At 64.3% G+C, this 227,545-nt stretch carries 204 protein-coding genes (2 of these 204 running past the window's edge); 135 read left to right on the top strand and 69 right to left on the bottom strand.

Features of this window, described 5'->3' with window-relative positions:
• From J2Y63_RS09735 to J2Y63_RS09725, 3 genes are all read left to right on the top strand, one after another.
• Positions 1 to 2,029 carry the 3' portion of a glycosyltransferase gene (locus J2Y63_RS09735; protein ID WP_435265913.1) on the top strand. Its footprint begins 188 nt before the window's first position, so 2,029 of the gene's 2,217 nt are visible here — the last part of the coding sequence; its start codon lies off the left edge, out of view; it ends in the stop codon at positions 2,027 to 2,029.
• Between the two features lie 7 nt (positions 2,030 to 2,036).
• Positions 2,037 to 3,905, top strand: a complete 1,869-nt coding sequence (locus J2Y63_RS09730; RefSeq protein WP_435265912.1) for a methyltransferase domain-containing protein — start codon at positions 2,037 to 2,039, stop codon at positions 3,903 to 3,905.
• An 87-nt stretch (positions 3,906 to 3,992) separates the two neighbouring features.
• Positions 3,993 to 6,074 carry a caspase family protein gene (locus tag J2Y63_RS09725; protein ID WP_435265911.1) on the top strand — a complete coding sequence of 694 codons (2,082 nt, stop codon included), beginning with the start codon at positions 3,993 to 3,995 and terminating at the stop codon, positions 6,072 to 6,074.
• 6 nt (positions 6,075 to 6,080) lie between these two features.
• Here J2Y63_RS09725 and J2Y63_RS09720 read toward each other — a convergent pair whose 3' ends face one another.
• The 3 genes from J2Y63_RS09720 to J2Y63_RS09710 form a co-directional block, all read right to left on the bottom strand.
• Positions 6,081 to 7,397: a GGDEF domain-containing protein gene (locus J2Y63_RS09720; protein WP_435265910.1), complete on the bottom strand. Its 1,317-nt coding sequence runs from the start codon at positions 7,395 to 7,397 to the stop codon at positions 6,081 to 6,083.
• Positions 7,398 to 7,492: 95 nt separating this feature from the next.
• Positions 7,493 to 8,686, bottom strand: coding sequence for an amidohydrolase (locus J2Y63_RS09715; protein ID WP_435265909.1), 1,194 nt, complete (start codon positions 8,684 to 8,686; stop codon positions 7,493 to 7,495).
• A 13-nt stretch (positions 8,687 to 8,699) separates the two neighbouring features.
• The gene (locus tag J2Y63_RS09710) at positions 8,700 to 10,067 is read right to left on the bottom strand and encodes an amidohydrolase family protein (RefSeq protein ID WP_435265908.1); all 1,368 of its coding nucleotides are present in this window, start codon (positions 10,065 to 10,067) and stop codon (positions 8,700 to 8,702) included.
• Between the two features lie 161 nt (positions 10,068 to 10,228).
• Here J2Y63_RS09710 and J2Y63_RS09705 point away from each other — a divergent pair, with 161 nt between their 5' ends.
• The 5 genes from J2Y63_RS09705 (at position 10,229) to J2Y63_RS09685 (ending at position 17,068) form a co-directional block, all read left to right on the top strand.
• Positions 10,229 to 11,803, top strand: a complete 1,575-nt coding sequence (locus tag J2Y63_RS09705) for an ABC transporter substrate-binding protein (RefSeq protein ID WP_435265907.1) — start codon at positions 10,229 to 10,231, stop codon at positions 11,801 to 11,803.
• Between the two features lie 218 nt (positions 11,804 to 12,021).
• Positions 12,022 to 12,987 carry an ABC transporter permease gene (locus J2Y63_RS09700; RefSeq protein WP_435265906.1) on the top strand — a complete coding sequence of 322 codons (966 nt, stop codon included), beginning with the start codon at positions 12,022 to 12,024 and terminating at the stop codon, positions 12,985 to 12,987.
• On the top strand, positions 12,987 to 13,883 hold the full coding sequence (locus tag J2Y63_RS09695) for an ABC transporter permease (RefSeq protein ID WP_435265905.1): 897 nt from the start codon (positions 12,987 to 12,989) through the stop codon (positions 13,881 to 13,883). Before J2Y63_RS09700 ends, J2Y63_RS09695 begins: the two co-directional genes overlap by 1 nt.
• A 1-nt stretch (position 13,884) precedes the next feature.
• Positions 13,885 to 15,612 carry a dipeptide ABC transporter ATP-binding protein gene (locus J2Y63_RS09690; RefSeq protein WP_435265904.1) on the top strand — a complete coding sequence of 576 codons (1,728 nt, stop codon included), beginning with the start codon at positions 13,885 to 13,887 and terminating at the stop codon, positions 15,610 to 15,612.
• 13 nt (positions 15,613 to 15,625) lie between these two features.
• Positions 15,626 to 17,068, top strand: coding sequence for an amidohydrolase family protein (locus J2Y63_RS09685; RefSeq protein WP_435265903.1), 1,443 nt, complete (start codon positions 15,626 to 15,628; stop codon positions 17,066 to 17,068).
• On the opposite strand, the gene J2Y63_RS09680 is transcribed toward J2Y63_RS09685, so the two are convergent.
• Positions 17,065 to 17,949, bottom strand: coding sequence for an aldose 1-epimerase (locus J2Y63_RS09680; protein WP_435265902.1), 885 nt, complete (start codon positions 17,947 to 17,949; stop codon positions 17,065 to 17,067). The genes J2Y63_RS09685 and J2Y63_RS09680 overlap by 4 nt on opposite strands.
• Positions 17,950 to 18,294: 345 nt before the next feature.
• On the opposite strand from J2Y63_RS09680, the gene J2Y63_RS09675 reads away from it, so the two are divergent.
• From J2Y63_RS09675 to cueR, 11 genes are all read left to right on the top strand, one after another.
• Positions 18,295 to 19,773, top strand: coding sequence for a sugar ABC transporter ATP-binding protein (locus J2Y63_RS09675; RefSeq protein WP_435265901.1), 1,479 nt, complete (start codon positions 18,295 to 18,297; stop codon positions 19,771 to 19,773).
• 54 nt (positions 19,774 to 19,827) lie between these two features.
• Positions 19,828 to 20,832 carry an ABC transporter permease gene (locus J2Y63_RS09670; protein WP_435265900.1) on the top strand — a complete coding sequence of 335 codons (1,005 nt, stop codon included), beginning with the start codon at positions 19,828 to 19,830 and terminating at the stop codon, positions 20,830 to 20,832.
• A gap of 81 nt (positions 20,833 to 20,913) precedes the next feature.
• A complete protein-coding gene (locus tag J2Y63_RS09665) occupies positions 20,914 to 21,900 on the top strand; it encodes a substrate-binding domain-containing protein (protein WP_435265899.1) in 987 nt (328 codons plus the stop codon).
• Positions 21,901 to 21,959: 59 nt separating this feature from the next.
• On the top strand, positions 21,960 to 22,733 hold the full coding sequence (locus J2Y63_RS09660; RefSeq protein ID WP_435265898.1) for an SDR family oxidoreductase: 774 nt from the start codon (positions 21,960 to 21,962) through the stop codon (positions 22,731 to 22,733).
• Positions 22,734 to 22,744: 11 nt separating this feature from the next.
• Positions 22,745 to 23,737, top strand: a complete 993-nt coding sequence (locus J2Y63_RS09655; protein ID WP_435265897.1) for a dihydroxyacetone kinase subunit DhaK — start codon at positions 22,745 to 22,747, stop codon at positions 23,735 to 23,737.
• 14 nt (positions 23,738 to 23,751) lie between these two features.
• Positions 23,752 to 24,393 (top strand): dihydroxyacetone kinase subunit DhaL, encoded by a 642-nt coding sequence (gene dhaL, locus J2Y63_RS09650; protein WP_435265896.1) that lies wholly within the window; start codon positions 23,752 to 23,754, stop codon positions 24,391 to 24,393.
• A 131-nt stretch (positions 24,394 to 24,524) separates the two neighbouring features.
• On the top strand, positions 24,525 to 26,618 hold the full coding sequence (locus J2Y63_RS09645; protein ID WP_435265895.1) for a bifunctional sugar-binding transcriptional regulator/dihydroxyacetone kinase subunit DhaK: 2,094 nt from the start codon (positions 24,525 to 24,527) through the stop codon (positions 26,616 to 26,618).
• A gap of 21 nt (positions 26,619 to 26,639) precedes the next feature.
• Positions 26,640 to 27,275, top strand: a complete 636-nt coding sequence (gene dhaL / locus J2Y63_RS09640; RefSeq protein ID WP_435265894.1) for a dihydroxyacetone kinase subunit DhaL — start codon at positions 26,640 to 26,642, stop codon at positions 27,273 to 27,275.
• Positions 27,276 to 27,350: 75 nt separating this feature from the next.
• On the top strand, positions 27,351 to 27,557 hold the full coding sequence (locus J2Y63_RS09635) for a heavy-metal-associated domain-containing protein (protein WP_435265893.1): 207 nt from the start codon (positions 27,351 to 27,353) through the stop codon (positions 27,555 to 27,557).
• A 74-nt stretch (positions 27,558 to 27,631) separates the two neighbouring features.
• Complete coding sequence (locus J2Y63_RS09630; protein WP_435265892.1) at positions 27,632 to 30,121, top strand: heavy metal translocating P-type ATPase; 2,490 nt, start codon at positions 27,632 to 27,634, stop codon at positions 30,119 to 30,121.
• Entirely contained in the window at positions 30,118 to 30,528 is a 411-nt protein-coding gene (cueR, locus tag J2Y63_RS09625; protein ID WP_256116243.1) for a Cu(I)-responsive transcriptional regulator, read from the top strand. The genes J2Y63_RS09630 and cueR overlap by 4 nt, the downstream gene beginning before the upstream one ends.
• A gap of 1 nt (position 30,529) precedes the next feature.
• On the opposite strand, the gene J2Y63_RS09620 is transcribed toward cueR, so the two are convergent.
• Both J2Y63_RS09620 and J2Y63_RS09615 read right to left on the bottom strand, forming a co-directional pair.
• The gene (locus J2Y63_RS09620) at positions 30,530 to 30,922 is read right to left on the bottom strand and encodes a YybH family protein (protein ID WP_435265891.1); all 393 of its coding nucleotides are present in this window, start codon (positions 30,920 to 30,922) and stop codon (positions 30,530 to 30,532) included.
• A gap of 17 nt (positions 30,923 to 30,939) precedes the next feature.
• The gene (locus tag J2Y63_RS09615; RefSeq protein ID WP_435265890.1) at positions 30,940 to 31,566 is read right to left on the bottom strand and encodes a TetR/AcrR family transcriptional regulator; all 627 of its coding nucleotides are present in this window, start codon (positions 31,564 to 31,566) and stop codon (positions 30,940 to 30,942) included.
• 130 nt (positions 31,567 to 31,696) lie between these two features.
• Here J2Y63_RS09615 and J2Y63_RS09610 point away from each other — a divergent pair, with 130 nt between their 5' ends.
• The 7 genes from J2Y63_RS09610 to J2Y63_RS09580 all read left to right on the top strand — a co-directional run bounded on the left by J2Y63_RS09610 (position 31,697) and on the right by J2Y63_RS09580 (position 39,006).
• Positions 31,697 to 32,773, top strand: coding sequence for an ABC transporter substrate-binding protein (locus tag J2Y63_RS09610; protein ID WP_435266076.1), 1,077 nt, complete (start codon positions 31,697 to 31,699; stop codon positions 32,771 to 32,773).
• A 185-nt stretch (positions 32,774 to 32,958) separates the two neighbouring features.
• Positions 32,959 to 33,822, top strand: coding sequence for an ABC transporter permease (locus J2Y63_RS09605; RefSeq protein WP_435265889.1), 864 nt, complete (start codon positions 32,959 to 32,961; stop codon positions 33,820 to 33,822).
• A 1-nt stretch (position 33,823) separates the two neighbouring features.
• Positions 33,824 to 34,606 carry an ABC transporter permease gene (locus tag J2Y63_RS09600; protein WP_435265888.1) on the top strand — a complete coding sequence of 261 codons (783 nt, stop codon included), beginning with the start codon at positions 33,824 to 33,826 and terminating at the stop codon, positions 34,604 to 34,606.
• Positions 34,603 to 35,694, top strand: a complete 1,092-nt coding sequence (locus J2Y63_RS09595; protein WP_435265887.1) for an ABC transporter ATP-binding protein — start codon at positions 34,603 to 34,605, stop codon at positions 35,692 to 35,694. The genes J2Y63_RS09600 and J2Y63_RS09595 overlap by 4 nt, the downstream gene beginning before the upstream one ends.
• Positions 35,695 to 36,423 carry an MBL fold metallo-hydrolase gene (locus tag J2Y63_RS09590; protein ID WP_435265886.1) on the top strand — a complete coding sequence of 243 codons (729 nt, stop codon included), beginning with the start codon at positions 35,695 to 35,697 and terminating at the stop codon, positions 36,421 to 36,423.
• A 12-nt stretch (positions 36,424 to 36,435) separates the two neighbouring features.
• Positions 36,436 to 37,869: an aldehyde dehydrogenase family protein gene (locus J2Y63_RS09585; protein ID WP_435265885.1), complete on the top strand. Its 1,434-nt coding sequence runs from the start codon at positions 36,436 to 36,438 to the stop codon at positions 37,867 to 37,869.
• Between the two features lie 258 nt (positions 37,870 to 38,127).
• Positions 38,128 to 39,006: a DMT family transporter gene (locus J2Y63_RS09580; RefSeq protein ID WP_435265884.1), complete on the top strand. Its 879-nt coding sequence runs from the start codon at positions 38,128 to 38,130 to the stop codon at positions 39,004 to 39,006.
• On the opposite strand, the gene J2Y63_RS09575 is transcribed toward J2Y63_RS09580, so the two are convergent.
• A complete protein-coding gene (locus J2Y63_RS09575; RefSeq protein WP_435265883.1) occupies positions 38,974 to 39,243 on the bottom strand; it encodes a hypothetical protein in 270 nt (89 codons plus the stop codon). The genes J2Y63_RS09580 and J2Y63_RS09575 overlap by 33 nt on opposite strands.
• A 75-nt stretch (positions 39,244 to 39,318) precedes the next feature.
• Complete coding sequence (locus tag J2Y63_RS09570; RefSeq protein ID WP_435265882.1) at positions 39,319 to 41,103, bottom strand: IlvD/Edd family dehydratase; 1,785 nt, start codon at positions 41,101 to 41,103, stop codon at positions 39,319 to 39,321.
• 151 nt (positions 41,104 to 41,254) lie between these two features.
• Between J2Y63_RS09570 and J2Y63_RS09565 the strand changes: the two genes are divergently transcribed.
• A complete protein-coding gene (locus tag J2Y63_RS09565) occupies positions 41,255 to 42,160 on the top strand; it encodes a DMT family transporter (protein WP_435265881.1) in 906 nt (301 codons plus the stop codon).
• Positions 42,161 to 42,165: 5 nt separating this feature from the next.
• Here the strand turns inward: J2Y63_RS09565 and J2Y63_RS09560 are convergent, their stop codons facing one another.
• Positions 42,166 to 42,633: an Lrp/AsnC family transcriptional regulator gene (locus tag J2Y63_RS09560; protein ID WP_256116258.1), complete on the bottom strand. Its 468-nt coding sequence runs from the start codon at positions 42,631 to 42,633 to the stop codon at positions 42,166 to 42,168.
• 120 nt (positions 42,634 to 42,753) lie between these two features.
• Here J2Y63_RS09560 and J2Y63_RS09555 point away from each other — a divergent pair, with 120 nt between their 5' ends.
• The 9 genes from J2Y63_RS09555 to J2Y63_RS09515 all read left to right on the top strand — a co-directional run bounded on the left by J2Y63_RS09555 (position 42,754) and on the right by J2Y63_RS09515 (position 52,329).
• Positions 42,754 to 44,832 (top strand): alpha-ketoacid dehydrogenase subunit alpha/beta, encoded by a 2,079-nt coding sequence (locus J2Y63_RS09555; RefSeq protein ID WP_435265880.1) that lies wholly within the window; start codon positions 42,754 to 42,756, stop codon positions 44,830 to 44,832.
• Positions 44,833 to 44,834: 2 nt separating this feature from the next.
• Positions 44,835 to 46,037 carry a dihydrolipoamide acetyltransferase family protein gene (locus tag J2Y63_RS09550; RefSeq protein ID WP_435265879.1) on the top strand — a complete coding sequence of 401 codons (1,203 nt, stop codon included), beginning with the start codon at positions 44,835 to 44,837 and terminating at the stop codon, positions 46,035 to 46,037.
• A complete protein-coding gene (gene lpdA / locus J2Y63_RS09545) occupies positions 46,034 to 47,437 on the top strand; it encodes a dihydrolipoyl dehydrogenase (protein WP_435265878.1) in 1,404 nt (467 codons plus the stop codon). The genes J2Y63_RS09550 and lpdA overlap by 4 nt, the downstream gene beginning before the upstream one ends.
• A gap of 100 nt (positions 47,438 to 47,537) precedes the next feature.
• Positions 47,538 to 48,620: a bifunctional DNA-binding transcriptional regulator/O6-methylguanine-DNA methyltransferase Ada gene (gene ada / locus J2Y63_RS09540; RefSeq protein ID WP_435265877.1), complete on the top strand. Its 1,083-nt coding sequence runs from the start codon at positions 47,538 to 47,540 to the stop codon at positions 48,618 to 48,620.
• 36 nt (positions 48,621 to 48,656) lie between these two features.
• A complete protein-coding gene (locus J2Y63_RS09535) occupies positions 48,657 to 49,322 on the top strand; it encodes a hypothetical protein (protein ID WP_435265876.1) in 666 nt (221 codons plus the stop codon).
• 42 nt (positions 49,323 to 49,364) lie between these two features.
• Positions 49,365 to 50,606, top strand: coding sequence for a hypothetical protein (locus J2Y63_RS09530; RefSeq protein WP_435265875.1), 1,242 nt, complete (start codon positions 49,365 to 49,367; stop codon positions 50,604 to 50,606).
• A gap of 86 nt (positions 50,607 to 50,692) precedes the next feature.
• Positions 50,693 to 50,914 carry a hypothetical protein gene (locus J2Y63_RS09525; RefSeq protein ID WP_435265874.1) on the top strand — a complete coding sequence of 74 codons (222 nt, stop codon included), beginning with the start codon at positions 50,693 to 50,695 and terminating at the stop codon, positions 50,912 to 50,914.
• 175 nt (positions 50,915 to 51,089) lie between these two features.
• Positions 51,090 to 51,416, top strand: a complete 327-nt coding sequence (locus tag J2Y63_RS09520) for a DUF1236 domain-containing protein (RefSeq protein ID WP_435265873.1) — start codon at positions 51,090 to 51,092, stop codon at positions 51,414 to 51,416.
• 109 nt (positions 51,417 to 51,525) lie between these two features.
• Positions 51,526 to 52,329, top strand: coding sequence for an alpha/beta fold hydrolase (locus J2Y63_RS09515; RefSeq protein ID WP_435265872.1), 804 nt, complete (start codon positions 51,526 to 51,528; stop codon positions 52,327 to 52,329).
• 8 nt (positions 52,330 to 52,337) lie between these two features.
• Here J2Y63_RS09515 and J2Y63_RS09510 read toward each other — a convergent pair whose 3' ends face one another.
• Positions 52,338 to 53,216, bottom strand: a complete 879-nt coding sequence (locus tag J2Y63_RS09510; RefSeq protein WP_435265871.1) for a LysR substrate-binding domain-containing protein — start codon at positions 53,214 to 53,216, stop codon at positions 52,338 to 52,340.
• A gap of 109 nt (positions 53,217 to 53,325) precedes the next feature.
• Between J2Y63_RS09510 and J2Y63_RS09505 the strand changes: the two genes are divergently transcribed.
• The 5 genes from J2Y63_RS09505 to J2Y63_RS09485 all read left to right on the top strand — a co-directional run bounded on the left by J2Y63_RS09505 (position 53,326) and on the right by J2Y63_RS09485 (position 59,446).
• Complete coding sequence (locus J2Y63_RS09505) at positions 53,326 to 54,849, top strand: ABC transporter substrate-binding protein (RefSeq protein WP_435265870.1); 1,524 nt, start codon at positions 53,326 to 53,328, stop codon at positions 54,847 to 54,849.
• Positions 54,850 to 54,920: 71 nt separating this feature from the next.
• Complete coding sequence (locus J2Y63_RS09500) at positions 54,921 to 55,586, top strand: dimethylsulfonioproprionate lyase family protein (RefSeq protein WP_435265869.1); 666 nt, start codon at positions 54,921 to 54,923, stop codon at positions 55,584 to 55,586.
• Positions 55,583 to 56,536 (top strand): ABC transporter permease, encoded by a 954-nt coding sequence (locus tag J2Y63_RS09495; RefSeq protein ID WP_435265868.1) that lies wholly within the window; start codon positions 55,583 to 55,585, stop codon positions 56,534 to 56,536. The genes J2Y63_RS09500 and J2Y63_RS09495 overlap by 4 nt, the downstream gene beginning before the upstream one ends.
• Positions 56,533 to 57,420 carry an ABC transporter permease gene (locus J2Y63_RS09490; protein ID WP_435265867.1) on the top strand — a complete coding sequence of 296 codons (888 nt, stop codon included), beginning with the start codon at positions 56,533 to 56,535 and terminating at the stop codon, positions 57,418 to 57,420. The genes J2Y63_RS09495 and J2Y63_RS09490 overlap by 4 nt, the downstream gene beginning before the upstream one ends.
• A 1-nt stretch (position 57,421) precedes the next feature.
• Entirely contained in the window at positions 57,422 to 59,446 is a 2,025-nt protein-coding gene (locus J2Y63_RS09485; RefSeq protein WP_435265866.1) for a dipeptide ABC transporter ATP-binding protein, read from the top strand.
• Here J2Y63_RS09485 and J2Y63_RS09480 read toward each other — a convergent pair.
• Positions 59,443 to 60,231, bottom strand: a complete 789-nt coding sequence (locus tag J2Y63_RS09480) for a pseudouridine synthase (RefSeq protein WP_435266075.1) — start codon at positions 60,229 to 60,231, stop codon at positions 59,443 to 59,445. The two genes, J2Y63_RS09485 and J2Y63_RS09480, sit on opposite strands and share 4 nt — an antisense overlap.
• A gap of 106 nt (positions 60,232 to 60,337) precedes the next feature.
• Between J2Y63_RS09480 and prmB the strand changes: the two genes are divergently transcribed.
• Positions 60,338 to 61,255, top strand: a complete 918-nt coding sequence (gene prmB, locus J2Y63_RS09475; protein WP_435265865.1) for a 50S ribosomal protein L3 N(5)-glutamine methyltransferase — start codon at positions 60,338 to 60,340, stop codon at positions 61,253 to 61,255.
• Positions 61,256 to 61,258: 3 nt separating this feature from the next.
• Here prmB and J2Y63_RS09470 read toward each other — a convergent pair whose 3' ends face one another.
• Together J2Y63_RS09470 and J2Y63_RS09465 are read right to left on the bottom strand one after the other, a co-directional pair.
• Positions 61,259 to 63,709 carry a GcvT family protein gene (locus tag J2Y63_RS09470; protein ID WP_435265864.1) on the bottom strand — a complete coding sequence of 817 codons (2,451 nt, stop codon included), beginning with the start codon at positions 63,707 to 63,709 and terminating at the stop codon, positions 61,259 to 61,261.
• Positions 63,710 to 63,797: 88 nt separating this feature from the next.
• Positions 63,798 to 64,580, bottom strand: a complete 783-nt coding sequence (locus tag J2Y63_RS09465) for a DeoR/GlpR family DNA-binding transcription regulator (protein ID WP_435265863.1) — start codon at positions 64,578 to 64,580, stop codon at positions 63,798 to 63,800.
• 183 nt (positions 64,581 to 64,763) lie between these two features.
• On the opposite strand from J2Y63_RS09465, the gene J2Y63_RS09460 reads away from it, so the two are divergent.
• Positions 64,764 to 65,780: a GlxA family transcriptional regulator gene (locus J2Y63_RS09460; RefSeq protein WP_435265862.1), complete on the top strand. Its 1,017-nt coding sequence runs from the start codon at positions 64,764 to 64,766 to the stop codon at positions 65,778 to 65,780.
• 45 nt (positions 65,781 to 65,825) lie between these two features.
• On the opposite strand, the gene J2Y63_RS09455 is transcribed toward J2Y63_RS09460, so the two are convergent.
• The 6 genes from J2Y63_RS09455 to J2Y63_RS09430 all read right to left on the bottom strand — a co-directional run bounded on the left by J2Y63_RS09455 (position 65,826) and on the right by J2Y63_RS09430 (position 74,304).
• Positions 65,826 to 67,832 carry a putative 2-aminoethylphosphonate ABC transporter permease subunit gene (locus J2Y63_RS09455; RefSeq protein WP_435266074.1) on the bottom strand — a complete coding sequence of 669 codons (2,007 nt, stop codon included), beginning with the start codon at positions 67,830 to 67,832 and terminating at the stop codon, positions 65,826 to 65,828.
• Positions 67,833 to 67,834: 2 nt separating this feature from the next.
• Positions 67,835 to 68,998, bottom strand: a complete 1,164-nt coding sequence (locus J2Y63_RS09450; protein WP_435265861.1) for a putative 2-aminoethylphosphonate ABC transporter ATP-binding protein — start codon at positions 68,996 to 68,998, stop codon at positions 67,835 to 67,837.
• Positions 68,999 to 69,078: 80 nt separating this feature from the next.
• The gene (locus J2Y63_RS09445; RefSeq protein WP_435265860.1) at positions 69,079 to 70,101 is read right to left on the bottom strand and encodes a putative 2-aminoethylphosphonate ABC transporter substrate-binding protein; all 1,023 of its coding nucleotides are present in this window, start codon (positions 70,099 to 70,101) and stop codon (positions 69,079 to 69,081) included.
• A gap of 254 nt (positions 70,102 to 70,355) precedes the next feature.
• Complete coding sequence (phnY, locus tag J2Y63_RS09440; protein WP_435265859.1) at positions 70,356 to 71,810, bottom strand: phosphonoacetaldehyde dehydrogenase; 1,455 nt, start codon at positions 71,808 to 71,810, stop codon at positions 70,356 to 70,358.
• Positions 71,811 to 71,820: 10 nt separating this feature from the next.
• On the bottom strand, positions 71,821 to 73,083 hold the full coding sequence (phnA, locus tag J2Y63_RS09435; RefSeq protein ID WP_435265858.1) for a phosphonoacetate hydrolase: 1,263 nt from the start codon (positions 73,081 to 73,083) through the stop codon (positions 71,821 to 71,823).
• Positions 73,084 to 73,101: 18 nt separating this feature from the next.
• Positions 73,102 to 74,304, bottom strand: coding sequence for a 2-aminoethylphosphonate--pyruvate transaminase (locus J2Y63_RS09430; protein WP_435265857.1), 1,203 nt, complete (start codon positions 74,302 to 74,304; stop codon positions 73,102 to 73,104).
• Between the two features lie 197 nt (positions 74,305 to 74,501).
• Between J2Y63_RS09430 and J2Y63_RS09425 the strand changes: the two genes are divergently transcribed.
• Positions 74,502 to 75,377 (top strand): LysR substrate-binding domain-containing protein, encoded by an 876-nt coding sequence (locus tag J2Y63_RS09425; protein ID WP_435265856.1) that lies wholly within the window; start codon positions 74,502 to 74,504, stop codon positions 75,375 to 75,377.
• A 203-nt stretch (positions 75,378 to 75,580) separates the two neighbouring features.
• Positions 75,581 to 76,660, top strand: coding sequence for an acyl-CoA dehydrogenase family protein (locus J2Y63_RS09420; RefSeq protein ID WP_435265855.1), 1,080 nt, complete (start codon positions 75,581 to 75,583; stop codon positions 76,658 to 76,660).
• Positions 76,661 to 76,693: 33 nt separating this feature from the next.
• Here the strand turns inward: J2Y63_RS09420 and J2Y63_RS09415 are convergent, their stop codons facing one another.
• The gene (locus J2Y63_RS09415) at positions 76,694 to 77,158 is read right to left on the bottom strand and encodes an RrF2 family transcriptional regulator (protein WP_256116288.1); all 465 of its coding nucleotides are present in this window, start codon (positions 77,156 to 77,158) and stop codon (positions 76,694 to 76,696) included.
• A gap of 474 nt (positions 77,159 to 77,632) precedes the next feature.
• Here J2Y63_RS09415 and tauA point away from each other — a divergent pair, with 474 nt between their 5' ends.
• From tauA to J2Y63_RS09400, 3 genes are all read left to right on the top strand, one after another.
• A complete protein-coding gene (gene tauA, locus J2Y63_RS09410) occupies positions 77,633 to 78,637 on the top strand; it encodes a taurine ABC transporter substrate-binding protein (protein ID WP_435265854.1) in 1,005 nt (334 codons plus the stop codon).
• Positions 78,638 to 78,731: 94 nt separating this feature from the next.
• A complete protein-coding gene (locus tag J2Y63_RS09405; protein WP_435265853.1) occupies positions 78,732 to 79,538 on the top strand; it encodes a taurine ABC transporter ATP-binding protein in 807 nt (268 codons plus the stop codon).
• On the top strand, positions 79,535 to 80,380 hold the full coding sequence (locus tag J2Y63_RS09400) for an ABC transporter permease subunit (RefSeq protein WP_256116291.1): 846 nt from the start codon (positions 79,535 to 79,537) through the stop codon (positions 80,378 to 80,380). Before J2Y63_RS09405 ends, J2Y63_RS09400 begins: the two co-directional genes overlap by 4 nt.
• Before the next feature lie 18 nt (positions 80,381 to 80,398).
• Here J2Y63_RS09400 and J2Y63_RS09395 read toward each other — a convergent pair whose 3' ends face one another.
• The 5 genes from J2Y63_RS09395 to J2Y63_RS09375 form a co-directional block, all read right to left on the bottom strand.
• Positions 80,399 to 81,034 carry an RBBP9/YdeN family alpha/beta hydrolase gene (locus tag J2Y63_RS09395; RefSeq protein WP_435265852.1) on the bottom strand — a complete coding sequence of 212 codons (636 nt, stop codon included), beginning with the start codon at positions 81,032 to 81,034 and terminating at the stop codon, positions 80,399 to 80,401.
• Between the two features lie 170 nt (positions 81,035 to 81,204).
• Positions 81,205 to 81,861, bottom strand: coding sequence for a methionine ABC transporter permease (locus tag J2Y63_RS09390; protein ID WP_256116293.1), 657 nt, complete (start codon positions 81,859 to 81,861; stop codon positions 81,205 to 81,207).
• Positions 81,842 to 82,912, bottom strand: coding sequence for a methionine ABC transporter ATP-binding protein (locus J2Y63_RS09385; RefSeq protein WP_435265851.1), 1,071 nt, complete (start codon positions 82,910 to 82,912; stop codon positions 81,842 to 81,844). The genes J2Y63_RS09390 and J2Y63_RS09385 overlap by 20 nt, the downstream gene beginning before the upstream one ends.
• Positions 82,913 to 82,994: 82 nt before the next feature.
• Complete coding sequence (locus J2Y63_RS09380; RefSeq protein ID WP_435265850.1) at positions 82,995 to 83,843, bottom strand: MetQ/NlpA family lipoprotein; 849 nt, start codon at positions 83,841 to 83,843, stop codon at positions 82,995 to 82,997.
• A 235-nt stretch (positions 83,844 to 84,078) separates the two neighbouring features.
• Complete coding sequence (locus J2Y63_RS09375) at positions 84,079 to 84,906, bottom strand: SDR family oxidoreductase (protein WP_435265849.1); 828 nt, start codon at positions 84,904 to 84,906, stop codon at positions 84,079 to 84,081.
• A 129-nt stretch (positions 84,907 to 85,035) separates the two neighbouring features.
• On the opposite strand from J2Y63_RS09375, the gene J2Y63_RS09370 reads away from it, so the two are divergent.
• Positions 85,036 to 85,953, top strand: a complete 918-nt coding sequence (locus J2Y63_RS09370; protein WP_435265848.1) for an AraC family transcriptional regulator — start codon at positions 85,036 to 85,038, stop codon at positions 85,951 to 85,953.
• Here the strand turns inward: J2Y63_RS09370 and J2Y63_RS09365 are convergent.
• Complete coding sequence (locus tag J2Y63_RS09365) at positions 85,950 to 86,765, bottom strand: MerR family transcriptional regulator (RefSeq protein WP_435265847.1); 816 nt, start codon at positions 86,763 to 86,765, stop codon at positions 85,950 to 85,952. The two genes, J2Y63_RS09370 and J2Y63_RS09365, sit on opposite strands and share 4 nt — an antisense overlap.
• 200 nt (positions 86,766 to 86,965) lie before the next feature.
• On the opposite strand from J2Y63_RS09365, the gene J2Y63_RS09360 reads away from it, so the two are divergent.
• Both J2Y63_RS09360 and J2Y63_RS09355 read left to right on the top strand, forming a co-directional pair.
• Positions 86,966 to 88,243: a 4-aminobutyrate--2-oxoglutarate transaminase gene (locus J2Y63_RS09360; protein ID WP_435265846.1), complete on the top strand. Its 1,278-nt coding sequence runs from the start codon at positions 86,966 to 86,968 to the stop codon at positions 88,241 to 88,243.
• A 96-nt stretch (positions 88,244 to 88,339) separates the two neighbouring features.
• The gene (locus tag J2Y63_RS09355) at positions 88,340 to 89,821 is read left to right on the top strand and encodes an NAD-dependent succinate-semialdehyde dehydrogenase (protein ID WP_435265845.1); all 1,482 of its coding nucleotides are present in this window, start codon (positions 88,340 to 88,342) and stop codon (positions 89,819 to 89,821) included.
• A gap of 35 nt (positions 89,822 to 89,856) precedes the next feature.
• On the opposite strand, the gene J2Y63_RS09350 is transcribed toward J2Y63_RS09355, so the two are convergent.
• Genes J2Y63_RS09350 through J2Y63_RS09335 form a run of 4 tightly spaced genes read right to left on the bottom strand, consistent with a single transcriptional unit; the run spans position 89,857 to position 92,218 of the window.
• Complete coding sequence (locus tag J2Y63_RS09350) at positions 89,857 to 90,228, bottom strand: type II toxin-antitoxin system VapC family toxin (protein WP_435265844.1); 372 nt, start codon at positions 90,226 to 90,228, stop codon at positions 89,857 to 89,859.
• 24 nt (positions 90,229 to 90,252) lie between these two features.
• Positions 90,253 to 90,495 (bottom strand): type II toxin-antitoxin system VapB family antitoxin, encoded by a 243-nt coding sequence (locus tag J2Y63_RS09345; protein WP_435265843.1) that lies wholly within the window; start codon positions 90,493 to 90,495, stop codon positions 90,253 to 90,255.
• Positions 90,496 to 90,552: 57 nt separating this feature from the next.
• The gene (maiA, locus tag J2Y63_RS09340; protein WP_435265842.1) at positions 90,553 to 91,197 is read right to left on the bottom strand and encodes a maleylacetoacetate isomerase; all 645 of its coding nucleotides are present in this window, start codon (positions 91,195 to 91,197) and stop codon (positions 90,553 to 90,555) included.
• A 4-nt stretch (positions 91,198 to 91,201) separates the two neighbouring features.
• Positions 91,202 to 92,218, bottom strand: a complete 1,017-nt coding sequence (locus J2Y63_RS09335; protein WP_435265841.1) for a fumarylacetoacetate hydrolase family protein — start codon at positions 92,216 to 92,218, stop codon at positions 91,202 to 91,204.
• Positions 92,219 to 92,331: 113 nt separating this feature from the next.
• Here J2Y63_RS09335 and J2Y63_RS09330 point away from each other — a divergent pair, with 113 nt between their 5' ends.
• A complete protein-coding gene (locus J2Y63_RS09330) occupies positions 92,332 to 92,892 on the top strand; it encodes a DUF2585 domain-containing protein (protein ID WP_435265840.1) in 561 nt (186 codons plus the stop codon).
• 8 nt (positions 92,893 to 92,900) lie between these two features.
• Here J2Y63_RS09330 and hmgA read toward each other — a convergent pair whose 3' ends face one another.
• Positions 92,901 to 94,241 carry a homogentisate 1,2-dioxygenase gene (gene hmgA / locus J2Y63_RS09325; protein ID WP_435265839.1) on the bottom strand — a complete coding sequence of 447 codons (1,341 nt, stop codon included), beginning with the start codon at positions 94,239 to 94,241 and terminating at the stop codon, positions 92,901 to 92,903.
• An 85-nt stretch (positions 94,242 to 94,326) separates the two neighbouring features.
• On the opposite strand from hmgA, the gene J2Y63_RS09320 reads away from it, so the two are divergent.
• From J2Y63_RS09320 to J2Y63_RS09295, 6 genes are all read left to right on the top strand, one after another.
• Positions 94,327 to 94,785, top strand: coding sequence for a MarR family winged helix-turn-helix transcriptional regulator (locus J2Y63_RS09320; RefSeq protein ID WP_256116309.1), 459 nt, complete (start codon positions 94,327 to 94,329; stop codon positions 94,783 to 94,785).
• 88 nt (positions 94,786 to 94,873) lie between these two features.
• Entirely contained in the window at positions 94,874 to 95,122 is a 249-nt protein-coding gene (locus J2Y63_RS09315; RefSeq protein WP_256116310.1) for a WGR domain-containing protein, read from the top strand.
• 226 nt (positions 95,123 to 95,348) lie between these two features.
• Positions 95,349 to 96,554, top strand: coding sequence for a plasmid partitioning protein RepA (gene repA / locus J2Y63_RS09310; protein WP_435266073.1), 1,206 nt, complete (start codon positions 95,349 to 95,351; stop codon positions 96,552 to 96,554).
• A 2-nt stretch (positions 96,555 to 96,556) separates the two neighbouring features.
• On the top strand, positions 96,557 to 97,582 hold the full coding sequence (repB, locus tag J2Y63_RS09305) for a plasmid partitioning protein RepB (protein ID WP_435265838.1): 1,026 nt from the start codon (positions 96,557 to 96,559) through the stop codon (positions 97,580 to 97,582).
• 156 nt (positions 97,583 to 97,738) lie between these two features.
• Complete coding sequence (gene repC / locus J2Y63_RS09300; RefSeq protein ID WP_435265837.1) at positions 97,739 to 99,061, top strand: plasmid replication protein RepC; 1,323 nt, start codon at positions 97,739 to 97,741, stop codon at positions 99,059 to 99,061.
• Positions 99,062 to 99,155: 94 nt separating this feature from the next.
• Positions 99,156 to 99,449 (top strand): DUF6074 family protein, encoded by a 294-nt coding sequence (locus J2Y63_RS09295; RefSeq protein ID WP_435265836.1) that lies wholly within the window; start codon positions 99,156 to 99,158, stop codon positions 99,447 to 99,449.
• Positions 99,450 to 99,451: 2 nt separating this feature from the next.
• Here the strand turns inward: J2Y63_RS09295 and J2Y63_RS09290 are convergent, their stop codons facing one another.
• Positions 99,452 to 100,033: a LysE family translocator gene (locus J2Y63_RS09290; protein WP_435265835.1), complete on the bottom strand. Its 582-nt coding sequence runs from the start codon at positions 100,031 to 100,033 to the stop codon at positions 99,452 to 99,454.
• A gap of 143 nt (positions 100,034 to 100,176) precedes the next feature.
• Between J2Y63_RS09290 and J2Y63_RS09285 the strand changes: the two genes are divergently transcribed.
• The 8 genes from J2Y63_RS09285 (at position 100,177) to J2Y63_RS09250 (ending at position 110,577) form a co-directional block, all read left to right on the top strand.
• Positions 100,177 to 100,680 (top strand): heme-degrading domain-containing protein, encoded by a 504-nt coding sequence (locus J2Y63_RS09285; RefSeq protein WP_435265834.1) that lies wholly within the window; start codon positions 100,177 to 100,179, stop codon positions 100,678 to 100,680.
• Between the two features lie 89 nt (positions 100,681 to 100,769).
• A complete protein-coding gene (locus J2Y63_RS09280; protein ID WP_435265833.1) occupies positions 100,770 to 102,593 on the top strand; it encodes a sensor histidine kinase in 1,824 nt (607 codons plus the stop codon).
• Positions 102,590 to 103,945 (top strand): sigma-54-dependent transcriptional regulator, encoded by a 1,356-nt coding sequence (locus J2Y63_RS09275; RefSeq protein WP_435265832.1) that lies wholly within the window; start codon positions 102,590 to 102,592, stop codon positions 103,943 to 103,945. Before J2Y63_RS09280 ends, J2Y63_RS09275 begins: the two co-directional genes overlap by 4 nt.
• Positions 103,946 to 104,143: 198 nt before the next feature.
• Positions 104,144 to 105,127 carry a tripartite tricarboxylate transporter substrate-binding protein gene (locus tag J2Y63_RS09270; protein WP_435265831.1) on the top strand — a complete coding sequence of 328 codons (984 nt, stop codon included), beginning with the start codon at positions 104,144 to 104,146 and terminating at the stop codon, positions 105,125 to 105,127.
• A 94-nt stretch (positions 105,128 to 105,221) separates the two neighbouring features.
• Positions 105,222 to 105,683, top strand: a complete 462-nt coding sequence (locus J2Y63_RS09265; RefSeq protein WP_256116319.1) for a tripartite tricarboxylate transporter TctB family protein — start codon at positions 105,222 to 105,224, stop codon at positions 105,681 to 105,683.
• A 9-nt stretch (positions 105,684 to 105,692) separates the two neighbouring features.
• Positions 105,693 to 107,198, top strand: a complete 1,506-nt coding sequence (locus J2Y63_RS09260) for a tripartite tricarboxylate transporter permease (protein ID WP_435265830.1) — start codon at positions 105,693 to 105,695, stop codon at positions 107,196 to 107,198.
• A 132-nt stretch (positions 107,199 to 107,330) separates the two neighbouring features.
• Positions 107,331 to 108,215, top strand: a complete 885-nt coding sequence (locus J2Y63_RS09255; protein WP_256116321.1) for a helix-turn-helix domain-containing protein — start codon at positions 107,331 to 107,333, stop codon at positions 108,213 to 108,215.
• A gap of 160 nt (positions 108,216 to 108,375) precedes the next feature.
• The gene (locus tag J2Y63_RS09250; RefSeq protein ID WP_435265829.1) at positions 108,376 to 110,577 is read left to right on the top strand and encodes a TonB-dependent siderophore receptor; all 2,202 of its coding nucleotides are present in this window, start codon (positions 108,376 to 108,378) and stop codon (positions 110,575 to 110,577) included.
• Positions 110,578 to 110,677: 100 nt separating this feature from the next.
• Here the strand turns inward: J2Y63_RS09250 and J2Y63_RS09245 are convergent, their stop codons facing one another.
• From J2Y63_RS09245 to J2Y63_RS09205, 9 genes are all read right to left on the bottom strand, one after another.
• On the bottom strand, positions 110,678 to 111,700 hold the full coding sequence (locus J2Y63_RS09245) for an LLM class flavin-dependent oxidoreductase (RefSeq protein WP_435265828.1): 1,023 nt from the start codon (positions 111,698 to 111,700) through the stop codon (positions 110,678 to 110,680).
• A gap of 135 nt (positions 111,701 to 111,835) precedes the next feature.
• Positions 111,836 to 112,195 carry a cupin domain-containing protein gene (locus tag J2Y63_RS09240; RefSeq protein WP_435265827.1) on the bottom strand — a complete coding sequence of 120 codons (360 nt, stop codon included), beginning with the start codon at positions 112,193 to 112,195 and terminating at the stop codon, positions 111,836 to 111,838.
• A gap of 18 nt (positions 112,196 to 112,213) precedes the next feature.
• Complete coding sequence (locus J2Y63_RS09235) at positions 112,214 to 113,599, bottom strand: NAD(P)/FAD-dependent oxidoreductase (RefSeq protein ID WP_435265826.1); 1,386 nt, start codon at positions 113,597 to 113,599, stop codon at positions 112,214 to 112,216.
• Between the two features lie 20 nt (positions 113,600 to 113,619).
• Positions 113,620 to 114,735, bottom strand: coding sequence for an ABC transporter ATP-binding protein (locus J2Y63_RS09230; protein WP_435265825.1), 1,116 nt, complete (start codon positions 114,733 to 114,735; stop codon positions 113,620 to 113,622).
• 2 nt (positions 114,736 to 114,737) lie between these two features.
• Complete coding sequence (locus tag J2Y63_RS09225; protein ID WP_256116327.1) at positions 114,738 to 115,523, bottom strand: ABC transporter permease; 786 nt, start codon at positions 115,521 to 115,523, stop codon at positions 114,738 to 114,740.
• Positions 115,524 to 115,528: 5 nt separating this feature from the next.
• The gene (locus J2Y63_RS09220; protein WP_435266072.1) at positions 115,529 to 116,350 is read right to left on the bottom strand and encodes an ABC transporter permease; all 822 of its coding nucleotides are present in this window, start codon (positions 116,348 to 116,350) and stop codon (positions 115,529 to 115,531) included.
• A gap of 132 nt (positions 116,351 to 116,482) precedes the next feature.
• On the bottom strand, positions 116,483 to 117,559 hold the full coding sequence (locus tag J2Y63_RS09215; protein WP_414714148.1) for an extracellular solute-binding protein: 1,077 nt from the start codon (positions 117,557 to 117,559) through the stop codon (positions 116,483 to 116,485).
• Between the two features lie 39 nt (positions 117,560 to 117,598).
• Positions 117,599 to 118,216, bottom strand: a complete 618-nt coding sequence (locus J2Y63_RS09210; protein WP_435265824.1) for a helix-turn-helix domain-containing protein — start codon at positions 118,214 to 118,216, stop codon at positions 117,599 to 117,601.
• A gap of 83 nt (positions 118,217 to 118,299) precedes the next feature.
• Positions 118,300 to 120,264, bottom strand: a complete 1,965-nt coding sequence (locus tag J2Y63_RS09205) for an FAD-dependent oxidoreductase (RefSeq protein ID WP_435265823.1) — start codon at positions 120,262 to 120,264, stop codon at positions 118,300 to 118,302.
• 209 nt (positions 120,265 to 120,473) lie between these two features.
• Here J2Y63_RS09205 and J2Y63_RS09200 point away from each other — a divergent pair, with 209 nt between their 5' ends.
• Positions 120,474 to 121,076, top strand: a complete 603-nt coding sequence (locus J2Y63_RS09200; RefSeq protein ID WP_435265822.1) for a helix-turn-helix domain-containing protein — start codon at positions 120,474 to 120,476, stop codon at positions 121,074 to 121,076.
• 7 nt (positions 121,077 to 121,083) lie between these two features.
• Here J2Y63_RS09200 and J2Y63_RS09195 read toward each other — a convergent pair whose 3' ends face one another.
• Together J2Y63_RS09195 and J2Y63_RS09190 are read right to left on the bottom strand one after the other, a co-directional pair.
• Positions 121,084 to 121,782: an LrgB family protein gene (locus J2Y63_RS09195; protein ID WP_435265821.1), complete on the bottom strand. Its 699-nt coding sequence runs from the start codon at positions 121,780 to 121,782 to the stop codon at positions 121,084 to 121,086.
• Positions 121,775 to 122,149, bottom strand: coding sequence for a CidA/LrgA family protein (locus J2Y63_RS09190; RefSeq protein WP_435265820.1), 375 nt, complete (start codon positions 122,147 to 122,149; stop codon positions 121,775 to 121,777). Before J2Y63_RS09190 ends, J2Y63_RS09195 begins: the two co-directional genes overlap by 8 nt.
• 326 nt (positions 122,150 to 122,475) lie before the next feature.
• On the opposite strand from J2Y63_RS09190, the gene J2Y63_RS09185 reads away from it, so the two are divergent.
• From J2Y63_RS09185 to J2Y63_RS09170, 4 genes are all read left to right on the top strand, one after another.
• Positions 122,476 to 123,585, top strand: a complete 1,110-nt coding sequence (locus tag J2Y63_RS09185; protein WP_435265819.1) for a phytanoyl-CoA dioxygenase family protein — start codon at positions 122,476 to 122,478, stop codon at positions 123,583 to 123,585.
• 63 nt (positions 123,586 to 123,648) lie between these two features.
• Positions 123,649 to 124,593, top strand: a complete 945-nt coding sequence (locus J2Y63_RS09180) for a sugar ABC transporter substrate-binding protein (RefSeq protein ID WP_435265818.1) — start codon at positions 123,649 to 123,651, stop codon at positions 124,591 to 124,593.
• 77 nt (positions 124,594 to 124,670) lie between these two features.
• On the top strand, positions 124,671 to 125,792 hold the full coding sequence (locus J2Y63_RS09175) for an ABC transporter permease (RefSeq protein WP_256116339.1): 1,122 nt from the start codon (positions 124,671 to 124,673) through the stop codon (positions 125,790 to 125,792).
• On the top strand, positions 125,792 to 126,568 hold the full coding sequence (locus J2Y63_RS09170) for an ATP-binding cassette domain-containing protein (protein WP_435265817.1): 777 nt from the start codon (positions 125,792 to 125,794) through the stop codon (positions 126,566 to 126,568). The genes J2Y63_RS09175 and J2Y63_RS09170 overlap by 1 nt, the downstream gene beginning before the upstream one ends.
• 195 nt (positions 126,569 to 126,763) lie before the next feature.
• Here J2Y63_RS09170 and iolE read toward each other — a convergent pair whose 3' ends face one another.
• The gene (gene iolE, locus J2Y63_RS09165; RefSeq protein ID WP_435265816.1) at positions 126,764 to 127,663 is read right to left on the bottom strand and encodes a myo-inosose-2 dehydratase; all 900 of its coding nucleotides are present in this window, start codon (positions 127,661 to 127,663) and stop codon (positions 126,764 to 126,766) included.
• 115 nt (positions 127,664 to 127,778) lie between these two features.
• On the opposite strand from iolE, the gene J2Y63_RS09160 reads away from it, so the two are divergent.
• The 6 genes from J2Y63_RS09160 to J2Y63_RS09135 all read left to right on the top strand — a co-directional run bounded on the left by J2Y63_RS09160 (position 127,779) and on the right by J2Y63_RS09135 (position 134,301).
• The gene (locus tag J2Y63_RS09160; protein ID WP_435265815.1) at positions 127,779 to 128,891 is read left to right on the top strand and encodes a Gfo/Idh/MocA family protein; all 1,113 of its coding nucleotides are present in this window, start codon (positions 127,779 to 127,781) and stop codon (positions 128,889 to 128,891) included.
• Positions 128,892 to 128,911: 20 nt separating this feature from the next.
• Positions 128,912 to 129,895, top strand: a complete 984-nt coding sequence (locus J2Y63_RS09155) for a Gfo/Idh/MocA family protein (RefSeq protein WP_435265814.1) — start codon at positions 128,912 to 128,914, stop codon at positions 129,893 to 129,895.
• Positions 129,896 to 130,029: 134 nt separating this feature from the next.
• Positions 130,030 to 131,466, top strand: coding sequence for an NAD-dependent succinate-semialdehyde dehydrogenase (locus tag J2Y63_RS09150; RefSeq protein ID WP_435265813.1), 1,437 nt, complete (start codon positions 130,030 to 130,032; stop codon positions 131,464 to 131,466).
• Positions 131,467 to 131,476: 10 nt separating this feature from the next.
• Positions 131,477 to 132,292, top strand: a complete 816-nt coding sequence (locus tag J2Y63_RS09145) for an HpcH/HpaI aldolase family protein (RefSeq protein WP_435265812.1) — start codon at positions 131,477 to 131,479, stop codon at positions 132,290 to 132,292.
• Positions 132,293 to 133,282, top strand: coding sequence for a hydroxyacid dehydrogenase (locus J2Y63_RS09140; RefSeq protein WP_435265811.1), 990 nt, complete (start codon positions 132,293 to 132,295; stop codon positions 133,280 to 133,282). It begins immediately after the preceding gene.
• A gap of 107 nt (positions 133,283 to 133,389) precedes the next feature.
• Complete coding sequence (locus J2Y63_RS09135; protein WP_256116346.1) at positions 133,390 to 134,301, top strand: MurR/RpiR family transcriptional regulator; 912 nt, start codon at positions 133,390 to 133,392, stop codon at positions 134,299 to 134,301.
• Between the two features lie 2 nt (positions 134,302 to 134,303).
• On the opposite strand, the gene iolG is transcribed toward J2Y63_RS09135, so the two are convergent.
• Positions 134,304 to 135,305, bottom strand: coding sequence for an inositol 2-dehydrogenase (gene iolG / locus J2Y63_RS09130; RefSeq protein WP_435265810.1), 1,002 nt, complete (start codon positions 135,303 to 135,305; stop codon positions 134,304 to 134,306).
• Between the two features lie 111 nt (positions 135,306 to 135,416).
• On the opposite strand from iolG, the gene J2Y63_RS09125 reads away from it, so the two are divergent.
• The 5 genes from J2Y63_RS09125 to J2Y63_RS09105 all read left to right on the top strand — a co-directional run bounded on the left by J2Y63_RS09125 (position 135,417) and on the right by J2Y63_RS09105 (position 141,692).
• On the top strand, positions 135,417 to 136,610 hold the full coding sequence (locus J2Y63_RS09125) for a Gfo/Idh/MocA family protein (protein WP_435265809.1): 1,194 nt from the start codon (positions 135,417 to 135,419) through the stop codon (positions 136,608 to 136,610).
• Positions 136,611 to 136,699: 89 nt separating this feature from the next.
• Entirely contained in the window at positions 136,700 to 138,541 is a 1,842-nt protein-coding gene (gene iolD, locus J2Y63_RS09120; protein WP_435265808.1) for a 3D-(3,5/4)-trihydroxycyclohexane-1,2-dione acylhydrolase (decyclizing), read from the top strand.
• Between the two features lie 44 nt (positions 138,542 to 138,585).
• Positions 138,586 to 139,638 carry a sugar phosphate isomerase/epimerase family protein gene (locus J2Y63_RS09115; RefSeq protein WP_435265807.1) on the top strand — a complete coding sequence of 351 codons (1,053 nt, stop codon included), beginning with the start codon at positions 138,586 to 138,588 and terminating at the stop codon, positions 139,636 to 139,638.
• Positions 139,639 to 139,691: 53 nt separating this feature from the next.
• A complete protein-coding gene (locus J2Y63_RS09110; protein WP_435266071.1) occupies positions 139,692 to 140,825 on the top strand; it encodes a Gfo/Idh/MocA family protein in 1,134 nt (377 codons plus the stop codon).
• 60 nt (positions 140,826 to 140,885) lie between these two features.
• Positions 140,886 to 141,692, top strand: a complete 807-nt coding sequence (locus J2Y63_RS09105) for an SDR family oxidoreductase (protein WP_435265806.1) — start codon at positions 140,886 to 140,888, stop codon at positions 141,690 to 141,692.
• A 16-nt stretch (positions 141,693 to 141,708) separates the two neighbouring features.
• Here the strand turns inward: J2Y63_RS09105 and J2Y63_RS09100 are convergent, their stop codons facing one another.
• Positions 141,709 to 142,773: a helix-turn-helix domain-containing protein gene (locus J2Y63_RS09100; RefSeq protein WP_435265805.1), complete on the bottom strand. Its 1,065-nt coding sequence runs from the start codon at positions 142,771 to 142,773 to the stop codon at positions 141,709 to 141,711.
• Between the two features lie 225 nt (positions 142,774 to 142,998).
• Here J2Y63_RS09100 and J2Y63_RS09095 point away from each other — a divergent pair, with 225 nt between their 5' ends.
• Entirely contained in the window at positions 142,999 to 143,820 is an 822-nt protein-coding gene (locus J2Y63_RS09095) for a hypothetical protein (RefSeq protein WP_435265804.1), read from the top strand.
• A gap of 213 nt (positions 143,821 to 144,033) precedes the next feature.
• Here J2Y63_RS09095 and J2Y63_RS09090 read toward each other — a convergent pair whose 3' ends face one another.
• From J2Y63_RS09090 to J2Y63_RS09070, 5 genes are read right to left on the bottom strand one after another with little or no spacing between them, the layout of a single operon-like run.
• Positions 144,034 to 144,825: a shikimate dehydrogenase family protein gene (locus J2Y63_RS09090; RefSeq protein WP_435265803.1), complete on the bottom strand. Its 792-nt coding sequence runs from the start codon at positions 144,823 to 144,825 to the stop codon at positions 144,034 to 144,036.
• Complete coding sequence (locus J2Y63_RS09085) at positions 144,822 to 146,336, bottom strand: aldehyde dehydrogenase family protein (protein ID WP_435265802.1); 1,515 nt, start codon at positions 146,334 to 146,336, stop codon at positions 144,822 to 144,824. Before J2Y63_RS09085 ends, J2Y63_RS09090 begins: the two co-directional genes overlap by 4 nt.
• A complete protein-coding gene (locus tag J2Y63_RS09080; protein WP_435265801.1) occupies positions 146,336 to 147,946 on the bottom strand; it encodes a GMC family oxidoreductase in 1,611 nt (536 codons plus the stop codon). Before J2Y63_RS09080 ends, J2Y63_RS09085 begins: the two co-directional genes overlap by 1 nt.
• Before the next feature lie 55 nt (positions 147,947 to 148,001).
• On the bottom strand, positions 148,002 to 149,570 hold the full coding sequence (locus tag J2Y63_RS09075; protein WP_435265800.1) for an acyl CoA:acetate/3-ketoacid CoA transferase: 1,569 nt from the start codon (positions 149,568 to 149,570) through the stop codon (positions 148,002 to 148,004).
• Between the two features lies 1 nt (position 149,571).
• Positions 149,572 to 150,606: a LacI family DNA-binding transcriptional regulator gene (locus J2Y63_RS09070; RefSeq protein ID WP_435265799.1), complete on the bottom strand. Its 1,035-nt coding sequence runs from the start codon at positions 150,604 to 150,606 to the stop codon at positions 149,572 to 149,574.
• Positions 150,607 to 150,765: 159 nt separating this feature from the next.
• Between J2Y63_RS09070 and J2Y63_RS09065 the strand changes: the two genes are divergently transcribed.
• The 5 genes from J2Y63_RS09065 to J2Y63_RS09045 all read left to right on the top strand — a co-directional run bounded on the left by J2Y63_RS09065 (position 150,766) and on the right by J2Y63_RS09045 (position 156,207).
• Positions 150,766 to 151,830: a sugar ABC transporter substrate-binding protein gene (locus J2Y63_RS09065; RefSeq protein ID WP_435265798.1), complete on the top strand. Its 1,065-nt coding sequence runs from the start codon at positions 150,766 to 150,768 to the stop codon at positions 151,828 to 151,830.
• 36 nt (positions 151,831 to 151,866) lie between these two features.
• Positions 151,867 to 153,372, top strand: coding sequence for a sugar ABC transporter ATP-binding protein (locus J2Y63_RS09060; RefSeq protein WP_435265797.1), 1,506 nt, complete (start codon positions 151,867 to 151,869; stop codon positions 153,370 to 153,372).
• Positions 153,360 to 154,349 (top strand): ABC transporter permease, encoded by a 990-nt coding sequence (locus J2Y63_RS09055; protein ID WP_256116363.1) that lies wholly within the window; start codon positions 153,360 to 153,362, stop codon positions 154,347 to 154,349. The genes J2Y63_RS09060 and J2Y63_RS09055 overlap by 13 nt, the downstream gene beginning before the upstream one ends.
• 3 nt (positions 154,350 to 154,352) lie before the next feature.
• Positions 154,353 to 155,105, top strand: a complete 753-nt coding sequence (locus tag J2Y63_RS09050) for an enoyl-CoA hydratase/isomerase family protein (protein ID WP_435265796.1) — start codon at positions 154,353 to 154,355, stop codon at positions 155,103 to 155,105.
• Positions 155,106 to 155,172: 67 nt separating this feature from the next.
• Positions 155,173 to 156,207, top strand: coding sequence for a zinc-dependent alcohol dehydrogenase (locus J2Y63_RS09045; RefSeq protein WP_435265795.1), 1,035 nt, complete (start codon positions 155,173 to 155,175; stop codon positions 156,205 to 156,207).
• 203 nt (positions 156,208 to 156,410) lie between these two features.
• Here the strand turns inward: J2Y63_RS09045 and J2Y63_RS09040 are convergent, their stop codons facing one another.
• Entirely contained in the window at positions 156,411 to 156,674 is a 264-nt protein-coding gene (locus J2Y63_RS09040; protein ID WP_435265794.1) for a hypothetical protein, read from the bottom strand.
• 251 nt (positions 156,675 to 156,925) lie between these two features.
• On the opposite strand from J2Y63_RS09040, the gene J2Y63_RS09035 reads away from it, so the two are divergent.
• Positions 156,926 to 157,327, top strand: coding sequence for a hypothetical protein (locus J2Y63_RS09035; RefSeq protein WP_256116367.1), 402 nt, complete (start codon positions 156,926 to 156,928; stop codon positions 157,325 to 157,327).
• A gap of 14 nt (positions 157,328 to 157,341) precedes the next feature.
• Complete coding sequence (locus tag J2Y63_RS09030; RefSeq protein WP_435265793.1) at positions 157,342 to 157,695, top strand: nuclear transport factor 2 family protein; 354 nt, start codon at positions 157,342 to 157,344, stop codon at positions 157,693 to 157,695.
• Positions 157,696 to 157,781: 86 nt separating this feature from the next.
• Here the strand turns inward: J2Y63_RS09030 and J2Y63_RS09025 are convergent, their stop codons facing one another.
• Entirely contained in the window at positions 157,782 to 158,741 is a 960-nt protein-coding gene (locus tag J2Y63_RS09025; RefSeq protein WP_435265792.1) for a sugar phosphate isomerase/epimerase family protein, read from the bottom strand.
• Positions 158,742 to 158,752: 11 nt separating this feature from the next.
• Complete coding sequence (locus tag J2Y63_RS09020; RefSeq protein WP_256116371.1) at positions 158,753 to 159,766, bottom strand: Gfo/Idh/MocA family oxidoreductase; 1,014 nt, start codon at positions 159,764 to 159,766, stop codon at positions 158,753 to 158,755.
• A 351-nt stretch (positions 159,767 to 160,117) separates the two neighbouring features.
• Here J2Y63_RS09020 and J2Y63_RS09015 point away from each other — a divergent pair, with 351 nt between their 5' ends.
• From J2Y63_RS09015 to J2Y63_RS08970, 10 genes are all read left to right on the top strand, one after another.
• Positions 160,118 to 161,143 carry a LacI family DNA-binding transcriptional regulator gene (locus tag J2Y63_RS09015; RefSeq protein ID WP_435265791.1) on the top strand — a complete coding sequence of 342 codons (1,026 nt, stop codon included), beginning with the start codon at positions 160,118 to 160,120 and terminating at the stop codon, positions 161,141 to 161,143.
• A gap of 511 nt (positions 161,144 to 161,654) precedes the next feature.
• Complete coding sequence (locus J2Y63_RS09010; RefSeq protein WP_435265790.1) at positions 161,655 to 162,683, top strand: sugar ABC transporter substrate-binding protein; 1,029 nt, start codon at positions 161,655 to 161,657, stop codon at positions 162,681 to 162,683.
• A 97-nt stretch (positions 162,684 to 162,780) separates the two neighbouring features.
• Positions 162,781 to 163,737, top strand: coding sequence for an ABC transporter permease (locus J2Y63_RS09005; protein ID WP_435265789.1), 957 nt, complete (start codon positions 162,781 to 162,783; stop codon positions 163,735 to 163,737).
• A 17-nt stretch (positions 163,738 to 163,754) separates the two neighbouring features.
• On the top strand, positions 163,755 to 164,528 hold the full coding sequence (locus tag J2Y63_RS09000; protein WP_256116376.1) for an ATP-binding cassette domain-containing protein: 774 nt from the start codon (positions 163,755 to 163,757) through the stop codon (positions 164,526 to 164,528).
• Positions 164,528 to 165,502, top strand: coding sequence for an ABC transporter permease (locus J2Y63_RS08995; protein WP_435265788.1), 975 nt, complete (start codon positions 164,528 to 164,530; stop codon positions 165,500 to 165,502). The genes J2Y63_RS09000 and J2Y63_RS08995 overlap by 1 nt, the downstream gene beginning before the upstream one ends.
• 173 nt (positions 165,503 to 165,675) lie before the next feature.
• Positions 165,676 to 166,959 (top strand): efflux RND transporter periplasmic adaptor subunit, encoded by a 1,284-nt coding sequence (locus J2Y63_RS08990; RefSeq protein WP_435265787.1) that lies wholly within the window; start codon positions 165,676 to 165,678, stop codon positions 166,957 to 166,959.
• A gap of 10 nt (positions 166,960 to 166,969) precedes the next feature.
• Positions 166,970 to 168,907, top strand: a complete 1,938-nt coding sequence (locus tag J2Y63_RS08985; protein WP_435265786.1) for a MacB family efflux pump subunit — start codon at positions 166,970 to 166,972, stop codon at positions 168,905 to 168,907.
• Positions 168,908 to 168,975: 68 nt separating this feature from the next.
• A complete protein-coding gene (locus J2Y63_RS08980; RefSeq protein ID WP_435265785.1) occupies positions 168,976 to 170,838 on the top strand; it encodes a sigma-54-dependent Fis family transcriptional regulator in 1,863 nt (620 codons plus the stop codon).
• A 161-nt stretch (positions 170,839 to 170,999) separates the two neighbouring features.
• The gene (locus tag J2Y63_RS08975) at positions 171,000 to 172,073 is read left to right on the top strand and encodes a 2,3-butanediol dehydrogenase (RefSeq protein ID WP_435265784.1); all 1,074 of its coding nucleotides are present in this window, start codon (positions 171,000 to 171,002) and stop codon (positions 172,071 to 172,073) included.
• Between the two features lie 65 nt (positions 172,074 to 172,138).
• The gene (locus J2Y63_RS08970; RefSeq protein WP_435265783.1) at positions 172,139 to 173,938 is read left to right on the top strand and encodes an NAD(P)/FAD-dependent oxidoreductase; all 1,800 of its coding nucleotides are present in this window, start codon (positions 172,139 to 172,141) and stop codon (positions 173,936 to 173,938) included.
• Between the two features lie 48 nt (positions 173,939 to 173,986).
• Here the strand turns inward: J2Y63_RS08970 and J2Y63_RS08965 are convergent, their stop codons facing one another.
• The 3 genes from J2Y63_RS08965 to J2Y63_RS08955 form a co-directional block, all read right to left on the bottom strand.
• Positions 173,987 to 175,360 carry an aspartate aminotransferase family protein gene (locus tag J2Y63_RS08965; RefSeq protein WP_435265782.1) on the bottom strand — a complete coding sequence of 458 codons (1,374 nt, stop codon included), beginning with the start codon at positions 175,358 to 175,360 and terminating at the stop codon, positions 173,987 to 173,989.
• 11 nt (positions 175,361 to 175,371) lie between these two features.
• Positions 175,372 to 176,868 carry an NAD-dependent succinate-semialdehyde dehydrogenase gene (locus tag J2Y63_RS08960; protein ID WP_435265781.1) on the bottom strand — a complete coding sequence of 499 codons (1,497 nt, stop codon included), beginning with the start codon at positions 176,866 to 176,868 and terminating at the stop codon, positions 175,372 to 175,374.
• A 120-nt stretch (positions 176,869 to 176,988) separates the two neighbouring features.
• Positions 176,989 to 177,471: an Lrp/AsnC family transcriptional regulator gene (locus J2Y63_RS08955; protein WP_327509195.1), complete on the bottom strand. Its 483-nt coding sequence runs from the start codon at positions 177,469 to 177,471 to the stop codon at positions 176,989 to 176,991.
• Positions 177,472 to 177,537: 66 nt separating this feature from the next.
• Between J2Y63_RS08955 and J2Y63_RS08950 the strand changes: the two genes are divergently transcribed.
• The 10 genes from J2Y63_RS08950 (at position 177,538) to doeB (ending at position 187,286) form a co-directional block, all read left to right on the top strand.
• Entirely contained in the window at positions 177,538 to 178,959 is a 1,422-nt protein-coding gene (locus tag J2Y63_RS08950; RefSeq protein WP_435266070.1) for a PLP-dependent aminotransferase family protein, read from the top strand.
• Positions 178,960 to 179,079: 120 nt separating this feature from the next.
• Entirely contained in the window at positions 179,080 to 179,865 is a 786-nt protein-coding gene (gene ehuA, locus J2Y63_RS08945) for an ectoine/hydroxyectoine ABC transporter ATP-binding protein EhuA (protein WP_435265780.1), read from the top strand.
• A 56-nt stretch (positions 179,866 to 179,921) separates the two neighbouring features.
• A complete protein-coding gene (gene ehuB, locus J2Y63_RS08940; RefSeq protein ID WP_435265779.1) occupies positions 179,922 to 180,773 on the top strand; it encodes an ectoine/hydroxyectoine ABC transporter substrate-binding protein EhuB in 852 nt (283 codons plus the stop codon).
• A gap of 206 nt (positions 180,774 to 180,979) precedes the next feature.
• Positions 180,980 to 181,639 (top strand): ectoine/hydroxyectoine ABC transporter permease subunit EhuC, encoded by a 660-nt coding sequence (gene ehuC, locus J2Y63_RS08935; RefSeq protein ID WP_435265778.1) that lies wholly within the window; start codon positions 180,980 to 180,982, stop codon positions 181,637 to 181,639.
• A gap of 2 nt (positions 181,640 to 181,641) precedes the next feature.
• A complete protein-coding gene (ehuD, locus tag J2Y63_RS08930; RefSeq protein WP_435265777.1) occupies positions 181,642 to 182,304 on the top strand; it encodes an ectoine/hydroxyectoine ABC transporter permease subunit EhuD in 663 nt (220 codons plus the stop codon).
• Positions 182,304 to 183,080, top strand: a complete 777-nt coding sequence (gene eutA / locus J2Y63_RS08925; protein ID WP_435265776.1) for an ectoine utilization protein EutA — start codon at positions 182,304 to 182,306, stop codon at positions 183,078 to 183,080. Before ehuD ends, eutA begins: the two co-directional genes overlap by 1 nt.
• Positions 183,081 to 183,083: 3 nt before the next feature.
• A complete protein-coding gene (gene eutB, locus J2Y63_RS08920) occupies positions 183,084 to 184,085 on the top strand; it encodes a hydroxyectoine utilization dehydratase EutB (protein ID WP_435265775.1) in 1,002 nt (333 codons plus the stop codon).
• Positions 184,082 to 185,074, top strand: a complete 993-nt coding sequence (gene eutC / locus J2Y63_RS08915) for an ectoine utilization protein EutC (RefSeq protein WP_435265774.1) — start codon at positions 184,082 to 184,084, stop codon at positions 185,072 to 185,074. Before eutB ends, eutC begins: the two co-directional genes overlap by 4 nt.
• Before the next feature lie 34 nt (positions 185,075 to 185,108).
• Positions 185,109 to 186,290 carry an ectoine hydrolase DoeA gene (gene doeA / locus J2Y63_RS08910; protein ID WP_435265773.1) on the top strand — a complete coding sequence of 394 codons (1,182 nt, stop codon included), beginning with the start codon at positions 185,109 to 185,111 and terminating at the stop codon, positions 186,288 to 186,290.
• A 3-nt stretch (positions 186,291 to 186,293) separates the two neighbouring features.
• Entirely contained in the window at positions 186,294 to 187,286 is a 993-nt protein-coding gene (gene doeB, locus J2Y63_RS08905) for a N(2)-acetyl-L-2,4-diaminobutanoate deacetylase DoeB (RefSeq protein WP_435265772.1), read from the top strand.
• A gap of 3 nt (positions 187,287 to 187,289) precedes the next feature.
• On the opposite strand, the gene J2Y63_RS08900 is transcribed toward doeB, so the two are convergent.
• The 9 genes from J2Y63_RS08900 to J2Y63_RS08860 all read right to left on the bottom strand — a co-directional run bounded on the left by J2Y63_RS08900 (position 187,290) and on the right by J2Y63_RS08860 (position 195,460).
• Complete coding sequence (locus tag J2Y63_RS08900) at positions 187,290 to 188,603, bottom strand: aspartate aminotransferase family protein (RefSeq protein WP_435265771.1); 1,314 nt, start codon at positions 188,601 to 188,603, stop codon at positions 187,290 to 187,292.
• 15 nt (positions 188,604 to 188,618) lie between these two features.
• Positions 188,619 to 189,287 carry a cysteine hydrolase family protein gene (locus tag J2Y63_RS08895; RefSeq protein WP_435265770.1) on the bottom strand — a complete coding sequence of 223 codons (669 nt, stop codon included), beginning with the start codon at positions 189,285 to 189,287 and terminating at the stop codon, positions 188,619 to 188,621.
• Positions 189,284 to 190,312: a branched-chain amino acid ABC transporter permease gene (locus J2Y63_RS08890; RefSeq protein ID WP_435265769.1), complete on the bottom strand. Its 1,029-nt coding sequence runs from the start codon at positions 190,310 to 190,312 to the stop codon at positions 189,284 to 189,286. The genes J2Y63_RS08895 and J2Y63_RS08890 overlap by 4 nt, the downstream gene beginning before the upstream one ends.
• A 12-nt stretch (positions 190,313 to 190,324) precedes the next feature.
• Complete coding sequence (locus tag J2Y63_RS08885) at positions 190,325 to 191,215, bottom strand: branched-chain amino acid ABC transporter permease (RefSeq protein WP_435265768.1); 891 nt, start codon at positions 191,213 to 191,215, stop codon at positions 190,325 to 190,327.
• Positions 191,216 to 191,218: 3 nt separating this feature from the next.
• Positions 191,219 to 191,926: an ABC transporter ATP-binding protein gene (locus J2Y63_RS08880; protein WP_435265767.1), complete on the bottom strand. Its 708-nt coding sequence runs from the start codon at positions 191,924 to 191,926 to the stop codon at positions 191,219 to 191,221.
• Positions 191,919 to 192,653, bottom strand: coding sequence for an ABC transporter ATP-binding protein (locus J2Y63_RS08875; protein WP_435265766.1), 735 nt, complete (start codon positions 192,651 to 192,653; stop codon positions 191,919 to 191,921). Before J2Y63_RS08875 ends, J2Y63_RS08880 begins: the two co-directional genes overlap by 8 nt.
• A gap of 54 nt (positions 192,654 to 192,707) precedes the next feature.
• On the bottom strand, positions 192,708 to 193,880 hold the full coding sequence (locus J2Y63_RS08870) for an ABC transporter substrate-binding protein (protein WP_256116402.1): 1,173 nt from the start codon (positions 193,878 to 193,880) through the stop codon (positions 192,708 to 192,710).
• A 124-nt stretch (positions 193,881 to 194,004) separates the two neighbouring features.
• The gene (locus tag J2Y63_RS08865; RefSeq protein WP_435265765.1) at positions 194,005 to 194,655 is read right to left on the bottom strand and encodes an isochorismatase family cysteine hydrolase; all 651 of its coding nucleotides are present in this window, start codon (positions 194,653 to 194,655) and stop codon (positions 194,005 to 194,007) included.
• Entirely contained in the window at positions 194,645 to 195,460 is an 816-nt protein-coding gene (locus tag J2Y63_RS08860) for an N-formylglutamate amidohydrolase (RefSeq protein ID WP_435265764.1), read from the bottom strand. Before J2Y63_RS08860 ends, J2Y63_RS08865 begins: the two co-directional genes overlap by 11 nt.
• A 147-nt stretch (positions 195,461 to 195,607) precedes the next feature.
• Between J2Y63_RS08860 and J2Y63_RS08855 the strand changes: the two genes are divergently transcribed.
• From J2Y63_RS08855 to J2Y63_RS08845, 3 genes are all read left to right on the top strand, one after another.
• Positions 195,608 to 196,504 carry a MurR/RpiR family transcriptional regulator gene (locus tag J2Y63_RS08855; RefSeq protein ID WP_256116407.1) on the top strand — a complete coding sequence of 299 codons (897 nt, stop codon included), beginning with the start codon at positions 195,608 to 195,610 and terminating at the stop codon, positions 196,502 to 196,504.
• Positions 196,494 to 197,807: a glutamine synthetase gene (locus J2Y63_RS08850; protein ID WP_435265763.1), complete on the top strand. Its 1,314-nt coding sequence runs from the start codon at positions 196,494 to 196,496 to the stop codon at positions 197,805 to 197,807. Before J2Y63_RS08855 ends, J2Y63_RS08850 begins: the two co-directional genes overlap by 11 nt.
• 75 nt (positions 197,808 to 197,882) lie before the next feature.
• The gene (locus J2Y63_RS08845; protein ID WP_435265762.1) at positions 197,883 to 198,116 is read left to right on the top strand and encodes a DUF2171 domain-containing protein; all 234 of its coding nucleotides are present in this window, start codon (positions 197,883 to 197,885) and stop codon (positions 198,114 to 198,116) included.
• 47 nt (positions 198,117 to 198,163) lie between these two features.
• Here J2Y63_RS08845 and J2Y63_RS08840 read toward each other — a convergent pair whose 3' ends face one another.
• A complete protein-coding gene (locus J2Y63_RS08840; RefSeq protein WP_435265761.1) occupies positions 198,164 to 198,925 on the bottom strand; it encodes a DeoR/GlpR family DNA-binding transcription regulator in 762 nt (253 codons plus the stop codon).
• Positions 198,926 to 199,158: 233 nt separating this feature from the next.
• Between J2Y63_RS08840 and J2Y63_RS08835 the strand changes: the two genes are divergently transcribed.
• From J2Y63_RS08835 to dmeF, 7 genes are all read left to right on the top strand, one after another.
• Positions 199,159 to 200,124, top strand: coding sequence for an ABC transporter substrate-binding protein (locus J2Y63_RS08835; RefSeq protein ID WP_435265760.1), 966 nt, complete (start codon positions 199,159 to 199,161; stop codon positions 200,122 to 200,124).
• 98 nt (positions 200,125 to 200,222) lie between these two features.
• On the top strand, positions 200,223 to 201,239 hold the full coding sequence (locus J2Y63_RS08830; RefSeq protein WP_435265759.1) for a quaternary amine ABC transporter ATP-binding protein: 1,017 nt from the start codon (positions 200,223 to 200,225) through the stop codon (positions 201,237 to 201,239).
• Positions 201,240 to 201,243: 4 nt separating this feature from the next.
• Complete coding sequence (locus J2Y63_RS08825; protein WP_435265758.1) at positions 201,244 to 203,274, top strand: ABC transporter permease; 2,031 nt, start codon at positions 201,244 to 201,246, stop codon at positions 203,272 to 203,274.
• The gene (locus J2Y63_RS08820; RefSeq protein ID WP_435265757.1) at positions 203,274 to 204,185 is read left to right on the top strand and encodes a phosphotransferase; all 912 of its coding nucleotides are present in this window, start codon (positions 203,274 to 203,276) and stop codon (positions 204,183 to 204,185) included. The genes J2Y63_RS08825 and J2Y63_RS08820 overlap by 1 nt, the downstream gene beginning before the upstream one ends.
• The gene (locus tag J2Y63_RS08815; RefSeq protein WP_435265756.1) at positions 204,182 to 206,623 is read left to right on the top strand and encodes a GcvT family protein; all 2,442 of its coding nucleotides are present in this window, start codon (positions 204,182 to 204,184) and stop codon (positions 206,621 to 206,623) included. The genes J2Y63_RS08820 and J2Y63_RS08815 overlap by 4 nt, the downstream gene beginning before the upstream one ends.
• Before the next feature lie 87 nt (positions 206,624 to 206,710).
• A complete protein-coding gene (locus J2Y63_RS08810) occupies positions 206,711 to 206,983 on the top strand; it encodes a metal/formaldehyde-sensitive transcriptional repressor (protein WP_435265755.1) in 273 nt (90 codons plus the stop codon).
• 27 nt (positions 206,984 to 207,010) lie between these two features.
• Positions 207,011 to 207,937 carry a CDF family Co(II)/Ni(II) efflux transporter DmeF gene (gene dmeF, locus J2Y63_RS08805; RefSeq protein ID WP_435265754.1) on the top strand — a complete coding sequence of 309 codons (927 nt, stop codon included), beginning with the start codon at positions 207,011 to 207,013 and terminating at the stop codon, positions 207,935 to 207,937.
• A 3-nt stretch (positions 207,938 to 207,940) separates the two neighbouring features.
• Here the strand turns inward: dmeF and J2Y63_RS08800 are convergent, their stop codons facing one another.
• Positions 207,941 to 208,582 (bottom strand): class I SAM-dependent DNA methyltransferase, encoded by a 642-nt coding sequence (locus tag J2Y63_RS08800; RefSeq protein ID WP_435265753.1) that lies wholly within the window; start codon positions 208,580 to 208,582, stop codon positions 207,941 to 207,943.
• An 80-nt stretch (positions 208,583 to 208,662) separates the two neighbouring features.
• Here J2Y63_RS08800 and J2Y63_RS08795 point away from each other — a divergent pair, with 80 nt between their 5' ends.
• The 10 genes from J2Y63_RS08795 (at position 208,663) to J2Y63_RS08750 (ending at position 221,827) form a co-directional block, all read left to right on the top strand.
• Positions 208,663 to 209,568, top strand: a complete 906-nt coding sequence (locus J2Y63_RS08795; RefSeq protein WP_435265752.1) for a phosphotransferase — start codon at positions 208,663 to 208,665, stop codon at positions 209,566 to 209,568.
• A 203-nt stretch (positions 209,569 to 209,771) separates the two neighbouring features.
• The gene (locus tag J2Y63_RS08790; protein WP_256116423.1) at positions 209,772 to 210,800 is read left to right on the top strand and encodes a substrate-binding domain-containing protein; all 1,029 of its coding nucleotides are present in this window, start codon (positions 209,772 to 209,774) and stop codon (positions 210,798 to 210,800) included.
• A gap of 65 nt (positions 210,801 to 210,865) precedes the next feature.
• Complete coding sequence (locus J2Y63_RS08785) at positions 210,866 to 212,392, top strand: sugar ABC transporter ATP-binding protein (RefSeq protein ID WP_435265751.1); 1,527 nt, start codon at positions 210,866 to 210,868, stop codon at positions 212,390 to 212,392.
• A gap of 22 nt (positions 212,393 to 212,414) precedes the next feature.
• Positions 212,415 to 213,404: an ABC transporter permease gene (locus tag J2Y63_RS08780; protein WP_435265750.1), complete on the top strand. Its 990-nt coding sequence runs from the start codon at positions 212,415 to 212,417 to the stop codon at positions 213,402 to 213,404.
• 1 nt (position 213,405) lies between these two features.
• Positions 213,406 to 214,413: a sugar-binding transcriptional regulator gene (locus J2Y63_RS08775; protein WP_435265749.1), complete on the top strand. Its 1,008-nt coding sequence runs from the start codon at positions 213,406 to 213,408 to the stop codon at positions 214,411 to 214,413.
• Entirely contained in the window at positions 214,410 to 215,405 is a 996-nt protein-coding gene (locus J2Y63_RS08770) for an aldo/keto reductase (protein WP_435265748.1), read from the top strand. The genes J2Y63_RS08775 and J2Y63_RS08770 overlap by 4 nt, the downstream gene beginning before the upstream one ends.
• Before the next feature lie 12 nt (positions 215,406 to 215,417).
• Complete coding sequence (locus J2Y63_RS08765) at positions 215,418 to 217,166, top strand: FAD-dependent oxidoreductase (protein WP_435265747.1); 1,749 nt, start codon at positions 215,418 to 215,420, stop codon at positions 217,164 to 217,166.
• Positions 217,139 to 217,981 (top strand): class I fructose-bisphosphate aldolase, encoded by an 843-nt coding sequence (locus tag J2Y63_RS08760; protein WP_435265746.1) that lies wholly within the window; start codon positions 217,139 to 217,141, stop codon positions 217,979 to 217,981. Before J2Y63_RS08765 ends, J2Y63_RS08760 begins: the two co-directional genes overlap by 28 nt.
• An 88-nt stretch (positions 217,982 to 218,069) precedes the next feature.
• The gene (locus J2Y63_RS08755) at positions 218,070 to 219,599 is read left to right on the top strand and encodes an FGGY-family carbohydrate kinase (RefSeq protein ID WP_435265745.1); all 1,530 of its coding nucleotides are present in this window, start codon (positions 218,070 to 218,072) and stop codon (positions 219,597 to 219,599) included.
• 221 nt (positions 219,600 to 219,820) lie between these two features.
• A complete protein-coding gene (locus J2Y63_RS08750) occupies positions 219,821 to 221,827 on the top strand; it encodes a putative bifunctional diguanylate cyclase/phosphodiesterase (protein ID WP_435265744.1) in 2,007 nt (668 codons plus the stop codon).
• Positions 221,828 to 221,840: 13 nt separating this feature from the next.
• Here the strand turns inward: J2Y63_RS08750 and J2Y63_RS08745 are convergent, their stop codons facing one another.
• Complete coding sequence (locus J2Y63_RS08745) at positions 221,841 to 222,503, bottom strand: GntR family transcriptional regulator (RefSeq protein ID WP_435265743.1); 663 nt, start codon at positions 222,501 to 222,503, stop codon at positions 221,841 to 221,843.
• Positions 222,504 to 222,744: 241 nt separating this feature from the next.
• On the opposite strand from J2Y63_RS08745, the gene J2Y63_RS08740 reads away from it, so the two are divergent.
• The 5 genes in view from J2Y63_RS08740 to J2Y63_RS08720 are tightly spaced (at most 18 nt apart) and all read left to right on the top strand, a layout consistent with a single transcriptional unit that may run on beyond the window.
• Positions 222,745 to 224,007 carry an NRAMP family divalent metal transporter gene (locus J2Y63_RS08740; protein ID WP_435265742.1) on the top strand — a complete coding sequence of 421 codons (1,263 nt, stop codon included), beginning with the start codon at positions 222,745 to 222,747 and terminating at the stop codon, positions 224,005 to 224,007.
• 13 nt (positions 224,008 to 224,020) lie between these two features.
• The gene (locus tag J2Y63_RS08735) at positions 224,021 to 224,788 is read left to right on the top strand and encodes a LamB/YcsF family protein (RefSeq protein ID WP_435265741.1); all 768 of its coding nucleotides are present in this window, start codon (positions 224,021 to 224,023) and stop codon (positions 224,786 to 224,788) included.
• 9 nt (positions 224,789 to 224,797) lie between these two features.
• Positions 224,798 to 225,607: a putative hydro-lyase gene (locus J2Y63_RS08730; RefSeq protein WP_435265740.1), complete on the top strand. Its 810-nt coding sequence runs from the start codon at positions 224,798 to 224,800 to the stop codon at positions 225,605 to 225,607.
• Positions 225,608 to 225,613: 6 nt separating this feature from the next.
• Positions 225,614 to 227,206, top strand: coding sequence for a 5-oxoprolinase/urea amidolyase family protein (locus J2Y63_RS08725; protein ID WP_435265739.1), 1,593 nt, complete (start codon positions 225,614 to 225,616; stop codon positions 227,204 to 227,206).
• Between the two features lie 18 nt (positions 227,207 to 227,224).
• Positions 227,225 to 227,545, top strand: the 5' portion of a protein-coding gene (locus J2Y63_RS08720) for an acetyl/propionyl/methylcrotonyl-CoA carboxylase subunit alpha (protein WP_435265738.1). It continues 1,401 nt past the right edge of the window; only the first 321 of its 1,722 coding nucleotides appear in the window; it begins with the start codon at positions 227,225 to 227,227; the stop codon falls past the right edge of the window.

Raw genomic sequence — 227,545 nt, 5'->3', positions numbered from 1 at the left:
CGGGCTGACGGAGCGCATCGATCCCGACATGCGGCTCATGGCCCGCCTGACGCTGATCCACCACCCGACGATCGTCGAAAACCGCCCGACGCGACGGCTGTCGATCACCACCGACAAGCTGCTGATCGTGCTGCACCACCCGATGTATGACGGTAACGGCCGCCGGCAATACGACCTGGACCGCGTCATCGCGCATGCCAGCGATGCCTTCGGCGCCGACGTGCATCTCGCCCCCGTCAGCGCCGTCGTGCGCGACAGCCTGCCGCGCCTGCTGCCGCCCTATGCGCATATGCTGGACGAGGACTGGGGCAACCTCATAGAACTCGACGACTGGCCGGCAAAACCGGTCCGCCCGCCCGCCTACCCCGTCGTGATTGGCCGCCATTCGCGCCCCGACCCCCTGAAATGGCCGACCGCGGAAGACGCACGCCTCGCCTATCCGGCCGATGGCAGCCGTTTTCGCGTGCGGGCGCTCGGTGCCGATGCGTATCTTGCGGAGAAATACGGCACGCTTCCCACCAATTGGGAGCTGATCCCCTTCGCCTGGGATGGCGTTCCGGATTTCCTCGGCACGCTTGATTTCTACGTCTATTTCCACGATCCCGCCTGGTCGGAGGCTTTTGGACGCACGATCCTCGAAGCGCTGGCGACCGGCCTCGTCGTGATCCTCCCCCCGCATTTCGCGGTGCTCTTCGCAAAGGCGGCCGTCTATGCGGAACCGGCCGAAGTCGAAAGCGTCATCGCGCGTTTCGTGGCCGATCCGGCGCTCCACCGGTCCCAATGCGAGCAGGCCCGCCGTTTCGTCGAAAACAACTATGATGCGGCGATCTATAGCGATCGCGTCGCGCGCATCATGGGTGACGAAACAACATCACCGGCCGCTGACGGGCTTTTCCCGCCGTTTCCGCAGCGAAACGTGCTTTTCGCCTCCAGCAACGGCATCGGCGTCGGCCATCTCATCCAGCAGCTGGCGATCGCCCAGCGCCTGCCGCCGGATCTGACGCCGGTCTTCGCGACTATGTCCTATTCCATGAAGGCGGCCGTGCAGCACGGCTATCAGGCGCATTTCCTGCCGCATCACCGCATTCTGGAAGCGGACCCGGAGGACTGGAACACCTGCCTTGCCGAAGAATTGTTCGAGCTCGTCGCCCATCTGCGCCCGGCCGTCTTCGCCTATGACGCCACAGCCGTCTTCGAGGGCGTGACGCGGGCGCTCGACATGTTTCCGGATATTTTCAAGATCTGGGTCCGCCGCCCGCTCTGGCAGGAATCGCACCGCGTCTTCCTCGAATTCTCAGACAGTTTCGACGCCGTCATCGAGCCGGGCGAACTGGCGGAAACCTTCGACCACGGCCCGACGGCCGCCTGCCGCAAGGAGGTTTTCCTCGTGCCGCCGGTGCTGCACCTCGATCCTTCGGAGCGCATGTCGCGCGAAAGTGCCCGCGCCGCGCTCGGCATCCCGGACGGCATGACGGTCGTGGCGTTCCAACTCGGCGCGGGGGCCAATTTCGAAGTCAAGGACTTGCGCGCATCGCTTCTTGCCGAGGTGCTCAGGCGTCCCGATACGATCGCGCTGGAAATCCAGTCGCCGATCACGCCGAATGCCGCGGGCCTCGAAATTCTCGGCGAGCGGCATCGCACGGTCGAACTCTTCCCAAGCTTCCGCTTCAGCCGGGCCTTCGACGCGGCGATCTCGGCCGCGGGCTACAACACGTTCCACGAACAGGTGCTGGGTTCTATCCCAACGCTCTTCGTGCCGAACGAGGGTGACGAGATGGACCTTCAGGCGAGCCGCGCCCGCTGGGCCGAACTCACCGGCCGCGGCTGGATGATGCGCCGTGACTACGATCTCGGCTTCGCCGCCCAGCATGTCGAGCGCCTGCTGGACCCGCTGGAACGCGCGGCCGTCATTCGCCGTTGTCAATCGATCGTGTGGAAGAACGGCGCCGTGGACATCGCCCGCTATGTGGAGGATCACGCGCGCATGCTGCGCACCGATTGGGACATAACGAAGCTCGGCAGCACGTGAGGATGTGGTGACCCCACCAGCCTGCAACATCTGTGGCAGTTCGGCCTTCGGGGATACCTATGGCAAGGCGGGCAGTGCCTTCATCCGCAGGAATGTGCGGTGCGAAGGCTGCGGCTCGCTGGAGCGTCACCGGCTGATCTTCGAGCTGCTGCGCTCGCGCGGCCTACTCTCCGGAAACCGCCGCGTCCTGCATCTGGCACCCGAAGAATGCCTCGCCACCATCCTGCGCAACCGCTTCGGCGGCAACTATCTCTGCGGCGATCTCGATCCGGGCCAGTTCTCCTTCCCCGTCACGCGCATCGACCTGTGCAGCGATCTCGACCGCTTCGCCCCCGCTTCCTTCGATATCGTGCTGCACAATCACGTGCTGGAGCATGTGGCGTGTGACTACAAGGCGGTGGCTGCGCGCCTGGACGGCCTTCTGAAGCCCGGCGGCCTGCATATCTTCAGCGTGCCCTTCCTCGAAGGCGGCTTTCGCGAGGCTCTGGACGAGCAGACGAGCGACTACCGCACCGACCATTTCGGCCAGTGGGATCATATGCGGATTTTCTCGCCGGAGGATTTTTTGCAGACCCTGGGTTCGGCCCTGCCGCTGCCGGGAAATTATGACGCGACCCGCCTCGTTCCAGCCGAACGGCTCCTCGCCATCAACGTGCCGGAAGACGCCTGGCGCGGCTTCAACAACAATTCCGTCTTCCTGCTCAAAAAGCGGCAGGTGGAGGAGCCGGTCGCGGCTTCTCCGGCCATGCACCTTGCAGCCTCCGCGCCCTCTCCTCATCGCCCGGATGCGGTGCTGTTCGTCTCGGCCAACGGCATCGGCCAGGGACATCTCACGCGCCAGCTCGCAGTCGCCCGACGCCTGAAGCACCGTCCTGCCGCCTTCCTGACGATGAGCTACAGTGCGGGGATCGTGCGTGACATGGGGTTTCCGGTGCATTTCGTTCCGCACCACGGCCTCTCGGGCGAAGAGCCCGGCGCCTGGAACGCCCGGCTCGCCGCGGAGATCGAGCTGCTGCTCGACGCCTACCACGTCACGACCCTGATCTACGACGTCAACTTCGTCTTCGATGGCATCATCGAGGTGCTGCGCAACAATGCGAAGCTCCAGGCGGTCTGGATCCGGCGCGCCATGTGGCCGAGCCACCATGCCAGCTATATTGGCGCGGGCGTGCATTTCCCCATCATCATCGAGCCGGATGATTATGCCGCAGCCCTCGACACGGGGCCGACCACCACTGACCGCGCGAAGACCACGCTGGTGCCGCCGATGCTGCTGATCGATCCCTCGGAGCGCCTGGAGCGTGGCGCCGCCCGCCAGGCACTCGGCCTGCCGCAGGAGGGTTTCGTCGTCCTCGTCGATCTCTCTCGCTCCTCCAATCCGGATCTCACGCATCTGCATGGACGGCTGCTCGACGATCTGCTGGCGAGGCCGGACATCCACATCGTGGAGCTGAAATCGCCGCTCACCGGAAACGTCGCGCCACGCCACCCGACGCGTCATCGCCTGGTTACCCTCCACCCCGCCTATGCCCATAGCCGCGCCTTCGATGCTGCGATCGTGCGGGCGGGATACAACACCTTCCACGAGCACATTGTTGGCGGCATTCCCACCCTGTTCGTGCCGGACGAAAGCCCAGACATGGACCGCCAGGTCGACCGCGCCCGCTGGGCGCAAGAGCGTGGCGCCGCCTTGATGCACCGCCTGGGCGATGGCGAAGTGGGGCTTTCCGCCGCCATCGACAGGTTGCTGTCGGCCGATGCACGGGCCGCACTGACGGCCGCCTGCGTCGCCATCACCGGCGCACGCTGGCAAAACGGCGCAGACGTGCTCGCCGGCATGCTGGAAGGTCGCTTCGACGGCGGAGACACAGAATAATGCGCCGACGCATCCCGTCTTGCTCAATATCAGGCTGCGGGACTATGCTGTAATGGCTGGTCGGACTTTCATGGGATGCCGATGCACATGCAACGTTTCTTTCTGCTTCTCGCGTTCCTTCTCTGCACGGCGACGGCAACGTTCGCCGCCAAGGAAAACCGTGTCGCGCTGGTGATCGGCAACGGCAAATACAGCGCGCTCCCGCATCTGCCCAATGCGGAGGGTGACGCGCGGCTGATGGAGAAGGCGCTTTCGGCGGCGGGCTTCAAGACCTTCCCGGTCATCGACGGCAACCGCCAGCAGATGGTGCGCGCGATGCGCAGCTTTGCCGATGCGCTGACGCCAGAAACGAATGCCGTCATTTATTATGCCGGTCACGGCATCCAGTTTGCCGACGAGAACTACCTGATCCCGACGGACAGCCAGCTCACGAGCTCGTCCGACCTGCCGCTTGAGGCTTTCAGCCTGAAGATGGTGACGGAGCAGATCGAACGGGTTCGGCCTCGCATCGCCGTCTTCATCGTGGATGCCTGCCGCAACAATCCGCTGGAGACCAACCGCTCGGCGGGCGCCGCGGCCAATGATGGTGCGACCCGCGGGCTTGCGCGCGCCACCGGCCCGCTCGGCACCTTCATCGCCTTCGCCACGGCGCCGGGCAAGGTCGCGACCGACGGCACGAAAGGAAACAGCCCGTTCACGAAGGCGCTGGCCGAGCTCATCACCGCGCCGGGCCTGCCGATCGAGCAGGTTTTCAAGCGCGTGCGCGAACGGGTGGTCGACGAGACCGGCGGCGAGCAGGTGCCGTGGGACAATTCCTCGCTGACCAAGGATTTCTTCTTCACCGAAGCGCTGCCGGAGGAGCCGAAATTTTCGGCAGAAGCGACGCAGGATGCGGAGGCCTGGCAGGCCGCGGCGGACGAGGACAACGCCGCAAGCTACAAGTCCTATCTCGCCACCTTCCCGCAGGGGCTCTTCGCTGACATTGCCGAGATGCGGGTGGAGGTGCTGGAGGAGGCTAAGAAGCCCAAGGAAGAGGAAGTCGCAGCTCTTGCCGTCGACCGCAGCATTAATGCCGCCGAAGACCTGCTGATGTGGAACGACATCCAGGCCGCAGGCACCGCCGAACAATACCGCATCTACCTCGAAAAGTTCCCTGAGGGTGTCTTCGCCAAGCTCGCGCGCCTGCGGCTGGAGGACGCCACGAAGGGTTCCGACGAGACGGTGCCGGCAATTTCCGGGCGCGTTACGGCGAACTACGAGGAATTCTCGGAAAACCCGCTCTATCCGGAAATCACCGACTGCGACCGCGAGGCCGGCCATGTGCAGGAGATCGCCGACCCTGCCGTCGGCGTCTATTTCAAGCAGATCAAGCCGGACACCGCCGTTCCCGCCTGCATGGCGGCGCTCAAACAATATCCGGACAGTTTTCGCATTCTCATGAACTACGGCCGGGCGATCGACGCCGCGGGCCGCCACGCCGAGGCGCGTGAAATCTATCGCACGGGCGCCGCTGCCGGCTTCCCGATTGCCTATCGCTCGCTCGGCGACGTCTATCGCGACGGCCGCGGCATCGAGAAAAACCTGAACGAGGCCCGTTACTGGTATGTGCTCGGCGCTGCGAAAAAGAACGTCTTCGCCGAGTTCAACCTCGCGCTCATCTACGAAAACGGCCTTGGCGTCAGTGCTGATCCGCAAAAGGCGGCCTATTGGCTCTGGCGGGCCGCGAAACAGGGTTTTGCCCCGGCCATGGAGAAGCTTTCGGCCTATTATCTCGACGGCAAAGCGGTGCCGAAGGACGTCGCACAGGCGGAAATCCTGCTGACGGGGGCCGCCGAGATGGGGCATATCTATGCCGAACTGCGGCTCGGTGACCTCTATATTGACGGCAGCGCCCTGAAGCAAAACCCGGCCGCCGGCGCCGAGTGGATCCGCAAGGCTGCGCGGCAGGGCTATAATGAGGCGCAGTTCCGGCTCGCCACGCTCTATCTCGACGGCATCGGCCTGAAGAAGGACCCCGCCGAAGCGCTCGCCTGGTTTACGTTGGCCAAGACCAACGGCGTCGAGCGGGCGCAGGAGAATGTGGCGACGCTCAGCGAGAAACTCGGCAACAAGGCGGTCAAGAAAGCCGAAAAATTCGCCTCAAGCTTCCAGCCGATAGCCGTCAAATAAACCGCTTTAACGGATGATCACGCGGTCGCGGCCGGATTTCTTGGCGTCGTAGAGGGCGTTGTCCGCGCGGGAAATGACCGAGCCGACGCTTTCGCCGGTCTCGCATATCGCGCCGCCGGCACTGACCGAGACTTTGAAGGGTTCGAGGCCGACGGCGAAAAGGTCTGCGCCGATTGCGCTGCGAATGTTCTCGGCCACCGCGTAGACGGTTTCCCGCGTGCCCGCGCCCAAAACCACGGCGAACTCCTCGCCGCCCATCCGGCCGAAGCAATCGCCGGGATGCAGCACCTCGCGGCAGCGCCGGGTGAACTCGATGAGCACGAGATCGCCGACGCCATGGCCGTATCTGTCGTTGATGGACTTGAAGTGATCGATGTCGAGCATCAGGAAGGCGATCGGCGTGCCGCGCCGCTGGCTGTCCGCATGGATGCGATCGGCTTCCTCGAAGAAGCGCCGCCGGTTCATCGCGCCGGTCAGCGGATCGGTATCCGCCAGAACTTTGAGCTCTTCGGCATAGGCCCGCTCGCGCGTCACGTCGATATAGAGATTGACGTTGAAATTGCCGATGGTGCGGTGGCGGAACTGGATGGTGCGCCGGGCGCCGCTGGCCGTCATCACGTCCAGGTCGAACGGCGTCATCTCGCGGTCTTCGGCGCGCGCCGCGGCGATCGACGTGTGCCACTGCGTGCGGGCGAATTCGCGATATTCAGGGTCCGGGTAGGCAAGCCGCCACCAGTCCTCGATATTGGCGATGTCGTCCATCGTGTAGCCGAACAGCTCCTTGAAGGTCGAATTGGCGAACTGGATCTGGTCTTCGGAGCTGGCGATCTCGAAGCCGAACGGCAGCCAGTTGAGCAGCGAGATGACGTTTTCCTGCCAGCCGGCGAGCGTCACGGAACCTTGCGGCGGCGCATCGACGAAGCTGAAAAGGCGCAGGATCTCGTCTTCCACCGCGAGCTTGGTGACCTGCACCATGAGCGTGCGCTCCTGGCCCTGGACGAGCGCGCGGATGAGGAAAGGTTCCCCCGGAACGCCGACGGGCGCTACGCTCCAGATCTGGCCAAGCATCAGCGCCGCTTCCGGGCCGACCAACTCGTCCACCGGGCAGGCGCCAAACGGCTCCAGGCCGAGGCCGAAGAGGATCGCGGCATTGCGGTTGGCATAACGCACCGTCAGCGCCTGCTTCTCCATGAGAACCAGCGGCGCGCCGACGCAATCCATCCAGAAATCCACCTCCTGGCGTGATCGTGCACGAGCCGGATCGCCTGCTGCCCCATCATGGGGCGAAAGGGCGTTCGTCTTGGCGGCTTCAGGCATGCTCATGCGCTCGGTACTCGCTACGGATAAGGCGTGACCATCCAGGGTCCGAGGAGATTAGTGCGTCGGTGTAAGGATTTGGTTTACGTGGGGCACAAACGTTATTCGGCTGCGGATAAGCTCGCCGCCGGCACACCGTCCCGTACAACGATGCGGCCGCGGCGGATGACGGTGCGTTTTTGCGGCGTCAGCGCGACGGCTTCGGCGAGCGTGCGGGCCGGCACCAGCACGAGGTCGCCGAAATCGCCGTCCGCGAAACCGTAGCCGGCAAGACCGATGCTCTCGGCGCCGCCGAAGGTGCAGATGCGGGTGGTCTCGGCAAGGTCGGCATCGTTGGTCATGCCGTTGCGCTGTGCGAGATATTTTGCCCGCTCCAGCATGTCGCCATTGCCCCAGGGCTCCCAGGTTCCCTGGATGCCGTCCGAACCGGACGCGACGACCAGGCCGCATTGCCGCATCAGGCGCAGCGGCAGGGCGGGCGCGGCGGGACTGGCGACCGTCATCACGGCGATCCGCTCGGCCGCAAGCGCCTCTATGAGCGCGCGCTGTCGGCTCGGCTCCAGCATGCCGAGGCAATAGGCGTGGCTCACCATCACCCGGCCCTGCAAAGCGAGCGCGCGGGTGCGTTCGATGATCAGTTCGAGGCAAAAGGCGCCGAGCTCGCCGAGTTCGTGCAGGTGGATGTCGACAGGTTTTGTGTAGCGGTCGGCGAGCGCGAAGATCGCGTCGAGATGGCGCACCGGGTCGCGCTCGATCGTGGCGGGATCGATGCCGCCGACGATATCGGCGCCGGCCCGCATCGCCGCATCCATCAATTCCAGCGTGCCCGCGCGCGGCAGCATGCCGCTCTGCGGAAAGGCGACGACCTGCACATCGACAAGATCCCGCAGCGCCTCGCGAGTTTCGAGAACGCCCTCGATGTTGGCGAGGCCGATTTCGGTGTCGATGTCGACATGGCTGCGGATGTGGAGAACGCCGTGTTGCAGCGTCTGGAGAATCTGGCGGGCGGATTGCCGGCGCGCATCGATGGCGAGCTCCCGCTTGGCCTTGCGGTCTGCAAGGATGCGCTCGTTTCGGGTCGGGCCGATGCGGTTTTCGAACCAGTCCATGCCGATCAGCGTCTTGTCGAGATGGGTATGCGCCTCGACGAGCCCGGGCAGCGCGATATGGCCGGAGGCGTCGATCTCCTGCGCGGCAGGGTCGCCGGCCGTGCTGAAATGGCCGTCGCGGATGACGAGGTCCACCGGCTCGCCGCCCATGGGGCGGGCGTTGCGGATGAGAATGTCTGCGGTCATGTCCGGTCCTCCCTCAGGCCAGCCCGGCGCGTTTCATTGCCAGCCGGAACGGCGCCTCCGCGCGGTCGAGGATCGCGCCTTCATCCTGATGCAGCAGTTTGCGCCCGCGCATCAGAACGCGGCCGTCGACGATGGTCGTGTCGACATCGGCACCGTTGGCGAAGCGGGCGAGGCGCTGCACTGGATCGACCGGCGGCCAGAGATGCGGTTGGCGCATGTTGATCAGCAGGATATCGGCGCGCTTGCCGACCTCCAGCGAGCCGATCTCGTCCTCCATCGAAAGCGCGCGGGCGCCCTCGATCGTCGCCATTTCGAGAAGCTGGAGTGGCGGCAGCACGGTGTCGTCGCAGAAATGGCGGGCGTGATAGCGATGCGCCTGGAACATGTTGCGGAACATGTCGAAGGAGCGGTCGGGCGCCGCCGCATCGGTGCCGAGCGAGACGGTCACGCCGTCCGCCATCAGTTCCGGCGCCGGGCAGCGGGCGTAAACGGACATCAGCGCGCTCGGGTTGTGCGCCACCTTGGCGCCGGTGCGCTTCAGCACTTCCCGGTCGGCGTCGGTGAGATCGACGCAATGGGCGAGCAGCGAACGGCCGTCGAAAAGGTCAAGGCGGGTGTCATTTGCGGCAATCGAGCCGTCGCGGTGGCCGTCCTGCACCAGCAGCACGCCCTTTTCCCGTGCCAACGCCCGGGCTTTGCGGGAGAGCGTGAAAACGGCCTCGTCTTCCAGCTCCTGCGCGGTGAACACCGGCAGCGAGGCCGCAAGCTGCAACCGGTCATTGCGGCCCGCCCAGGCATCGATCAGCGCCGCTGTGACCGCGAGTTGTGTATCGGTGGACACGACAATATCATTATACAATTTACCGTGGTAATTTCTGTATACACTCGCCGCTGACGGCCGGTTGGGGCCGATGGCGAGAATCTCGCGCACGCCCATTTCGGCGATGGCGGCAAGGTGGGCCTCGGCGGCTTCCGGGGCTTCGCTGCGCATGATATCCGGCCCGCCGCCGAACAGCAGCGCGGCGGTGGTGGTGCCGCATTTGATGCGCTCGGCGGCGGAGAGCGCGGCCTCGGCGCCCCAGAATTCCGCATCGGTCGCTTCGGCGTAGATCCGGCCGGTCACCGTCATCCATTCCTCGGAATCGCTGCCCAACCCCTTGGTCAGCATGTGCCCGGCATGGGCGTGCGTGTCGATCAATCCCGGCATCACCACCATGCCCGCGGCATCGATGCGTTCCACTTCAGGCGCGACGGCGGGCGTTTCAACGCCGATCGCGGTGATGCGGCCGTCCTCCACCAGCACATAACCGCGCTCCAGGACGCGCCGGCCGGCATCCATGGTGACGATCACGCCATTCTCGATCAACAGGGTTTTGGTCATCGAATCTCTCTCCCAACAAGGATCGCATACATATTTTACAGATTATGTACGCAAAATCTAATTCTGCCATCTTGATATTGTGCGCGCATTATGTACAGTCATAATGAGAATTATCGTATGCAAATTTTTTGGGAACCTGCATACAAATTGGGAGAACCCTCGTGAAATCCACTGTAAAAGCCCTTCTGGCGGGGCTGGCCATCCTGGCGCCGCTTTCCGCCCCCGCCTTTGCCGAGACGCTGCGCTGGTCGGCTTCCGGCGACGTCATTTCCTATGATCCGAACGCCCAGGTCGACAGTTTTACCCAGAGCGTGCAGCACATGGTGTTCGACCCGCTCGTTCGCCGCAACAAGGAACTGGTGCTGGAACCGGCGCTGGCCACCTCCTGGGAAATCATCGAGCCGACCCGCTGGCGCTTCAAGCTGCGCCAGGGCGTGAAATTCCATGAAGGCCAGGCCTTCAATGCCGACGACGTGGTCGCGACGATAGAACGCCAGATCGATCCGGGTGCGCGCAACCGCGAAAACCTCTCCGCCGTCACCGGCGTCGAGAAGGTGGACGACTATACGGTCGACCTCATCCTGCGCGGTCCCTATCCCCTGCTCCTCAACGACCTTGCCGCCATCTACATCATGAGCAAGCCGTGGATGGCGGAGCACGATGCGCTGAAGCCGGGCAACACGGCGACCGGCGTCGTCACCTATGCCAGCAACCACGCCAACGGCACCGGCCCCTTCAAGCTGAAGAGCTACGAGCCGGATTCGCGCTCGATCTTCGAGGTGAACAAGGAGTGGTGGGACAAGCCGCAGCATAACCTGACCGAGGTCGAGTTCCGCCCGATCGCCTCCGACGCCACCCGCGTCGCCGCCCTCCTGTCCGGCGAAGTCGACATGGTCGTGCCGGTTCCCTTGCAGGATGTCGACCGCATCGCTTCCACCGAGGGCCTGAAGGTCGTCGAAAACCCGTCGCTGCGCACCATCATGCTGGCGCTGAACTTCAAGAAGGAGCTGCATGCCGCGCCCGGCGTCGCCAACCCGATGCTGAACGTCAAGGTGCGCCAGGCGCTCTGGCACGCCATCGACCTCAACACGATCCAGAAGCGCCTGATGCGCGGCAAGTCGCGCGTCGCCGCCATGCTCGTCGCCCCCGCCGTCACCGGCCATGACGATGCGCTCGACGTGCCGCTGGACTACGATATCGACAAGGCGAAGGCGCTGCTGACGGAAGCCGGCTATCCGGATGGCTTCAAGACGGGCCTTTCCTGCTCGAACGACCGCTATATCGCCGACGAGCAGATTTGCCTCGCGATCTCCTCCATGTGGGCGAAGATCGGCGTGCAGGTGGATCTCAGCGTCGAGAGCAAGACGACCTATTTCCCGCGCATGGATAACGGCGAACTCGACGTCTACATGCTCGGCTGGGCGTCGCTTCCGCCGATGGACGGTTTCAGCGTGCTTCAGGCGCTGCTCGCCACCAATGACGGCACCTATGGCGGCTCGAACCCGAACGGCCTCTCCGATCCGCGCATCGATGCGCTCGCCCGCTCGGCTGCGGTCGAACTCGACGAAGCCAAGCGCGTCGACATGCTGAAGGAAGCCTTCCGCATCACCCACGACGATGCGCTGTTCATTCCGCTGCACCAGCAGCCGGTCGCCTGGGCGATGAGCAACAAGGTCGATATCCCGCAGTTCCCGGATGAATATGTTCGTCCGTGGTTCGCGCAGGTCAAGCAGTAGCGGGTTTCTCCCGAGGCGCGATCCCGGCAGGCGAAAGCTTGCCGGGATCGCTTGGCAACCGGCCCGACCCCTCCAGAAGCCGCTGGCATGGAGGGAATAGAGCGAAACGGCCCGGTTTTTCGCTCACTTTGTTTCGACGCAGTTCCGGACGCAAAACCGCGTTCCGCACTTTTGCTGGAACTGCTTCTGGGGCCTGATCGCTCGCAAGGACTATTCCGATGTTCAGACTTTTCTCGATGAGGCTGCTTCAGGCCATCCTCGTGATGATCGCCGTGACGGCCATCGCCTTCGTCATGTTCCGCTTCGTCGGCGATCCGATCTCCTCCATGGTGCGCGAAGGTGCCACCCAGGCGGAAAAGGATGCGTTGCGCATGGCGCTCGGCCTCGACAAGCCGATCCTCACGCAGTTCTTCGATTTCGTCGGCCAGGTGCTGACCGGCGATCTCGGCACGAGTTTTCGCTATCAGCAGCCGGTCGTGAGCCTGCTGATGAGCCGCCTGCCCGCCACGCTGGAACTGGTGATCGTCGCCACCTTCCTGGCGCTCGCCGTCGGCATTCCGCTCGGCGTGCTCTGCGCCTTAAAGCCGCATTCCTTCCTCTCGCGGCTTACCCAGGCGACGACGCTCATCGGCATTTCCATGCCCACCTTCGTCACCGGTCTGCTCCTGATCCTTGTCTTCGCGGTTACACTGCGCTGGCTACCGTCCTCCGGGCGCGGCGATCTCGTCGATCTCGGCCTCTGGAAGACGGGTTTTCTCACGTTTTCGGGCCTGAAGTCGCTGATCCTGCCGTCGATCACGCTGGCGCTGTTCCAGCTGACGCTGATCATGCGGCTGGTGCGCTCGGAGATGATCGACGTGCTGTCGTCGGATTACATCCGCTTCGCCTTCGCCCGCGGACTGCCGCGCGCCTATATCTACGGCCGCCTGGCGCTGCGCAACGCGCTGATGCCGGTCGTCACCGTCACCGGCTTGCAGATCGGCCAGCTCATCGCCTTCGCCATCGTCACCGAGACGGTGTTCCAGTGGCCGGGCATGGGCCTGCTCTTCACCAATGCCGTCGGTTATCCGGACGTGCCGGTGCTCGCCGCCTACCTGCTCTTCGTCGGCTTCCTGTTCGTCATGATCAACATGATCGTCGACATTCTCTACACCTTCATCGATCCGCGCCTGAGGACACGATAATGGCCACGCAAACCCTGATGCGCCGGCTGCCGCCGGTTTCCGTGATGATCGCCGGCCTGGTGCTCGCCATCATGCTCGTGCTCGTCGTCTTCGCGCCGCTGATCGCGCCGATGGACCCGCGCGACGTCTCCTCCTACTCGCTGATCGACATGGAAATCCCGCCCGCCTTCATGGATGGCGGCGACCCGCGCTTCCTGCTCGGCACGGACAACCAGGGCCGCGACCTCGTCTCGGTCATCCTGTTCGGCCTGCGCATCTCCGTCGTCATCGGCCTCGGCGCGGTGCTGTTTGCCGCAGCCCTCGGCGTGGTGCTCGGCCTCGTCGCCGGCTTCTTCGGAGGTTTCGTCGACAGCATCGTCATGCGCATTGCCGACGTGCTCGTCAGCTTCCCGACCATCCTCGTCGCACTGCTGATCAGCGGCATCGCGCGGGCGCAGCTTAGTGCGGATACGATGCTGACATGGGCGCCGCTGGTGCTGATCTTTTCGATCGCCGTCAACGAGTGGGTGCAATATGCCCGCACGGTGCGCGCCTCCACCATGGTGGAAGTCGCCCGCGATTATGTGCGCGCCGCCAAGGTTATCGGCCTTCCCGCCGGGCGCATCATGGGCCGGCACATCCTACCGAACGTCATGAGCTCGGTCATGGTCATCGCCACGATCAACCTTGCCGGCGCGATCCTGACGGAGGCGACGCTGTCCTTCCTCGGCGCCGGCATGCCGCCGACCTATCCCTCGCTCGGCACGCTGATCCGCATCGGCAACCAGTTCCTGTTTTCCGGCCTCTGGTGGATCGCCGTGATGCCGGCGGCGGTTCTCGTCGTCCTCGTGCTCGCCGTCAATGTGATCGGCGATTATCTGCGCGATCGCTTCAACCCGAAACTGATGGCCCGCTAAGATGCCCAACGAGACAATTGCCACGAAAACCCCCGTTCTCGACATCCAAAAACTCCGCGTCGAATATCCGCTGGCGAGCGGCGACACGCTCGTCGCCGTCAAGGATATCGACCTTCTCATCCGCCCCGGCGAGATCCACGCCCTCGTCGGCGAATCCGGCGCAGGAAAAACCACCGTGGGCAATGCGCTGATGGGCCTGTTGCAGGCCCCCGGCAAAATCGTCTCCGGCTCCATCGAGATCGCCGGCAAGCCGATCGATCTCCGCACCGGCCGCACCGAGGGCATAGTGCCCGGCCGCGATGTCGGCGCGATCTTCCAGGACCCGATGACGAGCCTCAACCCGCTCTTCACCGTGGAAAGCCAGCTCTGCGAAGGCATGCTGGCGCATCTGAAGCTCTCCAGGGCCGAGGCGAAGGCCCGCGCGCTGGAGCTGATGAAGGCCGTCGGCATTCCCGAACCGGAACGCCGGCTCGGCTCCTATCCGCACCAGCTTTCCGGCGGCCAGCGCCAGCGTGTCGTCATCGCGACGGCGCTTGCCTGCAGCCCGCAGCTCATCGTCGCGGACGAGCCGACCACGGCGCTCGACGTGTCCGTGCAGGCGCAGATCCTCAAGCTGATCCGTGATCTTGCCGACCAGCGCGGTGTCGGCGTGCTGCTCGTCACGCACAATATGGGCGTCGTCGCCGAGATCGCCGACCGCGTCACCATCATGCAGAACGGCGCGGTGGTGGAAAGCGGCCTGGCGCGCGCGGTGCTGACCGCGCCGAAGGCGCCCTATGCCCGCACGCTGATTGCCGCCGTGCCGCCGATCGAACACCGGCTCGACCGCCTGCCGGTGCCGAGCGAGGAAACGCAGGTGACGCTCGATGCCCGCGCCTCCGTGCGCAGCAAGAGCACGAAGAGCGAGACGGGAAGCCGCGACGACGTGGTGCTTTCCGTGCGCGAGCTTGCCGTTGAATATGGCGGCCGCTCGCTGATCCCCGGCCGCAAGGCTTCGGTGTTCAAGGCGGTCAAGGGCGTGTCCTTCGACGTGCGCCGCGGCGAGATTTTCGGCCTCGTCGGCGAATCCGGCTGCGGCAAGACCACTGTCGCCAACACGATTGCCGGCCTCGTCACCCAGAGTTCCGGCACCATCGATTTCCAGGGCACGGCGCTCGGCGCAAAACGCGAAAAATCCGTGCGCAAATCCCTGCAAATGGTGTTCCAGGACCCGTATTCGGCGCTCAACCCGCGCCTGCGCATCAATTCGGCCATCGCTGAGCCGATCCTGTTCTACAAGCTCGCCTCCAATGCGGAGGAAGCCCGGCAGGATGCAAGGACGCTGCTGGAAGCCGTCGGCCTGCCGGCGGATGCCGGCTCGCGCTTCTCGCACGCCTTTTCCGGCGGCCAGCGCCAGCGCATCGCCATCGCCCGCGCGCTCGGGCCGCGCCCGTCGCTGCTGATCTGCGACGAGCCGACCTCGGCGCTCGACGTGTCGGTGCAGGCGCAGCTCCTCAACCTCTTGAAGGACCTGCGGGACCTTGCCGGCCTCTCCATGCTGTTCATCAGCCACGACCTCGCGGTGATCCGCCAGATGTGCGACCGCATCGCGGTCATGAAATCGGGCGAGATCGTCGAGCTGGCGGAGACCGAGACACTGTTCACCGCGCCGAAGCATGACTACACCAAGGAACTGCTGCGCCTCGCGCCCTCGCTCGACCGCATCCTGTCGCGGCAGGCCGCGGAATAAACCGGAGACTGCCATGGCCGACATCCTCATCAAGAACGGCACCGTCATTGCCATCGATCCGGACCGCCGCATCATCGCCGACGGGGCGGTCGCCATCACCGGTGACCGCATCGTCGCCGTCGGCAGGACGGATGAGGTCGAGGCCGCGCACCCGGCCGGGGAGGTCATCGATGCGCGCGGCATGGCGATCATGCCGGGCTTCGTCGATGCGCACGCCCATGCCGGCCACGGCCTGATCAAGACGCTCGGCGGCGGCAGGAGCGACCCGTGGTATCAGGCCTGCCGCGGTGCCTACACGGTCGGCTCGACGCCGGATTTCTGGTTTGCGGAGGCGCAGCTCGCCGCGCTGGAGCGCCTGCGCTTCGGCGTCACGACCGGCGTCTCGCTGCTCGGCGGCGGCGATTCCGTCATGCGCACCGACGAGCAAGCCTATGGCGATGCCCATATGGAAGGCGTGCTCGGCATCGGCACGCGCTCCGTGGTCGCCGTCGGCACGACGCGCCCGCCGCATCCGCTCACCTATGCCCGCTGGGAGGGCGAGACGCGCACCGACTATCCCGTCTCCTTCGACCAGCAGTTCGCCACCTGCAAGACGCTCATCGACCGCTGGCACGGCAGCCATGGCGGCCGCCTGCACCTCGCCCTGCTGACGCCGACGCTGCACCGCGGCTATCGGGAAGCCGCCGGCGCGGAGGAGGCCGTCGCCCAGTCGCGCGCGGTCAAGCACTATGCCGAGGAGCGCGGCCTCGTCTTCACGCAGGACGGCCACACCAGGGGCAGCGTGCGCATCGCCCACGAGATCGGCATTCTCGGCCCGCGCACCCTGCTGTCGCACGCGACGGGCCTCGACGACGAGGAAATCGCGATCTGCGCCGAAACCGGCACGACCATCGTGCACAATCCGAGCGCCGTCGCCGCCATTCTGGCGCGCTGCCCGGCGACGGAACTGCTGGATGCCGGCGTCACCGTCGTCATCGGCTCGGACGCGACGGCCCCGGACCGCTCGGCCGACATGTTCCGCCACATGCAGCAATGCATGCACTATCACCGCACGCATTTCCACGATCCGAGCTGGCTGCCGCCGGGCAAGGCGCTGGAAATGTGCACGATCGACGCCGCCCGCGTGCTCGGCCTAGACGCCGAGATCGGCTCGCTGGAGCCGGGCAAGAAGGCCGACATCATCCTCGTCGACCTGCGCCGCCCGCATCTCTACCCGGCCCACATGCCGGAGTTCCGCGTTACCTATTTCGCCAACGGCAATGACGTGCACACCGTGCTTGTCGGCGGCAAGGTGCTGCTGCGCAACCGTGTCGCCATCCATGTCGATGAAGACGCCGTGCTTGACGCCGCCCAGCGCGAAGCCGAGCTGATGATCGACCGGCTTGGCCTGCGCTATGCGCTGGAGACGCCGCGCATGTTCTGGGGCCACAGCCGCGACACGGACGTGCTTGACTAGGCGGTCACGGTTATGCGGGTTTCCACAGCCAGCGCCTCGCCCGGCGCCAGGATTTTCAGGCCGTGATCTTCGGCCGTGCCGGGAAGGTTGAACGCGTCGACGGGGTGCGTGACGGGCTCGAAGCAGAAGAAATCGGCATCCGCCGCCGGAGAGAAGACGACATAGTGGCGTAGCGCCTGGCTCGCGGTGACCTCCGCGGCAAGGCCGCGCGCGGGCCACTCGATGCGGGCCTCGCCATCCCAGCCGTCGAACCAGTTGTTGATCCAGCGCGCGGGCAAGAGCCGCGGCTGGTTGAAATCCATGTCCGTATGCGCGGCAATCGGTTCATACGCCTTTGGAAGATGGTCGGGTTGCTCCAGCCAGACGCCGCGGGCCGGTGCTGACAGCGTCGTATCCGCGTCGCGCACGAACCAGGGGTGGAAGCCCGCGCCATATGGCAGGCGGATTTTCGCGCGGTTGACCACGCTCAACGCCATGACGAGGCCTATGCCTTCGAGTCGATAGCTCATCGTCGCATCATAGCGGAAAGGCCCCGGTCCCTCGGAAGAGAGGCTGAGCGTGATGGCGTCCGCGCTCTGCGAGATCACATCCCAGTTCGCCGAGAAGCCGTTGCCGTGCAGCGGATATTTTTCCGCCTCCACGTTACGCGGCAGGGCGTGAAAAGTCCCGTCGAACGAAAAACCACCACCCGACACCCGCCCGGAAAAGGGCACGAGCAGGATGTTGGAAAGGGCGAAGGGATGCGCCGTCGCCGGATCGACCTTGCGCAAGATCGCTTGCCATCCGCCGCCCTGCCGCACATCGAAGGCCGTCAGGCCGGCGCCGAGATCGGGGCGCACGACGATGCGGGCCGTACCATTATTGAGTTCGATCGCAGTCATCACCAGCCGCCGTCGATTGTAATGTTCTGGCCGGATCATATCGGAGGTCGGCGAGACAAGGAAATGCTCGCGTTCGGCCACGTCGACCCGCCGGAGGCGGGCCTTAGCGACTGGTTTTCGAGGATTGCTCGGCGATGACGTGCGCTTCCGTCTCCGAGACTACTGCGCGTTTCTCCCAATCATCCCTTGTTAAGGCGAACCTAATGGCGCCGAAATCCGCAGCCAATTTTACAAATGACAGACATCAATCATCTTTTGTCATTTTGGTGTATTGACATATGTCGACGTAAGGGTGTTATTTGTAAGTACGCGATGGGAGTGTCGCGGAAATGCCGGGAGGGAAGCATGCAGCCGCTCTTGAAGGTGGAAGGGCTAAAGAAGTCGTTTGGCGGGGTCGCGGCCCTGCGCGACGGCCGTTTCGAGCTCGCAGCCGGCTCGGTGCATGCGCTTTGCGGCGGCAACGGCGCCGGCAAGTCGACGTTTCTCTCGATCCTGATGGGCATCCACAAGCGCGACGGCGGCACGATCCTGCATCGCGGCAAGCCGGTCGAATTCGGCAGCCCGGCCGAGGCTCTGCGCTCCGGCATCGCCATCATCGAGCAGGAACTGAGCCCGGTTCCGCACATGACGGTGGCGGAAAACATCTATCTTGGCCGCGAACCCTCGGCCCGCTTCGGCGGCATCGATTTCAAGACGATGAACCGCAATGCGCAGGCATTGCTGGATCGTCTCGAATTCAGCATTTCCGCACGCGAATATATGATGAACCTCTCGGTCGCGCAGATGCAGCTCGTCGAGATCGCCAAGGCGCTGAGCCATGAAGCGGACGTCATCTTCATGGATGAGCCGACCTCGGCGATCGGCGAGAAGGAAGCCCAGCATCTCTTTTCGGCGATCCAGCGTCTGAAGGCAGACGGCAAGGGCATCGTCTACGTCTCGCACCGGCTGTCCGAAATCTTCCAGATCGCCGACAGCTACACGGTCTTTCGCGACGGCGGCTTCGTCGGTGCCGGAAACCTGGCCGATATCGACCGGCGCGGCCTCATCCGCATGATCGTCGGTCGCGAACTGGGCGAGGAATATATCAAGACGAACACGCCGACCGAGATCGCCGGCCTCGAAGTCGCCGGCCTCTCGGCCCCAGGTAAGATCGACGATATTTCGTTCACCGCCCATAAGGGCGAGATCTTCGGCATCTACGGCCTGATGGGTTCCGGCCGCACGGAAATCTTCAACTGCCTCTTCGGCATGGACCGCCCGTCCGCCGGCGATATCCGCCTCGACGGCCGTGCCGTGACCATCCGCCAGCCGGCCGACGCCATGGCCGAGGGTATCGCCTTCGTCACCGAGGACCGCAAGGTCACCGGCCTCAACCTCATCGATAGTGTGCGCAACAATATCTGCCTCGCCAGCCTACCGGACATGAGCCCCAGCTTCGTCATGCAGAAGAGCCGCGAACAGGCGGCGAGCGCCGAGATGATCGAGCGTTTCGCCATCAAGGCGGCGCGTGACACCATGCCGGTCTCCGGCCTTTCGGGCGGCAACCAGCAGAAGGTGGTGCTCGGAAAATGGTTCCTGCGCCAGCCGCGCGTGCTGCTGCTCGACGAGCCGACGCGCGGTGTCGATGTCGGCGCCAAGCGGGAGATCTACCGCATCATCTGCGACTTCGCGGCCGCCGGCGGCACGGTCGTGATGATCTCCTCCGAAATCGACGAAATCCTGGGCATGTCCGACCGCATCCTCGTCATGCGGCAGGGACGCTCCGCCGGCATTCATGACCGGCAGGACACGGATGCCCAATCGCTCGTGCACCTGTCGACCTGAAGAGAGCCCGACGACGCCGCACGCATTGAACCCGCATGGCAAGAGGTGACACCCGTGTCCAGCATTGAGAACAAGTCGTCCAGCTCCTGGCTGAATTCCGATCGCCGCCGGCTGATCCTGCAGGAATACGGCATCTTCCTCGCCTTCCTGCTGCTCGTCGGCATTTTGGCGCTCTCGAACGAATTCTTCCTGACGCCGGGCAACATTTCCAACGTGCTGCTCCAGACGTCGATCAACGGCGTGCTCGCCATCGGCATGACCTTCGTGATCCTGACGCGTGGCATCGACCTGTCGGTCGGCTCGGTCGTGGCGCTGGCCGGCATGGTGAGCGCCAGCTTCGTCACCAGTTCGGCGACGGCCGGCATCGCCGGAGCGCCCTACCCGATGGTGGTGGCGCTGGCGGTCGGCATCCTCGTCGGCGTCTGCTGCGGCGCACTGGTCGGCTTCATCGTCTCGCGCTTTTCCGTGCCGGCCTTCGTCGCGACGCTCGGCATGCTCTCGGCCGCCCGCGGCGCCACCCTCATCTATGGTGGCGGCAAGCCGGTGCCGGGTCTGTCGCCGGACTTCCGCTGGATCGGCACCGGCAACATTCTTGGCATTCCGATGCCAGTCATCCTGCTCGGCATCGTCTTCGCCGTCTCCTGGTGGGTGCTGACCCGCACGCGCTTCGGCCGGTACATCTACGCCGTCGGCGGCAACCCGCATGCCGCCAAGACCTCCGGCCTCAACGTCACGCGCATCCGCTTCCTCGTCTATGTCATCTCGGGTGCGCTGTCCGGGCTTGCCGGCATGATCCTCTCGGCGCGCACCGGCTCCGCCCTGCCGCAGGCCGGCATCGCCTACGAGCTTGATGCGATCGCGGCAGTCGTCATCGGCGGCACCTCGCTTTCAGGCGGCGTCGGCCGGGTGACGGGCACGCTGATCGGCGCCCTCATCATCGGCGTCATGAACAACGGCCTCGATCTGATGGGTATCCAATCCTACTACCAGCAGGTCCTCAAGGGCGCCCTCATCGTCGGCGCCGTCATGCTCGACCAGAAGCGAAACCAGGGCGGCTAGCCCCACAAATACGGGCGTCCCGCGCCCGTCGTCGAAACGGTTTGCCAGACGGCAGCCGGAATCTCAAAGGAGGAGAATGTCATGAAGAAACTGATGATTGCACTTGCGTCCGCGACGGTGCTTTTCGCCTCGTCCGCGATCGCCCAGGAGAAGCTGAAGATCGGCGCGGCGCCTTATGGCCTCAACGCGGAATTCATGCAGATCTGGTCCGCGGCACTCGAAGAGCACCCGGCCGTGAAAAGCGGCGAAGTCGAGCTCACCGTCTTCGACGGCCGCTATGATGCGCTGGTCCAGCAGGAGCAGTTCAACACGATGATCACCCAGAAGTTCAACGCGATCATCTTCGTGCCGATCGACATCGAAGCCGGCGCCACCGCCGTGCAGGCGGCATCTGATGCCGGTATTCCGGTCGTCGGCTCCAACACCCGCGTGAACTCTGACCTGCTTGCCGCCTATGTCGGTTCCGACGACACGATCTCCGGCTACATGGAAGCAAAGGCCGTCCTCGACAAGATCGGCTGCAAGGGCAATGTGGTCATCATCGAAGGCCCGATCGGCCAGTCGGCGCAGATCTCGCGCCTCGAAGGCAACCAGAAGGCGCTCGCCGAGTGCCCGGACGTCAAGGTGCTGGAACAGCAGACCGCCAACTGGTCGCGCGCTGAAGCCCAGACGCTGATGGAGAACTGGCTCACGTCCCATCCGGGCCAGATCAACGGCGTCATCGGCCAGAACGACGAGATGGCGCTCGGCGCGGTCGAGGCGATCAAGTCCGCCGGCCTGAAGACGAGCGACTTCGCCATTGCCGGCATCGATGGCATCACGGATGCGCTGACCGCCGTCAAGGAAGGCACGATCACCTCGATCCTGCAGGATGCCCGCGCCCAGGCGCAGGGCGCCCTGGACCTCGCGATCCTTCATGCCAAGAAGGGCGACTACAAGCCGCAATCCGACATCTGGGCGCAGTATCCGGACATGCCTTTCAACGACGGCAAGGACAAGGAGTACAATGTTCCGTGGACGCCGGTCACGGCCGACAATGTCGATAAGCTCCTGGAAATGCGCAAGTAACACATGATCCGCGGGGCGGCCCTGCCGCCCCGTTTCTCCCGAACACGAAGGCTGGACCGATGACCGATACCCCTCCCAAGATCGACCTCAACTTCCCGCTCGACGGCAAGGTCGCGCTCGTCACCGGCGGCGCCTCCGGCATCGGCGCGGCCATCGCTTCGGCTTTCGCGTCGAAGGGCGCCAGGGTTGCCGTGCTCGACATCAATGCCGATATCGCGACGGCGAAGGCGGAAGAGCTTGGCGGCGCAGCGCGGCCTTTCGTCTGCGATGTGGCGGATGCCGCATCCGTCCAGAAAGCGGTCGATGATGTGGTCGCGGCCTTTGGCGGCATCGACATCGCGGTCAACAGCGCCGGCATCGTGGCGCTTGCGCCTGCGGAAGACCTGACGCTCGCCCAGTGGGACAAGACGATCGACATCAATTTGAAGGGAAGCTTCCTCGTCACGCAGGCGGTCGGCCGCCGCATGATCGCGGCGGGCAAGGGCGGCAAGATCGTCAATCTCGCCTCGCAGGCGGGCTCCGTCGCGATCGAGGAACACGTTGCCTATTGTGCCTCGAAGTTCGGCGTCATCGGCATGTCGAAGACATTTGCCGCCGAATGGGGCAAACACGGCATCACCGTCAACACCATTTCGCCCACCATCGTGCTGACCGAACTCGGCAAGAAGGCCTGGGCCGGCGAGAAGGGCGAGGCCGCCAAGAAGCGCATCCCCACCGGCCGTTTCGCCTTCCCGGAAGAGATCGCCGCCGCCGCCGTGTTCCTGGCCTCGCCGGGCGCCGACATGATCAACGGCGCCGATCTCGTCATCGACGGCGGCTACACCATTCTGTGAGAGGACTTGTCATGCAGCGTTTCATCAACGATCCGGATCTGGTGGTCGAGGATACGGTCAAGGGTTTCGTCAAGGCACATTCGGATATCGTGCGGCTGGCGGAAAACCCGCGCGTCGTCGTCGCGAAGGACGCCCCGTTTGCCGGCAAGGTGGGCGTGGTGACGGGCGGCGGTTCGGGCCATGAGCCAGCCTTCATCGGCTATACCGGCAAGAACATGCTCGACGCGGTCGCGGTCGGCGAACTGTTCTCCTCGCCCACGGCCAAGAGCTTTCACGATGCCATCCGCGCGGCCGATGGCGGCAAGGGCGTCGTCGTGCTCTACGGCAACTATGCCGGCGACAATATGAACGTGAAGATGGCGACGAAGCTCGCCGCCAAGGACGGCATCGAGATCGCGATCGTCGTCGCCAATGACGACGTCTGCTCCGCCCCGCTCACGGAACGCGAAAAACGCCGCGGCGTGGCGGGCGAAATCTTCATGTGGAAGATGGGCGGCGCGAAGGCCGCGACGGGCGCCAGCCTTGAGGAGGTGCGCGCCACCGCCCAGAAGGCGATCGACAATTGCCGTTCGATCGGTGTCGGCCTCGGCCCCTGCACGCTGCCCGCCGTTGGACACCCGAATTTCCAGATCGAGCCCGGCACGATGGAAGTCGGCATCGGCCATCATGGCGAACCGGGCGTGCGCGTCGAAAAGCTGAAGACGGCGGAAGAGGTCGCGAAGGACATGGTGAAGATCGTGCTCGACGATCATGACCTGCCGGAAGGCACCGAAGTCGCGGTGCTCGTCTCGGGCCTCGGCGCCACGCCGCTCAACGAGCTCTACATCCTGAACGACACGATCGAGAGCGAGATTTCCGCCCGCGGGCTGAAAATCCATAAGACCTGGATCGGCAACTACTTCACCTCGCTGGAAATGGTCGGCGCGACGCTGACCGTGATGGCGCTTGACGATGACCTGAAAACGCTGCTCGATGTCGAGACGCGTTGCACGATGATCCTGTGACAGGAGGACACCTCATGCAGACCTTCGACAATGCATCCTCCGGCGCCATCGTGTTGTCCATGGCCGAACGGATCGTGGAAAACCGCGCCTATCTCAGCGAGATCGACGGCAAGATCGGCGACGGCGACCATGGCGTCAACATGGCCAAGGGTTTTGGCATGGCCGCCGAGCGGCTGAAGGGCAAGGACATGGCGCTCGCCGAATCGCTCGACACGCTCGGCACCGTGCTGATGACGGAAATCGGCGGCTCGATGGGTCCGCTCTATGGCGTCATGTTCACGGAATTTGCCGAGACGATCCAGGGCACCGAAAAGATCGACGCCGCGGCCTACAGCAAGATGCTGCACGCGGGTCTCGCTGGCATCCAGGCGATCGGTTCCGCCAAGGTCGGCGACAAGACGCTGATCGACACGTTCGTGCCGGCCATCGAGGCCTTCGACAAGGCGACGGCTGAGGGCAAACCCTTCGGCGAGGCGCTGGAGGCCCTGGTCGTCGCAGCGGAAACCGGCCGCGACTCGACGATAAACCTGATTGCCAAGATCGGTCGCGCCAGCCGCCTTGGCGAACGTTCGCTCGGCGTGCTCGATGCGGGAGCCACCTCCTGCGCCATCATCCTCAAGGAACTGTCCGACGGCGCGCGCGCGCGTCTCGCCTGAGCAAAGGATCCTCCCAGGATGCGCGGCCCGTTTCCTCCCGGGCGGGCCCCGCGCCGCCTTTTTTCGATTCCGGTTGCAAACCGGCGGCGTTGCTCCCATGTTCGCCGCCAAAAGGGGGACCGGCGAAACCGATGGCATTGAAGACTTCCTCGCCGCGCAAGGGCGGCATCGGCCGGGTGAACGGGCCGGAAGGCGTGGATTCGATCCCGCTGCGCTACGGCGATGACCCTTATGTCTGGGCCTGCTGGCTCTATTATGAAGACGGCATGACGCAAGGCGAGATCGCCGAGGCGATGGGCGTGTCGCGCGCCACCGTCAACAGCTATCTCGCCGACGCCCGCGAAAAGGGCATCGTCAATATCTCGATCGAGCCCGCCCGCCTCGCCTCACTCACCATCGCGCAGGAACTCAAGCGCCATTTCGGCCTTTCGGATTGCCTCGTCGTGCCGAACGACGACGATTCGCGCCCGCTGATCGGACGGCTGGGGGCGGCCGGCGCGCAGGCGCTCGCCAAGATGATCAAGTCCGGCGACACGCTCGCCGTCGCCTGGGGCCGCACGATCCTGTCGGTCGGCGAACATCTGGAAATGGGGCCTTTGCAGGACGTCACCGTCGTGCAGGCGACGGGCGGCACGACCGCCAGCTTCGCTTATACGCCGGAGCTGACCACGGCGGCGGTTGCCCGCGCCATTGCGGCGCGCTGCGTCAACATCACCGCCCCCGCCGTCGTCGCCTCGGGCGAAATGCACCGCATGCTGCTCGCCGAACCCCTGATCCGCGAACAGTTCGACACGCTCGCCCGCGCCAACCGCATCGTCTTCGGCATCTCGTCGCTGCGCCCCAACTCGACGATCCACACCAGCGGCTTCTTCGAATCCGTGCCCTTGCAGCACTATCTCGCCAAGGGTGCGGCGGGCGTTCTCGCCGGTCGTTTCATCGACGAACGCGGCCGCCCGGTCGCCGGCCCCCTTGATGATCGTACGATCGGCATCTCGCTGGAAATGCTGCGCGGCATCGGCACCCGCGTCGCCGTCGCCGGCGGCTTCGACAAGGTGCCGGCTTTGCTCGCCGCGCTTCGCGGCGGTTACGTCAACGTGCTGGTGACGGACGCGGCCACCGGTGCCGGCATCCTGCGCGCCGATGGCGTGACGAGCCTCGACGGCAAACTCTCGCAGCGCCAGAAGAGCGTGCCGGTTGCCAACAGCTACCGCAGCCACGTCAAGAAATTCCTCAACAATCCCAATGATGTGGTCGAGGAAATGCTGGACGGCCTGATCGCCGCGCACAAGCCCTATCTGGAACCGGTCGCCGGCTCGCGCCGGGCGCTCGTCGCCCGCGATGGCCCGCGGCCGGGCAAGGTCGGCCTCGTCATCGGCGGCGGCGCGGGGCACGAACCCTGCTTCGTCGGCTATGTCGGCAAGGGTCTCGCCGACGCGGTGGCGATCGGAAACATCTTCTCCTCCCCGCCGCCCGACCCGATCGTCAAATGCGCGGTCGCGGCCTCCGGTGGTGCCGGCGTGCTCTTCGTCTACGGCAACTATGCCGGCGACGTCATGAATTTCGAGATGGCGGCGGAGCTTGCCGAGGAACAGGGCATCCCGATCCGAACGGTTCTGACGACCGACGACATCGCCTCCTCGCCGGTCGAGGACAAGGAGGGGCGCCGCGGCGTCGCCGGCAATTTCTTCGTCTTCAAGGTGGCGGGTGGGGCCTGCGACCGCGGTTTGACGCTGGACGAATGCGAGGCCGTCACCCGCAAGGCCAACGACCGCACCTTCACGGTGGGCGTCGCACTCGAATCCTGCTCCATGCCGCAGACGCGGCGGCACAATTTCGAGATCGGCCCGGACGACATGGAGCTCGGCATGGGCATCCATGGCGAGCCGGGCGTCTCGCGCGAACGCATCCGCACCGCCGACGAGATCGTCGACACGATCATGGACAATATCTTCAAAGAGATGAAAGCCGAGCCCGGCGACCGCGTGGCGGTGCTGGTCAATTCCTTCGGTGCCACGCCGCTGATGGAACTCTACATCCTGTTTCGCCGGGTGGAGCAGCGGCTTTCCGCCAAGAACATCACGATCGAGGCGAGCTGGGTGGGGCACTATTGCACCTCGCTCGACATGGTCGGCGCCTCCATCTCGATCCTGCATCTCGACCGGCAGCTGACTGATCTCATGCACCACCCATGCCGGTCGTCGATCTTGACCGTCAACACGCCCTGAAATGCCTTAGTGGAGGAAGACATGTCGGAAAGCGCGGCGCGGGCTCTCGCCAGGATGTTCGGGCGCATGGCCGAGGCGATCGAGGCGGAGAAGGATCATCTTTCCGAGCTGGACGGCGCGATCGGCGACGGCGACCACGGCATCACCATGTCGCTCGGCTTCAAGGCGGTGAACAAGGCGCTCGCCGCGCTCGATCTCGACGCGGCGAGCCCGTCCGAGGTGATGCAGACGGCCGCGACCGGTTTCCTCGACGCCGTCGGTGCCTCCACCGGCCCGCTCTACGCCACCGGTTTGCGCCGTGCGGCGCAAGCGCTCTCCGGCCGCGAGGAGCTCGACCTTGCCGCCTGCCGCGACATGCTGGCCGCCTTCTCCGAGGGCATCCGCGATCGCGGCAAGGCGCAGCGCGGCGACAAGACAATGCTCGACGTCTGGCTGCCCGCCGCCGAGGCCGCCGCAACCGCGGTCGCCGATGGCCGGTCGAAACAGGATTTCTGGAAAGCGGTGACGACCGCCGCCGACAATGGTGCGGCCGCGACCGCCACCATGGTCGCCACCAAAGGCCGCGCCGCCCGGGTGCGCGAGCGCTCGCTCGGCCACCTCGACCCCGGTGCCGCCTCCGCGGCCGCCCTCGTGCGGGCCATGGCGGAAACACTGTAGCGAGCAAAAACTTGGGGCTTGACCTTCCCATGGGGGAAGGCGGCATCCTGTTGGCCACACATCAGGAGACCACCTATGGATAACAGCACCACCCTCGCCTTCACCGTGCCGGACATGACCTGCGGCCATTGCGCAAAGACCATCACCGGCGCGGTTATCGTCGCCTATCCGGCCGCCAAGGTCGATATCGACCTCGCCACCAAGCGCGTTTCGATCGAAAATGCCGGTGACCGGGCCGCCGTCGCCTCCGTCATCGCGGCGGAAGGCTACTCCCCAGCCTAAGCGGCAAAAAGCTGCTTGACCTTGACATGATGGGAAGGTGCACGATCTATCCGACACAGGATGAAAGGTGCACCATGCTCACCACCACACCGCCGGTAGACCGCCAGACCGTAAAACTCTCCATCTCCGACATGACCTGCGCGTCCTGCGTGCGCCGCGTCGAGAAGGCCATCGAAACGGTGCCGGGCGTTGCCGGCGCCGCGGTCAACCTTGCGACGGAAAAAGCCGATGTGACCTTCGATGGCACGCCCGACGTGGCGGCCGTGGCGGAAGCGGTGCGCAAGGCCGGTTACGGCGTCATGGAAGAGGTCATCGAGTTCCCCGTCGAGGGCATGACCTGCGCCTCCTGCATCGGCCGGGTCGAAAAGGCGCTGAAAGCCGTGCCGGGCGTGATCGAGGCGACCGCCAACCTCGCGCAGGAACGTGCCCGTGTCCGCCTCGTCAAGGGGACGGCAAGTTTCGAGGATCTTTCCGCCGCGATCGAACGCACCGGCTACAAGGCCATTCGCGAGACCGCCGCGACACCCTCCGAGGACGACCGCCGCGCGGCGGAAGCCAACATCCTGCGGCGCGATCTGGTGATCGCCGCGCTGCTGACGGCGCCGCTCTTCGTGATGGAAATGGGCGCGCATGCCTTCCCGTCCTTCGGGCACTACATCCACGAGACGCTCGGCATGCAGACGAGCCGGATCATCCAGTTCGTGTTGGCGACGCTGGTGCTGGCCGGTCCCGGCCTGCGCTTCTTCCGCAAGGGCATTCCGGCGCTCGCGCGGCTGGCGCCGGACATGAATTCCCTCGTCGTCATCGGCACGCTCGCCGCCTGGAGTTTCTCCACCGTCGCGACCTTCGCGCCGGGCTTGCTTCCGGGCGGCACGGCGAATGTCTATTTCGAGGCCGCCGCCGTCATCGTGACGCTCATCCTCGCCGGGCGCTACCTGGAGGCGCGCGCCAAGGGTCGCACCGGCGAGGCAATCCGCCATCTCGCCGGCCTGCGCGCCAAATCCGCCCGCGTGTTGCGCGATGGAAAAACGGAGGACGTGGCTCTGGAAAGCGTCGTGCCGGGCGATATCGTCTTGGTGCGGCCGGGTGAAAAGGTGCCGGTCGACGGCGAGGTGACGGAGGGCAGCTCCTATATCGACGAGTCGATGATCACCGGCGAGCCGATGCCCGTCTCGCGCCAGGCCGGCGACCTCGTCACCGGCGGTACGGTCAACACGACCGGCTCGCTGACCTTCCGCGCCACCCGCGTCGGCGCCGACACGGTGCTCTCGCAGATCATCCGGATGGTCGAGGATGCGCAGGCGGCAAAGCTGCCGATCCAGGCGCTGGTCGACCGCGTCACGCAATGGTTCGTGCCGGCCGTCATCGCCGTCGCCCTCGTGACCTTCGGCCTCTGGCTGGTCTTCGGCCCGAGCCCGGCTCTCGCTCATGCGCTGGTCAATGCTGTCGCCGTACTCATCATCGCCTGCCCCTGCGCCATGGGGCTTGCGACGCCCACCTCCATCATCACCGGCACCGGCCGTGCGGCGGAACTCGGCGTGCTCTTCCGCCAGGGCACCGCGCTCCAGACGCTGGAAGGCACCGACATCGTCGCGGTCGACAAGACCGGCACGCTGACGCTCGGCCATCCGACATTGACAGAGATCGTGCCGGCGGATGGCTTTGCGCGCGACGCGGTGCTGGCGCTGGTCGCCGCGGCGGAAGTGCATTCCGAGCACCCGATCGCCGCTGCCATCCATGAAGCGGCGGTCGCGGAGGGCATCGACCTTCCGGCGGCAACCGGCTTCGTGGCGAGTTCGGGACAGGGCATTTCGGCCGAGGTTTCCGGCCGCAGGTTGGAGGCAGGCTCCGTCGGCTTCATGCAGGCGCGCGGCCTCGATGTCTCGCCCTTCGCACACCACGCCGACCGGCTCGCCGCCGAGGGTGCCTCGCCGCTCTATGCCGCCATCGACGGCCGGCTGGCGGCGCTCTTCGCCGTCACCGATCCGGTGAAGCCGACGACGAAGGAGGCGATTGCCGCGCTGAAGGCGCTCGGGATTGAAGTGGCGATGATCACCGGCGACAACCGCCGCACCGCCGAGGCCGTGGCGCAAAAGCTCGGCATCGACCGGGTGCTGGCGGAAGTGCTGCCGGATGGCAAGGTCGCGGCGGTGCGCGAGCTATCGGCCGGCGGCGCGAAGAAGGTCGCCTTCGTCGGCGACGGCATCAACGACGCGCCAGCACTTGCCGCGGCCGATACCGGCATCGCCATCGGCACGGGCACCGATGTCGCCATCGAGAGCGCCGACGTGGTGCTGATGGCGGGCGACATGCGCGGTGTCGCCGTCGGCATCGCGCTGTCGCGGGCGACGATGCGCAACATCCGCCAGAACCTGTTCTGGGCCTTCGGCTACAATGTGGCGCTGGTCCCGGTCGCTGCCGGCCTGCTCTATCCGGCCTTCGGCATCCAGCTTTCACCGGCGCTCGCGGCCGGCGCCATGGCGCTTTCCAGCGTGTTCGTGGTGTCGAACGCGCTGCGGCTCAAGCGTTTTCGTCTCACGTTCCGCAAGGGAGATCAGGCATGAATATCGGCGAAGCGGCGGAGGCGACGGGCGTCTCCGCCAAGATGATCCGGCACTACGAATCGATCGGCCTCATTCGCGAGGCCGGGCGCACGGGCGCCGGCTACCGCACCTATGGGCCGAAGGACCTTTCGACGCTCTCCTTCATCCGCCGCGCGCGCGACCTCGGCTTTTCCATCGCCCAGATCCGTGACCTGCTGGCACTCTGGCAGGACCGCGCGCGAGCCTCCGGCGATGTGAAGCGCATCGCCAACCAGCATGTCGACGAGATGAAGGAAAAGATGCGCCTGCTGCAGGAGATGGTGCACACGCTGGAGCACCTTTCCGCCCATTGCCACGGCGACGACCGGCCGGACTGTCCGATCCTCGAACAGTTGGCGAGTGGCAAGGCGGAGGAGGCGTGCTGCTAGATCAGGCGGCGGCCGAGAGGTGTTCGTGCACGGCGAGCCAGCGGCCGGCGGGATCGCGCGAAAAAACGATCGTCTCGCGCTCGTTGTTCGTCATGGTCTCGCCACCCACCGAAACGTCGGTCTCCACGGCATGGGTGAAGATCGCCACGTCGCCGACGAGCCGGACTTTCCGGTCCGTGGAACGGCAGCCCAGCACGCGAAAGCCGTCGCGCGTCTCCCACAGCGCCCACTCCGCTTCATAGGCGGCGCGGTCGTCGAGCGTGCGGTCGAGATTGTAGAAGAGGAAGGTCGCCTCGGGCGCGAAGGCGGCAAAATAGGCTGCGCGGTCATGCCGGGCGAAGGCGCTCACCAGGGTATCGGCGGCGGTGAGGACGGCGGTTTCCGTATCGGTCATGGCATTCTACCTGCGGCTCAGACGATCTTGATGCTGCTGATGAGGGCGGCGATGGGCTCGTGCTGGGCGTTGACGCGCGCCTTCAGCTCTTCGAGCGGCATGGCATCGACCTTGCAGAACTCGATGAACATCATGTTGAGATTGTTGAAGAAAACTTCGCCCATGGTCTTGGCGTCGACGCCCGCCTGGATCACCCCGCGCGCCTTCAGCGTCTCAACGAGCTGCACGACCTGGGCGCAGAGCTGTCCGTCGAGTTCGGTATAGCGCCGCGACAGCGGCGTCTCCGGCTGCTGGATGGAGATCGCCATGGCGGTGCGCCACATTTCCTTGGAGAGATAATAGAGCGAGTGGTCGTAATATTGGTCGATCAGCGTGCGCAGCGCTTCCGCCACGTTGAGCGGCGGATTGGCGACGATGCGGGCGCCGCCCTCCAGCACCTCCGTCACTTCCATCGCGACGGTGGCGACGAGGATGTCGCCCTTGTTCTGGTAGTAGTTGTAGAGCGTGCCGACGGAGACTTCTGCCATCTCGGCAATGTCCTCGATGCGGGCGCTGTCATACCCCTGCTCGCGGAACAGCGTGGTCGCGGCTTCAAGGATGCGGCGGGTCTTGTCCGCCTTCTGTTTTGCACGCAATCCAGCCATGGAATCCTCCGTTGGAATCTCCTCAAAAATGAGATTGACTTAAAAAATGAATTCGTTCAATCTTTTTCTCAAGGCACCGGAATGAGTGCCATTCGCCTGGGCCAAAAGCCTTCAGCCAGAGGGAAAGATGATGACGAAAACCGTTTCCAGCGGGTTCTCCCGCCGCATGCTTCTTGCCACCGCAGCCGTGTTGGTTCTCGCTCCCGCCGGCGCGCAGGCGCAGGACGAGCTGAACGCGCTCGTCTGGTGCGACCATACCGATCCGGCGCTGGTCGAGCCCTTCGAAAAGGCCAACAACGTCAAGGTCAACCTCAAGGAATATGAGGGCACGGGTGCCGCGATCTCGATCATCGAGCAGTCCCGCCCCGGTGACTGGGACGTGCTGGTGATCGACGCCGTCGACGTGCCGCGTGCCATCGACATGGACATTCTCGGCGAAATGCCGGCCGACAAGCTGCCGCTCGGCGATCTCTTCCCGGAAGTGCGCATGGACGAGACGACGACCAAGGACGGCAAGGTCTACGCCGTTACCGAAAAATTCGGCTACAACACCATTTCCTTCGACAAGACGAAGGTCGATCCGGCCGACATGGACGATCTCTCCGTCATCTGGTCGGACAAGTACAAGGGCCGCATCGCGCTCTATGATTATTACCTGCCAATGGTCGGCCTGACCGGTGTCGGCATCGGCAAGAAAACCGCCGATCTCAAGCAGGAAGACCTGCCGGCGATCAAGGAAAAGCTCTTCGAGATGAAGAAGGTCGCCCGCCAGGTCAGCGACGTCATCGCCTCGCAGACGGCGCTGGCGACCGGTGAGGTGGACATCGTCGTCGGTGGCGGCGAGTGGCTGACGGCTGGTCTTTCCGGTGAAAAGCCGAACCTCGACTGGACGATCCCCAAACAGGGTGCGCTGCGCTGGGCGCAGTCGATCGGCGTCTTCAAGGATTCCGAAAAGCAGGATCTGGCGCTGAAATTCGTGCAATACATCGTCAGCCCCGAGGGCCAGGCACGGCTTGCCACGTCCTCCTGCTACTGGGCGATGCCGGCCAATGCCAAGGCGGGCGAGCACCTCACCGATCCGCAAAAAGCGGCGCTGCGCTGGGACAAGCAACCGGAATACCTGAAGAACTCACAGCTCTATCCGGTCGCGGACGCCGACATGGATGCGGCGATGCAGGATGTCTGGACTGAGATGTTGCAGCAGTAAGGTTTTGGGGGATGCGTGGATCCTCGGGTCAAGCCCGAGGATGACGGCGGGGAGGGTGTGAGCCTTCCCCATCGAACGGCGCGGCATGCTTTGTCGTCGCTTTAGTCGCCAAACCTCTATTCTTCCGTCATCCTCGGGCTTGACCCGAGGATCCAAGCTCCAAGCACTGACGAGGACCAACCCCCATGACCGCCACTGCCTATGAGCGCGCGGAGCGCCGCAAGGCCTGGGCTTTCGCTCTGCCGGCCCTACTCTGGACGGGGTTCTTCTTCCTCTTGCCCTTCGCCTATATGGCGGCGATCAGTTTCAGGACGCGGCAGGGGCGCGAGATCGTCGCGACGTGGACGCTCGACAATTATGTCGCCTTCTTCGAGAAAGCCCATCTCTTCAAGGGCTTGGTGGTCTCGCTGGAGATTACCGCGGCCGTCACCGTCATCTCCATCCTGCTTGCCTATCCGCTCGCCTGGATCATCGCCGAGCGGGTGCCGAAGAAGTGGCAGCGTTTCGCCCTCATCATGGCGATCCTGCCCTTCTGGACGTCCTATGTCGTGCGCTCCTATTCCTGGCTGCTGGTGCTCTCCAAGGGCGGCGTGGTCAACCAGGCGCTGCTCTGGCTCGGCGTCATCGCCGAACCGCTGGAGCTTTCCGCCAACCGCACCGGCACGATCATCGGCTTCGTGCACTTCTTCGTCATGCTCTTGACACTGACGATCTACGCCAACCTTATCCAACTCTCCCCGAACTATCGCCGCGCTGCCGCCGACCTCGGCGCGAATGCCTTCCAGACCTTCTGGCACGTCGTGCTGCCGCTGACGCTGCCCGGCATCATGGTCGGCGCCTTCCTCACCTTCGTGCTGTGCATCGGCGACTACATCACGCCGCAGATCCTCGGCGGCAACAACGAGCTGGTGCTGCCGCAGGTCATCATGCTGCAACTCGGAAGGCGGGCGGATTTCCCGATGGCGGCAGCACTCTCGCTGGTGCTGATGGTCGTCGTCACGCTTGCCTATATCGCCTGCGCCCGCTGGCTGAAGATGGAGCGGACGTAACATGCGCCACCTCACCACGGCCCTTGCCGCGCTCTATGCCGGCCTCATCTACCTCTTCATCTTCCTGCCGGTCGTCGTGCTGGTGCTCTTCTCCTTCCAGGACGGCACGCTGCCGGTGCCGCCGCTGAACGGGCTGACGCTGCGCTGGTACGAGGCGATCTTTTCCGATGGCAAGCTGATGGCGGCGCTCGGCAATTCGCTGATCGTCGCAGTCGTTTCATCGGCCGTCGCCTGCGTGCTCGGCTTCCTCGCCGCCTATGCCTTCGCCCGCTACACGCTGCCCGCCTCCGGCCTCCTGCGCGGCCTCATCGTCGCACCGATGACGGTGAGCACGCTGATCATCGGCCTCGGCCTGCTCTCGGTGCTGAATCTCACCGGCCTCAGGCTCTCGCTTGTCACCGTCGGTATCGGCCATGTGGTGATCAACCTGCCGCTCTGCTTCGCCATCATCTATGCCTCGATGGGCGGGCATCAGGTGAATATCGAGCGGGCGGCGCGCGATCTCGGCGCGAAGGACTGGCAGGTCATGCTGCTCATCACAGCACCCATGCTGCTGCCGTCGATCCTCGCCGCCTTCTTCCTCTCCGTCACCTTCAGCTGGGACGAGTTCATCGTCGCCTTCCTGCTGTCGCGCTTCGACGTGACGCTGCCCGTCGAGATCTGGAGCATGCTGCGCTCCGGCCTCGACCCCCGGACAAACGCCATCGGCAGCGTCGTCTTCCTCGTCTCGGTCGCGTTCCTCGTCGTCATGGAACTCACCGTCTTCAGAAAGAAAGCCTCATGACCGCCGACGTTTCCATTCGCAACGCCACCAAGGTCTTCGGTGCATTCCGGGCGCTCGACGACGTGTCGCTTGACATCGCCGCCGGCGAGTTCATCGTGCTGCTCGGCCCGTCGGGCTGCGGCAAGACGACCCTGCTCTCCATCCTCGGCGGCTTCATCGAGCCGACTTCCGGCACGGTTTCGATCGGCGGGCGCGACATGACCCATGTCTCGCCGGCCAAGCGGCCGACGACGACAATGTTCCAGGACTACGCCCTCTTCCCGCATATGTGCCTGCGCGACAATGTCGGCTTCGGGCTGCGCATGCGCGGCATGGGCAAGGCGGAGCGCTACGAGAAGGCATTCTCCCTGCTCGATCTCGTCGGCCTCAGGGCCTCCTCCGCCAAGAAGCCGCACGAGCTTTCCGGCGGCCAGCGGCAGCGCGTGGCGCTCGCCCGGGCGCTGGCGGTCGATCCGGATGTGCTGCTGTTGGACGAGCCGCTCGGTGCGCTGGACCTGAAACTGCGCCGGCAGATGCAGGATGAATTGAAGGCGATCCAGAAGCGCGTCGGCACCACTTTCGTGCATGTCACGCACGACCAGGAAGAAGCGATGGCGATCGCCGACCGCATCGTGGTCATGAACAAGGGCCGCATCGAGGATGTCGGCACGCCGGCCTCGATCTACATGCGGCCGCGCTCGCTGTTTTCCGCAGGCTTCATGGGAGAGGCGAACTTTTTGCCGGCCAAGGTGCGCGGCACGGCGGCAAACGAGGCGGAAGTGGAAACCGCCCTCGGCCGTGTCGCCCTGCCCGCCTCCGCCTTCTTGTCCGGCCTGCCGACGGCGGGCCGCGATGTCACGCTCTGCATCCGCCCGGAGCATTTTCGCAGCGGCAGCACGGATGTTCCGACCGTCTCGCTCGGCCGCGGCCGCATCACCGGCAACGCCTTCTTCGGCACGCATCACCGCTGCCATGTCGCGGCCGATGGCACGTCGTTGACAGCCCATCTTCCCCAGACCGACAATCCGCAAGTCGGCGCCGAGCTTGACCTTCGGCTAAAGGCGGATAGCATCGTCGTGCTTCAGGACGGAGCGGGAGTCGTAGAGTAAATGCAGCGCATCCGCCCGGAGGATTGGTACAGCGTTCGTCGCCTCGGCGACGATGTCACCTATATTTCCGAGCCTTACATCCAGGAATTCTACCGCTGCAACATCTGGCACATACGCGGGCGCGACCGCGACATGCTGGTGGATAGCGGCATGGGCGTCGTTTCGCTGCGCGAATGGGTGCCCGTCGTCACGGAACGCGACCTCATCGCAGTGGCGAGCCACACCCATTTCGACCATATCGGCTGCCACCACGAGTTCGAGTGCCGCGCTGTGCATTCCGCCGAGGCGGATCTGCTCGCCAATCCGACGCGGGAAAACACGCTCGCCGACCCTTACGTTACCGACGACATCTTCGACGCCCTGCCACCCGAGCCCTATTGCTCGAAATGTTACGCGGTGAAGCGGGCGCCCGCGACGCGCATCCTTGAGGATGGCGACGTCATCGACCTCGGCGACCGGCAGTTCGAGGTCATCCACACGCCGGGACACTCCCCAGGGGGTATTGCGCTCTACGAAAAGGCGACAGAAATTCTCTTCTCGGGCGACATCGTCTACGATGGCCCGCTGATCGAGGACACCTACCATTCCGACTTGGGGGATTACATCGCCTCGATGGAACGGCTCCTGACCCTGCCCGTGCGGCTGGTGCATGGCGGCCATTTTCCAAGTTTCGGCGGGGAACGCTACCGCCAGCTCATCAAGGGCTGGCTTGATGAAAAACAGAAGTGACGGGAGAAAAACATGCTCGACAAGCGCAAATTCTACATCGACGGCCAGTGGGTCGACCCGCTGAAGCCCAACGACCTCCAGGTGATCAACCCGGCAACGGAAAAGCCGATCGCGGTCATCTCCATGGGCACCGCCGCCGATATCGACCGTGCCGTCGCTGCCGCCAAGAAGGCCTTTGCGACCTACAGCCAGACCAGCGTGGAAGAGCGCCTCGCGCTGCTCGAAAAGCTGCTCGACATCTACAAGCGCCGCTATGAGGAGATGGCGCACACCATCACGCTGGAACTCGGCGCGCCGATCACCATGAGCACCGAGCAGCAGGCGGATGTCGGCGTCGGCCACCTGCAGGGCTTCATCGAAGGCCTGAAGCGCCTGAAGGGCCGCGAAGTGCTGCCGAACGGCGACGTCGTGCGCCGTGAGCCGATCGGCGTCGCCGGCCTCATCACGCCGTGGAACTGGCCGATCAACCAGATCGCGCTGAAGGTCGTCCCGGCGCTCGCGACCGGCAGCACCTGCGTGCTGAAGCCGTCCGAATTCACGCCGCTCAACGCGTTGCTCTATGCGGAAATGGTGCATGAGGCCGGCTTCCCGGCGGGCACGTTCAACCTCGTCAATGGCGACGGTCTCGAATGCGGCGCGGCGCTTTCCAAGCACAAGGACGTCGACATGATGTCCTTCACGGGCTCCACCCGCGCCGGCATCGCCGTCAGCAAGGATGCGGCCGAGACGGTCAAGCGCGTCACGCTGGAACTGGGCGGCAAGTCGCCGAACATCGTCTTCGCCGATGCGGACCTCGAAGACCGCGTCGCCGGCAGCGTGCGCGAATGCTTCAACAATTCCGGCCAGTCCTGCGACGCGCCGACCCGCATGCTCGTCGAGCGCTCGGTCTATGACAAAGTGGTCGAGATCGCCCAACGCACCGGCAAGGAAGCCAAGGTCGGCAACCCGGAAGAGGCCGGCGAGCATATCGGTCCGCTCGTCTCGCACATCCAGTTCGGCCGCGTGCAGGCGCTGATCGAGGCGGGTGTTGCCGAAGGCGCGCGCGTGCTGGTCGGCGGCCCCGGCAAGCCGGAAGGCTTCGAGACCGGCTATTTCGTCAAGCCGACGATCTTTGCCGACGTCAACAACGAGATGCGCATCGCGCGCGAAGAAGTGTTCGGCCCGGTGCTGTCGATCATCCCCTTCGACACCGAAGAGGAAGCGATCGCGATCGCCAATGACACGGCCTACGGCCTCGCCGCCTATCTCCAGACCGGCAATCCGGACCGCGCCGAGCGCGTCGCCGCCCGGCTTCGCGCCGGCATGGTACACATCAACGGCGGCCCGCACCGCTACGGCAGCCCCTTCGGCGGCTACAAGCAGTCCGGCAACGGCCGCGAAGGCGGCATCTTCGGCCTTGAGGACTTTTTGGAGGTGAAGACGGTTCACCGGCCGGATGCGGCTTGAGGCAGCCTGGCGACAACCCCTCCTCCGTCATGCTCGGGCTTGACCCGAGCATCCACGCCTCAACCGCGGCATGGGTCCTCGGCTCAAGGCCGAGGATGACGTGGAGGGGGGCAAGGTTTATCGAAAAACACAGGCGGCGCTCGAAAGGGCGCCGCTTTTTCATGGATGCAAAGTTTTCCGCTAAATTAGCGGCGCCCGTCTGGTTCAACCCGGTGCAGTCTGATAGCTCGCTGGCATCCTGATGCCCGGACCGCCGCCTTGTCCCCGATTGCCGTCTCCACCCATCGCCGTCTTGCGCTTGCAGCCCTTCTGATCGGGGGCGCTGCCATCGGCGGCTCGCCGATTTTCGTGCGCCTGTCGGAAGTGGGGCCATTGGCAACGGCGTTCTGGCGTGTCTCGCTGGCGCTCCTGCCGTTCTTCCTGATATCGCGCGTCGCCAGGGAAGCGGATGAAGAGCCGGCCGGACTGCGCGACTATGTCGTGCTTCTGCTGCCCGGCATCTTTCTGGCCATCGATCTCGTCGCCTGGCACCTGTCGCTGCACATGACCTCCGTCGCCAACGCGACGCTGCTGGCCAATCTGGCGCCGGTTTTCGTGACGCTCGGCTCCTGGCTGATCTTCCGCACGCGCATTACGCCCGTCTTCCTGGCGGGGCTTGCGCTGGCGCTGGTCGGCGTCATCGTGCTGAAGGGCGGACCGGCGGCAATCGGCGGCGGGCAGCTTGCGGGCGATGCGACCGCCATCGTCGCCGCCATCTTCTACGCCTGCTACATGCTGGCGCTCGGCCATGTCCGCTCGCGGTTCTCGACCCTGCGCATCATGGTCTGGACGACGTTTTCGGCCGCCGTCTGCATGTTGCCGATCGCCTTCTTCTTCGAGGGCAGCATGTTGCCCATCACCCTCTTCGGCTGGGCGATGGTGGTCGGCCTCGCCTTTATCAGCCATGTCGGCGGGCAGGGTCTCGTCACCTATGCGCTCGCCTATCTGCCGACGGCCTTTTCGTCGCTGACACTGCTCCTGCAGCCCGTGGTCGCCGCCATCCTTGCGTGGATCCTGCTTGCCGAACCCGTCGGCATCATGCAGGCGGTGGGCGGCGTCATCGTGCTAGCCGGGATTCTGGTCGCCCGGCGGGGTTGAAGTCTGGCCTTCCGACTGTTTTGCCTGCATGACCGCCCTTATGCCGGAGAACAGGATCAGGCCGTTGATGGCGATCCCGAACAGGAAGCGGCCGGGGGCGAGGCCGAAGCTCAACGGCGCGTCGGGATTGTAACCGAGGCTCGCAAGGCCGCCCATATCGTTCATCAGCAGGCCGGAGGCCAGCCACCAGGCGCCGGCGACGATCATCACCCAGCCCCATACCTTGCCGTTCTTCATGCTGCACCTCCGTTGACGTGGCCATGCTCCTGCGAAAAAGACGGCTGGATGCCGCGCAATATTCCGCCGGGCTGATCAGTGGTTGTGCCGCGGCGGCGTTTTGGCGATTTCGCGGAAATCGGCGGCCCCCTCGATGACCGCGCCGTCCGAAAGCTGGGTCACCGTCTTGCGGTAGAGCCGCTGCCACGGCGTTGCATCGGCCGGCACCGGCGGAATTCCGTCGGCCTTGCGGCGCTCGATTTCCGCCGCCTCCACCAGCATGTCGCACCGCCCGTTTTCGAGGTCGATGCGGATCATGTCGCCGGTGCGCAGCCACGCAAGCCCGCCGCCGGCCGCGCTTTCCGGCGAGGCGTTGAGGATCGACGGGCTGTCGGCGGTGCCGGACTGCCGGCCGTCGCCGATCGTCGGCAGGCTGGTGATGCCGCGTTTCAGCAGATGATCCGGCGGCTGCATGTTGACGACCTCCGCCGAGCCCGGCCAGCCGAGCGGCCCGGCACCACGGATGACGAGGATGGTGCGCTCATCGATGCCAAGCGCCGGATCGTTGATGCGCTTGTGGTAATCCTCCGAGCCATCGAAGACGACGGCCTTGCCCTCGAACGTGCCTTCCCGGCCCAGCTCGCTCAGATAACGCGCGCGAAACTCCGGCGAGATCACCGAGGTCTTCATGATGGCGAAATCGAACAGGTTGCCCTTGAGAACGAGGAAACCTGCCCGTTCTTTCAGCGGCTCGCCATAGGGCCGGATGACCTCTCGGTCGGTCGCCGTGCGACCTTCCAGATTCTCCGCAACAGTGCGCCCGGTGACGGTGGGACAGCCTCCATCGAGCTTTCCGGCATCGAGCAGTTCGTTCATGATCGCCGGCACGCCGCCTGCCCGGTGGAAGCGCTCACCAAGGAAACGCCCGGCCGGCTGCACGTCGGCGAGCAGCGGGATGTCGTAGCCGTGCACCTGCCAGTCCTCCGGCTTCAGCTCGACGCCTGCATGTTTCGCCATCGCCATCAGATGCGGCTGCGCATTGGTCGAGCCGCCGATCGCCGAGTTGACGCGGATCGCGTTGAGGAAGGCTTCGCGCGAGAGGATGTGCGAGGGGCGGATGTCCTCCAGCACGAGCTCCACCGCACGACGGCCGGTGCGATAGGCCATCTGGCCACGCTCGCGATAGGCGGCGGGGATGGCGGCGCAGCCCGTCAGGGACATGCCTAGGGCTTCGGCCAGCGCGTTCATCGTCGAGGCGGTGCCCATCGTGTTGCAATGGCCGATGGAGGGCGCAGAATCCATCGCGGCCTGCAAAAACTCCTCCTCGTCCATCGTGCCGGCTGCAAGCTTGCGGCGCGAGCGCCAGATGACGGTGCCGGAGCCGGCGAGGTCGCCCTCGTGCCAGCCGTCGAGCATCGGCCCGCCGGAGAGCACGATCGCCGGAATATCGACTGTCGAGGCGGCCATCAGCGCAGACGGCGTGGTCTTGTCGCAGCCGGTGGTCAGCACGACGCCGTCGAGCGGATAGCCGTAGAGAATCTCGACGAGGCCGAGATAGGCGAGGTTGCGGTCGAGCGCCGCGGTCGGCCGCTTGCAGTTCTCGAAGATCGGATGCGTCGGGAATTCGATGGGAATACCGCCCGCATCGCGGATGCCGTCGCGCACCCGCTTGGCGAGGTCGACGTGGTGGCGGTTGCACGGCGTCAGGTCGCTGCCGCTCTGCGCGATGCCGATCACCGGCTTGCCGGAGCGCAGTTCCTCCGGCGTGATGCCGTAGTTCATGAAGCGTTCGAGGTAGATCGCGGCCATGTCGATATGGTCGCGGTTGTCGAACCAGTCCTGCGATCGCAGCCGGCGCTTGCCTGTCTTTTCGTCCGTCATGAAATGACCCTTGTAAACAATATCCACCCGCACTGTTCCATCCCTCTCGTTCGGGATCAACAGATGCTTGATGCAGCTATCAAAATTGCTGACTGGATCGGCCCCGTGGAATGTGTCACAGCCCTCCCATCCCGAGATCCGAGTTTCCGCCATGACCGATATCACCGCTTCCTCGCCCGCCTCCGGCACCGCCCGCCTTGGCGTGATGCTGATGCTGCTCGGCATGGCCATGTTTTCGCTGAACGACGTGCTCGGCAAGTGGCTGGTGGCCACCTACTCCGTTAGCCAGCTCATGCTGATCCGCAGTGCCGCCGCGATGCTGGTGCTGACGCCCTTCCTGTGGCGCACGGGATGGCGGCAGCTTATCGATGTCGATCGCCCGAAACTGCATTTCCTGCGCTCTGCGCTCTATGCGTTCGAGGCATCCGCCTTCTACTTCGCCGTCGCTTATATGCCGCTCGCCGATGCCATGACCTACTGGCTCGCCGCGCCGATCTACGTGGCGGCGCTGTCGCCTCTGCTGCTGCGCGAAAAGGTCGGCTGGCGGCGCTGGACGGCGATCATCATCGGCTTTATCGGCGTGGTCATTGCGCTGGAGCCGTCGAAGGACACGTTTACGCTGCCCGCCCTGATCGCGCTTGCCGGCAGCCTTGCCTTCAGCGTCGCCATGGTGCTCGGCCGGTCGTTGCGCGCCGCGCCCGATACGACGTTGGTCTTCTGGCAGATGGGGGCGGCGGTGATCTTCGCGGGTGTCTGGTGTCTCGCCGATCCGTCCGGCTGGGCGCCGGTCAGCGGCACTGGTCTCGGTCTGCTGAGCCTGCTCGGCATCGTCGCGATGAGCGCACATATGCTGGTCAACCGCTCGCTGAAGCTGGCGGATGCCGCGACCGTCGTGCCGCTGCAATATACGCTGCTGCTCTGGGCCGTCATTTTCGGGTGGATTTTCTTCGGTGATCTGCCCCGCCCCGCCATGCTGATCGGCGCCGGCTTCATCGTCGCTTCCGGCCTCTTCATCTTCTTCCGCGAGCAGCAGCTGAAACGCCGCGCCCGCGGCTGAGACCGTCAAAGCGGCAGTTCGGTCGTGTATTTCACGCTCTTCAGCGCGAAATGCGAGGACGAGTTCGCGACCGCCTCGTGGGTCAGGATCGCCTGCATGAGAAGCTGCTCGTAATCCCGGACGTCCTTCACGACGACGCGGATCAGGTAATCCCATTCGCCGGACATGGAATAACATTCCAGCACCTCCTCGTGCGTCTGCACGAAGCGCTCGAAATCCCGACGCGCGATGGGGTCGTGCGATTTCATGCGCACCTGGCAGAAGACGTTGAGGCCGCGGCCGATGCGGTCCGGATCGAGCAGGCGGACGGTCGGGCCGAGAACGCCCGCCTCCTCCAGCGCCTTGATTCGCCGCCAGCAGGAGGCGCTGGAGGCACCGACCTCCTCGGCAAGCGCCGCATGGCTGATATCGCCGCGCCGCTGCAGCACCTTCAGGATTCTCCTGTCGATGGCGTCAAGCTGAATGGAATTCATCGGAAAATCCAGAAATGAGATACGGACGTTTCATTTGTATCGCAAATCCCGTGCTGTTTGAAACGCTTTTTCGCCTGCCGCGTCCTACACTTTCCATCCATGCACATGCGGGAGGAAACCATGGCACAGGCCGCGCTCAAGCCCATCGCCCGAAACGCGCCGGATGAAACCGTCGACTGGAAACGCATCACCTATCTGATGCACCTGTCGCGCGCGCTCGACGAGATGGAGGAAACCCGCCTCGTGCCGGAGAAGAAGGTGCTCTACCAGTTCTCCGCCCGCGGCCACGACATGGCGCAGATCCTGCTCGGTAGCCACCTCACCGACCGGCACGATGCGACCTGCGGCTACTATCGCTCGCGCCCGCTTCTGCTTTCGCTCGGCGTCGATCCCGCCGATGCGCTGGGTTCCGCGATGGGCCGTGCCGGCGGCTATTCCGACGGGCGCGACATCGGCGTCGTCTTCAACTATCCGAACCTCGATGGCGCGTCGGCGCTTCCCATGTGCGGCGGCGTCGGCGCGCAATATACGCCGACGGCCGGCTGGGCGCAGGCGGTCAAATATTATGCCGACGTGCTGGGCAAGGCGGAGTATCGCGAGAGCATCGCCGTGGTGCTCGGCGGCGATGGCTCGGTCGCCTCGAACGGTTTCTGGTCGGCGCTGACGATCGCCACCACCCAGACCCTGCCGATGCTCTTCTACATCGAGGACAACGGCTACGGCATTTCGGTCCCCTCGACCATCCAGACGCCGGGCGGCAACATCGCCGCCAACCTTTCCGGCTGGAAGAACCTGACGATCTTCGAAGGTGACGGCACCGATCCCGCGGCTGCCGCGCGCCTCACCGGCGATGCGGTGGAGCATGTGCGCCGCAGCCGCGGCCCTGTCCTGCTGCGCCTCACCGTGCCGCGCCTGCAAGGCCATAGTTTCCAGGATACCCAGGCCTACAAGAACGAGGAGACGGTGCGCAGCGAATGGGCGCGCGATCCGCTGCCGCGCCTGAAGGACTATATCGTGCCCGCTGTGTTGAGCGAGGCGGAGTGGAATGCCGCGGATGACGACGCACGGCAGGCGGCGGAGACGGCGCGCATCGCCGCCGAGGCCCGCCCGACGGCGGTGCCCGAGACGGTGACCCGGCACGTCTTCTTCGATGGCGAGGTGCAGGTGATGGGCGGGCAAATCCGCCACGGCTATAGGGCGCCGGAGACGGTCGCCACGGTGCTGGCGGACGGCCAGCGCATCAACATGGTCACCGCTATCCGCCGCACGCTGGATCATGAACTGTCGATCAACGAGCGCGTCGTGCTGTTCGGCGAGGATATCGGCCCGAAGGGCGGCGTGCATGCGGTGACGCTGGGGCTTCAGGAGAAGTTCGGCAGCGAGCGGGTGTTCGATACCTCGCTTTCGGAAGAAGGCATCGTCGGTCGGGCCGTGGGCATGGCGCTTGCCGGCCTGATGCCCGTGCCGGAAATCCAGTTCCGCAAATATGCCGAGCCCGCCACCGAGCAGATCAACGACTGCGGCACGATCCGCTGGCGCACCAACAACCGGTTTGCGGCCCCGATGGTGCTGCGCATGCCGGGCGGTTATTTCAAATGCGGCGACCCCTGGCACAGCCAGACGAACGAGGTCGCCTTCGTGCACCAGCCTGGCTGGAAGGTCGCGGTGCCGTCCAATGCGGCGGATGCCGTCGGCCTGTTGCGCACCAGCCTGCGCGGCAACGATCCGGTGATCTTCTTCGAACACCGCGCCATGCTGGACCACGCCTGGGCACGCCGGCCCTATCCCGGCGACGACTTTTCGCTCCCCTTCGGCAAGGCCAGCTTCACGCGCCGGGGCGACAGGATCACGCTCGTCACCTGGGGTGCGATGGTGCATCGCTGCGAGGAGGCCGCGGACGGCATTTCGGCCGATGTCATCGACCTGCGCACGCTGATGCCCTGGGACAGAGAGGCGGTGCTCTCCTCCGTGCGCCGCACCCGGCGTTGCCTCATCGTTCATGAAGACCTCGGCACCGCCGGCTTTGGCGCGGAAATCTCGGCCGTGGTGGCCGACGAGGCCTTCATGGACCTCGACGCGCCGGTCTCGCGGCTCACCATGCCGGACATACCGAGCCCGCACAATCCCGTGCTGCTCGACTGGGCGGTGCCGTCGGTCGGGAAAATCCGCGCCAAGATTGACGCGCTGCTGGAGTTCTGAGTATGGCCGATCTGATTGATGTTCTTGCCCCTGAGGAACAGGAAGGCACCAAGGCGGTCGTGCGCAACTGGCTCAAGGCCGTGGGCGAGACGGTGGCGCTTGACGATCCGCTCGTCGAGCTCGAAACCGATAAGGTGACCCAAGAAATTCCCGCGCCCATCACCGGCATCCTGCACGAAATCCTCATGCAGACCGGCGAAAAGACGGAGCCCGGTGCGGTGCTCGGCCGGATCAAGTTTACGGGCTCCACGGAGGCGCGCGTGGCGGCCGCACCAGCCGCCGCGAAGGAGGCTGCGCCGGCAGTGTCGGAAGCGGTGCACCATTCTCCGGCGGTGCGGCGCGCGGCCGAGGAATACGGCATCGACCCGGCAACGGTAACCGGCTCCGGCAAGGGCGGGCGCGTGACGCGCGCCGACATGGACGCCGCGCATGAGGCGGCCAGAGTAGCGCCTGCGCCGCAACCCGCCAGAACGCCGCCGCCGAAGTCGGAAAAGCCGAGCGGCGACCTGCGCTCCCGCTCGATCAAACACTCGCCCATGCGGCTCGCCATCGCCGAGCATATGCAGATGTCCGTCTCCACGGCACCGCATGTCACCGCGGTGTTCGAGGCCGATTTCAGCGCCGTGATGCGCCATCGCGAGAAGAACAAGGCCTCGTTTGCCGCTTCCGGCGTCTCGCTCTCCTACACGGCCTATATCGTCGCTGCTTGCGTTGCCGCGATGAAGGCCGTGCCGGCGGTCAACAGCCGCTGGTTCGACGATCGCCTGGAGGTCTTCGAGGATGTGAACATCGGCATCGGCACCGCGCTTGGCGACGACGGCCTCGTCGTGCCCGTCATCCGCGAGGCGCAAAACCTCTCGCTCTCCGGCATCGCCGCGCACTTGCAGGATCTCACGACCCGCGCGCGGGCGAAAGCCCTGACGCCGGCCGATATGCGCGGCGGCACCTTCACCATTTCCAACCATGGCGTTTCCGGTTCGCTGGTCGCCACGCCCATCATCATCAACCAGCCGCAATCGGCGATCCTCGGCGTCGGCAAGCTGGAAAAGCGGGTTGTGGTACGGGAGGTCGATGGCGTGGACACGATCCAGATCCGCCCCATGGCCTATGTCTCGCTCACCATCGACCACCGTTCGCTCGACGGCCACCAGACCAACACCTGGCTGACCCGCTTCGTCGAAACGCTTGAAAGCTGGCCGCAATGACCGCTTCCCATGACTATGATCTCCTGGTGATCGGCGGCGGTCCCGGCGGCTATGCCTGCGCCATCCGCGCCGCCCAGCTCGGCCTGAAGACGGCCTGCGTCGATGAGCGACAGACGCTCGGCGGCACCTGCCTCAATGTCGGCTGCATCCCCTCGAAAACCTTGCTGCACGCAACGCACCTGCTCGAAGCCGCCCGTGACGGCCACATGGGTGACTTCGGCATCGAGACTGGCCCGGTCTCTGTCGATCTCGCCAAACTGATGGCGCGCAAGGACGCAACCGTCGCCTCGCTGACCAAGGGCATCGACTTCCTGTTCCGCAAGAACGGCGTGACCCGCCTCGCCGGCCGGGCGCGCTTTGCCGGACCGGGCCGCGTGGAGATCGCCGGGAAGACGGTCGGCGCGAAATCCATCGTGATCGCCACCGGCTCGCAGCCTGCAACACTTGCCGGCGTGACGGTCGACAACGCCGCCGGCATCGTCGTCGATTCGACCGGCGCGCTGTCCCTCTCCCGCGTGCCGGAGCGGCTCGTCGTCATCGGCGGCGGCGTCATCGGCCTCGAACTCGGCTCCGTCTGGCGCCGCCTCGGCGCCAGGGTGACGGTCGTCGAATATGCCGAGCGCATCCTTCCCGGCATGGATGAGGATATCCGCACGGCGATGACGAAGCTCCTCACCCGCCAGGGCATGACGATCCTCGCCTCGACCGCCGTCACCGGCGTCGAGACCGGAAGCGGCGGCGCGACCCTCACCCTCCGCGCCGCCGATGGCGGCACGTCGGAGCTGACGGCGGATGTCGTGCTCCTCGCCACCGGCCGCAAGCCGAATACTAGCGATCTCGGTCTGGAAACGGTCGGCATCACCCCCGATGACGGCGGCTTCGTGCCGGTCGATCATCGCGGCTGGACGGGCGTCGAGGGCATCCACGCAATCGGCGACGTGACGCGTGGCCCCATGTTGGCGCACCGTGCGGAGGACGAGGGCATTGCGGTTGCCGAACGGCTCGCCGGCAAGCCCGGCATCGTCAACCACGCCATCATCCCGGCCGTGGTCTATACCGATCCGGAAGTTGCCGCCGTCGGCAAGACCGAACAGGCGCTGAAGGCCGAGGGCATCGCCTACCGCGCCTCGACCTTCCCGATGCTCGCCAACAGCCGCGCCAAGGCAAACGGCAATACCGAGGGTTTCGTGAAGCTGCTGGCCGAGGAGAAGACCGGCATCCTGGTCGGCGCCCATCTCATCGGCGCGGTGGCCGGCACGATGATCGTGCAGATCGCGCAGGCGATGGAGTTCGGCGCTACGGCAGAGGACATTGCCTATACCTGCCACGCGCACCCGACGCACAGCGAGGCCATCAAGGAAGCCGCCCTCGCCTTTACCGGTGCCGCCATCCACATCTGAAATCGGGTGGCCTTCCATCGGATTTGAAAGCAAGGATCGGAGTGTGAAAGCCGCAGCTTGGGGGCATGGTGGCCGCGATCCCTTCAGGAAGGCGAAGACGATGACCCGATTTGCATCCACACAACCCCTGTCACCCGTGGCGGACGACCCGCGCTGGGCGCGCATCGTCGCCCGCGACAAGGAGGCCGATGGGCGACTGTGGTATTCGGTGGCGACGACCGGCGTCTATTGCCGCCCCTCCTGCCCGTCCCGCAGGGCCAATCCACGCAACGTCATGCTGCACGACACGCTGGAAAGCGCGCGGGCGACCGGCTTCCGGCCGTGCCAGCGCTGCAATCCCGAAGGGCCGTCGCTTGAAAGCGAGAATGCGGCGCTCGTCGCGCGCGCTTGCCGGATCATCGAAGACAGCGAGGAGGAGCCGGCCTTGGAGGCGCTGGCGGAGGCGGTCGGCCGTAGCGCCGGCTATTTTCACCGGGTGTTCAAGGCCGCGACCGGATTGACGCCCAAGGCCTATGCCGCCGCCGACCGGGCGAAGAAGGTTCGCGAAGGCCTCGAAACCGGCAACAGCGTCACCGCGGCGATCTACGATGCCGGTTTCAATTCCAGCGGGCGGTTTTACGAGAAATCGACCGGCATGCTCGGCATGACGCCGACGCAATATCGCGCGGGCGGTGCCGATGAGGCGATCCGCTTTGCCGTCGGCCAGACGTCGCTCGGCGCGATCCTCGTCGCCTCCAGCACGAAGGGCGTCGCCTCCATCCTGCTCGGCGACGACCCGGATGCACTGGTCCGCGATCTTCAGGATCGTTTTCCGAAAGCCCGCCTCGTCGGTGCCGACAAGGACTATGAAGCGCTGGTCGCCCGCGTTGTCGGCTTCGTGGAAAATCCCGGCATCGGGCTGGAACTGCCGCTCGATGTGCGCGGCACGGCATTCCAGCGCCGCGTCTGGCAGGCGCTGCAGGAAATTCCGGCGGGCGCGCGAACCTCCTATTCCGAGATCGCGCGGCGCATCGGGTCGCCGACGGCGGTGCGCGCGGTGGCGGGCGCCTGCGCGGCGAATGCGCTTGCCATCGCCATTCCCTGCCATCGCGTGGTGCGCACCGACGGCGCGCTCTCCGGTTATGCCTGGGGTATCGAGCGCAAGCGGGCGCTGCTGGAGCGGGAGGCAGCGCGGTCGATTTGAGGTTATGGTGGTGGTCGTGTGAGCCAGGAAAACGCCATGCCCCTGCAAAACCGTGTCACGCCCTTCGGCGAGATCGTCGCCCTTCCGCAACACGGCCTGTTCACCGGCAATCGCGGCATCATCCACGATCCGGCGACCAAAACCCTTCTCACCAAGCGCTGGTCGAGCAAGGCCTGGCTGATCTGCGTCTGCGAATATCAAGGCCGCCGCCGCGCGGTGATGGGCGGGCGGAGCTGGACCGAACTGTTCTTCCTTGATGAGGCCGTTGCCCTCGCCGCCGGCCATCGCCCCTGCTTCTTCTGCCGGCGGGAGGCGGCGGAGGGATTTCGGGCCTCTTGGGCCGCCGCGCGGGGCGAAGCGCCGCCCCAGGCCGGCGTGATGGACGTCGTGCTCCATGCTGAGCGCGTCGCCCGCCGCCGCAAGCGCATGCATCCGATCGCCGGGCCTTTGGCGGCACTTCCCGATGGCGCGGTCGTCGCGCACGGGACGGAGGCGTTTACGCTTCGGGGCGGCCTTGCCTATCGCTGGACGGTGGAGGGATATGCCGCGCCGCAGCGCCTCGACAGCGCCGACGGGCTGCTGACGCCACCCTCCACCGTGGGGGCGCTCAGGGCTGGCTACCGGCCCGTCTTCCATCCGACGTTGGAAAATTGCGGGCCGGCTGCCATCGTGGATTGCGGATTGCCGGAAGTTGAAGCATAGTTCTAATTCAACTTCACCTATCGTGACAAAGGGCCGTGTCGCATGCCGGCTTACCCGCTTGGTCCCGAGCATTCCGCCGCCCGCTCGACGGGCCTTGCGCCCTTTGCCGGCGCGCCGCTTGACGCACCCAACCAGTTCCTGCCGAACCCGCGCATCGCCCTCCTCCCACCACTGACCCGCAAGGCGAAGGCCGCCGAGGTCGCGCTCGCCCGTGCGCTGATCGACGACATCACCATGGGATTGTGCGCCATGCGCACCGTTTCCGTCGTCGCGCCCCATACCGCGAGCTGCCTGCGCAACGAGCCCGACTGGCTCGACCATCTGGAGCGCAACAAGGTCCAATATATCCTCGACGCGCGCAGCACGCCGGAAGGCCTGCTGCTTCAACTCGTCTTCCTGCCCTCCGACACGATGATCTGGGCGGCGCGGTATGCGCTGCACGTCGCCGTCCTGCCGGATCAGCGCCGGGAAATCGCGCGGGCGGTCACGGTGCAGCTCGCGCAGGAGCTTGAGCGCAACGAGGTGTTCTACGCCGATTATGTGCGAAACGCCCGCGCCTACCACCTCTATCTCCGGGGCCTGGATCGGCTGAAGGCCGTGACGCTCGCCGACAGCCTCTGGGCGCGCGAGGCCTTTTTGCAGGCGCTGGAGGAGCACAAGGATTTCGCCCCGGCGCTGAGCGGGCTGTCGCGCACATTCACCATGGAATGGCTGTTGCGCGGGCGGGACGACCAGGCGCTGTTGCAGGCGGCGGAAAATGCGGCATGCGAGGCCATCCGACAGAACCCGCTTTCGCCGCTTGGCCATCGCGAGCGTGGCGTCGCGCGTCTGTACCAGGGCGGGGTGGAGGAGAGCGTCGAGGCGCTTTCGACCTCTGTCAGCCTCGGCCCGCACTATGCGGATGCCATTTACAGTCTCGCGGACTCCCTCGTGCACGCCTCCCGCCCGCTGGAGGGGCTGGCGACCATCGAGCGGGCGCTCGCGCTCAACTTCATCCCGCCGGACACCTACCTCTGGAGTGCGGCCGGCGCCTGCTTCTTCCTCGAACGATACGAGGAGGCGATCGACTTCGTCCAGCGCATGAAGGTTTCCGCCCCTGCCGCGCGCCTTGCCGCTGCCGCCTGGGGCATGCTCGACAATGTGCAGGAGGCCGCCGCCGAGCGTCGGCGCGTGCTTCAGCTCAATCCGGATTTCGACCTGGAAACATGGCTCGCCGCCATCCCGATCAAGGAGCGGTGGCAGAAGGACATGTACCGGACCGGCCTGAAGAAAGCAGGTTTCTAGCACTTGGACGTGCGAGAAAACAAAGAGATGGAGCCTTTTCGCGATCCCGCGAAAAGCTTCGGCAACCCGAGAGAAAGGAAAGCAATATGGCAAATACCGTTGTGATCGGCGTGGAAGGCGATGCGGCTCTCTACATGATCGACCTCGATGCGAAGACCGTCGAGCCCATCGAAGCGCTCGGCCAGGACGCCCTGTTGAAGGCGAATGCAATCCGCTCGACGGGTGCGCCCGTTATCAACAGCATCAATTTCGCCGTGAAGGTCGCGCAGGCGCCGGCTCTTTCGGCCGGCCATTTCGACGGTCACTAGGACCGGCGCGATCGGCGAACGTCCGGTCAGGATCGACAGACGCCGAGGCGATGAGAGGGTTTTACAACCCTCCCATCGCACGTTTCTGGAGCATCGGTTTCGACGGAGATGACGGTTACGGGGAACCGTAGCCGGACATTGTCGTTTCTTCCGCATCCAAAAGAGGAGAACGACGATGCAGACGAAACTCATTCTTGCCACGGCGGCGCTTCTGACCCTGTCGGCAACGGCCTATGCGCAGGATACCGTCATCATCCAGCAGACCGACCCGGTGACCACGGAATCGACGGTCGTCGTGCCGGGTGAAGTTCGCACCTACGTACTGGAACAGCAGGTTCCCTCCGCCGCCTATGAAGGCGACGTCCTGATCGGCCGGGTGATGCCCGACACCGTGGAAATCCACAGCGTCGACGGCCATTCCGACTATGGCTATACTGTCGTCAACGAACAGCGGGTGATCGTGGACCCGCAGACGCGCACCGTCATCCAGGTGCTCGAATAATTGGCAAAGCCCGGCGGTATCCGCCGGGCTTTTTCTTCGTATTTTCTCACAAGCTGTCGGAAAGCCGTCCATGCGATCGTCCTTGCCTTGAAGGACAAGGGAGGCGCCCATGCAGGGGACGGATGACGAGCTGGTGATGTTCGAGAGGGATGGCGCGCCGCCGCTCCCGGCCTCCATCGCAGAAGGTTTTGTCGCGAATGACGGCGCCAGGATCTGGTACGCGGTCCACGGCGCCGGCTCGGCCGTCATCCTGCTGCATGGCGGATTGGGCAATGCCGGAAACTGGGGCAACCAAGTGCTGGCTATCGTGCGGTCCGGTCGCATGGCCGTCGTGATCGACAGCCGTGGCCATGGCCGCAGCACGCACGATGCTGGGCCGTTCGGCTATGATCGTATGGCGGGCGATGTGCTGGCGGTGATGGATCATCTCGCTATCGAAAAGGCGAGCCTCGTCGGGTGGAGCGATGGCGCCTGCACGGCGCTCATCCTTGCCGACAAGCACCCGCAGCGCGTCTCCGGCGTGTTCTTCTTCGCCTGCAACATGGACCCGAGCGGCGCGCTACCCTTCAAGCCGACGCCGTTGATCGACCGCTGCTTCAGCCGCCACCGGCAGGATTATCAGGCGCTCTCCGCGACGCCGGGCGATTTCGAGACATTCGTGGCCGACGTATCGCGTATGATGGAAAGCGAGCCGAACTACAGCAGCGAGCAGCTCGCCGGCATCAAAGTGCCGGTCTCCGTGGTGATCGGCGAGAACGACGAATTCATCCGGCGGGATCATGCGGAGTATCTGGCGCGCACCATTCCCGGTGCCGAGCTGGTGGTTCTGCCCGGTGTCAGCCATTTCGCGCCCTTGCAGCGGCCGGAACTTTTCAACCGCGCGGTCCTCGGGTTTCTCGACCGGTTCGAGTGAGGTTTGCCTTACACCTGGGTCTGGAGCCATTGCACGAATTTGCGCATCGCCTTTTCGTTGCCGCGCCGCTCCAGATGGACGAGATACCAGCCGCCGGGCTGCATGACGTCGGAGGCGAGCGGGGTGACGAGCGCGCCGCTGGCGATATCGCCTTCCACCAGGAAGGCCGGCACGACGACGAGCCCCTGCCCGTTGATCGCCGCCTCGATGGCGAGCAGGTTACTGTCGAAGAGCGGCGAGGATTTTTGCGAGTGGCCGGCAGCACCGACGCTCGCCGCCCAGGTCGCGGCATCCTCGGTCGTGCCGCTGACGGCCAGGAACGAGAAATGCCGCAGGTCCTCCGGCGCTTTGACCGCCTTGGCGATGGCGGGCGAACAGACGCCGACGAGCCGCTCGCGGCGCAGAAGCGTATAGGTCAGGTTCGGCCGGTTGGGCGTGCGGGTGTAGATGAAGCCGATATCGGCGCGGTCGGGGTTGAACTCCCAGTCGAGCAGGCTCGCATCGAGGCTGACGGCGACTTCGGGCGAGGCTTCCTTGAAGGTTTGCAACCGCGGGATCAGCCAGCGCACGGCGACGGTGACATAGACCTGCACCGTCAGCGCGGCCGGCGTGTTGGTCTGGCGGATGAGGTCCGTGGTGAGAGCGATCCGGTCGAGCGCGTCCTGCACGACGGGAAAGTAGATCGCGCCCGCCTCGCTGAGTTCGACGCGGCCGGGCAGCCGAAGGAAGAGCGGCGTGCCGAGATTGCGCTCCAGCGAGGCGACCTGATGGCTGATGGCGGATTGTGTGACGCGCAACTCCTCGGCGGCCGCCTTGAAGCTCAAGAGCCGGGCCGCCGCCTCGAAGGCCCTCAGCGTCGTCAGGGGCGGCAGGATTCGCCGGACCATTTTTCGCAACCCACATGAATTTTACTCATGTAGACGTTAATTCTAATCGTTTGCAAGCCGGGCGCCCCGTTTTCATACTCCCGCCATAATCCGAAAACGGGGAACCGAAATGAAACGAGATCTTCTGAGAACCACGGCGCTCGCCGTGGCCATGGCCGGCTGCGCGCTTTCGACGGCCGCCTTCGCCCAGCAAGGCTGCGTACGCGTGCTCGGCTACGAATCCGATGGCGAAAAGCAGACGATGGACCCGGCCGCACTGATTGGCACCGACAGCGTCTACCACATCCGCGCGGTCTACGAGCCGCTCGTCGACCGCAGCAACACGATGCAGCCGATGCCGGTGCTGGCAGAATCCTGGGAAGCCAATGCCGACGCGACGGAATGGACCTTTCATCTGCGCAAGGGCGTGAAGTTTCACGACGGCTCGGATTTCGATGCAAAGGACGTCGTCTACTCCTATCGCCGCCTGCTCGATCCGGCGATCTCGCCGGGTGGTTTTTCCACCCTCGCCTTCCTCGATGCAGACGGCATCACCGCCGTCGACGACCATACGGTGCGCTTCAAGGTGAAGCAGCCCGTCGTCGAGCTGCCTATGCTGATCGCCACCAAATATGCGCTGATGGTGCCCGAGGGTGTCAAGGCCGAGGAGCTGCGCGTCAAGGGCAACGGCACCGGCCCGTTCGTCCAGCAGACCTTCACCATCAACGGCGCCGTGCGCGTGATGGCGCGCAACCCGGCCTATTGGCGCGCCGGCCTGCCGAAGGCCGATTGCCTGGAGATCACCACCAGCCTGGAGCCGACCTCCCGCCTTTCCGCGCTGTTGTCGGGCACGGTCGACTTGTCGCTGACGGTCGATCCGGCGAGCCTCATCACGCTGAAGGACAATCCCGCCGTCGAGCTTGCCGCCACGCCCGGGGCGACTTCGCTCTATCTCGCGGTGTGGACGGATACGCCGCCCTTCGACGACGTCAGGGTGCGCCAGGCGATGAAGCTGGTGATGGATCGGCAGAAGATCGTCGACACCGTGCTGCTCGGTTATGGCGAGGTCGGCGGCGATACGCCGATCCCGCTCTCCTCGCCGCTCGGCCTCGGCACGCCGGCCCAGACGGCGGATATCGAGAAGGCCGCGGCGCTGCTGGCAGAGGCCGGTCACGCGGATGGCATCGACTTCGATCTCTACACCTCGGATTCCTATCCCGGCATGATGCTGCTTGCCCAGGTCTATGCCCAGATGGCCGCTCCCGCCGGCATCCGCGTCAACGTCATCACTTCGCCGGCCGAAGGCTACTGGGACACGATCTGGTTGAAGAAGCCGGCGGTCATCTCCTACACCAGCGCCCGCCCGCCGGCCGAAGCCCTGACGCTGTCGCTGAACAGCAAGTCCGAATGGAACGAGACGCACTGGAAGCGTGACGATTTCGACGCGCTGGTCGTCAAGGCCGGCCAGACGGCGGACGAGACGCAGCGCAACGCCCTCTACCGCGATGCCCAGCGCATCGTCGCCGATGAAGGCGGCATGATTCTGCCGGTCTTCACCTCCGTCGTCGCGGGCCTGCGCAAGGGCTGCACCGGCTACACGCCGAATGTCGACGTGAACCGCATCGACTATGCGAACCTGAGCTGCGGCGAGTAACCGCCCTTTTTCCACACCCAAGACCACCGCATCCACGGGGCAATCCGCGCCCCGTGGAAGAGGATAGCTGCATGACCACTTCCGCCCTGACCACCTTTCTCATCTGTTTTGCCGATGCGCTTGAGCAGGACGCGCGGCCCGTCTCGCGGTCGCACGCCGCCCGGCTCCGCCGCCTTGCCGAGCGCCTGCCGCCCGTTCGCGACGTGGCACCGGCCCGCGTGCCGATCCAGGCGGCCTGCGAGGCTGAACTCGCAGCGACCGAAACGCCGCTTGCCCGGGCGCTCGCAGCCCTCCTGCCGGCCATCCACATTACCCGCAGCACCAGCTACCTCGCCAATCCGCCCAGCAGCGATTTCGGCGCGAATTACGGTTACGGCGTCATCTGCGGCCCGCAAGGCGGCCCGCCGACGCTGATTGAGGATCCCGATATCGCCTTCGGGCTGATGTTCCTGGGGCCGAAGACGCATTATCCGCTGCATCACCACCCCGCCGACGAGCTCTATTATACGGTCACTGCCCCCTCCTTCTGGCGGGCGGGCACGGCGGACTGGACCCGGCGCGGGATCGATGAAATCATCCACCATCCGCCGTGGCTGCCCCATGCGACGCTTTCGGCCGAGCGGCCCCTCGTGCTGCTCTACATCTGGGAGGGCGACCTCAAGACCGATGCCGCCTTCATTCCCGACACCGTGACGGCGGACGCCGCCCTCGTTTCCGTGGGATTGGATGCGACATGAGCGTTTTTCGCCTGCTTGCCAGCAGAATCCTATTCTCCGCGCTGACCCTGCTTCTGGTCTCAGTCCTGATCTTCCTGATCCTGGAGGCGCTTCCCGGCGACGTCGCGACCCGCATCCTCGGCCGCGACGCGACCGTCAGGGCGCTGGAAGTGCTGCGCAGCCAGCTCCATCTCGACCAGCCGGCGCTGGTGCGCTACTTCCACTGGCTCGGGGATTTCCTTCGCGGCGATCTCGGCGCGTCGATCGCCACCGGCCGGCCGATCGCCGACGTGCTCGGCCCCCGCATCGTCAACACGCTGCTGCTCTCGCTCTTCGCCTTCGTGATCTATCTCGTGCTGGCATTGGTTCCGGCCACCATCCAGGCGACGAACCGCGGCAAGGCCGTCGACAACGTCATCTCTGTCATCACGCTTATCCTGCTTTCGTTGCCGGACTTTCTGCTGGCGACGATGCTGCTCTTCCTGTTTGCCGTCGCCGTGCCGATCCTGCCGGCGCTGGCGACGATCTCGGAGGCCAGCACCTGGCAGGAGACGCTGCGCGCCATGGTGCTGCCCGCCGTGACACTCGCCATCATGATGGCGGTCTATGCCATCCGCGTGTTGCGCGACAGCCTGATCGAGGTGCTGCGATCGGACTATGTGCGCCTTGCGGAACTCAAGGGCCTGCGCCCCCGCGCCGTGCTCTTCCGCCATGCTTTGCCGAACGCCATCGTGCCAGCGCTCAACGTCACGGCACTGAACCTCGGCTTCCTGATCGGCGGCGTCGTCATCGTCGAGCGGGTGTTTTCCTATCCGGGCTTCGGCACGCTGCTGATCGACGCGCTGCAACTGCGCGATATCCCGCTGATCAAGGCGACCGTGATGATCAGCGCCGCCGTCTATGTCGTCGCCAACCTCGTGGCGGACGTCCTCGCCATCCTGTTGCAACCGCGCCTGAGGGCAAGCCGATGAGCACGATCACCTCTCCCCCCGCCAAGCGGCTTCCCCGTTTCGATGCCGCCCGCTGGCACGCCACGCCCGGTCCCTTCAAGGTCGGTGCGGTCATCCTTCTCGCCCACGCGCTCTTCGCCATCGTCGGCGTCTTCTGGACGCCCTACGGCTTCGCCGAAATGGGCGCAGGCCTGCCGCTCTCCGGCGCCTCGTGGCAACACCCGATGGGCCTCGACCAGATCGGCCGCGACGTTTTCAGCCGCTTCATGCATGGCGCGCATATCGTGCTGCTGCTCGCCTTTGCCGGCACCATTCTCGGCATGGTCGCAGGCACCGCGCTCGGTCTCCTGTCGGGCTATGTCGGCGGCTGGTTCGACGAGGTTACCCAGCGCATCGTCGAGGCGATGATCAGCATTCCCTTCCTGGCGCTTGCCCTGGTCATGATCATCGCCGCCGGCCCGGCGCTTGCCGGCGAGCCGGTGCTGATCGTCTTCGTCGTCGGCCTCGTCTATGCGCCGCGCATCGCCCGCATCGCGCGCGCCGCCGCCATGGAAATCGCGACGCGCGAATATGTCGCCGTGGCGGAACTGCGCGGCGAAGGCACCTGGTCCATCGTCTGGCGCGAAATCCTGCCGAATGCCGCCAATGTGCTGCTGGTCGAGTTCTCGCTGCGCCTCAGCTATGCGCCCATCCTCATCGGCGCGCTCGGCTTCCTCGGTTTCGGCATTCGCCCGCCGACGCCGGAATGGGGCCTGATGATCAGCGAGAACCGCAACCTGCTGATCGCCTCGCCGGTGACGGTGTTCGGCCCGGGCCTCGGCCTCGCCTCCCTCGTCATCGGCTTCAACCTGTTCACCGATGGCCTGTCGCGCATGCTTGGCCAGCGGGCCGTCGCGGGAGCGTAAAATGAAGAAACTCATCGAAGTCCGCAATCTCAACATCGCCTATGGCAGCCCCGCCGGCTGGACCAATGTCGTGCAGGGCGTCTCCTTCGAGATCGCGCGCGGCGAGGCCTTCGGGCTCGTGGGCGAATCCGGCTGCGGCAAGTCCACCGTCGCCTACCGCCTGCTCGGCTACGGCACCGTCAACAGCCTGGTGCAGACCGGCGAGGTGCTGTTCGACGGCACCGACCTGCTGAAACTCGACGCGAAATCGCTCGGACGAATGCGCGGCAACCGCATCGCGCTGGTGCCGCAAAACCCGACGACCTCGCTCAGCCCCGGCATGCGGGTCGGCTCGCAGATCCGCGAGATGATCGCCACCCACAGGGCCTTGCCGTCCGGCATGACCATTCAGGCGCGCATCGCCGAGCTTTTTGCGCTGGTCGGCCTGCCGGATGTCGGCCATCGCTATCCGCACGAGCTCTCCGGCGGCCAGCAGCAGCGCGTGACGATCGCCATGGCCGTCGCCTGCAATCCCGACCTGCTGGTGCTGGACGAGCCGACCACCGGCCTCGACGTCACCACGCAGCGCCAGATCATCCAGCTTCTCAGCGATCTCAGAAGCCGCATCGGCATGGCGATGCTCTACGTGACGCATGACCTCGCGCTGCTCGCCCAGATCGCGGACCGGGTGGGCGTCATGTATGCCGGTCAACTCGTCGAGGTGGCGCCTTGCGATCAATTGCTGGCGGCTCCGGCCCACCCTTATGCCCGCGGCCTGATTGCCTCGATCCCGACCGTCGACGGCACGGAGCGCCAGGCGCGCGGCCTGCGCGGCGTGCTGCGCCGCGATCAGATGTCCACCGGCTGCAAGTTCGAGCCGCGCTGCGATTTCGCGACCGCCGCCTGTCGCAGCACACCGCAGGTGCTGGAGCCGGTCGCGGACGCCCGCACTGTCGCCTGCATGAAATGGCGGGAGGCGGCGGTGCCGGAGACACCGGCCGTCAAGCCGCGGCTCGACGAAAGGGCCACGGCAAAGCCGGAGCGCCTGCTCTCGATCGCCGACCTCGATCTCACCTATCGAAAGCCGGGCCTTTTCGACAAACTCCTCGGCCGCACCAGCCCGTCCGTGGTGCGCGACATCGACCTCGAACTGCGCGCCGGTGAGGTGGTGGCGCTCGTGGGCGAATCCGGCAGCGGCAAGTCGACCATTGCCCGCGCCATCAGCGGCCGCCTGCCGCCGCGTACGGGCCTGATCAGCCTCGATGGCGGCCTGCTCGATCCGGTGCTGAAAAGCCGCTCGGTCGAGCAGTTGCGGCAGATCCAGTATATCTTCCAGAACCCCGACGCATCACTTAACCCCCGTCGCCGCATCCGAGCCATCCTCGAACGCCCGCTCGACCATTTAGGTATCGCGGCCGATGAGAAGACGCTCGAAGGTGTGCTCGAAAATGTCGGCCTGCATGCCGGTTATCTCGACCGTTTCCCCGAGCAGCTTTCCGGCGGCGAGCGCCAGCGCATCGCAATTGCTCGCGCACTGCTGGTCAATCCGAAACTGCTGATCTGCGACGAGATCCTGTCGGCGCTCGATGTCTCGGTGCAGGCGCGCATCGTCGAACTGCTGCGCTCCCTCAAGGAGAAACACGCCGTTGCCATGCTGTTCATCTCGCACGACCTCGCCGTCGTGCAGCAACTTGCCGACCGGGTGGCGGTGCTCTATCGCGGCGAGTTGATGCAGCTGGCCGAGACCGAGACCCTGCTCGCCGCGCCGCTGCATCCCTATACAGAGATGCTGCTGGAGGCGGCACCCGGTCTCAGCAAGGACCACTACGTCTCCCGCCCGGCGGCCATGCCGGCCTCGAAGCCGGTGCCGGGGGTCGGTTGCCCGCTCGCCGGCCGCTGTCCCCGACAGGTCGGCAGCGTCTGCGCCGAGACGCGTCCGCCGGTGCAGGCGATCGGCAGCGGCTTCATTCGCTGTCACGTCCCGGTTGAAAAACTGGCGACCCGCGCGGTCCCGCCGGTGGAAAAGCGGCCGGTCGCCGCCCTCTAGGCGATGCGGGACGCGACGAGCCGACGCAGGCCCTCGACCTCGCCATCGTCCAGCGTCCGGACCGCGCCCTTTTCCAGATCGCCGAGCGCGAGATTGCCGATCGAGACGCGCACGAGCCGCAGGCAGGCGATGTTCATCGCCTCCAGCATGCGGCGGATCTGGCGGTTGCGGCCTTCGTCAAGCTCGATTTCGAGCCAGGAGTTCCTGTTGCCTTCGCGCAGTTTTCGCACGCTTTTCGCCCGCAGCAATTCGCCGTCATGGTGCACACCGGCCTGCAAGGCGGCGAGAAGCGTGTCGTCGGCTAGGCTGTCCATCTGGACGTGATAGGTTTTCGACACATGGGTTTCGGGATCGAGCAGCGCCTGGGCGAATTCCGTGTCGTTGGTAAAAAGCAGCAGGCCCTCGCTCGCTTTGTCGAGGCGGCCGACGGGCGAAAGATGCGCGTGGTCGAGCTGTTTCAGGCAGTCATAGACCGTCGGGCGTCGTTCCGGATCGTGCCGGGTGGTGACGAGGCCACGCGGCTTGTTGAGCATCAGATAAACCCGCTCTTCCGCCGCGACGGGCTTGCCATCCACGGCGATCACGGCGTTCGAAAGATCGACCCAGATGGCCGGATCGGTGACCACGCGGCCGGCAAGCGCCACCCGCCCCGCCGTGATCAGCTCTTCAGCCTGCGTGCGCGAACAATAGCCGAGCTTGGAGAGCGCGCGTGGCAGCGTGACGCGCTTGCCGCCCGGCGCCGGCTCGACCTTTCGAGGAGCGGCCGGTTTCTGCCGCTTGCGGATGTCCTTCATGACGCCGTCCTTGAAACCTGCCATATGTCCCGGGATCGGTTGACCCGCCGGCCTTTCTGATTCTAAAGCACCGTCTTAGCAAATAAGTGAGAGTGCGTTGACCCAGGACGATATTACCCGCGAACTCGTGACGCTGCGCGATTATTGGCGCTATGCGATTTCCCGTTTCAACGCCGCCGACCTCAGCTTCGGCCACGGCACGACGACCGCCGGCGACGATGCCGCGTTCCTGCTGCTCGATTCGCTGGATCTGCCGATCGACGCGCTCGATCCCTTTCTCGACGCGCGGCTGCTTCCCGCGGAACGCAAGCGGCTCGCCGAGCGCATCGAGACGCGCGTGACGACCCGCAAGCCCTCCGCCTATATCACCGGCCGCGCCTATATCCAGGGCGTGCGGTTCCTCATCGATGAGCGGGTGATCGTGCCGCGCTCGCATATCGGCGAGATCCTGTTCAATGAATATGTGAATTCGCCGGGCTCGTCCTTCCTGCCCGACCCGATGGCCGTGACCAGCGCCGTCGACATCTGCACCGGCTCCGGCTGCCTGGCGGTGCTTGCGGCAAAGTTCTTTCCCTATGCCGCGGTCGATGCGGTGGATCTCTCCGCCGACGCGCTGGACGTGGCGCGGCTGAACCTCGCTGAACACGAGGTGGAGGGTCAGGTCACCCTGCATGAAGGCGACCTTTTCACGCCGCTTGCCGGCCGGAGATACGACCTGATCATCACCAACCCGCCCTATGTCGACCACGCCGCGCTGGGTGCCTTCCCCGCCGAGTTCCGCGCCGAACCGCAGATGGCGCATGATGGCGGTGAGGATGGGCTCGATCTCGTGCGCCAGATCCTGGCAACGGCGGGCGATCATCTCAATCCCGGCGGCGGCATGATCTGCGAGATCGGTTCCGGCCGGGAAATCCTGGAGGAAGAATTCCCCCATCTGGAGTTCCTCTGGCTGGAGACGGCGGAATCCCAGGATGCGGTGTTCTGGATTTCCGCCGAAGCGCTGGGCGTGGCGTGATCGCTACGCCTTGACCCGCAGGCTCTTCGGGTCATAGGCCGGCGAAAGCCAGGCCGTGACCGCGAAGCGTTCCCCGGCAAGCTCGACCTCGAAACGGCCGCTGGTCAAAAAGTCCTTGTCGACGCCGGATGGATGTTCGATCAGGCCAAGGGCGACGGCGCGGCCGAGCGTGTGGCCATAGGCGGCCGAGCGCACTTCGCCGACCGGCTTGCCATCCCGCAGCACCAGTTCGCCGCCCCACAGCATGGGCGACGGATCGTCGACGGTGAACTGCATGATGCGCCGCGTCGGGGTGCCTTTGGCCTTGGCCTCGACCAGCGCCTTCCGACCGATGAAGCCGCTCGGCTTGTCGAGCGAGACCGCGAAGGCAAGACCCGCCTCGTAGGGGTTGATATCCGGCGTCAATTCCCGGCTCCAGGCGCGAAAACCCTTTTCCAGCCGCAGCGCTTCCAGCGCGTAATAACCGCAATCCATCAGCCCAACGTCGCGGCCCGCCTCCTGCAAGGCCTCGTAGACGCCGACGGCGAATTCCGTAGGTACGATCAGCTCCCAGCCGAGCTCGCCGACATAGGTCATGCGGTTGGCATAGGCCGTGGCATAGCCGATATCGATCTCGCGGACCGTCGCGAAGGGGAAGGCCTCGTTCGAAAGGTCGGCGGAGGTGAGGCGCCCGAGAATGTCGCGCGAGCGCGGCCCCATCAGTGCCAGGACGGCATAGGCCGAGGTGACGTCGGTGAGCGTGACATGGGCGTCGGCGGGAATGTTCTTGCGGATCCAGTCCGCATCATGCACCGCCTGCGCCGAGCCGGTGATGAGGAGAAAGCGGTCTGCCGCAAGGCGCAGCACCGTCAGGTCGCTTTCATAGCCACCGCGCGCGTTCAAAAGGCCCGTATAGATCGACCGGCCGATGGCGACATCGATCTCGGCGGCGCAGATACGGTTCAGCGCCGCGGCGGCATCGCGCCCCTGCACGAGGAGTTTCGCGAAGGAGGTCTGGTCGAAGAGGCCGGCGGCCTCGCGCGTTGCGGCCATCTCGCGCTTCACGGCCTCGTGCCAGTTCTGTCGGCCGAAGGCATAGTCCGTCACCGGCGTCTCGCCTTCCCCGGCAAACCAGTTGGCGCGTTCCCAGCCCATTTTCGAGCCGAAGCAGGCGCCCCTGGCGGCAAGCCGGTCGTAGAGCGGCGAACGGCGGAAGGGCCGTGCGGTGTCGAGCTCCCGGTTCGGCCACGGCATGGCATAGTGCAGGCCGAGCGTTTCCTTGACGCGGTCGTGCAGCCAGCGCGGATTGTTGTTGAAGCCGGCGAAACGGCGGATGTCGACGGGCCAGAGGTCCATGGTCGGCGCGCCGTTGACGATCCACTCCGCCAGCGCCCTACCCGCGCCACCGGCACTCGCGATGCCCATCGAGTTGAAGCCAGCGCCGACATAAAAGTTCTTCAGCTCCGGCGCCTCGCCGAGGATGAAGTTGTTGTCAGGGGTGAAACTTTCGGGGCCGTTGTAGAACTTCTTCACCTCGGAGGTCGCGAGCTGTGGCACGCGTTCCAGCGCGCTCTGCATCAGGATCTCGAACTGGTCCCAATCATCCGGCAAGAGGGCGAATTCGAAATCGTCCGGAATGCCCGCCATGCCCCAGGGCTTGGCCTCCGGCTCGAAGCCGCCCATGACGAGGCCGCCGACCTCCTCCTTGAAATAGATATAGCCGTCGGGATCGCGCATGACCGGCAGGTCCGGATGCACGCCCTCAATCTTGCCAGTGACGATATACATGTGCTCGGCCGAATGCAGCGGCACCGAGACGCCGCACATCTGGCCGACCTTGCGCGCCCACTGGCCGGCGCAATTGACGACGATCTCGGCGGCAATCGTGCCGCGGTCGGTTTCTACGCCGGTGACGGCGCCGTTCCTGGTTGTGATGCCGGTCACCCGCATGCGTTCGAAGATGCGAACGCCGCGGTTGCGCGCGCTTTTGGCGAGCGACTGCGTGAGGTCGGTAGGGTTGGCTTTGCCGTCGCCCGGCAGCCAGACGGCGCCGGCGAGATCGTCGATCGCCATGACCGGCCAGAGATCCTGCGCCTCCTTCGGCGAGATGACCTCGATGTCGACGCCCTGAGCGCGGGCCGAGGCGGCGGTGCGTTTCAGCACGGTCATGCGGTCGGCGGTGCGGGCCACGGAAACGGAGCCGCAATTCTTCCAGCCGGTGGCAAGCCCGGTTTCGGCCTCCAGCTCGCTATAGAGCTGCGTCGAATATTTGATGAGGCTCGTCATGTTGGCATGGCTGCGCAACTGGCCGACGAGACCGGCGGCATGCCAGGTGGTGCCGCCGCTGAGCTGCCCCTGTTCGAGCAGCACGACATCGCGCCAGCCGAGCTTGCTCAGATGATAAGCGACCGAACAGCCGATGATGCCGCCACCGACGATGACGACCTGTGCCTGTGTTGGAAAATCCTGTGCCATGTGACGACCTCCCGGAACCATGGAAGGCCGCACTGTAACAAGGCGCCGACAGATAACAAGACAAAAAGTTACAAAAGATTACATTATCTCACGTCGAGACGATCAGGCTCGGCCCTTTCCGCTCCAGCGCCTCGCAGATCGCCTCCGGTGGACGGCGGTCGACGATGACCCCGGCGGCCAGTTCGAAACGCGGAATACGCAGCGGTGTCAGGCGGCCGAACTTGGAACTGTCGAGCACGAAATAGGCTTTTCCCGCCAGTGCTGCCATGCGTGAACGCTGCTCGGCGCCGCTGCGGGTAAAATCCGTCACCTCGCCATCCGGCGACAGGCCGCCGCCGCCGAGAAAGGCGACATCCACGCGGAAATGGCTGATCGCCTCCAGCGCATCGATGCCGACGGCGGCCTCCTCCACGGGGTCGATCTCGCCGCCGAGCATATGGACACGCACCAGCGGCTGGCGGCACATCAAGAGCGCGATGGACAGCGACGTGGTGCAGATTGTCAGGTTCTTGCGCTCGGTCAGCGCCTGCGCCACGGCAAGCGTCGTGGTGCCGGAATCGAGGAAGACAACCATGCCGTCGCGCACCAGATCAGCAGCCGCGCGGCCGATTGCTGCCTTGGCCCCGGCGTTCTCTTCGCGCCGTTCCGTGAAGGCTGCTTCGGTCGGTTCGAACAATGTGGCGCCACCGTGCACGAGATCGAGCTGGCCGCGGTCCGCCAGGTGTTTGAGGTCGCGGCGGATCGTCTGCCGTGACACGTCGAAGAAGTCGGCGAGCGCGGTGATGCTGACCGTTCCATCCGCAGCGAGGCGGCGAAGAATCTCGCCGTGGCGGCGGGGCGCGAGGGCGCGGGGGTTTTGAGACTCTGACATGGTCCTATCTGCGATCATTTTTGTCGCTTTGACAAGCAGGGCGGGAAAATCCTCGATTTGTGGCGGTCTGACGCCTTTGCAACGCAGAAAATTCAGCCGAGAGCACTCTCTACATGTTCAAACATGTTGCAAAATGTAATTATTATTTGCATTCTTCGCCCGTACCGCATTGGGAGGAAAACGATGCAACAGGCATGTGCACAGACCGGCAGCTTCACCTTCTATCTGCTCGATGGTTTTGCGCTGCATGCCTTTTCCGCGGCGACCGAGGCGCTACGCCTCGCCAATGAAGCGGCCGGCCGCGTGGTCTATGACTGGCGGATCGTGACGGCGGATGGCGGGCCGGTGCAATCGTGCTGCGGCACGCGCCTTGCGGCCGATGGTTCGCTCGCAGAGGCGCGCGACCGGCTGCACCAGGCCGGGCATCCGCGCGTCGTCATCTGCGGCGGACGCGCCGTCCCGCCGTCCGACCGGGCGCTCGAAGGCTGGCTGCGGCTTTGCCGGCGTTGTCGGGTTCCGCTCGCAGGCCTTGCCGGCGGGCTTTACAGCCTGGCGCGCGCCGGTGTGCTCGACGGGCGCCGCGCCGCCGTGCACTGGGAGCATTTCCCGGACTTTTCCGAACGGTTTACAGCGGTCGATGCCCGCCAGACGGCGTTCGAGATCGACGGCGATCTCTTCACCTGTGCCGGCGGCAATGCCCCGTTCGACATGATGCTCGGCATCGTCGAGGCCGATTTGGGGCAGGATATCGCCAACCGCATCTGCGAAATGGCGCTGTGTGAACGTGTGCGGCCAGCGGGCGAGCGCCAACGCCTGCCGCTCCAGGCCCGCCTCGGCATCGACAATGCGGTGCTGATCGCCGTCATCGAGCAGATGGAGGCGAACCTCTCCGAGCCGCTGAAGCTTGCCGAGATGTCGCCGGCGACGGGTCTCTCCCGGCGCAAGATGGAGCGCCTGTTCCGCCGTGAAATGGGGCGGTCGCCGGCGCGCTATTATCTCGATATGCGGCTGGAGCGGGCGCATCTGCTGCTGCAGAACTCGTCGCTTCCCGTCATCGAGATCGCTATGGCCTGCGGCTTTTCCACCGCCTCGCATTTCTCGCGCACCTATCGGGAACATTATGGCTGCACGCCGCAGCAGACGCGGATGGCGGAAACGGAACGGCGCCGGCTCGACCGGCCGGAGCGACGCGTGGCGTGAAAGGGAGGGCGCCGGGTGCGCTCTCGCACCCGGCATGGGCCTTGGCTATCGCCAGGCCTGGGTGCGGGCCAGCAGGCCGCGGGCGACCAGCGCGTGGATCAGCTTGGCGGCGACATTCGTGTAGAAGATCATCATGCCCATGGCCGCGGCCGGGGCGATATCGCCGGCATCGTCCATGTTGAGCACGGCGACGGAAGCGAGCTTCGTATCCGTGGCGTAGAGGAAGACCACCGCCGAGACCGTCGTCATCGCATTGACGAAGAGATAGATCGCTATGTTGAGGATCGCCGGCAGGCAGACCGGCACGGTGACCCGGAAGAACAGCCGGTGGAAGGGCTGCTTGAGGGAGGCCGCGACGGATTCGAATTCCGGGTCCATCTGCTTCAGCGCGGTCAGCGCCGTCAGGTGCGCGACGGTGTAGAAGTGCGTGACCGTCGAGACGACGAGGATCGTCATCGTCCCGTAGATGGCGTTGAGCGGATTGGCCGGATTGTTGAAGAAGAAAATATAGGCAAGGCCCAGCACCATGCCCGGAACGGCCATCGGCATCATCGCCAGGAAATGGAAGATGCTGCGGCCGAGGCGGAAACCATCCGCCTTTTCCACCATATAGGCGCCGGCGAAGACGACGAGCGAGCCGAACAGCGCCGTCAGGAGGGCGAGCTGGATCGAATTGCCATAGGCCGCCCAGCCGCCGCCATCCATCAGGTCGAAGGCAAAATTCTTCGTCGTCAGCGTCAGGTCATAGGGCCAGAATTTCACCAGCGCCGCGATCTGGCACATGGCGATCATGCCGAGGATGAACAGGCTGACGAGGCAGGCGAAGGCGAAGCAAACCGCGTCCAGCCTTGCGTTCGGCTTCGGCGAATAGGGCACGGCGCGCGCCGAGAGCAGCGCCACCTGGCGCTTCTGCATGCGCCGGTCGACGGCGAAAGCGAGGATGGCCGGCACGAGCAGGATGACGGAAACGACCGCTCCCATCTCGAAATTCTGCTGGCCGATGACCTGCTTGTAGATGTCGACGGCGAGCATGCCATATTGGCCGCCGATCACCTTGGGCAGGCCGAAATCGGTGATGACCAGCGTGAAGACGACGAAGGCGGCCGAGACGAGGCCGTAGCGTGCGCCCGGCACCGTGACGGTGGTGAAGGTGCGCCATTTGCTGGCTTTCAGCGAGGCGGCGGCTTCGTAATGCCGCGCATCGGCGACGGAGAGCGCGGTCAGGATGATCAGGAAGGCATGCGGCAGGGTGAAGAAGACCGAGCCGATGACGATGCCGATCGGACCATAGATGGAATAGCCCATCAGCCAGTCCTTGAAGACACCCTGGTTGCCGAAGAGATAGACGAGCGCGATGCCCGGCAGCAGCGACGGCACGAGGATCGGGATCGTCAGGATGCCGCGGAACAGGCCCTTCAGCGGCATGCAGCTTCGCGTCAGCCCATAGGCGAGCGCGAAGGCGATGGAAATCGTCACCACCGTGCTGATCGCCGCCATCAGTACTGAATTGTAGATGGAACGGGCGAGCGCCGGCGTCGAAAAATAGGTCTTGAAGTTTTCGAGGCCAAGGCTGCTTGCCGGCCGCAGAACGACGCGCCGGAACGTGCCGGACTCGTATTCCCGCCATTCCGTGCCCTTCTCCAGCGTCGAGCCCGCAAGGAAGGCCGTATCGGCAGTCGTGCCGCGAATGCGGTAATGGACGGGGCTGCGGAAGCTGAAGTCCGGGAAGAATTTCGTGGCGGCGAGCCGTCCGTCGGAGCTGCTGTCGAGCTCCTCTTGCTTCACCGCGCCCAGCTTTTGGTTGAGCGCATCCGCGGTGACGATCGGCCCCCAGTTGGCGCCCGTCTCGTCGCTCACCTGGAATTCGAAGGCGGCGAGGTCGAAGCGGTAGGTCGATAGCGATTTCGACAGCATGACGGCGAGCGGCGCGCCAAGGGCTATGATCAGGTAGAGCCCGATGACGGCCATGAAGCCGAGCTTGATGCGGTCGTCGCGCGAGGATTCCTGCCGGACGCGCTTGCCGGGTGGGGCGAAGTCGAGTGCAAGCGTCATCGTCATGCCCCCCTCGGAAAGAGCAGCAGGCGATCTTGCGGGATCTCCACCTGAATGACGCCGCCCGTCTCGATCTGCAGCCGGCGCACCGCATTGACGGAGAAATCGGCGACGAGCGTGCGCTCGCCGAGCCGCGGGGCCGTCAGCCGCGTGCGCCAGAACATGCCGAGGAACTCCATCTCCCGCACTTCGGCATCAATGAGGTTCTGCGGCGTCGTGGGCCGATCGATGGCGTTGATGGCATGCGCATAGGCGCCATGCGGAATGATATCGACCGGACGCACCACGGCGGTCGCCGTGTCGCCCGTCGCGAAATCCTCCGTCAGACAGCAGAAGGCCGAATGGCCGATCTCGACCTGGGCGTCTGGCAGGACTTTTGCGGGAAACTGGTTGGTCTCGCCGATGAAGTCCGCGACGAACAGGGTTTTCGGATGGCGGTAGATCTCGGTCGGGGAGCCGACCTGCTCGATGACGCCGTGGTTCATGACCACGATGCGATCCGCCATGGCGAGCGCTTCTTCCTGGTCGTGCGTCACCATGATGGTCGTGACGCCGAGCTTGCGTTGCAGCGACTTGATCTCGTGGCGCAGGTGCACGCGCACCTTGGCATCGAGCGCCGAAAGCGGTTCGTCGAGCAGCAGCAGGCCAGGGGAAATGGCGATGGCGCGGGCAAGCGCGATGCGCTGCTGCTGGCCGCCGGAAAGCTGGGAGGGGTATTTTTTGCCATGCGCCGAGAGGCCGACCGTTTCCAGGAGTTCCGCGACGCGCGCGGTGATCTCCGCCCGGGAGCGGCCGGTGTTTTCCAGGCCGAAGGCGATGTTCTGCTCGATCGTCAGGTTGGGGAAGAGCGCGTAGGACTGGAAGACGATGCCGTAGTCGCGGCTGGAGGCCGGCAGGCTCGAAATGTTGCGGCCGCCCTGAAGGATTTTCCCGTGGGACTGGAGGTCGAGGCCGGCGATGGCGCGAAGCAGGGTCGTCTTGCCGCAGCCGGAGGGGCCGAGGAAACAGACGAACTCGCCCTTGGCGATGCTGAGCGAAATGTCGCGCAGGGCTACGAAATCACCGTAGCTCTTCCAGAGATCGGAGATTTCGAGGTAGGAAGCCGCCTCTCCGGGCGCGCGGTGAATGCTCGTGGGTGTCGGTTCGATCGACATGGCATGTCTCATCTGCAAGCTCCGCTGGCTGTCAGGCACGTTTCGAGAATGCGAAGGGCGGAGCGCTTGGCGCCCCGCCCGGCCGATCGATGTCAGCTCTTCGGTTCCGACTTGGCGTCGTAGCGCTTCTGCCATTCCTTCAGGATGGTGGCGCGGTTGTTCGCGGCCCATTCGAAGTCGTTCTCGATCATCTTGGAGGCGATGTCGGACGGCAGGTGTTCGACCGCCTTGGCGACGCCCGGATAGGCGACCACGGCGTAGCCGACATTGTACATCTCGTTGGCTTCCTTGGTGACGGACCAGTCGACCAGGGTCTTGGCGGCCTCGAGGTTTGCCGTGCCGGCGATGATCGCCGTCGCCTCGGCTTCCCAGCCCGAACCTTCGGAGGGGAAGATGATGTCGATCGGCGCGCCGGCGCTTTTCGCCTTGGCGCCGGGGAACTCGAAGGACACGCCGATCACCGCTTCGCCGGCGCCCGCCATCTTGCAGGGTTTCGAGCCGGAATGGGTATAGGCCGAGATGTTTTCGTGCAGCTTGTCCATGAAGGACCAGGCCTTCTCCTCGCCCCACATCTGCACCCAGCCCGAGACATCCAGGAAGCCGGTGCCGGAGGAGGCCGGGTTCGGCATGACGATATGGCCCTTGTATTCCGGCTTCGTCAGGTCTTCCCAGCTCGTCGGCGCCTTGAGGCCGAGCTTTTCGCCCTCGACTGTGTTGTAGCAGAGGGCCGCGACATAGGCGTCCATGCCGACCCAGCTCGGCGGGTTGTCCTTGTCGACGAATTTCTTGTCGAGCGCCTCGACGCCCTTCGGCGCATAGCCTTCCAGCATGCCCTCGGTCTTGAGGAGCAGCAGCGACGTCGCGGCGAGCCCCCAGACGACGTCGGCCTGTGGATTGTCCTTCTCGGCGAGCAGCTTTGCCGTCATGACGCCGGTGGAATCGCGCACCCAGTTGATCGTGATGTCGGGATGCGCCTTCTCGAAGGTCGCCTTGTAGCGGTCGAGATCGACGGCCTCGACGGCGGTGTAGACGGTGAGTTCACTCTGGGCGAAGGCAATGGAAGGAAGCACAGCGGACATGGCGCCGGCAAGCAGAAAAAGCATGCGTCTGTTCATGATTGAAAATCTCCTCTGAAGGCCTGGAAAAACCGGGGAAGCGCGGCGGGTGATCTAGTTGTCGCCCTTTGATGATCGGCTTCGAGAGGCATTCTGCGCAGGGGTTTTCGGTAAGTAAAATTTATTATTCTTATCGTTCGGAAGGTAGAATCTATAGGTTATACGTCGCCAAAATGGTCCTTTTCGGCAACGAAAAAAGGGAGCCGCGCGAAGGCAGCTCCCAGAAAGGGTGATCCCGCAGGGGTTTGCCCGGATCACCAGGGCAGGGAAAACGTCTTGACGTTGGTAAAGCTCTTCATCGCCTCGATGACGCCTTCCTTGTAGCCGTTTCCGGAATCCTTGATGCCGCCGAAGGGGGACATCTCGATGCGGTAGCCAGGCACTTCCCAGATGTTGACCGTGCCGACCTTGAGCCCGGCTATGTATTTCTGCATGCGGCGGAAATCGTTGGTGCAGACACCGGAGGAGAGGCCGAACGCCGTCGAGTTCGAAAGCGCGATCAGCGCATCGTCGTCATCCGGCGCGCGGACGATCGGGATGATCGGCGCGAAGGTTTCCTCCATCACGAGTTCGCTCGAATGCGAGACGCGGTCGATGACGATCGGCGGCAGCAAGGCACCCTGCCGGCCCGGATTGTAGAGGATCTCCGCCCCCTCCTCCGCCGCCTTGTGTACGCGGCGTTCGAAGATCTCCGCGGCCTTGGCATGCACGACTGTGCCGAGATCCGTCGTGCGGTCCATCGGATCGCCGAACCGGAGCTTCTTCGCCCGCTCCAGCACCAGCGGCACGAAACGATCGGCGACGCGCTCCTGGCAGAGGATGCGTTTGACCGCCGTGCAGCGCTGGCCGGAATTCTTCGTCGCGCCCGCCACCGCGAGGTCGGCGGCTCTGGCGAGATCGTCGTCCGACAGGTCGTTGAGGATGATCAGCGGGTCGTTGCCGCCGAGTTCCAAAATCTGGCGCTTGTAGTGGGCGTGCGCGGCGATCAGTTTTCCCACCGGCACGCTGCCGGTGAAGGTGATGAGGTCGAAATTCGGATTGGTGATCATCTCCATGCCGATATCGGCCGGCCAGCCGGTGACGACGGAGAGCATTTCCGGCGGCAGGCCGGCTTCATAGAGAATGTCGGCCAGCACCAGCGCCGTCATCGGCGTCAGTTCGGTCGGCTTCAGCACCACGCAATTGTTGGTGGCGATAGCCGGCGCCACCTTGTGCGCCACCATGTTGAGCGGGTGGTTGAAGGGCGTGATCGCCGAAATGGCGGTCAACGGCTCGCGGGTGGTGAAGATCTTGCGCGCCTTGCCGTGCGGGGTGAGGTCGCAGGAGAAGATTTCGCCGTCGTCATGGATGCACATCTGCCCGGAGAGCGTGAAGACATCGAAGGCGCGGCCCACTTCATAGAGCGAGTCCTGCTTGGAAATACCGAGCTCCAGCGTGATGAGGTCGGAGACCTCTTCCTTGCGGGCGACGAGCAATTCGGCTGCCTTGAGCAGGATGCGCTGCCGCTCGTAGCGCGTCAGCTTCGGCTGGTAGGCGGCGGCAATCTCGAAGGCCTTGCGGGCATGTTCGGCATTGCCCGCCGGAACGGTGCCGATGACGGCGTCGTTCCAGGGATAGTGCACCTCGACCACGCCTTCGGTATCGACCTTCTTGCCGGCGATCCGCATGGGTTCGTGGCGGATCGCGAATGTCGTTTCGACCTTGGTCATCATCCGCTCCCTATTGTGCCGGCTGCGCGGCTGCGACGAGCGCGTAGTAGAAGGCATCGAAGTTGCGCAGCGTGCCGGCGGAAAGAAGCTCCGGCAGCGTGCGGTTGGCGATGAAGGGCACTTCCTGCTCCGTGAGCCCGCCGTGAGAGCGCAGCGGCTCGTTGAGTGCTGCAAGGTCGTGCCGGTGCTCGCTGGTGCCGAGCGTCTTGTTCTCCGAGGAGACGAGCACGATATCGCCGATGCGGTCGTCCGGCAGCTCGAAGCGCACGCAGGCTTCCGGGCGCGACAGCACGACATCGATGCCCTCGATCGCCTTCAGCCGCTCGATGATCTCCTCCTTGTCCGTGCCTTCAGGAAGGTAGGCGGTGGCGAAGGAGCCGAGCGCGCCATGGTGCACGACATAGGGATCGGTGATCGGCAGGATAACGCGGGCGGCGTCCTTGCCGAGCCATTGGTCGAGCAGGTCCTGCACGTAGATCACGTCCGGCGAGCCATCGGCCTTGTGCTTCGGCTTCATGCCATGGTCGGCCGTGACGATGATCGCGGCACCCAGCGCATCGAGCTCGGTCAGGTACTTGTCGAACATTTCGTAGAAGACATTGGCTTGCGGCACGCCGGGAGCATACTTGTGCTGCACATAGTCTGTCGTCGTCAGGTACATGACGTCCGGGCGGAATTCCTTGAGGAGCTTGACGCCGGCCGCGAAGACGAACTCGGAGAGTTCCGCGGAATAGACTTCCGGCACCGGGCGGCCGAGCCAGGCGGATGCATTGTCGATGCCGTGTTCCGCCTTGGTCGTCGTGTCGGACTTTTCCGAGGAGAAGCAGATCGCCCTGCCCTCATCGAACTTCAGGCCGTGGCCGAGAAGGGCGCGCAGCTTGTCCTTCGCCGTCACGACGGCGACCTTGGCGCCGGCATCGTAGAAGGCCTTGAAGACGGTCGGCGCGCGGAGGAACCGCGGGTCGTTCATCATCACTTCCTTGCCGGTCGCGGGCTCGTAGAGATAGTTGCCGCAGATGCCGTGGATGGACGGCGGGCGGCCGGTGGCGATCGACAGGTTGTTCGGGTTGGTGAAGCTCGGGATGACGCTGAGCGCGGTGCGCTCCGTGCCGGTCTTGCGGATGCGGGCAAGCGTCGGCATCAGGCCGGCCTTGATGGCCTCGTCGAGATAGGCCGGTTCGCAGCCGTCGAGGCAGATGGCGATGGCCGGGACATTCGGCCAGGGATAGGTGCGCCGGTTGGCGGTGACGGTGAGCTTGGACATCTGGTTCATCGGAAATTCCATCCTTATTCAGGCCGCGAGGCGGCTGCGTTCTTCAAGGGCGATGGCCGGGGGCGCGGCATTGTCGACGCCCATTTCGGCAAGGGAGGAGCGGGCGGCATCCACCACGCGGCGCATGACATGTTCGTCCATGCGGCCGATGCAGCCGACGCGGAAACTGTCGACGACCGTCAGCTTGCCGGGATAGATGATGAAGCCCTTGTCCTTCATCAGCGCGTAGAAGTGGTCGAAGGCGAAGGCCGGATGGGCCGGGCTGAAGAAGGTGACGATGATCGGCGACAGCCACCGGTCGGCGAGCAGCGTCTCGAAGCCGGCCTCGCGCATGCCGGCGACCATGACGTCGCGGTTGCGGGCGTAGCGGGCGCCTCGGGCGGTTACACCCCCCTCCTCCCGGTGCAGGCGCAGCGCCTCCAGGAAGGCGGCGACGACGTGGGTCGGCGGCGTGAAGCGCCATTGGCCGGTCCTGTTCATGTAGTCCCACTGGGCGTGGATATCGAGGCTCAGCGAGTGGCTGCGACCCTTGGCGGCTTCCAGCTCGCTCTTGCGGGCGATGACGAAGCCGAAGCCCGGCACGCCTTCGATGCACTTGTTGGCGGAGGAGACGATCGCCTCGTAGCGGAAGTCGGCGATGCCGGCGGGCACGGCGCCGAAGGCGCTCATCGAGTCGACGATCAGCTTGCGGCCGCGGGAATAGACGGCGTCGGAGATTTCCTTGAGCGGGTTGAGGATGCCCGAGCTCGTCTCGCAATGCACGACGACGACATGGCTGATCGCCGGATCGGCATCGAGGGCTGCGACGACTTCGGGGCCGCGCGGCGGCATGTAGTCGCCCTTGTCGATCGTCACATGGTCGCGGCCGAGATAGGCGAGCGTCTGGGCGATGCGCTTGCCATAGGCGCCGTTGCTCAGTACCAGCACCTTGCCGTCGCGGGGAACGAAGCTGCCGAGCATCGCCTCTACCGAGAATGAGCCGCTGCCCTGCATGGGCACGCAGTCGAACTCGCCGGTCGTATCGCCGGCGATGTCCAGAAGCTGGTGGCGCAGGTCCGCCGTCATGGCGCGAAAATCAGCGTCCCACGAGCCCCAGTCCCGCAGCATCGCTTCTTTGACCGAATAGGCTGTCGTCAACGGGCCGGGCGTCAGGAGATAGGGTTCGCCGAGCCTTGGCGTTTCCAGCGGCGCGATGGTTCTGTCAGAAGCGGTGTTTGGCATGGTCCGTCCTCGCATTGGCGTCTCTGGAGCGACAATGCGGCCGGCAGACATATATGTAAAATCGTTCTTTTGTATGAAAATATAGATTTAGCTTATGATAGCGCAGGCGGCGACCGCGGATGCGCTTTTGCCCTTTACATAAGAGGAATCGTTCGGTCTGATGATTGCATCACCTTGATCGATCGAAAGACGGCTCCATGCGCTATGTCCAGCTTCGCGCTTTCCATAACGTGGCTATCCACGGCGGCTTTTCGCGCGCAGCGGAAGCGCTCTTCCTCACCCAGCCGGCCATCTCCGACCAGGTGCGCAAGCTGGAGGAGGAATATGACGTCCTGCTCTTCAACCGCAACAAGAAGCAGGTGACGCTCACCCAGGCCGGCCAACAACTGCTGGAAGTCACCCGCCGCATGTTCGACGTGGAGCAGCAGGCGCTCGACCTCTTGTCGGAATCACGCGCGCTCCGGGCCGGCAAGCTGCGGATCGTCGCGGATGCCGCCCACCATCTGCTGCACATCCTCGCGGCCTTCCGCCGCGCCTATCCGACCGTGCAGGTCTCGATCGACGCCGGCAATACCGAGACGGTCATCACCAGCCTGCATGCCTATGAGGCGGATATCGGCGTTCTCGGCGAAATCCCGCAATCCAGCGACTTCGAGATACTGAAGCTCAATTCCACGCCGATCATCGCCTTTGCCAGCCGCGATTATCCCCTCGCTGGCCAGACGGAGATCACGCTTGCCGAACTCGCCAAGCACCCCCTGGTCTTTCGCGAGCGGGGCTCCAAGACACGGCAGAAGCTGGAGGCGATGGCGGCGCAATGTGGCGTCACGCTGACGCCGCTCATCGAGGCGGAGGGGCGCGAGGCGGTTCGCGAGATCGTCGCGGCGGGCGGCGGGGTCGGTTTTGTCTCTTCCGCCGAATTCGGCCAGGACAACCGGCTTGTCCCAATCCGCATCGATGCGCCGGAAATGCTGATGGACGAGGCGCTCATCTGCCTGCGCGAGCGCAGCAACGGCAAGCTCGTCAACGCCTTCTACGAAATAGCCCGCAAGCTGGCGCAAACGGCGGGTTGAAGGGCCCACCAGTCGCGCAATGCGGCTTCTCAAGAAAAAGCCGAGGGTTTTTCGCGAGGCGATCGCCGCTTTTTCGTGGTAGCGTGAAGGCGGTTTCATCGATCGGGTGGCGTAAAATCAATCTATACAATCTCTATAGAATGTGATCTTTTTGCCCCGGTTAAGCCTGTGCGCCTGAAACGGCATCCGCAAGGAGAGACGACATGGGTATGATCTCGTCAGCACTCGACCGCCCAACGCGAACCGCCGCCGTCATCAGCACCGAGGATGAGGCGCTGACCGTCGTCGGCACGATTGCCGGCATTTTCAGTGCTGCCGCGGGCGGCACGCTGGCAACGGCGGAGGCCCGCCTCGACCTCCTGTCCCGCTCGGGCCTGTTCGGCATTTCCGTGCCGACGGAGTATGGCGGCATCGACGTTTCCAACACGGTTCTGGCGGATGTCTGCGCCGTGGCGTCAGCGCAATCCGCCACGCTGGGCGAGATCCTAGCCGCCCATTTCGTCGTGCTCGAAGAGCTTCGCAGCCACGGCACGGACGGCCAGCGCAGCGGGGTTTTCTCGGCCGCTCTTTCCGGCGCGCGGCTCGCCCGCGCCGTCCCCCGGCGCAATGGCGAGGAAGCCGAAACACTGCCGCTCGCCGCAAGCGGCCTTGCCTGGAGGCTCAGCGGTGAAGCGCTCTGTACGCCGTGCACCCGCCACGCCGACTGGTTGCTCGTGCCGACCCGCAACGACGGCGGCAAGGCCGCAAGCCTACTGTTGCCGACGCGCATCGACGGCCTGCACTATGTTGCCAACAACTGCGAGCCGGCAAACGGCGCGCCGCAATCGGCCGAACATGTGCTGTTCAAGGATGTGCTGGTCGATGGCGATGCCCTGCTGCATGCGCCCGGCGAGGTGGCGGTGCCGCATTCCCTCGGCCTGCTTCTGGGCGCAGCAAGGCAACTGGGCGCCGGCCAGCGGGCACTCGGCCGTGTGCTGGACAAGGCGGAGGGCGATGTTTTCGAGGCCGGCCTGCTTTCCGCCCGCCTTGCCGCCGCGCAGGCCATGGTCGCCGAGGCGGGTCGCGCCATAGACGCGGCACAGATCGGGATTGCGGACCAGCACCGGACGAACGCCTTTCTTGCCGCCACTGCGGCCCGCGCCGTGGCGCAGGAGGCCGCCGATCATCTTCGAGCGGCAGGCGGTGGTGCGCAGCGGGAGGGCCTGTCGGCGAATCTCGCCGAGGCGCTCAGGCAAAGCGGCCGGCTGCGGCGCGAAGCGCACCGCAACCCTGAGGACGGGTAAAACTAGTTTTTTCGCGGATGTGCGGGCGCGGCTTCAGCCGACCCGCTTTTCCAGCTCTTCGTCGTCGATCATCGCGGCAGCGCCCGGCACGGCGACGAACTGTTCGAGCGTCATCGTGTCGAGAATGGCGGCGATGGCGTCGCGCACGTCGGTCATGGCGCGGCGGACCTGACAGGTTTCCGGATCGGCGCAATCCTCGCAGGCCTCATAGGCGGTGCGGCTGGCACAGCGGATGGGCGCGAGCGGGCCGTCGAGCACGCGGATGGCGTGGCCGATTCGGATTTCCGAGGCCGGATGGGAGAGCGAATAGCCGCCGCCCGGCCCCTTCTTGGAGCGCAACATGCCGGCATTGCGCAGTTCCAGCAGAATCGTGTCGAGGAACTTTTTCGGAATGTTGTTTCGAAGCGCGATCTCGCTGACGAAAGCGGTTTGGCCCGGCGCCAGCCGTGCGAGGTCCACCAAGGCCTTCAGTCCGTATTTTCCCTTTTTCGTCAGCATTTCAGCCTGCTTTCCATCAGCATATGTGCATTACCCGGATATGCCCGGCAGCGCGGACGCGCACGCCGCGTCCCGCTGTTTCCATCCGTCGTCCTCGGGAAGATCGATCGGCTCACCTTTGACGGTGATTCTGGCTCATTCTTGGCACCGGAGTGCGAAAAACATATAAAAACAATATAATTTATTTATGAGCATAACGCCAAGGAAATTGGCATTCTCCGTCAACCCCTTATGCCGATTTTTGGCTCCGGCGTGCCCATTTCGCATCATTTTTCGCGACAATCGGTATTTCTTCTGCTCGTCATCAATTTTGCCCCAGGCGCGCCGTTCCGCCCGAACCGCAGAAAAACGCAAAACCAATTGCGGCAAAGCCGGCAAATTGAGGCAAATATTTCTCTACTAAATTTATGGAATGGATAGCCTGAATTACCGGCCCGCGGCAGACCGCGGCAACGGCAATTTGAGGAGAGGACCATGACCATCAACCGCAGAACCCTGCTTGCCGCGACCGCCGCCCTTGCCATGGCCGCGTCGTTCGGGACCGCCTTTGCCCAGGAGGTGACGCTCAACATCGGCTACCAGCCGATCGTCGAGCCGTCCCGCGTGCCCCAGGCCGACGGCACCTATGAGAAGGTGACCGGCGCCAAGATCAACTGGCAGAAATTCGACGGCGGCGCCGACGTGATCGCGGCGATTGCCTCCGGCTCGCTCGATATCGGCTATGTCGGCTCCTCGCCGCTGGCCGCCGCCTCCAGCCGCGAACTGCCGATCGAGCTGGTTTACATCGTCGGCCTGATCAGCGAGGCGGAAGCGCTCGCCGTGAAGTCGATCGAGAGGCCGGAAGATCTCGTCGGCAAGAAGATCGCCACGCCCTTCGTCTCCACCGCCCATTACAGCCTGCTGACGGCGCTGAAGCACTGGAAGGTCGATCCGAAGTCGGTCGAGATCCTCAACCTGCGTCCGCCGGAAATCGCGGCCGCCTGGGAACGCGGCGATATCGACGGCGCTTACGTCTGGGATCCGGTTCTGGCGCAGCTCAAGAAGAGCGGCACGGTGCTTGCGACCTCGAAGGATGTCGCCGACTGGGGCGGCCCGACCTTCGACGCCTGGATCGTCAGCAAGAAATTCGCCGAAGAGCATCCGGACGTCGTGACGGCCTTCGTGAAGGTGACGGGCGATGCGACCGCCGCCTATCGCGCCAATCCGGACGCCTGGAACGCCACCTCGCCGGAGGCCGAGAAGATCGCGCGGCTGACCGGCGCCAAGCAGGACGAAGTGCCGGCGCTTCTCAAGGGCTACGTCTTCCCGACGCTGGAAGAACAGGCCGGCGAGGCGCTGCTCGGTGGTGGCACGGTGAAGGCCGTGGCCGATACCTCCGCCTTCCTGCTGGAACAGGGCAAGATCCCGTCGGCGCTCTCCGACTACAAGCCTTACATCTCCACGCGCTGGGTTACGAACGCGACGAAGCTGTCCTACTGACCGGCGACAAATCCTGCGGCGGAGGTGGCCCGGCGGCGTGAAAGCGCTGCCGGGCCATCGCCGACAGATAGGCCAAGACACTCCCGGAGGTTCCATGAGCATCCTGACATTCCGCAACGTTTCCTTGCGTTATCCGCCAAGGGCGGGACGGGGCGGCGCCGCTGAAAAACTCGTCCTCGACGGCATCACCCTGCAAGTCGCCTCGGACGAGCTGGTCGCCATCATCGGGCGTTCCGGCTCCGGCAAGACGAGCCTGCTCAACCTCGCCGCCGGGTTTCTGGAACCGACCTCCGGCTCCATCACCGTCGACGGCGTGCCCATCAAGGGGCCGAATGCCGACCGGGCCGTGGTCTTCCAGGACGATGCGCTCTACCCCTGGCTCGACGCGCGCGACAACATCGCGCTTCCCTTCAAGCTCAAGGGCATTCCCCTTGCCGAACGGCGCGCGAAGGCCCAGCAGCTTCTCGAACGCGTCGGCCTTGCGGATGCGGGTGACCGGCGCATCTGGGAGCTTTCCGGCGGCATGCGCCAGCGTGTCGGCATCGCCCGGGCGCTCGCCGTCGAGCCACGCTTCCTGCTGCTCGACGAGCCGCTTGGCGCGCTCGATGCGCTGACCCGCACCCGCATGCAGGCCTTCCTGCTGCGCATCAAGGCGGAAAGCGGCGCGGGTGCCCTGCTCATCACCCATTCGATCGAGGAGGCGCTGCTGCTCGGCACGCGCGTCGTTGTGCTGTCGCCCAATCCCGGGCGCCTGACGGCGGAGATCGAGGCCGGCTTCAATGCGGAGGTGCTGAACGGCACGCCGGTTGCTACCGTCAAGGCCTCGCCGCTGTTCAAGCGCATGCATGCCGGGCTCAACGGCCTCATCCAGTCCACCACTGACGAGGAGTTGGCCGCATGACGCTCTCCACCGATATCGAAGCCCTGCCGCAGCCGGTCGAGACCACCACGGAGGCTGCCCTCCCCCGCGCATCGCGCCCCGTGCCGATCGCCGTCATTTCGACCATAACCGTCGTTGCGATCATCGGGCTGTGGGGCTTGGCCTCGGCGTACGCGCTGGTCTCGCCCGTCTTCCTGCCCTCGCCGCGGCAAGTGGTCATCGCTCTCTATAACCTCGTCGTGACCGGCTTCGTCGATTCGACACTGGCCGAGCATGTCGGCGCCAGCCTCTACCGCATTTTTGGCGCGCTCATTGCGTCGATCCTCATTGGGATTCCGGCCGGCATCGCCATCGGCACGAGCCGCGTCGGCCGCGGCATCCTCGATCCGATCGTCGAATTCCTGCGCCCGCTGCCGCCGCTCGCCTACCTGCCGCTCGTCATCATCTGGGTCGGCATCGGCGAGGCGTCGAAGATCACGGTGATCGCGCTTTCCATGCTGCCCTCGATCATCCTGTCGACGTCTGCCGGTGTACGCGGAGTCTCGAAGGACCATGTCAACGCGGCCCGCTCGCTCGGCGCCAGCAAGCGTCAGGTGCTGACGGAAGTCGTGCTGCCGAGCGCCGTGCCGTCGATCCTCACCGGCATCCGCATCGCGCTCGGTGCCGGCTGGACGACGCTGGTCGCGGCGGAACTGGTGGCGGCGACGAGCGGCATCGGCTTCATGATCCAATCGGCCGCGCAGTTCCTCGTCACCGACATCGTGATTGCCGGCATCATCGTCATCGCGCTGATCGCCATCTTGCTTGAATTCATCGCGCGGCTGATCGAGCGGCGCCTGGTGCCCTGGGCATCGCATCGCTGAGAGCGGCGATGCCAGCGCTCAGTTGAGCGCCAGCCCCATGCTTGCGACGGCCGCCGTGAACAGGCGGCCGTCCTGCGTTGCGGCGAAGGGATCGCGCTCCGCCCGTGCCTTCAGCAGTTCCAGGAAATCGTAACCCGCCGTCCAGCGGCCGAAGCCGCTCGCGATGTTGATGTGGCCGGCATTGCCGATATCGATGAGATCGCTGCCCCAGGCCTTGGCGCTCTGGCGCAGCCGGTCGACCGGCATATAGGGATCGTTCAGGCTGCCGACGACGAGCGAGGGAAACGGCAGCCGCTTAGCCGGCATGGCGCCGAAGCGGACCACGCAAGGGTGCAGGGTTTCCGTCGTGTCGAGGTCGCAGGGCGCGACGAGCAGCGCGCCGCGGATGCGCGAGGCAAGCGGGCTTTCGGCAAACTGCGCGGCCAGCACGCAGCCGAGGCTGTGGCCGACGAGCCAGAGGTCCTTGCCGATCATGTCGACCTGACGTTCCAGCTGCACAAGCCAGCTCTGCCGGTCCGGGCAGTTCCAGTCGAACTGCTCGACGACGCGGCTTTCGGGATTGTCGCGCGCCCAGTGACGCTGCCAATGGTCGCTCGCGGACCCGTTGAGGCCCGGCAGGATCAGCGTGTCGACGGGGATATCGAGTGACGGCATGGCGGCGGCCTTCCTTCGCAAACCAGATCTGTCCGGAAGGATGCGCGACACAACGCGGAATGGTAAGGAAACCGCTGCTAAACTCTTCAAAATCCATAAAAATTTTTTGCATCACGGCGATTATGCGAAGCATCCGGCGGCAAGGGCGCCCGATGCCTTTTAGAGGTTTCTCAGCCGCGATGATCGAGGCGTGCGACGAGCCGGTCGCCGAGCCACTGGATGCCGCAGACGAGCACGATGAGAACGGCGACGACCGCCACCATGACCGTCGTTTCGAAGCGCTGGTAGCCATAGCGGATCGCGAGGTCGCCGAGACCGCCGGCACCGATCGCGCCCGCCATGGCGGAGGCGCCGATCAGCGTTACGAGCGTCACGGTGAAGCCCGCGACGATGCCCGGCAGCGCCTCGGGGATCAGCACCTCGCGGACAATCGTCCAGCGGTTGCCGCCCATGGCGCGCACGGCCTCGATCAGCCCGCGGTCGACCTCGCGCAGCGACACTTCGGCGATGCGCGCATAATAGGGTGTGGCGGCGATCGACAGCGGCACGATCGCCGCCCAGGTGCCGATCGACGTGCCGACGATGAGGCGCGTGACGGGGATGAGCGCCACGAGCAGGATGATGAAGGGCACGGAGCGGAAGCCGTTGACGATGGCGCCGAGCAGGCGGTTGGTCCAGAGGTTTTCCGCAATGCCGCCGCGCGCGGTCGCCACCAGCGCCAGGCCGAGCGGCAGGCCGAAGGCGAGCGAAATGACGCCGGAGGCGGCCGTCATCACGACCGTTTCCCACAGCGAGCGGACGAGAAGCTCAAGCATGATCGGCGACATGACCGAGGACCTCCACCTGTGCGCCGAGGCGCTCTGCAAACGAAACGAGGCGCGCGGCGGCATCGGCCGGCACCGCGATGAAGAAGCGGCCGACGGCCTGTTCCTGGATATGATCGACGCCGCCATGGACCAGGCGGTAGCCGCCCGGAAATTCCTCCGACAGCTTCTGGAACAGCGGACCAGTGGCGGCGGGGCCGGCAATGTCGAGGCTGAGAATGGCCTCGCCTGCAATATCCGCCGTGAGGCTTTGCGCGATATGGCCGGGCAGTTGCGGGCGGATGCCGCTGAGCAGGCTCTTCGTCGTCTCCGCCTGCGGTCGTGAAAACACTTGCCAGACGGGACCTTCCTCCACGATTCGGCCGGCATCGAGCACGGTGACGCGGTCGGCGACGTTTCGCACCACTTCCATCTCGTGGGTGATGAGCAGGATCGTGAGGCCGAGCTTGCGGTTGATGTCCTTGAGCAGCGCCAGGATCGAGCGCGTCGTTTCCGGGTCGAGCGCGGAGGTCGCCTCGTCGGAGAGCAGCAGCGCCGGGCTTGCGGCAAGCGCGCGGGCGATGCCGACGCGCTGCTTCTGGCCGCCGGAGAGTTCCGAGGGATAGGCCTTCGCTTTGCCGGTCAGGCCGACAAGGTCGAGCAATTCGGCGGCGCGCGCCAGACGCCTGGCTTTCGCCCAGCCCTCGATCTTCAGGGGCAGCGCGACATTCTCCTCCACCGTCTTGGCGGAGAGCAGGTTGAAATGCTGGAAGATCATGCCGATGCGGCGGCGCAGCGGCTGAAGCTCGGCCTCGCTGAGACCGGTGATCTCGCGGCCCTCGATCTCGATCGTCCCGCTGTCCGGCCGTTCCAGGCCATTGAGGCAGCGGATGAGCGTTGACTTGCCGGCGCCGCTGCGGCCGATGATGCCGAGAATCTCGCCGCGGCGCACATCGAGCGAAACGCCATCCAGCGCGGGCGTCGCGCCAAAACGGCGGCGGACGTCCGACAGGCGGATGACGTCTTCTTCGGCGGTGGCGGTCTGCGCCGGCTTGCCTGTCACATGTTTGTTCATGCGCGGTTCCCTTCCGGAAACGGAAAGACAGCCCGCGGCGGCTGAGCGCATCGCGGGCTGTCTCTGCTGGTTGTCGAATGCCTTAGTAGGCGCTGATGCCCGTGCCTTTGTAGACGCGGTCGAACTCGGCCTTCACGACGTCGTTCTGGTAGGCGTCGACCAGCGGCTTGACCCAGGCTTCGTCCTTCGATTCCTCGCGAACCGCGATGAAGTTGCGGTACGGATTGTCGGCGACCGGCTCCTGCGCGATGCGGTTTTCCGGGGTGAGGCCGCTCTTCAGCGCCCAGTCGGTGTTGACGATCGCGGCATCCAGGTCATCGACCGAGCGGCCGACGATGCCGGCGTCGAGTTCCTTGATCTCCAGCTTCTTCGGGTTTTCCGAGATGTCGGCGATGGTGGCGAGAATGCCGGTGCCGTCCTTCAGCTTGATCAGGCCTTCGTTCTGCAGCACGCGCAGCGCCCGGCCTTCGTTCGACGGATCGTTCGGCACGCCGACGACGGCACCGTCCGGCAGTTCCGTAACCTTGGTGTGCTTCTTGGAATAGAGGCCGATCGGCCAGACCGCCGTGTAGCCGACGGGCACGATCTTGTAGCTGTGCTGCTGGATCTGGTTTTCCAGATAGGGCAGGTGCTGGAAGGCGTTGGCGTCGATCTCGCCGCGGGCAAGCGCCTCGTTCGGCTGGGTATAGTCGTTGAAGACGACCGTTTCGATGGTCAGGCCCTTCTTGGCCGCCCCGGCAACGACGACGCGCCAGACATCCTCGTCCTCACCGGAGATGATGCCGACCTTCAGCTCCTTCTTGTCCTCGGCAAAGGCGGGCGTGGAAACGGAGAGCGTGGAGACGGCGACGGCTGCCACCGCGAGCGCCGCAAGAGCGGAACGACGGGAGAGAAATGCGCTTTCGAGGAGTTTCTTGCTGATTTTGGACATGCTGGCCTGCTTTCGCGATGGGGAGGATCGACTGCGAAACAATGGTGTTTCTACCTGTAAAATCGCAAATGCCGCATTTGTGGACAACGAATGGCGGTTTATTGGGCAGGCCCAACGGGAACTTTCGCTCCCGGATATCGAAGCAAGGCGGAAAATATTTTCTACTGATTTAGTGGAGTACAGCGCAGGCGTGATCCGGACCTCCCGGGAGAGGCCTGGATCACGCCGTGGCCGGCTAGGCGGACGCGGGTGCGAACATGGCGCGCATGCGATCGCGATAATGGTCCTCGGAGGTCGACCAGCGCAGCGCGGCGAGCATCTTCGTATCGGCGCCGGCGAGGTAGCGCAGCCGGTCGCCCTCGTCAGTCGCGGCGGCATAGGCGGCTTCGGCCACTTCCGCCTCCGTGCAGTAGGCCGTCGGGTAGTTCGCCATCCGCGCGAAGGCGGCCTGGGCGAAGGCGCCGTAATCCTCCGGAATCAGGCCCTGCATGCGCGGGCCGCCATTGGCGGTGAAGCTGGTCGTCGGCCCGTAGCCCGGCTCGACCAGCCGCACCTTGATGCCGAACTGCTCCAGTTCGTAGGCGAGCGATTCGGTAAAGCCCTCGACGGCGAACTTGCTGGCCGCATAGGCCGCCACCAGCGGCATGACGCCGATCGTGACGCTGGAGGTGACGTTGACGATCACGCCGTGCCCCTGCCTGCGCATCTGCGGGATGATCTCGCGGCAGGCGTTGAACACGCCGAACGTATTGGTTTCGAAAAGCTCGCGGATCGCGCTGTCCGGCGTCGCTTCCACCGCGGACGCCATGCCGATGCCGGCATTGTTGATCCACACGTCGATCGACCCGAAGGCCGCGACGGCTGCGTCGATCGCGGCACGGATCGTCTCGGGGCGGGTGATGTCGAGCGGGACGATCTTCAGCCGCTCGGCCGGGCCTTCGATGAGGCCGGCTTTCTGGGTGCGCATCGTCGCGACGACGTTCCATCCCCGTGCGAGGAAGAGTTCCGCGGTTGCCCTGCCGTAGCCGGACGAGGTGCCGGTGATCAAAACCGTGTTTGCCATCTGTATCTCCTGTCTGAATGGCCCGATGATATCGGTTGGCGGGAGATGTTGAATAATTCAAAGTCCAGTTTGCATTACCGATCGTCCAGATGATAAGGTCAACCAAACCCGCGTTACGGATCGTGCAAAATGGATGCTTTCACCGATGTCGTGCAATTGCTGCGCCCGAAAACCGTGCTGATGGGCAGCATGGTGGCGCATGGCACATGGGGCGTGCAGGTGCCGCCACAGCCGGGGCCGATGCTCTATTTCATCACGGCCGGCCAATGCTGGTTCCGCGCGGGCGGCGGTGCCGCCCTCCAGGTCGGGGCGGGTGACTTCATCCTTTCGGCAAGGCCGGTGATGGATACGTTCTTCAGCGCGCCCGGGCAAAAGACCGTGCTTTCCGACGATGGTTTCAAGGCGCGGCACATGGTCGACGGCGAGATCCATATCGGCGACCCGCATCGCGGCGACGCGACGCGCATCCTCGGCGGCGTCATCCTGTGCGATCCGACCAATGCGGAGCTGCTGGCGGAGATGATGCCGCGGCTCGTGCATGTCTCGGCCGAAGACGGTATCGGCGCGCGGCTCGGCACGCTCGTCGCCCTCATCCGCGGTGAGGCGGCGCTGGCGGGACCGGGCAGCGCTCTCATCCTGTCCCGGCTGATCGAGGTGCTGCTGATCGAGACGCTGCGGCGCGAGGCGGCGACGCTGCCGCATCCCGGCATGCTGCGCGGCCTTGCCGATCCGCAACTCGCCCGGGCGCTCGCCGATATCCACGCCCATGTTTCCCGGGACTGGACGATCGCCGAACTGGCGCAGAAGGCGGGCATGTCGCGCTCGGCCTTCGCGCGGCGTTTTTCCGAGGCCATCGGGCTCCCGCCGGTCGAATACCTGCTGCGCTGGCGCATGGCGATCGCCAAGGATGCGCTGCGCCATCGCCAGGGAACGCTGGAGGAGATCGCCGAGCGGATCGGCTATCGCTCCGCCAGCGCCTTCAGCACGGCCTTCAGCCGCAAGGTCGGCTGCCCGCCGAGCGAGTTCGCGCGCAGCGCTGCCGCCTAGAAAGTCGGCGGGGTGTTGATCCAGATCAGCACCGTCTCGCCGTCATGGCGGTTGCGCCAGGCGTGGCGGCGGCAGCTTTCGAAATAGAGGCTGTCGCCGGGGCCGAGATCGTGGAATTCATGGCCGTCGAGCACCATCTCGACCCGGCCGGAGAGCACGTGCACGAATTCCTCGCCCTCGTGCTTGTAGGCGCCGTCGCTGGAGGCGCCGGGGGCGAGCACGAAGCGGTGGCAATCCATCATGTTGCGCCCGTCCGCCAGCACCTGCACGGTGACGCCCGGCGAGGTTTCCGGCCAGAACTTCCACTCCCCTGCCCTGACGACCGACCGGTTGGCCTCTTCCTCTTCGCCGGAGAGTTTTGAGACGGTCGTGTCGTAATAGGCTGCGAGATCGTGCAGCACGCGGAACGTCACGCCCTGCGACGTGCGCTCGAAGGTGGAGAGCACGGAGGTCGCAATGCCGATATCGCCCGCGACCTGCTCCAGCGTTTTGCCCGTGGCATGGCGCAGGCTGCGCAGCTTGCGGCCGACGCCCTGCGGTGCGTCGCCTTCGGAAACCGTAGTTTCGCCTGCGGGTTCCTCCGCTTCCAGCGCCTCGCGAATGGCGGCGGGGTTCAGGCCGCGCTCTGTCCTGTACCAGGCGATGCGTTTCAGTCGGGCGACGTCGTCGCCGCTATATTGCCGGTGGCCGGTCTCCGAGCGTTCCGGCACGACGAGGCCTTGCGTTTCCCAAAGCCTGAGCGTGGACGCGGAAACGCCAGCAAGCCGCGCGGCCTCCGCCACCTTGTAGTGCACCGGTTCTTCCGAACCCATCGCGCCAATCCCTGATTCTGGTTATATTTGCTTATAGCATTCCCGGCGGACTGCGCCCGACTTCGCACCCCTGAAAATCCGTCGCATTCCCATCTTAAAATGACCGTTGCATTCTTGCAGAAAAAATGTAGGAATTCCACTTGAGACTTGCAGAAAAAATGCAAGTTATTAATTGAAGCCTCCAGATCCAGGATAGCGCCATGACCGCAACGCCCCTCACAGACCGCAAGAACGCCGCCATTTCGCGCGGTGTCGGCATGACCACGCAGATCTACGCCGACCGTGCGGAGAATGCGGAGATCTGGGACAAGGAAGGCAATCGCTATATCGATTTCGCCGCCGGCATCGCCGTCGTCAACACCGGCCACCGCCATCCGCGCGTCATCGAGGCCGTCAAGAACCAGCTCGACCGCTTCACCCACACCTGCCACCAGGTCGTGCCTTATGAAAACTATGTCGAGCTTGCCGAGCGCCTGAACGCCATCACCCCCGGCAACTTCGCCAAGAAGACGATCTTCGTCACCACCGGTGCCGAAGCGGTTGAAAACGCTGTCAAGATCGCGCGCGCCGCCACCGGCCGCCAGGCCGTCATCGCCTTTTCCGGTGGTTTCCATGGCCGTACCTTCATGGGCATGGCGCTGACCGGCAAGGTCGTGCCCTACAAGGTCGGCTTCGGCGCCATGCCGGCCGACGTTTTCCACGCGCCCTTCCCGGTTGAAATGCACGGCACGACCGTCGAGCAGTCGCTCGGCGTGCTGAAAAAGCTGTTTGCCGCCGATGTCGATCCGAACCGCGTTGCGGCGATCATCATCGAGCCGGTGCAGGGCGAAGGCGGCTTCTATCCGGTCCCGGTCGCCTTCATGAAGGCGCTGCGCGAGATCTGCGACCAGCACGGCATCCTCTTGATCGCCGACGAAGTGCAGACCGGCTTTGCCCGTACCGGCAAGCTCTTCGCCATGGAACATTACGGCGTGGTGGCTGACATCACGACGATGGCCAAGGGCCTCGGTGGCGGCTTCCCGATCGCAGCCGTCACTGGCCGTGCGGAAATCATGGATGCACCCGGTCCGGGCGGCCTTGGCGGCACCTATGCCGGCAGCCCGATCGGCGTTGCGGCGGCCCATGCCGTGCTCGACGTCATCAATGACGAGGACCTCTGCAACCGCGCCGAAAACCTCGGCGCCCGCCTGAAGCAGCGCCTCGCCTCGCTGCAGGACAAGGTGCCGGAAATCGTCGATATCCGTGGTCCCGGCTTCATGAACGCCGTTGAGTTCAACGACGTTTCGACCAAGCTGCCGAGCGCCGACTTCGCCAACAAGGTGCGCCTGAAAGCCCTCGAAAAGGGCCTGATCCTGCTCACCTGCGGCGTGCACGGTAACGTCATCCGCTTCCTGGCGCCGATCACCATCCAGGACGAGGTTTTTGCCGAAGCGCTCGACATCCTCGAAGCCGCAATGGTCGAAGCCCGCGCTGCCTGAGCGGCGACGTCAAAGACTGAAAAAACATCCTCCCAAGGAACACCCGGAGCACAGGCTCCGGGTGAATGACCTTCCACGTCCGAAAGGAACGAAATCATGGCCTTCTACGATGCGCTCACGAAGCACCTGAAGTCGACCGACTTCCTGCGCGATGCAGGATATGTCAACGGCAACTGGATCGGCGGCAACGGCGCCGAGACCTTCGACGTCTTCAACCCCGCGACCGGCGAAAAGCTTGCGACGCTGCCCGAAATGGGCGCGACGGAGACCGCCGCGGCCATCGACGCCGCATACAAGGCGCAGCAGGTCTGGGCCGCCCGCCCGGCCAAGGACCGCAGCGTCCTGCTGCGCAAATGGTTCGACCTGATCGTCGCCAATGCGGACGAACTGGCCGCGATCCTGACCGCCGAAATGGGCAAGCCTCTGCCGGAAGCCAAGGGCGAGATCCTCTACGCCGCCTCCTATGTCGAGTGGTATGCGGAAGAGGCCAAGCGCATCAACGGCGAGACGATCCCGGCACCCTCCGTCGACAAGCGCATGCTCGTCATCAAGCAGCCGGTCGGCGTCGTCGGCACGATCACGCCGTGGAATTTCCCGGCCGCGATGATCGCCCGTAAGGTGGCACCCGCGCTTGCCGTCGGCTGCACGGTCGTCTCCAAGCCCGCCGAGCAGACGCCGCTTTCTGCGATCGCGCTGGCCGTGCTCGCCGAAAAGGCCGGCCTTCCGGCCGGTGTCTTCAACGTCATCCTCGGCACGGATGGCCCGGCGATCGGCAAGGAGCTTTGCTACAACCCCAAGGTCCGGAAAATCTCGTTCACGGGCTCGACGGAAGTCGGCCGCATCCTGATGCGCCAGTGCTCCGACCAGATCAAGAAGGTCAGCCTGGAACTCGGCGGCAACGCGCCCTTCATCGTCTTCGACGATGCGAACCTGGACGCTGCCGTCGAAGGCGCCATGGCCTCGAAGTACCGCAATGCCGGCCAGACCTGCGTCTGCGCCAACCGCATCTACGTGCAGTCGAACGTCTATGACGCCTTTGCAGACAAGCTGGCGAAGAAGGTCGCCGAGCTTTCCGTCGGCAACGGCTTCGACAAGGGCATCACGATCGGCCCGCTGATCGAGGAAGCGGCCATCGAGAAGGTCGAGGCACACATTGCCGACGCCGTCTCGAAGGGCGCGACGGTGGTTGCCGGCGGCAAGCGCGTTGCGGGCAAGGGCACCTTCTTCGAGCCGACGGTCCTGAAGGGTGTTACGCGTGGCATGACAGTCGCGCGGGAAGAAACGTTTGGCCCAGTCGCCCCCCTCTTCCGCTTCGATACGGTCGAGGATGTCATCGCCCAGGCGAACGACACCGAATTCGGCCTCGCCGCCTATTTCTTCGCCGGCGATCTGAAGAAGGTTTGGCAGGTGACCGAAGCGCTGGAATACGGCATGGTCGGCGTCAACACCGGTATCATCTCCTCCGAAGCCGCCCCCTTCGGCGGCATCAAGCAGTCCGGCCTCGGCCGCGAAGGCTCCGCTCACGGCGCCGACGACTACCTGGAGATGAAATACGTCTGCATGGGCGACGTCGCCTGACGTTTATGAAACGCCCCGCTTCGGCGGGGCGGTTTTCATGCTGTTTCAATGCCCGTCTTCGGAAAGTCTTCGCCTTTGTAAAGCAGCGGCACGTTTAGCTGTCGCGCGCTGGCGTAGGCGAAACAGTCACCGAAATTGAGACCAGCGGGATGGCGGCCTTTGCCGAAGCGTTGGTGGGCGACGACGGCTAACTCTCCCGCGCCCTGATCGATCGGTTCGACGGCGATGGAAAGCAGCTTCAAGAAATCAGTGACAAGTTTAAGCGCATCCGTTGGTGCTACTCCCCGTTCGCGTCCAAGCGCGAGCGACGTCTCCCAAATTTCCATGGGTGACGTATAGCGAACCTCCGCTTGCTGGAGCCGTGCCAGTAGCGCGTCGGCGCCGTCCCTCGGACGCCAGGATTGCAACGAACGCCGATGCGTCGACGAACATCAATTGTCCTCGTAGAGGCTGTCGATGAAGGCCTTGTCGGCGGGCGGCCCCTTCTTGGGATATTTTGCGTCGAGTTCCCGCACGAAGGCCTTGGCCTTCTCCACCAGCGTCGGCTCGTTCTCCGCCCGCTCCAGCTCATGCGCCAGCGCTTGCCGCACCGCCTCGGTCTTGCTGACCTTGCGCAGCGTGGAGAGCTTTTCCGCAAGCCTATCGACCTCCTGGTCCTTCACGTAGAGCGGCATGGTATATCCTTCCTCTTGTGGAGGTATATATAACATCCGGCACCCGCAAATGAAAGCTTAGGCCAGCTTTGCCTTGTCCGGATGCGCCGCCTGGAAGGCCGGGAGGGCGCGGCAGTTGTCAGTGATGCGGCGCACGCTCGCAAGCGCGCTGATGTCGGCGCCCCAGCGTTCGGCGTTGTAGACCTGCGGCACCAGGCAGAAGTCGGCCATGGTCGGCGTGTCGCCGTGGCAGAAGGCGCCGGTTGCCGGATTGTCCAGCAGGGTTTCGACGGCGGCGAGGCCCTCGCCGATGAATTTCTTCATCCAGTCGGCGCGCACCGCCTCCCCGTCCTCGATCAGCGTCATGAGATGGCCGACGACGCCGGTGTTGCAGACGGCGTGGATTTCCATGGCAATGGCATAGGAGATCGCTCGCACCCTTTGCCGGCCGAGCGGATCTGCGGGCAGGAAACGCGCCTCGGCGCGCGTCTCCGAAAGATATTCGATGATTGACAGCGATTGCGTCAGCATGTGCCCGTCGATCGCAAGCGCCGGCACGAGACCCTGCGGATTGCGGGCGCGGTGCTCCAGCGAGCGCTGCTTCCCGTCGAGCAGATCGACGGATTCGCGCCGATAGGCGAGACCGAGGCTTTCGAGCGCGATGCGCACGCGGTAGCTGGCGGATGAGCGCCAGTAGTCGAAAAGCACGATCTCGCCGCTCATCGGTTCAGTCCTTCTCGTAGGCTTTCACGGTCTGCTCGATCGCACCGAAGATCGAATGGCCGCTCTTGTCTTTCATCTCGATGCGCACGGTGTCGCCGAATTTCATGAAGGGCGTTTTGGGTGCGCCGGTGGCGATCGTCTCGATGGTGCGGATCTCGGCGATGCAGGAATAACCGGCGCCACCCTCCGCGACAGGCTTGCCGGGGCCGCCGTCGAGCTTGTTGGAGACGGTGCCGGAGCCGATGATCGAGCCTGCGACGAGCGGTCGGGTCTTCGCCGCATGGGCGACGAGCTGGCCGAAATCGAAGGTCATGTCGACGCCGGCATCGGCCTTGCCGAAGGCCTTGCCGTTGAGCGAAACGAGGAGCGGCAGGTGCAGTTTGCCGCCGTCCCAGGCCTCGCCCAGTTCATCCGGCGTCACGGCGACGGGGGAGAAGGCTGAAGAAGGTTTCGACTGGAAGAAACCGAACCCCTTGGAAAGTTCGGCCGGGATCAACCCGCGCAGCGACACGTCGTTGACGAGCATGACGAGGCGGATCGCCGCGCGCGCTTCCTCGACGCTCGCGCCCATCGGCACGTCGTCGACGATGACGGCGATCTCGCCTTCCATGTCGATGCCGAAAGTCTCGTCGGCCGCCAGGATCGGGTCGCGAGGCCCTAAAAAGCTGTCGGAGCCGCCCTGGTACATCAGCGGATCGGTCCAGAAGCTTTCCGGCATGTCGGCATTGCGGGCCTTGCGTACCAGTTCGACGTGGTTGACATAGGCCGAACCGTCCGCCCACTGGTAGGCGCGCGGCAGCGGCGAGGCGGCGTCGTGCTCGTGGAAGCGGGTGGTCGGCTGCGCGCCGGTTTCCAGCCCCTCGGCGACCCGTTCGAGCCGTGGCGCGACATGCGCCCAGTCGTCCAGCGCCGCCTGCAACGTGCGGGCGATATGCCCGACTTCCGAGCAGAGCGTCAGGTCACGCGAGACGACGACCAGGCGGCCGTCGCGGGTGGAATCCTTCAGTGTCGCAAGCTTCATGCGTCTCTCTCCCGATCTTGTTTCCGGCCGCAAGGATGTGTCATCTTCCGGCCGCCTGTCTCCACCCTCGTGCGCCGCTTTGCGCGGCGCATCGTTTTTCAAGGAAATCCCGCGTGAACCGCACGGTCCTGAATTCCCTGCTGCTCGGCGCCGGCTTCGTCGGCGCGACGGCACTTCTCCTTTACACGATGGGTCAGCCGCTCATCTGCAAGTGCGGATATGTCAAACTGTGGCATGGCGTCGTGGTTTCCTCGGAAAACTCGCAACATCTGTCCGATTGGTACACGCCGAGCCACATCATCCACGGCATTCTGTTCTTCGGCCTCTTCACGCTGATCCTGCCCAAGGCGGGCATCAACCTGCGCCTGACGCTCTCCCTCGTTCTCGAATGCGCCTGGGAAATCCTCGAAAACACCGACATGATCATCAACCGCTATCGCGAGTCGACGATCTCGCTCGATTATTTCGGCGACAGCGTTATCAATTCGAGCGCAGATATTCTGGCGATGGTCGTCGGCTTTTTCTTGGCCTCGCGCCTGCCCGTCTGGGCAAGCATCGCGCTCATCGTCGTTTTCGAGGGCGTAACCACCTACCTGATCCGCGACGGCCTGGCACTGAACATCCTGATGCTCGTCTGGCCGCTCGAAGCGGTGAAGGCCTGGCAGGGGGGCTGAGCGGGCAATCACTTGATGCCCGGCTTGCCGTCGAATTTGCGCTCCAGGCCATCCCAGCATTCAAGATAGTTGTCCTGCAAGGTTTCCAGTTCGGCGGCGAATTTGGTGAGTTGCTGCGGGTAGCGCGTCTCGAACATGAAGGCCATGGTGTGGTCGAGCTTGACGGGTTTCAACTCGCTGTTAGACGCCTTGTCGAAACCCGTCGCATCCGGGCCGTGCGGCAGCATCATGTTGTGCAGGCTCATGCCGCCGGGCACGAAGCCTTCTTCCTTCGCGTCATACTGGCCATGGATCAAGCCCATGAATTCGCTCATGATATTGCGATGATACCAGGGCGGGCGGAAGGTGTGTTCGGCCACCAGCCAGCGCGGCGGGAAGATGACGAAGTCGATATTCGCCGTGCCGGCCTCTTCCGTCGGCGCCGTCAGCACGGTGAAGATCGACGGGTCGGGATGGTCGAACAGGATGGCGCCGACCGGCGAATAGGTGCGCAGGTCATATTTGAACGGCGCATAATTACCGTGCCAGGCGACGATATCGAGCGGCGAGTGGCCGATCTCGGTGACGTAGAACTTGCCGCACCATTTGACGTGGACTCGGCACGGCGTCTCCTTCTCCTCATAGGCGGCGACCGGTGTCTTGAAATCGCGCGGATTGGCAAGGCAGTTGGCGCCGATCGGCCCGCGGTCCGGCAGGGTGAATTTCGCGCCGTAGTTCTCGCAGACATAACCGCGCCAGACGTCACCCTCGCCAAGGCGGGAGACCTTGAACATCATGCCGCGCGGGATGAGGCAGATTTCCAACGGCTCGACATCCATGATGCCCATTTCGGTGAAGACGCGGATCGCGCCCAGCTGCGGAACGACAAGCAATTCGCCGTCGGCATCGAAGAAATAGTCGTCCACCATGTCGGCGTTGAACGTATAGGCATGCGCCGCCATGCCGACCTGGGTCAGCACGTCGCCGGCCGTCGTCATCGTGCGCATGCCGTCGAGGAAGGTGAGCGTCTCCTTCGGCGCCGGCAGCGGGTTCCAGCGCAATTGGCCGAGTGGCAGGGAGTGGTCGTCGAGGCAGGGCGCGCTCTTCCAATGCGGGTAGCTGGCGTTGGAGAAGCGGCGCGTGTGGCGCACGCTCGGGCGGATGCGGTAAAGCCAGGAGCGCTCGTTGGTGCCGCGCGGCGCGGTGAAGGGCGAGCCGGAAAGCTGCTCGGCATAGAGGCCGTAATTGCATTTCTGCGGGCTGTTCTGTCCTTGCGGCAGGGCACCGGGCAGGGATTCCGTCTCGAAATCATTGCCGAAGCCGGTCATGTATTTCAGGCTGTTGGCGATCTCCGCGGCATGGTCCGGCATGGCTTGGCCTCCTCTTGCTAAGCGCCCTTGTCGTCAGGTGGTTACAGATGTAACTGTCCATTTTGTAACCATCAAGGCGCCACCCATGGACTTCCGGCTCGAAACATTCCTGCCCTACCGCCTCAACCAGGCGGCGGAACTGGTTAGCCAGCGTTTTGCCGCGCAGTACCGCGCGCGCTACCGCATGACCCGGCCGGAATGGCGGGCGCTGGCCGCGCTCGGCTCCTACGGCCGCATGACCGCGACGGAAATCGGCGCCAATTCCAGCATGCACAAGACGAAAGTATCGCGCGCCGTGCGGGCGCTGGAGGAAAAGCGCTGGCTGAAGCGCAGCGAGGATGCCGCCGACCGCCGCATCGAACATCTCGACCTGACACCGGCGGGCCGGCGCATCTATGGTGAAATGATCGCGCTGGCGCATGAATACGAGCAGGAACTGGCCCGGCTTCTTGGCGCAGACGGCCTGGAGCAACTTGAGGCAGGCCTCGCCACGATCGAAGCGGCGCTGGCGGTGCAACCGGCGCGGCGCGGACCAAGCGACTGACGATCCATCACGCAGATGAATCGATCCGTCCGGATCGATTCAAAGCTTTCGTTGGACGGTGATTCGGGGCTTCGGCAGAATCCCGGGCATGCCGAACACCACTCCCTCCCCTGCCTATCGCTTCCGCCGCATCGACGCGACGCGCAACATGGCGCGCTTCTACATGCTCTCACTGGAGCCGACGCTGTTCGGTGAGATCGCCGTGCTGCGCCACTGGGGCCGTATCGGCACGCGCGGCCGGCAGGTGTCGAGCCTGCATGCGACAATGGCCGAGGCCGAGACGGTGCTCGCCCGGCAAATCGCTCGACGGCGGCGGCGCGGTTACACCGAGGCGTAGGAGTGCGGAAAAGGTTAATTTTCCGGAGTTTTCCCCAATCGAATCGGGCCATGCCGATAGGCGTGCGATGGTCAATACGCTAAAGTCTCATTCATGGACGTACCAGCGCCGGTCGAGCGCGGTGCGTTAACCATTATTGCCTTGCCCTCGATTCAGAATCGGTTCTAAATGCGGTTTAAACCCCAAGGTGGGCTTGAAATCGCATTTTGAGATTCTCGACATGAATATGGCCGCAATGTTCGGACAGGCAATTTCCGAGGTCGATCAGCTGATCATCGGGCAGGCGCATGAACTGTCAGACAAGCTGAAGCAGCATCGGCTGGAGATGTTTCCGCCTGTTGCCCAGAAGAGCCTGCGCCAGTTCCAGCTGAGCGAGGCGGCGCATTTTCTCGGGGTCACCAGTGGCTACCTGCGCAATCTTTCGCTGGAATCCAAGGGGCCATTGCCGCAGGTGACGCCCTCCGGCCGCCGTTCCTACTCGGCCGAGCAATTGCAGGAAATGCGGGAATATCTGGAGCAAAACGGCCGCGGCGGCCAGCGTTACGTGCCGCGCCGGCGGGGCACCGACCATCTCCAGGTCATCGCCGTGGTGAACTTCAAGGGCGGCTCCGGCAAGACGACGACGACGGCCCATCTTGCCCAGCACCTGGCGCTCACCGGCCACCGGGTGCTCGCGGTCGATCTCGACCCGCAGGCGAGCCTTTCAGCGGTGCATGGTTTTCAGCCGGAATTCGACGTCAACGAGAACGAGACGCTCTACGGCGCCATCCGCTACGACGACCAGCGTCGGCCGCTGAAAGAAATCATCCGCAAGACCAATTTCCCCGGTCTCGACATCGTGCCCGGCAATCTCGAACTCATGGAGTTCGAGCACGACACGCCGCGCGTTCTGGCGCAGGGCGACCGGAGCGATTACGGCCGGATCTTCTTCGCGCGGCTTGACGAGGCGCTCTCCTCCGTCGCCGACGATTACGACGTGGTGGTGATCGACTGCCCGCCGCAGCTCGGCTTTCTGACGATGAGCGCGATCTGCGGCGCGACCGCGGTGCTCATCACCGTGCATCCGCAGATGCTCGACGTTATGTCGATGTGCCAGTTCCTGCAGATGCTGGGCGAGGTGCTGAACACGCTGAAAAGTGCCGGCGGCAACATGAACCTCGACTGGCTGCGGTATCTGGTTACCCGCTATGATCCGGCGGATGGCCCGCAGACGCAGATGGTCGCCTTCATGCGCTCGCTGTTCAAGCAGCATGTTCTCACCAGTCCCATGGTGCGCAGCGTCGCCATTGCGGATGCCGCGCTCACCAACCAGACGCTCTATGAGGTCGACCGGAGCCAGTTCACGCGTGCCACCTATGACCGAGCGCTGGAATCCATGGAGGCGGTGAACGCGGAAATCGTCGAACTGATCCACAAGGCATGGGGGCGTTGATCATGGCGCGCAAGAACGTTCTTTCCAATCTGATGTCGCCGAGCGCGGAGAAGTTGACGCCGGTAAACCCCGTGCCCGACGAACAGCGCCACCATGTGACCTACAAGGGCATCGGCGCGCTCGGCGCCGTGACGCGCAGCATCGATGCGCTCGCCGCCAAGGCGGATGCTGCCAAGGAGATCGAGGCGAAGCTGACGGCCGGCGAAATCGTCATCGAGCTTGAGCCTGATGAAATCGAGGAATCCTTCATTTCCGACCGCCTCGCCCATTCGGACGAGCAGTTCCAGGAGCTGGTTGAGGCCATGCGCGTGCGCGGGCAGGATTCGCCGATCCTCGTGCGCCCGCATCCAGCAAAATCCGGCGTCTACCAGATCGCTTTCGGCCACCGCCGCGCACGCGCCGCGCGCCTGCTCGGCCGTCCTGTTCGCGCCGTCGTCAAGGCGCTCACCGACCGGGACCACGTCATCGCACAGGGCCAGGAGAACAGCGCGCGCGCCGATCTCTCCTTCCTTGAGCGGGCGACCTTTGCCGGAGAGCTGGAAACGCGCGGCTTCGACCGCGAGACGATCATGGCGGCGCTGAGTGCCGACAAGACGACCGTCTCGAAGATGCTGTCGGTGGTGAACCGCATTCCCAAGAGCGTGCGCAGCGCGATCGGCCCGGCGCTGAGCATCGGCCGCGACCGCTGGCATGAGCTTGCGACCCGTTTCGACGAGCCGTCCAACGAGGACAAGGCCGTGGAGTTTCTCGCCCGCGAACGGGTGAAGAGCCGTACGCCGGAAGATCGCTTCAACCTTGTCAGCGGCCATCTTTCGAAGAAGGAGGCCGCGGGAACCGCCAAGCCGGCGCCGGCGGAATGGTCGCGCAAGGACGGTGCGGTCAGCGCCAGCATCAAGACAAACGGCCGCCAGTACACGATTGCCCTGAAGGCCGCCGAAGCGCCCGCCTTCGGCGCCTACATTACCCAGAACCTGGACCGTCTCTACGAGGCGTTTCGGACTGAAAACAAACAGAAATCGGGAGATTGATCCGCAAAAGAAAAAGGCCCCCTCAACGTTGCCGTCGCGGAAGCCCTTCTCATCGTTTAGCAGCCTGAGAATCGCACTTCCCCGAATCACAGTCAAGCCTTTTCGGCGCCGGTTTCGGTGATGGGGTCTCTTTTGCCTGTTGAAAGGTGAAGAGAGATGGAGACGGACGGCATAACGACGCCCTTCGGGCGGCGGGCTATGACGCTTGGCATGTTGGCAAGCCAGGCGATAGCCAAGACGGTCTCGCCGGAGGCGAGCATCGACAAGTGGAAGCTTTATCGCTGGCTTTGCGAGGCCCGGGTGAAACTGGGCATCAGCGACCGGGCACTCTCGGTGCTCAACGCGCTGATGAGTTTTCACCCGAAGACCGAGCTCAGCGGCAGCGACGGCCTGGTGGTGTTCCCCTCCAACACGCAGCTTTCGCTGCGCACGCACGGCATGGCCGAAACCACGCTGCGCCGTCATCTTGCAGCACTGGTGGAAAGTGGCCTGCTCACACGCCGCGACAGCCCAAACGGCAAGCGTTATGTGCGTCGCGACCAGCAGGGCACGATCGGCGAGGCCTTCGGCTTCTCGCTGGCCCCCTTGCTCGCCCGGGCAGGGGAGATCGAACAGCTCGCTGCCGCAGTCACGGCCGAGCGCGTTTTGCTGCAGCGTCTGCGTGAGCGGGTCACGCTCGTCCGACGTGATATCGCCAAGCTGATCGAGACGGCACTGGAAGACGGACTTGCCGGCGACTGGATGCGCTACGAAGCCGAATACCGCCGCGAGGTCCAGGCTTTGCCGCGTTTGCGGACGCCCGAAAACCTGACGCCGACGCTTGCCGCACTCGAAGCCTTGCGCCTCGAAATTCTCAAGTGCCTGGAACAGCAGATTATTTTACAAGAACCGGATGGCAATGCCAGCCATACTGAGCGGCACAAACAGAATTCAAAACCCGACTCTACTTCTGATAATGAACCAAGCTTCGAAACGAAGCAGGGCGGCAAAGCTGAGGCCAGACCGGACCGTTCGACCCCGCGGCAGATGGAGCAGGACGAAAAACCGGATGCCCGGTATTCGCAATGGCCTGTCGACGTGCCGACGGCGGTCAAGGGGGTCTACCCCCAGCCGGCGAATGCTTCGGATCCGCAAAAACCCTATCCGCTGGGGCTTGTGCTGCGGGCTTGCCCGGAAATGGTGGCCTTCGGTCCCGGCGGTGCGATTTCGAGTTGGCGTGACCTGATGACGGCAGCGGTGGTGGTGCGCTCGATGCTGGCGATCAGCCCTTCCGCCTATGAACAGGCCTGCGCGGTGCTCGGGCCGGAAAATGCCGCGACCGTGATCGGCTGCATCCTGGAGCGATCCGGCCATATCAATTCCGCCGGTGGCTATCTGCGCGACCTCACCCGCAGGGCGGAGCGCGGCGAATTTTCGCTCGGGCCGATGCTGATGGCGCTGATGCGGACGAACGGTATTCCGGCCAAGCAGGCAGGATGAGGGTCGCAGGTTGGCACAGCGAAATTCACCGCGGAAACCGCACGTTAACCATGGGGCTCCTAATCATGGGGGGAAGATAAGGAAGCCCGAATCAATGCCCCCTCACGCCTCGGTCCAGCCGCGCCGCCGTTCCATTTCCGTCGAGACCGGACCGGTCGTTCCGTTTCCCGCCGAACGCCGCACCGCCCATGTGCGCCGCTGTGCCGGAGAACTTGGCGGCTTGCATGGCGAGGATGCCCGGCTTTACTGGCTGAAGGTCTGCCGGGAACTGGCGGAGGAATTGCGCAAGCTCGGATCGAACGAGAACCAGGCGCGCGCCGCCGTTTTTGCGTTCCAGGACGAGGTCCAGCAGGAGCTCATGCGCCAGCACGAACCGGACGATATCTGATTTCAGATAAGGCCGGATGCGCTGCCGGCAAGACCGAGTGAAAAGACCACGAGGAAGGCGGCCGCGACCCGGTAGACCACGCGCGGCGACAGAAGCGGCGCCCGCCCGACAAGGCTGCCCAGCATGAGAAAACTCGTGCCCGCACCCGCAACCAGCAGACTGAAAAGTCCAAGCGCCGGCGCGATTTCCATCAGCGGGCCATGCGGCATGATGACGAGGCCGATGATCGGTGCCTTTGGGTTGAGAACGGTCGTCAAAAAAACCTGGCCGATCGTGACGGGCGATGAGGCGTCCCGGTTCTCATGGGTGGATGACAGGCGCCAAAGCCGGAATGCCAGAAACAGCACCCAGCAGGCGGCGGCGAGACGAAGGGCAATTGCAAGCGCCGGGCGTCCGTCCAAAAGCGCGGCCGCGATCGTCGCAAGTGGCACCACCACGGCGAGATAACCGGCGAGTTCCCCGAAAAGCAGCGGAAGGCTGGCGAGGAAGCCGCGCGCCGCCGCCCCGACCGTCAGCAAGGTGTTGGTCGGGCCGGGTGTCAGCAGCAGCGCGAGGATGGCGAAGACGAAAAAGCTGTCCGGCATGATGACCCAGGGAATAGTGATGTGATCTCCCCTACCCTATGGCTTCCCCTCCCCGCAACCTTGATCTCCATCAACTGGAAGACACCCTTCCCCTTGCACGAGACTCCCGATAAGGATCGATCACGACAATCCGGATGGGGGACATGATGGCGGAAACGATTGCAGAGGATATCCGGCGGTTGGAAGAACAGGAACGGCTTCTGCGCTTCAGCCGGTTCAGCCCCGACGACGCATGGGCGCTGGGCAATCGCGTGCGCGAAACAGCTCTGGCTTTGGGTGCCGGCGTGGCGATCGATATTTCGCTGCGCGATCGCCCGCTCTTCCATTGCGCCCTGCCCGGCACGTCGACGGACAATGTTGAGTGGATCCGCCGCAAGCGCAACACCGTGTTGCGGCTCTGGCATTCGTCCTATCTCATCGGGCGGCGGTTGGCGCTGTCTGGCCGCGAGCAGCAGGAGGCACACAATCTCAGCCTCACCGATTATGCCGCGCATGGCGGCGGCTTTCCGCTTTTCGTCGCCGATCTCGGCTGCGTCGGCGCGGTCACGGTTTCCGGCGTGCCGCAACGCGTCGACCATGCCATCGTCACCGATGCGATTGCCGCGTTCCTGAATGTCGACCTCGGCGAAAGCCGGCTGACCGACTAGCCCCCTCCCCTCTAGGAAAGAGGCGGGCGGCTGATTAGGATAGGCGGCGGCCAGCCGGCCGTAAGGAAGCGGAGAGGAGCCGTCGTTCCGTGAAGCTGCGTCATGCCCTGGCCTTCGCGGTCCTGCCGGTCGTCGTCGTGCTCGCCATCCTGCAAGGGGGCACGCTGCTGACGCGCAGCTATATGGATGAAGCGTCGTCACAGGCCGGGTCTGCTTTGCGTCTTGCAGTCGCCGCGCTTGGCGGTCATCTCAGCCGCTACGAGCCCCTGCCCGCACTGATCGCCGATCACGACGACATCGAGGCACTGCTGCAAGCACCAGATGATCCGGCGCTGCGTCGCGTAGCAAACGAATACCTAAAGGAAATCAATAGCCTGCTGGAGTCCTCCGACATCTATGTGATGACGCCGGACGGCAATACGATCGCCGCCAGCAATTACGAAATGCCCGGCACCTTTGTCGGACAGAATTTCGATTACCGCCCCTATTTCCAGGACGCCATCGCGGGCCGGCAGGCGCGGTTCTATGCGCTGGGCACGACCTCGTTGAAACGTGGTTACTATTTTTCCTCTCCCGTGGATGTCGACGGCAAGATTCTCGGCGTCATCGTCTTCAAGGTGGATATCGATTCCATCGAGAGTTCCTGGCGCGGCGGTGAATACAAGCTTTTCGTCGCGGATCCGGAAGGTATCATCTTCATGACCGGCAGCCTGGAATGGCTCTATTCCGGAATTCTGCCGCTCGACGCCGCGCGCCTTGCCCGCACCCAGGCCTCGCGGCGTTATGCCGAGGCTGAGCTTCGGCCCCTGCCCGTCGCCGAGAGTGTTTACTACGGTCAACACCTGATGCGGATCGCCGGCGAAGGCACGACGCGGGAATATCTTCGTCTGTCGCATTACATGCCGGAAGCGGACTGGACGGTGAACGTGCTGCTCGACACGGCATCGGTTCGAACGCAGGCGCGCACCGCGCTCATCGCCATCCTGCTGTTCATCTGCCTTGCCACCCTCGGTCTTGCCGTATTGTGGCAACGCCGCGCGCGCATCGAAGAGCGGTTGCGCCTGCAGGAGGAAACGCGCAACGAGCTCGAACGGCGGGTCGACGAACGCACGGCGGATCTCGCCCGCGTCAACGAGCAGATCGAACTCGAAATCGCCGAGCGCCGTCTCACGGAACAGGAGCTGCGCAAGACCCAGGCGGATCTCATCCAGGCCGGAAAACTCGCAGGCCTCGGCCAGATGTCGGCGGCGCTTTCGCACGAATTCAACCAGCCGCTCGCCGCGGCAAAAACCTATGCGGATAGCGCTGCGCTGCTGATTGACCGCGGCCGTGTGCCGGAAGCACAGGACAATGTGCGCCGCATCTCCAGCCTGATCGACCGCATGGCGTCGATAAGCCGTCACTTACGCAATTTCGCCCGCAAGCCGAATGAGAAACTTGGCCCCGTCCCCCTCCCCGACGTGATCGCCGACACGTTAGAAATCGTCGCGCCAAGACTGAAGGCAGCGGATGCGAAGCTCGTCGTGCAACTCAGCGAAGAGACGCTGGTCGTGAAAGCCGGCCCGGTTCGCCTGCAACAGGTGCTGGTCAATATCATCAGCAACGCCGCCGATGCGGTGGAAGGGTTGGGCGACCGACGCATCGTGCTGTCCGCACATCGTGAAGAGGATAGGGTGATCGTCGAAGTGCGGGATCACGGCCCGGGTGTGCCGGCGGCGATCGCCGAGCGCATCTTCGATCCTTTCTTCACCACAAAAGGCGTGGGCAAGGGACTTGGCCTGGGCCTATCAATTTCCTATAATATTATCAAGGACTTCGGTGGAAACCTCTCCGTTGAGAGCCATCCGGAAGGCGGCGCAGTTTTCCGCATCGTGCTCGATATAGCGGCCTCCGTGCGGGCGGCGGCGGAATGACGGGGCCGCGCATTCTGTTGATCGACGACGAGGAGGAGATGCGGCGGTCCTCCGCGCAGGCGCTGGAATTATTCGGGCTGGAAGTCGATACCTTTGCCAGTGCCGAACCGGTGCTCGAACTCATCGGCTTTGCCTTCGACGGTGTCGTGGTCAGCGATATCCGCATGCCGGGCATGGACGGCATGACGCTGCTTCAGCGCATTCGCGACGTGGATCCGGAAGTGCCGGTCATCCTGGTGACGGGTCATGCAGATGTGCAGCTTGCCGTCAGCGCGATGCGGGCAGGCGTCTACGACTTTCTCGAAAAGCCGTTCACGGCACAGCACCTCGCCGGTATCATCCGCCGCGCAATGGACCGGCGGAGCCTGGTGCTGGAAAACCGTCGCCTGCGTGCTGTTGCCGGCAAGCGGGACGACATCGAGGCGCGCCTGCCGGGCCGGACTCAGGTCATGGTGGATCTGCGCTATCGACTGCGGGCAATCGGCGCGACGGATGCCGACACGCTGATCATCGGCGAAACCGGGGCCGGCAAGGAGGTGGTGGCGCGGGCGTTGCACGACATCAGCGCGCGGGCAAACCGCCCGTTCATCGCCATCAACTGCGCGGCGCTGCCGGAAAATCTCATCGAGAGCGAGCTGTTCGGCCATGAGGCGGGCGCGTTTCCAGGGGCGCTCCGGCCCCGTTACGGCAAGTTCGAACATGGCCGCGGCGGCACGATCCTGCTCGATGAAATCGGCTCGATGCCCTTTGATCTGCAAGCAAAATTTCTGCGCGTGCTGCAAGAGCGCGTCATCACCCGGCTCGGTTCCAATGAGCCCGTGCCGCTCGATGTGCGCTTCGTCGCGACCAGCAAGGTCGACCTGGAGGCGGAGGTCGCCGCCGGCCGTTTTCGCGCGGACCTCTTCTATCGGCTGAACGTCGCCACGCTGCATGTACCGTCCTTGGCACAGCGACGGGCGGATATTCCCCTGCTCTTCCTTCAGCTCGTCCGAGAGGCCGCGGCGCGCTACGTCCGCAACGACATCGAAGTTCCGCCCGAGCTTATGACGGAAATTGCCGGCCGAAGCTGGCCCGGCAACGTGCGGGAGCTGCGCAATTCCGCTGACCGTCTGGTGCTCGGGCTCGACACCTCGCCGGAGGATGGCTCGTCGGAGACAGGTCCGCAACGCTTGGCCGACAAGGTGGCGGCCTATGAACGGGGGCTGATTGCCACTGCTTTGGCGGCTCATGGGGGCAGTCTCAAGCCGGTTTACGAGCAGCTCGGCGTGTCGCGCAAGACGTTATATGAGAAGATGCAGAAATACGGGCTCGATAAAAACATCAGCGCGACGGCTTTTCAGGACGATCTCTGAGATGCTTATGGGTGGAAATCCACCCATCGCTCCCGCGCTTTGTCCCCCATCCCACCCATCGGACGCGGTTTACCGCCGTAAACTGGCCCGTAAATCCCCCTCGCCGCTTGCCGACTCGGCCGGCTAAGCCCCTTCTAGGCCATCCAGAACCGGCGCGGGAGGAGCCACGTCGGCTGGTCATTTCATCGGGAGGATTTGATGAAGACCTTGAAAACCCTGTTCGGCATCTCGGCCGCATTCGCCGTGTCGCTGCTCGCCACCTCTGCGCTTGGCCAGACCTATCCGGAACGCACCATCACCATGGTCGTGCCTTTCGCTGCCGGCGGCCCGACCGATACGGTGACCCGCCTCGTCGCCGAAGCCATGTCGAAGGATCTCGGCCAGCAGATCGTCGTCGAGAATGTCGGCGGCGCCGGCGGCACGCTGGGGGCCGGTCGTGTGGCAAGCGCCGACGCGGATGGCTACACGCTTCTGCTCCACCATATCGGCATGGCAACCAGCGCGACGCTCTACCGCAAGCTCGCCTATGACACGCTGAACGCCTTCGAATATGTCGGCCTCGTCACGGACGTGCCGATGGCGATCGTCGCTCGCAAGGATCTGGAGCCGACCGACCTCAAGGGCCTGATCGAATATATGAAGGCCAACAAGGACACGGTGACGGTCGCCAACGCCGGCATCGGTGCGGCGTCCCATCTCTGCGGCATGATGCTGATGAGCGCCATGCAGACGCAGTTCGTCACGGTTCCCTACAAGGGCACCGGCCCGGCGATGACCGACCTGCTCGGCGGCCAGGTCGACGTGATGTGCGACCAGACCACCAACACGACGAAGCAGATCCAGGGCGGCACAATCAAGGCCTATGCCGTGACCTCGCCGGCGCGCCTCTCCAACCTGCCGGATCTTCCGACGGCGGAAGAGGCTGGTCTTGCCGGCTTCCAGGTTGGTATCTGGCACGGCATCTACGCGCCGAAGGGCACGCCGGCCGAGGTGACCGAGCGTCTCTCCAAGTCGCTGCAGGGCGCGCTGAAGGACCCGAACGTCATAGCCCGTTTCGCCGAACTGGGCACGGTTCCCTCCGTCGAAGCCGACGCGACGCCGGCCGCCCTCAAGGCGAAACTCGAAGGCGAGATCGCCCGCTGGAAGCCCGTGATCGAGGCTGCCGGCCAGTACGCCGACTGAGGTTCGCGCGGATCGGATCGTGACGGCGGTCAACGCCGTCACGATCCCTGACCGCCTGCGCGGCCCATTTCGGCCGCAGGATGAGGGGGATCCCATGAAACAATTCGAGTTCGACAGCACCAATGCGATATGCGGCCTGACCTTCATCGCACTTGGCGGCTTCTTTGTTTATCAATGCCTTAACCTTGAACTTGGCACGGCGTTCCGCATGGGGCCTGGCTATTTTCCGCTGGTTCTGGCTTCGATCCTGACTGTGCTCGGCGTCGTCGTGCTGGTGCAGGCGACGCGGGTAAAAGGCGAGCCGATGGGGCCGTTGGCGCTTCGCGGCATGCTCTTCATCCTGCCCGCGCCCGTCTTCTTCGGGCTCACGGTGCGCGGCCTCGGCTTCGTGCCGTCGCTGTTCTTCACTGCGCTTATTGCGGCTTTTGCCTCCAGCCGCATGACGCCGCTGATGGCGCTGCTGCTCGCCATCGCCATCACGGTCTTTTCCGTGGCGGTGTTCAGCTATGCCCTCGGCCTGCCGTTCGAGCGGTTCGGCCCCTGGACCCGGCTGTAGGAGGCGACGATGGATCTTATCAGCAATCTCGCCCTCGGTTTCTCGACGGCTGCCTCGCCGGAGAACCTGTTCTTCTGCCTTATCGGCGTGCTGCTCGGCACGCTGATCGGCGTGCTGCCCGGCATCGGCGCCACGGCGACCATCGCCATGCTGCTGCCCATCACCTTCCAGCTGGAGCCGGTCTCCTCGCTGATCATGCTTGCCGGCATCTATTACGGCGCGCAATATGGCGGCTCCACCACGGCGATCCTCATCAACATGCCGGGCGAATCCTCGTCCGCCGTGACGGCGATCGACGGCTACCAGATGGCCCGCAAGGGCAGGGCAGGGGCGGCGCTTTCCATCGCCGCGCTCGGCTCGTTCTTCGCCGGCACGGTCTCGACCTTCCTCGTCGCGGTCTTCGCCATTCCGTTGACTGCCGTCGCGCTGGAATTCGGCGCGGCCGAATATTTCTCGCTGATGGTCGTGGGTCTCGTCTCCTCGATCGCGCTGGCGCACGGCTCCATCGTCAAGGCGCTGGCCATGGTGGCGCTCGGGCTGCTGCTCGGCCTGGTGGGCACGGATATCTATACGGGCACGCCGCGCTTCACCCTGGGCATCCGGGAATATGCGGACGGGCTGAACTTCGTGGCCGTGGCGGTCGGCGTGTTCGGCATCGCCGAAATCCTGCGCAACCTCGAAGGCGAGAAGACGCGCACGGTGCTGATGGCGAAGGTCAGCGGTCTCTGGCCGACGAAGGACGACTTCAAACGCATGGTGGGTCCGGTGCTGCGCGGCACGGCGATCGGTTCCGCGCTCGGCATCCTGCCGGGGGGAGGGGCGATCCTTGCGGCGTTTGCGTCCTACACGGTCGAAAAGCGCGTTTCCGATCATCCGGAAGAGTTCGGCCACGGCGCCATTGCCGGCGTTGCGGGACCGGAATCGGCCAACAATGCCGGCGCGCAGACGTCGTTCATCCCGCTGTTGACGCTCGGCATTCCGGCCAATCCGGTCATGGCGCTGATGGTGGGCGCGATGATCATCCAGGGCATCGTTCCCGGCCCGAATGTCGCGACGGAGCAGCCGACGCTGTTCTGGGGCATCATCGCCTCCATGTGGATCGGCAACCTGATGCTCGTCGTGCTGAACCTGCCGCTGATCGGCCTGTGGGTAAAGCTGCTGACGGTGCCCTATTATGTGCTCTTCCCGATCATCATGGCCTTCTGCTCGATCGGCGTCTACAGCGTGAACTCCAACGTCTTCGACCTCTATGCGGTCGCGATGTTCGGCCTTGGCGGCTACCTGCTGGTCAAGCTGCGCTGCGAGCCGGCGCCGTTGCTGCTCGGCTTCGTGCTCGGCCCGCTGCTGGAAGAGAACCTTCGCCGCGCCATGATCCTGTCACGCGGTGACCCGACGACCTTTTTCACGCGCCCGATCAGCGCGGTCCTGCTGGCCATTGCGCTCGCGGTTCTCCTCGTCGTCTTCCTGCCTTCGGTCAAGAAGAAGCGTGAACAGGTTTTCCAAGAAGAAGACTAACCTAAGAAAAAACCTGCGGGGGAGGGAGGGGTGGCGCAAGCCGCCCCTCCTGCATTTTGGCGATATTGCAACGCCGCGAGATTCGGGTTACAAAAACTTGACCAAAAACAGAAGGAATAGCCGGTAGGGAAGATGACGTTCCAGCCGCGCATGCAGAACAGGATCGAAGGCTTCTCCGTCGTCGGCGACCTCAGCCGCCGATATTGGAACGGCATCGTCGCCGATGTCTGGGACGTTGAATGCGCCGCCAATGCCGGTGGGTACTATGTCGGACGGGACCCGCGCCTCTTCATTCTGCTCGACAAACGCGGCCCCGGTGAATCCCGCATCCGCCTGGCGCCGCGCGGCGAGGAGACGGTCGAGGACTGGCGGCATTGCCCGATCGCCTATATTCCCGCCGATTTCGAGCTCTGGGCGGATCTCGCCGACCACCAGTTCCTGCGCCATCTCGATCTGCATTTCGACGTGGAGACGATCAGCCGGCGGCTGGCGGAAGACCTCGATCCCGAACGGCTTGCGACCCCGCAGCTGTTCTTCTCCGACAACCGCCTGCTTTCGCTGGCGCAGCTCATTGCCGCCGAATGCACCAATCCGCAGCCGCTGCACGACCTCTATGGCGACGGCCTGTCGCTGGCGTTGATCATCGACGTGATGAAGCTCGCCAAGGCGCCGAGCCGCAAGCGCAGCAAGCTTGCCGGCTGGCAACTGCGCCGCGCGACCGATTTCATTGAAGAAAACTGCTTGCGCAATATCCGGCTGGAGGAGCTTGCGAGCCTCATCGGCTTGTCGCAATCCCATTTCAGCCATGCCTTCAAGGCCTCGACCGGCGTCGCGCCGCACCAATGGCAGGTGAATGCCCGGCTCAGGCGTGCCAAGCAATTGCTTTTGAATGGTAATCAGCCACTGACGGAAATCGCCGCCGAGACCGGCTTCGCCGACCAGGCGCATTTCACCCGGGTTTTCCGGAAGAATTTCGGCACCACGCCGGCCCATTGGCAGAAGGCGCAGCTCGCCTGAGCTTGAGCCGCCGGGCGAATATTCATTATCCGGAAAATTGCCCAAGAACGTTCTATTTTCGGGGAATGCGACAAGCCCGATCATTAAAACTGAGTTAAGCACTCATCTTATCTTTTGGAAGACCGTCCAGGCAGGCGGGCGGGTGATTGGGGACACGCATATGGTGATGAAGTCGAAGAACCAGCGGCGGTTGAGGCTGGCGCTTGCTTGCGGTACAGCGGCCATTGGCCTCCTTGCGCCGCTTTCCACCTTCGCACAGGACGCGGAAGGCACGACGCGGCTGGAAGAGGTGCGGGTCGAGCAGGGCGACCCCAATGCGGCGGCCGATACGGGTGTGGAGCCCGTGCGCGGCGTCGTGGCGAAGACCACGCGCACCGGCAGCAAGGCGGCGACCGGCCTCAACGAGATCCCGCAATCGGTCTCCGTCGTCGGCCGCGAGCAGATCGACGACCAGAGCCCGCAGAAGATCGACGAGGCCCTGCGCTACGTCGCGGGCGTGAACGCCTCCACCTACGGTACGGATTCCGACACCGACTGGCTCTTCATCCGCGGCTTCCAGGCCGAGCAGACCGGCGTCTTCCTCGATGGGCTTTCGCTTTTCCAGACCGGTTTCGGCACGTTCCTCATCGATCCCTTCTTCCTGGAGCGTATCGAAGTCATCAAGGGGCCGAGCTCGGCGCTCTATGGCGGCGCCAATCCGGGCGGTTTCGTCAACTTCGTCAGCAAACGCCCGACGGATGATCCGCTGCGCTATGTCGAGACGGGCATCAACAGCTTCGGCAACGGTTATCTCGGCCTCGATTTCAGCGACAAGCTTGGCAGTGACGATGTGCTGAAATACCGCCTGACCGGCAAGATTTCCGGCGGCGGCTGGGAGACGGACAAGTCGAACGATTTTCGCGGCACGATCGCGCCGAGCCTGACCTGGCAGCCTGACGAAGACACCAGCCTCACCATTCTCAGCTCGTACCAGCACATCGACCTGACCCACACCAGCACGGGCTTCCTGCCCTATTTCGGCACGGTCAAGGATCAGCCGGGCGTTGGCCGCATTCCGACCGACCTGTTCTACGGCGATAAGAGCATCGATGAATACGATCGCACGCAGGCCATGATCGGCTATGAGTTCGAGCATACGTTCGACAACAACTGGACGGTCCGTCAAAACCTGCGCTACGCCAGCGTCTCGCTCAAGGAAGACGCGCTGTACGCAAACGGATGGTCGCTGGCCGACCCGACGAAGCTCGCCCGTTACCGGTTCGCGCATGACACGGATGTCGGCATTTTCACGGTCGATAACCAGCTCGAAGGCGAGTTCGCGACTGGCGCACTCGACCATAATCTTCTGCTTGGGCTGGACTACCGGCGCTATTCTATCGACCAGGCGCAGGCCGTCGGATTCGGCGACCTGGATCTCGATCCGCTCAACCCCGTTTATGGGGACGATCCGCCGGCGCTCGCAGCCCCGTACCTGGATCAGGACCTGACACGCGACCAGCTCGGCCTCTATGCGCAGGACCAGATCAAGTTCGGCGGCGGGTGGATTGCCACGCTCAATGCCCGCTACGATTTCGTGAAGACCGAACTCGACGACAACATCAACGCAGCCAACTCCACGGAAAGCGACGAGGGCGAGTTCACCTGGCGTGCAGCGCTCGCCTATGAGCTTGCAAACGGCCTGACGCCCTATGTCAGCTACTCGACCTCGTTCAACCCGACGACCACGACCGACAATGACGGCGATCTGCTGAAATCGGAGACGGCAAAGCAGTGGGAAGTCGGCGTCAAGTACCAGCCGGACTTCATGGATGCCCTGATCACGGCCGCCTATTTCGACATCACGCGTGAAAACGTGCCGAGCACGATCACCGTCAACGGCATTCCGGAGACGGCTGCCATCGGCGAGGTGGAAGCCCGCGGCTTCGAAACCTCGATCCAGGCGAATGTGACGGATGGCCTAAAGATCATCGGTGCACTGACCTATCTCGACCTGGAAGTCACCAAGGCGACGGGCGGCGCGTTCGACGGCACGCCGGCCGGCAACACGCCGATCCAGGTTCCGGAACTCACGGCGTCGCTCTGGGCGGATTACACCTTCCAGGACGATATGCTCCAGGGCGTCAGCGTTGCGGCGGGCGTGCGCCACATCGGCAAGTCCTGGGCGGACCGCGAGAACACGCTGCGGGTTCCCTCGGCCACGCTGGTCGATGCGGCCATCCGCTACGAGAAGGACAATTGGGGCGTCGCGCTGAACGTCTCCAACCTGCTCGACAAGGAATATGTCGCGACCTGCCAGGGCGCGAATTCCTGCGGCTATGGCGCGGGCCGCACGTTCATGCTGAAGGCAAGCACGTCGTTCTGATTCTGCCCGAAGGGCACAAGACAAAAAGCGCGCCAGGGGCTCCCTGGCGCGCTTTTATCGTTTTTGGCTTGTCGTGTAGCCTTCGCGTTAGAAAACGCGCCTAGCGCCAGCCCAGGGCCGGTGCGACGTGTTTCAGGATCGCCTCGATGACATGCGCGTTATATTCGACGCCCAACTGGTTCGGCACGGTCAGGAGCAGCGTGTCGGCTTCCCGGATCGCCTCGTCGGCCGCAAGCTGCTGGATCAGCTTCTCGGGCTCGTCGGCATAGGAGCGGCCGAAGATCGCCCGCGTCTGGTCGTCGATATAGCCGATCGAATCCGCCTCCTTGCCGCCGCGGCCGAAATAGGCCCGGTCACGTTCGTCCACGAGGGCGAAGATGCTGCGGCTCACCGAGACGCGCGGCGTGCGGGCGTGGCCGGCTTCCTTCCAGGCCTCGCGATAGGCGCGGATCTGCGCCGCCTGCTGGACATGGAACGGCTCGCCCGTCTCGTCGTTCTTCAGCGTCGAGCTTTGCAGGTTCATGCCGAGTTTCGCCGCCCAGACGGCGGTGGCATTGGAGCTGGCACCCCACCAGATGCGCTCGCGCAGGCCCTCGGAGTGGGGCTCCAGACGCAGAAGGCCGGGCGGGTTGGGGAACATCGGGCGCGGGTTCGGCTGTGCAAACCCTTCGCCCTTCAGCACGTCCAGGAACACCTCGGCGTGGCGGCGGCCCATGTCGGCGTCGCTCATGCCTTCCTGCGGCTCGTAGCCGAAATAGCGCCAGCCATCGATGACCTGCTCGGGCGAACCGCGGCTGATGCCGAGCTGCAGGCGCCCTTGCGAAATGAGGTCGGCGGAACCGGCATCTTCCGCCATGTAGAGCGGGTTTTCGTAGCGCATGTCGATGACGGCCGTGCCGATCTCGATCTTGCTCGTCCGCGCGCCGACGGCAGCGAGGAGTGGAAAGGGCGAGGCGAGCTGGCGGGCGAAGTGATGCACCCGGAAATAGGCGCCGTCAGCGCCAAGCTCTTCAGCCGCGACGGCAAGGTCGATCGACTGGAGCAGCGTATCGCCGGCCGAGCGGGTCTCGGATTGCGGGGAGGGGGTCCAATGTCCGAAGGACAGGAAACCGATTTTCTTCATGGATATGGGCCTCGACGCGGGAGCGTCCGTTGGAGAGGGTCTCACCGCCGAACATGGGATATCGAGGCTGGCTTGAAAAGGCGCGGAACGAGAACGCAGCGTTCACAGTTTGAACCCGTCCCGCACCTGACCGTTTCAGACGCCCCTTGCGACCATCGTGTAGATCTTACGGGTCCGCTCGTGGATCGTCCATTCGCCGCGCCAGCCGAGCGGCAGCACGAACATCTCGCCCGCCCCGATATCGCGGCTGGTGCCGTCGGCATTGTGCAGCGTCACCCGGCCCATCAGCAGGTGGCAGATCTCGGCATTGTCGCTGCGGTCGGCGGTGAAGCGGCCGGGCGTGCATTCCCAGATGCCAGTTTCCATCTTGCCGTCCGCGCTCTCCCACAGGGGCAGCGTGGCCTCCTCTTGATTGCCTTCGATGGAGGTGGGCTTCGATGCGAAAGCGCCGATGTCGAGGGCGAGGAGATCGCCGAAATTCTCAAAACTGATCATGATCTATCCTTAAAGGGCTCAATGGCCGGTGATGCCGTCGGCAAGGGCCGCGAGCTTGGAGGTCTTCGGCAGGCCGGCGAATTCACGCTCGTCGGCCATGCGGTAGAGCTGGTACATGGAGTGCACGCCTAGCCAGCGGAACGGCTCCGGCTCCCATTTGCGCACCGTGCGGTTCACCCAGGGCAGGCCTGTCAGCGCCGTCTCACGGTTCAAGACGAGGTCGGTCAGCGTGCGGCCGGCAAGGTTGGAAGAGGAGACGCCGAGGCCGACATAACCGCCGGCCCAGCCGATGCCGGTGGAGCGGTCGAAGCCTGCCGTCGTGCACCAGTCGCGCGGAACGCCGAGCACGCCGCACCAGGCATGGTCGATCTTCAGCGATTTGGTCTGCGGCAGCAGGCGCGTCAGGATGCCGTGAAGGGCTTCGATCGTCGCCTGCTGGGTCTGGCCGTTGACGTCGGTCTTCGAGCCGTAGCGATAGGGCACGCCGCGCCCGCCCATGGTGATACGGCCCTCGCGGGTGCGCTGGGCGTAACAATAGGCATGCGCCGCATCGCCGAGCAGCTCATGGCCTGCCCAGCCGATCTGCTCCCACAGCGCGTCGGGCACGGGCTCGGTGACGATCTGGGCGCTGTTCAGTGCGAGCCAGGTGCGCTCATAGCCCGGCAGGCCGGCGGAAAAGCCTTCCGTGGCGCGGATGATGGATTTGGCGCGGACCGTGCCGCGATCGGTGTCGACGCGGCCCTTTTCGAATGAGGTGACGCTCGTTCCCTCGTAGATCGCCACACCTAGGCTTTCCACCACCTTGGCAAGGCCCCGCACCAGCTTGGCCGGCTGCACGCGGGCCATGTTGCGGTAGAGCACGGCGCCCTTGACGTCGGCGATGTTGATGCGCTTGGCTGCCTCTTGTGCCGACAGCAGTTGCAGGCGCTCCGGCGGCATCTGCCAGTCGAGGGCGAACTGATACTCCTCTCGCACCCGCGCAAGCTGGGCCGCATTGGTGGCGGCGACGAGCTTGTCGACGCGGATGAGGTCCGCGTCTATGCCCTCGGCCTTGGTGACGCGTTCCACCTCGTCGACCGTTCCGGCCATGGCGTTCTGCATGTCGACCACCGCGCCGCGGCTGGAGGTTTTTGCATATTTCTCCCGCGACCAGCTGAAGCCGCCGGAGAGCCAGCCGCCATTGCGGCCCGAGCCGCCGAAACCGGCGAATTCGCGCTCCAGCACGACGATGTTCAGCGTCGGATCGGCCTTCTTCAGGTAGTAGGCGGTCCACAGGCCGGTATAACCGGCGCCGATGATACAGACATCGGCCTCGCGATCACCCGGCAGGGGAGGGCGCTTTTGCGGAATGCCGCCGATATCGGCATACCAGAAGGAAATGTTGCCGTTGGTCTTGACGTCCATGGGATGTGCTTTCGGTAGGTTCAGGTCAGCGTCACGTCGGCGCTGGCATCGTCGGGAAGGAGGGTGAGGTCGGCGGGCGTGAAGGTGACGTCCACCGGGTCGCCGATCCTGAAATCGGCGCCGCCAAGGGGGCTGCGCACGACGGCGATGGTGCCGTCCGTCAGCCGCACCTCGTATTTCGAGCCGGAGCCGAGATAGATCGCCTCCTCGACCGTGCCGGAAAGGCGGTTTTCGCCGCTGACGGCATCCGTGCCGGGGCGTTTCAGCGCCGTGCGCTCGGGCCGGAGCAGGATCACCGGTCGCGCATCGCCGGGCAGGCGGCCGTGCGCCACGACCTTGTCTTTGCCGATGGTCATCACGGTGTTGCCGTCCACGGTCTCCGTCGGGCCGCGCAAAACGGTGGATTCGCCGATGAAGCGGCCGACGAACAGCGTTGCCGGGTGGTCGTAGAGTTCGCGGCCCGTGCCGATCTGCTCGATGCGCCCGCCATTGAAGACGGCGATGCGGTCGGACAGCACCAGCGCTTCCTCCTGGTCGTGGGTGACATAGACGAAGGTGGTGCCGAGTTCGCGGTGGATGCGCTTGATTTCGAGCTGCAACCACTCGCGCAGCTTCTTGTCGAGCGCGCCGAGCGGCTCGTCCATCAAAAGCAGCGGCGGATCGAAGACCAGGGCGCGGGCGAGCGCCACGCGCTGCTGCTGGCCGCCGGAAAGCTCGTTCGGGTAGCGATGGGCGAAATCGGTCATCTTCACCATGTCGAGCGCGCGCTTGACACGCCGCTCGCGGTCCTCGCCTTTGATGCCGCGCAGCGTCAGCGGATAGGCGACGTTCTTGCCCACCGTCATGTGCGGAAACAGCGCGTAGTGCTGGAAGACGACGCCGATATTGCGCTTGTGCGAGGGAAGGCCGGTGACGCTCTTGCCGCCGATTTCGAGCGCCCCGGAGCTGATATCGGTGAAGCCGGCGATCAGGTTCAGCGTCGTCGTCTTGCCGGAACCGGAGGGGCCGAGCAGCGTCATGAACTCGCCGGGGCGGATGTGCAGGTCGATGTCGTTGAGGGCCGTGAAGGCGCCGTAGCGCTTGGAGGCCTTTCGGATTTCGATCGCGGCGCCGGCGGAGCGTTGGGGTGCATTCATGGTCATGTCCTTCCGCGGCGCATGCCGAAGAGCAGGCCGGCAACGATGATAAGCGAGGTCGCGATGAAGAGCAGCGTGCCGACGGCGGCGACCGTCGGGTCGGCGTCGCGGGTGATCGAGGTGTAGATCTGCACCGGCAGGGTCTTCAGGTACGGGCTTGTGATGAACAGCGCGACGATGATCTCGTCGAACGAGGTGATGAAGGCGAAGAGCGCGCCGGAAAGGATGCCCGGCAGGATCAGCGGCAGCGTCACTGTGCGGAAGACGGTCAGCCGGCCGGCGCCGAGGCTCGACGCGGCGGTCTCCAGCCGGCGGTCGAAGACTTCGAGGCTCGCCTGCACCGCGATCAGCACGAAGGGGATGGCGAGCATGGTATGCGCCAGCACGAAGCCGACGACCGTGCCGACCAGATGCGCGTCCAGATAGACCGCATAGATACCGATCGCCAGCACCACGCCGGGCACGACCATGGGCGTGATCAGCAAGGCCCTGAGCAGCCCGCCGGTGCGCGCCGCAGCCCTGGTGACGCCGAAGGCGGCGAGCGTGCCGACCACGGTCGCGACGACGGCGACGATGAGCGCGATGATCAGCGAATTGGTGAAGCTCGTGGTCCAGTCGGGATTGCTGAAGAAGTTGGCGTACCATTGCCAGGAGAAGCCGACCGGCGGGAAGGCCAGCGACTTGTTGCCGTTGAACGACATCGGGATGACAACCAGCGTCGGCGCCAAGAGCAGCACGGCGACGAGCAGGCAGAACAGGCCGAGGAAAACGCGCGGGAAGGAGGGCATGGGCGTCAGGCCTCCCTGCGATTGCTGGTGTGTTTCTGGCGCATCAGCGGGGCGGCGATGGCAAGAAGCAGGAAGGTCGCGACCAGAAGCACCACGCCCATGGCGCCGCCGCGGCCCCAGTTGAGCAGGCTCAGCACCTGGTTCTGCACCAGCGACGACAGCATGGTGCTGCGCGGGCCACCGAGCAGGGCCGGCGTAATGTAGAAGCCGAGCGACAGGATGAACACGATGATCGCGCCGGCATAGACGCCGGGCAACGACAGCGGCACATAGATCTGCACGAAGGCGCGCCAGGGTTTCGCACCGAGGCTGCGGGCGGCCTGCAACAGGCGCGTATCGATGCCCCGCATCACCGAATAGATCGGCAGGATCATGAAAGGCAGCAGCACTTGCGTCATGCCGATGATGACGCCGGGCAGCGTGCGGATCAGCTTGACGGGGGAAAGGCCGATACCGCGCAGGAAAGAATTGATGACGCCGGAATCCTGCAACAGGATGACCCAGGCGAGCGTGCGCACCACGCCGCTCAGCCAGAAGGGCACGAGCACGCAGAGAATGAGTGCAAGCCGCACGTTTCGGCCCACGATGGTCATGGCATAGGCATAGGGGTAGGCGCAGATCAGCGAGGCGAGCGTCACCCAGGCGGCGACGACGAAGGTCCGTTGCAGCACGTTGCGGTTCACTGCGGACTGGAAGAACCAGACGTAATTGTCGATGCCGGGCGCCGGATCGGTAAAGCTGCGCACCACGACGATCGCCAGCGGATAGGCGAGCGCCACGAGCAGCACCAGCACTGCGGGTGCGGCCAGCCACACCGCGCCGCGCAGATGGAAGCGCGACAGGAAGGTGGGTCGTTCGGAACCGGTATGCGCGCCTTGGTCGGGTATCGCTGTCAAGGAAACCTCCCGTGCTGGGGAAGCAAGCCCGGCATCACGCCGGACTTGCATTGGATCACGCTCTTAGTTGCCGGAAAGAAGGGCGGACCACTTTTCCGCGGCAAGGTCGAAGTTCTTCACCCAGAACGGGATGTTCTGCTGGTAGCCCTGGCCAATGCGCTCGGGCGTCGAGGTGAGGAAGGCCGCGGTCACGTCGTCGACCTTCGGCTTGGCGTCGAGGTTGATCGGCGTGTAGGAGGTCTTTTCGGTGAGGATCGCCTGGGCGTTTGCGCCGAGATAGGCGTTGAGCAGCGCATAGGCGGCATCCGTGTCCTTGACGCCGACCGGAATGGTCATCTGGTCCATGACGACCAGCCAATCCTGCCAGACGGGCGTGTAGGCGGCGCCGTTCTTCACGGCGGTCATGGCGCGGCCGGTCCACATCATCACCATGTCGGCCTCGCCGGATTCGGCAAGCTGCTGCGATTCAGCACCGGTCTTCCAGTAGATCGTGTCGGGGCCGAGATCGCGCAGCTTCTGGATGCCCTTCTCGATATCGTCCGGCGTCATCGCCTTCGGGTCGCCGCCGGTTGCCTTGAAGGCCTGTTCGATCAGGCCCCCGGTCGGATCGCCGCTGCCGTCGATGGCGCGGATGCCCGGGAATTTCTCAGTGTCGAAGAAATCGACCCAATTCTTTGGCGGATTGTCCTTGTAGGTCTCGTTCTTGTACATCAGCACGACGCCGTAGTTCATCGCCGGAACCGAGCATTCGCCGACCTGGCCGGGCGGGATTTTCGAGACATCGAGCTTGGAGAGGTCGAGCTTCTGGAACAGCGTGCCGCAATGCACATAGGGCGGCAGGTCGGCGGTATCGACCACATCCCAGGTGACGTTGCCGGCATCGACCTGCGCCTTCAGCTTGGCGATTTCCGTCGGCCCGTCATTCAGCAGCGTCACGCCGGATTTCGTCACGAAATCCTGGAGGGCGGCGACCTGGCCGTCCTGGTAGATGCCGCCATAGGAGACGAAGGTCAGCGTCTTGCCCTTGAGCGAGCCTTCCTTCACTTCGCCGGCGACCGGCTTTTCCTGTGCGAACGCCGGCAACGCCAGGGCGCACGTCATCGTCAGGGCGAAAGCCCTCGCAAAATTCTTCATCGTCATTACTCCCAGTAGCGCTCGCGTGCGTTGTTCCTGCCGCGGTTACGAGCCCGGCCGTGGCAGGTATTTGTCGAGGTCATCCGCGACGCTGGTCGGCGGCGCGATCATCCAGAGGACTTCAGCCGTTTCCGTGCCGATATTGACGGTCTTGTGCGGAACCGAGGTCGGATATTCGATGCTGTCGCCGGCCGACAGCACATGGCGCTCGTGGCCGAGGGTGAGTTCCACCTCGCCCCGCAGCACGAAGAACAGTTCATGCGAATCCCCATGGCTGTAGGGCTTTTCCCCCGTCGAGCCGCCGGGGTCGAATTCGCCGATATAGACTTCCATGTCGCGGATCGGGCGCCGCGACAGCAGCATCTTGCGGTAGCCCTCGGCCGGCGGGAGAGCGGAGCGTTCGTGCTTGCGCAGCACGCGGCCGACGGGCGGGGCGGTCTCTTCGAACAGGTCGGTCAGGCTGATGCCGAGCGCGCCGGCAATGCGCATCAGCGTGCTGATGTTGACGCCGCTCAGCCCCCGCTCCAACTGGCTGAGGAAGCTCGCCGTCGTTCCCGTAGCGTCGCCCAGCGTGCGGAGCGACATGCGCCGGGCGGTGCGGAAAGTCTTCACCTTCTCGCCCACAGCAGCCTGATTCTTCGTCGCAACCGCGATGTCGTCCATGGCCCCACCCTTCACTTAACAGCGTATTAAGTGGAGGGCACTTTGGCAACTGCTAAAATCAACAGCCGGCCATTTTGTGTGTCTTACAGCGCCGTGCCGGCCTTCAGCCCGTCATAAACCGCCTCTTCCGCCGTGCGCGGGGCAAGACAGTCGCCGATAAGATGGATTTCGGGCACGAGGCCCGCCAGCTCGGCCTTGAGCACGTCCACCGGCTCGTGCCCGAGACAGAGCACGAGCGTATCGATATTGTCGAAGACGATCGGCTGCTCGCTGACGGTGTGTTGCAGGTAGACGGTGCCGCCATCGCAGCCGTAGAGCCGGGCATAGGGCGTGATGCCGATGCCCTTCTTGTGCAGTTCGGCGGCGATGTTGTCGCGCACATAGAGCGGCAGAAGCTCGCCGGGATGGGTGCCGTTGACCGCGAGCTCGACGCTGCACCCGTCATTGACCAGCAATTCGGCAATGCCGGGGCCGATCCAGTCGCAGCGCCAGTCGGCGACGACGACGCGGCTGCCCGTCTTCACCTCGCGCCGCAACACCTGCCAGGCATCGACCACCTGCACGCTGTCGTCTGCGGGAATTTCCGGCAGATAGGGTCTTCCCCCGGTCGCAAGCACGACCGCATCCGGCTTTTCGGCTTCGACAAGCGCGGCGTCGACACGCACGCCCTTGACCACGCGCACCTGCGCCAGTTCGAGCTCGCGCGAAAGATTGGTGATGATGCCGCCGAATTCCGCGCGGCGTGGCAATTGCTGGGCGAGCAGCGCCTGCCCGCCAAGCTGGCTGGCGGCCTCGTAGAGCGTGACCTTATGGCCGCGGGCGGCGGCGATGGCGGCGGCCTTCATGCCGCCCGGTCCGCCCCCGATCACCATGACCTTCTTCGGCCGTGCGGCGGGGGTGAGCGTGCCGAATTTCAGCTCGCGACCCGTCTCCGGGTGCTGGATGCAGGAGATCGGCACACCGCGATGGAAGTGGCCGATACAGGCCTGGTTGCAGGCGATGCAGGCGCGGATGTCGTCGGTGCGGCCTTCCTCGGCCTTTACGGGCATGTCCGGATCGCAGATCAGCGCGCGGGTCATGCCGCAGACATCGGCGGCGCCCTCGGCCAGCACGGCCTCGGCCTCGTGCGGCTGGTTGATGCGCCCGGCGACGAAGACGGGGACGTTCAGCGCGCGGCGGAAGCGGGCCGCATCGCTCGCAAGATAGGCGTTGCGATAGGCCATGGGCGGCACGATATGCACGGCGCCGCCAAGCGAGGCCGAGGTGCCGGCCGTGACGTTGACATAGTCGACGAGCGGTTCGAGCAGGCGACAGCTTTCCAGCGCCTCGTCGGAGGTGAGGCCGCTTTCATCCCGATCCCCGGCGCTGATGCGCAGGCCGACGACAAAATCCTCTGACGTCGCCGCGCGGATCGCGGTCAACGCCTCGGCAGCGAAGCGCAGCCGGTTTTCCAACGATCCGCCATAGGCGTCCATGCGCAGGTTGACGCGCGGGTTTAAAAACTGTGCGGGCAGATAGCCGTGGCTTGCCACCAGTTCCACCCCGTCGAGACCCGCCTGGTGCATGCGCCTTGCCGCCGCACCATAGCCGGCGACGATTTCATCGATCATCGCCTGATCGAGTGCCCGCGGCATGACACGAAAACGCTCGTTGGGCGTGACGGAGGGCGCATAGGCGACCGTCAGCAGCCCGTCGCCGCCCTCCATGATCTCCCGTCCGGGATGGAAAAGCTGCGAGAAGAGGGCCGTGCCATGGGCATGGCAGGTCTCCGCCAGCCGGCGATAGCCGTCGATGCAATCGTCCTCCGTCGCCATCAGCATGTGTGAGGTATAACGCGCCGTCTCGTGCACGCCGGCGACCTGGGAGACGATGAGGCCGACGCCGCCCGCTGCCCGCGTCTCGTGATAGGCGATGAGCGCCTCGTTGACGAGGCCATCCGTCGGCAGCGTCGTGTCGTGTCCGGTGGACATGATGCGGTTCTTCAGCCGCACGCCGCGGATCTGCAAGGGCTGGAACAGGTTCGGAAAGGGAGAGGCGGTCGTGCTCACGCAACACCTCCCGTCTTCCGACAGAGGCGCACAGAGCGCTTGAAAGGCACAATCCCGATCATCCAGTCCTCCCATCCCGAGCGAGCGAAACGAGACCGCTTCTATTTTATCTTAAGTAAAAAATCGACTGATTTTTTTTACTAATGGCAAAATCTGTTGCTATTATCCGCAATCTGAACGACTTTGCCGGGGACACGAGGAATGAAACGATGGCAGATGAGAATGCTCCGGAACCGGTTATGGATTCCGAAGCCGGCGAGGATCCGGTGCTTGGAGAGCGCATCCGGGGCCTGCGCAAGCGGCGCAGGATGACGCTCGCCCAGCTTGCCGAAAGCGCCGGCCTTTCGACCGGCTATATCAGCCAGATCGAGCGCAACCTCGCCTATCCGTCCATCCCCGCACTGGTCGGCATTGCCCGCAGCCTCGGCGTGACGGTGCAATGGTTCTTCGGCGGTGCAGCGCCCGTGCCGCAGGCCGAACACGGTTATGTCATCCGGCGCGGCAATCGCCTGAGGATTCAGTACGACCACGGCATCGTCGACGAATTGCTGACGCCAAAGATGAGTTTACAGGTCGAGATGATCTACACGCGCCTGCCGCCGGGCACGGAGAGCGCGGAGAGCTACAGCCATGCGGGCGACGCGGTCGGCTTCGTGATGGCGGGTGAACTCGAAATCTGGATCGGCGAGCGCCATTTCCACCTGCGCGAAGGCGACAGCTTCTCCTATTCCGCCGGCGAGCCGCACCGCTACCGCAACCCGGCGGACCGCGAGGCCATCGTGCTCTGGGCAATCAGCCCGCCGAGTTTCTGAGGGCCTTTCAGAGAAAGAGGTGGACGATCAGGGATGTGAGGACGGCGTTCAGGCCCATGGCGATGCCGGAAAACAGCCCCGCGACCGGATCGACGGAATAGGCGCGCGCCGTGCCGATCCCGTGCGAAGCAAGCCCGACCGCAAACCCGCGCGCACTAAAATCCTTGATGCGCATGGCGTTCATCATCGGCGTGACGACGATCGCGCCGCAGATGCCGGTGAGCACGACGACGGCCGCTGTCAGGGCCGGGTCACCCTGCAAGCCGGAGGAGATCGCCATGGCGACGGCGGCCGTGGTGGATTTCGGCGCCATTGAGGCGACGACTTCGGGGGAAAAGCCGAACAGGTCGCTGAAAAACACCGTCGAGCCGACCGCGGTGAAGCTGCCCACGACGAGGGCGCTCAGCATGGGCACGAGATTGCTCTTCACCAGCGACAGCTTTTCGAAGAGCGGGATGCCGAGCGCCACGGTCGCCGGCCCCAGTAGGAAGTGGATGAACTGGGCGCCCTCGAAATAGGTGCCGTAGTCGATCCCGGTCACGCAAAGCACGGTGGCGATCGCGGCGATCGAGATCATGATCGGGTTCAGCAGCGGATTGCCGGGGGCGAGCCCGGAAAGGCCGGTGGCAGCCAGCCAGACGACCAGCGTTCCGGCAAGCCACAGCAGGGGCGAGGTGGCGAGATAGACCCAGAGCCCGTCAGTCATTGGCATAGCCCCCGGAAAGCCACTTGACGAGGATGAAGACCCAGACGGTCACGGTGAGGGTGATGACGGTCGACAGCAGCACGATCGCCATCAGCGCGAAGCCGCGGTCGCGGATGAGATCCAGATGCTGGATGATGCCGACGCCCGCCGGCACGAAGAGCACGCCGAGATTAGCGAGGATCGCCTTGGACGTGTCGATGGTGCGTTCGTGGGCCGGTTGCAGGAAAGTCGAGCCTTTCGTCAGCGTGAGCACGATGGCGGCCATCGCCATGCCGATGACGGGACCGGGCACGAAGCCGCCGAGAAAATAGGCGGTCACTTCGCCAACAAGCTGAAAAACAAGTAGGATCGTTATTCCGACGAGCATGTGCGCACTCCCGTGCCTGGCATTGTTTCGAAGGCGGCACGGGGCCGCTTTCTGGCAGGATTAAAGGCGTTCCGCCGTTAAATCCATGGCCATGGCCGGCCCGTGGCGCTCGCATGGCGTCCTTTCTTTTGCGGCGACGACGAACATCGCGTCGCAGGTTGCACGATCTATTGACACCGGCAAATTTTCACAATTAATATTGCTGATAGTTGATGGCCGCAATTTTTGATCTGCGCTTGCGGCTCGCGGTGCCCGAGGAGGGGTGCCGCGAGAAGGATGCATGCCGCCATCAAACCGGGTTTCACGCATCGGGTAGGAGGATTTCGATGAACGATATTGCAACGGTGATCGACCTTGCGCAATTCAGGCGTCAGGTGGAGACCGAGACCACCATGGCGATGTGCCCGACGGCGATCACCATCGAGAAGAACATTCCGATCTATGACGGCGCCGCTGTCAATGACGAAATCGGCCCGGAATGGGCGTCGATCATCGGCGAGGGGCCGGGTGTGTTCGTGGTGAAGCGCGCCTTCACCGATCCGGGCGCCATCGATGCGGCGAGCGAGGTGTTTCGCCAGATCATCGCCGACGAGCGCGCGGCCGGCACGGCGGCAGGCGACCATTTCGCCAAGGCCGGCGCCAACGACCGCATCTGGAACAGCCTGCAAAAGCTTTGCCTGCGCGATCCGGCCGTCTATGCCCGCTACATGGCCAATCCGGTGATCGACATTGCCTGCCGCGCCTGGCTCGGCCCCGGCTACCAGATCGCCACGCAGGTCAACCAGGTCCGCCCCGGCGGCAAGGCGCAGGCCCCGCATCGCGATTACCATCTCGGCTTCATGAAGCCGGAGCAGATGGCGGAATATCCGACCCACATCCACGCGACCGGCCCCACTCTCATTTTGCAAGGCGGCGTCGCCCATTGCGACATGCCCGTCGAGAGCGGCACGACGAAGCTCCTGCCGCATTCGCAGCGCTACCTGCCGGGTTATGTCGCCGCCACGCGGCCGGAATTCCGGGATTATTTCGAGGAGAACTATGTCCAGCTCGCCCTCGAAAAGGGCGACGCGATCTTCTTCAGCCCTGCGCTGTTCCACGCTGCCGGCGAGAACCGGACGGCGGATGTCGTGCGCATGGTCAACCTCATCCAGACGGCCTCGGCCTTCGCGCGCCACATGGAAAACCTCGACCGCACCGCCATGGCCCGCGCCGTCTATCCGCATCTCGCGGCGCTCTCGCCGCAGGGGCGGCGCGCTGTGATCGCCGCGACCGCCGATGGCTACCCGTTCCCGACCAATCTCGACACCGATCCGCCGCTCGGCGGTCTTGCCCCGGAAAGCCAGCAGGAGCTGCTCGCCCGGGCCGTCGCGGAAGGCTGGGACCAGGCGAAACTGGACGCCGCTTTGTCTGCACAGGGCGCCAAGCGCGCGGCCTGACAGTTACCCGCAACGGCTTCGGGCGGGGAGGAACAGGAAGCCAATTTCGGGAGGAAATCGTTCATGAAGAAAATTCTGCAATCGCTCGCCCTCGGCGCGCTGCTCGCCACGACGGCGTTTGCCGGTGTGGCCAATGCGGATGGCGAAAAGTTCGTCTGGATCAGCCATGGCCCGGATAGCGACAGCTGGTTCAACGTCATTAAGAACGCCATCAAGGTCACGAACGAGCAGATGGGCGTCGAGACCGAATATCGCAACCCGCCGACGGGTGACCTCGCCGACATGGCGCGCCTCGTGCAGCAGAGTTCGGCTGCCGGCGTCGACGGCATTATCGTCACGATCGCCGACTTCAACGTGCTCGAAGGGCCGATCAAGGACGCCATTGCCAAGGGCATTCCCGTCGTGACCGTCAATTCCGGAACGGTGGAAGAGAGCCAGAAGCTCGGCGCGCTGATGCATGTCGGCCAGCCGGAATATGAAGCGGGCCTCGGTGCAGGCAAGCGGGCGAAGGAAGCCGGCATCAAGAGCTTCCTCTGCGTCAACCACTACATCACCAACCCGGCCTCCGTGGAGCGGTGCCGCGGTTTTGCCGAAGGCATCGGCGTGGAACTCGGCAACCAGATGGTCGATTCCGGCATCGACCCGTCGGAAGTGCAGAACAAGGTGAAGGCCTATCTCACCGCCAATCCCGATACCGGCGCGATCCTGACGCTTGGCCCCAACTCGGCCGAACCGTCGATCCGGGCGGTCAAGGAAATGGGCCTCGACGGCGATCTCTATTTCGGCACGTTCGACCTCTCGGCCGAGATTTCCGCCGCCATCAAGGACGGCACGATCAACTTTGCGATCGACCAGCAGCCTTTCCTGCAGGGCTCCATCCCGATCCAGGTGCTGACGAGCTATGTGCGCTACGGCGTGGCGCCGGCCAATTCCATCTTCACCGGCCCCGGCTTCGTGACGAAGGACAATATCGCGCTCGTCGAGTCGTTGGCGGGCCAGTACCGTTGATCTGACGGTTTTTTTGGCGCGCCGGGCGGCCTGCCCGTGCGCGCCAAAAGTCTTTTTCGAGGGAGGAGAATGCATTCATGACGGACGTCATTCCGGACGCGCTGAAGGACGAGCGCATCAAACCCGTCTCGCCGCTGCGGCGCGCGCTGATCCGGCCCGAGCTCGGCGGCATCTGCGGTACCATCCTGGTCTTCCTGCTGTTTGCCGTCATTGCCGGCGACAGCGGCATGTTCGCCGCGGAAGGCGTGATGAACTGGACGGTGGTTTCGGCCCAGTTCATGGTGATCGCGGTCGGCGCCTGTCTCCTGATGATCGCCGGCGAGTTCGATCTTTCGACCGGCTCGATGATCGGCTTTTCCGGGGTGATGATCGCCATTCTCTCGGTCCATATCGGTGTGCCGCTCTGGCTCGCCATCATCGCGACCTTCGTCTTCTGCATCCTGCTCGGCGGCGTGAACGGCTGGTTGGTCATCCGCACCGGCCTGCCGTCCTTCATCGTGACGCTCGCCTTCCTCTATATCCTGCGCGGGCTCACCATCTGGGGCTCGATCTACTTCACCCGGCAGACCATCATAGGCGGCGTCGCGGAGAAGGCGGCGACCGACTGGCTCGCCCCGATCTTCGGCGGCAAGGTTCTGGGCTGGCTCTTCACCTGGATGGGGGAGGCGGGCTGGATCGCCACCTTCACCCGCGGCAACCGCGCCGGCCAGCCGGTCATCGACGGCATCCCGATGCTGGTCGTCTGGGCGATCGTGCTGGTGATCTTCGGTCATTGGCTGCTGACGCGCACCAAGTTCGGCAACTGGATCTTTGCCGCGGGCGGTGACGCGCTTGCCGCGCGTTACGTCGGCGTGCCGGTCAATCGCGTCAAAATCCTCATGTTCATGTTCTCCGCCTTCTGCGCCTGCGTCTTCGCCACCTGCCAGGTGATGGAATTCGGCTCGGCGGCGGCCGACCGCGGCCTGTTGAAGGAGTTCGAGGCGATCATCTGCGTGGTCATCGGCGGCGCCTTGCTGACCGGCGGTTACGGCTCGGTCATCGGGGCGGCACTTGGCGCCATCATCTTCGGCGTGGTGCAGCAAGGCCTGTTCTTCGCCAATGCGGAAAGCTCGCTCTTCCGGGTGTTCCTCGGCCTCATTCTGCTCACGGCCGTGATCATGAACACCTATATCCGCCGCATCATCACGGGAGAACGCTGATGTCTGCCATCGTGGAGATGAGAAACATCACCAAGCATTTTGGCCATGTCATCGCGCTGGCCGGCGTCTCCTTCGATATCCGCGCCGGCGAATGCCATTGCCTGCTCGGCGACAACGGTGCCGGCAAATCGACCTTCATCAAGATCATGTCCGGCGTCTACAAGCCGAGTGGCGGCGAGGTGCTGGTGGAAGGCACGCCGACGCTGTTCCAGAGCCCGCGTGACGCCATGACGGCGGGCATCGCGACGGTCTACCAGGACCTCGCGATGATCCCGCTGATGAGCGTCAGCCGCAATTTCTGGATGGGCCGCGAGCCGGAGCGCGGCGTCTGGCCCTTCCGGACCTTCGACAAGGCCAAGGCCGACGACATTACCGTCAAGGAAATGCGCAAGATGGGCATCAGCCTGCGCGGCCCGGACCAGGCGGTGGGCACACTGTCGGGCGGTGAACGCCAGACGGTCGCCATTGCGCGCGCCGTCTATTTCGGCGCCAAGGTGCTGATCCTCGATGAACCGACGTCGGCACTCGGCGTGCGCCAGACGGCGAACGTGCTGAGCACCATCGACCGGGTGCGCAAGCAGGGCATCGGCGTCGTCTTCATCACCCACAACGTCCGCCACGCGCTCGCCGTCGGCGACCGCTTCACTGTGCTGAACCGGGGCCAGACGCTAGGCACCGCCGAACGCGGCACGGTGGACGCGGCGGCGCTTCAGGACATGATGGCCGGCGGGCAGGAGCTGGCGCTGCTGGAATCCTCGCTGGGTGGGACGATCTGAGAATCGCACGCCGGACAGACCATCCGGCGTGCTTCGCATCGCATGCGGGGGCTGGTTTGCGGGGTTGCGAGCCTTCCTACCCTCCAACGTCATCCTCGGGCTCGACCCGAGGATCCACGCAGCACCCGCGGCATGGATGGTCGGGTCAAGCCCGACCATGACGGAGGAAAGGGCGGAGTCCGGAGGCTCTCACGCTCAGCAGACAACCTCGTAACCGGCGGCAGCCATCACGCGGAGGAGTTCCTTATGGCCGATCTTCGCCATGTCGAGCGGCGGATTGTGGGTGGGGTCCTGCTCCGCCTCGACGACAAACCAGCCCTCGTAGCCGTAGGAGGCGAGGCGCTTGACGATGGCCTCGAAATCGAGGCTGCCGTCGCCGGGAACCGTGAAGGCGCCCTTGATGACGGCGTCGAGAAAGCTTTCCCGCGTGCGATCGAGCGCGTCGATCACCGGCAGGCGCACGTCCTTGGTGTGCACATGGGTGATGCGCGTGTGGTGCTTGTCGATGACCCGCAGCACGTCACCGCCGGCAAAGGCCATGTGGCCGGCGTCGAAGAGCAGGGGCAGGCCCTCGCCGGAATGTTTCATCAGGAGGTCGAGCTCTTCCTCGGTCTCGATCGGCGCCGCCATATGGTGATGGTAGGAGATCGGCATGCCCTGCTCGGCGCACCATTCGCCGAAGGCCGTCATCTTGCGGCCATAGGCCCTGATCTCGTCCTCGGAGAGCTTGCGCTTGGTCGCAAGCGGCGCGCCACGGTCGCCCTGGATCGTGCCCGCCGTCTCGCCATAGACGATGCAGGGCGCACCGACGGCCTTGAACAAGGCCATCTGCGCCGCGATCCGGTCCTTCTCGGCCGCGATGTCGCCGTCGAGCAGCAGGCCGGAGAACCAGCCGCCGCACACGCTCATGCCGTGCTGGTCGAGGATCGGGCGCAGCGTCGCCGCGTCCATCGGGAAACGGCGGCCGGTCTCCATGCCGGTAAAACCCGCTTCGCGCGCTTCGGCAAGGCATCCTTCCAGCGAAATGTCGCTGCTGATTTCCGGCAGGTCGTCGTTCCACCAGGCAATGGGCGCAATGCCGAGTTTGGCTTTCATGGTCGGGCTCCAGGTTCGAGGGAAGGCGTCTTGCAAAACAAATATTGACACTTTCGTATTTTTGCAACGATAATTGCATTCAACAAACTACGCATCGTCCGAGGAAACACAGAGAATGAAAAAGAAGCTCCGTCTTGGCCTTATCGGGTCGGGTTTCATGGGCAAGACGCATGTCTTCGGCTTTGCCGCTGCCGAGCGGGTCTTCGACCTGCCCTATGACGTGGAGCTGGCAACGATTGCCGACGTGACCCTGGCGCAGGCGGAAGCCGCGCGCGCCGCCTTCGGCTTCGCGCGGGCCACGGATGACTGGCGCAGCCTGGTGGCGGATCCGGAGATCGACATGATCGACATCACCGCGCCCAACGCCCTGCACAAGGAAATGGCGCTCGCGGCAATCGCCGCCGGCAAACACGTCTATTGCGAAAAGCCGCTCGCCCCGCTTGCGAGCGACGCGCGCGAAATGGCGGACGCCGCGGAAAAGGCCGGCGTCAGGACGCAGGTCGGCTTCAACTATCTCTGCAACCCCATGCTCAGCCTCGCGAAAGAGATGATCGCCGGCGGGGAGCTGGGCGACATCCGCGGCTATCGCGGCCTCCATGCGGAGGACTACATGGCCGATCCGGCCGCACCCTTCACCTTCCGCCACGATCCGGCCGGCGGCGGGGCGCTGGCGGATCTCGGCAGCCATGCGCTGGCGACGGCCGAGTTCCTCGTCGGCCCGATCACCAGGGTCATGGGCGATTGCGTGACGGTGATCGCCAGTCGCCCCGACGGCAAGGGCGGCGTGCGGACCGTCGAGACGGACGATATCGGCCGCGCCTTCCTGCGCTTCGCAAACGGCGCGACGGGCTCGATCGAGGGCAATTGGGTCGCGACCGGCCGCAAGATGCAGCACGACTTCGAGGTCTACGGCACCAAGGGCGCGCTCGCCTTCTCGCAGGAGCGCTTCAACGAACTCCACTTCTATTCGACGGCGGACGCGAAGGGCCGCCAGGGTTTCCGCCGCATCGAGGCGGGTCCGGACCATCTGCCCTACGGCCGCTTCTGCGTTGCACCCGGCCACCAGCTCGGCTTCAACGACCTGAAGGCGATCGAAGTCGCCGGTTATCTCGACGCGATCGCCGGCCTCAGGTCCGAGCCGTTCAATTTCCGCGCCGGCCTGCGCATCCAGACGCTGGTGGAGACGATCCAGACATCTTCGCGCACCGGCGCCTGGCTTGCGGTTTGACGCGGATGGGAGGAGCGACCATGAAAAGCATCGGAATCGGCGTCATCGGCGCGGGCGTGATGGGGGCGGAGCATGCGCGCATCCTCGCCAGCGATATTTCGGGCGCGCATCTGGTTGCCGTGGCGGATGCCGACCCGGCGCGTGCCGAGGCGGCCGCGCGCGGGGCGCGGGCGACGACGGACGCCGAGGCGCTGATCGCCGATCCCGCCGTCGAAGCCGTGCTCATCGCTTCGCCGGATGCGACGCATCACCGGCTCGTGCTGGCGGCAATCGCCGCAGGCAAGCCGGTCCTTTGCGAGAAACCGCTTGCCACCAGCACCGCCGAGTGCCTGGAGATCGTCGCGGCCGAGGCGCGATCCGGCCGGCGGCTGGTCCAGACCGGCTTCATGCGCCGCTTCGATCCCGCCTATCGCGAAATGAAGGCGGCGATCGACGACAACACGCTCGGTGCCGTGCGCATCCTGCATTGCCAGCATCGAAATGCGGCGGCGCCATCGTGGTTCACCGGCGCGATGGCCGTCACCAATTCTCTGGTGCACGAGATCGACGTCTGCCGCTGGCTGCTCTCGACGGAATACACGGCCGTCACCGTCATTCCATGTCCGTCTGACGCGAGCAACGACCCCGCCATGTTCATCTTCGAAACGGCGGCGGGCAGCCTCGTTTCCGTGGAACTCTTCATGAACGCCGACTACGGCTATCACGTCCACGCCGAAGCGGTCTGCGCGGGCGGCACGATCGGCATGGCGCATCCGGCCCTCACCCGCATGCGGCGCAACGGCGCGGAGGAGGGGTCTTTCCCGGCGAACTGGGTGCCCCGCTTCCGCGATGCCTATCGCCTCCAGAACCAGGCCTGGGTCGACGGTGTCCGCAGCGGCACGCCGGTGGCGGATGGCTCGACGGCCTGGGACGGGCTCGTCGCCACCTGCCTTGCGGACCAGATTGTCATCGCGATGACGACGCGCGAGCGCACGCGGCTGACGCTGCCTGAAAGGCCTAGCTGACGGTGGATGGGAATGCGTAGTCGCACCAAACGTTGCGGATAGTTCTTGACTTGCAATAAAGATTGCTTCTTTTGTGAATGGGAAATGCTGCTTGCGGATGCGGCCTTTTGCACCGCCGGCATGGAGGAGGTGACATGTACGGTTCCTACGGTTTGTTCATTGACGGCGCCTGGTCGGGGCCGGCGCGCGGGGCCTCGACGGAGATCACCGATCCCGGCAATGGCGAGGTTCTCGGCGTGGTGCCCGCCGCCGCCGTGGAGGATACGGAACGGGCGATCGCCGTTGCCGAACGCGCCTTCCGCGGTTGGAAGGCGACGCCCGCCTGGGCGCGTGCGGATGCACTGCACAAGGTCACCGACGTCATGGCCGCGCGTGCTGCGGAAGCGGCTCGCCAGATCACGCTGGAAACCGGCAAACCGCTGGCGCAGGCCGGCCGCGAATGGGGCCTCGCCGTCGACCAGTTCCGCTGGTACGCCGAGGAAGCCCGCCGCATCTATGGTCGCATCGTCGAAAGTCGTGCGCCGGGCGGCCGGCTGGAGGTGTCGCACGAGCCGGTCGGCGTCGTCGCGGCCTTCACGGCGTGGAATTTCCCGGCGGCGCTGATCGCCCGCAAGGTCGCGCCCGCGCTTGCGGCCGGCTGTGCCGTCATCGTCCGGCCTTCGGTCGAGGTGCCGGGCGTGGCGATGATCCTGTTCGACTGCCTGCACGAGGCCGGCCTTCCCGCAGGTGTCGCCAATCTCCTGATCGGCCCGACCGGCAACACCTACAAGCCCATCATGGCCTCCCCCCTCGTGCGCAAGGTATCGCTGACGGGCTCGACCCGCGTCGGCCAGCAGATGATCCGCGACAGCGCCGAGACGGTGAAGCGCGTCAGCATGGAGCTCGGTGGCAATGCGCCGATGATCGTCTTCGACGATGCCGATCTCGACCGGGCGCTCGACCTCGCCGTGCCGACGAAATACGCCAATGCCGGCCAGGTCTGCGTCACGCCGGATCGCTTCTACGTGCACGAGTCGCTGCACGATCGCTTTGCCGATGGTTTTGCCGCTCGCGCAAAGGCGCTGAAGCTCGGCCATGGTCTCGATGAGGCAACGCAGATGGGGTCGCTGATCAACGAGCGCCGCAGGCTGGCGATCGAAGAGATCATCGCCGACGCCAGCGACCGCGGCGGCAAGATCCTCGCTGGCGGCCGCCGCCTGGCCGGCATGAATGCCGGCTTCTTTTTCGAGCCGACCGTCATCACTGGCCTGCCGGACGATGCCAAGGCGATCGCCGAGGAGAATTTCGGCCCGATCGCCGCCATCACGCCTTTCTCCTCGGCGGACGAGGTCTTCGAGCGGGCGAATGCCTCCGAGATGGGCCTTTCCGCCTATGTCTTCACCCGCGATGCCGGGCGCGCCCGCGAGGCGGCGGCGCGGCTGGAGGCGGGCATGGTCGGTGTCAACAGCTTTGCGCTCGCGGCCGCCGAGGCGCCCTTCGGCGGCATCAAGGCGAGCGGCATGGGCCGCGAGGGTGGCACCGAGGGCATTCTGGATTATTCCAATGTCAAACTCGCGCAGATGACGGTTTGAGGAGAGAGCCATGATCAGGAACGGTGTCAAGCAGCGCTGGGCGGAGGGCAAGCCCGTCATCAACGGCTGGCTTTCGATCGGCAATTCCTTCAGCGCCGAAATCATGGCCGCGCAGGGCTACGATTCGCTCACCATCGACATGCAGCACGGCATCGTCGGTTATGACGGCACGGTGCCGATGTTGCAGGCGATGCGGGCAAGCGGCGTGACGCCGCTGGTGCGCGTGCCCTGGCTCGATCCCGCCGATATCATGAAGGCGCTCGATGCCGGCGCCTATGGCGTCATCTGCCCGATGATCAACACGCGCGCCGAGGCCGAGCGGCTGGTCTCCTACGTGCGCTATCCGCCCGCAGGCGTTCGCAGTTTCGGGCCGAGCCGGGCGCTCTTTTCCGCCGGTCCGGGTTACGCCGCGGAAGCCGACGACGAGATCATCTGCCTCGCCATGATCGAGACCGCGCAGGCCTATGAGAACCTCGAAGACATCCTCGCTACCCCCGGCCTCGACGGCGTCTATATCGGCCCGGCGGACCTGACGCTCGGCCTCCAGGGCAAGCGCTATGCGCCTGGCTTCGACCGCCGCGAGCCGGAGATGATTGAGGCGATCAAGCGGATCCTTCATGCGGCGCACAAGGCCGGCAAGCGTGCGGCCCTGCACAACGGCACCCCCGAATATGCGGCCGAGGCCGTCGGCTGGGGCTTCGATTTCGTCACCGTCTCCAACGACGTCCGTCTTCTCGCCGCCGCCGCCGATGCGAGCGTGCGGAGATTCCGCGAGCTCGTGCAGGAGGTCGCTCCCGAAAACAAGATCGATACGGGAGGCTATTGAATGCCGAGGATTCTAGTGGCCGGCAAGATCCACGCGGATGGGCTTGCGGTCCTGCACTCCGCGCCGGGCGTGACGGTCGATTATGTCGAGGAGGTTTCCGCGGCGAGCTACCAGCCGTTCCTCGCCGCTGCCGATGCGCTGCTCATCCGCACCCAGCCGCTGCCGGCGGAGTTCATTGCCGGCGCGCCGCAGCTCAAGATCGTCTCGCGCCACGGCGTGGGGTACGATTCGGTGGATGTCGAGGCGCTGAATGGCCGCGGCATCCCACTTGCCGTGGTCGGTGACGTGAATTCCCGCGCGGTCGCCGAACATGCTGCGATGCTGATGCTGTCGGCCGCTCGCCGCACCGTGCTTTTCGACCAAAAGATGCGCGCGGGCGACTGGAATTACCGCAACACCCTCGATGCCGATGAACTCGACGGGCGGACCCTGTTCGTCGTCGGTTTCGGGCGCATCGGCCGCCGGCTGGCGCAGATCGCAACGGTGCTCGGCATGGCGGTGCTGGCCTATGACAAATTCCAGGACGCCGCCGAGATTGCGGCGGCCGGCGTGACCCCGGTTGCCGATCTGCGCGATGGCCTCAGGCAGGCCGACGTGGTGTCGCTGCATGTGCCGAAATCCGGCGCCGAGCCGCTCATCGGGGCGCCGGAACTGGCGGTGATGAAACGCTCCGCCATCCTCGTCAACACGGCCCGCGGCGGCCTGATCGACGAGGCGGCGCTGCTCGCCGCGCTCAACGAGGGGCGGCTGTCCGCGGCCGGACTCGACGTGCTCGATTCCGAACCGCCGGCGCGCGACGACCCGATGCTTGCCTGCGAGCGCGTCGTGCTCTCGCCGCACAATGCCGGGCTGACCGAAGCCTGCGGGCGGCGCATGGCGATCTCGGCGGCGACCAACATCCTCGATTTCTTCAAGGGCACGCTCGATCCGGCGCTCGTCGTCAACCGCGACGAGATCGCGGCGCATGCCCGTTCGAGTGTCGGCGCCTGACCCTTTGGAGAGCTGTTTCCCGGCTTCGGCCAAAACGTTGCAGACTTTTGATTTATGCAATACTGCACGGTTTCTGAATGACACGAACTCTGGGGAGTGGAGGCTCAATGCCGCGGGTAAAACAGTCCGACCAGCCGCCACCGAAAACGGCGAACTACGAGACCTTCTTCAACATCGTCACGGAAGCCTATCCCAATCTCAGCGACCGGTTCCAGCAGGTCGCGCGGTTCATCACGCAGAACCCCAACGTCGTGGCCATGCAGTCGATCAATGCGATTGCCGAACAGTGCGGCGCGCATCCCTCCATCCTCGTGCGCTTCGCGCAGAATTTCGGCTTTTCCGGCTTCAAGCAGCTCCAGTCGGTGTTCCAGAGCCGGCTGTCGACCGCCGCACCCGGCTATCGCGAACGCATCAGCGCGCTCGACGTCGATCTGGAAAAGACCAAGCGCAAGGGCAATCTCGGTTTCCTGCATGACCTCGTGGTGCGCGACATCGCGACCCTGCAGGAGCTTTTGAACACGACGACGGAGGAGAGCCTTTCGCAGGCCGCCCGCGCGCTGAAGAACGCCAACACGATCTTCATCGCCGGCCAGTTGCGTTCGGAGCCGATTGCGAAATTCCTGCGCTACGTGCTCTCCATGCTGCAATGCCGCGTGATTCTTCTCGATCCGGCCGGCGGGCTTGCGCCGGAAATGGCGAAGGTGATGGGCAAGAAGGACGTGCTGGTCGCCATCGCCTTCCGGCACTATGCCAAGGAAGTGGTGACGATCGCCGATGTCGCGGCGGAAAATGGCACGCCGATCGTGGCAATCACCGACAGCCAGCTTTCGCCGCTCGCCAAGAATGCGACGGTGCTCTTCACGATTCCCGAAGACGAATATTCGTTCTCGCGCTCGCTCGCCGCACCCATGTGCCTGACACAGACGATTGCGGTGGCACTCGCCGCGCTGCTTCAGGAAGACAAGAAGGGCTCGCCCGAGATCCCGACGGTCACGGGCAAGCAGCGCCGCAAGCATTGAGGTCAGCCGGTAATCTCGCCGACCTTCACGAAGCGGCCTTCCGCCTTGGAGCGAATGGCCGCCTCGGCCAGCACCAGCGCCTTCTCCCCATCCTCGAAGGTGGCGTCCGGCTTGGTGTTTGAGGCAACGCAGGCGAGGAACGACTGGAGGCCGAGTTCGAAGGCTTCGACATAACGTTCGATGAAGAAATCGAGATAGGGCTCGCCCGCACCCGTCGTCATGGCATTGAAGCGCTCGACATGGTGGGCGCGGCGGTTGCCGGAGATCAGCATGCCCTTCGAGCCGAAGAGCTCGACGCGCTGGTCGTAGCCATAGGCGGCGGCGCGGGAATTGTTGATGTGGCAGAGCTTGCCGCTTGCCGTGCGCATGACGATCATCGTGGAATCGACATCGTCGAATTCCGCGAGCGTCGGATCGACGAGGGTGCTGCCGGTGGCAAAGACCTCGATGGGCTCTTCGCCCAGCATGAAGCGGGCGAGGTCGAAGTCGTGGATGGTCATGTCGCGGAAGATGCCGCCGGAGACTCTTAGGTAGTCGCGCGATGCCAGACCGGGATCGCGCGAGGTGATGATGACCTGCTGGAGATCGCCGATCTCGCCGGCGCGGGTGGCGTCACGGGCGGCGCGGTGGCCGGGATCGAAACGGCGGTTGAAGCCGATCTGCACGGGCTTTTCGAAGCCCGCGATGGCCTGGCGGCAGGCGATGACGCGGTCGAGCGACAGGTCGATCGGCTTCTCGCAGAAGATCGCCTTGCCGGCCTTGGCGGAAGCCTCGATGAGGTCCGCGTGGGTCGCCGTCGAGGTCGCGATCAGCACGGCGTCGGCGAGCGCGATCGCCTCCTCGGCGCTGGCGGCGACGGTGCAGCTGTAGCGCTGTCCGATCTCTTCGGCGGCGGCTGCGACCGGATCGTAGACGGCGGTGAGTTCGGCGCCTTTGGCGCGCACGACGGTGGCCGCGTGCATTTTGCCAATGCGGCCGCAGCCGAGCAGGGCTATTCTCGTCATCGGTTCCTCCCGGAAAATCGGAATGCAAAATTCGTTGCGCTTTTGATATTCTCTCAATAATAATTCTGCAAGCCCGTTTTCGGGCCAGCGAGGATTTTGAGGGAGGTGAGCATGGCAGAGGGTTCCGACAAAGCAGAATTCCCGTTGGCGGAGCGCCGCTTGCGGCTCGGTGTCGTCGGCGGCGGGCAGGGCAGTTTCATCGGCAAGGTGCATGCACGCGGCGCGCGGCTCTCCAACCGTTGGGATGTGGTTGCCGGCGCGCTATCGTCCCGGCCGCAGATCGCAAAGGAATCCGGGCGGGCCTGGCTGCTCGCGGACGATCGCATCTATACCGACTACCGCGTGATGGCCGAGCGTGAGGCGGCGCGGCCGGATGGCATCGATGCCGTCGCGATCACCACGCCCAACAATTCCCACCATGCCATCGCTTGTGCCTTCATGGAAAAGGGCATCGACGTGATCAGCGACAAGCCGCTGACCACGACGCTTGACGATGCGCTTGATCTGGTGCGCCGGCAGAAGGAAACGGGCCTCGTCTTTGGCGTAACCTACGCTTATGCGGCCTCCGCCATGGTGCGGCAGGCCCGCCAGATGATCCGCGAGGGCGCGCTCGGCAAGTTGCAGCAGGTGCATGTCGAATATTTCCAGGAATGGGCGCTGACGCCGCCGAAGGATGCTGGTGCCGGCGCGCAGTGGCGCGTCGATCCTTCGATCGTCGGCCCCACCTTCACGACGGGCGATATCGGCACCCATTGCCACCATCTCGGCGCCTTCGTCTGCGGCCGCCCGGTCACGGGGGTGCGCGCCGAGTTCCACACGCTCGGGCCGCCGAAGGCGCTGGAGGACACCGCCTTCATGCATGTGCGCTACGAGGGCGATATTCCCGGCACGATCATGATTTCGCAGGTGGCGCCCGGCGCCCATTGCGGCCTGCGCATCCGCGTCTTCGGCGACAAGGCGAGCCTGGAATGGAACCAGGAAGAGCCGGAACTCCTGCATTTCCGCCGCTTCGGCGAACCCGCGCGCATCCTCACGCGCGGCGAGGGCGCCGGCATCGGCGTGCATGCGGCGCGTTTCGTGCATATGCCGCGCGGCCATCCCGAGGCGCTGAGCGACGCCTGGGGCAATCTCTACGAGGAATTCGCCATCGCTGTCGAGGCGCGGCGCCTCGGCCGGACCTTGCCCGAAGGGTTGCTGGAATACCCGACGGTGGAGGATGGTGCGCTCGGCGTGAAGTTCATCGAGGCGGCGCTGGCGTCCAGCCAGTCGGGCGGTGCCTGGGCGGATTGCACCCTGCAGTTCTGATCTGCAATAAGTATTGCAAAAAGTAATTATATGAAATAAAAGTTTCTCGGTAGGAGCCGGCGCCGGAGGCCAGCTCAGGGAGGTTTACCATGTCCACCATCCGCCTGACCATGGCACAAGCCCTGGTGCGCTACCTCTGCAACCAGTTTACCGAGATCGACGGAAGGCGCGAGCCGCTGTTTCCCGGCGTCTTCGCCATCTTCGGCCACGGCAATGTTACATGCCTTTCGGAAGCGCTGGAAGCGGTCAAGGACACGCTGCCGACCTGGCGCGGCCAGAACGAGCAGTCGATGGCGCTCGCCGCGATCGGCTTCGCCAAGGCGACGCGCCGCCGCCAGATCATGGTCGCGACCAGCTCCATCGGCCCCGGCGCGCTGAATATGGTGACGGCCGCGGGCGTGGCGCATACCAACCGCCTGCCGATCCTGCTTCTTGCCGGCGACAGTTTTGCCAACCGTCGTCCCGACCCGGTCATGCAGCAGGTCGAGCATTTCGGCAATCCGACGATCACCGTCAACGACGCCTTCAAGGCCGTGACGCGCTATTGGGACCGCATCGTCCATCCGGAACAGATCCTTTCCTCGCTGCCGCAGGCCGTCGCCGTCATGCTCGACCCGGCCGATTGCGGCCCCGCCTTCATCGGCTTGCCGCAGGACGTGCAGGAAGTCGCCTGGGACTATCCGGAGAGCTTCTTCGCGCCGACTGTCCACAAGGTTCCCCGCCCGCGCCCCGATCGCGACAGCCTTGCAGAAGCCGTGCGCGTATTGAAAGCGGCAAAACGCCCGCTGATCATCTCCGGCGGCGGCGTGCGCTATTCCGGTGCGGAAACGGCACTCGCCGCCTTCGCCGAAAAACACGGCATCCCGATCTGCGAAACCATTGCCGGCAAGGGCACGGTCACCCACGACCACCCGGCCCATGTCGGCCCGATCGGCATTGTCGGCTCCACCTCGGCCAATGCGCTAGCGGCGGAAGCCGACGTGGTGCTCGCCGTCGGCACGCGGTTGATGGATTTCACCACCGGCTCCTGGACGGCCTTTTCGCCGGACGCCCGCTTCGTCTCGATTAACGCCGCGCGCTGGGATGCCAACAAGCACCGCGCCGTCGCCGTCGTCGGCGATGCGCTGGAAACGGTGGGCGAACTGGAAGCAGCGCTCGGCGACCACAAGGCCGATGGCGCTTGGACGGAAAAGGGCCGGCTGGAATTCGCCAAGTGGAACGATGCGCTCGACGGCTACCAGAAGCCCACGAATGCGCCGGTGCCGACCTATGCCCAGGTCGTCGGCATCGTCAATTCCAAGGCGAAGGACCGTGACCTGATCATCACCGCCGCCGGCGGCCTGCCGGGCGAGGTGATGAAGAACTGGCGCGTCAAGGCGCCGAACACCTTCGATTGCGAGTTCGGCTTCTCCTGCATGGGCTACGAGATCGCCGCCGGCTGGGGTGCCGCCATGGCTGACTCCACCCGCACGCCCATCGTCATGATCGGCGACGGCACCTATATGATGATGAACTCGGACATCTATTCGACCGTGCTCTCCGGCCACAAGATGATCCTCATCGTCTGCGACAATGGCGGCTATGCGGTGATCAACCGCCTGCAGAACGCCAAGGGCACGCCGGGGTTCAACAATCTCATCAAGGATTGCCGCGTCAAGGAACCCTTCGCCGTCGACTTCGCCAAACATGCCGAGGCGATGGGCGCGCTGACGCGCCGGGTCGAAAGCCTCGCCGATCTCGGCGACGCCGTCGAATGGGCGCAGACCACCGATCGCACCACCGTCATCACCATCGTCTCCGACGCCTTCACCTGGACGCCGGGCGACGCCTGGTGGGATGTCGGCGTGCCGCAGGTCAGCGAGCGGGCGGAGGTCAACGCCGCGTCGAAGGACCAGTTGGAGGGCCGCAGGAAGCAGCGCGTCGGCGTCTGATCGCGGCACTGCCTCGACACCATTTTGATCTGAGGACGACAAGCATGAGAACCATCAAGGGTCCCGGCGTGTTTCTTGCGCAATTTGCCGGCGATGAAGCGCCTTTCAACTCGTTGAAGGGGTTAGCGGGTTGGGCTGCCGACAAGGGGTTCAAGGGCGTACAGATCCCGACCTGGGACAGCCGGGTGATCGATCTCGAACGTGCGGCGGATAGCCAGGACTATGTCGACGAGATCAAGGGTACTCTTGACGCGCATGGCCTCGTCGTGACGGATCTTGCCAGTCACTTGCAGGGACAACTCGTCGCCCTTCACCCATCCTTCAACCTGCCGGCCGATTCTTTTGCGCCTGCCAGGGTGCACCGTGATCCCAAGGCCCGACAGGAATGGGCTGTCAACCAGTTGCTCTGCGCAGCCAAGGCCTCGCGCCGGTTCGGTGTCGATCGCCATACGACCTTCAGCGGAACGCTTCTGTGGCCCTATTTCTACCCCTATCCGCAATGGCCGGACGGGCTGATTTCCGATGGCTTCGATGAACTGGCGCGGCGATGGCGGCCGATCCTCGATGCCTTCGACCAGGAGGGGGTCGACGTCTGCTACGAAATCCATCCGACCGAGGATTTGCATGACGGCCTGACCTTCGAGATGTTCCTGGAGCGCGTCGACAACCATGCGCGCTGCAACATCATGTACGATCCGAGCCATCTGGTGCTCCAGTCGATCGACTACCTCGCCTACATCGATCATTACCACCAGCGTATCAAGACCTTCCACGTCAAGGATGCGGAGTTCCGGCCCACGGGCAAGACGGGGGCCTATGGCGGGTATCAGCCTTGGGTCAACCGCGCCGGCCGCTTCCGCTCGCCGGGAGACGGACAGGTCGATTTCGGCGCCATCTTCTCGAAATTCACGGGCTACGGCTTTGACGGATGGGCAGTGCTCGAGTGGGAGTGCTGCCTGAAAAACTCGGAAGACGGTGCGGCCGAGGGCGCACGCTTCATTCGCGACCATATCATCAAAGTTTCGGATCGCGCTTTCGACGACTTCGTGAAGTCCGGCGCGGACCGGTCCGTCAACAAAGAAATTCTCGGGATCTAAGGGCCTTGTCCGTGTCGAAAACAAACCTGTCCAACCGTCGTCTTCGTCTCGGCATGGTCGGTGGCGGCGAAGGGGCCTATATCGGCGGCATCCATCGCTTTGCCGCACGTCTCGATAACCACTACGATCTCGTCGCAGGCGCGTTCGATGTCGATGCCGAACGGGGGCACAGTTTCGCCTCTACTAACTTCATCGACCGGGACCGCTCTTATGGCGACTATCTCGCTATGGTCGCGGGAGAGCGCACACGGGATGACCGCATCGATGTCGTTGCGATCTGCACGCCCAACCATACGCACTTTCCGATCGCCAAAGCGTTTCTCGAAGCCGGGTTCGACGTCATCTGCGAGAAGCCGATGACGACAACCGTCGAGGATGCGATCGCTCTTCATGACCTGGCGCAAACGACGGGGCGTTTCCTCGGGGTGACCTACACATACAGCGGTTATCCGATGGTTCATGAGGCGCGCGCAATGGTTGCGCGCGGGGACCTTGGCAAAGTCCGCGTGGTGCAGGTCGAATATCCGCTGGAATGGATGGCCACAGGGATCGAACTGCAAGGCAACCAGCAGGCGGCCTGGCGCACGGATCCGAAGAAGAACGGGCGCGGCGGTTCGATTGGTGACATCGGCACGCATGCCTATCATCTCGCGGGTTTCGTAAGCGGATTGAAGGCCGAGGCCGTCGCCGCCGATCTCGCGACTTTCGTCGAGGGGCGAGCACTGGACGACAACGCCCACGTGATGATCCGCTACGAGGGTGGCGCGCGGGGACTTCTGTGGTCTTCACAGGTCGCGATCGGCCAGTCGAACGGCTTGAGGCTGCGGGTCTTCGGCGAGAAAGGCAGTCTCGTCTGGCATCAAGAGCAGCCGAATGAGCTGGTCTTCACCGGGCTCTTCGGCGCTCCAGCCACGATCAAGCGCGGCCGCGACGATCTCACCGATGGTGCGCGCATTCGAACCCGGACACCGCCGGGCCACCCGGAAGGCTATATCGAAGCCTTCACGAACCTCTATTCCGGCTTCGCCGCCGCCATCCGGGAGAAGGAGAGTGGAGCCTCGGCCGGGCCGTCCGGGGAGGGACTACCGTCGTCCTATGACGGACTTAAAGGCGTCGCCTTCGTCGATGCCGTCGTCGACAGCCATGAGAAGCACAATGGTGGATGGTTGTCGTTGCAGTTCGCTTAGAGCGCGCACCGGACAAGCCGAACCGCAAGACAACGCGTAAGCGCAGGAGAGGAAATCCGAATGGCACAGTTTGAAAACAAGATCATCGTCGTGACAGGTGGCACCCAGGGACTCGGTGCCGCAACTGCAAAGCTTCTTGCGGAACGCGGCGCGAAGGGGCTGATCATTTGCGGGAGATCTGAAGAAAAAGGTGCGGCACAGGCGGCCCAGCTTGGAGCTCTGGGTGCCGAGACCGTTTTCGTCAAAGCCGATCTGTCGAATGTGGAAGATTGCAAGGCCGTCATCGCTGCGGCAGACAAAACGTTCGGCCGGCTCGACAGCCTGGTCAATGCTGCCGGCATGACAAATCGCGGGACCATCCTCAGCACCAGCCCGGAACTCTTCGACCAGCTGTTTGCGGTCAACACCCGGGCGCCGTTCTTCCTCATGCAAAGTGCGATCGAGCTTTTCAAGCGCGACAGCATTGCGGGAACGATCGTCAACATTTCGACGATGTCCTCGATGGGCGGACAGCCGTTCCTGGCTGCCTACAGCGCCTCCAAGGGCGCCCTTGACACGCTCACACGCAACACCGCTTACGCCGCACTTCGGAACCGCATCCGCGTCAACAGCCTCAACATCGGCTGGATGGCCTCCGAGGGAGAAGACAGGACGCAACGCGAACTGGACGGCCAGCCGGCCGATTGGCTCGAGAAAGCCGTCGTCGCCCAACCAAATGGCCGCCTGATCGAGCCCGAAGAGGTCGCCCGGGCAATCGCGTTCCTTGCGTCAGAGGAATCCGGCCTGATGACCGGTGCGATCATAAACTTCGACCAGGCGATCTGGGGCGCCTATGACAGCCTGCCGCACGCGAATTCGGCCCTGTGATGCAGGTCAAAAGGGCCTAGCTTTCAATATGCCGCGGCACCAGCGGATGGATATAAGGGATCGCTTCCGGCGATACCGGGAACGGAATGTCCTTGCCGGCCGGGCGGACGGCGAGCGTCCTAACATCCTTGGGCGTCAGGCCGAAAAGCGCCTTGAAGGAGCGCGTAAAGGTCGAAGCATGCGCAAAGCCAAGTTCGAATGCCATGTTCGAGACGCGCAGGTTTTTTTCGGAAGGGTCGGTCATCCGGCGGAACGCATGCCGCAATCGTCGCTCGGTGATGTAGGCGGTGACGCCTCCAAGCGGCTCGAAGGCGCGGTACAACGTCGAGCGCGTCATGCCGAACTCCTCGAGCAATGCCTGGACCCCCAAATCGGGATCGGTCAATCTACGTTCGATTACAGCTTTCACGCTTGCAAGCGACACGGTGCTCCCCTGTATGTCGGGCGTCACCTTTGAATGTGATATGGTTTCAAGGCAGGATTTGACGAGCAGGATCATCGCCTCGGCGATCGGGCTTGCGTGCGGCGATTGTATCGCCGGCCCGATCTCCATGGTGTGCTCCATGATGCCGATCAGTATTCTTGAGAGTGCTCCTGGCCGGACCACAAGACCATGCGCGCTGTCAAGCAGCGGAATGGCCCGCTCCAGTTTCCGCCGTTGAATGGCGAGGCTGATATTCTCGACAGACGGTGCCTCGATGACGATCTCCTGTGAGAGATCGAAGAACGCAAGTTCTCCTGGCTCGACCCGCCGGGTTTTATCGCCGATACGATAGGTAAAATGGCCGCTCGTGTAGCAAACGACCAGGATATCGTCGGTCGCCGACCTGGCAATCGTTCGCACCGTCCGCGTAAACCGGGAGGCGGTCGCTCTTGCCCGCGAAACGGTGACGTCCGGCAGGCAATAGATCTCTGACTCAGAAGAGAACGGTGTCATTCCGCCAGAATCCGGCACCTCGAACTCGAACAGCGGAAGCATCATTTCACTGTATGCTGCCAGCGCCTGGGGATCGGCCTCGGGGAAGATCATCTTGAAGCAATCGATGGTCGAGGCGGCGTTGGGAAGCGAATGTTTTGTCATGAAACTTTCGACGGGTGGAGATGTACATCCAGCTAAATAATAGGCCCGACCTCCGACGATATTCAAGGACCATGTCAGGGGCATTTCTCGCCGATTGGTGACAGGGCAGTCCGGTCTCTATACCGCCCGTCCCAGATGCTTATCACAGCGTCCAAACCGCCTTTATGCGTCTTGACTGTAACGTCGCTCCATTCAGACAGTCTCCTCCGCGTGGAGACGGTGTCCGTGCCGGCCATGAGTTGCATAAGTCATCATGACGCGAAGAGAAGAGAGACCTATCCGGTTCCGGAGACATTCGGATCGCGGGAGAATAGCGACCTCTTTGAAGAACAAACCGGATCGACCTGCACTTGGCAATCCGACATGATATTCGAGGGGAAAATGTACGTTACGCAGAGTTATATTGATGTTGACGAAGCCGCAGAGAACCCAGATCTTGTTAATGGGAGTGTTACGATCGGCATCACCTTGATCGACAATAAAACGTTGATAAGGCCCATGGTAACCGACTTTGGACCCAGAAGTGGCAATAGTCTCGTTCTGTTTGCGAAGGACATGGACACAATCATCCGGGGACTGAGCGCTTATACCGGCAGCTCGTCCATTGCTCTCACGGGACCGGTCGCCGCTCTTCCAATGGTGTTTGGCGATCCGAGGAAGCGACAGAACGTCACTGCCCAGTACATCAAGGGTCAGGTCCAGAATGTTGGCAATAATGTCAAAGGATTACGCGTAAAGGCGATGGGGACGTTCGAGCGCTGGCAGAACAAGAGGGGAGGCACGCCGAACGCGAAACTGAAGGAGATGCAAAGATTTGGCAACAGGATCGGCTTCGATGGACACCTTTGGCATGACGGCCCGAAGAACTACGGTGGCACCAAAGATACTGTAAGGGATTACAATCTTGCCGTGAGCCACGCTCTCGTCTACTTGTTTCCTGCCTCTTACCGAATGTCATTTAACCGCAATGTCGTCTGCGCCATAGATGGCAAAGGGGAAACTTCACTTGCAGCAATTGCCAGGCTCTTGAGAACCGTCAAGCTTTAGCGAATCCCGCTTTGTGGTTCATCATCCGCCGCCTAAGGGGTTCCCGAAGCCCGAGACGTTCCGACAACAGGTTAGGAAACTTCTGGCCAATGCAGGTGGTTGCAGAGTGGGAATGCGCTTGGAAATAGCGTGGCTACGCTTGAACCGTGCGGCGAACGGTGTTGCGATTATCAACCGCGCTGCAATGCTATTGAACAAGGGTTGAGCCCTTCGTTATACGCTGTCCTCGGCACAGGAACCGGGAAGACGAAAGAAGTTCCAGATCGCTTCCACCTGGTAGTCGAGCATGTGACGGCCCTCCTGGATGGGGTGTCCCAGATTTTCGGCTTCTGCCAGCAGGCGCGTCTTCGGCGGCTTCATAATGGCCTCGCACACCAACGCCCCCGGTCGCAGACCTGCCGGGTCGAAGGGGAGCGCGTCGGTGGGGGACATACCGGCTGAGCTTGCATTGATCGCAATGTCATCGAGTGCGGATGGTGGACCGACGGTGATGGGGACCGCCGTATGCGCGGCAAGCCGCGCGCTGAGGCGTTCGGCGAGTGGCTGGTTGATGTCGAAGATCCGGATTGTCGCCGCATCCCGGTCGATGAGGGAGAGCGCTATGGCCGTTCCCGCCCCACCTGCACCGACAATAGCGCAGCGCCGGCCCGCGATGGGTCCGTGTCTGGCCTCCACCCCGATGGCAAATCCTTCGCCGTCATAGAGGTCGCCCGTCCACCCGTCTTTCGTCGGGCGGATCACATTTGCGGCGTGCGCGATCCCGACGCGATGCGAGGCATCCGACAAAAGCCGCGCGGCGGCGAATTTGTGGGGGACCGTGATCACCAGTCCTCCGAGGTTGCGCATGTGTCGCAGGCCCTTCAGCGCGTCCTCGAAATCGCCGGTCGTGACGTGCATGGGAACCATGACGGCATCGATACCCCTTTCCCGAAAGAGCGCGTTGAAGACTTCGGGGGAGCGGGCCTGTGCGATGGGATCACCGACGATGCCGAAGATCGTTGTCATTGCCGACCTGCTCCAGCCGCCGGCACCCAGAGATTGGCCCGCGGTCCCTGGTGGAACAGCACCGACTTCGTTTCCATGAAGTCTTCAATCGCGTGTGGACCCTGTTCCCGGCCGATTCCGCTTTCGCGCATGCCGCCGAAAGGCATTTCGGGAAAACCGTCCATCCAGCAATTCACCCAGATCGTGCCTGCCGAAAGTTCGCGACCTGCTTTGAGAGCGCTTTCGTAGCGGCTCGTCCAGATGCCGGCGGACAGGCCGTAATGCGTGCCATTGGCAATCGATATGGCGTCATCGAGATCCTCGAAGGTCAGTGTGGAGAGCACCGGGCCGAAGACTTCGTCGGTTGCAATCGGCATCTGGCGGGTGACGTCGCTGACGACCGTCGGCGTCATGAAGAGGCCCTTGGCGGTCTCCATGCGCGTCCCACCGAGGCGGACTTTCGCGCCGTCGCTACGCGCGCCGCTGACGAAGCCGAGGATGCGGTCCATCTGGTTCTGGTTGACGATTGCGCCAACCTTGGTCGCTTCGTCGAGCGGGTCGCCGACGGTTACGCGCTTCGTCAAGGCCTCGACGCGGGCGAGGAATTCCTCGCTGATCGACTTTTCGACGATGAGGCGGCTTGACGAATTGCAGCACTGGCCGGCGTTGAAGAAGACGCCGAACACGACGGCATCTGCCGCAGCGTCGAGATCTGCATCCGCGCAGACGATCTGCGGGTTCTTGCCGCCGAGTTCGAGTGCGACACGCTTGAGGTTGCCTGCCGATGCGCGGACGATACCCTTGCCGACGGCGGTGGAGCCGGTGAACGAGATCATGTCCACATTCGGGTGCTCGGCAAGCCGCTGGCCAACGATTGCGCCATAGCCAACGATGATGTTGACGACGCCGGCAGGCACGCCCGCTTCGTTGAGGATGGCGCCGAGCCGCAGTGCCGATCCGGGGGTGAGTTCGCTGGGCTTGACGACGACGGTGCAGCCGGCCGCCAGCGCGAAGGGCAGCTTCTGGCTGAGGATCACGAAGGGGAAGTTCCAGGGCGTGATGAGCGCGACAACGCCGACCGGCTCACGCGTCGTCAGGCCGAGCATGTGGGGACCGAGGCTGGAGTTGCTTTCACCATGCTGGGAGCGGGCCTGCCCGGCGGCGTAGCGCCAGAGGTCGATCGCGCCCGCGATCTCCGCGCGGACCTGCGTGATCGGCTTGCCGCCTTCCAGGACGTCGGCGAGGACCAGTTGGTCCTTGTGGGTCTCGACGAGATCGGCCACGCGAAAGAGGACGCGCGAGCGCTCAGCGCCGCTCATGCGTGGCCATGGGCCGGTGTCGAATGCCTTGCGCGCGGCGGCGACCGCGCGGTCCGTGTCGGCGACATCGGCGAGCGGATAATCGCCGACCACGATGTCATGGGCAGGGCTCGAGCGGGTGAAGCGCTCGCCGGAGGCCGCGTCGCAGGCGTTCCCGTCGATCCATTGCTGGTAGGATTGGGCCTTGATCCCGGTTGCCTGGTCAATCGTCATCATGCGGTTCCTTTCACACTGTGACCCGCTGCGGCCAGGATGAGATCCGATGCCTTCTCAGCGATCATGATGGTGGGTGCGTTGGTGTTCGCACTGATTTCGAGCGGCATGACCGAGGAATCGCAGACGCGAAGGCCCTCGATGCCGCGCACGCGCAGTTCGGGATCGACGACGGCGAGGTCGTCTGTTCCCATCTTGCAACTGCCGACCGGGTGGTAATCGGTCTTTGCCCACTGGCGCACATAGGCTTCAAGCTCCTGGTCCGTCTTCATCTGCGGGCCGGGCATGCGTTCGGTCTTGAGGTACGGGCGCATCGACGGGGCGGCCATGACCTCGCGTGCCAGTTTCAGGCCGGCAACCGCCATGCGCATATCGTCCGGGTGCGACAGGTAGTTGGGATCGATGAGTGGGGCGGTCGTTGGGTCTGCGCTTGCAAGCCGAACCGTTCCTCGGCTCTTCGGCCTGAGCAGATTCGTATAAAGACAGACACCATATCCCGGGATGCGCATGAGGCCATGATCGACGACATAGGCCGGTAAGAAATGGAGCTGGGTGTCGGGAATTTCCGATGTGGGATCGGCCTTCACGAAGGCGCCGGCCTCGACGATGTTGGTGGTAACCGGACCGTTGCGAAACAGCAGATACTGCAGCACCCACCACGCCTGGCGGATATGCTGGTCAACCCCATAGTAGCTGTGCGGGCCGCTACAGTCGTAGACTGTGTAGCAGTCGAGATGGTCTTGCAGGTTTTCGCCAACACCTTTGATATCGGCGACGACAGGGATGCCATGTTTGCCAAGGTGCTCCGCCGGGCCAATTCCGGACAGCATGAGCAATTTCGGCGAGCCGATGGCGCCGCTCGTCACGACGATTTCGCGGCCAGCATGGGCGCGCTCGATACTGGTGGAACCATCGACACGATATTCGACGCCAACGGCGCGACCGTTCTCGAGGATCAGCCGGCCGACCTGCGCCCGTGTGATCACCGTGAGGCCCTTGTTCTTGCGCGCGGGCCGCAGGTAGGACACCGCAGAACTTCCCCGCCGGCCGTCCCGGGTGGTTGTCTGGTGGTAGCCGACACCTTCCTGTTCGGCGCCGTTGAAGTCGGGGTTGTAGGGAATGCCGGCTTCCTGCGCGGCCTTGATGAAGGCGGCAGAAATCTTCAGGGGGCTGATCGCATCCGAGACGGCAAGCGGTCCATCGACACCGTGGTACTCGTTGGAGAATCGCGCGTTCGATTCTGCCTTCCGGAAATAGGGCAGCACATCGGCGTAGGACCAGCCGTGCGCACCGCCCGCCGCCCATCTGTCGTAGTCGGTGCGATGGCCGCGGGTATAGATCATGGCGTTGATGGAGCTGCCGCCGCCGAGCGTCTTGCCCTGCGGATACCACATGTCGCGGTTGTTGAGGTGTTTCTGCGGAACGGTGCGGAAGCCCCAGTTGACACGCGGGCCGCTCAATTTGGTAAAACCGGCAGGGACATGGATGAACGGGTGATTGTCCGGGTAGCCCGCTTCGAGAAGAAGAACGGTCGCACCCGAATCGCTCAATCGCGCCGCCAGAACGCAACCCGCGGCTCCGCCGCCCGCAATGATATAGTCATAAGTCATTGAAAAGCCTCTTCCCATGCGGCCGCCCTGCTGGGCGCCGAAACACGGTCTCCTATTATGCGGAGACGGAAATTTCTCCGGTATCGTTCAACGATGCGGGTGCGAAATGGGCCTTGTCCATTTCGACCGGGTTGCGCACGATCGGCGCGAAGGCCATGCGGTCGAGAATGTCCGTGCGGATATCGACGCCGGGCGCATGCTCGATCAGTTCCACGCCGCCATCCGTCAGCTTGAAGACCGCGCGTTCGGTGACGTAGTGGACGGTCTGGCCGCGTTTGATCGCTTCGCTGCCGCTGAAGGTGATCCCGGCCACCTGCTCGACCAGCTTGGTGATCTGGCCGTGCCGCTCGATCTTCAATCCACCGTCAGCGAGGCCGATGCTTGCGCCTTTGGCATCAAAGCTGCCGCAGAAGACGACATTCTTCGCGCCTTGCGAGATGTCGATGAAACCGCCGGGGCCGCTGATCTGGCCGCCGAAATGCGAGACGTTGACATTGCCGAACCGGTCCATTTCGGCAAGGCCGAGGAAGGTCTGGTCAAGGCCACCACCGCTGTAGAGATCGAACTGTTCGCTCGCAGACAGGATTGCGACGGGGTTGGCGGCGATGCCGAACAGGTCTCCGGTTAACAGGTCGCCGCCGTGGATCCCCTGTTCGATGGTGAACCAGTAGTGACTGCTTTCGCCTGCCCGCACAATGTGCTCGGCAACACCGGCCGACATGCCAAAGCCGAAATTGATGGTCGCACCCTTGATCAGCTCGACGGCGCCCCGACGCGCCACGATCTGGCGCACAATATCAGCGGTCGCGGGCAGTTCGATGGGCGTCTCATGCGGACCAAGGCCGGCGAGCGCGAGGTCATAGGGGCCGTGATAGGTCTGGGCCTGATCCGGATCGGCGAAGACATAATCGACGAGGTTGCCGGGAATGGACACTTCGCGCGGTCGGAGCCTGCCCTTCGGCACCACCTCCCGAACCTGCGCGATGACGATGCCGCCGCTGTTCTTGGCGGCAAGGGCGATCGAGTAGGAATCGAGATCCGCCGGTTCTTCCGACGCACTGATATTGCCGAGCTCGTCGCTGAAAGTGCCGCGGACAACTGCGACATGAACGGGGAATGGCTTGTAGCGAAGCACTTCCCGACCGTCGATTTCAAAAAGCTCGATGATTTCTTCCGTGGTCCGATCATTGCAGCGGCCGCCGCCAAGACGCGGATCGACGAAAGTGCCAAGGCCGACATGAGTGAAGAGACCCGGCCGCCGGGCGCCGATCTCACGGAAAAGATTGGTGATCGCGCCGCTCGGCAGGCAATAGGCCTCGATCTTGTTTTCCTGGGCGAGGCGGAGCATGCGCGGCGACCAGATCCAGTGGCCTCCGATGACGCGCTTCACCATGCCTTCATAGGCGAAACGGTTGGTGCCTTTCTCGATGCGATCGCCCATGCCGAGTGCGTGGATCAGCGTAAGCTGCGAAGGGCGACCCGTCGAAAGGAACGTCTCCTCGAAGGCGCCGAGAATGGTTTCCGGTTCGAGCAGGCCGCCGCCTGCGCCCGAGATCGCAACCGTTGCGCCCTCGGCGATGGTCTCGATCACTTGCCGCAAGCCGGCTTTATCGACGATCTTCATTCTAATTCTCCGTGCCTGACCGACAGCCGCAAGAGCGTCGGATGCAAAGCGTAGGTTGGAGGACCATGCGCACCTGCCGGCTTTCGGACGGCGTGCGCTGGTCCCGTTCGATGCGGTCGATGAGAAGCTGGAGGGCGCGCTGGCCCATGATCAGCCCCGAGCCATCGACGCTGGTAAGCGGCGAGAGGGAAACCGCGCCGAAAGGCACGGCGTCGAAGCCGACGAGAGCCAATTCGCCCGGGATAGTGCGGTTCATCTCGTCGCATGCCTGCATGATCCCGAAGGCAAGGTTGTCGGTTGCAGCGAAGATTGCGGTCGGTGGGTTTTCCAGCCTCAGAAGTCTGAGACCTGCCTGATGACCGGCCTCGACATCCATGCGATCGAGCGACAGTTCATACGTGACCGGGGGCTCGATGCCTGCCTCGGCAAGGGCGCCCTTCCATCCTTTCAAGCGATCCTGGAACTGGGCAATGCTGAGGGGGCCGCCGACATAGGCGATCGATCTGTGACCGTGCTGCAGGAGGTGATTGACGGCGAGCTTGGCACCCTTGACGCTGTCGACGAGCACCATGTCAACCTCCGCATCCGGAAGATGGCGGCTTGCGAGAACAACGCTGACGCCGTCCTTTGCAAGCGCCGTCACCTCGCGGTCCGCAAGCCTGACTGAGGCGAAGGCGATGCCGTCCACCTGACGCTGACGCATCGCATTGACGATCGTGCTCTCGCGTCTTGGCTCGCCGTCGGTGCTGGCGAGAAGGAGCGTGTATCCGCGGGCAGCGGCCACTTCCTCGGCGCCGCGAATAAGCTCTGCATAAAAGGGGTTGCCGATATTGGCGACGACGAGGCCGATCGTGTGGCTGCGCTTAAGGCTCAGCCCCTGTGCCACCCTGTTCGGCGCATAACCGAGCTCGGACACGGCAGCCGCAATACGCTCTTTGGTTTCCTGCGAGACGTAATGGGTGCCGTTCAGAAATTTCGAAACGGTCGCCTTCGACACGCCCGCCGCCTTTGCGACGTCTGTAATTGTCACTGCCATAGCATCTTGGCCTCCTCGGATTCTGGTACCACAACGGATTTTGAAAGGAAACCGGTTTCTTAAATCACCACTTTTTTGTCTATTGCATCGTTCAATTGCAGGAACTATAGATAGGAAACCGGTTTCCGGTCGATCATCGTTCTTGGAGGAGAAACTTCGATGGCCTACACCAATACGACGTCCCGCCTGCGGGTTTCCGCCATTGCCGCGCTTGCATGCGGCGTGGCGCTGTTCGCATCTCATTCGTTCGCCGCTGACTACACCTATAATTCCGACAAGCCCGAGGCCAAGCAGATCGTCGGCGCCGAGCTGAGCAAGACACTGGGTGCGGCGCCGAAGAAGGAAGGCGTCAAGATCGGCGTCGTCCTGAAGAGCCTCACCAATCAGTATTGGCAGGGCATCGCGAAGGGCGTGGAAGCGGCTGCGAAGGATCTCGGCGTCGAGGTCACCATCCAGGCCGCCAACAGCGAGGCGGACCCGACCCAGCAGCTCACCATCGCCCAGACGATGATCGGCCGCAATTTCGATGCCTACGTGCTTTCGCCGGTGTCCGTCTCAAACCTCACGCCGGCTGTGCGCGAGCTGCAGAGCCGCAACGTGCCGATCGCCAATGCTGACGATGCGCGCATCGCCGCAACGGTCTATATCGGCCCGAACCACGAGCTGAACGGCGTGGTTGCGGCCGATTACATGGCCGAGCACTTGCCGGATGGCGGCGAGGTGGCGCAGATCGAGGGCCAAGCCGGCTCGAGTGCTGCAATTCTGCGCATCAAGGGCTTCAAGGAAGGCATTGCGAAACACGCGAACCTGAAGCTCGTGGCGAGCGTTCCGGGTAACTGGGATGGAACCCAGGCTTATAATGCGACCCAGACGATCCTGCGCAAAAATCCCGACATCAAAGCGATCTACGCCAATAACGACACGATGGCCGTTGGCGTCGCCAAGGCGGTCACCGACATGGGTCTGACCGGCAAGATCATCGTCATTGGCACGGACGGCATTCCTGCCGCGCTTGACGGCATCAAGAACGGGACGATCACCGCAACGGTCACGCCGCTTCCCTACTACCAGGGCTATTGGTCGGTGGAATCGCTTGTTCGCCTGCTCGGTGGCCAGCAGGTCCCGGACTGGATCGTTGCGCCCGCGCAGCTCATTACCAAGGACAACATGACCGAGTTCTTCGACGACAAGTATGAGGTGAAGGAAGGTCTCTACAACAAGTAGGCGCGGCCTCACGCTCAATCTGGTCCGGAGTGCATCATGTCCGCATCCACCGCAAAGCCGCTTCTGAGCCTCAAGGGAATCTCGAAGAGCTTCCCGGGCGTCAAGGCACTGCAAAACGTCCATCTCGATCTCTATCCGGGTGAAATTCATGCCCTGATGGGGGAGAACGGAGCTGGCAAGTCGACGCTCCTGAAGGTGATGTTCGGTGCTTATTCCGCGGATGAAGGTGCGTTCGAACTCTCGGGCGAGCCGGTCTCGATTCGAGGCCCCGTAGATGCCCTGCACAAGGGCATCTCGATGGTCCACCAGGAACTGAGCCTCGTGCCGCAACTGTCGGCTATCCAGAATATCGTCCTCGGCCGGGAGAAGTCGGTTGCCGGGTTCATAGACTGGTCGGCGGCGCGGCGCGAGGCACTTGCCGCACTCGCGCGGCTGGACTTCCAGGGTAACCCGCATGTCCCCGTATCGCGCCTCAGCGTGGGCCAACAGCAGACGGTCGAGTTGGCGAGGGCCATTGCGGCGAATGCCAAGATCATCATTCTTGACGAGCCGACAGCGAGCCTGAGCACGAAGGAATCGGAGAAGCTCTTCAGCATCCTGCGCGAGCTGCGGGCAGACGGGCACGCGCTCGTCTATGTCTCGCACCGCCTGGCGGAAGTGTTCGACCTTGCGGACCGGGCGACGGTGCTGCGGGATGGCCAATATGTTGGAACACTCCTGCGTGGCCCGGATCTCAACGAGACATCCCTCGTCAAGATGATGGTGGGTCGATCACTCGAAGATTTCGCAATCCAGCATGAAGCGACGCTCGGCGCCGTGGCGCTGAAGGTCGATGGCCTGGCGCGCAACGGCGTTTTTCAGAACGTCAGCTTCGAGGTGCGCCGCGGCGAAATCGTCGGCATGGCCGGTATGGTCGGCGCCGGGCGAACGGAAGTCGCACGCTGCATCGCCGGTGCCGATCGTATCGATGCGGGATCGGTCTCCGTCAACGGCAAGGCTCTCTCTCTTTCATCGCCGAGCGATGCGGTGCGTGCGGGCATCGCGTTCCTCACCGAGGATCGCAAGCATCAGGGGCTCGCCTTGCGCATGTCACTTGCCAAGAACGCGACGCTGACCCGCGTACCCACCCGCATGGGGTTCATCAACCGCACGAAACAGGCGGCTGACGCGAAAAGCGCGCTCGCGTCGGTCGGTGCGCGAATGCCGACGACGCGGCTTGCGGGCCAACTCAGCGGCGGAAATCAGCAGAAGGTCGTGCTCGCGAAATGGCTTCTGAGCGGATGCGACATCTTCATCTTCGACGAACCGACGCGCGGCATCGACGTCGGCGCAAAGGCCGAAATCTACGCGCTCATGCGCGATCTCGCCGATAAGGGCGCGGCTATCCTGATGATCTCGTCGGATCTTCCCGAGGTCCTTCGGATGAGCGACCGCGTCCTCGTCATGCGCGAAGGCACGCTGTCCGGTGAAGTCGCGCGCGCTGAAGCAACGGAAGAGCGGATCATCGCATTCGCGAGTGGAGGAAATACATGGCAAAGCTAGAAGCGGCCAATGCGTCACCTGGAGCAGCTGCGACCGAGAAGTGGTCGGTCCGTCGGCTGTTCAGCGAATGGCGCGAGCTCGGGATCATCGCCGCTCTGATCATGACCGTGCTGGTCTTCACGGCGATCGATCCCGAATTCCTGAGCAGCTACAACCTGGTCAATATCGTGCTTCAGGCATCGGTAACGGCCATCCTCGCCATGGCTGTCACCTTCGTCATCATCACCGGTGGCATTGATCTGTCGATCGGTACGGCGCTGGCACTCTCTGCCGTCGTCAGCGGCCTGTTGATGTCACAGGGCTATCCCTTGCCCGTCGTCGTGCTCGGCACGCTTGCGACGGGCGCGCTTGCGGGCCTCTTTAATGGCACCATCATCACGCTCAGCGGCATCACGCCCTTCGTCGTGACCCTGGGTTCGATGAGCATCTTCTCGGGACTTGCGCTGATCGTCTCCGGCGGCCAGACCGTTTATGGCATACCGCCCGAGTTCAGCGACCTGCTCGCCGGGAAGATCGGACCGATACCGACGCCGATCGTTATCGCCTTTGTGGTCCTTGTCGTCTCCTCCGTCGTCATGCGGATGACGAAGCTCGGAGAGTATCTGATCGCACTCGGCGGTGCCCGCGAAGTTGCGCGCCTTGCCGGCATCAAGGTAGGCTTCTACACCGCAATCGCCTATGTCATCTCAAGCTCGCTCGCCGCCGTCGGCGCTATGGTGACGGTGGGGCGCCTCGGCGCTGCCGATCCGGCGCTCGGCGCGGACCTTCTCCTGCCCGCGATCGCCGCGGCCGTCATGGGCGGTGCCGATCTCAACGGTGGGGAGGGCAGCATGCTTGGCGCTGTCATCGGCGCTCTCCTGATCGCCACGTTGCAGGCGGGCCTAACCTTCCTGAACGTACAAGCCTTCTACCAGCAGGTCGCAATCGGCGTTGTCATCATCCTCGCACTGCTGTCCAATCGGCTGCAGAAAGCTTGAACCGTGTCCAATCTCAAGATTGAAACTGACCCGCGTGGCTGCCGGACCCTCTGGCTCGACCGTCCGGCGAAAAGAAACGCACTCGACGAGGCTCTGCTTTCGGACCTGCTCGACGCGGCGATTGACACACGGATGACGCCCGACCTTCGGCTCGTGGTTCTTCGGTCCACGTCGCCCCTTTTTTGCGCGGGCGCGGACCTGAACGACTGGGCGGACATAACGCCTGCAAAGGCGCAACGCCTGTCCCTGCTCGGCGCAAAGGCATTTCAGGAGCTGGCGGACCTGCCAGTTCCGGTCGTCGTGGTGGTGGAAGGTGCCGCGCTCGGCGGTGGCTTCGAGCTGGCGTTGGCGGGCGATATCCGCATTGCGACGACGCAGGCGCGGTTCGGTTTCCCCGAAGCCCGTCTCGGTAACACGCCGGCCTGGGGCGGCGTGCCGCGCCTTACCAAGCTTTGCGGTGTGGGGACTATCCTTGATGTGCTTCTCACTGGCGATCCGATCAACGCGGAGCGCGCCGAACGTCTTGGGATCGTGCAGCGACTGTGTGCGCCGGACGATCTGGATAGGACGCTGATGGGTCTGATCGACAGCCTTCTGTCGTGCGATACCACCACGCAAGGTTACATCAAGGCAATGTTCGGCAATCCCAGCGTGCTGATCGCGGCCAAGGAGGCCGCGTTGGCCGGCTTTACCGCAACGCGCGAGGAGGCGAGCGCCCGCAAGCAGGCATTCCTGGATAGCCGCCGCAAGGCATAGGGCGCCGACTGAAGTCGCCAGCGGCGCCCATAGAAGGTTGGCGGCGCCACGGAAAAGAGGAGTTTCCATGTTGCCGAAAACGATGACCGCCGCTGTGCTGGTCCGTCCGGGAGCCTTCGAGATACAGATGGTGCCGATGCCGCAGATTGGCCCCGGTGACGTGCTGATCAAGGTGGCGCGAGTAGGGGTCTGTGGCACCGACATCCATATTTACCGTGGACACTACGCGGCCGGCTGGTTGCCGCTCATCCCCGGCCACGAGTTTTCCGGAACGGTCGCGGCAGTTGGCGATGGCGTCATAGCGGTCGATGTCGGCATGCGGGTGATCGCGGATATCAATATCGGTTGCGGTCACTGTTTCTACTGCCGCAAGAACGAGGTGATGAGTTGCTCGGAGGTGAAGCAGCTAGGCATCCACATTAACGGCGCCTTCGCGGAATATGTGAAGGTCCCACAGCGCCTCGTCATTCCGATTCCCGATGACATGCCGTTCGATGTCGCAGCTCTGGCCGAACCGCTGGGCTGCACGGTACGCGCCGCGAAAAAGAGCGCGATCCGGTTCGGTGAGAGCGTGCTCGTCATCGGCGCCGGGCCGGTCGGCAATTTTCATATCCAGCTTGCGCGCGCAATCGGGGCGGCGCCGATCATAGCCGCCGACCTCAATCCCGAGCGGTTGCGTTTGGCGAAGGAATGCGGCGCGGATGTTGTCGTTTCCGATATGAGCACGCTCGATTCCGCTGTGCGGGCGGTGACCGGTGGGCGCGGCGCCGATGTCGTCATCGAAAGCGTCGGCCTGCCTGCGCTTTACGAAAGGGCATTTGATCTCGTCCGGCCGGGCGGGCGAATCGCCGCCTTCGGTCTCGGGGGCGAGGATGCGGTGGTCCGGTTCGCACCGCAGAAGATGGTGCTGAAAGAGACCGGGATACGAGGCTCCGTGGCGGCCATGGGCGACGACATGCACGACGCCCTGACCCTCCTGCGTTTCAAACGCATAGACGTGCGGCCCTTCCTGCAGGAGACCCGCACCCTTTCCGAAGTGCAGGACGCGATCGAAGCCTTTGCCGCAGATCCCGGCATCCTGAAGATGCAGATCATCGTATGAAAGCTTGGCGTAGTGCTTGCTGAGCGCCCCGAGACCATAAAAGGAAGTCTTTTTCAGAGAGCATCCGACGAATTGCCTGCCTACACCGGCAAATGAGGTGAATCATCGAAACACTGTCTCGCGCTTCCGTCATCTCTGTGCGGCGACCTTGCGGGTTGGGATCGGCAGCTTATCGATGGCCCTGCCAAAAAGGAGATCGGTCGTCATACTGCGGTTTGCCTGACGCCATAAGGCTCAGATGCCGAGTATTTCACCGTTACGCCGCGTTGTCGGAAATAGGCCTGCATCAGCTTCCTGCCAGAACGGTTGTTGTGCGCGAGCCTAGCCGGGTCGAATGTCGCTTCTTTTAAACCTGCCCGCGTCAACGCTGCCTTGAGGGTCGCGATATGCACATCAATGTCGGCATTGTCAGCCTGAAGCGATTCATAGATGCGGTTTGTTGCATCTTCCACGGTCGGTTCGCTCACTACTACACTCCTGCTATTGTTTGACTGCGATTACCACATTTTTCCGATCGGCCCAATTCTGATAAAAAATGCCGACATCATGTTTTCACAGAATGTCTGGGGTCGGGCTGCCGCAAAGCGGGGGCAGGTCCATTTTCAGAGCGCAGAAGTTGGCGAACTCGGAACATAAGACTAAATCGTTGGCGGCAAAGGCGGTATGGCCTCTGCTCGTTCTCACGGCTGCACTGCAGGTATATGTAGGTCTGTCGTCCGTGGCCTACGTCTTCATGGGGGTGGCGAACCCGGCCTCTGGGCTTGGTGGATGGACAACTGCCGCCATGGGTGGGCTTCAGTCTCTCGCCGCCGTCGCGGCGTTCGTCTTGGCCGCTCGACGCGATCTTCGCGGCACTACCCTTGCAGTTGCCGGCAGCATAGTGCTGGGCTGGCTTTCGACGTTGCCGTCCGTCGTTGAGCAAGGGCTCGACTTTCATGGCGACGATAGAGTCACCCCGGTTTACTTCGTCGTATCGCCCCTTTTTGCAATCGCTGCGGCAACGCTTGCATGGCGCAACGTTTATCCGATCGCGGCCGCCCTCTTCGTGAGCGCGATGACCTTCGTCGGCATTTTGATCGTTGCCGCCTTCGCAATCATCATCGCGATGTACGGCTTCTAAGGCACTGGTCCTGGATGCGAGACGTCGTTGTTCCAGCGCCGCGATGCCTCTACGCCGACGATTATATCCAGCACAATCCGAACATTCCTCAGGGCAGGGACGTGTTGCAGCGCCTCGTTGAGACCCTCTCACCTTCCGTCCACTACGAACCGGGATTGATCATCGCCGAAGGCGACTTGGTCGCTATCCACGGCCGTATCCGGAGCTGGGCGGACGAGCCCCAGATTGTGGTTGATATCTTCCGGGTCGAGGGTAGCAAGCTCGTCGAACACTGGGACGTGTTGCAGAACGAAGTGCCGGTAACCGCTGGCGTTGCCGGCCTTGCGATGTTCGATCCCGAAGAAAGTGCCAGCCGCGCTGGACAATAACCTGTTGCGTTTTTCCACGCCTCCTACATCCGCGGCGACGCTCTAATTTCGTCGTCCGCGGAACTTCGCTTTCGATGGCATGGCCGTCAAATCGCTTGCAGTTTGAAATCGCTTGCGGCGACGGGCATGACGGTCTTCAGCAGTACCACCGATTTCTCCAGCCCTTCGAAACTGTTGAGCAGTACGTCTTCGTGCTCGATCGAAAGCCAGCCGTCGTAGCCTGCCATCTGCAAGCGGTAACAAAATTGCCGCCACCAGGCTTCGCCGTGGCCGAAACCGAGTGTGACGTAGGACCAGCTTCGAGCCGGAACGTTCATCAGGGAACCATTTTCCAGAAGCGAGGTCGTCGCCTGAACCGGCGCATTCAGCATCGTGTCCTTGGCGTGCACATGGAAGATGGCATCTCCGAGCGCTTCGGCCGCCATCAGCGGATCAGCGCCCATCCAGAAAAGGTGCGAGGGGTCGAGATTGGCGCCGACGACTGGACCGATGGCGGCCCGCAGCTTCAAAAGCGAGGGGACGTTGTAAACATATTGATTGCCATGCAATTCCAGCGCGATGCGCTCGACGCCGCCTTCCTTTGCGAGATCGGCGATCTCCGCCCAGAATGGCAGAAGCTTCTCTTCCCACTGGTAGCGCAATACTTCCTGTGTTTCCGGCGGCCAGGACGAGACGACCCAGTTAGGCATGAGATCGCCTTCGCGCCCGGCGGGCAGGCCGGACATGGTGCAGACGGTCTTAATGCCCATTTCTCCGGCAAGCCGGATCGTATCCTTGAGACACTCGCCCTGCTTAGGCTGGGTCGGGTGCAGTGGATTGCCGTTGGCGTTGAGTGCAATGATCTCCAGGCTACGCTCCTCGAAGGCTCTGGTGAAGCGCCGACGCGCATCGGCGCTGCCTTTCATCGCCTCGAGATCGAAATGTGGGGCCGTGGACCAGCCGCCGGTGTTCACCTCGACGCCGGAGACACCGAGTTGTGCGGCACTGTCGAGGAGGGCATCGAAAGACAAGCCGCCAAGGCTGTCGGAGACGAAACCGAGCTTCATTATCGAATTCCTTATCGTGCGTTGTAGAGAGGGGGCCTGACCATTGGGTCGAGGCTGACGCGCTTGCCCGTCCGCAGTGCCTCGACGCCTGCTTCTGCGACGAGAGTGGCGCAGTAGCCATCCCAACTGTCGGAGGCGATTGGGGGAAACGTGCCAGTTCGGACGAAATTCACAAAGGCCTTGTTCTGCAGCCGGTAGGCTTCCGCAAAGCGCGGCCGCCAGTCGGATGGATAGTGCTCGAAAGCCATGAGATGGGCGTTGCGGCGCGTGTGGACAGGGGCGTTGAGCAGGATCGAGCCCCTTTCGCCCACCAATTCGCCGCGCACGTCGTAGCCATAGGCAGCGTTGTTGTTGACCTCGATGTTGACGATGTGGCCCCGATCGGTTTCGAGAACCATGAAGACCGGAGCGCCGGTCTTCGATGCATCCACTCCGCTCGGCTGGAAGACGGATATCGCGGTGTAATCGGCGTCGAGGATGAAGCGTGCGACATCGAATTCGTGCGGGGCCGAGTTTGTGATTGCCATCTGGCCGGTGAAGTTTGCGGGCGCTTCGACATTCCTGTGGGTGTTGTGCATCATGATCGCCTGGCCGAGCGATCCATCCGCGAGCGCGGCCTTCATATCGCGATAGGACGGGTCGAAACGGCGCATGAAGCCGAGCTGGACAAACCGGCGACCGCGCGCGACTTCCGCGTCGATGACCGCGCGGCATTCTCCGGAATTCTGCGACAGGGGTTTTTCGCAGAGCACGGGTTTGCCCACCTCGATTGCGGCAAGCGACAAGGGCGCGTGGGTTTGGTCCGGGCTGGCGATGATCACGGCGTCGATGTCTTCGCGCCGGATCGTCTGAAGTGGGTCGGTGGAGATGTCGGCTGCGCCGCAATCCTCGGCTATCGCACGGGCGCGCGTTTGGGATGCGTCGCAGACGACCTGCAACACGGCTCCGGGCAAATCCTCAGACACGATCCGTGCATGGTCGGCACCCATGATGCCTGCACCGATAATTGCAATTCTGACCGACATTCCATGTTCCTTGTTTTCGAAGCGCGATGGGCACAACGACGGGTCGCTATGAGCGAGTTCCTATTGCGACAATTCAAGTTTGAAGCCTCGCGGCGGGCCCTGAGCTGGAGCAAGGCACTCGTCGATGAGAAGCAATGCCAGCTTCGAGCGTGAGGATTTTCTTCAATTGATCGGTTGGATTATCTGGATTGAAATGCCATCATTCAACGAAAGCGAAGGACAAATTTCGATGTCTTTCACATCAAATATATCGCACCGCACAAATCCAGACCGACGTCGTCGTCCTCTTGGTAACACGCGGTCACTCAGTCGATTCCATGATTTAAATCGCATCAGACTGTGAGAGGAAAAATGCCAAAACCGGCAAAGCCTGGAACATGGAAAGGGCCATCGGTCCAAGCGATCGCGAAGATTGCGGCTGTGGGCTCCGCGACGGTCGACCGAGTGCTCAACAACCGTAGCGGTGTGCGGGAGAAGACCCGTGCACGGGTTCTCGCGGCGCTTGAAAAACTCCGCCATGAGAGCGCCGACAGCGGCGTTCCGGTCCTCATTCGCCTGTTCTGTGAATCGGGTGAAACATTCAATGCGGCCATGGCGGCGGCGGTGTCGGAGGTGAACCGCACGCAGGCCGGCATCGACATACAAGGCGTTTACGTAACAACAAGCGACGCCGAACCGCTCGCCTTCGCGCGGCGGATCGAGCAGGAAGGCGGAGAGGGGGACGGCGTCGTCGTCATTGGCCGGGAGCATCCGGCAACGAACCGGGCCATTCGAAAGCTCCGGACGATCGGCCGGCCGGTGGTCTGCCTTACAACCGATCTGCCGAGTTCACGACGAAGCACTTATGTCGGGAACGATCAGTATGCCGCCGGCAGTGTTGCGGCACTCTTGATCGGCAATGCGCTGCCGAAGGAAAACAGCAGCATTCTGGTTGTCATGAGCGTACCGTTTCGCTGTCAGCAGGAGCGGGAGATGGGCTTTCGGCGCGTTCTGCGGTCCGATTTTCCGTACCTGAAGATCGAGGAACGCATGATCTCGGACGAAAGGCCCGAGAGCACATGCGAACAGCTAACGCGATACTTCGAGACGAATGGGCATCCCGCGGCAATTTACAATGTCGCTGGCGCCAATCGCGGCATTGCCAAGGCGCTGGAAAATGCGGGCAAGGCGAATGAGACAGTGTTCGTCGGTCATGAATTGTCCATCCATTCCCGCGCGCTTCTGGAGTCCGGAGTGATGGATTATGTCATTTCGCATGATTTCGCGGCCGAACTCGCCTCGGCAGCAAGATGGATAAAAAGCAATTTGAATGGCGTGACCAGTGAGCCAAGCTATTCGCAGGTTCTCGTCCACACGCGATACAATTGCGGCCCGTAGCGCCTTCTGTGGGCATCGATGTAGTACCGGCCAAGGTAACCTTGCTGCCCATCGGCGACGGGGGAATATCCGTTCGTTTCGTCGATGATGCCCTACTTGAAGCTCAAAAGCTGCAAAGGAACGATGTAGTTTACATCATTCTTATTTCTCCTTTCAGAATAAATGAAATATTTTCAATATGTTATGTGAAGTATGCTCTCCACGCCAATTTGATGAAGAGAAAATCAGAATTCACCCCATGAAAACCTTGTGAACCTTCATCTTCATCAATGAAAATACGTCCAAGCGATCTGGTTGCTAGGTCGCCCCAGATAGTCACGAACGCCCACCGCAACGCCGACTTCGGTCCGAATCTGGAATAAATATTGACTATCTGAATTTTGTGCAATAAATGTTGCGTCGAGGAGTTCAGCAGGCAGCGTGGAGGTTGCCTGTGATGCCGTCTGAAAACGACTGAGCCAGGCGCTCGCATCGAAGACTCCGTTGCTTCAAATCAAGGAGGAGGAACCTTATGAAAATTGGAAAGAGCATCCTGTACTCTGCGCTTTTGACGTCTGCTGCGCTTGGCATCGCCCACGCCCAGGATGCCGAAAAGCAGTATCGCTTCGTCATGGTATCTCATATCGGTTCTAACGATCCGAACATGAATTGGCTGACGACATCCTTGAAGGAGTTCGAAGCGAAGTATCCGGACGTGAAGACCGAATACATCTCCACGAACAACTATTCCGTTCAGGAGCATGTCCGTCTGCTCGAACAAGCGATCGCAACCCAGCCGGATGGCATTGCGGTGCCGATCGTCAGTTCCGATGCCTTTGAAGGCCCGCTGCGCAAGGCGATCGAAGCCGGCATCCCGGTCGTCGCCTTCAACATTCCTGACGGTCGTCCGGACGGCGAGCGCATTCCCTATCTGACCTATGTCGGCGGCGACGAGTTCCTGACGGGCAAGAAGCTCGGCGAATATGCACTTACGAAGGTCGAGGCCGGGGAGATCCCGAAGCCCACGCATGTCGTCTGCGCAAGCCATGACTCGGCACATCAGGGCCTCAAGGCGCGCTGCGCGGGCATGAAAGAGGTGATGGAGAAGGCGGGCGCCAAGTTCGACGAACTCTTCATCGGCGCGGAGCCAGCAACGGCGCGCAACACGCTGCAGTCGTTCCTGCAGGCCAATCCGGACACCAACTATATCTTCACGGTTGCCGGCTGGTCGTCTCCCTGGGCCTGGGGTGTGGCGAACGAAATGAAGCTCGATCCGGACGTCGATGACAAGGGCGTCGCCGTCCTGACCGTCGATGAAGGTCCTGTGTCGATCGAAGGCGTGCGTGCGGGCCATATTCTCGCGACGAACAGCCAGGGCTTTTGGTTGCAGGGCTATGCTCCCATGGAGTGGCTCTATTGGAACAAGAAGTTCGGATACGCGCCCCGGCAAAGCATTCTGACGGGTCCGCTTGTAATCAACAAGGATAATGCGGATCAGTGGGCCACGCAGGTCCGCGGCGTGTTCGGCGACAAGGCCTACGACGAACAGAACACCTGGTAACCGGTACCCTCCCGGGCGAGGGCGGCTGGCCTTTCGACAGGCTGGCTGCCCTCATTTGCGCATCCCGCGGCGCATATCAACGAGCAGGACCAGAACCATGAAATACCTTGTCCGCAGCCAGGGTTTTGGCGCGACGGTTGGCGTCATCGCCATGCTGGCCGTTTTCACAGTGATCGATTTTTCTGGCTGGTGGACGGTGCAGACGCTGTCCAACGTCACGCAGTTTACGGCGATCCTCGCCTTGGTGGCATTGGGTCAGGCCCTCGTGATCATGACGAAGGAAATCGATCTGTCCGTCGGTTCGATCTATGGGCTGACGGGCGTTGCATTCATAACGCTGGAGCCCTCTTTGGGCGTGCCGGGCTCTTTGGTCGTGGCTCTGGGCATTGCGGCGGCTGCAGGGTTTCTCCAGGGAACCGCTGTCGTCAAGGGTGAACTCCCGTCGATGATCGTCACGCTTGGCGGCCTGTTCGCGGCGCGCGGCATCATCTATGTCTGGACAGGCGGCTCCGTCCACAATTTCTCTCCCGATGCCCGTACCCACGCCCTGACCCGACTCTTGGGCGGAGAACTCTTCGGCATTGCAGCGGCAATATACTGGGTGGGCATCATTTCCGTCTTGTTGTCCATCATGCTCTGGGGCACCCGCTTCGGGAACCGGCTTCTGGCGACCGGCGGCAGTCGGGAAAGCGCTGAATCACGCGGCGTCCGCACCGACCGCGTCAAGACGGCAGCCTTTGTCCTTTGCTCGCTGCTTGCGGGCTTCGCCGGCATCCTGACGCTGTGCAACCAGCCGCAAACCCACGTGACGCTCGGCGAGAACATGGAACTCGAGGCCATCTCGGCAGCGGTAATCGGCGGGTGCCTGCTGACCGGCGGGCGGGGATCGATCCTCGGTGTCATCCTCGGCGCCTTGATCGTCGTCAGCTTCCGCTACGAGTTGATCGCGCTCGGCGCGCCATCGTCCTGGTACATCACATTCGTCGGCGCCGTTCTCATCGTGGCGGTTATTTTCAATCAGAAGCTTGCCCGCTTTATCGGGCACAGCGTTTGACGCGGGAGGACGCTCAAATGACCCAACAACCTCTCATCCAGGTGAAAAACCTCGACCTCTATTTCGGTGCCTTCCACGCGCTGAAAAACGTCTCGGTCGATTTCAACGCGGGCGAACTGATCGGCCTGGTCGGCGACAACGGTGCCGGCAAGACCACACTGATCCGCGTTCTGTGCGGCATCCACCCCCCGACAAAAGGGGAGGTGTTCTTCGATGGCAAGAAGGTGGAAAAATTCCATCCGAAGCTCGCCATCGATCAGGGTATCGAGACCATTCAGCAGTCCGTTGGCCTCTGCGACAACCTTTCGATCGCGCGCAACTTCTATCTCGGCCGGGAGCCGGTCAAACGGATCCTCGGCATACCATTCCTCGATTTCGCGAAGATGCGCGAGAAATCGAGCCGCGTTATCCGGCAATTCGGCCTTCGCGAGAATGTCTCGGCAGACGACGAGGTGGAACGGCTGTCGGGTGGAGAGCGTCAATCGGTCAAGATCGGCCGGGCCGTCGAGTTCAAGAATCGCGTCGTGATCATGGACGAGCCGACCAACCACCTGTCGGTTCGCGAACGCGAGCATGTCAATGAACTGGCGGTGCAATTGAAGGAGCAGGGCTTGCTCGTTATCTACATCACGCACGACATCTTTCAGGTGCACAAGCTCGCCGATCGCATTGTTATCATGGAAAACGGCGAAAAGGTCGCCGATGCGTCGACGGACAGCATATCGGCGGAGGCGCTCGAAGACGTCATCCGCCAGGGCGGCCGTCTTGTCGAGAAGCAGGAGGCGGTCTGATGGCGCTGTCCGCGGCAAAGCCCCTCATTCGCCGTCACACGGAAATCGGCATCTTCCTGATCGGCGCCATCCTGATTGTCATTTTCGCTTCGACCTCTGAGGGGCGTTGGGCAAACCTCTATAATATCGGAACGATCATGCAGGTGACCGCGACGCTCGGCTTGATGAGCCTAGGTGTTGCCATCGTGATCGGGACCGGCGAAATCGACATTTCGGTCGGCTCGACCTTCGGCATGGGTGCGCTCGCTCATCTCTGGCTCGCCGTCCGCGTTGATCCCGTATTTGCCGCTTTGGCCGCCATCGTCGTGGGCGCGGCGATCGGTTACGTGAACGGCTGGCTAGTAACGAGGACCAAAACGCCTTCGCTGATCATCACGCTTGGCACGCTGATGATTTTCCGCGGCATCGCCATCGCGTTGACGGACGGCTTTTCCTTTTCCATTCCCTATGCTGCGCGCAACGGTTGGACCTACTTCCTTCTCGGTGGTGGTGACTTTCTCGGCTTCAACACTGCCCTGTTCTGGTTGATTGCCGCCTTTGCCGTGCTCATCGTCGTCCTGAAGGCCATGCCATTCGGCAACCGGCTGCTGGCCGTTGGTGGCTCAGCCGACAGCGCGCATTCGCGCGGTGTGCGTGTCGATCGGATCAAGCTCTCCGCATTCGTCATCTGCGGCACGCTCGCCGCCTTTGCCGGTGCGCTTGAGGCTGGAAAGCTCGGGTTTGCGGATGGTTCCATGGGGCGCCTGATGGAATTGCAAGCCATCGCTTCCTGTGTTCTGGGCGGTTGCTTGTTGGCCGGCGGCCGGATTTCACTGATCGGAGCGCTGATGGGCGCTTTCGTCCTGTCCTCCATTCAATCTTATCTGGTCGTCACAGGCGTTCAGCCGCAATGGTTCATCCTCATTCTCGGCCTCATCGTCGTCGCGGCCGCCTATGGAGACAAGTCACTGCGAAATTGGGCGATCCGGAAATAGCGAATATTTGCCTTAGCCAAGGCTCGGCGGCGGACCCTAAGGAGGACTTGTAGGTCTGCTCCGGCGAACATTACGAAAATATAATGATCACAAGGGCTTCTCCTTTGGCGGTTACGGTGCCACCTTTGTTTTAAAGGGACGGCAGAGGCGTGGCCTCGACCTATGGGAAGCCGATGACCAAGACCGCACGACCGCAAAAGGACGACAAGCCTGCCGATGAGGCGGGCCGGACCAATGTGACCTTCATGCCCGGCGCGACCCCGCCCGCCCGGCGCAAGCGGCGCTCGCGCGCCTGGATTTGGCTGCCGGTGATCGCCGTGCTTGCCGGCGCCGGCTATTATGCTTGGACCCGCTATGCGCCGGCCGAGACGACGACCGCGGTCATCACGCAGGCCGTCGTGCGCGGTGATGTCGAGAATGCGGTGACGGCGGTCGGCACGCTGGAGGCGGTCAAGTCCGTCGATGCGGGCGCGCAGGTCTCCGGCCAGCTAAAGGTTCTGCATGTCGAGATCGGCGACACGGTCACGAAGGATCAGCTCGTCGCCGAGATCGACCCCGCGACCATCGAGAACCGCATCGAGATCAACCGCGCCGAACTTGCCAATCTCCAGGCGCAGCTTCAATCGCGCAAGGCGCAGCTCGTCTTCAAGCAGGCCAACATCACCCGCCAGCGCAACCTCATCGCCGGGAATGCCGTGGCCCAGCAGGCGCTCGACCAGGCCGTGGCCGATCTTGCGGCCGCGGAAGCCGATGTCAACGCTATCGACGCGCAGATCCGCAAGCAGCAGGCGACGCTGGCCGGCGACGAGGTCGATCTCGGCTATACCAAGATCTTCGCGCCCATGGCCGGGACAATCGTCGCCAATCCGGTCAAGGAAGGCCAGACGCTGAACGCCAGCCAGACCGCGCCGACCATCGTCACCATCGCCGATCTCTCGACCATGACGGTGCGTGCCGAAGTCTCCGAGGCCGATGTCAGCCGCCTGAAAGTGGGCATGGAGGCCTATTTCACCCTGCTCGGTCAGCCGGGAAAACGTTTCGCCGGCAAACTCCGCCAGATCCAGCCCTCGCCGACCGTCGAGAACAATGTCGTGCTCTACAACGCGCTGTTCGACGTGCCGAACCCGGAGGGCGAGCTGATGATCTCGATGAGCGCGCAGGTGTTCTTCGTGCAGGCGGCCGCGCGCGATGTGCTCGTCGTGCCGAGCGGTGCCATCAGCCTGAAGCGGAACGAGGCGGGCGGCAAGCCGGAAACCGAGGTGACGGTCGTCGCCGCATCCGGCGCCACCGAGGTCCGCAAGGTCGAGACCGGCATCCGCAACCGCGTCAGCGTCGAGGTGAAGAGCGGGCTTGAAGAGGGCGACCGCGTCGTCATCGGCGCAGGCTCCGACAGCGGGCGCCCGGCCGGCGGCAACCGGGGGCAGCGCCGCGGCATGCGCATGCCGCCAATGTTCTGAGGGCGATGCCATGACCGCACTCCTCTCGCTCCGGGACGTCACCAAAACCTTCTTCAACGACGGTTTCGCCGTGGAAGTCCTGCACGGCGTCACCCTCGACATCGAGGCCGGGGAATTCGTCGCGATCATCGGCCAGTCCGGTTCCGGCAAGTCGACGCTGATGAACATTCTCGGCTGTCTCGACCAGCCGACCTCCGGAGAATATCGCATCGACGGCGAGCCCGTGTCGGATTTCGAGACGGACGAGCTCGCGGCGCTGCGCCGCCGCACCTTCGGCTTCGTCTTCCAGAGCTACAACCTCATCCCGACCGCGAGTGCGCGCGAAAATGTCGAGGTGCCGGCGATCTATGCCGGCATTTCGGCACGCGACCGGCAGGAGCGGGCGGAAGGATTGCTCCAATCGCTGCGCCTCGGCGACCGCCTCGACCACCGGCCGAACCAGCTTTCCGGCGGCCAGCAGCAGCGCGTCTCCATCGCCCGCGCGCTGATGAACGGCGGCCGCGTCATACTCGCCGACGAGCCGACCGGCGCGCTCGACAGCCAGAGCGGCGAGGAGGTGATGGCGCTGCTGCGCAAGATGCACCAGGACGGCCACACGATCATCCTGATCACCCACTCGCGCGAAGTGGCTGAAGCCGCCGACCGGCTGATCGAGATCCGCGACGGCCGCATCGTCTCCGACCGCGCCCGTAAACCGCGGCCGTCCTCCGACGCCGCCGCGGGCCTGCATGCGGCGGTGAAAGAGGGTTCCGCGGCGATCGCCGATATTTCCGAGGCGATCAAGATGGCGCTGCGGGCGCTGCACGCCAACCTGTTCCGCACGGTGCTTACCCTGCTCGGCATCGTCATCGGCGTCGGCTCCGTGGTGGCGATGCTGGCGATCGGCACAGGCGCGCAGAATTCCGTGCTCGACCGCATCTCCTCGATGGGCTCGGACCTGCTGCTGGTGCGTCCCAACATGGCGAATTTCCGGGGAACCGGCCAGCCAGTGACGCTCATCCCGTCCGATGCCGACGCGATCCTCACCGTGCCCAACGTCAGCTTTGCGGTGCCGGAAATGACGAGTTTAGTGACGCTGCGTTCCGGCAATATCGACTACCAGACCACGGCCAACGGCACGGTGCCGGACTTCCCGCGCGCCAAAAGCTGGTCGGTCGCCTCCGGCGAATTTATCAATGCCGACGACATGGACACATATGCGCCCGTCGCCGTGCTCGGCCAGACGGTGGCGAAGACGCTGTTTCCCGATGGCGGAAATCCGCTCGGCCAATATGTGCTGGTCAACAAGATCCCCTTCCAGGTGATCGGCGTGATGAGCGAGATGGGCGCGAGTGCGGGCGGCAACGACCAGGACGACGTGATCCTCGTGCCGCTGTCGACCGGCAGCATGCGGCTCTTCGGCCAGCGCAACGTGCGCACCATAACTGTGCAGGTGGAGGATGCGGCTGCGATCGACCAGACGCAGGAGGCCGTGCAGGCGCTGCTCAACGAGCGCCACAAGGCCGAGGATACGCAGATCACCAACATGTCCTCGGTGCGCGAGGCCTTTACCGAGACCTCGAACACGATGAAGCTTTTCCTCGGCTCGGTCGCCGCGATTTCGCTGCTGGTCGGCGGCATTGGGGTGATGAACATCATGCTGGTGAGCGTGCGCGAGCGCACCCGCGAGATCGGCGTGCGCATGGCGACGGGGGCGCGGCGGCGCGATATCCTGCTGCAGTTCCTCATCGAGGCGTTGGTTGTCTCGGCGATCGGCGGGGCCATCGGCGTCGTGCTGGGGCTGTCGGTCGGCGGGCTGGCGCAGGTCTTCGGCATGCCGGTGAGCTTCACGATCGGCCCGGTCGCGCTCGCCTTCGCCTGCTCGTTCCTGACCGGGCTGATCTTCGGCTACCTGCCCGCCCGCAACGCCTCGCACCTGCAACCGGCCGTGGCGCTCGGCGCGGATTGAGTGGCCCAGACTAGATGGATTGTCGTCAAGCGCCTCCTGTGCGACCATGCGCGCGGGAGGATGGATGCATGGTGTCGACGCTGTCGCACATTCGCGAGATCGAACGCGTCGCAATGGGCGCGGTCAGCCCGCGCGATGCGCCCGTCGTTCAGTCCTGGCTGCGCTGCCTGCACGATTACAAGCTCGACCCGACCGTTGCGCAGGAAGCCTATATCGTTCCGGAAGTGAAGCTGCGCGAGCATCGCGAGCAGGCGGAAGAGCTGATCCGCATCGGCCGTTCCGGCCTCGAAACCCTGTTCAACCAGATCGCCGAGCAGAACTATGTGCTGCTGCTCTCGGATGCGCGCGGCGTCACCGTCGATTTCATGGGCGACCCGACCTTCGACAACCAGTTGCGCCGGGCAGGGCTCTATCTCGGTTCGGAATGGTCGGAAAACCGCGCTGGCACCTGCGCCGTCGGCGCCTGCATCGTCTCGGGCGAGCCCGTGATCATCCACCAGGACGATCATTTCGACACCAGCCATATCGGATTGACCTGTACCGCGGCCCCGGTCTTCGATACGCTGGGCGCCCTCACGGCCGTGCTCGACATATCGCAGCTCCGCTCGCCGACTGCCAAGGCGAGCCAGCAACTGGCGCTGCATCTCGTCGCCTCCACCACGCGGCGCATCGAGCTTGCCAACCTCATGACGCGCACCCGCAACGACTGGGTGCTGCGCCTTGCCCGCTCGCCCGAATTCCTCGATGTCGATCCGGATGCGGCCATCGCGCTCGACGGCAGCGGCCGCATCACCGGCATGACCCATGGCGGTTTCGGCGCGCTCGCCCGCTCGATGAACATGCACGGCGTCGCAACGCGCGACTTTCTCGGCCAGCCCATTTCCGAAGTTTTTGACATGGATGTCGACGACCTGTCGCGTTTCATGCGCGGGCGGCCGAACGTCGAGCGGCTGCTGCGCGCCCGCAACGGCCTCGTGCTGTTCGCCAGCGCCATCGCCCCTGCGGTCAGCATCCGCGCGCCGGCCGTGCCGGAGCCACGCCTGCCGCGGGCGTTGCGCGACTTGAGCAACGGCGATACCGCGATGGAAAGGGTGCAGGCGCGTGCTGCAAAACTCGCGGCGCGCGATATCCCCATCCTCATCCAGGGCGAAACCGGCAGCGGCAAGGAGTTCCTGGCCCGCGCGATCCATGACAGCTGCGACAATCCCGGCAATTTCGTCGCGGTCAATTGCGCGGCGATCCCCGAGCATCTCATCGAATCCGAACTCTTCGGCTACGCGCCCGGCGCCTTCACCGGCGCCAGCCAGAAGGGCAAGCGCGGCCTCATCGAGGAGGCGAGCGGCGGCACCCTGTTCCTCGACGAGATCGGCGACATGCCGCTTGCCCTGCAAAGCCGGCTGCTGCGCGTGCTCTCTGAAAACGAGGTGCAGCCGGTCGGCGCGCTGAAGGCGCGGGCGGTGCGCCTGCGGGTGCTCTCCGCCTCGCACCGTGATCTCGCCGAACTGGTGAAGGAAGGCCGCTTCCGGCAGGACCTCTATTATCGCCTGAATGCCGCGACGCTGACCCTGCCGTCGCTGCGCGACCGTCAGGATCTCGGCTGGCTGCTCGACCAGCTGCTTCGCCGCATCGAGAAGGAAAACGGCCAGACCTACCGCATCGACAAGGCGGCGCGCGCCGCCCTGCTGTCGCATGACTGGCCGGGCAATCTGCGCGAGCTTTCCAATGCGCTGCGCGTGGCGGCGGCCCTTGCGGAGGGCGATCTTATCGACCTCGATTGCCTGCCGGAGCATCTCTTTGCCGAACCGGCCGCACAGGATGACGACGAACTGCGCCGGGCACTCAGCGATTGCGGCAACAACGTTTCCGCACTTGCCCGCAAACTCGGCGTCAACCGCTCCACCATCCACCGCCGCCTGAAGCGCCTCAACTGACGCAACAGCCGCAACACCTGTTGCGCGCAACCTGTTGCATCGGCTTTGCCTGCCAAGCCGCCTGTTTCGTAAATCATTGAAAATGCGGAAAGAACGAGCCGCTTGCCGTTCTGGCACGCCGCTTGCTGACCTCCTGTGCAAGAATAACAGGAGGAAAACCAATGAAGGCTCTGCGCTTTCACGCCGCCAAGGATCTGCGCATCGAGGAGGTCGATACGCCGCCCACGCCCGGTCCGGGCGAGGTGCTGGTCGAAAACAGGTTCTGCGGCATCTGCGGCACGGACCTGCACGAATATGCCTATGGCCCGATCTTTGTGCCGAAGGAGCCGCATCCCTTCACGGGCGCGCATGGGCCGCAGATTCTCGGCCATGAATTCGGCGGCGTCGTCAAGGCGGTGGGCGAGGGTGTCAGCCATGTGAAGGTTGGAGACCGGGTGTCAATCCAGCCGCTGATCATGCCGCGCAGCGGCGATTATTATGCCGATCGCGGCCTGTTTCACCTGAGCGGCAATCTCGCGCTCGCCGGTCTCTCCTGGCATTCCGGCGGCATGGCGCAGGCGGCCCTTCTCAACGACTACAACGTCCAGCCCATTCCTGACGCGCTTTCCGACCAGGAGGCAGCCCTGATCGAGCCGACGGCGGTCGCCGTCTATGCTTGCGATCGCGGCGGGGTAACGGCCGGCAACAGCGTGCTCGTCACCGGTGCCGGGCCGATCGGCATTCTCGTCGCCATGGCCGCGCGCGCCGCCGGTGCCTCGCAGCTCTTCCTTTCCGACCTCAACGATACCCGGCTGGCGCTGGCACGGGAGGCGCTCGGCGAGGTGCGCACGATCAACCCGAAGACGGAGAAGGTCGGCGATGTCATTCGCGCCGAGACGGAGGGCGGCGTTGGCTGTGACATCGCCATCGAATGCGTCGGCAACGAACATGCGTTGAAGAACTGCGCGGATGCGGTGCGCAAGCAGGGCGTCGTCGTGCAGACCGGGCTCCACCCCGGCGAAAACCCGCTGAACTGGTTCGACGTCACCTTCAAGGACATCGATATCCGCGGCTCCTGGGCCTATCCGACCCACTATTGGCCCCGCGTCGCCCGCCTCATCGCCAGCGGCCAGATCCCGGCGAGCCGGATCGTCACCAAATATGTCTCGCTCAGCGAGGCCGTCACGGAAGGGTTCGACCAGTTGCTCGACCCCGCCGGCAAACACCTGAAAATCCTGATCGACCTGTCCCGATAGGCGATCCGTCTTGCGGGGCGGTTGAGGAGCCGTCCCGTTTTTGAAACTGAGCAGGAGGAGAAACTATGCTCGACAAGACCCCGACCACCCGCATCCAGGCGCTTCTCGATGCCTTTGGCGCGGCACTCGAAGCCGGCCGGATCGACGACGCCGTCAGCCTGTTTGCCGAGGAATGCTACTGGCGCGACCTCGTCGCCTTCACCTGGAACCTCAAGACCGTCGAGGGCCGCGACCAGGTGCGCGACATGCTGCAAGCGCAGCTTTCCACCGCTAAACCGTCGAACTGGCGCGTCGCCCCCGGCGAGGCGGCGACGGAGGCGGATGGCGTGCTCGAAAGCTGGATCACCTTCGAGACAGCGACCGGGCGCGGCTATGGCCTCGTGCGCTTCAAGGATGGCCTGATCTGGACGCTGCTGACGGCCCTATCCGAGCTGAAGGGCCACGAGGAGAAATCCGGCTTCACCCGCCCGCTCGGCGCCAAACACGGGCAGAATCTCGGCGCGAAAACCTGGAAGGAGGAGCGCGAGGACGAGGCCCGCACGCTCGGCTACGAGACGCAGCCCTATACCGTCATCATCGGCGGCGGGCAGGGCGGCATCGCGCTTGGCGCGCGGCTGCGCCAGCTCGGCGTGCCCACCATCATCCTCGAAAAGAACGAGCGGCCGGGCGACAGCTGGCGCAAGCGCTACAAGTCGCTCTGCCTGCACGATCCCGTCTGGTACGACCACCTGCCCTATATCGATTTCCCGAAGAACTGGCCGGTCTTCGCGCCGAAGGACAAGATCGGCGACTGGCTGGAATTCTACACCACGGTCATGGAACTGAACTACTGGACCCGCTCCACCGCCAAATCCGCCAAATGGGACGAGGCGGCGAAGGAATGGACGATCGTTGTCGATCGCGACGGCGAGGAGGTCGTGCTCCGGCCGAAACAACTGGTCTTCGCCACCGGCATGTCCGGCAAGGCGAACATCCCGGATTTCAAGGGCCGCGAGCGATTCCAGGGCGAGCAGCACCATTCCTCGCAGCATCCGGGGCCGGATGGTTATAAGGGCAAGAAGGTGGTAGTCATCGGTTCGAACAATTCGGCCCATGACATCTGCGCCGCGCTCTACGAGGCGGGCGTCGATGTCACCATGATCCAGCGCTCGACGACGCATATCGTTCGCTCCGATACGCTGATGGATATCGGCCTGGGCTCGCTCTATTCCGAAAAGGCGTTGGCCAACGGCGTCACGACGGCCAAGGCCGACCTGATCTTCGCCTCGCTGCCCTACCGGATCATGCACGAGTTCCAGATCCCGCTCTACGACAAGATGCGCGAGCGCGACGCCGACTTCTACGCGGCGCTGGAAAAGGCCGGCTTCCAGCTCGACTGGGGTTCGGACGGCTCCGGTCTCTTCATGAAGTACCTGCGCCGCGGCTCCGGCTATTACATCGATATCGGCGCCTCGCAGCTCATCATCGACGGCAAGGTCAAGCTTGCCGCGGGCCAGGTGGAGGAGATCACGGAGAATTCCATCAGGCTTTCCGATGGCAAGGAAATCCCGGCCGACGTCATCGTCTATGCCACCGGCTACGGCTCGATGAACGGCTGGGTGGCCGATCTCATCGACCAGCAGACGGCGGATACGGTGGGCAAGGTCTGGGGCCTCGGCTCAGATACGCCGAAGGATCCGGGGCCGTGGGAAGGCGAGCAGCGCAACATGTGGAAGCCGACGCAGCAGGAAGCGCTGTGGTTCCACGGCGGCAACCTGCACCAGTCGCGGCACTATTCGCAATATCTGTCGCTGCAATTGAAGGCGCGCATGGAAGGCATCCCGACGCCGGTCTACGCCCTCCAACCGGTTCATCACCGGAAGTAGGCCGGCAACGGCGGGCAGCGTCCACCGCTGCCCGCCGCTTTTATAAGTTTAACCGAGAACCGACTTGATCGCGTCGGCCGCGGCCTTCACCACGATATCGGCTTCGTCCTTCGTCAGGCAAAGCGGCGGCGCGAAGCCAAGGATATCGCCCTGCGGCATGGCGCGACCGATGACGCCGCGCTCCAGAAGGGCTGCGGAGACCTGCGGGCCGATCTTCTTCGAGGGATCGAAGAAGGCCCGGTCGTCCTTGTCCTCGACGAATTCGATCGCCGCCATCAGGCCATCGCCACGCACCTCGCCGACATGTTTGTGGTCGCCCACCGCTTTCGCCAGCTCGCCACGGAAATAGGCGCCGGTGGAGCCGGCGTTCTCGACGAGGCCGAGTTCGTCGATCAGTTCGAGATTGGCAACGCCAGCGGCGGCGCAGATCGGGTGCGAGGAATAGGTCCAGCCATGGCCGATGGCGCCGAGTTCGTCCGAGCCCTTGACCAGGACCTCCCACATCTTGTCCGAAACGATGGTGCCGGAGAGCGGCGCGTAAGCCGAGGTGAGGCCCTTGGCGATGGTGATCAGCGCCGGCTTCATGCCGTAATGGTCCGAGCCGAACATCGTACCGAGACGACCGAAGCCGGTGACGACCTCGTCGGCGACGAGCAGGATGTCGTATTTGTCGAGCACGGCCTGAATTTTCTGCCAATAGCCCTTCGGCGGCGGCACGATGCCGCCGGTGCCGAGGATCGGCTCGCCGATGAAGGCGGCGACCGTGTCCGGCCCTTCGGCGAGGATCATCTCCTCCAGCTTGTCGGCGCAATATTGCGAGAACTGTTCCTCATCCATCGAGCGATCCGGCCGGCGGAAGAAGTAGGGGGCTTCCGTGTGCAGGATCGGCGCGCGCGGCAGGTCGAAGGCATTGTGGAAGAGCGCGAGGCCGGTCAGCGAGCCGGTCATGACGCCGGAGCCGTGATAACCGCGCCAGCGCGAGATGATCTTCTTCTTCTCCGGCCGGCCGAGGATATTGTTGTAGTACCAGATCAGCTTGATGTTGGTCTCGTTGGCATCCGAGCCGGAAAGACCGAAATAGACGCGGCTCATGCCCTCCGGCGCGCGATCGATGATCATCTTGGACAGCGTGATCGAGGCTTCCGTGCCGTGGCCGACATAGGCGTGGTAATAGGCGAGGTTCTTGGCCTGCTCGGCGATCGCATCGGCGATCTTCTGGCGGCCGTAGCCGACATTGACGCAATAGAGGCCGGCAAAGGCGTCGAGGCTCTTCTTGCCGTTGCTGTCCGTGATGTAGACGCCTTCACCGCCTGCGATGACGCGGGTCGGCGTCTCGCCGCGGGCGTGCATGCCCATATGCGTCGAAGGATGGAAGAAGTGATCGCGGTCCCAGGCGGTCAGTTCATTGCGTTGGTCGAGCATGGTCTTTCCTTTCAAGCAGCCGTATCGATGCAGAGATATTTGAGTTCGGTGAAGGCCTCCATGCCGTGGCGCGAACCCTCGCGGCCGAGGCCGGATTGTTTCCAGCCGCCGAAGGGGATCGGCCCGCCGGTGATCTTCACGCGGTTGACCGCCACCATGCCGTATTCCAGCGCGCGGGCAAGCCGCATCTGGCGTGCGCCGTTTTCGGTGACGACATAGGCGACGAGGCCGTATTCGGTGTCGTTGGCGCGGGCGATCACCTCTGCCTCGCTGTCGAAGGCGGTGACGGCGGCGACGGGGCCGAAGGTTTCTTCGCGCATGATCAGCGTATGGTCGGAAACGTCGGCCAGAAGCGTCGGCTCGTAGAACAGCGGCCCGGCCTTGTGGCGCTTGCCGCCGGTCAGAAGCGTGGCGCCGTGGTTGAGCGCATCGGCCACCTGTTCCTCCACCTTGGCGATGGCGCGTTCGTGCATCAGCGGGCCGATTTCCGCGCCGGCTTCAAGCCCGGCGCCAACCTTCAGCGCCTCGATGCGCGCCTTGAAGGCTTTCGTGAAGGCGGCCAGCACGGGGCGCTCGACATAGATGCGGTTGGCGGCGAGGCAATCCTGGCCGGAGGTGGCGAACTTGGCGTTGATCGCGATGTCGGCCGCCTTGTCGATATCGGCATCGGCGAAGACGATCAGCGGCGCATGACCGCCGAGTTCCATCACGAGCCGCTTCATGGTCGGCGCACACTGGCCGGCGATCAGCTTGCCTATTTCCGTCGAGCCGGTGAAGCTGAGCGCCCGTACGCGGGCATCGGCATTCATGCGTCCGACGATGGTCGCCGCATCGCCCGTCACCACGTTGAAAACGCCGGCCGGGAGACCGGCACGCTCACCCAGTTCGGCCAGCGCCAAGGCCGAAAGCGGCGTCTCGCTGGAGGGATGCGCGACCACCGTGCAGCCGGCGGCGAGCGCTGCGGCGGCCTTGCGGGTGATCATCGCGCAGGGGAAATTCCACGGTGTCACGATGCCGACGACGCCGAGCGCCTCGCGGCGCACGATCATCTCGGCGCCGGGCAGGTGGCTGGTCACGCTCTCGGCATTGAGCCGTTTGCCTTCCTCGGCATACCACTCGATGAAGGAGGCGGCATAGTCGATCTCGCCGCGGGATTCGGCAAGCGGCTTGCCCTGTTCGAGCGTCATCAGCAGACCGAGGTCTTCGCGCGCTTCGAGGATCAGCCCGTGCCACTTGCGAAGAATGGCGGCGCGCTGCTGCGGCAGCAGGTCCCGCCAGGCGGGAAAGGCCTGCGTCGCGGCCGAAATGGCCTCCGTCGTCTGCTCGGCATCGAGCGATGCGACCCAGGCAAGCGTTGCGGACGAGGCGGGGTCCGTCACGGCAAAACTGTTGCCCTCGCGGCCCGCCACCCAGCGGCCGCCGACATAGGAGAGTTCGCGCAGCAGGTGAGGATCGGCGAGGCGGGCAAGCGCGTCGTGGAAAGTCGTCCGGGCGAATACGGCGGTCATGGCGGCCTCCTCTGGCTTCAGTGGCCGGGAGTCTGCCAGAGGCGGGGCGACAGATTGTCTATTGCCGGGGTGGCAGGCAGAGACTTTGGCCAAATGGGCGACGTGCCGTAGACAATCTCTCTATTCGGGGGAGGGCAGCAGCGTCGTCAGCGGCAGCACGGTCTCTTCCTTCACCGTCTTGGTGACGATGTAGGTGAAATAGCGGTCGATGCCGAGTTCGCGGTCGAGCAGGCTGTCGACGAGGCGCTGATAGGCGTCGATATCCGGCGCCATGATCTTCAGGATGTAATCGACGCCGCCGCCGACCGACCAGCAGGCAACGATCTCCGGCGTGGTCGCCACCGCCCGCTCGAAACGGTCGAAATCCGCCTGCCGGTGGTTGGCCAGCGTCACCTCCATCATGACGCTCGCGACCGGCGCCAGCCGCCGCACCGCGACCCGCGCGTGATAGCCGGTGACGATGCCCGCCTTTTCCAGCTTGCGCAGGCGCAGCCAGCACGGGGTCGGCGACAGGCCCGCCTTTTCCGCCAGCGCCAGCTTGGTGATGCGTCCGTTTTCCTGGATCGCCTCCAGGATGCGCAGGTCGATGGCGTCGAGTTTCATGCGGTCGCCCTCCGGGCGAGTATCATGTCAAATACGGGAAAAAGACCATGGAAAGGCATTTTGGCGTTGTCAATTGAACTGAATTTGAGCACTGTTGAAATCATGACAAATTGGCGTCCCGATATATCCCAATTGCGCCGGCCGGCCTACCTCTCCCTTGCCGAGCAGATCGCCCGCGCCATCCAGGAAGGGCTGCTGCCGAACGGTACACGCCTTCTGCCACACCGCAAGCTCGCCGACGACCTCAAACTGTCGGTTCAGACCGTCAGCCGCGCCTATGACGAACTGATCCGCCGTGGCCTGATCTCCGGCGAAATCGGCCGCGGTTCCTTCGTGCAGACAAGGCCGAAGGAGCCGGAGCCGCCATACCTGCCCGAACGCCTCGGCGAACTGGTGGATCTGTCGATCCTGAAACCCGTCTGCGAACAGCTGCACCTGGAGCGCATGCGCGAGGCCTTCGGCTGGCTGGCGGAAAACCTGCCGTCGAGTTCGGCGCTGTCCTTCCGGCCGAACATGGTGTTCCCGCGCCATCGCGCCGTGGCGGCCGAATGGCTCGCCCGCTGCGGCCTCGACATTTCGCCGCTCAACGTCAGCCTCACCAATGGCGCGACCTCCGGCATGACCGTGGCGCTGATGAGCGTGGTGCCCCCCGGCGCGACCGTTGCGACCGAGGCGATCAGCCACCACACATTGGTGCCGCTCTCCACCTATCTCGGCCTGCATCTGGAAGGCCTGCCGATCGACCACGACGGCATGATCCCCGAAGCGCTCGACGAGGCCTGCCGGAAAGGCGTGATCCGCGCCGTCTTCCTCCAGCCCTCCGTCATCAACCCGACGGCGACGCTGATGAGCGCCGGGCGCCGGCAGGCGCTGGCCGACGTCGCGCGGCGCAACGATATCGCCATCATCGAGAACGATATTCTCGGTCCGCTCGTCGAAAACAGGGCGCCGCCGCTGGCGGCCTATGCGCCGGAGCGCACGCTCTACATCACCAGTTTCACCAAGATCACGGTGCCGGGCCTGCGCATCGGTTATCTCGCCGCTCCCGATCGCTATGTCGCCGCCGTCGCCAATCGGCACCTCGTCTCGAACTGGATGGCGACGCCCTCGATTGCCGAGATCGCAACGCGCTGGGTCAGCGACGGCACGGCGATGGAACTGGTCAACTGGCAGCGCCGGGCGCTGGCCGCGCGCCACGCCATTGCCGAGGAAACCTTCGCGGGCCTGCCCTACCGCTCGCATCCGCAAAGCCTGCATGTCTGGCTGCCGCTGCCGGAGGGGCACACGGAAGAGGGCTTCGTCTCGCAGGCGCGGTTGCGCGGTGTTGCCATCGCGCCCGGCTCCTCCTTCCGCACCGCCGATCAGGGCTGGCACCCGGCCGTGCGCATCTCGCTCGGCTCGACGACCGAGCAGGAACTTCGCACCGGGCTCGGCATTCTGGCTTCGTTGGCCAGCGGAAATCCGGAGGCTTTGCTGCTCGCGATTTGAGGCAAATGCCTGCCAAAGAGGCGATGAGACAATAATTGTCATGATATTATTATTCGGATTGACATGATTTAGATCGCCGCGCATCGTTAGGTCATCACGTCTCAACAGGGAGAGACATGCATGGCTGCACCGATCATCCGCATCGACAACATCACGAAGCGCTACGGCCCGCTGACCGTGCTCGACGGGTTGTCGATGGAGGTGCTGCCGGGCGAAAAACTCGCGCTCATCGGCCCGTCCGGCTCCGGCAAGACGACGATCCTGCGCATCCTGATGACGCTGGAGACGATCAGCGGCGGCCATATCCAGGTCGACGGCGACCAGCTTTACCACATGCCGAAGAACGGTGGCCTCGCGCCGGCCGACGAGCGTCACCTGCATCGAATGCGCGAGAAGATCGGCATGGTCTTCCAGCACTTCAATCTCTTCCCGCACAAATGCGTGCTCGACAATGTCACGCTCGCGCCGATGCTGACCAAGGGCGTGGCGCGGGCGGCGGCCGAGAAGCGGGCGATGGAGCTTCTCGACATGGTGGGCCTTGCCGACAAGGCGAAGAACATGCCCGCCCAATTGTCCGGCGGACAGAAGCAGCGTGTCGCCATCGCCCGCGCTCTCGCGCTCTCGCCCAAGATCATGCTGTTCGACGAGGTCACCTCCGCGCTCGATCCCGAGCTTGTCGAGGAAGTGCTGAACGTCATGCGCAAACTCGCCGCCGAGACCGACATGACCATGCTGCTCGTCACCCACGAAATGGGCTTCGCGCATGATTTCGCCGACCGCGTGCTGTTCTTCGATCGCGGCAAGATCGTCGAGGAAGGCAAGCCGGACGACATTTTCAGCCATCCCAAGCAGGAACGCACACAAAGCTTCCTGCGCAAGATCATCGCGGCAGGGCACCGCGTCTGAGGGCTCAGAAACCTCAAGAGAATTGCTCCAAGCAACAACCAGAGGAGTTCGGAACAATGAAGAGCAGACATTTTTGGACCATGGCCGCGGGTGCCAGCGCACTGATGGCAATCGTCGCCGCAGCCCCGGCCTCGGCCGACGACGGCAAGCTCGCGGAACTGAAGGAACAGGGTTTTGCCCGCGTCGCCATCGCCAACGAGCCGCCGTTCACGGCAGTCGCGGCCGACGGCAAGGTTTCGGGCGCGGCACCCGACGTCGCCCGCGAAGTCTTCAAGCGCCTCGGCGTGGCCGACATCGTCGCCTCGATCTCGGAATATGGCGCGATGATCCCGGGCCTCCAGGCCGGCCGCCACGACGTCATCACCGCGGGCCTCTTCATGAAGCCGGAGCGTTGCGCGGCCGTCTCCTATTCGGAGCCGATCCTCTGCGACGCCGAAGCCTTTGCGCTGAAGAAGGGCAACCCTCTCGGCCTCAAGAGCTACAAGGACATCGCCGACAATCCGGATGCCAAGATCGGCGCGCCGGGCGGCGGCACGGAAGAAAAGCTGGCGCTCGAAGCCGGCGTGCCGCGCGACCGCGTCATCGTGGTGCCGGATGGCCAGAGCGGCCTGAAGATGCTGCAGGACGGCCGCATCGACGTCTATTCGCTGCCGGTGCTGTCGATCAACGACCTCGTTTCCAAGGCAAACGACCCGAATGTCGAGGTCGTGGCACCGGTCGAAGGCGCCCCGGTCTATTGCGACGGCGCCGCCTTCAAGAAGGGCGACGAGGCGCTCCGCGATGCCTTCGACGTCGAACTCGCCAAGCTGAAGGAATCCGGCGACTTCGCCAAGATCATCGAGCCCTACGGCTTCTCCGCCGCCGCCGCCATGTCGACGACGCGCGAAAAGCTCTGCGCGGCGCAGTAAGGAATGGCGGATTTGCCCCTCATCCCGCTGCCGCGACCTTCTCCCCGTAAACGGGGAGAAGGGACTGGTGGTTCCGTTTTCTCATCCCCGATGGCTTTGCGGGGGAGGAAGCCGGTTCCTGTTTCCCCTTCGCCCCGCTTGCGGGGAGAAGGTGCCGGCAGGCGGATGAGGGGCTTTGCCCGATTGGTATTAACTTGGAAGGCACCATGACCGACTGGTCCGGCTATATAGGGCTGATCCTGCAAGGCGCGCTCGTGACGCTTGAGTTGACCCTCATGGGCTCGGTGCTCGCGGTCGTCATGGCGTTCGTCGCCGGTCTTGGCCGCGTCAGCCGCTTCATGGCGGTCCGGGCGCTTGCCACCACCTATATCGAATTCTTTCGCGGCACCTCGATCTTCGTCCAGCTCTTCTGGGTCTATTTCGTGCTGCCCTTTGCCGGTGTCACGCTCTCGCCGCTCCAGGCCGGCGTGCTGGCTCTGGGCCTGAACGTCGGCGCTTATGGCGCGGAGGTGGTGCGCGGCGCCGTCAAGGCGATCGGCCGGGAACAGCGTGAGGCCTGCATCGCGCTCAACCTGACGCGTGGCCAGGCGATGCGCCATGTCATCCTGCCGCAGGCGCTGCCGCTGATGCTGCCGACCTTCGGCAACAATGCGATCGAGCTTCTGAAGGGCACGGCCGTCGTCTCGCTGATCTCGCTCACCGACATGACCTTCCAGGCGCAGGTCGTGCGCGCCCAGACCGGCAGCACGCTGATCCCCTTCGCGGTGATTCTCGTGCTCTACTTCCTGATGGCGTTGGCGATTTCCACCGGCATGCGCTGGCTGGAGCGTCGCGTCACCCGCGGCCTCGATGGCGTGAGGACCTGACGATGGAATGGGACTGGAATTTCGTCTGGGAAATCATGCCGACCCTTCTGGAAGGGTTGAAGATCACCATTCTGGCGACCGTGGTCGGTGCCGCCGTCGCCGCCGTGGTCGGCCTCGTCTTCGCCATCCTGCGCATGACCGCGCCGAAGCCGATCGCGCGCGCAACCAGTTTCATCGTTGAGTTCATCCGCGGCACGCCGCTGCTCGTGCAGCTCTATTTCATCTTCTACGTGCTGCCGGATATCGGCATCCGCCTGCCGGCGCTGCTGGCCGGCGTCATCGGGCTCGGCGTGCACTACGGCACCTATGCGGCCGAGGTCTACCGCGCCGGCATCGAGAACGTGCCGCGCGGCCAGTGGGAGGCGGCGAAGGCAACGAACCTTTCCGCTCGCCAGACCTGGATCCACGTCATCCTGCCGCAGGCCATCCCGCCGATGATCCCGGCGCTCGCCAACTACCTGATCGCCATGTTCAAGGAAACGCCGCTGCTCTCCGCCATCACCGTGCTGGAGCTGATGAACCAGGCAAAAAGCGTCGCCAACAGCAGCTATCGCTATATCGAACCGATGACGATGGTCGGCATCTTCTTCCTGATCATGAGCCTGATCTCCGTCGTCTTCCTGCGCTGGCTGGAAGAGCGTTATGCCCGGGTGGAGGAACGCTGATGCAGACCCTGGACCTCACGCTCGCTACGCGTGCGCCAAAACTCGACGAGCGTCCGCTCGCCAAGCGCGTCGGCCTGATCATCCTTGCGACCGACCACACGACGGAGGTGGATTTCCAGCGCATGGTGGCAAATGAGCGGATCGGCGTCTATGTGACCCGCATCCCCTACGCCAATCCGGTGACCCCGGAAAACCTGCGTGCCATGCAGCCCTCGCTGACGGCGGGTGCAGCGCTCATCCTGCCGGATGAACAGCTCGACGTTGTGATGTATTCCTGCACCTCGGCCTCGGTCGTCATCGGCGATGCCGCGGTGAAGGCCGCGGTGAAGGCGGCCAAACCGACTGCCGTCGTGGTGACGCCGACGGCCGCTGCGGTGTCAGGCCTGAAGGCCTTCGGTGCGAAGCGGATCTCTGTCCTGACGCCCTACACGACCGAAACCAGCAAGCCGATGGCGGACTATTTTATCGCGCTCGGTTTCGACATCGCCCGCTTCACCTGCCTCAGCCTGACGGACGATCGCGAGATGGCGCGGATTTCGCCGGCGGAGATCGTCGCCTTCGCGAAGGAGGCCACCGCGCCCGACTGCGATGCGCTCTTCATCTCCTGCACCGCCGTGCGCGCGGCGGGTGTCGCAGCCAAAATCGAGGCCGCCATCGGCAAGCCGGTCGTGACCAGCAATCTCGCCACGGCCTGGGCCTGCCTGCGGCTGTGCGGCGACGACGTAGCGCGGCCGGAGCTCGGCCGGCTGATGACGCTCGCCTATCCGGGTCGGTAAGCCATGACAAACCTTCCCGTGACATTAGCCGATATCGAACTGGCTGCCCGGCGCATTGAGGGTCGCATCCTGCGCACGCCCTTCGTGCTGTCTGCATCGCTATCCGAACGCTGCGGCGTGCCGGTGGGCCTGAAGCTCGAACACCACCAGACGACCGGCAGCTTCAAGCTGCGGGGTGCGACCAATGCCGTGCTTTCGCTTTCGCCGGAGGAGCGCGCGAGGGGCGTCGTGGCGGCCTCGACGGGCAATCACGGCCGCGCGCTTGCCCATGCCGCGAAGGCCGAAGGCTCGGTCGCGACGATTTGCATGTCCCGGCTCGTGCCGGAAAACAAGGTGGCGGAAATCCGCCGGCTCGGCGCGAATGTCCGCATCGTCGGCCGCTCGCAGGATGAGGCGCAGGTCGAGGTGGACCGGCTGGTCGCCGAAGACGGCCTCGTCATGGTGCCGCCGTTCGACAATGCCGCCGTGGTGGCGGGGCAGGGCACGCTTGGCCTGGAGATCGTTGAGGCCATGCCGGATGTGGCCACCGTGCTCGTGCCGCTCTCCGGCGGCGGGCTTGCCGCGGGCGTTGCCGCGGCGGTGAAGGGGCGCTTGCCGAAGGCGTGCGTCATCGGCCTCACCATGCAGCGCGGCGCGGCGATGAAGGCGAGCCTTGATGCGGGGCGGCCGGTGCAGGTCGAGGAGGTGGCGAGCCTTGCGGATTCGCTCGGCGGCGGCATCGGGCTCGACAATGCGGTGACCTTCCGCATGTGCCGCGACCTGCTCGACGAGGTGGTCCTGCTTTCCGAAGCCGAGATCGCGGCCGGCATGCGGCATGCCTATACGCAAGAACGCGAGGTGATCGAAGGAGGGGCTGCGGTCGGCATCGCGGCGCTGCTTTCGGGTCGTCTCGGCAGGCTCGACGGCCCCGTGGCCGTCATTCTTTCCGGCCGTAACGTCGATATGGGCCTGCACCAGCGGGTCATCAACGGCGAGGCCGATCCGTTTGCGGAGGACGCGGCGTGACAAAGATGAAGATACTGACCGAAGCGGACCTGCGCCGCATCGTGCCGCTCGACCTTGAGGCGATCGCCTGCGTGGAGGAAGCCTTCCACGCGCTCGCCACCAAGGCCGTCGTCATGCCGCCGATCCTGCGGCTCGACATGCCGGAGCAGCGGGCGGAGGTGGACGTGAAGACCGCCTACGTGCCCGGCCTCGATGGTTTTGCCATCAAGATCAGCCCCGGCTTCTTCGACAATCCGAAGATCGGCCTGCCGAGCACAAACGGCCTGATGGTGCTGTTTTCGACGAAGACCGGCCTCGTGGAGGCCGTGCTGCTCGACAACGGCTACCTGACGGATGTGCGCACGGCTGCGGCGGGCGCCGTTGCGGCGCGATACCTTTCGCGCACCGATGCCGCTGTCGCCGCCATCTTCGGCGCCGGCATGCAGGCGAAGCTGCAACTGGAGGCGCTGAGCCTTGTGCGCCCGATCCGCGAAGCCCGCATCTGGGCGAGGGATGAAGCGAAGGCCGAGGAAGCTGCGGCGGAGCTGGCGCTGAAGCTGGGCTTCCCGGTTCGTGCGGAAACCGATGGCCGAGCGGCGGTCGATGGCGCGGATGTCATCGTCACCACCACGCCCTCCGAAACGCCGATCCTCAAGGCGGAATGGCTGCAACCGGGCCAGCATATTACCGCCATGGGCTCCGATGCCGAGCACAAGAACGAGATCGAGCCGGCGGTCATAACGGGTGCCGCGCTCTATGTCGCCGACAGCCTGAAACAGACGCGCCGGCTCGGCGAGTTGCACCATGCCATCGAAGCGGGGCTTGTCACCGAAGGCACCATCTTCCCCGAACTCGGCGAGATCATCGCCGGGCGCAAACCGGGCCGCAGCGGCCCCGAGCAGATCACCGTGGCGGATCTCACCGGCACGGGCATCCAGGACACGGCCATCGCAACGCTTGCCGCCGCCCGCGCGGCAGCGTCGGGTGCCGGCACGACCTTCGAGAGTTGAGACCGGCTTTTCGCCGGGTATAGAGGAAACACCGATGAAACAAGCGAACCTGAAGTTCTCACTTCCGGAGTATGAAGCACGTCTTCAAAAGACGCGGAAGGCCATGGAGGCCAAGGGCATCGACGTGCTGATCTGCAGCGATCCGTCGAACATGAACTGGCTGACGGGCTATGACGGCTGGTCCTTCTACGTGCACCAATGCGTCGTCGTGCCGCCGACCGGCGAGCCGATCTGGTACGGCCGCGGCCAGGATGCCACCGGCGCGAAGTTCACCGCCTATCTGAAGCACGAGAACATCATCGGCTATCCGGACCACTACGTGCAGTCCACCGAGCGCCACCCGATGGATTACCTCTCGGCCAAGCTCACCGAACGCGGCCTCGACAAGCTGACGATCGGCGTCGAGATGGACAATTACTGGTTCTCCGCGGCCGCCTTCGCCTCGCTCACAAAGCACCTGCCGAATGCCCGCTTCGTCGATGCCACCGCGCTCGTCAACTGGCAGCGCGCGGTGAAGAGCGAGACGGAAATCAAATATATGCGCAATGCCGCGCGTATCGTGGAGGCCATGCACCAGCGCATCTTCGACAGGATCGAGGTCGGCATGCGCAAATGCGACCTGGTGGCCGAGATCTACGATGCCGGCACGCGCGGCGTCGATGGCATCGGCGGTGACTATCCGGCGATCGTGCCGTTGCTGCCGTCCGGCGTCGAAGCCTCCGCGCCGCATCTCACCTGGGACGACCGGCCGATGAAATCCGGCGAGGGCACCTTCTTCGAGATCGCCGGCTGCTACCATCGTTATCATGTGCCCCTGTCGCGCACCGTCTTCCTCGGCAAGCCGACGCAGGCCTTCATCGATGCGGAAAAGGCGACGCTCGAAGGCATGGAGGCGGGGCTTGCGGTCGCCAAGCCGGGCAATACCTGCGAGGACATCGCCAATGCCTTCTTCGGCGTGCTGAAGAAATACGGAATCGTGAAGGACAACCGCACGGGCTACGGCATCGGCGTTTCCTACCCGCCGGACTGGGGCGAGCGCACGATGAGCCTGCGCCCCGGTGACAAGAGCGAGCTCAAGCCCGGCATGACCTTCCATTTCATGACCGGCCTCTGGCTGGAAGACATGGGTTTCGAGACGACGGAAAGCATCCTGATCACCGAAACCGGTGTCGAGTGCCTCGCCAATGTGCCGCGCAAGCTTCTCGTGAAGGACTGAGCCATGCGTGCTTCTCCCATCAGCCCCACGGTCGATTTTTCGGCCGAGGGCGTGCAGCATGGCTTTCTGCGCCTGCCTTACAGCCGGGACGATTCCGCCTGGGGCTCGGTGATGATCCCGGTGACGGTGATAAAAAACGGGGAGGGGCCGACGGCCCTTCTCACCGGCGGCAACCATGGCGACGAATATGAGGGGCCGATCGCGCTCTTCGATCTCGCCCGCTCGCTGAAGGCGGAGGATGTTTCCGGCCGTGTCATTATCGTGCCGGCGATGAACTATCCGGCTTTCCTTGCCGGCACGCGAACCTCGCCGATCGACAGGGGCAACATGAACCGCAGCTTTCCGGGCGCGCCGGATGGCACGGTCACGCCGAAGATCGCCGACTATTTCCAGCGCACGCTGCTGCCGCTCGCCGATATCGTGCTCGACTTCCATTCCGGCGGCAAGACGCTGGATTTCCTGCCCTTCTGCGCCGCGCATATCTTGCCCGACAAGGCGCAGGAGGCAAAAGCCTTCGACCTCGTCAGCGCCTTCGGCGCGCCCTGGTCGATGAAGATGCTGGAGATCGATGCCGTCGGCATGTACGACACGGCGGCGGAAGAGATGGGCAAGGTCTTCATCACCACCGAACTCGGCGGCGGCGGTACGGCGACGGCGAAGAGCGCTGGCATCGCCAAGACCGGCGTCTCGAATGTGCTGAAGGCGGCTGGCATCCTGAAGGGCTCGGTCGAGGCCACGGACACGACCTGGCTCGACATGGCGGACGGCAATTGTTTCTCCTTCGCCGAAGACGGAGGCCTCATCGAGCCGCTCTACGATCTCGGTGACCCGGTGAAGAATGGCGACGTCGTCGCCCGCATCTATCCGGTCGGGCGCACGGGCGTGGCCCCTGTGGAGGTGAAGGCGAAGATGGACGGCATTCTTGCCGCGCGCCATTTCCCCGGCCTTGTCAAATCCGGCGACTGTGTCAGCGTGCTGGCTGATATCGTCGACTGACGGCTACCAGCCGGCAAACTCTGCGAGCAGGCTTTCGTCGACGTGCCCTGCGGCGACGTCGGCGAGCGCCTGGTCGAGGATGGCGACGCCCTCCTGTGCCTGGTTTTCGGTGAGCGTCAGGGGCGGGGTGAATTCCAGCACGTTGGAGCGGACCCCGACGTAGTAGAGCACGAGGCCGAGCTGGAAGGCACGGTAGACGGTGAGCGCCGTCTGCCGCGCGGCCGGTTCGCGGGTTGTGCGGTCGGTGACGAGCTCGACGCCGAGCGCGAGGCCACGGCCGCGTACATTTCCGATGAGGGAATGGCGGGCGGCGAGGCGGTTGAGCGCTTCGCGCAGTACATTGCCGGTTCGCTCTGCGTTCTGCACCAGATGGTCGCGCTCGATCGTTTGCAGGACGGCGAGAGCGGCGGCCGCGCAGACCGGGTTACCGTGCACCGTTTGTAGCGAGAAGGCGACGGCGTGGTTCAGGATGGCTTCCGGGCCGACCACCGCCGAGATCGGCAGGCCGCCGCCAAGGCCCTTGCCGAAGACGACGATGTCCGGCTCGATATCGGAATGTTCGAAGGCGTGGAAGCGGCCGCTGCGGCCAAGGCCGACCTTCACCTCGTCGGAGACGAGCAATATGCCGTGTTTACGGCAGAGTGTTTCCACCGCCTTGAAGTAACCGTCCGGCGGCACCAGCATGCCGCCGTCCGACTGGATCGGCTCGATGAAGAAGGCGGCGACCTCTTCCGGCGGCACCTCGGTTGCGAAAAGGGTTTCGAGATGGGAGAGGGCTGCGTCCTTCGCGGCCTCGGGGCTGCCGGCGGCATAGCTGTTCGGGTAGGGCACCAGCGTCAAGCCCTCGGCCCTTGTGCCCTGCTGTGAAGGATGGCCGGAGACGGCCATCGAGCCGACGGTGCCGCCGTGATAGGCGCCGCTGAAGGCGAGGATACGCGGCCGGCCGGTGGCGGCCACCACCATGCGGGCGACCGTCTCATTGGCATCCGAGCCGGAATGACCGAACCAGACGCGGCCGCGGGCACGTTCCGGCACCAGCGACAGCAGCTTTTCGGCGAGCAGGACGCAGGGTTCGTTGGCGCTCGACAGATAGCTTGCGCCCGCCTGGTCGGACAGCGCGCGGTTGACGGCCTCGCGAACGGTCGGGTGCGAATGGCCGAGGCTTGCCGCACCCCAGGAGGCGGCGAAATCGAGGAGCTGCCGCCCGTCGTCTCCCGTCAAATACGCGCCGCTGCCGCCGACGACTGCCTGCGGAAAGAACCGCAAATGCGCCATTGTCGAGACGGATCGGCTTTCGCGGGCGTAGAGACCGGACATGGCGCGTTTCTTCGGCTATTTGAAAAAGGTGACGACCTCGTCGAGCTGGACGACATGGCAGTAGATCATGTTGATGATCTCCAGTTCCCGTTTGTGTAGCTCGTCCGTTGCCGCAGCACCGCAATCATCCACGACCACCACGCCAAAGCTCTCGTCGGCGAGGCTGCGCACGGTTGAGGAGACGCATTGGTCGGTGAAGATGCCGCAGCAGATGACGTCCTTGATGCCCATATTGGCAAGGATCAGGCGGAGATTGGTGCCGGTCAGCGCGCTGTCTGTCGTCTTGGTGATGACGATCTCGTCGGCGCGCGGCTCCAGTTCCGGCACGACCTGGCCCTCGGGAAGTTCCTTCGGCAGCAGCAGATAGTTGAAGCCGGGCTTCTTCTGGCTCAGCGACCGGTCGCGCCCATCCGGCTTCTGGCATGCGATGCGGGCGTAGATGACCTCCACCTTGCGCTTGCGGCATTCGTCGATCAGGCGCGCGGTGTTGGGGATCACCGTTCCGCGCATGCGGTCGTAGAACGGCTGCCACCGGGCGGTTTCCTCCGGCGTGTCCTTCGGGTCGAGATAGGTGTTCTGCATGTCGATGACGAGCAGCGCCGTCGTTTCCGGATCGAGCACGATGTCGTCCGGCTCTTCGGCGTTTGCGTAGTAGAAGGAGCGGTAGGCGGTCTTCCAGGTCATGGGGCGGTTTCCTTCTTGCGGCGGGCGCGGGTGAGGATGTGGCCGATCTCGCGGTTCGGGAAGAGACCGCCGGGTTTCAGGATCATCACGGCGATCATGGCGAGCGCCAGCACGATTTCGGTGAGGCCGATGACCTGGCCGGCGCCGAAAGAGGTGGCGTTGAGCGCGCCCTCGGTGCTGCGCAGGCCCTCATAGGCGACGGTGATCAGCACCGTGCCGGCGACGGCGCCCGTCACCGTGTTGGCCCCGCCGATCACCAGCATGGTGATGATCAGGAACGTCTCCTTGAGATAGAAGGCTTTTGGCGCGAAGGACGTGATGAAATGCCCCCACAGCGCGCCGCCGATGCCGGCGATGAAGGCGGCGAGGATGAAGGCGCGCCAGCGCAGATGGGGGATGTTGGCACCGAGGGCCGCGGCCGCCACCTCGTCCTCGCGGGAGGCGCGCAAGAGCTTGCCGGTGCGCGATTCCTTGAAGAGCAGGGCCACGATGATGACGATGCCGGCGACGATGGCGGCGATCGGCATGTCCGTGGTCTTCGGCAGGCCGAAGAGCGTGCGCGGGCCGTTGGTGAAGGCGCTCCAGTTGTTCATGACCGTATAGAGCACGACGAGCAGCGCAAAGGAGGTGATGACCGAGGCCGCATCCGAAAGCCGCATCAAGGGGTAGGCGACGACGGCCGCCACCGCCGCCGCCAGCACGCCGGCTGCCAGCATGGCAAGCTGCGGCGAGACTTCCACGACCTTCATGAACTCGTAGAGATCCGGCAGCGCCATGCCCTTCATCTGTGCCGGAATGGTGAGCACGGCGGAGGTGTAGGCGCCGAGCCCCATGAAGCCGATATGGGCGAAGGAGAGCAGGCCGGAATTGCCCATGAAGGTTTGCAGGCCGACGACGAGCACCAGCGAAATCAGCAGGTTGGTGGCGATGCGGTCGTAGAGGCGGATGCCAAGCAACTGGCTGCCGACGCCGATGACGAGGATGACGGCGATGAGGATGAGGGCGGTGAGATAGGAATGTTTCATGGGTTCCGCTCCTCAGGTCCGCTGGCCGCTTGCCGGACCCTTGATGAGGCCTTGCGGGCGCCAGAGCAGGATCAGGATGACGAGGCTGAAGGTGAAGGCGTCGCGGAATTTCAAAAGATCCTGCGACAGGGTGTAGTTGAGCGTCGTGTCGATCAGCGCCAGCAGGAAGCCGCCGGCGACGGCGCCCGGCAGGCTGCGCATGCCGCCGATGACGGTGGCGATGAAGGCGACGAGCAGCGGTTCCAGCCCGACGCCCGGCACGACCGTGCCGATACGGCCGATCCAGAGAATGCCGACGACGCCGGCCAGAAAGCCGGAGAGCGCGAAGGCCGACGAGATGATGAGGTTTGCTGGCACGCCCAGCATGCGGGCCATGGTGAAGTTGGTCGCTGCCGCGCGCATGGCGATGCCGAGCGTCGTCTTGCGCATCAGGAAGGCGACGGCGGCGAGCAGCACGATGGAGGCGGCAATCGTGATGAGGTTGCGCACCGGCGTGATCGCGCCACCGATCGTGACGGTCTGCGAGAAGATTTCCGGCAGGGGCACGTTGCGCGGGCGTGGCGAGATGAAGAGCAGGGCGGCGTTCTGCAAAAGGTTGGAGAAGGCGAAGGAGGTGATCAGCACCGCCGTTACCGATTTCGCGCGCACCGGGCGGAACGCGACGTAGTCGGTGAGGATGCCGAAGACGATCGCCATGGCAACGGCGAGCACCGCCATGATGATCCACGGCAGGCCGGAGCCGCTGGCGAGGAACATGGTGTAGCCGGCGACCATGATGAGTTCGCCATAGGCGAAGTTCACTAGCCGCAGGATGCCGTAGACGATGACGAGGCCGAGCGCCATCAGGGCGTAGGCGCCGCCGAGGCTGAGCACATCGATGGTGAACTGGATCGCGAAAGCCATGGGTCAGCCTCCCAGATAATGCGCGCTGAGATCGCTCGTCGCGCGAATCTCGTCGGCCGTGCCGGATGTGACGATCGCGCCGAGCCGCATGACATAGGCGCGGTCGGCGACGGCGAGCGCCTGGTTCACGTTCTGCTCGACGAGCAGGATGGTGAGGCCGGATTTTTTCAGCGTCTCGATCATTTCGAAGATGCGCTCGACGATCGCCGGCGCGAGGCCGAGCGAGGGTTCGTCGAGCAGCAGCACGGTGGGGCGCGACATCAGCGCGCGGGCGATGACCAGCATCTGTTGCTCGCCGCCGGAGAGCGTGCCGGCCGGTTGTTGGGACCGTTCGGCAAGGCGCGGGAACAGAGTGTGCAGGCGCTCAAGGTTCTCGCGGTTACCGGCCTGGTCGCGGCGGTGGATATAGGCGCCGAGCATGAGGTTTTCGGCGACCGTCAGGTCGGGGAAGACGTCGCGGGTTTCCGGCACGGTGGCGAGGCCGGCGCGCACCACCTGTTCGGGGCTTGCCGCCGTGATATCCTTGCCTTCGAGCATGATCGAACCACCCGACGCCTTCAGCGCACCGGCGATGCATTTGATGGTCGAGGATTTGCCCGCGCCATTGGCGCCGAGCAGGCTGACCAGCTCGCCCTTGCCGACGGTGAAGCTGATGCCGCGCACCGCGCGGATCGTGCCGTAGCTGACGGAGAGGTCGCTTATATCAAGCATGGACCGCTCCCTTGCCGAGATAGGCCTCGATGACGGCCGGGTGGCTGCGCACATGGGCAGCGTCCCCTTCCGCGATGGTGCGGCCGGAGGCGAGCACGTGCAGCCGGTGGCAGAGGCGCATGATCAGGCCCATGTCGTGGTCGATGATGAGAAGGCCGAGGCCGCGTTTCTTCGGCAGGTCGGAAAGCGTATGCAGCAGGGTCTCGGTCTCGGCGTCGTTCATGCCGGCCGCCGGTTCGTCGAGCAGCAGGAAACGCGGCTCGGCGGCGAGCGCGCGGGCGATCTCGACGCGCCGCTTGTCGCCGTAGCTGAGGCTTTCGCCCAGCTCGTCGGCCTTTGCCGCAAGGCCGAGTTCCGCAAGCAGGTTTTTCGCCCGTTCCGTGGCGGTCGCGCGGGAGGCGTCCTTCGCGAGCGCTGCGGCCTCGACATTTTCCAGCACCGTCATCGTGTTGAACAGCCGGACGATCTGGAACGAGCGGCTGACGCCTTGCAGCGCGATTTCGCGCGGCGAGAGGCCCGAGAGCCTGGTGCCGCCGGAGGTGATCGTTCCGCCTGCCAGTTTCACCTGGCCGGTAATGGCATTGATGAGCGTCGTCTTGCCGGAGCCGTTCGGCCCGATGAGGCCGACGACCTCGCCGGTCGAGACGGAGAGGGACACATGGTCGAGGGCGCGAAGGCCGGTGAATTCCACCGACACGTCGTTTACCGCGAGGCGCGTTTCAGACATGGCTTTCCCGATAGTAATGGGCCGGCCACAACGCCGGCCCGCAGGCAGGGGCGATCAGGGCTTCGGCAGGGATTCCGGCTTGCGCCATCCGACGAAGGTCGGCTTGCCGCCCTTGAGCTCGATGAGGGCCGCCGCCTTGTTCGGCACGTGGCCTTCCTCGTTGGTGCCGTAGTCGAGATCACCGGTCAGAAGCTTGAACTGGCCGTCTTCCAGCGCCTTGGCAACCGCTGCACCATCGGTCGAGCCGGCCGCCTTGATCGCCTGGGCGATCATCATGATCGTGTCCCAGCCGGTCGAGACGAAGGAGGTATCCGGGTCCTTGCCGAACATTTCCTTGTAGAGGCCGATGAACTTCTCCATTTCCGGATCGGCTCCCGCGCCCATCCAGGTATGCGTGACGAAATAGACGTCGTTGCCGAACTTTTCGCCGAGCGCCTGGTGCATGGCCGGGTCGTCATAGGCATCGCCGCCGAGGATCGGCGCATCGTAGCCGACTTCGCGCAGCGCCCGGATGATCACGCCGATATCCGTGCCGTAGGACGAGACGAAGATCACGTCCGGCTTCTTGCCGAGCGCCTGGAGACGCGCGAGCTGGGCGGAAAAGTTGTTGTCGCCGTTCGTGTAGGTATCTTCGAGGATGACCTCGCCGCCATCCGCCTTGAACTGCTCGACGAAATATTTCGACAGCGACTTGGTGTAGGCGATGAACTGGTCGGTGACGACATAGGCCGTCTTCCAGCCCTTTTCCTTGAAGGCGAAGTCGGCGGCCGTCGCCCCCATCGTGGTGTTCCACATGGAGAGCGTGAACTGCTTGTCGCCGAGCGACCAGGAGGAATAGAGCGGGTCGGAGGCGCAGGTCGAGATGCCGACGAGGCCGGCCGATTGCGCCTCGCGGCTGGCCGGCGAGCCGAAATCGAAGTCGCACGGCGCGACGATGACCTGGGCGCCCTTGTCGATCAATTCGACGGCGACATTGCCGACCGTCACCGGATCGGACTTGCCGTCGATGTTGATGAACTCGATCTGCTTGCCGAGCACGCCGCCATTGTCGTTCAGGAATTTCACGGCGACCTGCGCGCCGTTATAGCCGGGCGTGTCGAGCGGGGCCTGGATGCCCGTCATCGACAGCGCGCCGCCGATCACGATCTTGTCGTCGGCGGCAAGGGCCGCGGTGGAGGCCAGCGCGAAACTCGTCGCCGCCAGAAGCAGTCTGGAAGTCTTCATCATGGTCGTTCCCCTTTTGTGGTGCCTTTTCGGCAGTGAATGGATCGGCGGTCCGGCCTTTTTGTTTTGTTCTGCGGCCCGCCCTGGAATGCTCCTTGTGTCCGTCCCGTCGGTTCTGTTTGCGGGCTTACTGCCCGATTTCGTTCAGCAGCGCGTCGGTCGAGATCTGCCGGCAATAGCCCTTGATCGTGCGCAGCGAATTGTCGTGGCGCTCCTGCGAATAGGTGCCGCAGGCATCTGGCACGAGCGTCACGAGATAGTTGAGGTCGCAGGCGTCGCGCACGGCCGATTCCACGCACTGGTCGGTCAGCAGTCCACAAAGCACAAGTTGTTTGACGCCGAGATTGCGCAGCACATAGTCGATATGCGTGGAGACGAAGACGCTGGACGAGCTCTTCGGGAAGACGATCTCGTCTTCGAGCGGCGCCAGTTCGTCGATCACCTTGCCATCGGACGAGCCCTTCGGCACGTTGAAGCCGGTGATCTTGTAGTCGAGGCCGCGGTCGCGGCCGTCCTTGGTGAGGCTCTCGATAGTGGTGTGCAGCACCTCGATTCCGGCCTTGCGGAAGCCCGCCAGCAGGCGCTGCATGTTCGGGATCGCCACCTCGTGGATGCGCTTGAAATAATAGCCGTACTGGCCCGCAATATCCGCGTCGGAAACGTCCTTGAACTCGCCGCCGTCGCGCCGCACGGAAAAATTCTGCACGTCGATGAAGAGGATGGCGGAGGCGGCCGGATCGAGCGGCACGTCGCGGGTGGTCAGATGGTCAGCGGCCATCGGTGGGTCCTTCGAGGGTTTCTGCCGCGAGAAGCAGGGGGCCGGCCAGCCGGTCGGCCCATTCCTGCTGCCCGCGGGCGTCGTTGATGAGGTCGTTGCGCACTTCGAGAAGCACATGCGGAATGCCGCGCCGTTCGCCGTGCACGGGGATCGTGTAATCGGAGATGTCGTCGACGTGATAGGGCGCGTTGAGCTTGACGGTGACGTCCGGATTGGCGGCGTGGAAGGTTTCAGCCAGCCGTTCGGCAAGGCGCGCATCGTGATTGTAGAGCAGGCCCAGTTCGAAATCCCGCACCGCGCCGGTGGCGCGCATCAACGGCGTGAAACTGTGCACCGAGACCAGGAGAAGCGGCTTGCCGCTCGCCTGCCGCTGGTCGAGCGCCACCGCGATCGCCTCGTGCAGCGGCTGGTGGATTTCCACATAGCGGCGCTGGCGTTCCTTGTCGGTCACCTCGGCATTGACCGGCACGACCGTGCCGTCGCTGGTCGTGACGATGCAGTCCTTCGCCTCGAAGGGCCGGTTGCAGTCGATCACGAGCCGGCTGTAGCGTTGCAGGATGAGCGCCGCATCGAGCCGTTCGGAGAGCGCGCGGGCGACCCCTTCCGCACCGACGTCATAGGCGATGTGGCGGTCCATTTCCTCGGCGGCAATGCCGAGATCGCCAAGGGCTGCCGGAACCGCACGGCCGGCATGCTCGCAGGTGAGGAAAATCGCCGATCGCCCCGTGGAATTGATCCATTCCACGGGATCGGGGTCTCCCGCCTGCAGCAATCTCGTCGTGTCGCGGTCTGCGAACCTCAGCATGAAATGGGATCCGTCTTGGAGCCCGAGGCGCGGGCTTCTATGAGGAGCAGTCAAAGAAATTTTCCGATCATAGTCAATCGAATTTTTCCATTTGACTAATTTTTTTCAAGGCGCGAATATTCGTTTCAGCAAAGGGAACGAACGCCAATGAGCGATGGTAAGTCGTCGACGACGATCCGCACGAGAATCCGCGATGCCGCAGCGCAGCTCACCGCCAGCGAGCGCAAGATCGCCAATGCCATCCTCGCCGACTACCCGTTCACCGGGCTTGAGAGCATTCAGGAGCTGGCGGCGAAGACCGGCGTCAGCGCGCCCTCCATCACCCGCTTCGTCAGCAAGATCGGCTGCGGCGGCTTCCAGGACCTGCAACGCCAGCTCATCACCGAGCTGAAGGAAGGGCAGCGCTCGCCGCTCGACCTGAAGTCCAGCCAGAAGCCGGTCGGCCATTCGGAATTCCTGTCGGAATATGTCGCGCGCGTCTCGGCCGTCATGCAGGAAATGACGGCGACGGTGTCGCAGGCGCAGTTCGACATTCTCGCCGACCTGCTTGCTGACCCGTCGCGCAACATCTTCCTGCTCGGCGGCCGCGTCAGCGACAATGTCGCCTCGTTCCTGTCGATCCACCTGCGCCAGATCCGCAGCGGCATTTACCATATGGCCGACAACCCGGAAATGTGGCCGGAGCACGTGCTGCGCATGCGCAAGAAGGACGTGGTTCTGCTGTTCGATTTCCGGCGTTACCAGCTCAGCCTCTCGCGCCTTGCCGAGACGATCGCGGAAAAACGCGGCGCGACCATCGTCGTCGTCACCGACAAGTGGATGTCGCCGGCCGCCCGCAGCGCCGATCATATCGTTGCGCTGCCGATCGATGCCGGCACGGCCTGGGATACGGTGGCCGCCGCCATGGCACTCGTCGAGGCGCTCATCGTGCGCGTCTCCGAGGCCGATTGGGAAGCGACGCAGAAACGCATCAAGGATTGGGACGGCATCCGCTTTTCGATGCCGGGTTATGACCAGATCAACGGGGACGCAGATGAAACGTGAGGAAATGATGGTCGCCTGCTGCGGCGACCTTTCGGGCAAGGTGCGTGGCAAGGCCTTTCCGCTGGCGCAGATGGAAAAACGCCTGAAACGCGGCGTCGGCTGGACGCCGACCAATGTGCAGATCACCTGCTTCGACAATATTGCCGAAAGCCCCTTCGGCTCGCTTGGAGACCTCGTGCTCATCCCTGACGCTGCGACGAGCGTCAGCATCGAGAGCGAGGAGGGGGCACCGAACGAGAACTTCGTCATCGGCAACATCCGCTATACCGACGGCCGGCCGTGGGAATTCTGCACGCGCTCGATCCTCGAAGCCGCCCTTGAACGGCTGGAGAGGGTGGCGGGCGTCACGCTCTACGGCGCCTTCGAGCACGAATTCCAGATCAAGCACCTCGTCTCCGAGGTCGGCAAGGCCTTCACGCTCGGCGGGTTCCAGGAGGAGCGGCATTTCTGCGAGGCGATCGTCGCCGCCATGCGCGCGGCCGGTGTGACGCCCGATACGATCCTCAAGGAATTCGGCGCCGGCCAGTTCGAGGTGACGATGGGGCCGCAGAAGGGCGTCACCGTCGCCGACCATTCGCTGATCACCCGCGAACTCGTCCAGCTCGTCGCCCGCGAACTCGGCTACGACCCAACCTTCACGCCGATCCGCGACCCGGCCGGTGTCGGCAACGGCGTGCATGTGCATATCAGCATGCTGGATTCCGCCGGCAATCCTGTGACCCACGACCCGAACGGCAAACACGAGCTCTCCGACGTCGCTGGAAAATTCGTCGCAGGCATCCTGAAATATCTCGACTCGATCATCGCCATCACCGCGCCGAGCGTCGTGTCCTACCTGCGGCTCACCCCGCACCGCTGGAGTGCGGCCTTCAACAATCTCGGTTTCCGCGATCGCGAAGCGTCCGTGCGTATCTGCCCGGTCTCCGACATCAGCGATATCGCGCGTGCCGCCCAGTTCAACTTCGAATTCCGTGCCGCCGACGGCGCGGCAAACCCGCACCTGGCGCTCGCGGCGATCGTGCACGCCGGCGTGCAGGGCATCGAGGAGGGGCTGGCGGTGCCGGAGGCGACGCAGGAGGACCTGTCGCTGTTGAATGTCGAGGGGCTCGCCGCCCGCGGCTACGTGCGCCTGCCGCAGACGCTCGAAGCAGCGCTCCAGCGTTTCCGGGGCAATGCGACGGTGTGCGGCTGGTTCCCGGAAGGTTTTGCCGACGTCTACGTCAAGCACAAGGAGGGCGAGATCGCCTATCTCGCCGGCAAGACGCAGGCCGAGATCTGCGCCGCTTATGAGGCCGCCTACTAGCACCGCGGGCGCGGGAACCACGCGAGGGTCCCCGCGTTTCTTCCGGGTGACGTTTCACCTGAAAGGAGAAGTCCCATGGTCGCTGCAAGCGAAATCCGTGAACATATGGAAGTCCGGGCCGCCGATGGCGGTCACATCGGCACCGTCGACCATATGGAGGGCGAAAGCCGCATCAAGCTCACCAAGAGCGATTCGAAGGATGGCCGGCATCACCTGATCCCTCTCGACTGGGTCGATCATGTCGATGCGCATGTGCACCTGAACAAAGACGTCGAGGAAGTCGAGCGGCAATGGTCGACGATGAACTGACGTGACATCGAGCGGTCCGGCGGGTTTCCTGCCGGGCCGCTTTGCCTTCAGCGTGCCAGGACGACGTTGACACCGGCCGCCTTCAGCGACGAAGACACGTCGCGCGGCGGGGCCTTGTCGGTGAAGAGGTCGGTCAGCGCGCTGAACTCGCACACCCGCACCAGCCCCTGCCGGCCGAATTTCGTGTGGTCGGTTACGACGATCGCGCGCTTTCCGCGCGACACCACGGCGCGGGCGAATTCCGCTTCCTCTAGATCGTAGTCCATCACACCGATCCCGGCATCGATCGCGCCTGTGGAAATCACCGCATGGCCGACGGTGAAATGACTAATGAATTCGATCGCCGAGACGCCGAAGGCGGCCCCGTTGTCGCTGCGCAGCTCGCCGCCGGCCATGTAGACGCGGTTGTCGTTGACCGTCGAAAGCGTTCGGGCGATGTCGGAGGAGTTGGTGACGACGGTCAGCCGCCGGTGGCCAAGCAGCTCGCGGGCGAGATAGCTCGTCGTCGTGCCCGTATCGAGCATGATCGAATCACCGTCGCGGATCGTTGCGGCCATGGCGATGGCGATCGCCTTTTTCGCCTCGCTGTTTTCGCGCATGCGCTTTTCGAAGGGCGCTTCGCCCACCACGGAGGGCAGCGCCACCGCGCCGTGCATCTTCAGCACGGTGCCGTTGGTCGTCAGCGGCTTGATGTCCCGCCGCACGGTTTCCAGCGAAACCTCGAGTTTCTTTGCGAGATCGGCGATCGTCACCGTGCCGTCCTGCTGGAGCAGGCGGAGAATGTCGTTGTGGCGCTTGGAGTGGTTCATCGTCGTCGTGTCCGCATGCGTTCTCCTGCTTCATAATCCTAGACGGATCATCTGGCAAGAAAGCCGCAAAAGCAGGCATAAAGACATAAAAAGCCACAGTGCAGGATTGACAGGCGCTTTCATCCCGCGTGAGATTGGCGGCGTGCATGGGTCGACAGATACAAAAGTACGGGGAACGGCCTCCTGCGCACGCAGAACAGCATCGACTTCAAAGTGCGACCGGGAGATCACGCATGTTTCAACCTATTCGCCTGTCAGGAATGCTTGCCGCGACGCTCTGCCTGTCCGCGGCCCTCACCATGGCGCCCGCAAGCGCCCAGGAATCCACCGATCCCATCAAGCTCACGCTGCATGACTGGACCGGCCAGCTCATCACCACGGAGATCATGGGCGAGGTGCTGAAGAAGGCCGGCTATTCCGTCGAATATGTCCAGGCCGACTATCTCGCGCAATTCGCGGGCCTGGAGACCGGCGACCTGCATGTCGCCATGGAAATGTGGGAAACCACCGGCCGCGACGCGATGGACGCCGCAACGGCCACCGGCAAGGTCGAGAATTTCGGCGAGACCGGTATGCAGGCCAAGGAAGAGTGGTGGTATCCGGAATACATGAAGGAGAAATGCCCCGGCCTGCCGAACTGGGAAGCGCTGAAGAGCGAAGCCTGCGCCGAGGCCTTCTCCATTCCGGAAACCGCGCCGAAAGGCCGGTATCTGGGCGGCCCTGTCACCTGGGGCGGTTTTGACGACGAGCGTGTCGAGGCGCTGGACCTGCCCTTCGAGGTGATCCATGCCGGCACCGACGCCGCGCTCTTTGCCGAGCTCGAAAGCGCCTACCAGCGTCAGGCGCCGATCCTGCTGTGGATCTACGCCCCGCATTGGGCGCCGGCAAAATACAAGGGCGAATGGGTGGAGTTCCCGCCCTATTCGAAGGAATGCTACACGGACCCGGCCGTCGGCGTGAACTCGGACGCCGCCTATGACTGCGGCAAGCCCTTCGGGCCGATCTGGAAGGTCGGCTGGTCGGGCGTCAAGGACAAGTGGCCGGGCGCCTACGCGGCCATCAAGGCGTTCAACATCAACAATGACGAGATGGGCGCGATGATCACCAAGGTGGACCTCGACGGCAAGAAGGTCTCGGAGGTGGTCGCCGAATGGATGGCGGCCAACGAGCCGCGCTGGTCCGGCTGGATCAAGAAGTAGAAGCGCCAGGCCCGGCTCCCGCCAGCAGGGGGCCGGGTCGTTTCCTTGAGCGTGCGGCCCCGGAAGGGCTGCGTTTCGATTACGCGACCGGAATGACGATGGCTTCTCACGAACCGAAACTTGTCTGCCGCGGTGTCTGGAAGATTTTTGGCGCCGGCGGCAAATCCCTGATCGGCACGGCCGGGCGGCCGACGAGCGCGGACCTGCGTGCGGCCGGCGCCGTCGGCGCGGTGCGCGACGTCAATATCGAGGTCCGCGAGGGCGAGATCTTCGTCATCATGGGCCTGTCGGGCTCGGGCAAGTCGACGCTGGTGCGCTGCCTGTCGCGCCTCATCGAGCCGACCTCCGGCGACATCCTCTTCAACGGCGAGAACCTGCTGGCGGCCAGCGAAGCGCGGATGATCGAAATCCGCCGCCACCAGATGGGCATGGTGTTCCAGCATTTTGCGCTGCTGCCGCACCTGACAGTGCTGGCGAATGTCGCCTTTCCCCTGGAAATCCAGGGCATCGAGCGGGCCGCGCGCGAGGAGCGGGCGCGGCGCATGATCGACCTCGTCGGCCTTGCCGGCAAGGAGACCGCCTTCCCACGCGAACTTTCCGGCGGCCAGCAGCAGCGGGTCGGCATTGCCCGATCGCTCGCCGTGGAACCGGAGCTCTGGTTCCTCGACGAGCCGTTTTCCGCGCTCGACCCGCTGATCCGCCGGGAAATGCAGGATGAATTCCTGCGCCTGCAATCGGTCCTGAAGAAGACCATTGTCTTCATCACCCATGATTTCGACGAGGCGATCCGGCTTGCCGATCGCATCGCCATCATGAAGGATGGCGAGATCGTGCAGGCCGGCACGCCGGAAGACCTCGTGCTGAACCCGGCCACACCCTATGTGGCGGAGTTCACGCGCAGCGTCGCGAGGGCCAAGGTCGTCAAGGTGGGCTCGCTGATGCGGCCGCTCAACGGCGTGCTGCCGCCGGCCTCCATCCGCGCCGCCGCACCCATCGCAGAGGCGGCGCCGCTCTTTTCCGCCGGCAACGAGGCGCTGGCCGTGCTGGACGGTGCGGGAAAACCCGTCGGCCTCATCGACCGCACCGCGGTCGTCGACGTGATGATGCGGGGTTGACGGCATGAGCGCCTCCTTCCCTTTCCTTCAGCCCGTCTCCGAACCGATCCCGGAAACTCCCTCCATCGCAACGGCGCGGACGCGCTGGCTGTGGCCGGCGGCGCTCGCGGTCTTCGTCCTCTTCTGGCAGTTCGGCGACGGGTTGGCGAAATGGGCCTTCTCCTACCCGCGTGCCCTGGAAATCCCGGCCGCGCGCTGGATCGGCAAGGCGACGAAATGGCTGCTGGACGAGGCGAGTTTCGGGCTCTTCACCTTCACGGACCTCACCCGGTTCGTCGCCGAGATCATCGACCTGCCCTACCGGGTCGCGCTGGGCCTGCTCTCGACGGGGCTGCTCTCGGGGCAGGGGTCGAGCGCGGTGCAGCAGGTGCCGCCGCTCTCGTGGCTCGCGGTGCTCGCCATCGTCGCGCTGATCGGCCATCACGCCGGGGGTGTGCGGCTGGCCACCCTCGTCACCGCCTGCTTCGGCTTCCTAGTGCTCTTCGGCCAGTGGACGAGCGCCATGGTGACGCTCGCCTCTATCGTCGTCGCCGTGCCGATCGGCGTCGTGGTCGGCCTACTGCTCGGCCTTGCCGCCTGGCGCTGGCCGGTTTTCGAGCGAGTGCTGGTGCCGGTGCTCGATCTCATGCAGACGATCCCGGTCTTCGCCTATCTGGTGCCGGTGCTCGTCTTCTTCGGCTTTGGCCCGACATCGGCGATCGTCGCGACGCTGATCTACGCACTGCCGCCGATGGCGCGCGTCACCATCCTCGCCATGCGTTCGGTGCCGTCCGAAATCCGCGACCTCGGCAACATGGTCGGCTGCAGCCGGCGGCAGATGACTTGGAAGATCATGGTGCCGTCCGCCAAGGACAGCCTGATGGTCGGCGTCAACCAGGTCATCATGCTCTCGCTCAACATGGTCATCATCGCCTCGATGATCGGTGCCGGCGGCCTCGGTTTCGACGTGCTCGCCGCCCTTCGACGCCTCGATATCGGCGCCGGGCTGGAGGCGGGCCTTGCCATCGTCGCGCTCGCAGTGGCGCTCGACCGGCTGAGCCAGGCCTATGCGGAAAAGGCGGAAAAACCGGCGGCCGGCATCGCGGCAGGGAGCGGCTTCGTCTCCCGCCAGCCCTATCTCGTCGCAGCACTCGCGATCGTCGTCGTGACCTTCGTTGCGGGCCTTGCCGTGCCCGCGCTTCAATCCTTCCCCGAAGCCTGGCAGGTTTCCACCGGCACCTTCTGGTCCGAGGTCGTGCGCTGGATCAACATCAACTTCTTCGACGCGCTGGAGGCGATCCGCAACGTCATCCTGCTGAACCTGCTGGTCCCGCTGAAACGGCTGCTCGCCGACCTGCCCTGGGCCGGCGTCGTCGCGCTATTGGCTTTGGCGGGCTATCGGCTGGGCGGGCTGCGCCTCGCCCTGCTGGTCGGCGTGCTGGCCTTCCTGATCGCGGCGACGGGCCAGTGGGAAAAGGCGACGGTCACCGTCTATCTCTGCGGCGTCTCCGTCGTCTTCGCCTGCCTGATCGGCGTGCCGCTCGGCATTCTTGCGGCCGAGCGCGACCGGCTCTGGCGCTGGCTGCAACTCGTCATCGATACGCTGCAGACGCTGCCCTCCTTCGTCTATCTCATGCCGGTCGTCATGCTGTTTCGCGTCGGCGATTTCACCGCGATGATCGCCGTCGTCGCCTATGCCGTCGTGCCGGCGATCCGCTACACGGTGCTCGGCCTGCACCGGGTCGATCCGCGCGTGGTGGAAGCCGGCCGTGCCATGGGCTGCACGCCGCGCCAGATCCTCACCAAGATCAAGCTGAAGCTGGCGCTGCCGGAAATCCTGCTTGGTCTCAACCAGACCATCATGTTCGCGCTCTCCATGCTGGTCATCACCGCGCTGGTCGGCACGCGTGATCTCGGGCAGGAGGTCTATATCGCGCTCACCAAGGCCGATACCGGCCGCGGCATCGTCGCCGGCCTCTCCATCGCCTTCATCGCCATCATCGCCGACCGGCTGATTTCCGCCGGCGCCAACAGCATCCGCGAGAGGGTGAGCTGATGGAGGGACATATCGAGATCAGCCGCGCCGTCGAAGACCGCATCCGCGCTCTGCCCTGCTGGGCGGGGCGCATCGAGATCGCGCCGCTGAAGGGCGGCATCAGCAACGAGAGCTATCTTGTGAGCGACGGAGCAGGGCGCCATGTCGTGCGCTTCGGCCGGGATTATCCCTTTCACCACGTTTTTCGCGAGCGGGAACTGATGACGGCGCGGGCCGCCCATGCCGCCGGCTTCGGCCCGGAGGTGCGCTATGCCGAGCCGGGCCTCATGGTCTCGGCCTTTCTCGGTGCAAAGACGTTTGGCGCAGAAGACGTGGCCGCTGAACGCCGGCGCGTGGCGGAGCTGCTGCGCCACTTCCACACCGAGATGCCGGCGGAGATCAGCGGTGCCGCCTTCCTCTTCTGGCCCTTCCATGTGGTGCGCGACTATGCCCGCACGCTAAAGGAAGGCGGTAGCCGCATGAAGCCGCATCTGCCCGGTTACCTCGCGCTCGCCGAGGAGCTGGAGGCGGCCCAAGTGCCCTTGCCGATCGTCTTCGGCCACAACGACCTCCTGCCGACGAATATCCTCGATGATGGCGACCGGCTCTGGCTGATCGATTTCGAATATGCCGGTTTCTCCACCGCCATGTTCGACCTCGCCGGCGCCACCTCCAATGCCGGACTTTCGCCCGATGAGGCCGAGGATTTCCTCGATACCTATTTCGGCGGCGCGCCGGACCCCGCGATCCGGCGCTCGCATGCCGCCATGCAATGCGCCTCGCTTTTGCGCGAGGCGATGTGGAGCATGGTCTCCGAACTCCATCTCACCGCGCCGGGCGCCGACTATGTCGGCTACACGGCGGACAATCTCGATCGCCTCGACAGGGCACTCGACCACTACAGAACAAAATACGGGAAACACACCAAATGACCCTGCCATCCCATGCTGAGATCGTTGTCATCGGCGGCGGCATCATCGGCTGCTCGACGGCCTATCATCTCGCCCGCGACCACAAGGCGGATGTGATCCTTCTGGAGCAGGGCACGCTGACCTCCGGCTCCACCTGGCATGCGGCGGGCCTCGTCGGCCAGCTTCGCTCCTCGGCGTCGATCACCCGCGTGCTGAAATATTCCGTCGATCTCTACAAGGGCCTCGAAGCCGAGACGGGCCTTGCCACCGGCTGGAAGATGACGGGCTGCCTGCGCCTTGCCACCAACCAGGACCGCTGGACCGAATTCCGCCGCCTCGCCACGACGGCAAAGAGTTTCGGCATGGACATGCACCTGCTGACGCCGCAGGAGGTGAAGACCATGTGGCCGCTCATGGAGGTCGGCGACCTCGTCGGCGCAAGCTGGCTGCCGACGGACGGGCAGGCGAGCCCCTCCGACATTACCCAGTCGCTTGCCCGGGGTGCGCGCATGCACGGCGCGAAGATCGTCGAGAACGTGCGCGTGACAGGCTTCGATATCGAGGACGGTCGTATCCGCCGCGTGCGCACGACGCTCGGCGATATTGCCTGCGAAAAGGTCGTCAACTGCGCCGGCCAATGGGCGCGGCAGGTGGGGGCCATGGCGGGCATCAACGTGCCGCTCCAGCCGCTCAAGCACCAATATATCATCACCGAAAAGGTACCGGGGCTCGCCACCGACGCCCCGACGATCCGCGATCCCGACCGCCGAACCTATTTCAAGGAGGAGGTCGGCGGGCTGGTGATGGGCGGCTACGAGCCGAACCCGCAGCCCTGGACCACCGGCGACGTGCCGGACGACTTTGCCTACCGGCTCTTCGACGACGATTTCGACCATTTCGAGCAGCATATGGAGCAGGCGATCGCCCGCGTGCCGGCCTTGGAAAGGGTTGGCGTCAAGCAGATGATCAACGGCCCGGAGAGCTTTACGCCGGACGGCAACTTCATTCTCGGCGTGGCGCCGGAATGCAAGAACATGTTCGTCGGCGCCGGCTTCAACGCCTTCGGCATCGCGTCGGGCGGCGGGGCGGGCTGGGTGCTGGCGCAATGGGTCGTCGACGGTGAGGCGCCGCTCGATCTCTGGGTGGTCGATATCCGCCGTTTTTCCGGCATGCACCGCGATCGCCAATGGGTGCTCGACCGCACGCTGGAGGCCTATGGCAAACATTATACGATCGGCTTCCCGCATGAGGAATATGAAAGCGGCCGCCCGCGCGTCGTCTCGCCGCTCTATGAGCGGCTGAAGGCGCATGGCGCGGTGTTCGGCTCCAAGCTCGGCTGGGAGCGGCCGAACTGGTTCGCACCGAAGGGCGCCGAGCCGAAGGACATCTACTCGATGAGCCGGCAGAACTGGTTTTCCGCCGTCGGCGACGAACACCGCCATGTGCGCGAGGCCGTCGGCATCTTCGACCAGTCCTCCTTCGCCAAATACGAGATGACGGGGCCGGATGCGCTGAAGGCGCTCGACTGGATCTGCGCCAACGATGTCGGCAAGCCGGTCGGGCGGCTCACCTATACGCAGCTTCTCAACACCCGCGGCGGCATCGAGGCGGACCTGACGGTGGCGCGGCTTGCCGACGAGACATTCTACGTGGTCACCGGCACGGGTTTCCGCACCCATGATCTCGGCTGGATCGAGGACCATATCCCCGACGATCTCGACGTGACGCTGCGCGACGTCACGGAGGATTTCGGCACGCTCTCGCTGATGGGGCCGAAGGCGCGCGATGTGCTCGCTGCCGTCACGGATGCCGACGTCTCCAATGCCGGCTTCCCCTTCGGCCATGTGCGGGAGATCGAGATCGCCGGCCATGTCGTGCGGGCGCTCCGTGTCACCTATGTCGGCGAACTCGGCTGGGAGCTGCATGTGCCGATCGATGCCATCGGCACCGTCTTCGACGCGCTGATGGCGGCGGGCGCTCCCTTCCATATCCGCCCTGTCGGCTACCGCGCGCTGGAATCGCTGCGCCTCGAAAAGGGCTATCGCGCCTGGGGTTCCGATATCACGCCGAACGATACGCCGCTCGATGCCGGCCTCGGCTGGGCGGTGAAGCTGCGCAAGAACACCGACTTCCTCGGCCGCCGCGCGCTGGAGGCCCTGCAGGGCGAAAAGCGCAAGAAGGCGCTCGCCGGCTTCACGGTCGACAACCCGGACGTCGTGCTCGTCGGCCGCGAGACGATCCTGCGCAACGGCGAGCCCGTCGGCTACCTCACCAGCGGCGGCTACGGCTACACGCTCGGCAAGAATGTCGGCTACGGCTATGTGCGCCGCGCCGAGGGCGTGGACGACGATTTTTTGACGGGCGGCGATTATGAGCTCGTCGTCGCCATGGAGCGCACGCCGGCAAAAATCCATCTCGAACCGCTCTACGATCCGGCGGCCGTGCGCGTGAAAGCCTGAGCGCACGGCCCGGGAAGGCCGCCGGGCCTTTCTTTACCGTGGAATTTATAGTATAGGGGGGTATACTATAAGGCCGAAGGTGACGACGTGAGCCATACCATCCAGCAGAAGGACAAGCTGATCGCCCGCGTGCGCCGCATCCGCGGCCAGCTCGATGGCATCGAGCGGGCGCTGGAGGGGGAAGCGGGCTGCGGGGAGATCATGCGCCAGCTCGCGTCCGTGCGCGGTGCGCTCGGCGGGCTGACGGCCGAGGTGATGGAGGATCATCTGCGCCACCATGTCATCGCCGCCGAAACCAAGGCGGACTGTCTTCAGGGCGGCGAAGAGCTGATCGAGGTCATCCGGACCTATCTGAAATAGCGCCGCCCGTAACGAAAGGGGCAAACCATGGCCACGCATGACCATGTCTTTCTCGGTTCCGATCACAGCCGCAACGAACGCAAGGTCTGGCTCGTCATCGCGCTGACGGCGAGCATGATGGTGGCGGAGATCGTCGCCGGCACGTTCTACGGCTCGATGGCGCTGGTGGCGGATGGCTGGCACATGTCCACCCATGCCGGCGCCATGCTGATCGCGGCGCTTGCCTATGCCTATGCCCGCCGCCATGCGCGCGATCCGCGTTTCACCTTCGGTACGGGGAAACTCGGCGATCTCGCGGGGTTCGCCAGCGCCATCGTGCTGGCGCTGATCGCGCTGCTCATCGGCTGGGAAAGTTTCGTGCGCCTCGCCAATCCGGTCGCGATCGGCTTCGAACAGGCGATCGCCGTTGCCGTCGCCGGGCTTGCCGTCAACCTCGTCAGCGCCTGGCTGCTGCGGGACGATCACGCCCACCACCATGGCCCCGACCATGAGCATCACCATCACCATCACCATCACCATCATGAACACCACGCGCAGGACAACAACCTGCGCGCCGCCTATCTGCATGTGCTCGCCGATGCGCTGACCTCGATCCTCGCCATCGTCGCGCTGCTGCTCGGGCGCAGCTATGGCTGGCGCTGGGCCGATCCGCTGATGGGCATCGTCGGCGCGCTGGTCATCGTGCGCTGGTCGTGGAGCCTGATCCGCGAGACGGGCGGGGTGCTGATCGATGCGGCGCCGGAAGGGGCGGGGCTCGCCGACGAGATTCGCGCAACGCTGGAGCGCGGCGAGGAGCACATCACCGACCTGCATGTCTGGCAGGTCGGCCCCGGCCATCACGCCGCCATCGTCGCGCTTTCCTCGCCGCATCCCAAGGCGCCGTCCGACTACAAGGCGCAGCTTGCCCATCTCGACGCGCTGTCGCACGTCACCGTCGAGGTCCAGCCGGCCTAACTCTCAGGCGTGGCGCAGCACTTTCAGCACCACGCCCCGGCTCGGCACGGTGCCGGTCTCGCCGGGCATGGAGACGTAGGGCGTAGTTTCCTCCGCCCGCAGCAGAATGCCCTGCCGCTCCAGCTCGGCCAGCCGGTCGGCAAAGCCGTCGTTCCAGAGCGTGTTCTTCACCGTCAGCACGATGATGCCGCCCGGCTGCGTGATGCGGAGAAGCTCCGGCAGGCCTTCCACGCCGACATGGCCGGACGTGAAAACGCCGGCCGAGATGACGCCGGCGAAATGCCTGTCCGGGAAGGGCAGGGGGTTGCCCAGCGCGGCGCGGTGCAGGGCGGCATAGACGTTCTTCGCCGCCGCCCGCGCCAGCATGCCTTCGGAAATGTCGAGGCCTTCGACATGGGCATAGCCGAGGATCGACAGCCATTCTCCGATGAGCCCGGTGCCCGCACCCGCATCCAGCAGCGGTGCGGCACCGCGCGGCAGGTGGCGCGCGAGGAGGCCGAGGCAGATCGACGGGTGGCGATAGCCGGCGCTCGCCATGTCGGCGTCGTAGGTCTCGGCCCAGCGGTCGTAGAGGGCCGCCACCTCTTCCGTGCCGCTTGCATTGTAGACTGCACCGAGTGCACCCTCATGATGTCCGTTTGCCATGGCCTTCCCTCGTGTTTTGATGATGATAGCGAAAGGGCGAAATCTGTGGAACCGTCATCATCGGCCAAAAGGAGGTGTTCATGAACGAAGAGCAGCAGGCGATGGAGGCGATTGCAGGAATCCCGCTCCTGAAAGGCTATGACGGCCCTATCGAACGGCTCGGCGGCCTCACCAATCTCGTCTTCCGCGCCGGCGAATGGTGCCTGCGCGTGCCCGGCAAGGGCACGGAGGAATATATCGACCGCGGCAACGAGGCGATCGCGGCGAAGGAGGCGGCGCGCGTCGGCGTCGGCCCGGAGGTTTTTCACGCGGATCCGGCGACCGGGCTGATGGTCACCCGCTTCATTCCCGGCGCGACGACGATGACGCCCGAAGGCTTCAAGGCTGTCTCCGGCGCTCCGGCCCGCGCCGGTGAGGCCTTCCGGCGCCTGCATGACAGCGTCGCCGTCTTCCCGGCGCGTTTCGAGCTCTTCGCGATGATCGACGACTACCTCGCCGTGCTCTCCACCAAGGACGTCGCCCTGCCGGACGGTTATCACGAGGGGTTGCGCGAGGCCGAGACCGTGCGCGCGGCGCTCGCCGCCCATGCGCTGCCCGTCGTCGCCTGCCATTGCGATCCGCTCTGCGAGAATTTCCTCGATACGGGGGAGCGCATGTGGATCGTCGACTGGGAATATTCCGGCATGAACGATCCGATGTGGGACCTCGGCGATCTCTCCGTCGAGGCGGAATTCACCGGCGCCCAGGAGGAGGAGATGATCCGCGCCTATTTCGGCGGCGAGCCGAAGCCTGCCGAACGCGGCCGCATCGTCATCTACAAGGCGATGTGCGACCTGCTCTGGACGCTCTGGGGCCTCATCCAGCTCGCCAACGGGAATCCGGCGGCCGATTTCCGCGCCTATGCGGACGGGCGGTTTGCCCGCTGCCGCGCGCTGATGGCCGATCCGGTCTTTACCGCCTCCGTGGCCGCGGTCGCGAAGGGCTGAAAGATATTTCACCTTGCGGGCTTGATTTCAGAGTATAATCCTGAAATATATTTCAGATCATGAATTATATTGACAGGGGCCGCGTCATGCGGTTACCTGCCCATACCGGACTTCGAGGAGGAAATCCGGATTTCAACGCGATCATCGGCGTCGTTTCGGCGCCAACGGGTTTTTGGGAGGGGTCTTTGCCCCGAGGAGGACACTTGCGCACTTTTCTGAGCACGACCGCGATGGCGGTCCTCGCAGCAACGCTTTTTGCCGGTTCCGCGGCGGCCGAGACGGAAAACCCGTTCCGCTGCAAGCCGGGCGAAAAATACGTCATGAACGTCATGGTCTCGGGCGTCGAATACTGGTTCCCGGTCTATGAAATGTTCAAGCAGGCCGGCCAGCAGCTCGGCTGCGAGACGGAATATACCGGCACGCCCGAATATGACGTCAACAAGCAGATCGCCACCTTCGACCAGGCGCTCGCACAGAACCCGGCCGGCATTCTCGTGCATCCGATGAATTCCGATCCGTTCATCGAGCCGATCAACCGCGCCATCGACCAAGGCACGGCGGTCGTCACGTTTGCAGCCGACTCGCCGCTCTCCAAGCGCGTGTCCTTCATCACCTCGGACAACACCCGCGAAGGCACCTATGCCGCCGACGCGATCGCCGAGAAGCTGGGCGGCAAGGGCGAATATGCGGTGCTGGAAAATCCGGGCCAGGACAACCACGACAAGCGCATCGCCGCCTTCATCGCCCGCATGGAAGAGAAGTGGCCGGACATGAAGCTGGTCGGCCGCGCCGCCTCCAACCAGGACCCGACGAAGGCGTATCAGGGCCTGTCGAGCCTCATCCAGGCCAACCCGAACCTCGGCGCCGTCTTCATGCCGGAAGCCAATTCGGCCATCGGCGCGGCGCAGGCCAACAAGGAAGCGGGCGGCAAGGTCCTCGTCATGTGCGCGGACGTCAACGCCAACATCCTCGACATGATCAAGGCCGGCGAAGTCTTCGGCTCGATCAACCCGAACCAGGGCATGCAGGGCTATATGGGCTTCATGCTGCTGTGGCTCGCCAAGCATCCGGAACTGATCGACCCGATGAATGACGCCAAGCGCTCGGGCTTCAACCCGATGAGCATCCCGGTCGTCGACAACGGCCTGTCGATCGTGACCGCCGAAAATGCCGATGACTTTTATTGGGACAAGTACCTGAAGCGTCGCGGCACCAAGGGCATCGAGGAGTAAGCTCCCAAGCGAACGCCATCCGCGCCCTGCGGCGCGGATGGATTTTGGGGAGAGGGAGGAAGACGATGGCGGAGCCGGTGCTCACCATTCACGGCGTGACCAAGCATTTCGGGGCGGTGAAGGCGTTGACTGACGTCGATTTCAGGCTCGAACGCGGCGAGGTCCATGCGCTCTGCGGCGAAAACGGCGCCGGCAAGTCGACGCTGATGAACATCATCGCCGGCGTGCTGCAGCCGACCGAAGGCGAGATCCGCGTCGATGGCAAGGCCGTGCGCATCGCATCCCCCGCCGCCGCCCAGTCGCTCGGCATCGGCCTGGTTCATCAGGAAATCGCGCTCTGCCCGGATGCGACGGTGGCCGAAAACATGTTCATGGCAGCGACCAACCGCCGCCGGACACCCTTCATGAATTACCGCGCGCTGGAACGCGACGCGCAGGCCGTGATGAATCGTCTTGCCGACATCGATGTCCGTCGCAAAGTCGCAGACCTGCCGATTTCCAGCCAGCAGCTCGTCGAGATCGCCAAGGCGCTGACGCTCGACTGCCGCGTGCTGATCCTCGATGAGCCCACCGCCGCCTTGACCGAAACCGAGGCGCAGCAGCTTTTCTCGATCATCCGCGACCTCAAGGCGAACGGCATCTCGATCATCTATATCAGCCACCGCATGGCCGAGATCTTCAGCCTCTGCGACCGGGTCACCGTCTTCCGCGACGGCCGCTATGTCTGCACCGACCGCATTGTCGACGTGACGCCGGACGACGTGGTGCGCCGCATGGTCGGGCGCGAGATCACGCAGCTCTATCCAGACAAGCTCGGCGCGGACGAGGCATCCGGCACCACCATCCTTGAAGTGGACCGCATCGGCGACGATGCGCGCTTCCAGGATGTCAGCTTCAAATTACGCAGGGGCGAAATCCTCGGCATCGGCGGCCTCATCGGCTCCGGCCGCACGGAAATCGCCGAGGGCATCTGCGGGCTGCGGCCGCGCACGGAAGGCACGGTACGCCTGCATGGCGACACGCAGAAGATCAAATCCTATTCGGATGCCGTGAAGGCGGGCATCGTATATCTGTCCGAGGACCGCAAAGGCTCCGGCGTCTTTCTCGAACTGTCCATTGCGCAGAACATTTCCGTGCTGGACCTGAAGGCGCTGACCAACCCCGCCGGCATGCTGAAACGCCGTGCGGAGACTGCATTGGCGGAGGATTTTGCCAAGCGGCTCGGCGTGCGCATGAGCGGCGTCGATGCGCCGGTCAAGTCGCTCTCCGGCGGCAACCAGCAGAAAGTGGCGATCGCCAAGCAGCTTGCGGTCAAGCCGAAGGTCATCCTGATGGACGAGCCGACGCGCGGTATCGATGTCGGCGCGAAGACGGAAATTCACCGCCTGCTGCGTGATCTTGCGCGCTCGGGCATCGGCATCATCGTCATATCTTCGGAAATGCCGGAGCTGCTCGGGCTTTGCGACCGCGTGCTCGTGGTGCGCGAAGGCCGCATCGCGGGCGAACTCGGCGCGGACGAGATGACGGAGGAGGCTGTGATCCGACTGGCCTCGGGCATGGGCACGGCAAAGGCGGCGAACCATGCCGCGTGAGAAGAAACTGGGAGAGACGGGAATGGCAATCGACACGATGGCGGCAGGCGCACCGAAGACATCGTCCTTCAAGCGCTTCGGCACGATGCGCGAGGCCGGGCTGATCGCGATCATCCTCGCGCTCTGCGTGATCATGAGCTTCGCCTCGCCGCACTTCCTGACGCTCGGCAACTTCCGCGCCATGCTGATGAGCTTTTCGGTCGAAGGCATCGTCGTCGTCGGTATGACGATCCTCTTGATCGTCGGCGGCATCGACCTTGCGGTCGGCTCCGTCGTCTGCTTCGCGATGGTGCTCTCCGGCTCGCTGTTCCTCGCCGGGCTCGACCCTTGGACGGCCTCGCTGGTCGGCATTCTCGCGAGCAGCGCCATCGGCGGCACCATGGGCTTCTTCGTGACGGTCGTTGGCCTCAACCACTTCATCACGTCTCTGGCAGCGATGGTTATCGTGCGCGGCCTCTGCCTCATCATCACCAAGGGCACCCCGCTGTCGCTCTTCACGCTGCCGGCCGGCTTCAAGGCGGTGGGGCAGGGCACCTTCTACGGCGTTCCCTATGTCATCCTGATCTTCGTCGCCGTCGTCGTGCTGTTCGATTTCCTGCTGCGCCGGGCGACGGCCTTCCGCAAGGTCTTCTACACCGGTAGCAACGAGAAGGCGGCGCTCTATTCCGGCATCAAGACCAACCAGGTGAAGTTCTGGGTGACGGTGCTGTGCTCCACGCTCGCCGGTGTTGCAGGCGTCATCTACATGTCCCGCTTCGGGGCAGCGACCCCCACCTTCGGCGCCGGGATGGAGCTGAACATCATAGCGGCGGCGGTCATCGGCGGGGCCTCGCTCAACGGCGGCTCGGGCACCATTCTCGGCGCCATCCTTGGCATCGCGCTGCTCTCGGTCGTCACCTCGTCGCTGATCCTGCTCAATGTCTCGGTCTACTGGCAGGACATGATCAAGGGCTGCATCCTGCTCGCCGCCGTCTCCATCGACCATTTCATGCACAAGCGGAAGGCCGCCTGACATGCCGATCGCCAAGCTGAAACCCAAGACCACGGCGCCACGCGAAGAAATCGTCATCGCCCGCCAGATGCACCAGGCGCTCGTGCTGCACTTCCTCGAAGGCCTGACGCAGGCGCAGATCGCCGACCAGCTCGGCCTGTCGCACGCCACCGTCAACCGCCTCATCAAGCGCGGCCGCCAGCTCGGCCTCGTCGAAATCAAGATCAAGTCGCCGGTCGAGCCCTTGGTCGACATGGAAGAACGGCTTCTGGCGCTCGGCGGCATCAGCCGCGCCGTCGTGGTGCCCACGGTCTCCGACAATCCGCAGACAGCACTTCAGGCGGTCGGCGAGGCGGCGGCCCGGCTGCTGCTCGAAGAGATCGCCGATGGCGACACGATCTGCATCACCGGCGGCAAGGGCGTCAGCGCCGTCGTCGCCGGCCTCCAGGCACCGCGCCGCTTCGATGTCGAGGTCATTCCCAGCACGGGCTGCGTGCAGGGCAAACACTATACCGACGTCAACCACGTCTCGACGATGATGGCCGATCGGCTCGGCGGGCGCTCCTACCAGATCCACGCGCCGCTCTTTGCCGATGATGCCGAGCAGCGGGAAATGCTGATCAACATGCGCTCCGTCGCCGATGTGTTTCAGCGGGCACGCGAGGCGAAGGTGGCCGTGGTCGGCATCGGCTCGATCCTCACGGACGATTCGAGCTACTACGACCTGCACCCGTCCTCCAGCACCGACCGTGCGGCTATCGAGCGCTCGGGCGCGAGCTGCGAACTGCTCGCCCATCTGCTCGATGATCACGGCCGGGTCTGCGACTACAGCCTCAACCGCTCGCTGGTCTCGCTGACACTCAAGGAATTCGCCTCGATCCCGACGAAGATCGGCGTCGCGAGCGGCCCGAACAAGGCCGGGCCGATTCTCAGCGTGCTGCGCGGCAATCATCTCGACACGCTCGTCACCGACGAGGCGACCGGCGCACGCATTCTCGACATGGCATCCCAGGAAGGATTTTCCGCATGAGCGGTGAACAATTGACCCGTGACATCGGACGCTCTGGCGTCAAGGCCTCCGCCGTCGGCCTCGGCACCTGGGCGATCGGCGGCTGGATGTGGGGCGGCACGGACGAGGCGGAATCGATCGCCGCCATCCAGGCCTCGCTCGATGCCGGCGTAACACTTATCGACACGGCGCCCGCCTATGGCCTTGGCCGCTCGGAAGAGATCGTCGGCAAGGCGTTGGCCGGCCGCCGCGACAAGGCGGTGATCGCCACGAAATGTGGCCTCGTCTGGCACACACAGAAGGGCAACCACTTCTTCGACCAGGACGGCAAGCCGGTGCACCGTTATCTCGGCCGGGATGGGATCATCCATGAGGTCGAGGAAAGCCTGCGCCGGCTCGGCACCGACTATATCGACCTCTACATTACCCACTGGCAGGACCCGACGACGCCGATCGAAGAGACGGTCGCGGCGCTGGAGGAACTGAAAAAGGCCGGGAAGATCCGCGCGATCGGCGCGAGCAACGTCAACCGCTCGGAACTCGAACAGTATATTGCTACCGGGTCGCTCGATGCGATCCAGGAGCGGTTCAGCATGATCGATCGCGAGATCGAGGCGGACCTGCTGCCGCTCACTATCAAAAGCGGCGTGTCGACGCTCAGCTATTCCTCGCTGGCGCTCGGCCTGCTGTCGGGCACGATTGGCCCGGACCGGGTGTTTGCCGGCGACGACCAGCGTAAGGACAATCCGCGCTTCTCCGTCGCCAATCGCCAGAAGGCCAAGGACTTTTCCGAGGCGATCCGGCCGGTCGCGGAGCGCCACGGCGCCAGCATCGCGCAGGCGGTGATCGCCTGGACGCTGGCGCAGGAGGGCGTGACCTTCGCGCTCTGCGGCGCGCGAAACCCGGCGCAGGCGCTCGACAATGCGCGGGCCGGAACACTCCGGCTTTCGGGTGACGATCTTGCGGCCATCAACGCCGCCATATCGGCGCAACTCGCCACCATGGACGGATAACGGGCTGCCATCATGAACCGTGCAGAGACAATGGACGGGCTTCGCCGGAGCCCGAAGGTGGACGTGTGCGTCCTCGGCGGCGGCATCAACGGGCTCAGCGTCTTCCGCGAGCTGGCGTTGCAGGGCGTCGACGTGCTGCTCGTCGAGAAGGACGACTATTGTTCCGGCGCCAGTGCTGCGCTTTCGCGCATGGTTCATGGCGGTCTTCGTTATCTGGAGAACGGCGAGTTCAGTCTGGTGCAGGAATCGCTCGTCGAGCGCGACAGGTTGCTGCGCAACGCCCCCCACTATGTCGCGCCGCTGCCGACGACAGTGCCGATCTTCGATGTCTTTTCCGGTCTCGCCAACGGCATCGTGCGTTTCCTCGGCCTCACCCGCCGCCCCAGCCGCCGTGGCGCCATCGCCATCAAGACAGGCCTTGGCATCTATGATTTCCTGACGCGCAAACGGGCGCTGATGCCAAAACACCAGTTCCGCGGCCGCAAGGCGACGCTGGAGAAATGGCCGGCGCTCAATCCGGCGATCCGCAATTCCGCGACCTATTACGACGCCTGGGTCAGCCATCCGGAGCGCATCGGCATCGAGCTTCTGCGCGACGGCCTCTCCGCCGGGGCGAATGCCAAGGCGCTGAACTATGCGACGGTCGAGCAGGCGGGTGCGGGAGAGTTCTTGCTGCGCGATGGTGTGTCCGGCGAAACGCTTTCCATCCAGCCGAGGCTGGTCATCAATGCGACCGGCGGCTGGATCGATATTGCGAACGGCACGCTGTTTTCGCAGGAGGCCCGTCCCGTGCCGCTGGTGGGCGGCACCAAGGGCTCGCATCTGATCATCGACAATGCCGGCCTGCGCGACATGCTCGACGGGCACATGATCTATTACGAGAACGAAGACGGGCGCATCTGCATCCTCTTCCCCTATCTCGGCAAGGTGCTTGTCGGCTCGACGGATATCCGTGTGGACGATCCCGGCACGGTGCGCTGCGAGGCGGATGAGCGCGACTACATCCTGCAATCGCTCGCTTTCGTGCTGCCGGGCGTCAAAATCCGGCCGGAGGAGATCGTCTTCCAGTTCGCCGGCGTGCGCCCGCTGCCGGCAAGCAACGACAGCTTTACCGGCCGCATCCCGCGCGACCATTTTTGCACCGTGCTGGAAGGCCAGAACGGCGGGCCGCCGGTGCTCTGCATGATCGGCGGCAAGTGGACGACCTTCCGCTCCTTCGGCGAGATGGCCGCGGACATGGCGCTGGAGCGGCTTGGAAAGTCGCGTCGCGTCGATACCGCGGAGCGCACCATCGGCGGCGGCCGGGCTTTTCCGAAGGACGGCAGCGGCTGGGTTCGCGACCTCGCGGCCTCGACGGGCATTTCTGCGGACCGGGCCGCTTTGCTGTTCGAGCGCTACGGCACGGATGCCGCCGATGTTGCCCGCTTTATCGCCACGGCGCCGGACCATGCTTTGCCGCATGACGCCTACAGCGTCCGCGAACTGATCCATCTCATCCGCACCGAAGCGGTCGAGCATCTGGACGACCTGCTGACGCGCCGCACGACGCTTGCCATCACCGGCGAACTTTCGCTCGCCATGGCCGACGCCGCCCTCGATGTGCTGGCCGCCGAAAAAGGCTGGTCTAACCAGCGCGCCGCCGACGAGCGCAGCCGTTTTCTAACCCTCATGGGTGAGCGCCACGGCGTCACCGAAAAAAGCCTTTCCGCAAGGAACGAACAAAGGAGTGAATTATGCGAAACAACCGCAAGGTCCGGATGAACCGGCTGTTCGGCAACGGCCGTTGCCTGGACGTGGCGATCGATCACGGCGTGTGCAACGAGCCGTCCTTCCTCGACGGGCTGGAGAACGTGCCGGCCGTGGTGAAGGCGCTGGTCGATGCCGGGCCGGATGCCATCCAGATGAACTACGGCCAGGCCGACCTGTTGCAGGACATTCCCGGCAAGGACAAGCCGGCGCTCGTCATGCGCATCGACATGGGCAACCCCTATAACCGCATCCGCCACCGCGACATGTGGGCCGTGCTGCAGAACGAGGCCGAGCCGCTGATCGGCGCCTTGCAGATGGATGCCGCCTGCGTGGTGGTCAACCTCTTCATGCTGCCGGAAGAGCCGGACCTCTTCCGCCAATGCGTGCAGAATATTTCGCGCGTGCGGGCCGACTGCGAGAAATACGGCATGCCGCTGATGATCGAGCCGCTCGTCATGCAGCCCGTCACGGAACGCGGCGGCTACATGGTCGATGGCGATGCGGAAAAGATCGTGACCCTGACGCGGCTTGCCCGCGAGATGGGCGCCGATATCATCAAGGCGGACCCGACGACCAATGCGGAGGATTTCCACCGCGTCGTGGAAGCCGCGCGCTGCCCGGTTCTGGTGCGCGGCGGCGGCAAGGAGGATCTTCGCGCCGTGTTCGACAAGTCGGCGGCCTTGATGCGGCAGGGCGCAGTGGGCATGGTCTATGGGCGCAACATCTACCAGCATGCCAATCCGAGTGCAGTGGTGCGCGGGCTGATGGCGATCATCCACCAGGATGCGAGCGGCGAGGAAGCCTTCGCGCTGTATCAGCAGGCTTGATGGGGCACGAGCAATTCCAGGAAAAGTGTGAAGCGGTTTTCCGGCCGGAATTGCGTAAACGATAAATGCGCCTTGGGAGGGGTTCAGAATGCAAAACTATCTGCTGGGGCTCGATGCCGGCAACACCGTCATCAAGGCGGTGATTTTCGACCGCACGGGCCGGGAAGTGGCCTATGCGGGGGAGGAAGGCCATAGCCGCATGCCGCATCCCGGCCATGTCGAGCGCGATCTCGGCGAGCTCTGGGCCAATGCCCGGCGCGTCATCCGCACCTGCCTCGACAAGGCGGGCATCGCGGCGGAGGACATCGCCGCGATCGGCTGCGCCGGCCACGGCAACGGGCTTTATGCGCTCGACCGGGCCGGCGAGCCGCTCATCGGCATCCAGTCGCTCGACACGCGGGCGACCGGCCTCGTTGAAGAATGGGCCGCGCAAGGCGTCGGCGACCGGACCTATCCGCTGGCTCGCCAGCGCCCCTGGCCGTCCCAGACGCCGACCTTGCTCGCCTGGCTGAAGCGCCACCGGCCGGAGCTTTTCCAGCGTATCGGGACGGTGTTCTTCTCCAAGGATTTCGTGGTCAACCGGCTGACGGGAAAGCGCGTCAGCGAGGTCTCTGACATGTCCGGCGCCGGGCTGCTCGATCTGGCAGGGCGCCGCTACGACAAGACGTTGATGGAGGCCTATGGCCTTGGCGATTGCATGGACCTGCTGCCGCCGCTCATCGAAAGCGCCGACATTGCCGGCACGGTGACGGAAGAGGTGGCGCGGGAAACCGGCCTTGCCGCCGGCACGCCGGTTATCGGCGGGCTGTTCGATGTCGTCGCCTCGGCGCTGGGCTCCGGCGTCTCGCGCACGGGCAGCGCCTCGATCATCGCCGGCACCTGGAGCATCAACCAGGTCATCATCGACGGTCCCGATCTCGACGGTCCGGTCTTCATGTCCTCGACCTTCGACCGCACCCGCTACATGGCTATGGAAAACAGCGCCACCTCGGCGGCCAATCTGGAATGGCTGGTGCGGGAATTTTTCGAGGGCGAGCACGAGGAAGGCGTCTCGCCCTTCGATGCCTGCTGCGCCTTTGCCGCGGCGGTGGAGCCTGCGGCGGACGACCCGCTCTACCACCCCTATCTCTATGGCGCCCAGCAGAATGGCCACGCGCGGGCCGGCTTTTACGGCATTGCCGGATGGCACACCAAGGGGCATCTCGTGCGCGCGCTGCTCGAAGGCGTCGCCTTCGGTCATCGCCACCATATCGAGACGATCCGCAAGGCGGGCGCCACCTTCGACGAGGCGGTACTGTCGGGCGGTGGGTCGCGCAGCAAGCTCTGGCCTCAGATCTTTGCCGATGTGCTCGGCGTGCCCGTGACCGTCGCCGTCTCACGCGAGACGGGGGCACTGGGGGCGGCGATCGCGGCGGGCACGGGCGTCGGCCTCTTCGCCGATTTCACGGAAGGGGCCAATGCCATGGTGCGGGTCGAGCGGCATTACCAGCCGAACGGTGCGCTGGCCGCGCACTACAATCGCCGCTACGCGCTCTACAAGGATATCACCGAGGCCATGACGCCGCTCTGGCGGCGACTTTCGGCGAGCGAGCCGAGGGCGACGGACGCCGCGGCGTGATCACTTCGGGCGAGGCACCGGCGATTTCGTCGCCGGTGCCGGCTCGTTCGATCTGTGCCAAATAACGCTCGATAGAATGCAATCTCAAGGTTGTATTAGCGCTTTCATCACTCTCTTGTGTTCCAATCGTCTGTACCGAAGCGATGGCATGGAATGAACGTGGTGAGACGGGTACGGCCTTTGGACGGGACGACAGCGACCGCTAACGCCAGAGGGCGGCCATGAAGCGATCCCCCAGGAGCACGCTTCGCCTGATTTCCGTCGCCTGGCCGTTCGTGCTGATCGTGCTTCTGCAGACAGCACTTGCGACATTCAGCCTTGAGGTCACCTCGTCGCTGCGCGCCTTCGTGACCGGCGAAAGCCTGTGGTCCAAGGGCCAACACGACGCGCTCTACTACCTCAACCGCTATGCGGAATCAGGTAACCGCTCCTTCGTCGATCGTTACCACGAGGCGATGGCGATCCCGATGGGCGACCGCGCGGCGCGGCTGGCGCTGGAGGCGAGCCCGCCGGATATCGAGGCCGCATACCAGGGCTTCCTCGATGGTGCCAACCATCCGGACGACATCCCGAGCGTCATCTGGCTTTTCCGCTATTTCCGCTGGCTGCCCGTCATGGAGGCCTGCATTCGCGACTGGCGCACGGCCGAAGGCGTCCTGATGCAGTTGCTGCCGATCGGCGAGGCGGTCACCTCCCAGCATGTCAACGAGGTCGACCGCCGCGACATCACGCGCCAGCTCGACGAGATCAACGCGCTGGTGACGCCGCTCACCAAACGCTTCTCCGATCGTCTCGGAGAGGGCACGCGCCAGGTGCAGACCGTGCTCCTCGTCAGCAACGTGGCGATGGCACTGATCTTCATCGTACTCACCGTCTGGCGGCTGAATAGTTTCCTCACCCACCGGCGCAGGATCGAGGAGCAACTGTCCTTCAGCGCCCATCACGACGACCTCACCGGCCTGCCGAACCGGCGGCTCTTCGAGGACGAGCTCGGCCGCATGCTGGATGGGCCGCAAACCCGCCATGCGCTGATGTTCATCGATCTCGACCAGTTCAAGGCCGTGGACGACAATGGCGGCCATGCAGCGGGCGACGAGCTTTTGCGCCGGGTGGCGCGCGATCTCGTCAAGGCGATCCGCGGCACGGACCTGCTCGCACGGCTCGGCGGCGACGAGTTCGGCATCGTGCTGCCGAACTGTTCGCCGGAAGATGCGTTGCGCATCGCCATGCGGCTTCGTGAAATCACAGAGGCGATCGACTTCGTCTGGAACGGGCACCGCTACTCGATCAGCGCCTCGGTCGGCGTGGTGCATCTCGCAGAGCGCAGCTACACGCTGCAGGAAGCGCTGCGCGCCGCCGATATCGCGTGCTACATGGCGAAGGAGAAGGGGCGCAACCGCGTGCACGTCTTCGAGACGACCGATGCGGCACAGACCCAGTTCACCGCCAATCTGCACTGGGTGCAGCGCCTGCACCGCGCACTGGAAGAGGACAGCTTTCGGCTGTTCTCCCAGGCGATCGCGCCCGTCGGGGCAGGCGAGGCGGAAGAACATTGCGAAATCCTGCTCCGGCTGGAAGAGAACGGCAAACTGCTGGCGCCCGGCGCCTTCATTCCGGCCGCCGAGCGTTTCGGCCTGATGCCGTCGCTCGATCGTTGGGTGGTGCGCAATGCGCTCGATATCATCGGCCGGCGCCGGGGTACTATTTCGGGCACCTATTCGATCAATCTCAGCGGGCTGACGCTGAAGGACGATACCTTCCTGCCGTTCCTGCGCGATGCGCTGCGCCGCAGCCGGGTGCCGGCCGACGTGCTGTGCTTCGAGATCACCGAGACGAGCGCCATCGAGAACCTCGACGAGGCCATCGCCTTCATGAACGCGATGCGCGCCATGGGCTGCCGCTTCGCGCTTGACGATTTCGGCGTGGGCATGTCGTCCCTGACCTACCTGAAGCGCCTGCCGGTCGATTACGTCAAGATCGACGGCAGCTTCGTGCGCGACATGCTGACGGACAAGGCGGACTGGATGACCGTCGAGATGATCAACCAGATCTCGCATCTCGCCGGGCGCAAGACGATCGCCGAATTCGTTGAAAACACGGAGATTTTCGCCGCGCTGCAAACCATCGGCGTGGACTATGCGCAGGGCTATTCGATCGGCCGTCCGGAGCCTTTTCGCGCGGAGGCGACGGGTCTCGTCGTGCCGCTGCGCCGCGCCGACGTCGCCTAGCGACGGCCTTCCGCTAGGCCTGTTCCGAGGCCCGCTCCAGCGCCTTCAGCATCGTGCGTTCGGCGAGGTTGAGATAGGTCTCCATCTGTGCGGCCGCCTCATGCGGCTTGTTGGTCTCGACCAGCGTCGTGATGGCGTCGTTCATGTCGACGAAGGGGGAATGCAGGTGTTCCGGGTCGTTCAGGAGCCCGAAACACAGGCGCAGCTCGGCCGCGATGCGTTCGTAGAATTCGTTGAGCCGCACGCTGTCGGAGAGGTCGATGATGGCGGCGTGGAACTTCATGTTGGCGCTGCCGACGCCGATCCAGTTTGCCTGGTCGCGCTCCCGCCGCGCCATCGTCACGGCCTCGCGCATGACGCGGATGGCCGGGTGCTGCTGCCAGGCCTGGCGCAGCGCGCCGCATTCCAGCATGCGCCGCACGCGGTAGATATCGATGATCGAGGCCATCGAGGGCACCGCGACGAAGACGCCGCGATTGGCCTCGTGGCGCAACAGCCCATCCTTGGTGAGCAGGCGGAAGGCTTCGCGCAGCGAGTTGCGCGAGACGTCGAAACGCTCGCTGAAGGCGGCCTCCGACAGGCGCTGGCCGGGCGCAAGCTCGCCCGAGATCAGCAGCGTGCGAATGCGCCGCGCCAGTCGATCCGCAAGCGGCAGGCCATCTCCGTCGTCCGTCATTCCACTCTCCCCGGCCCGGCATTTTCGCGTCCGAACCCTCTTTCATCGCTGCCATTAGCACGAATGCGGGGGCAGTGGAGCCGGAAATTGTCCCGAATCTCGCGCTATGTGGTTGGTAAAAAGGCATAAATAAGGAACGATACAGAAATATTGTTGAACAATATTGACATTTTTGTGTAGCAGTTCATCATTCGGTCATGGAATCCGCGAGGGGCGGATGGAGTGAGAGCGGAGAAATCTCATGGAACAGAGTTCAGCCGTGCCTGCCGGCCAGGGTGTGGTCGCGCAAGGCATTCATACGGTCAAATCCCGTCGGTCGGCGCTTGTTGCCGCAATCTTCCTGATGGCGACATCCGCCATCGGCCCGGGCTTCATCACCCAGACGGCGACCTTTACCACCAAGCTGGGTGCCGCCTTCGCCTTCGGCATTCTTGCCTCGATCCTCATCGACTTCGTCGTGCAGCTCAATATCTGGCGCATCGTCACCCTGACGCGCATGCGCGCCTCCGATGTCGCCAATGCCGCCATTCCCGGTTCCGGCCATCTGCTGGCGGTGCTCGTCATCGTGGGCGGGCTGTTCTTCAACATCGGTAATATCGGCGGCACGGGCCTCGGCCTCAACGCCATCTTCGGCCTCGATCCGAAGATCGGCGGCGCCATTAGTGCCGTTTTCTCGATCGGCATCTTCCTGTCGAAGCGCGCCGGGCTTGCCGTCGACCGCTTCATCATCTTCGCCGGCATCCTGATGATCGTGCTGACGCTCTACGTCGCCTTTGTCTCCGGTCCGCCCGTTGGTGACGCGCTGTTCCAGACGGTCCTACCGGACACGATCGATTTTGCCACCATCACGACGATCGTCGGCGGTACTGTCGGCGGCTACATCACCTATTCCGGCGCGCATCGTCTGCTCGACCGCGGCATGGTCGGCGTCGAAAACCTGCCCGCCGTCAACCGCGCGGCACTGACCGGCATCACCGTTACCGGCCTGATGCGCTACGTGCTGTTCCTCGCCATCCTCGGCGTTGTTGCCAGCGGCGTTGTCATCGATACGTCCGGCCAGGGCGCAAACCCTGCCGCGCAGGCCTTCCAGGCGGCAGCCGGCAATGTCGGCCTGCGTCTCTTCGGAATCATCTTCTGGGCTGCGGCCATCACCAGCGTCATCGGTGCGGCCTATACGTCGGTCTCTTTCATCACCGTCTTCAAGCAAGACATCAGCGAACATGCCCGCAACATGGCAACGGTGGTCTTCATCGCCATCTCGCTCGTCTGCTACCTGCTGATGACGACTCCGCCGGCCGCGATGCTGGTCTTCGTCGGCGGCCTCAATGGCCTCATCCTGCCGATCGGCCTTTCCATCTTCCTCTTCGCCGCCTGGAAGCGCGAGGACCTGATGGGCGGCTATCGTTACCCGCGCTGGCTGCTGGCCCTCGGCGTCCTGGTCTGCGCGCTGACATGGTATATGGGCTACAAGTCGGCCGGCACCATCTTCAGCCTGCTCGGTTAAAGGGAGAAAGACCATGGTAGCGATCGATCTCAACAGTGATCTCGGCGAAAGCTATGGCGCCTGGCGCATGGGCGACGATGCCGCCATGCTCGCCGTCGTCTCCTCGGCCAACATCGCCTGCGGTTTCCACGCCGGCGATCCAGCGGGCATCTACCGCACCGTCAAGGCTGCGGCGGAGAACGGCGTCGTCATCGGCGCCCATGTCTCCTATCCGGACCGCGTCGGCTTCGGCCGCCGCGACCTGGATGCGACCTCGGAAGAACTGATCGCCGACGTGATCTACCAGATCGGCGCGCTGAAGGGCGTCGCCGCGGCGGCCGGAGCGACCGTGCGCTACGTCAAGCCGCACGGCGCGCTCTACAACCGCATCGCCCATGACGCCAAGCAGGGCCAGGCGGTGATCGACGGCATCAAGGCGGTAGATCCGTCGCTGGTGCTGATGGGCCTTGCCAATGCGCCGATCCTCGATCTCGCGCGCCGCGCCGGCCTCGCCGTCGTCGCGGAAGCCTTCGCCGACCGGGCCTATACGCCGAAGGGCGAGCTCGTCTCCCGCCGCGAGGCCGGTGCCGTGCTGCACGACGAGCAAAAAATTGCCGACCGCATGGTGCAGCTTGCCCGCGAGGGCACGCTGGAGGCGATCGACGGCAGCGTCATCCGCATCGCGGCGCAGTCGATCTGCGTGCATGGCGACAGCCCCGGCGCGGTCGCCATCGCGCAAGAAATCCGCCGTCGTTTCGAGGCGGAAGGCATCGCCATCCGCTCCTTCGCCGACAAGAGCTGAGGCGCGGCCATGACGATCCCCACAGCCTATCTCAACCACACCGACGCCACAGCCGCCCGCGATGCGCGAAAAACCTATCGTGACGGCCGCATCGAACCGACCTCCGGAGTGGCGCCGGGCTTCACGCAGGCCAACATGATCGTGCTGCCGCGCGACTGGGCCTTCGATTTCCTGCTCTATGCGCAGCGCAATCCCAAACCGTGCCCGGTGCTGGACGTTTCCGACCCGGGCACGCCAACCACGCTGCTGGCGCCCGGTGCGGACCTGCGCACCGACCTGCCGCTCTATCGCATTTGGCGGGACGGCAAGCTTGTCGAAGAGACGCCCGACGCGACTGCGGCCTGGGCAGAGCGCGACGACCTCGTCGCCTTCCTGATCGGTTGCTCCTTCACCTTCGAGACGCCGATGGTGGAGGCGGGTATCGAGATCCGGCATATGACGGACAAGAGCAACGTGCCGATGTACCTCACCAACAAGGCCTGCCGCCCCGCCGGGCGTCTCAAGGGCAATATGGTCGTCTCCATGCGGCCGATCCCGGCCGCGCGGGTGGCGGATGCGGCAACGATTTCCGGCCGTTTCCCGGCGGTACACGGCGCGCCGGTACATGTCGGGGCACCCGAAGAGATCGGCATTACCGATCTCGCTAAACCGGATTTCGGCGACGCGGTGCGCATCGAACCCGGTGAAGTGCCGGTGTTCTGGGCGTGCGGCGTGACCCCGCAGGCGGCCGTGATGGCCTCGGGCGTGCCCTTCGCCATCACGCATGCTCCCGGCTACATGTTTATCACCGATATCCCCGATTCCGCCTATCATGCGTGAGGGTTCATGCGCTTTCTTCCCGTCAGCCTGACCACCATCCTCATCGAGCTCGCCGATCTCGACGAGACGCTCGCCCTCTTCGCCTCGCTTCAGGCGGAGCCCGTCGCCGGCATCGCGGAAATGGTGCCCGCCGCCCGCACGCTGATGATCCGCTTCCACCCGGGAAAGGTGTCTGCCGCGGACCTTGCGGCGCGCATCGGCACGCGCGACCTTTCGGCAAGGATCGCGCCCTCCGAGCATCTGGTAGAAATCCCGGTGCGTTATGACGGCGAAGACCTTGCGGACGTGGCGGAACTCACGGGCCTCAGCGTCGAGGAGGTCATCCGCCGCCACACCGAGAGCGAGTTCACGGTCGCCTTCTGCGGCTTTGCGCCCGGCTTCGGATATCTCGTCGGCGGCGATCCGGCCTTGCATGTGCCGCGACGCAAGAGCCCGCGCACCCGCATCCCGGCCGGCTCCGTGGCGATCGCCGGTGCCTTCAGCGGCGTCTACCCGCAGGCAAGCCCCGGCGGCTGGCAGATCATCGGCACGACGCCCGTCAAAATGTGGGACATCGACCGCGATCCGGGCGCTCTGTTCCAGCCCGGCTACCGCGTCCGCTTCTTCGACCTCGAAAAATCGGGCAAGACGGTCAGCATACCCGCATCCGCGCCTCGCCCGGAAAGCAGCGTCGCGGCGGATGCACCGCAGTTCAAGGTGCTCGCAGCCCCCATGCCGGCGCTGTTCCAGGACCTCGGTCGCTTCGGCCAGACGGGGCAGGGCGTTTCCGCCTCCGGCGCGCTCGACCGCGGCGCCTTCAATGCCGCAAACCGCATCGTTGGCAATCCGGCAAACACGCCGGCCCTCGAACTCACCCTCGGCGGCTTCTCCTTCGAGAGCAATGTTCGCGCGGTGATCGGCCTTGCCGGCGCGCCATGTCCCGTGACGGTGCGCGATGCTTCCGGTCGCGAAAACCAGTTCGAAATCTACCAGCCGATCTCGCTGGAGCCGGGTGACATCGTGACGGTCGGTCATCCGCGCAAGGGTATGCGATCCTATCTCGCCGTGCGCGGCGGCTTCGATGTCGCGCCGGTTCTCGGCAGTGCGGCGACCGACACGCTGGCGGTGGTCGGCCCCGAGCCGGTGACGGCCGGGACCGTACTCGTGTTGAAAGACCGCAAGGACGGACTCACGAGCGTCTCCACCGACGAAATCTCCGCCTTCGACTCGCCTTCGACTGGCGATGTGGTGACGCTTGACGTGGTGCTCGGCCCGCGCACGGACTGGTTCACGCAGAAGGGCATCGAGACGCTGACGGGCCAGCTCTGGCAGGTCACGCCGCAATCGAGCCGGGTCGGCATCCGCCTTGCCGGCGAGACCCCGCTGGAGCGCAAGGACAGCGCCGAACTGCCGAGCGAGGGCACGGCGACGGGCGCGATTCAGGTGCCGCATAGCGGCCAGCCGGTGCTCTTCCTCGCCGATCATCCGCTGACCGGCGGTTATCCCGTCATCGGCGCGGTCGCCGAATATCATCTGGATCTCGCCGGCCAGATCCCCATCAACGCAAAAATCCGTTTCCGCCCGATCGGCCCCTTCGCCGACATCGTCGCGACCCGATAATTCCGAGGAGGAGAAGCCATGAAGAAAGTGCTGATTGCCAATCGTGGCGAAATCGCCGTGCGCATCCTGCGCGCCTGCCGCGACCACGGCCTCCAGTCGGTCGCCGTCTATGCCGATCCGGATGCCGATGCGCTCTTCGTGCGCCTCGCCGACGAGGCCTACGGGCTCGGCGGCGTGCGCCCGGCGGAAACCTATCTCGACATCGAAAAGCTGATCGCCATCGCCAAACGCGCCGGCGCCGATGCCGTGCATCCGGGCTACGGCTTCCTCTCCGAGCGCGCGGAATTCGCCAAGGCGGTGCAGGATGCCGGCCTCACCTGGATCGGGCCGGACCCGCAT

This window comes from Shinella sp. BE166, from assembly GCF_051201095.1.
Classification (GTDB): Bacteria; Pseudomonadota; Alphaproteobacteria; order Rhizobiales; family Rhizobiaceae; genus Shinella; species Shinella lacus.
This window is presented reverse-complemented; position numbering and strand designations above follow the sequence as displayed.

Coding starts and splice junctions, on each gene's coding strand:
- J2Y63_RS09420 (WP_435265855.1), top strand. CDS start 75,581: ATGGGTATGATCTCGTCAGCACTCGACCGCCCAACGCGAACCGCCGCC.
- eutA (WP_435265776.1), top strand. CDS start 182,304: ATGCAGACCCTGGACCTCACGCTCGCTACGCGTGCGCCAAAACTCGAC.
- J2Y63_RS09655 (WP_435265897.1), top strand. CDS start 22,745: ATGCAGCGTTTCATCAACGATCCGGATCTGGTGGTCGAGGATACGGTC.
- J2Y63_RS08870 (WP_256116402.1), bottom strand. CDS start 193,880: ATGATGAAGACTTCCAGACTGCTTCTGGCGGCGACGAGTTTCGCGCTG.
- J2Y63_RS08735 (WP_435265741.1), top strand. CDS start 224,021: ATGGTAGCGATCGATCTCAACAGTGATCTCGGCGAAAGCTATGGCGCC.
- J2Y63_RS08960 (WP_435265781.1), bottom strand. CDS start 176,868: ATGACCGCCGTATTCGCCCGGACGACTTTCCACGACGCGCTTGCCCGC.
- J2Y63_RS09320 (WP_256116309.1), top strand. CDS start 94,327: ATGGACTTCCGGCTCGAAACATTCCTGCCCTACCGCCTCAACCAGGCG.
- J2Y63_RS09425 (WP_435265856.1), top strand. CDS start 74,502: ATGCGCTATGTCCAGCTTCGCGCTTTCCATAACGTGGCTATCCACGGC.
- J2Y63_RS09125 (WP_435265809.1), top strand. CDS start 135,417: ATGGCAGAGGGTTCCGACAAAGCAGAATTCCCGTTGGCGGAGCGCCGC.
- J2Y63_RS09530 (WP_435265875.1), top strand. CDS start 49,365: ATGCCGGCTTACCCGCTTGGTCCCGAGCATTCCGCCGCCCGCTCGACG.
- J2Y63_RS08770 (WP_435265748.1), top strand. CDS start 214,410: ATGAGCGGTGAACAATTGACCCGTGACATCGGACGCTCTGGCGTCAAG.
- J2Y63_RS08745 (WP_435265743.1), bottom strand. CDS start 222,503: ATGACGGACGACGGAGATGGCCTGCCGCTTGCGGATCGACTGGCGCGG.
- J2Y63_RS08975 (WP_435265784.1), top strand. CDS start 171,000: ATGAAGGCTCTGCGCTTTCACGCCGCCAAGGATCTGCGCATCGAGGAG.
- J2Y63_RS08765 (WP_435265747.1), top strand. CDS start 215,418: ATGAACCGTGCAGAGACAATGGACGGGCTTCGCCGGAGCCCGAAGGTG.
- J2Y63_RS09520 (WP_435265873.1), top strand. CDS start 51,090: ATGCAGACGAAACTCATTCTTGCCACGGCGGCGCTTCTGACCCTGTCG.
- J2Y63_RS09505 (WP_435265870.1), top strand. CDS start 53,326: ATGAAACGAGATCTTCTGAGAACCACGGCGCTCGCCGTGGCCATGGCC.
- dhaL (WP_435265894.1), top strand. CDS start 26,640: ATGTCGGAAAGCGCGGCGCGGGCTCTCGCCAGGATGTTCGGGCGCATG.
- J2Y63_RS08730 (WP_435265740.1), top strand. CDS start 224,798: ATGACGATCCCCACAGCCTATCTCAACCACACCGACGCCACAGCCGCC.
- J2Y63_RS09575 (WP_435265883.1), bottom strand. CDS start 39,243: ATGAAGAACGGCAAGGTATGGGGCTGGGTGATGATCGTCGCCGGCGCC.
- J2Y63_RS09105 (WP_435265806.1), top strand. CDS start 140,886: ATGGCACAGTTTGAAAACAAGATCATCGTCGTGACAGGTGGCACCCAG.
- J2Y63_RS09690 (WP_435265904.1), top strand. CDS start 13,885: ATGCCCAACGAGACAATTGCCACGAAAACCCCCGTTCTCGACATCCAA.
- J2Y63_RS08825 (WP_435265758.1), top strand. CDS start 201,244: ATGAGCGCCTCCTTCCCTTTCCTTCAGCCCGTCTCCGAACCGATCCCG.
- doeB (WP_435265772.1), top strand. CDS start 186,294: ATGCGTGCTTCTCCCATCAGCCCCACGGTCGATTTTTCGGCCGAGGGC.
- J2Y63_RS09685 (WP_435265903.1), top strand. CDS start 15,626: ATGGCCGACATCCTCATCAAGAACGGCACCGTCATTGCCATCGATCCG.
- J2Y63_RS09490 (WP_435265867.1), top strand. CDS start 56,533: ATGAGCACGATCACCTCTCCCCCCGCCAAGCGGCTTCCCCGTTTCGAT.
- J2Y63_RS09525 (WP_435265874.1), top strand. CDS start 50,693: ATGGCAAATACCGTTGTGATCGGCGTGGAAGGCGATGCGGCTCTCTAC.
- J2Y63_RS09025 (WP_435265792.1), bottom strand. CDS start 158,741: ATGAAGCTCGGTTTCGTCTCCGACAGCCTTGGCGGCTTGTCTTTCGAT.
- J2Y63_RS08995 (WP_435265788.1), top strand. CDS start 164,528: ATGGCGCTGTCCGCGGCAAAGCCCCTCATTCGCCGTCACACGGAAATC.
- J2Y63_RS08955 (WP_327509195.1), bottom strand. CDS start 177,471: ATGAAACTCGACGCCATCGACCTGCGCATCCTGGAGGCGATCCAGGAA.
- J2Y63_RS09275 (WP_435265832.1), top strand. CDS start 102,590: ATGACGGGGCCGCGCATTCTGTTGATCGACGACGAGGAGGAGATGCGG.
- J2Y63_RS09315 (WP_256116310.1), top strand. CDS start 94,874: ATGCCGAACACCACTCCCTCCCCTGCCTATCGCTTCCGCCGCATCGAC.
- J2Y63_RS09615 (WP_435265890.1), bottom strand. CDS start 31,566: ATGGCTGGATTGCGTGCAAAACAGAAGGCGGACAAGACCCGCCGCATC.
- J2Y63_RS09710 (WP_435265908.1), bottom strand. CDS start 10,067: ATGACCAAAACCCTGTTGATCGAGAATGGCGTGATCGTCACCATGGAT.
- J2Y63_RS08855 (WP_256116407.1), top strand. CDS start 195,608: ATGAGCGATGGTAAGTCGTCGACGACGATCCGCACGAGAATCCGCGAT.
- J2Y63_RS09510 (WP_435265871.1), bottom strand. CDS start 53,216: ATGGTCCGGCGAATCCTGCCGCCCCTGACGACGCTGAGGGCCTTCGAG.
- J2Y63_RS09295 (WP_435265836.1), top strand. CDS start 99,156: ATGCCCCCTCACGCCTCGGTCCAGCCGCGCCGCCGTTCCATTTCCGTC.
- J2Y63_RS09225 (WP_256116327.1), bottom strand. CDS start 115,523: ATGCCCTCCTTCCCGCGCGTTTTCCTCGGCCTGTTCTGCCTGCTCGTC.
- J2Y63_RS08785 (WP_435265751.1), top strand. CDS start 210,866: ATGGCGGAGCCGGTGCTCACCATTCACGGCGTGACCAAGCATTTCGGG.
- J2Y63_RS08875 (WP_435265766.1), bottom strand. CDS start 192,653: ATGTCTGAAACGCGCCTCGCGGTAAACGACGTGTCGGTGGAATTCACC.
- J2Y63_RS09460 (WP_435265862.1), top strand. CDS start 64,764: ATGCAACAGGCATGTGCACAGACCGGCAGCTTCACCTTCTATCTGCTC.
- J2Y63_RS09715 (WP_435265909.1), bottom strand. CDS start 8,686: ATGACCGCAGACATTCTCATCCGCAACGCCCGCCCCATGGGCGGCGAG.
- J2Y63_RS09455 (WP_435266074.1), bottom strand. CDS start 67,832: ATGACGCTTGCACTCGACTTCGCCCCACCCGGCAAGCGCGTCCGGCAG.
- J2Y63_RS08860 (WP_435265764.1), bottom strand. CDS start 195,460: ATGCTGAGGTTCGCAGACCGCGACACGACGAGATTGCTGCAGGCGGGA.
- J2Y63_RS09495 (WP_435265868.1), top strand. CDS start 55,583: ATGAGCGTTTTTCGCCTGCTTGCCAGCAGAATCCTATTCTCCGCGCTG.
- J2Y63_RS09555 (WP_435265880.1), top strand. CDS start 42,754: ATGGCACAGGCCGCGCTCAAGCCCATCGCCCGAAACGCGCCGGATGAA.
- J2Y63_RS09090 (WP_435265803.1), bottom strand. CDS start 144,825: ATGACAACGATCTTCGGCATCGTCGGTGATCCCATCGCACAGGCCCGC.
- J2Y63_RS08970 (WP_435265783.1), top strand. CDS start 172,139: ATGCTCGACAAGACCCCGACCACCCGCATCCAGGCGCTTCTCGATGCC.
- J2Y63_RS09270 (WP_435265831.1), top strand. CDS start 104,144: ATGAAGACCTTGAAAACCCTGTTCGGCATCTCGGCCGCATTCGCCGTG.
- J2Y63_RS09400 (WP_256116291.1), top strand. CDS start 79,535: ATGACGCTCTCCACCGATATCGAAGCCCTGCCGCAGCCGGTCGAGACC.
- J2Y63_RS09010 (WP_435265790.1), top strand. CDS start 161,655: ATGAAAATTGGAAAGAGCATCCTGTACTCTGCGCTTTTGACGTCTGCT.
- J2Y63_RS09345 (WP_435265843.1), bottom strand. CDS start 90,495: ATGCCGCTCTACGTGAAGGACCAGGAGGTCGATAGGCTTGCGGAAAAG.
- J2Y63_RS09535 (WP_435265876.1), top strand. CDS start 48,657: ATGCCCCTGCAAAACCGTGTCACGCCCTTCGGCGAGATCGTCGCCCTT.
- J2Y63_RS09645 (WP_435265895.1), top strand. CDS start 24,525: ATGGCATTGAAGACTTCCTCGCCGCGCAAGGGCGGCATCGGCCGGGTG.
- J2Y63_RS09405 (WP_435265853.1), top strand. CDS start 78,732: ATGAGCATCCTGACATTCCGCAACGTTTCCTTGCGTTATCCGCCAAGG.
- eutB (WP_435265775.1), top strand. CDS start 183,084: ATGACAAACCTTCCCGTGACATTAGCCGATATCGAACTGGCTGCCCGG.
- J2Y63_RS09335 (WP_435265841.1), bottom strand. CDS start 92,218: ATGAAGCTTGCGACACTGAAGGATTCCACCCGCGACGGCCGCCTGGTC.
- J2Y63_RS09265 (WP_256116319.1), top strand. CDS start 105,222: ATGAAACAATTCGAGTTCGACAGCACCAATGCGATATGCGGCCTGACC.
- J2Y63_RS09235 (WP_435265826.1), bottom strand. CDS start 113,599: ATGGACGTCAAGACCAACGGCAACATTTCCTTCTGGTATGCCGATATC.
- J2Y63_RS09630 (WP_435265892.1), top strand. CDS start 27,632: ATGCTCACCACCACACCGCCGGTAGACCGCCAGACCGTAAAACTCTCC.
- J2Y63_RS09565 (WP_435265881.1), top strand. CDS start 41,255: ATGACCGATATCACCGCTTCCTCGCCCGCCTCCGGCACCGCCCGCCTT.
- iolD (WP_435265808.1), top strand. CDS start 136,700: ATGTCCACCATCCGCCTGACCATGGCACAAGCCCTGGTGCGCTACCTC.
- J2Y63_RS09230 (WP_435265825.1), bottom strand. CDS start 114,735: ATGAATGCACCCCAACGCTCCGCCGGCGCCGCGATCGAAATCCGAAAG.
- J2Y63_RS09560 (WP_256116258.1), bottom strand. CDS start 42,633: ATGAATTCCATTCAGCTTGACGCCATCGACAGGAGAATCCTGAAGGTG.
- J2Y63_RS09485 (WP_435265866.1), top strand. CDS start 57,422: ATGAAGAAACTCATCGAAGTCCGCAATCTCAACATCGCCTATGGCAGC.
- J2Y63_RS09030 (WP_435265793.1), top strand. CDS start 157,342: ATGCGAGACGTCGTTGTTCCAGCGCCGCGATGCCTCTACGCCGACGAT.
- J2Y63_RS09135 (WP_256116346.1), top strand. CDS start 133,390: ATGCCGCGGGTAAAACAGTCCGACCAGCCGCCACCGAAAACGGCGAAC.
- J2Y63_RS09660 (WP_435265898.1), top strand. CDS start 21,960: ATGACCGATACCCCTCCCAAGATCGACCTCAACTTCCCGCTCGACGGC.
- J2Y63_RS08900 (WP_435265771.1), bottom strand. CDS start 188,603: ATGTCCGGTCTCTACGCCCGCGAAAGCCGATCCGTCTCGACAATGGCG.
- J2Y63_RS09635 (WP_435265893.1), top strand. CDS start 27,351: ATGGATAACAGCACCACCCTCGCCTTCACCGTGCCGGACATGACCTGC.
- J2Y63_RS09375 (WP_435265849.1), bottom strand. CDS start 84,906: ATGGCAAACACGGTTTTGATCACCGGCACCTCGTCCGGCTACGGCAGG.
- J2Y63_RS09155 (WP_435265814.1), top strand. CDS start 128,912: ATGAAAAGCATCGGAATCGGCGTCATCGGCGCGGGCGTGATGGGGGCG.
- J2Y63_RS09115 (WP_435265807.1), top strand. CDS start 138,586: ATGAGAACCATCAAGGGTCCCGGCGTGTTTCTTGCGCAATTTGCCGGC.
- J2Y63_RS09570 (WP_435265882.1), bottom strand. CDS start 41,103: ATGACGGACGAAAAGACAGGCAAGCGCCGGCTGCGATCGCAGGACTGG.
- J2Y63_RS08815 (WP_435265756.1), top strand. CDS start 204,182: ATGACCCTGCCATCCCATGCTGAGATCGTTGTCATCGGCGGCGGCATC.
- J2Y63_RS09145 (WP_435265812.1), top strand. CDS start 131,477: ATGATCAGGAACGGTGTCAAGCAGCGCTGGGCGGAGGGCAAGCCCGTC.
- J2Y63_RS09195 (WP_435265821.1), bottom strand. CDS start 121,782: ATGACTGACGGGCTCTGGGTCTATCTCGCCACCTCGCCCCTGCTGTGG.
- repA (WP_435266073.1), top strand. CDS start 95,349: ATGGCCGCAATGTTCGGACAGGCAATTTCCGAGGTCGATCAGCTGATC.
- J2Y63_RS09290 (WP_435265835.1), bottom strand. CDS start 100,033: ATGCCGGACAGCTTTTTCGTCTTCGCCATCCTCGCGCTGCTGCTGACA.
- J2Y63_RS09365 (WP_435265847.1), bottom strand. CDS start 86,765: ATGGGTTCGGAAGAACCGGTGCACTACAAGGTGGCGGAGGCCGCGCGG.
- phnY (WP_435265859.1), bottom strand. CDS start 71,810: ATGACCAAGGTCGAAACGACATTCGCGATCCGCCACGAACCCATGCGG.
- J2Y63_RS08835 (WP_435265760.1), top strand. CDS start 199,159: ATGTTTCAACCTATTCGCCTGTCAGGAATGCTTGCCGCGACGCTCTGC.
- J2Y63_RS08880 (WP_435265767.1), bottom strand. CDS start 191,926: ATGCTTGATATAAGCGACCTCTCCGTCAGCTACGGCACGATCCGCGCG.
- J2Y63_RS09465 (WP_435265863.1), bottom strand. CDS start 64,580: ATGTCAGAGTCTCAAAACCCCCGCGCCCTCGCGCCCCGCCGCCACGGC.
- J2Y63_RS08845 (WP_435265762.1), top strand. CDS start 197,883: ATGGTCGCTGCAAGCGAAATCCGTGAACATATGGAAGTCCGGGCCGCC.
- J2Y63_RS09430 (WP_435265857.1), bottom strand. CDS start 74,304: ATGCCAAACACCGCTTCTGACAGAACCATCGCGCCGCTGGAAACGCCA.
- J2Y63_RS09060 (WP_435265797.1), top strand. CDS start 151,867: ATGTCCGCATCCACCGCAAAGCCGCTTCTGAGCCTCAAGGGAATCTCG.
- J2Y63_RS09160 (WP_435265815.1), top strand. CDS start 127,779: ATGAAAAAGAAGCTCCGTCTTGGCCTTATCGGGTCGGGTTTCATGGGC.
- J2Y63_RS09100 (WP_435265805.1), bottom strand. CDS start 142,773: ATGACAAAACATTCGCTTCCCAACGCCGCCTCGACCATCGATTGCTTC.
- J2Y63_RS09080 (WP_435265801.1), bottom strand. CDS start 147,946: ATGACTTATGACTATATCATTGCGGGCGGCGGAGCCGCGGGTTGCGTT.
- J2Y63_RS09190 (WP_435265820.1), bottom strand. CDS start 122,149: ATGCTCGTCGGAATAACGATCCTACTTGTTTTTCAGCTTGTTGGCGAA.
- J2Y63_RS09590 (WP_435265886.1), top strand. CDS start 35,695: ATGCAGCGCATCCGCCCGGAGGATTGGTACAGCGTTCGTCGCCTCGGC.
- J2Y63_RS08820 (WP_435265757.1), top strand. CDS start 203,274: ATGGAGGGACATATCGAGATCAGCCGCGCCGTCGAAGACCGCATCCGC.
- J2Y63_RS09260 (WP_435265830.1), top strand. CDS start 105,693: ATGGATCTTATCAGCAATCTCGCCCTCGGTTTCTCGACGGCTGCCTCG.
- J2Y63_RS08865 (WP_435265765.1), bottom strand. CDS start 194,655: ATGGCCGCTGACCATCTGACCACCCGCGACGTGCCGCTCGATCCGGCC.
- J2Y63_RS09725 (WP_435265911.1), top strand. CDS start 3,993: ATGCAACGTTTCTTTCTGCTTCTCGCGTTCCTTCTCTGCACGGCGACG.
- J2Y63_RS09600 (WP_435265888.1), top strand. CDS start 33,824: ATGCGCCACCTCACCACGGCCCTTGCCGCGCTCTATGCCGGCCTCATC.
- dmeF (WP_435265754.1), top strand. CDS start 207,011: ATGGCCACGCATGACCATGTCTTTCTCGGTTCCGATCACAGCCGCAAC.
- J2Y63_RS09680 (WP_435265902.1), bottom strand. CDS start 17,949: ATGACTGCGATCGAACTCAATAATGGTACGGCCCGCATCGTCGTGCGC.
- repC (WP_435265837.1), top strand. CDS start 97,739: ATGGAGACGGACGGCATAACGACGCCCTTCGGGCGGCGGGCTATGACG.
- ehuC (WP_435265778.1), top strand. CDS start 180,980: ATGACCGACTGGTCCGGCTATATAGGGCTGATCCTGCAAGGCGCGCTC.
- J2Y63_RS09720 (WP_435265910.1), bottom strand. CDS start 7,397: ATGAGCATGCCTGAAGCCGCCAAGACGAACGCCCTTTCGCCCCATGAT.
- J2Y63_RS08895 (WP_435265770.1), bottom strand. CDS start 189,287: ATGACCTGGAAGACCGCCTACCGCTCCTTCTACTACGCAAACGCCGAA.
- J2Y63_RS09285 (WP_435265834.1), top strand. CDS start 100,177: ATGATGGCGGAAACGATTGCAGAGGATATCCGGCGGTTGGAAGAACAG.
- J2Y63_RS09450 (WP_435265861.1), bottom strand. CDS start 68,998: ATGAGACATGCCATGTCGATCGAACCGACACCCACGAGCATTCACCGC.
- J2Y63_RS09610 (WP_435266076.1), top strand. CDS start 31,697: ATGACGAAAACCGTTTCCAGCGGGTTCTCCCGCCGCATGCTTCTTGCC.
- J2Y63_RS09700 (WP_435265906.1), top strand. CDS start 12,022: ATGTTCAGACTTTTCTCGATGAGGCTGCTTCAGGCCATCCTCGTGATG.
- J2Y63_RS09595 (WP_435265887.1), top strand. CDS start 34,603: ATGACCGCCGACGTTTCCATTCGCAACGCCACCAAGGTCTTCGGTGCA.
- J2Y63_RS08795 (WP_435265752.1), top strand. CDS start 208,663: ATGAACGAAGAGCAGCAGGCGATGGAGGCGATTGCAGGAATCCCGCTC.
- ada (WP_435265877.1), top strand. CDS start 47,538: ATGACCCGATTTGCATCCACACAACCCCTGTCACCCGTGGCGGACGAC.
- J2Y63_RS09620 (WP_435265891.1), bottom strand. CDS start 30,922: ATGACCGATACGGAAACCGCCGTCCTCACCGCCGCCGATACCCTGGTG.
- J2Y63_RS08780 (WP_435265750.1), top strand. CDS start 212,415: ATGGCAATCGACACGATGGCGGCAGGCGCACCGAAGACATCGTCCTTC.
- J2Y63_RS09065 (WP_435265798.1), top strand. CDS start 150,766: ATGGCCTACACCAATACGACGTCCCGCCTGCGGGTTTCCGCCATTGCC.
- hmgA (WP_435265839.1), bottom strand. CDS start 94,241: ATGCCGGACCATGCCGCGGAGATCGCCAACAGCCTGAAATACATGACC.
- tauA (WP_435265854.1), top strand. CDS start 77,633: ATGACCATCAACCGCAGAACCCTGCTTGCCGCGACCGCCGCCCTTGCC.
- J2Y63_RS09415 (WP_256116288.1), bottom strand. CDS start 77,158: ATGCTGACGAAAAAGGGAAAATACGGACTGAAGGCCTTGGTGGACCTC.
- J2Y63_RS09000 (WP_256116376.1), top strand. CDS start 163,755: ATGACCCAACAACCTCTCATCCAGGTGAAAAACCTCGACCTCTATTTC.
- J2Y63_RS09515 (WP_435265872.1), top strand. CDS start 51,526: ATGCAGGGGACGGATGACGAGCTGGTGATGTTCGAGAGGGATGGCGCG.
- J2Y63_RS09605 (WP_435265889.1), top strand. CDS start 32,959: ATGACCGCCACTGCCTATGAGCGCGCGGAGCGCCGCAAGGCCTGGGCT.
- J2Y63_RS09170 (WP_435265817.1), top strand. CDS start 125,792: ATGTCTGCCATCGTGGAGATGAGAAACATCACCAAGCATTTTGGCCAT.
- maiA (WP_435265842.1), bottom strand. CDS start 91,197: ATGAGCGGCGAGATCGTGCTTTTCGACTACTGGCGCTCATCCGCCAGC.
- J2Y63_RS09140 (WP_435265811.1), top strand. CDS start 132,293: ATGCCGAGGATTCTAGTGGCCGGCAAGATCCACGCGGATGGGCTTGCG.
- J2Y63_RS08740 (WP_435265742.1), top strand. CDS start 222,745: ATGGAACAGAGTTCAGCCGTGCCTGCCGGCCAGGGTGTGGTCGCGCAA.
- J2Y63_RS09085 (WP_435265802.1), bottom strand. CDS start 146,336: ATGACGATTGACCAGGCAACCGGGATCAAGGCCCAATCCTACCAGCAA.
- J2Y63_RS09180 (WP_435265818.1), top strand. CDS start 123,649: ATGAAGAAAATTCTGCAATCGCTCGCCCTCGGCGCGCTGCTCGCCACG.
- repB (WP_435265838.1), top strand. CDS start 96,557: ATGGCGCGCAAGAACGTTCTTTCCAATCTGATGTCGCCGAGCGCGGAG.
- J2Y63_RS09070 (WP_435265799.1), bottom strand. CDS start 150,606: ATGGCAGTGACAATTACAGACGTCGCAAAGGCGGCGGGCGTGTCGAAG.
- J2Y63_RS08760 (WP_435265746.1), top strand. CDS start 217,139: ATGCGAAACAACCGCAAGGTCCGGATGAACCGGCTGTTCGGCAACGGC.
- J2Y63_RS09200 (WP_435265822.1), top strand. CDS start 120,474: ATGGCAGATGAGAATGCTCCGGAACCGGTTATGGATTCCGAAGCCGGC.
- J2Y63_RS09695 (WP_435265905.1), top strand. CDS start 12,987: ATGGCCACGCAAACCCTGATGCGCCGGCTGCCGCCGGTTTCCGTGATG.
- J2Y63_RS08980 (WP_435265785.1), top strand. CDS start 168,976: ATGGTGTCGACGCTGTCGCACATTCGCGAGATCGAACGCGTCGCAATG.
- J2Y63_RS09550 (WP_435265879.1), top strand. CDS start 44,835: ATGGCCGATCTGATTGATGTTCTTGCCCCTGAGGAACAGGAAGGCACC.
- iolG (WP_435265810.1), bottom strand. CDS start 135,305: ATGACGAGAATAGCCCTGCTCGGCTGCGGCCGCATTGGCAAAATGCAC.
- J2Y63_RS08800 (WP_435265753.1), bottom strand. CDS start 208,582: ATGGCAAACGGACATCATGAGGGTGCACTCGGTGCAGTCTACAATGCA.
- J2Y63_RS09360 (WP_435265846.1), top strand. CDS start 86,966: ATGACCGCAACGCCCCTCACAGACCGCAAGAACGCCGCCATTTCGCGC.
- ehuD (WP_435265777.1), top strand. CDS start 181,642: ATGGAATGGGACTGGAATTTCGTCTGGGAAATCATGCCGACCCTTCTG.
- J2Y63_RS09055 (WP_256116363.1), top strand. CDS start 153,360: ATGGCAAAGCTAGAAGCGGCCAATGCGTCACCTGGAGCAGCTGCGACC.
- J2Y63_RS09445 (WP_435265860.1), bottom strand. CDS start 70,101: ATGAACAGACGCATGCTTTTTCTGCTTGCCGGCGCCATGTCCGCTGTG.
- J2Y63_RS08890 (WP_435265769.1), bottom strand. CDS start 190,312: ATGAAACATTCCTATCTCACCGCCCTCATCCTCATCGCCGTCATCCTC.
- cueR (WP_256116243.1), top strand. CDS start 30,118: ATGAATATCGGCGAAGCGGCGGAGGCGACGGGCGTCTCCGCCAAGATG.
- J2Y63_RS08990 (WP_435265787.1), top strand. CDS start 165,676: ATGACCAAGACCGCACGACCGCAAAAGGACGACAAGCCTGCCGATGAG.
- J2Y63_RS08725 (WP_435265739.1), top strand. CDS start 225,614: ATGCGCTTTCTTCCCGTCAGCCTGACCACCATCCTCATCGAGCTCGCC.
- doeA (WP_435265773.1), top strand. CDS start 185,109: ATGAAACAAGCGAACCTGAAGTTCTCACTTCCGGAGTATGAAGCACGT.
- lpdA (WP_435265878.1), top strand. CDS start 46,034: ATGACCGCTTCCCATGACTATGATCTCCTGGTGATCGGCGGCGGTCCC.
- J2Y63_RS08840 (WP_435265761.1), bottom strand. CDS start 198,925: ATGAACCACTCCAAGCGCCACAACGACATTCTCCGCCTGCTCCAGCAG.
- J2Y63_RS09370 (WP_435265848.1), top strand. CDS start 85,036: ATGGATGCTTTCACCGATGTCGTGCAATTGCTGCGCCCGAAAACCGTG.
- J2Y63_RS09150 (WP_435265813.1), top strand. CDS start 130,030: ATGTACGGTTCCTACGGTTTGTTCATTGACGGCGCCTGGTCGGGGCCG.
- J2Y63_RS08750 (WP_435265744.1), top strand. CDS start 219,821: ATGAAGCGATCCCCCAGGAGCACGCTTCGCCTGATTTCCGTCGCCTGG.
- J2Y63_RS09210 (WP_435265824.1), bottom strand. CDS start 118,216: ATGGACGACATCGCGGTTGCGACGAAGAATCAGGCTGCTGTGGGCGAG.
- dhaL (WP_435265896.1), top strand. CDS start 23,752: ATGCAGACCTTCGACAATGCATCCTCCGGCGCCATCGTGTTGTCCATG.
- J2Y63_RS09675 (WP_435265901.1), top strand. CDS start 18,295: ATGCAGCCGCTCTTGAAGGTGGAAGGGCTAAAGAAGTCGTTTGGCGGG.
- J2Y63_RS09500 (WP_435265869.1), top strand. CDS start 54,921: ATGACCACTTCCGCCCTGACCACCTTTCTCATCTGTTTTGCCGATGCG.
- J2Y63_RS09255 (WP_256116321.1), top strand. CDS start 107,331: ATGACGTTCCAGCCGCGCATGCAGAACAGGATCGAAGGCTTCTCCGTC.
- J2Y63_RS09390 (WP_256116293.1), bottom strand. CDS start 81,861: ATGTCGCCGATCATGCTTGAGCTTCTCGTCCGCTCGCTGTGGGAAACG.
- J2Y63_RS09245 (WP_435265828.1), bottom strand. CDS start 111,700: ATGAAGAAAATCGGTTTCCTGTCCTTCGGACATTGGACCCCCTCCCCG.
- J2Y63_RS09250 (WP_435265829.1), top strand. CDS start 108,376: ATGGTGATGAAGTCGAAGAACCAGCGGCGGTTGAGGCTGGCGCTTGCT.
- J2Y63_RS09240 (WP_435265827.1), bottom strand. CDS start 112,195: ATGATCAGTTTTGAGAATTTCGGCGATCTCCTCGCCCTCGACATCGGC.
- J2Y63_RS09470 (WP_435265864.1), bottom strand. CDS start 63,709: ATGGCACAGGATTTTCCAACACAGGCACAGGTCGTCATCGTCGGTGGC.
- J2Y63_RS08830 (WP_435265759.1), top strand. CDS start 200,223: ATGGCTTCTCACGAACCGAAACTTGTCTGCCGCGGTGTCTGGAAGATT.
- J2Y63_RS09005 (WP_435265789.1), top strand. CDS start 162,781: ATGAAATACCTTGTCCGCAGCCAGGGTTTTGGCGCGACGGTTGGCGTC.
- phnA (WP_435265858.1), bottom strand. CDS start 73,083: ATGAACCAGATGTCCAAGCTCACCGTCACCGCCAACCGGCGCACCTAT.
- J2Y63_RS09175 (WP_256116339.1), top strand. CDS start 124,671: ATGACGGACGTCATTCCGGACGCGCTGAAGGACGAGCGCATCAAACCC.
- J2Y63_RS08775 (WP_435265749.1), top strand. CDS start 213,406: ATGCCGATCGCCAAGCTGAAACCCAAGACCACGGCGCCACGCGAAGAA.
- J2Y63_RS08965 (WP_435265782.1), bottom strand. CDS start 175,360: ATGCTCGACCAACGCAATGAACTGACCGCCTGGGACCGCGATCACTTC.
- J2Y63_RS09215 (WP_414714148.1), bottom strand. CDS start 117,559: ATGACGATGAAGAATTTTGCGAGGGCTTTCGCCCTGACGATGACGTGC.
- ehuB (WP_435265779.1), top strand. CDS start 179,922: ATGAAGAGCAGACATTTTTGGACCATGGCCGCGGGTGCCAGCGCACTG.
- J2Y63_RS08885 (WP_435265768.1), bottom strand. CDS start 191,215: ATGGCTTTCGCGATCCAGTTCACCATCGATGTGCTCAGCCTCGGCGGC.
- J2Y63_RS09385 (WP_435265851.1), bottom strand. CDS start 82,912: ATGAACAAACATGTGACAGGCAAGCCGGCGCAGACCGCCACCGCCGAA.
- ehuA (WP_435265780.1), top strand. CDS start 179,080: ATGGCTGCACCGATCATCCGCATCGACAACATCACGAAGCGCTACGGC.
- J2Y63_RS09075 (WP_435265800.1), bottom strand. CDS start 149,570: ATGAAGATCGTCGATAAAGCCGGCTTGCGGCAAGTGATCGAGACCATC.
- J2Y63_RS08985 (WP_435265786.1), top strand. CDS start 166,970: ATGACCGCACTCCTCTCGCTCCGGGACGTCACCAAAACCTTCTTCAAC.
- J2Y63_RS09045 (WP_435265795.1), top strand. CDS start 155,173: ATGTTGCCGAAAACGATGACCGCCGCTGTGCTGGTCCGTCCGGGAGCC.
- J2Y63_RS09585 (WP_435265885.1), top strand. CDS start 36,436: ATGCTCGACAAGCGCAAATTCTACATCGACGGCCAGTGGGTCGACCCG.
- J2Y63_RS09020 (WP_256116371.1), bottom strand. CDS start 159,766: ATGTCGGTCAGAATTGCAATTATCGGTGCAGGCATCATGGGTGCCGAC.
- J2Y63_RS09380 (WP_435265850.1), bottom strand. CDS start 83,843: ATGTCCAAAATCAGCAAGAAACTCCTCGAAAGCGCATTTCTCTCCCGT.
- J2Y63_RS09355 (WP_435265845.1), top strand. CDS start 88,340: ATGGCCTTCTACGATGCGCTCACGAAGCACCTGAAGTCGACCGACTTC.
- J2Y63_RS09015 (WP_435265791.1), top strand. CDS start 160,118: ATGCCAAAACCGGCAAAGCCTGGAACATGGAAAGGGCCATCGGTCCAA.
- J2Y63_RS08755 (WP_435265745.1), top strand. CDS start 218,070: ATGCAAAACTATCTGCTGGGGCTCGATGCCGGCAACACCGTCATCAAG.
- iolE (WP_435265816.1), bottom strand. CDS start 127,663: ATGAAAGCCAAACTCGGCATTGCGCCCATTGCCTGGTGGAACGACGAC.
- J2Y63_RS09665 (WP_435265899.1), top strand. CDS start 20,914: ATGAAGAAACTGATGATTGCACTTGCGTCCGCGACGGTGCTTTTCGCC.
- J2Y63_RS08850 (WP_435265763.1), top strand. CDS start 196,494: ATGAAACGTGAGGAAATGATGGTCGCCTGCTGCGGCGACCTTTCGGGC.
- J2Y63_RS09185 (WP_435265819.1), top strand. CDS start 122,476: ATGAACGATATTGCAACGGTGATCGACCTTGCGCAATTCAGGCGTCAG.
- J2Y63_RS09110 (WP_435266071.1), top strand. CDS start 139,692: ATGGTCGGTGGCGGCGAAGGGGCCTATATCGGCGGCATCCATCGCTTT.
- J2Y63_RS09395 (WP_435265852.1), bottom strand. CDS start 81,034: ATGCCGTCACTCGATATCCCCGTCGACACGCTGATCCTGCCGGGCCTC.